The organism is Aquimarina sp. KJ22-3, from assembly GCF_055808215.1.
The window spans coordinates 576714-807399 of record NZ_CM147859.1 but is presented as its reverse complement, the minus strand read 5'-3'; the positions used below and the strand labels follow the sequence as shown (position 1 = coordinate 807399).

Genomic DNA, 230686 nt, shown 5'->3' with positions numbered 1-230686 from the left:
TGAGCACTACGGATACAAAAAAATATACGTTTAAGGATTTTGCTAGTGACCAAGAAGTAAGATGGTGTCCTGGTTGTGATGACTATGTAATCTTGAGAGCCATGCAAAATGCACTTCCCGAAATGGGATTACAAAGAGAGGATATTGTTTTTATCTCGGGAATTGGTTGTTCTTCACGTTTTCCATATTACATGAACACCTATGGTATGCACAGTATTCATGGTAGAGCCCCAGCAATAGCTACCGGAGTAAAACTAGCTAATCCCAACCTGAGCGTATGGGTCATTACCGGTGATGGAGACTCTATGGCCATTGGAGGAAATCATTTTATTCATGTACTACGAAGAAATATGGATCTCAATATCGTCGTATTTAACAATGAAATTTATGGCTTAACCAAGGGACAGTTCTCCCCTACCTCATTAGTTGGACAAAAAACAAAATCTTCTCCCTATGGCAATACACAACCTCCCTTTTCTACTGGAGAATTGGCATTGGGTGCACAGGCACGATTTTTTGCCAGAATTGGAGGAAATACGCCTAAAGAAATGTCTAAGATGTTTATTGAATCTCAACAGTTTAAAGGCACTTCGTTAATCGAAGTTTTGCAAAACTGCCCGATTTTTAATGATGGTTGTTTTTCTAAATATACGGACAAGGCTGTGCGTGAAGATCAGCAACTCTTTGTTGAACACGGAAAACCTATGATTTTTGGGAAAGAACGAGACAAAGGATTACGCTTAAACGGCTTAAAACTAGAAGTGGTTACCATTGGCCAAAACAATATTACCGAAAATGACATTTTGATCCATGACGCACAGGAGCAAGACCCAACACTACACCAAATGTTGGTTCGGCTAAAATATCCATTGGTTACTGGTATTATAAGAAGTTATCAGGATACTACCCTGGAAGAAAGAAAAAATGAACAACGAGAACGGGTACGGTCAAATTCTTCCTTTACCAAGACCGATGATCTATTCTTTTCTGGAGAAACTTATGAAATCACTTAATACAAAAGACATAAAAAAAACCTGTTAGTCGATCTAACAGGTTTTTTTACTATATAGAATTATTTGCTCTTACAATTCTAGGGCCTTAGTTACATTATTATCCATCAATAATTCTTGTGGATTCTCTAATGCTTCTTTTACCGCTACCAGGAATCCCACAGATTCTTTACCATCGATGATTCTATGGTCATAAGATAACGCTACGTACATCACAGGAGCGATTACGATCTGCCCGTCTCTCACGATCGGTCTCTCTACAATATTATGCATTCCTAAAATAGCACTTTGTGGTGGATTAATGATAGGTGTAGATAACATACTACCAAACACCCCTCCATTAGTAATGGTAAACGTACCTCCTGTCATTTCATCAACTGTGATTTGACCTTCTCTTGCACGTATTGCCAAACGCTTCACTTCAGATTCCACACCTCTAAAACTCAGATTCTCTGCATTGCGAATTACAGGTACCATCAATCCTTTTGGTCCTGATACCGCAATACTGATATCTTGAAAATCAAAGGAAATCATTTCTTTACCGTCGATCATCGAATTTACCGCAGGGAATAGTTTTAACGCTCGTACACAAGCTAGTGTAAAGAACGACATAAATCCAAGACTTACTCCGTGCTTACTCTTGAAAGTCTCCTTATACTGGCTTCTTAGATCAAAAATCGGTTGCATATCTACCTCATTAAAGGTAGTAAGCATAGCCGTTTCGTTTTTTACAGAAACCAAACGCTCTGCCACTTTACGACGAAGCATTGATAATTTCTTTCGACTTTCTCCTCTGCTACCAGGACCAGGAGTACCCATAGATGGCTTAGCATCTAGTGCATCAGCTTTGGTAATTCTACCATCTCGTCCTGTACCTTGTACTTGAGAAGCATCAATACCTTTTTCGGCAAGTACTTTTTTGGCTGCAGGAGAAGCTGTTCCTGTAGCATAAGTTTCTGTTTTGGCTGGTGCTGCCGGAGCCGGAGCCTCTTCTTTTTTCTCTTCAACTTTTGGAGCTTCGCTAGCGGCTTCCGCTTTTGCTTCGCCTCCTTCAGGCTTTGCAGCATCGGTATCAATTAGGCAAACTACCTGACCAACAGCCACTGCATCTCCTTCTTCTGCCATAAGGGTAATCACACCACTTGCCTCTGCAGGAAGTTCTAAAGTTGCCTTGTCACTATCTACCTCGGCAATTGCCTGATCTTTTTCAACATAATCACCAGTCTCAACGAGCCACTGAGCTATTTCTACTTCTGTAATAGATTCTCCCGGTGATGGGACTTTCATTTCTAAAGCCATAATTCTGAATTTATCCTTTGTATAATTTCCTTCGGAAATTCTTTATCTATGAGTTACTTAATTTTACTTATCTTCTTTGATTGTCTTTTGTTTTATCAAAAACATAGTCAATCACCTCCTGATGTCTTCTTTTGGAACGCGTTGCGCTACCAGCAGCTGGAGCTCCATAAGGCCTTCTACTTGCAAATCTAAAACTTTTTGCGCCATCGTAATGCATCAACATATGACTTAACGCTCCCATGTTTCTAGGCTCCTCTTGTGCCCAAACCACTTCGTCTGCCTTGTACTTTTTAATGATCTTATCCATTTCGGTAGCAGGTAATGGGAACAATTGCTCGATTCGAACCAAAGCCACATCATTTCTCCCCTGCTTTTCCTTTTCTTCTAATAAGTCATAGTAGAACTTACCTGTACAGAACACCAAAGATTTTACATCTTTTGCCTTTGCTTCAGGATCATCTATTATCGTTTGGAAACTGCCAGAGGTGAATTCCTCTACAGACGACAATACTTTTGGATGACGTAACAGACTTTTTGGTGTAAACACTACCAATGGCTTGCGATACTTTGCTTTCATCTGTCTACGAAGCAAGTGGAACATATTAGCAGGTGTAGTTACATCTGCGACAAACATATTATCCTTGGCACAAAGCTGAAGGTATCTTTCCATTCTTGCAGAAGAGTGTTCTGCTCCTTGGCCCTCATAACCGTGAGGAAGTAACATTACAATTCCGTTTTGCAATTTCCACTTATCCTCTGCAGAAGATATATACTGGTCGATCATAATTTGAGCCCCATTACTGAAGTCTCCAAATTGCGCTTCCCATATCGTTAATGTATCCGGACTTGCCATGGCATATCCATAATCAAAACCTAACACTCCATATTCAGAAAGCAGAGAGTTATAGATATAAAAATCACCTTGATCTCCATTCAAATTATTAAGCAGCAATACTTCCTCTTCACTATCTTCAACTTTGATCACTGCATGTCTATGAGAGAACGTTCCTCTTTCTACATCCTGTCCACTCATTCTTACGTCATATCCTTCTTTCAACAATGCTCCATAAGCCAGTAACTCTCCCATCGCCCAATCTAATTGGTCTTTTTCAAAGAACATTTCATGTCGTTGTTTTACAACACGTTCAATCTTACGAAGGAATTTCTTATCGGAAGGAAGGTTGGTAATGACCTCAGCGATCTCGGTAAGCTTATCTTTGGGATAAGTAGTATCTACAACATCCATCATTTCATCCTCCTGAACACGTTCAAAACCTGCCCATTCATCTTGCATAAACGGTGTAATTACCGTTTTCTCTTGTTTTCTAGAATCTTCAAGCTCTTCTTCCAGAGAAGCCTTGTATTCTTTTTCGAGGGTAGCTACATAATCCTTATCGATAATCCCCTCTTCAATCAACTTTTCGGCATAAATATCTCTAGGGTTTCTATGTTTAGCTATCGCCTTATATAGCTTAGGTTGTGTAAAACGAGGTTCATCACCTTCGTTATGACCATATTTACGGTATCCTAATAGATCTATAAAAACGTCGCGCTTAAATGTCATTCTGAAATCCAATGCAAAATTGGCAGCATGCACCACGGCCTCTGCATCATCGGCATTAACGTGTAGCACAGGAGATAAAGTAACCTTACCTACATCGGTACAGTACGTAGAGGATCTAGCATCCAGATAATTGGTAGTAAATCCAATTTGGTTATTTACCACAATATGAATGGTTCCTCCGGTTTTATATCCATCCAGCTTGGCCATTTGTACAATCTCATAGACTAAACCTTGACCTGCAACAGCTGCATCCCCATGCACAACAATTGGCAATACCGCCGAAGTATTTTCTTGATAATGACGATCTTGTTTTGCTCTGGTAATACCTTCTACTACAGCTCCAACAGTTTCTAAGTGTGAAGGGTTTGGAGCGATATTCATATTGATATCTTTACCACTATCCGTCTTTCGTTTTGAAGTCCAACCCAAGTGATATTTCACATCTCCATCAAAAACTGCTTCTTCATAATCTTTACCATCAAACTCACTAAAAATATCTTTAGGGCTCTTCCCAAAAATGTTAGTCAACGTGCTCAATCGACCACGGTGAGCCATTCCCATTACAAATTCTTTCACCCCCAGATCGGCAGCTTTTTCTACCAAAGCATCCAAAGCAGGAATTAAAGACTCTCCTCCTTCTAACGAAAAACGTTTTTGCCCTACATATTTGGTGTGCAAAAAGTTTTCAAAAGAAACGGCTTGATTTAATTTTTTGAGAATATGTTTTTTCTGATCTGCAGAAAATTTTGTTCTATTCGTATTGAAATTTATTCTGGACTGAATCCACTCACGCTCTTCCGGATTTCGAATGTACATATATTCAATCCCAATAGCATCACAATAAATCTTTTCTAAGTGAACTACAATATTGCTTAACGTATTAGGACCAATACCAATAATTTCTCCGGCATTAAAAACCGTATTTAAATCTGACTGGCTCAATCCAAAATTTTCTAAAGCTAATGTAGGTGTATACTTTCTTCTTTCTCGTACTGGATTCGTCTTGGTAAATAAATGCCCCCTTGTTCTGTAGGCATCTATTAAACGAACTACCTGAAACTCTTTTTGTACATTTTCAGGAACAGCAATAGTCCCTTGGGTTTCTTTTTCTACATAAATGGTTTCTCCAGAACCATCTGCGTTTTCTAAACCAAAATCAAATCCTTGAAAAAAAGCCCTCCAACTTGGCTCTACGCTATCGGGGCTTTGTAAATATTGGTCATATAATTCCGCAAAAAATGCGGTATGAGCCGCATTCAAAAATGAATATTTATCCATAAGTAAGCATTCAGTTGTCTTTTTAACGACAAAACGCTACAAAAATACAACAATTACAATTTATTGGCTATCGAATTCTCTATATTTATGCAACATTTTTCATAAAATTAATCATGATCATGATTCCTTTTCAAAATATTAAGAGTTTTGTTTTAGTTTCATTTGTTTTGTTTTCCTTACAAAACATTTCTGCGCAAAATGAAAATTTTTGGTCAAAGGTTAGATTTGGTGGAAATATCGGAATTGGATTTACGAACGACACCTTTAATGCAGTAATCGCTCCTGCATCTATTTACGATTTCAATCCATGGTTTAGTGGTGGTGTAGGACTTAGTTTTGGATACTCTACTTTTGATGATGATGTTTTTAATGAAGAACGCAGGAGCACTAATTATGGCGCTAGTCTTATCGGGTTATTTAATCCCATTCCCGAATTTCAACTGTCTGCAGAATTTGAACAAATGGGTGTGAGTCAACGTATAGAAGCAGCCAATCAAACATTTACAGATGATTATTGGTACCCTGCATTATTTCTGGGTGCTGGGTATCGCACTGGCTTTGTAAGCTTCGGTATACGATATGATGTATTGTATGATGATGACAAGAGCATTTATGGATCCGCGTATGCTCCTTTTGTAAGAGTGTTTTTTTAGAAAATGATTTTTCGATTTAAAAATCACCAAAGATGAAAAATACAATTAGGTTTTCTATTCGAATAATTTTCTAATTTTTTCTCAGCTTTTCTCAACAACCTATATTTAAAACGAATATCCTCAACATCTTCCTGACAATTGCTTTTTTCAAACGGAATAGTTTCAAAATAATCTGCATCCCATTGGCTCAATTTTTCTCCATGTCTTCTTTCATAACAACCAACACTATTATTTCCTTCAAAAAATAGTACATGCTCAATAACTTCTACCACTTTTTCAGCGCTTAGAGACGACACCCCTTGTGAGCTTTCTTTATAAAGAGTATTCATACGGATTATCTCAGAGATCGAGGTTTTCAAACGTATGGTATCATTTTCAACAAAAAAATACTCTAAATAAACATCTCTAGCAAAACCCTGCTGATACGTATGTTTTATCAACTTTAATTGATTCCCTTTGTAGTAATATTGAATTCTCCCAGATAGGCTTTCTGAGCATTTATAGTTTTTAGAAACATACGTTATAAGCGTATCTTTTTTTGCTATAGCTTCCTGAAGAGCCCTAAAAGACAAATCTACTTTGGTAAATTCTTCCTGAGCATAAGAAAGAGTTACAAAACACATCAACCAAATAAAATTGCATAGTCTCATCCCGTTAAAATTTTATAACCTATTCCTATAATATACTTTTTTCCATTCTCTTTTTAAGATCAGGGTAGTAACATAGATGGCAATATCTTCAACATCCTCCGAAGTACATTTTTTGACTTCTTGTTCTGAAACATCTACGGCGTACAAAAAATTGAGGTACTCATTAAAGTGATAGCGCATTTTTTGCTGAACCAAATCACATAATTCTACCACCAAAACTTCTGGTGTGATCGTAGCGGGAATCGTATAGTCGATCCCGGCACGAATCATATCCTTTTGAAGTTGCTGCAACAGCTTTGAATACAGATCCGTAGTGACTGCCTCCTGTAAAATAACAGCGCTACTATCTTTGGGGTCAATATTAGACACTTCTATTCATTAAAGTGGAACCGAACAATCGCAACATCTCTTTTTTATCTTCAGAAATCGATAGTGAATCTAATGCTGCAAAAGCTTTTTGGGTATACGCCTCGATCTCTGCTCTAATACTATCCCTTGCTCCCGTAGTTTCAAAAAGGATTTTACCGTACTGATCTTTTCTGAAGGATCTTCTGGATTTAGAGAAAAAAGTCCTCTTAGTTGCTTTTCTTCATTTTCTGAAGCAAACTCTACAGCCTTGAGATACAGAAACGTCTTTTTATTTTCTATGATATCTCCCCCTACTTGTTTTCCAAAAGTTTCAGGATCTCCAAAAGCATCCAGATAATCATCTTGTAATTGAAATGCCAAACCAAGTAATCTACCAAAGTCATAAATGGCGGTCTTACACTGATCCGATGCTCCTGCAACGATTGCTCCCATTTTGAGCGCTGCACCTACCAACACTGCAGTCTTATACTCGATCATCTTCATATACTCAGGAATGGTTACATCGTCTCTGGTTTCAAAATCAATATCATATTGCTGGCCTTCACACACTTCAATTGCTGTTTTAGTAAAGAGCATGGCTAAATCTCTGAAGGTATCCCCCTGATAATTCTCGAACAATTGATAAGCGTTAATCAACATGGCATCACCAGAAAGAATCCCCGTGTTGATATCCCATTTTTCATGAACAGTTTCTTTTCCTCTACGCAAAGGTGCATCATCCATAATATCGTCATGAATCAAAGAAAAGTTATGAAACACCTCAACCGCAAGAGCAGCATCTAATGCTTCATTGTACGAACGACCAAAAATCTCTGAAGCCATAAGCACCAAAGTAGGTCGAAGACGCTTTCCGCCTAATCCTAATATATATGTAATGGGTTCGTAAAGGTTTTTGGGTTCTTTGGTAGTGTTCTTTTGTTCTAGGTATTCCAGAAAAAACCGCTGATAATCAGAAATCGTGTGCACTGTATTTTTTTGTGCTAAGGTAAAACAAAATTTCAGATCGTCATGTCAATTATTTGTCCAAATAACAAGGGTACGAACGTCCTATTATAGAACAAAGCCTTATAAAAGTTAACAAAGTCACCTCAAGTATTAGAACAATGTTAAATAAATGTAAAACTTTGGAAACTTTTATTGTTTTAAAAGTTTCCGTACTTACATTTGTCCCCTCAACAAGAATCCCCACGATGAAAGAAAAAATAATTGAGAAAGCGAATGATATGTTTTTGAGCCTCGGTTTCAAAAGTGTTACGATGGACGATCTTGCTTCTGAGATGGGCATATCTAAAAAAACAATTTATACGCATTTTCAGAATAAAACTAAACTAGTAGAGGCCACAACACATCATTTGTTTTGCAGGATTAGTGATGGTATCGAAGCCATCCTACATCAAACCTTAGATCCTATTGAGGAACTCTATACGATCAAGGCTTTTGTGATGCAGCATCTTAAAAATGAAAAGACAGCACCTTTGTATCAATTACAAAAATATTATCCCAAGATTCACTCTGGCCTTAAAGAAAAACAATTTGAAGTATTTCAAGAATGTGTTGTTGACAACTTGAAAAGAGGAATAGAAACCGGAGTGTTTAGATCTAATATTGATATAGAATTTATCTCTAGAATCTATTTCATTGGCACCAACGGTATCAAGGACAAAAATATGTTCCCTGATAATGATTTTCCAGTAGCCAAATTAATGGACGATTACTTAGAATATCACATTTTGGGAATAACAACAGAAAAAGGACGAACAATTTTAAACAATCTAATAAAAGAACAATAAATATGAGAAACAACCTATGGTTATTTTGTCTTAGTTGGCTCTGCGCAATTTCTTTGCAGGCCCAACAAACACCAACCAGCTCTTCTTATTCTTTTACACTAGACGAAGCAATTGAGTTTGCACTAGAAAATAGCTACCAATCTATTAATGCACGACGCGACGTTGCCAAGGCTTTGAAAAGAAAATGGGAAACCACAGCTGACGGGTTACCACAAATAAGTGGACTTATTGATTATCAAAACCAATTAAAACAACCAGTTACTCCACTACCAGGAGAAATTGTTGGAGGAGAGCCCGGAACTTTTGTTCCTGTTGTGTTTGGAGTAAAACAACAAGTTTCTGCAACAGCCACCCTAAACCAATTGATCTTTGACGGATCATACCTAGTAGGTCTAGAAGCAGCAAAAAGTTTTCTTCAGTTCAACAATGATTCTGAAGAAAAGACTTTACTTGAAGTTCGCAAAGGAGTGATCAATGCTTATGGTAGTGTTCTTGTCGCTCAAGAAAGTGTAAAAATTCTTGAAAACAATGTGGCGGCGCTGGAGAAAAACTATAATGAAACCAAAACGATTTTTGAAAACGGTCTGGCTGAAGAGGAAGATGTAGAGCAGCTACAAATTACTTTGTTACAGATTCAGAATCAATTGAGTAATGCAAAACGTTTGGAGAAAATTGCTTTACAAATGTTTAATCTGGCATTGGGTGTTGATGTAGATGCAAATACAACATTAACCGATGATTTGGATAGTCTGACTATGAAAAACATGGATCAGTCTATCGCTACTACTCCATTTATAATGGAAAACAATGTAGATTATCGATTGGCCTATTTACTAACCGAACAGAGACGATTAGAATTGAAGCTTGAAAAAAGTAGAGCACTACCTAAACTGTCTGCATTTGTAAATTATGGAACCGCAGCATTTGACAATGACTTTGTATTCTTAGATAGTGATACTCCTTGGTTTCAATCTTCTATACTTGGAGCGAGTTTGAACATTCCAATCTTCAGTTCCTTAAAACGAAGTGCGCGTTCTCAACAAGCAAAAATTGCTTTTGAGCAATCAAATACTGAGTTTATACAAGCGCAGCAGCAAATTCAATTACAATACAATTCGTCGTTGAGTGATTATAAACTGTCTATAGAAAATTACGAAACCTCTAAGAAAAACTTATCTCTAGCAGAGCGCATCGAAAAGAAAAACCAAATCAAATATTCTGAAGGTCTGGCAACAAGTTTCGACCTCAGACAAGCGCAATTGCAACTTTACAGCTCTCAGCAAGAAGTATTGCAAACCATGCTGGATATCATCAACAAAAAAGCAGAACTAGAAACGATTTTAAATACACCAAAAAATAAGTAACCCATTATGAAAAAGATACTTACCATATTATCCGCTTCACTATTAATTGTCTCTTGTGGACAAGATAGTTCGAAATCTATTGATAAAATTATAGAAGATGGGAATCTACAGGCATTACGTGCCAAAAGAACCGAAGTTGTAGGACAGCAACAAACCATAGCTGACCAGTTAAAACAACTTGACGAAGCTATTGCTTCTTTAGATACTGTAAAAAAACTTCCTTTGGTAACTACCATTACTGCCAAGGATACTTTATTCAATCACTACTTGGAACTACAAGGAAATGTTGAAACCAAGCAAAACATTGTATTGTATCCAGAAATGGGAGGTGTACTTACAAAAATCTATGTAAAAGAAGGTCAAAAAGTAAGTAAAGGACAATTGCTAGCCAGAATAGATGATGGTGGATTGAGTCAGCAATTATCTCAAGCCGAAGTAAGAGCACAGTTGGCAAAGACTACTTTTGATCGTCAAAAAAGACTTTGGGAGCAAAAAATCGGTTCTGAGATTCAATACCTTGAAGCTAAGACTAATTACGAAGCTCAGGAAAATGCTGTAAACCAAATCAAGCGTCAATTGGCAAAAACAACGGTAAACGCACCTTTCTCTGGAGTAATCGACGATGTGATTACAGAGCAAGGAAGTGTAGTATCACCTGGTCAAAATCAGATCATTCGTATTGTGAATCTTAATGATATGTACATCGAAACCGAGGTGCCAGAACGTTACATCCCAAGCGTTACCGTAGGTAAAAGTGTGGAGGTGTACTTCCCGGTACTTGGTCAAACGATCACTACAAAAATTCGTCAGGTAGGAAACTACATCAATCCTAATAACAGATCATTTATGGTTGAAGTGGGTATTCCTTCAAAAGGAGGAACAGTAAAACCTAATCTTACTGCCAAAGTAAAAATTAACGATTACACCAACGAAAAGGCGATTTTGCTTCCGCAGAGTATCCTATCTGAAAATGCAGAAGGAGATCAATACACCTATGTTACTTCTGACAAGGACGCGCAAAACATTGCCGAAGCCAAAAGAGTAATCGTAAAGACCGGAAAAACGCAGGGAGATTTTATAGAAATCCTTGAAGGAGTTGCTAATGGCGATGCTATCATTAGCGAAGGAGCCAGAAGTGTAAAAGATGGCCAAAAAGTGAAAATTTTAAACTAAAAACCCTATGCAAGTCAACAAGAAAAAAGTAGATAAGGAATTTAAACTATCGTCTTGGGCGATAGACAACCCTACTACGATCTATGTAATGATCGGTATATTTCTGGTACTAGGGTTGTCGGCATATTTTTCGATGCCGAGAGAAAATTTCCCAGAAATTAATGAAACTAAGATCTATATCAGTGTTCCCTACCCTGGTAACACTTCTGAGGATATAGAACGATTGATTATCGACCCTCTAGAGGATAAGCTGAAGAATGTTAGTAATGTAGTTGAAATCTTATCCACTTCGCAGGAAGATTACGGAATCATTACTGTTGAATTCGACGAAGAATTATCCGTTCCTGAAGCCAAGCAAAAGGTAAAGGATGAAGTAGATTCTGAAAAAGCGAATGAAGACTGGCCCACCTTTAACGGAGCCAAGGTAGAACCGAATGTTTTTGATCTTAGTATCTCTGAAGAAACTCCGATTATGAACATCAATATCACCGGAGATTATCCAGTAGACAAATTAAAGGAGTATGCAGAGTACTTGGAAGATGAAATTGGAGATCTACCTGAAATCAAGAAGGCGGATATTAGAGGAGCGCAAGAAAAAGAGGTTGAAGTAGCTGTAGACATCTATAAAATGATGGCTGCCCAAGTAAGTTTTGATGATGTGATTAACTCCATCCGAAATGGAAACATGACGATGTCTGCCGGTAATATGATTTCTAGTGGCCAGCGTCGTACTATTCGAATTTTAGGAGAGATTGATCGCCCTTCTGAACTTGATGATTTTGTAGTAAAATCACAAAATGGTGCAGTTTACCTTAGAGATATTGCTAAGGTTACTTTTAAAGAAGAAGACAAAACCACATATGCAAGAGAGTATGGTGAGAACGTGGTGATGTTGGACGTAAAAAAACGATCTGGAAAAAACATGATCGAAGCGGTAGAAAAGATCAATGTGATCTTGGAAGAAGCTAAAGAAGATGTATTTCCAAAAGATCTTTCGATCAGTGTTGCTAACGACCAATCCGAAAAGACCGAAAACCAGGTAAGTGACTTGGTAAACAACATCATTTTTGGGATTATCCTGGTTGTAGGAGTATTGATGTTTTTCTTAGGATTTAGAAATGCATTATTTGTAGGTTTTGCGATCCCGATGTCAATGTTTATGTCTTTTATGATTCTATCGGCTCTGGGGTATACTATGAACACTATGATTCTATTCGCCCTGATTATGGGATTAGGAATGCTGGTGGATAATGGTATTGTGGTGGTAGAGAACGTATATCGATTGATGGAGGAAGAAGGCATGTCACGTATAGAAGCCGCAAAAAAGGGAATTGGTGAAATTGCTTTTCCAATTATCATCTCGACAGCAACAACAGTAGCTGCATTTGTTCCTCTTGGTATGTGGCCAGGTGTGATGGGACAATTCATGATTTATTTCCCGATTACCTTATCCGTTGTATTGGGATCATCCTTGTTTGTGGCCATTTTTATCAATTCCATGTTGGTTTCACAATTTATGGAAACTGGAGAAAAAGTTTTGTCACGTAAACAATTGATAAGACTCAGTATTATCCTAGGAGGTATTGGTACTTTTATTCTAATTATAGGAGGACCAGTACGAGGGTTAGGAACCTTAATGATCGTAACTGCTATTATGTTCTGGGTATATAGATATGTGTTAAAAGGTGCCGCTAATTTTTTCCAAAGAAGAATATTAGCTTGGTTGGAAGATAAGTACCAAAGATTTTTAGGGTTTGCCTTAAGAGGATGGAGATCCTATGCTTTTACTTTCGGTACTTTTATATTATTGTTTGTTGTCTTTGCGATGTTTGGAGCTTCTATCGGTAGTCAACGTACCAAAGTGGAGTTCTTCCCGGATAATAAGCCTAATCAGATTGTGGTTTATATCGAATATCCTCAAGGAACGGATATCGATAAAACCAATGCCATCACCAAAGAAATTGAGCAACGTGTATATGCTGTGGTAAATGACAAAGAATACGTAGAAGGACAGGACTATAATTTCCTGGTAGAATCTGCAGTGTCTCAAGTAGGTGAAGGTGCAGGTAACCCACAAACTGATGGAGGTAGTAATGCCGAAATGCCGCACCGAGCTAAGATTACGGCTACTATGCGCGAGTATAAATTCAGAAAAGGAAAAGACTCTGAGGTATTACGTCAAAAGGTACAAGAAGACTTAAAGGGGATTTATCCAGGAGTTGCTATTTCTGTCGAAAAAGATCCTGTAGGACCACCTGCTGGATACCCTATCAACATCGAGATCGAAGGTCCGGATTACGACGATTTGATCAACATTGCGGAGCAGATGCGTAATTTCATCAATGAGAAAAACATCCCAGGAATCGAGGAGTTAAAAATTGATGTAAACAAAGGTAAACCAGCCATGCAGGTAGTGGTAGATCGTGAAAAAGCTGGAGAGCTTGGTGTAGCTGCTGGTCAGGTTGGTAATCAATTGCGTCGTTCTATTTTTGGTGAAAAGGCTGGAGTTTATAAAAAAGACGGAGAAGATTATGATATCTACGTACGATTTAATGCCGAAAACCGATACAATACTAGCGCACTTTTTAATCAGAACATTACGTTCAGAGATCAGGCATCTGGGCAGTTAAAAGAGATTCCTGTTTCTGCTGTAGCCTCGCAAAAAAACACTTCATCGTTTAGCGCGATCAAGCATAGAGATACAAAACGAGTAGTTACTGTATATTCAGGATTACAACCAGGATTTACAGATGCTGGGGCAATTGTTTCTCAGATTCAAACCGAAATGGCAAGTTTCCAGGAATTACCTAGAGGAGTTAAGATCGACTACACAGGACAAATTGAAGAACAGGGTAAACAAATGGCATTCTTGATGGGAGCCTTCTTTGCCGGATTAGGATTGATCATGTTGATTCTTGTGTTCCAGTTTAGTTCGATATCTAAGCCAACGATTATCATGATCGCTATCTTCTTAAGTTTTATAGGAGTATTTGGAGGTATTTTGGTTACCGGAGCATCTTTTGTAATCATGATGACAATGATGGGAATTATTTCTTTGGCCGGTATTGTAGTAAATAATGGTGTAGTACTGCTAGACTATACACAACTGCTTATCGATCGTAAGAAGGTAGAATTGAATATTCCTGAGAGTGAATTACTACCTAATGATGAAGTAATGAAAATCATTATTAAAGGAGGTAGAGCACGTTTAAGACCAGTATTGCTTACCGCGATTACTACAGTACTTGGATTGATCCCGTTAGCAATTGGATTTAATGTAGATTTCTTCTCTTTATTTACCGATTTTGATCCAAAAATATATATCGGAGGTGATAACGTAATTTTCTGGGGACCATTGGCCTGGGCCGTGATCTACGGATTGATTATCGCTACCTTCTTAACATTGATTATCGTTCCTTGCTTGTTCTTTATCGTAAATAGATTTAAAGTATGGGTACGTAGAAAGAAAAACGTGGAAGTACCTGTAGCCACTACAGCTACAGCTTAATACTTAACGGTTTGTAAATTGATAAAAGAAAAACGCCGCAAATTGCGGCGTTTTTTATTGATATAGAACGTTGCTCTTATCTATTTTCGTTTGCTGGTGTTGGGAATTGCTCAAATGTAGCATCTCCAGATCTATCCAACGGTAGATCTCCCAGTCGATTAAATCTTCTTAAATCGATCCATCTATGCCCACCTTCTGCAAACAATGAATATCTTCTTTGATTTAATATTTCGGTTACCAATTCTGCCGGAGTAGTTCCTCCTGTATACCCTGGTAATCCCGCTGCGGTTCTAACTACATCTATTGCTGCTACTGCAGCAACAGGATCCGCAATATGATTCGCTTCTGCAGCTAATAAAATTAACTCCTCATTTCTCATGACAGCCACAGGAGCTACATTGCTATCATAGATAAACACATCGTGATCTCCTGTCAAATTAGACTGTGTTAATGAAGCCGTTCTCATTACTGCTTTACCTACTCTTGTATCTCCAGCCTCAGCATCAGTGATAAAAGATGGGTGCGCTATTCTTGCATTTGCCCCGGTAGAATTTAAGGCGAAAAACAATGGATTTGCAACATCAGCACCAGTAAGAGAGAATGTAAAATAAGCTCCTGCATTAAGATCTCCTGCCATATCCATAAATGAATTTCCAAGCAGTGTTAGCACAGAAGTATAATTCCCTCTGTAGGCTTCTACTCTTGCCGCCAACGCATTATTAAACTCTAAAAAAGCAGTAGGTGTATTGAATGCGTCAAATCCTTCAGGAATTGTAAATGGAAAATCAGCTCCTCCATTCGAAAGATCCGTTGCAGCCGTAGTAAGCATATCAAATATTGCTGTTAAAGCTTCATCATAGCCCACGAATGGCCCCAGGTTATTTGGATCAGAAACATCCAAACGAATTCCATTCTGGAATTGTAGATTCAGCACCATTAATAACTCATGAGCTTTAAGTGTATTCGCAAACCCTCGGGTTGCAGCTCTTTCGGCATCAGTAAAATCCGCAGATGAGTTTGTTAAACCTTCTAAAAGCAGATTGATATCCTTTACTGTTCCATATCTCGAAGCGTAAGGAACTGTAGTATAAAACGTATTATCGTCTAGAGTACCTGTAAGTAAATCTGCAGTCCAACGAGGATCAGAACTCTGGAATCTCCAGTATTCTCTACCTGCAACTGCTTGCACATCGATTTGTGTTCCTATTCGTGTTCTCATATCGGCCAAAACTCCCGACATCGCTTGCACCAATTCTGCTCTAGACAGATCCTCAGATATAGTATCTGTAGTAGGTCCATTTAAATTGCTACCATCCTCAACTTCGCACGAAAGCATCAAAACTGAAGATAACAATAGCATGAATATATTCTTTAGTATTTTCATTTTCTTATTTTTTTAGAAGCCAACAGCTAAGTGAAACAAATAACGTTTAGAAGAAGGGAACGGCGTTACCTCTACCCCACTTGACAATCCATTAGATCCAAAGTTTGAAACTTCAGGATCATAGCTGTTATAATCAAAAATATTGATCAAATTATTTCCAGAGAAACCTACTTTAACATTCGACACATGTCCCGCAAACGCTTTATCCAAAACACTAGAAGGAATATTGTAGTACAATCCTACTTCTCTTAATCTCAAATACGATGCATCTTCTACGAATGGTGTTGCATTACCAGCGAAGAATGCGGCAACTCTGAAATCTCCATTGGCTACTGCCGGATCAAAATCGAAATCATCAAAATCCGGGCTAGTTCCACCAAAGTCCGTCAATAACGAAGTTAGATTTACGTTATCTCCTCCTTGTTTCCAGTGCCATAAGAAAGATAAGGTAAAGTCTTTATAACGTAAATTGTTTGACCAAGTCATCTGAAAATCTGGCTCTGCATCTCCTAATACCACCAAATTCCCATTGGCGTCATTACCTACAATTTGTGTTACACTTCTACCTTCTTCAATTCTAAAAGTTCCTAATCCTTCTCCAAAACCTCCTAAAGAAAATGGTTCTACATCCAGTCTAGTTACCTCTGATGTATTTTTAAAGAAGATCAAATTAGAACTCCAGTCAAAATTATCTTCCTGAAAGATAGTAGCATTCAAAGCGATCTCAACTCCCCGGTTTTCTAAGTTACCAGCGTTTTCAAAACGTGTGGTAAATCCAGAAGAAGGTTCTGCATTTGCCTGTAGGATAAGATCATCTACAGATTTGTTATAGTACGAAAATTCTAACCCAATTCTGTTTTCCAAGAAACTTGCATCAAAACCAACTTCCAATTCTTTTTGTCTTTCTGGAGAAATATCTGGATCTCCCAGTGTTACTGGCACTACAATCCCCACATTACCATCGATCAAGGAATTGGTATATGCAGTAAACAACGCTCCATTAGGAGCAAAGTTTCCAGCCTCTCCATATGCAGCCCTTATTTTGAAACGGCTCACATATGGTACATTCCAGAAATCAAAATTATGGAAGTTTACCGCTGCTGAGGCCTTTGGATAGTAGAACAACTCATTCGCGTCTCCATTATTACTGGATTTATCTCCTCTTATCCCCAGTGTACCTATGATTTTATCCTGGTAATTCAATTCTTCCTGTACAAAGAATCCTTGATCCTCTTGTTCTTGTCTGAATTGAGTTACACTTACATTCGCTCCCTGATCTACATTGGTTTGAGAAGCAACCAAATCTGAAGTAATATTTCTTACTGTATTTCTTGAAAACGTGAGCTTGGTAACACCCGCCTGCGTTCTGAAATTAAGATCTTTATCAGTAGTATAATTGTGTACCAAAAAAGCCGAGTAGTTGGCATCTTTGTTTTCGGTTGTACCTAATGCCGTTACCCCATTAAGACCACCATTAGATGGTTTTTGAAACTGTAATATTTCTGGAAATATAGCTGTTGTAATTAATTCATAATAGTCAACCCCTCCACGTAGAATAAGTTTCAGATTCGATTTATCATTCTCAAAAATATTATAATCCAATGATGCTCCTACAATAAAACGATTTACATCTTCTCTGTTGGTGATCAGATCTCTGGTTTGTAATGGATTCGAAGAACCGAATGGGTTGTCTGGGTAATTTCCATTTGCATCTGGAAATAACTGCGCCCAAGGTGGAGTAGAACTTAATGCTACACCAATAGTAGTTCCTGTATTATCATTGTTGAAGAAACCACGATCAGAAACTGAGTCGATGTAGTTAGAACTAATCGATAGTTTTGCGCGTTTATCCATAAATTCATGATCCAAATTAAATCGTATCGATTTTCTATCATATCCCGTATTATCTACAATTCCATCTTCCTCGTTGTTAGAAAAAGCTGCATAAAACAAGGTATTATCCGATCCTCCGGAGATATTCACACTAGTATTCGAAATAAAACCTTGTTCTCCATATATCTCATCTTCCCAATCTATCAAGGTACCATTGTCCCTTGCAGCAGCAAACAATGCTCCATTACCAGCTCCCAGAGCTTCTGCTCTAGCTTCGGTAAAGTTTCGTTGCCCTAAAGAGTTTAATAAGGTATTAAATCCAAAATCCTGATTGAATGAGATTTTCGTTTGCCCTCTTTTACCTTTTTTAGTAGTAATAATTACCACCCCGGCAGCAGCCCTTGCTCCATAGATTGCAGCTGCAGAAGCTCCTTTAAGGATCTCCACACTTTCTATGTCATCAGGGTTAATATCTGCAATCCTGTTTGAAGGGTTATCCTGATTTGAAGCATTCCCTCCGGAAGCCGCTCCAGATACCGCATTTAAACCTGCTGCAGCAATACTGTTGTTGTTTACATAAACTCCATCAACAATATAAAGCGGTTGCGCATTACCATTTACGGAAGTAACCCCACGTAATCGAACAGAAATACCTCCCCCAGGTGCTCCTGAACTTCTGGTGATTTGTGCTCCAGCAAACTTACCAGCCAAAGCTCCGTCTAAAGTTTGAGGAGGGGTTAGCCCTACAAGTTCTTCTGAAGATACCGAGGCTACAGCATTGGCTGCGTTACTTCTTTTTACCGAAGTTGCTAAACCTGTTACTACTACCTCTTCTAATGCTTCTGAAGATTCTGCTATTTCGATCGAAATATCCCCCGCAGTTTGCACCGGTACAGATTTCTCTGTAAAACCTAGTGCAGATACGACTAGTGTAGTTGGTAAAGAATTTACCGTAATTGAAAAATTACCATCGATATCGGTAGCTGTTCCGTTATTCGTTCCCTCCTCTACAATATTTACGAAAGGAGCAGGTTCCCCCGAACCTTGAATCACTACTCTTCCCGTAATAGTTTCCTGAGCTAAAAGCACGACAGGAAAGAAAAGTAATAATAGCAGGACTCTCATCCTGCTAAAATGAGTTTGTTTTTTCATAATGATTTGTTTAAATGTTTGGTTAAATCTATTAAAAGATATTTATAAAAAAATGTTAAAACTAACGATTGTTCGCATTAAAATGTCCCTAATCTTCAAATACTTACGGAAAAACCGTTAAATAGTTACGTTTATTTCATTTTTTAGCATATAATTCAAGTATTCCCTTCATTTTTATGCGAGTTCATACTTACTCGGGCATTTAAAAAATACGACAGTAATAAGATCATATCGGTTACAAAAAACTATACTCAATACAGTGATTAGATATCCAATAAACTTCTTATTTTTGCAGCCTTAATAAGACATATAATCATGTACAGAAGTCATTCTTGTGGCCAATTGAGAGCCTCAGACGTTAATACGGAAGTCACACTAGCCGGTTGGGTTCAAAAAACCAGAGATAAAGGATTTATGATTTGGGTAGATCTTAGGGATCGATATGGGATTACCCAGCTTATATTTGATGAGCAAAGAACACCTGCCGAAGTAGTTGAAAAGGCAAAAACCCTTGGAAGAGAGTTTGTCATTCAAGTAAAGGGTACTGTAATCGAACGTGAATCCAAGAATGCCAATATCCCAACTGGAGATATTGAAATTTTGGTCAATGAATTACAGGTTTTGAACGAAGCTATTGTACCTCCTTTTACTATAGAAGATGAAACTGATGGCGGAGAGGATATAAGAATGAAATATCGATATCTGGATATTCGTAGAAATCCAGTAAAAAATAGCCTGATGTTTCGCCATCAGGTAGCAATGAAAGTTCGTAATTACCTTTCTAACGACGGCTTTGTTGAAGTAGAAACTCCTTATTTGATCAAATCAACACCTGAAGGAGCAAGAGATTTTGTGGTACCTTCAAGAATGAATGAAGGCGAATTTTATGCGCTCCCACAATCTCCACAAACCTTCAAACAATTGTTGATGGTAGGTGGTATGGATAAATACTTCCAGATTGTAAAGTGTTTTCGAGACGAAGATCTAAGAGCCGACAGACAACCAGAATTTACGCAAATCGATTGCGAGATGGCTTTTGTTGAACAAGAAGATATCTTAACCATTTTTGAAGGGTTAACACGTCATTTACTCAAAGACATCAAAGGAGTTGAAATTGGTGATTTCCCAAGAATGACCTTTTATGAGGCTATGAAAACCTATGGAAATGACAAGCCAGATATCCGTTTTGGGATGAAATTTGGTGAGCTCAATACCGTAGCACAGCATAAAGAATTTAAGGTTTTTAATGAAGCAGAGTTGGTAGTGGGTATCGCCGTTCCTGGGGGAGCATCTTACACCCGAAAAGAAATCGACAAATTAATCGATTGGGTAAAACGACCTCAAGTTGGTGCTTTGGGAATGGTATATGTGAAATGCAATGAGGATGGTTCGTACAAATCGTCTGTAGATAAATTTTATGACCAAGAGGATTTGGCCAAATGGGCAGAAGTTACCGGTGCAACACCTGGTGATTTGATCTGCGTACTCTCTGGTCAGACCAACAAGGTAAGAGCACAATTAAGCGCATTACGTATGGAACTGGCAGAGCGTCTAGGATTACGTAATCCGGAGGAGTTTGCTCCATTATGGGTTGTTGACTTCCCACTTTTGGAATGGGATGAAGATACAGAACGTTACCATGCAATGCACCACCCTTTTACCTCTCCAAAACCGGAAGATATTCCTTTATTGGACACAAAACCTGGTGAGGTTCGTGCTAATGCTTACGATTTGGTATTAAATGGTAATGAAATAGGTGGTGGTTCTATTCGTATTCATGATAAAGAAACACAAGCATTAATGTTTGATCATTTAGGCTTTACACCTGAAGAAGCTAAGGCTCAATTTGGGTTTTTGATGGACGCTTTTCAATATGGTGCACCTCCGCATGGTGGAATTGCCTTCGGATTTGATAGATTAGTTGCTATTTTGGGTGGTCAGGAAACCATTAGAGATTTTATTGCTTTCCCAAAAAACAACAGTGGCCGTGATGTCATGATCGATGCCCCTGCAACTATTGATCAGGAACAGCTCAAAGAGTTGAATATTCAACTCGATCTTTAAAAACATATCAAAAAAATCCTGCTTTTAGTGGGATTTTTTATTTTTAGAATATGAAGAAATTACTAAAGATTATACTCATTATTATCTCCTCTTTGGTATTTATTGTGATTGCTCTAGCCGGGTGGTTCTATTATCAGCATGTAGGAAAACATAGTGTGGATCAGGAAAAATATCCACATTATATTGGCTATCTAGATCCGCAAAAAACAATTTCTAAAGAAGGTTTTGAAACCTGTAACGAAACAAAAGTGTATAAAACCCACCACGGTGCAATTCCTGAAGCTTTTAAAGAAAACAAATGGGTGTTTAGAAAAAATATTCTAGAAAATTATAGCAACAATCATTATACAAACTCTGGATATTTGTTTTTTAGGTTTATTGTAAATTGTAAAGGAGAAACAGGAAGGTTTGAGATTACCGGAACGGATTTCGACTTTAATACAATCCAGTTTAACCAAGAGCTGATTGATCAGTTACACCAATTAACTGCCGATTCTGGAAACTGGAAGGTCTTAAAAGGAAAGGATACTCCGATAGATTATTATGTATATGTTGGTTATAAAATAAAAAATGGTGAAATCACTGAAATACTGCCTTAGTCTTGTAATCATTCTTGGTATTGCCTCGTGCGATTCTGCCCTAACCGAGGAGGAGAAAAAAGCAAAGGCAGATCAAATTATTAATGGCAAGACTTTACTACTGAGCCCTCATTATCAAGGCACATCAAAAATGATGACTTTGGTTGAGCATGCGATCGCTTTGGATCCCAACAACGCAGATGCGCGTAGAGAATTATCGATTCCTTATCTGAAACGCGGAATGCCTGTACAGTGGAAACCTCTATTTGATAAAGCAGTAGCCCTTGATCCTGTAAATTGGCAAGGCTGGAGAGGATACCTCTACCTCTACTTTTATAGAAATTACAAAAAAGCAATTGAAGATTTTGATGCTACAGATCAGTTGACACCAGATTTTGACGACTATCCGCAGGGACAGAGTGTAAACTATATGAGAGGTGTTGCTTACATGGGGCTTGAGGATTGGGACAAAGCAAAATTGTATTTTGACACCTATATCAATGAGCAAATTGCAACCTCGGGTGAGGATTATGCTGATGTAACTGCATTTTTATATCGTGGGATCATAGCTTACCAAAACAATAACATCGAAAGTGCTATAGAAGATTTTCTAAAGGTTTTACAATACTCTGGTAACCATTATGCAGATGCACATTATTATTTGACCAAATGCTTTTCTGCACAAAACAACCTTTCAAAAGCAAAACATCACATCGATGAGGCAATAAAAGACTTTGATCTGGGTTATTTTCACAGCCGGAACTATGTTGAAGTACTTTATCAAATTTACATTCAAGATTTAGAAGGATTAAAAAAGCAATTAGAAAATAGTTAACTTTATAGTAGAACTAACTATCCATGACGTCCTCGAGAAAAAGTATCCTATACAAAATACTGAAATGGCGTTACCGCAACATTTCTAATAAGAACTTTATCTTATTGCTGAGTGTTATTGTAGGTTTTACCGCGGGACTTGTTTCTTTGTTACTCAAAAACTTGACGCACCTTATTCAAGTCGTTTTACAGAGTGATGTGATCTCCTGGCAAACTTCTTTCTATTTTATTATCCCGGTAATTGGTTTACTTATTGTATACATCTTTACCAAATATATTATTAAAAGAGACGTACGCTCGGCCATCCCATTAATCTTAAACTCATTATCCAAAAAAACGGAATCATAAAACCCATACACGGATATTTACCATTGATCCTGGCTCCTATTACCGTAGGTTTTGGTGGATCTGTTGGGCTATTGGGACCTGCAATCGGATCCGGATCAACCATCAGCTCAGATATTTGTTCTCTGTTTAAACTAAGTGAGAAAACCCGATTTTTGCTAATCGGTTGTGCCGCCGCTGGTGCAATTTCCGCGGTTTTTAAATCTCCTTTGGCCGGTTTGGTTTTTGCTGTAGAAGTGTTTAGCCTGGATCTAACACTCACTTCGTTACTTCCATTACTTTTTGCCTCGGTATCCGCAATATTGACATCTTATTTCTTTTTGGGAGACGAGGTATTGTTTCGATTTGATGTCATTGAAAAATTTGATATTTATGATACTCCGTTTTATATCATTCTAGGTATCGGTACCGCAGTAGCATCCATTTATTTCACAAAAATGTACTTTGGAATTCTACATTTTTTTGATCGTTTTTCTAAAAAAATTCATCGTTTGTTAATCGGTGGTTTTGCGATTGGGGGGTTACTATATTTTATTCCCCCGCTTTATGGAGAAGGAATTGGTTTTATCAACGATCTTTTGAGAGGCGACCATTATACCGCTATTGGTGAAACTCCATTCGATACTATTACCAATAACATATGGGTGGTAATAGGATTGCTTGTAGGAATAACAATTTTTAAAGCGGTTGCGATGACCGCAACTTTTGCAGCCGGAGGATCGGGTGGAATCTTTATCCCGACGATGGTTATGGGGAGCGCTTTGGGAAATGTAGTATCCAAAGTAATCAATAATCTCGGGTTAGGATTAGAAGTATCTGAAGCTAACTTTACACTATTGGGTATGGCTGGATTAATTGCGGGTGTGCTGCATGCTCCATTAACCTCGATATTTTTAATTGCTGAGATTACTTCGAGTTATGAATTATTTGTACCTCTAATGATCACCACAGGAATTTCTTTCTTTATTTCCAAAAACAGTATAGAACACAATATTTACAATCGTGAACTAGCAGAACAGGGTGAGCTATTGACTCATAATAAAGATCAAACGGTGTTAACTCTAATGAACCTGGAAGATTGTATTGAAACCAATTTTATAGCGGTACAACCTCATTTCACCTTAAAACAACTATTAAGTGAAGCTGTAGCAAAGTCAAATAGAAATTTGTTTCCGGTCACCAATGATGAAAACGAACTTATCGGGATGGTTTCGTTGGATGACATTCGAGATATTATGTTTGATATTACTTTATATCACAAGGTAAAGGTCGAGACTTTGATGTCCCAGATTAAAACGAGTATTGTTTATGAAGAAGACAATGCCAAAACGGTAATGAGAAAATTTCAAGATACAGGTGCCTGGAATCTTCCTGTGATAAAAAATGGAAACTATCATGGATTTATCTCAAAATCTAAATTACTTACCTCATATCGAAGAAAGTTGATTAATTTTACCGGCTAATCGTATACTTATGAAATATATTATCAGAATTTTATTTGTAGCTATTCTGGCTAGTATTTTGGTTGGATATTATTTCAAAAACATCGGAGATCATACCACTGGAGACAAGTTTGTTGGTGTAGCCATCCTAGCTACATCCTTTGTTTTAATGCCCATTTTTATCTATCATCGATGGAAAAACAAGAAGGTAAAGGATTATATGCTGACCGAAGAGAATCTTAAGAAAATGAGAGATTACCAAAACAAAAAGGACAAAGCTTGAAAATTGTTTTTTTAAAAATATTCACATTTTCATAACGATTCATAAAATATTTAGACCTACCTTTAGAACTCAATTATTATTTTTTATTACAATGGAAGGAACAGTTAAATTTTTTAATGAATCAAAGGGTTATGGTTTTATAACCAACGACGAAACCGGTAAAGACATCTTTGTTCACGCTACAGGAATCGATGGCGACGCTTTAAATGAAGGTGACAAAGTTGAATATCAAGAGCAAGAAGGACGTAAAGGAGTTATTGCGGCAAATGTGCGCGTAATTCACGAATAAGATATAAAGCACCCAGTTTCTGAGTAGCGCTGTTTGTACAGCGCTATTTTTATTTCCTGATATTGTATTTTTCTATAAACACCTCTTTTTGAACTATTAAAAATTCTAAAATCTTTAATTCATCCTTTGACTGAAGCACTAATTTGGTCTCGTTATTTTCATTCACAAAGTCTACAAAATTGTAATATTCCGTTTCTGGAATCTCCAGCATTTCCACAATAAATTGTTCGTCAAAATAGTCCACTACTGTTTTGGGAGGACCATAGGCTGTATACTTCTTTCTTCTAAATAAACCTCCTGCTAATTTTGCTAAAGCCAAAAAATCTATTGTTGTGGGTACGAAATCATCTCTTAACGCGATGTTTTTTACATTGGATTGTGCATCATTAAACTCTGGCAAATTCATCTGCATCAATTCTGCTGCACTAAAAAAGGGGAGGTTTTCTGTGTATGTTGGTATTTTAGACACATCCTCTTCAATACGACCAGACAAGGAGTACTGTGACACCGTCACCTCATCCAGGGTATTTACTTTTTCCTTTAATTTTATCAAAAAAGCATCATTTTGTATATCTGAAGAAGACACAATATGAGTATAAGGCACATACTGTATAGAAGAAATAATCAACGTATCTCCAGGTGTTGCTCGAATTGAAAAATACCCTTCTTGATTGGTGATCGTACCTAACTCTAGGGTTTTATTAATCACATGGATATCATCCCACTCATCTGTTTCAGAGACAATTCTTCCGTTAAGCTTTGTATACTCTTGCGAAAAGACAATAGAAGTCATGCCTCCAAAAAATAACAGAATGATTTTTTGCATTGGTCTCGGTTTATACTATAAAGACTATAGCTTACCGAACAGGTTGCAAATCATTCTTGAATCAAATTGCTAAGAGCGGTAAATTCATTAAAAAATACCTATGTAAGATTTTTAATTCAGGTTTCGTTTTTCGATAAAAAAACGTTTCAACAACTGGCCACATTCTTCCTGCAGCACACCTCCTACCATTTCTGTCTTGGGATGTAGTTTGACTCCTAATGCATTAAAGCCTCGTTTTTCATCTGCGGCCCCATAGACCACCTTTCCTATCTGACTCCAATACAATGCTCCTGCACACATTTGGCAGGGCTCCAGGGTTACATACATAGTGCATTCATTCAAGTATTTACCTCCCAAAAAGTTTGCTGCCGCGGTAATGGCTTGCATCTCGGCATGAGCAGTAACATCATTAAGCATTTCTGTAAGATTATGGGCTCTGGCAATTATTTTATTTGACACTACAATTACAGCTCCAACCGGAACTTCATCTTTTTCAAAAGCCATTTCTGCCTCCTGAAGCGCTTTCTTCATAAAATAGGTATCATCAAACGGATCTAGCATGGTACGTTCTATTTTGTTGTAAAACTAGCTAAAATTATCCGTAATCCGCATCTCACAAAAGATTATAAAGTACCAGTACAAAACCTTACTTTTGTCACATGTCAACATCATTGCTTTCACAAATTCAAAACCCTTCGGATCTAAGACAACTATCCGCAGAACAGTTACCCATCTTAGCACAAGAACTTCGTGATTTTGTGATCAATATTGTGGCTACCAAAGAAGGGCATTTGGGAGCAAGTTTGGGTGTGATCGAATTGACTATAGCCCTACATTATGTTTTTGACACCCCAAACGATTTGTTGATTTGGGATGTAGGTCATCAAGCCTATCCGCATAAAATTCTAACCGGTCGAAAAGATATTTTTCATACCAACCGCCAGCTCAATGGAATCAGTGGTTTTCCAAAAAGAAGTGAAAGCGAATACGATACTTTTGGAGTAGGACACTCTTCTACTTCTATTTCTGCAATTTTGGGTATGGCCATTGCGTCAAAGCTTAAAGGAGAACTGTCTAAACAACATATCGCGGTTATTGGAGATGCTTCAATCGCTAGCGGGATGGCTTTTGAAGGACTTAATCATGCTGGTGTTGCCAACACGAATATGTTGGTGATCCTGAACGACAATGCCATTGGTATAGATCCTAGTGTGGGAGCACTTAAGGAATACCTAACCAAGGCAAAAGTCGGAGTAAAGCCTAGAAAAAATAACATTATTGAGGCTTTGAATTTTAACTATTTTGGCCCGATCGATGGTCATGATTTATCTTCTCTACTTAGAACATTAGAGCAGTTAAAATCAACGGATGGACCAAAACTTTTACACATTATTACCACAAAGGGAAAAGGACTGAAACAGGCCGAGGAAAACCAAGTCAAATATCATGCTCCTGGTAAGTTTGATGCCTCTACAGGAGATCTGATTCCAAAAGATAGCACCAATCTACCTCCAAAATTTCAAGATGTTTTTGGTTATACGTTATTAGAACTCGCACGAGAAAACGAAAAAATCATCGGGATCACTCCTGCTATGCCTACTGGTAGCTCTTTAAAATATATGATGCAGGAAATGCCCGACAGGGCATTGGATGTAGGCATTGCAGAACAACATGCAGTAACTTTGGCTGCTGGAATGGCTACTCAAGGTATGATTCCATTTTGCACTATTTACTCTACTTTTTTGCAACGAGCTTATGACCAAGTGATTCATGATGTAGCTTTACAAGATTTACCTGTTGTTTTATGTGTAGACAGAGCTGGTCTTGTTGGAGCAGATGGCGCTACGCATCACGGAGTTTTTGATATCGCCTATTTGAATTGCATTCCAAATATGATCGTAACCGCTCCAGCAGACGAAATAGAATTACGTAATTTGTTACATACCGCCTCTTTAGGTTTAGACCACCCAATAGCTATTCGCTACCCTAGAGGTAGAGGACATATTTCGGATTGGCAACAACCATTTAAAAAGATGACCATAGGTGAAGGAACAATAAAGCGTAAAGGGAAGGAGGTTGCCATCATTTCTACCGGAGCAATTGCAACTGCTGTCTCCCAAGCGATAAACCAGAGTAAACAAAACGTAAGTCACTATCATTTTCCATTCATAAAGCCTTTGGACTACAAGTTACTAAGCACTATATTCCCTGAATATCAAACCATTATTACCGTTGAAGATGGAGTTATCACCGGTGGTTTTGGAAACAATATCCTCTCCTATGGAAATGAAAATAATTTCAAAACCCGTGTTGTCAATCTAGGTGTTCCAGATCAATTTATTCACCATGGCAGCATAGAGGAACTTCATGAAATTTGCGGCATTTCTGTCCAAGGAATTTCCTCTACTATTTTAAAGTATGTCTAGCAAAGATTTATCGAATCACAATTTTTGAAATATAGGATGCTGATCCATTTTCTGCATCAACTTTTAAAATATAAATCCCCGCTCTAAGCACTACATCAATAGGATATACACTCTCTATCACCGCTTGTTCTTCATACACAAAGCGACCATTCACATCATAGATTCTAATAGAACTATTACCCATATCTTGAGGAACTCTGATATTAAATGATCCACTGGATGGATTGGGTTCTATAATAAATGCTCCTACATTAGGATTTTCTTCAACCTCATTACAATTTAATTCAGATACTGGTGGTAAATCAAAGGCCTCGACTTGATCTGTTCTTAACTGACTATTACCTTGACTAGCACTCCAACCTACTCCTCGCGCCGCAAACACTTCCCAAATCAAACATGTATTCGCTCCTTCATTCGCTATTTGATCAGCCAAAAGTATTGCATTTCGCCCATCAATAAATCCAGGATTACAAGATTGCAATTTCAACCCGTCCATCACCAATTGCATGGCCAGGTTATTTCCTCCTGTTCCACTGTACAAGTCTGGATCAAAACCATCGCGCTCTATCAATGCCCAGTTCAGGTCCCAAAGAATGGAAGCCCATACAGATCCTACTCCATGAGGAGCCGAGAAATTGGTTTCGTCATTAGTATCTCCATAAGTAACAGGATTAACCGTGGCATCTGTACTATATGGGAACGGTCGTATTCCTACTCCAGAAATCGGTTGCCCCGCAGAAAAGGTTCCAATCCCTCTGGCATCTGCTCCGGTATCCCCGGATTCTATAGTCATCATCAGTGCGAACCAATCAGACCATCCTTCTCCCATTTGCTCAGTATCTTGAATACAATTCCCATCGTCATCAAACTCTACACAAGTAATTAAACAATTGGATGCAGAAGCTCCTCCTGTTAAACGTGTAGAAATACCATGTGCATATTCATGTATAATGATCCCATTATCAAAGGAGCTATCATTGGCAACAATATTCAAACCTGGGTCAGACAAGGTAATATTAACCGTATTGGTTTCCATCTCAGTAATAATAGCCTCTCCATCATCCATACCTATCATCACAGCCGGAATGGTGATCATTCCGTTATCTCCTCCCATCACTATTGGATCTCCTGGTTGGTTATTGACTACCAGAACCGCAATGGCCCCTGCCTCCTGACATCGGAATACTTTATCATCAAAATTACATTCTCCTCGTCGTATTACCGCAATATTTCCGCTCACTTCTGCATCATTGATAATCACACTACACGCATCGCTCGCATCTGGAGTAGGATTATCATCTACCGCCAATACTAAATTGGCCGTTAGTCCATCTGGTACTTCCGGCGCATCTACATGACCTGGATCAAAATTGTTATCAACGATATTATACGGTCCTGCAAGAGCTGTATTATTCACTACAAACACCTCTATCCCTGGACTGGTTTGAGGATTCCACAAAAACATTTGCATCCTGGGGTTATTTCCATCCGGAGGAGTAGAAAAATTAGCGTTATTTACTCCAGATCCATCTATTGCATCTGCTAGCACTTCATCACTACCAAATCCACCTCTACCATAATTATTCAACTGAAAATTACCAGAAGACTCATCGAAGCCATAGTGATACCAGATATCATGAATCACATTATTTGCATAGAACAGATTAGTAACAGATGCATCTTGATTGTTGAGTATGATAGCATTAGGATCGAAAGCAAAGTCAAACATCAGATTTGCTCCACCTTCGGGTTGTTCCCCTAATCCATCATTACCATTTATATCTTCTGAAGCTATTACATTATTCCCTCTAGTGACACTCTCATCTGCTCCGTCAACTCCATCGGTATCATGCCATCCAAAAGGAGAAGCCACTTCGTCTTCCTGACCAGAAACTAATTGTCGACTTCCGTGGTTTGGACTCTCTACAGAAGGAATAGGATATACATTATACACAGGTTCCATTAAAGCTGCTGAAGATTCGACATTATTTTTAAACAATGAAAATGTATTGTGTTGTTTTTGATGATGGGTATGATTTTCAAAAGTGCAACTGATTACCCAGTCATTTCTGGACACCAACTCTCCGCTAATTGCATCCACCCTGGCACTAAACCAATGTTCCCCATCCACAGTATGTATGCTAAGGTCCCAACACAATTGTAAACGATCATCCTTAAACTCATAAACTAGTGTTACCGGGATATCGTCTGTACTAATATTTCCTTTTGATAAGAGGTATGCATCTTTTCCAATCTTGGCATTATCCAATTCTTCAATTCCTGATGCCACACCCAAATTGAGAGATAATGCGGCTTTTTTTACCGCAGCAACAGGAGAAACACTTGTAGATACCGTATTTATTTTGGACGCTATATTATCGATAAGATCACCAGCAAAAGAAACTACCTTTCCCTTTCTAACGGTAAAATTCCCGATGACATTTTTAATAGGTATTCCTTTATAAGACTGAGTGACATATACATTATTGGCTTGTAAACTTTTTGAAAAGGACTCACTCTGAACCACCAACCCAGAAACGTCTTTCGAGGACATTCCCTCTTGAATCAAATATGCTTTTATTACTTCTAAATCTGAAGACTGAGCTTCAACGTGGAAAGCGCCTATAAAGGCCAAAAAAACTAAAAAATAGAACTGTTTCATACCAATTATCAATTAATCTTTACAAGTAAGTCACAAAAATTATACCCCTAATGATTTTGCGATGATAGTAGGAAAGAGAATGTCTAAGATAAGAAAATCTTAAAGATCGATATTACAAGTGATGCATCCCCTTATTTATGCATAACATGTTTCACTCTCTACCTTCTTTACTCACAAGTATTTACGTATAAACCTTATAGTCGGTTTTATATTCGTATACTTTCATGTAAAAAAACAAAAAATCAGTATTCCCCAAAAGATTTTGTTTTCTATTCGATATTCTTCTGTTCCTGCGATTTGGTAGTCATCCATTAAAATTGTTAATTCGTGAAGATTTTAACCAAATTTTATAACCATGAAAAAACTTAGTTTATTTATTCTATTCATTTGTACAATGGCCGCGGTTTCCTGTGGGAGCGATGACGATGGTACCGAGGTAAGTGGTACCGGTCTAATTGGGACTTGGCAATGGGTATCTGCTTCAGAAAATGGAGTTGCCGAAACCCTTGACGAGTGTGATTTGCAAGAAACCATAGAATTTAGAGAAGGCGGAATCGTAGTTAGCCGATTCTTTAATTCTGTTTCTACAAACAATCAAATTACCTGCGATGGTCCTGAAACAGAAGAATTCGGATGGTCTTTGGCTGGAGATCAACTAACCTTGTCTTTTACAGCAGGGGCAATAACAGAAACTGAAACTGCTACTATTACCACATTAAATGAAACTACTTTGATTGTCGAATATAGAGATGAAGACAATGGTGTAATACTAGTTTACACCGAAACCTATAGAAGAGTTTAAGCTTCTTCTTTCCAAATATAAAAAGGCTGCATATCAATGCAGTCTTTTTTAGTATTAACACTTTCGTTTGATTCCAATCCTATCAAAAAAACTTCATATACATGGTAATGATTTCAGTTTTGATACACATACCTGTATAAACTAAATTATTTTATCTATTATGAAAAAACTACATCTATCTTTATGCCTACTAATGATTGTTACTCTATTTTCTTGTGGAAGTGACGACAACGACAATGATACTCCTGAAATAAATTCTGAACTACTCGCAAAGTGGGGACAAGTTTCTTTTAGTCAACAGGGAGAAGTCATGACCATCACAGACTGCGAAAAACGATCCACAATCGAATTTACTACCCAATTGTTTACCGAGATTTCGTATGCTCCTGTTAATACAGATTGTCAAATCGATGGCCAGTACTCAGGAACATGGAAACAAGAAGACAACGTGCTTACATTAACTTATACCGACGAAGGAGAAACTTTTGTTGATATCGCTACTTTTACTCTTGTAGATAATAAACTTACTATCAAATACGACGATGAAGGATTCATCACAGAATTTGGTTATGAAAAACTTTAGTTTACCACTGTAAATATTTAAAAATATAGCATCTGTTGGTTTACAGATGCTATATTTTTAGCCCTTTTATCTTCTGAAATTTTAATAAAGCATTTCCATCGGTAAGGCTTGCTACAAAATTACTAATGCTGATCAATCTTGTATATACCTCTTCATTTTGATAATCAAAGTTATGACCTTCGGCTCTTAAAATCAGCTTGTCGTAATTGGAAGCTTCTCCAGCATTATATCGATCTGCGGCTACGCAATATTGATCAAGCAATGTAGCTAAGATCTCATATCCCGCGATCTCTTTTTCGGTGACTTCCTGACTTTGATAAATCTTATCTATACTAATCTTAATGATATCATTAATTTGGGCATCATATTTACTCTTATCTATCAATGCAGTATCAAAAGTACCCGATAAGATTTTCTCTTCGTTATCTATAAAAATACTTGCCGCCTCTTGTATCAATGTATTGATTGCCAAAGATCTTAAATACCCCAATCGATCTGCAGTAGTTGTAAGTTGGTTATACTTTGTTGTGTTAATGGTTTCCTTTACCAATTTGATCAAATACTCTAAGGCATATTCTTCTTGTATGAGCCCTAGATTGATCCCATCTTCAAAATCGATAATCGTATAACAAATATCATCAGCAGCCTCCACCAAATACGTTAACGGATGCCTGCTATAAGTAGTTTCCCCTTTGATGTTTTGTTTCAGTAAACCCACTTCTCCGGCTACTTCATCAAAGAAGATCTTTTCATTCTGAAAAAAACCATATTTCTTATGCGCAATATGAGATGTTGGCTTTTTGGGTAACGAAGCTTTAGGGTATTTCATAAAAGCTCCCAAGGTGGCATAAGACAAGCGCAACCCGCCCTCGATGCCTTCACGGGATTCGGTTAGAATCTTAAACCCATTTGCATTACCTTCAAAATCAATCAAATCCTGATATTGTTTTGGAGTAAGCTGTTCTTTGTATTGTTGCCCTCTTCCTGTTTTAAAATACTCACCTATTGCTTTTTCTCCCGAGTGCCCAAACGGTGGATTCCCTATATCATGTGCCAAAGCAGCCGCCGCTACAATTGCCCCAAAATCATTAAACTGATATCCATGTATTGTAGAGAGATGCGGATGTTTTTCCAGAATCTTTTTTCCTACTACTCTTCCCAAAGATCTTCCTACTACCGAGACCTCTAAACTATGTGTCAATCGGGTATGCACAAAGCTAGTTTTAGAGAGTGGTATTACCTGCGTTTTATCCTGTAAACTTCTAAAGGCCGACGAGAAAATGATACGATCATAATCTACTTCGAATCCTAATCGGGTTTCATCCTGTTCTTTGCGTAGTCTTTTATTTTTATCTCCATATCGTTTTAAGGATAAGAGCTGTTCCCAATTCATCATATTTTTAAAAGAAAGTTCGAATATACAAAAAAGGGAAGCACCCTTTAATACTTCCCTTTATGAGTTTAAATAAATTCTATGCTACTTCCCAAAGAGTTTTTACCTCTTCACAAAGAACTTCAATTTCATCTAAACATTTTTTGATGTTCCGCGGAACTGATACCACTCTTTCTCCAAAAACATCTATAGAAAGGCATAACTCTGGTAAAACTTCACAATCATCATCCTCAACTACTTCTCGTAAATATCTGTAAATAGTACTAGACACATAACGAGATTGTTGATTATCAAAAACATTGTTTTTTGAAATGTGAATTTTAACCGCTCCTAAATATTTTTTCCCTTCAATATTAAGTTTAAAAATTACATCCGGCGAAACAATTACTTGAACTCCATTCATAATAATTGACTTCGAATCTACATTCTTAATAACTTCTAAAGGAGCTTGAATCAATGATGGTAATTGAATCTGTATAAATCTCCGCATAGCTTCCAAAGAAACTATTCGATCATTGATTTGCCTCGGTTTTTCCGGTTTCCTCTCTGTTAGTTCTTTAATCCCATTTAAAACAGGATTTAAATCACCATTAAGGGAAATAGATTTTTTAAATCTAGATCTAGCTAATTGATACCATGCCACTCTAAAGGTATTTGGTTTTTTTTGTTGTCTTATTATACCTTTTTTTCTCGCCTCGCTTGACTTAGAAAAGTCAGCTATTTGGTTTAAAGAAATTCTGTAATTCTTCATTTCATTTAAATTAAGTTATCAACATTGTTAATCTCAATAAAATCAGCTGATAACAGTTAAAAAAACAATTTTTAGTGAATATTTTAACTTGTTTAGAAGAATCGAATCTTGTACATTTGGCTATAACAAAATAAGAAGGTGAGGTTTCCTCATATCTTCTCCTCTTAATAGTTTACGGACCTCCAATCTGAAAAAAATTAAGATAACAAATTAGGGATGTTCACGCGTCCCTTTTTCATTTATATAGTTTTTTATCCCTCTGCTATATTTTTATTCCATTACTACTATATTAAATTTCAATTGCCTTATGATTGAGTTAAATATTTCAACTCAATGTCAAGAACATTTATCTCATTTAAAAGGGGAGTAAACACTCCCCTTTCTCTATATAAATCTAGGTCTTAAGACCCACACATTAAACAATCATCTCCTTCGCCTTCTTTGGCCTGAGCTATTAGTGCTCTTAGCTCCTCTGGAGATAGCGAAGTTCCCTCTGGTGTTACAGGATCTTGTGCTGGTTGCTCCTTAGCTGCTTGTGCTTCCATTACTTGTGCAGCGGCTACGGCTACTTTTTCGGCTTGTGGTTCTTCTTTCTTATCGTTTTTAAGCGTAAACTTAATCGCATCTACCGCAGATTTTGTTCTCAGGTAATACATTCCTGTTTTTAAGCCGCTTTTCCAGGCATAGAAATGCATTGAAGTTAGTTTTGCCATTGTAGCTCCTTCCATGAACAAGTTCAATGACTGAGACTGATCGATAAAGTATCCTCTATGACGAGACATATCGATAATGTCTTTCATACTCATTTCCCAAACAGTCTTATACAATTCTTTAAGATCTTGCGGAATAATATCGATATTCTGAACAGATCCATTAGCACGCATAATGGCATCTTTTAAATTATCATTCCATAATCCTAGCTTCACTAAATCTTCTAGTAAGTGCTTGTTTACTACGATAAACTCTCCAGACAACACACGTCTTGTATAAATATTACTTGTATATGGTTCAAATGCCTCATTATTCCCAAGAATTTGAGATGTAGATGCTGTTGGCATTGGCGCTACTAATAAGGAGTTACGCACTCCATTTTTAAGCACTTGCTTACGCAACTTTGCCCAGTCCCAACGACCACTTAATTCTTCATCTTTAATTCCCCATAGGTTGTACTGGAATTCTCCTTTAGAGATTGGAGACCCTTCATAACTCTGGTATGGACCATCCGCTTTGGCTTCTTCCATAGAAGCAGTTACCGCAGCAAAGTACAAGGTTTCAAAAATCTCTTGATTCAATTTTTTAGCCTCATCACTGGTAAATGGTAAACGCAACTGGATAAAAGTATCTGCTAATCCTTGCACCCCTAACCCTACAGGACGATGGCGCATGTTAGAGTTTTCTGCTTCTTTAACCGGATAGTAATTACGATCGATTACTCTGTTCAAGTTTTTAGTAACTCGTTTTGTAATTCTAAACAGTTCTTTATGATCAAACTTTCCGTTCTTAACAAACATTGGCAATGCGATAGAAGCCAGGTTACATACCGCTACTTCATCCTCGCTTGTGTACTCCAAAATCTCAGTACATAAATTAGAAGAACGAATAGTTCCTAAGTTTTGCTGATTTGATTTGCGGTTCGCAGCATCCTTATACAACATATAAGGTGTCCCTGTTTCTATCTGAGATTCCAAAATCTTCTCCCACAACTCTCTTGCCTTAATGGTTCTTCGACCTTTTCCTTCTTTCTCATAACGAGTATACGTTTCTTCAAACTCGTCGCTATGGATATCAAATAATCCAGGGCACTCATTAGGACACATTAATGTCCATTCTGCATCATCCTGTACTCTCTTCATAAACAGATCCGGAACCCACATTGCATAGAATAAATCACGAGCACGCATTTCTTCTTTACCGTGGTTCTTTTTTAAGTCCAAGAAATCAAAAATATCCGCATGCCATGGCTCCACATAGATCGCAAACGATCCTTTTCTCTTTCCTCCTCCTTGGTCTACGTAACGAGCAGTGTCGTTATACACTCTTAACATTGGTACAATTCCATTCGAAGTACCGTTAGTTCCTGCAATATAAGATCCCGTAGCACGGATATTATGGATAGACAATCCTATTCCTCCCGCTGACTGCGAAATTTTTGCAGTTTGTTTTAAAGTATCATAAATACCATCGATGCTATCATCTTTCATTGTCAATAAGAAACATGAAGACATCTGTGGTTTTGGTGTTCCCGAATTGAATAACGTTGGCGTAGCATGTGTAAAGTATTTTTTCGACATCAACTCATAAGTCTCGATAGCAGCATCCAAATCATTTAAATGGATACCGATAGAAACCCTCATCAACATATGCTGTGGACGCTCCGCAATTTTACCGTTGATCTTTAATAAATATGAACGCTCTAATGTTTTAAAACCAAAATAATCATATCCAAAATCACGATTGTAAATAATCGTAGAATCTAATTTTTCTTTGTTCGCCATGATCACTTCGTATACTTCATCAGAGATCAAAGGCGCTTTCTTTTCTGTTCTTGGGTTGACATACTCATAAAGATCAGTCACCACTTCAGAAAATGTTTTCTTAGTGTTTTTATGTAAGTTAGAGACAGAGATACGTGCGGCAAGTTTCGCATAATCAGGGTGCGTTATTGTCATCGTCGCTGCTATTTCGGCAGCAAGATTATCTAACTCACTAGTTGTTACTCCATCATATAATCCTTCTATCACCCTCATCGCCACCTTCACGGGGTCAACTAGTTGATTTAGTCCATAACATAATTTTCTTACCCTTGCGGTAATCTTGTCGAACATAATTGGTTCTTTGCGCCCATCTCTTTTTACTACATACATACTGTCTTTTGGTTTTTAAAACTTTCTTCTTTGCGAAGAAATTGATGTTAATTTGTGTTACTTATATTCCTAATTCGAAAATCAAAAAATATTACCCTCCTTAATGATCAACATTAAAGCGTGAGATCTAGTGAACTCCATTCATATTGAACAGAATTTATCTGATACTATATTCTAAATTGACTGACTTTCGTCCCTTTTTTTGTGTAAGTTCTTGTTATCGAACTTTATCAAACTGAGCTAATCGATTTAAACAGAAGAAACGTTTTTGACTAGCTCAGAATGAATATATCTTAATTCTGATCGATTTTTAACGATTAAAAATCAGCGTCAAAACTTATTTTATTGTTCTCATCATCTTTGTTAAGCACTCCAGCTTTTTGGTATTCTGAAACTCGCTTTTCAAAGAAGTTTGTTTTCCCTTGTAATGAAATCATATCCATAAAATCAAATGGATTTGAAGTTCCATACTCTTTTTCACAACCTAGTTCTACTAATAATCTATCCGTAACAAATTCAAGATATTGCGTCATTAACTTCGCATTCATCCCAATTAAACTTACCGGAAGTGATTCTGTAATAAACTCTCTTTCGATATTTAGTGCATCGATAAGAATGTGTCTGATTCTATCTTTAGGCACCTTATTCACCAAGTGGTTGTTATGCAAGTGAACTGCAAAATCACAATGTACTCCTTCGTCTCTTGAAATCAATTCGTTAGAAAAAGTAAGACCTGGCATTAACCCTCTTTTCTTTAACCAGAAAATAGAACAAAATGCTCCAGAGAAGAAAATTCCTTCTACTGCTGCAAAAGCAATTAAACGCTCCGCAAACGAATCAGACTCGATCCATTGTAACGCCCAATCTGCCTTCTTCTTGATTGCAGGGAAATTTTCTATCGCCTTAAAAAGAATATCCTTTTCTTTTTCGTCCTTAACATAGGTATCTATAAGTAAAGAATAGGTTTCAGAATGGATGTTTTCCATCATGATTTGAAATCCGTAAAAGAATTTAGCTTCACTATATTGAACTTCGTTTACAAAATTCTCTGCCAAATTCTCATTTACAATTCCGTCTGAAGCTGCAAAAAAGGCCAAAATATGCTTAATAAAATAACGCTCATCATCAGTAAGCTTTGTACCCCAATCTGTAATATCCTGGTGTAAATCTATTTCTTCAGCAGTCCAAAAACTAGCTTCAGATTTCTTGTACCATTCCCAAATATCATGATGTTGAATTGGAAAAATTACAAATCGGTCTTTATTTTCTTGCAAAATTGGTTCTACAGCACTCATCTTAATTTTTTTAACTTTTCTTGACGATTTTTTGTTTCTAAAGGGTCTTACAAAGATCAAAAAATAGGGAAGATGTTCTACTAAAAGTTAATAAACGTTTTCAACAAAGTTTTCAACACGAGCCAGATTACCCCTTCTCGTTAAACAAAACCAAAAATAAAATTAAATAACTGTATATCAAGTCATTGCAAGACTTTGAAAAAGATATCAACAGCCCTGTTAGCAACCCCGGGAAGTCCCATTTTCACACTTATTCACACCGTTTTCACCTACAAAAACTCTGGTTCACCAAATCATCGGTTTACGGGATAACCGTAACCTAGTTCTAAGTGAAATTTTAACAAAAAAAGTTGAAAATAATTTGAAATTGTAGTGAATTTTGGATCTCGGAATTACTTTTTCAGCCCTTCGGCAACTTTTTCTAATTCCATATACCAATCCTCTCCAAATTTTCTGATCAGCGCCTCTTTTACGAACTTGTAGACGGGTACTTTTAGCTCTTTCCCTAAAGTACACGCATCATCGCATATTTCCCATTTATGATAATTCACCGCTGCAAACTCTGTGTACTCCTGCACCCTTACTGGATACAGATGGCATGAGATAGGTTTTTTCCAATCCACCTTACCTTCATTATAAGCTTGTTCGATAGCGCAAGAAGCAGTCCCACGATCATCAAAAACAACATAGGCACATTCTGCACCATTAACCAAAGGCGTTTCAAGGTCGTTATTAGCCGTTTTAATATACACTCCTTGACTTTCAACAGCCGCTATACCTTCTTTTCGTAAATAAGGTTTGATTATCGGATACACTTCTTCCAGCTTCTCAATTTCAGCTTCTTCCAAGGGAGCTCCTGCCTCACCCGCTACACAACATATCCCTTTACAAGCAGAAAGATTACAAACAAAATCTTTCTCTACAATATCCTCTGAAACTATAGTTTTTCCTAACTGAAACATGGCGCTAAGATACTTTTAATAGCTTATAATTTTACAAATTATTCACCTTTTTATAATACCTTTATTAAATTAAGACTGTTTACATTTGCACAAATTTTGAAACCATCAACTTATGAACTTTGATTTAAAAGAAATTTTGACAGCCAGCATGATCTTATTTGCGGTCATTGATATCATAGGAAGCATCCCTATCATTATTGACTTACGTAAAAAGGTAGGTCATATTCAAAGTGAAAAAGCCTCTATCGTAGCAGGCTTACTTATGATTGTTTTTTTATTTATAGGAAAAGAAATCCTAAACCTGATTGGAATTGATGTGAATTCTTTTGCGGTTGCCGGATCTTTTATCTTGTTCTTTATTGCTTTAGAAATGATTTTGGGCGTGCAATTGTATAAAGATGACGCCCCAGAGACTGCTGCAGTGGTTCCTTTGGCTTTTCCGTTAATTGCCGGAGCAGGTACTATGACCTCTATTTTATCACTAAGAGCAGAGTATCAACCTATCAATATTGTAATTGCTATTGTCATTAATATTATCTTTGTCTATGTCGTACTTAAGTCTTCTGGAAGAATTGAAAAGGTTCTGGGAAAACAGGGGATCAATGTGGTTCGAAAGATTTTTGGAGTCATATTATTAGCTATTGCGGTTAAGCTATTTGCTACTAATATTAAAGGGTTGTTTTAACCATTCGTTTTACCTTATTAAATACATTAAATTTTGAAGTATTTTATATATTCACTAATTGCCATTGCTGCAGGATTACTCATTTTCAATATCTTCCATTTGGATTTCAATAATTTATTTGAAGAAGAAAGCAAAACTGCACTTGTTGGCATATTTGCATCGGCATGTGTTATCATTTTGATGCTTATTTTACTGGTTTCTAAAAAAATTCAGGAAAAGAGCAAGTAGCTTAAACCTTATATTTAGAACAAGAAAAAACAAGCGATAATAACAGGAGGTATAGAGATCACCATAAGGATCATGAAAAAATTATGCAGCTTCCTGCACAACAGTGCTCTTTTTAATGATTTTTTGAGCTGAGCATCGTTTGAACTTTTCATATGTTCACGAATTACATCGGCAGAGACATACGAAGTATCGACCAGTATATCGTGCTTCAAAAAGATGGATGCACTGTTATCGAGTAATCGAAACGCAACCGCTATGATAAAGAAAAAAAGCGGAGAACACACTGCAATAGCAACAAGATATTCTTTTAATTCTGACATAGAGATAGAGATGAATTAGTCATTTTCAGAAAGCGATAACACCTTTTTAATCATAGCGTCGTCTTTATTAATAATTTTCTCAAAAGCATTGGTTCCAAATAATTGCTGTGCCATCGTTGCCTTCAAATATTTTTTCAACTGATCTCGATAATTTTCTAATTCTATTTCTACTCCAATTCTACGAGAAAACACCATAAATCCTTCAGCAAATTCGTCATCAATTTCAACCTCTTCGTTAAACTGTTGTTCTGAGAGTCCGTTATAAAAGATTCTTTTCTTATCTAATTCCTCAAATACATAGCGTCCCATTCGCCCCGAACGCAATAGATAGTTTAACGTCTCTCCAACTCTGGTGGTATCTTTACTCACAAATATATCTGGGATAATTCCTCCTCCACCATATACTACTTTACCTCCAGGAGTTTTAAATTTCAGAGAATCTGCAACTTTAATACTATCAGCACTAATCATCTCTCCATTTTTATATCGAGTAAGATACTCGTTAAAATATTCTTTATTCCCGTTTCCATATGGTTTTTGGATAGACCTACCCGTTGGCGTGTAATATCTGGAAATGGTAAGTCGTACAGCACTCCCATCTCCCAAGGCCATCTCTCGCTGCACCAAGCCTTTTCCATAAGAGCGTCTTCCTACAATGACACCTCGATCGTTATCTTGTATGGCCCCAGCAAAAATTTCACTAGCAGAGGCCGAGTTTTCATTAATCAACACATATATTTTCCCTTTTTCAAAATCTCCTTTCTGTGTTGCATAATTGTTTTCGATGGCGCCCTTTTTATTCTTCGTAAACATAATAAGCACATCGTCTTCCAGAAACTCGTCGGCCATTCTAAGGGCTGGAGCAATAAAACCACCTCCATTATCTCTTAAATCAACAACCAGTGATTCTACATCTTTATCTTTTAAACGATCTAACTCTGTTTTGAATTCCTTGTAGGTAGTTTCAGCAAATCGATTCACCTTAATGTATCCCATATTATCAGATAACATATAGGCCGCATCAACGCTTTTCAAAGGTACTCTTCCTCGCTTGACCAAAACATCAAACACTCCCGTCCCTTTACGAAACACTTTGAGTTGTACCTGACTGTTAATTTCACCCTTTAATTTATCTGCTAGTCGATCTCTTAACAAACTTTCTCCATACAAGGTATCATTATCGGCCATAAGAATTCGATCACCCGCCTTGATTCCAGATTGCTCACTAGGTCCTCCTTTGATGGTATTGATCACAGAAATGGTATCTCTAAATGGATAATAAGTAACTCCAATTCCAATAAAATCGCCTTGCATACTTTCTGTGATTCCTTCCAATTCTTCTGGAGGTATGTACACGGAATGAGGGTCTAAATTTTCAAGAATTCTATTTACAGTAACATCGACAATACTATCGGTATTGATTTCATCTACATATTCATAGTCGATGTAATCAATCAACCGATTGAGTTTTTCTTTTTTTGCATTAGAAGCAAATAATTTGGCAGAAGGGTTGCTACTGAAATCCAGTTTGCTCCCTAAAAACACACCCACTCCCACAGCTACTCCTAAAAACAAGGGCAAGTATTTTTTTGAATATCCCATTAATCTTCTAAATCCGTAATCTGTTCTATTTCTACTCCGGCTTTAGCAAGAAAAGCAAGCCCGGAATCATCTTTATATGCCACTTGATACACCACCCTTTTAATCCCAGCTTGGTGAATCAATTTACTACATTCCTTACATGGCGATAATGTAATGTACAAGGTTGCTCCTTTACAAGACTGCGTAGAAGAGGCGACTTTTAGAATTGCATTAGCCTCCGCATGCAGCACATACCACTTTGTATATCCTTCTTCATCTTCGCATGGATTTTCAAAACCTGTTGGGGTCCCGTTAAATCCATCCGAGATTATCATTCTATCTTTTACAATAACCGCACCAACTTTTTTCTCTCACAATGCGATAATTTCCCCCATTCTCTAGCAATTCGTAAGTAGGCTTTATCATACTTCAGTTGTTTTTTTTAGACATAGGGTAGAACGACTTGTATTAGCTTAACATTCAAAATACGAATATATTATTACCATGTGGCAAATACAACCCTAAACATTACTTAATTACCAAATTTTATTTTCAACAAGCATAGGGATTACCATTCCTATAACTACTGAAGATGCAATCAAAATCCATTCGCGTTTTGAAAATCGGAGTAATGATACGAAGACAAAACTTACTATCAGCACAAAAAACACAATGACAACTTGCGCCGCTTCCACTCCTAAAGCAAATTCGATAAGTGGTAAAATTTTTGAACTTGTATTACTGCTAATTGCTTTAAAATAAGTTGAAAAACCAAATCCGTGTATGAGCCCAAAAAACAACGTAGCACCATACAAAATGAATACTTTATCATTTTTGGAACCCGATTTTGAAGTAAAAACATTATACAAAGCTGTAAGCAGAATCGTAACTGGAATTAAAAATTCTATAAGTCTTGAATTTACAGCAACCACATTGTAGGCTGCCAAAAAGAGAGAAATTGTATGTCCTACAGTAAATAAGGTAACTAGCAATAATATTCTTTTCCAATTATCAAAGGTATACCCAACGATCAGAACGATTAGAAAAAGTATATGATCATATGCGGTCCAATCCAGCACATGACTAAAGCCAAGCTTTATGTAAAGCCAAAATTCTGACATATTTATGGTTTTTGAGGTTTCGCTAATGTACAATTTAAAAGGAGAATCCTAAAATTTGCTATTAAATCTTATTCAAAAGATCATCAAACCATCAAATCTGTAATGTTAAGTTCATCTTAAAAAGAACAGCAAAGTAATTGTCGTTCAATTAGCTACATAAAACCACAGGTTTTTAACTACACACACTCTCCAAAAGCCTTATAAAAGCAAGGAATTAAAAAAAATTACACTTTTGAGGGTAACATTTGTATTATAAATGCAACCTTTAATAAACGAAAAAGTATATTTTTGTCAGCTGTCTCCTCCTAAATTTATTAAAACACTAGTTATGAACGCCAAGATATACAAGCTTAAAGCTTTTAATCTTCAGGAAATGTTATTGGTATTGGCCATTATTGGGATCTTATTACTCATCGCATTACCCAACTTTTTGCCATTGATTGCGCAAGCCAAGGCTCAAGAGGCAAAAATACAGTTAAAGACCATCAGCAATATGCAAACCCAGTATCGATTCCTGAACTCCAAATACTCTTTGGACTTTTCGGAAATCAATTATGAAGCTCCAACCACAGTCAAAAGTGGCGGTACTGCCAATTATAGTTATGAAATTATCGAAGCTTCTGTTTCAAATTTTAAAGCTAGAGCTACTGCGGTGGTTGATTTTGATGGAGATGGTACTTTCAACGTTTGGGAAATTGATGAAAAAGGGAGTCCAAAACAGATTGTAAAAGATTAATATGCTGATTTTGAAAGGACTTATTTTGCTTAGCCTTGGAGCTATCATCTATCAGGATATCAAAAGTCGTGAGGTGTATTGGTTTTTGTTGCCCGTTCTGATGCTCTTGTTTGGTTATCAACATTATCAAAATGTTTTATCCATTCACTTCATTAATGCGGTTTTGGTAAACATAGCCATTATCACATTGGTCCTTTCGGCACTTTATGTATATACTTTTTTAAAAATCAAAAAGTCCTTTTTTAAAGAGGTTTTTGGTCCAGCAGATGCTCTATTCTTTTTTGCACTGGCTGTTGCATTCCCGACGGTTACTTTTGTAATCATCTTTGTGTTTTCCTTGTTGTTTTCATTGATTACATGGATCGTCCTGAAACACAAAAGCAACTACAATACGATTCCCCTGGCCGGGTATATGTCCTGTTTTGTATTATTTATTTTTGCCGCCAATTGGCTTACAAAATCGATTAATTTATTCCTGATATAATGAGTGTAGATCGTTTTGACATACCCGTACATTTAAAACAATTGATCACTTCGAATCAGGCGTTTCATTATAGAATTGTACCTGTTCTAAAAGAAGAGGACACCATTCATTTTAAAACCGACAACCAACAAAATGGAAGTCTGGAAAAAGAACTCTCTATTATTCTTAACAAACGTATTGTTTTAATAGAAGAGTCTTCCGAAAATTTACAATCTTATCTAACTCTTAATTATAGAAAAACCAGTACCTCGCAAGAACAACTACATTACGAGGACAACTTCTTACAAAAGCTAATTGCCACAGCAAAAGATTTTGGAAGTAGTGATATCCATATGGAGCCCTACGAGAAGTTTTGCAGAGTACGTTTTAGATTAGATGGGAAACTTAAAGAAATGTATACGATCACCAAAAAGGAATTCCCTCAATTGGTGAATCAAATCAAGATCCAATCTGGTTTGGATATCTCTCAAAAAAGGCTCGCTCAAGACGGACGTATTACGTTCAAAAATGGGAACGAAGAATTTGATATCAGGGTATCTACAATGCCTACTTTGTACGGAGAGAAAATTGTGTTGCGATTGCTGAATCGAAATACACAGGAAGTACAACTTAACGATCTTGGTTTTACTGAACAAGAACTTGAAATATACAGAGAAGCAGTAAAAAAACCGCAAGGAATCATTTTGATCTCTGGACCTACAGGTTCTGGTAAGACAACTACCCTGTATGCTACGCTAAAAGAGCTCAACAAAGAAGTATCCAACATCCTTACCATAGAAGATCCTATCGAATATACACTAGAGGGTATCAATCAGGTTCAATTGCGAGAAGATATTGAATTTGATTTCCCAGCTGCTTTACGTGCCTTTTTACGTCAGGATCCAGATGTAATTATGGTCGGTGAGATTCGAGATGATAAAACGGCAGCAATGGCTATAAAAGCAGCGCTAACTGGTCACTTGGTACTCTCTACTATACATACGAATTCGGCTTGGGCTACCATCTCAAGGTTAATCGACATGAATGTACCTTCTTTCTTATTGGCAAGTACCTTAACCATGAGTATTGCTCAAAGACTGGTGCGTAAACTATGTCCGCATTGCAAACAAGAAAAACATGCTGAGGCCAAAGATTTTCCAATTGGATTTGAGATCCCAGAAGCGTTGAACACGCATTATGTGTCGGTTGGTTGCAATCATTGCTATCAGACGGGCTACTTGGGGAGAAAGGCTATTTATGAGATATTACCAATAACCAAAGAACTGGAAACAACGATACGGCACAACGAATTACAAATAGATGATTATATCGCCGAAAACAATATAAAAACATTAAAAAGCAACGCCATACGCCTGGTACTTGAAGGTCATACTTCTGTAGAAGAAGTGTATGCCATTCTGGCCACGAATTAAAAGTAATGACCTTGGAAAACAACGAATAGAAAATGAAAAAAAATATACTTATCATCGGTTTTATTTTGTGTTTAGGAGCACTGTCTTTTGCGCAGCAACCTCCTACAAACACAACTAATGAACAAAACCGAATTGCTACCATAGAGAACAAGCTAAAACTCTTTGCAGTAGATGTTCCTGCTTTGTATGACCCGGTGAACATTAATATTTCTAATACAAATCTCCTTAATTTTTTAAGAGCAGTTTCTCAAGTAAACAAAATAAATATCAGCGTTTCTGAAGAGCTAAGTAGCATTAATATCATTAATGGATTTAATAATGTAAGTGTACAGGAACTACTGATCTTTTTGACAAAAGAATATCAATTAGACATTGATTTTACAGGAAATATTCTATCAATCCGAAAATACACTCCACCGGTTCAAGCTCCAGTAGAGAAAGAAATTATTGCCAATTATGATGTAAGTAGAGAAACTCTATCTACAGATTTCAATAATGATCCGCTCCCAAAAGTATTTAGAAAAATAACAGAGATTTCTGGCAAGAATCTTTTGTATTCTCCCGATTTAAACGGAAAAAACCTAACACTTTTCATTACCGATGTTCCCATCGATTTAGCGCTTAGAAAGCTTGCAGAAGCCAATAATTTAGAATTCAATAAAACACGCGATGGTTTTTATGAATTCGAATCTATTCTGGGTGCCAATGATCCCAATGGGGCTTCCCGACCAAGAAGAAATCGGAATAATTTTTATTATACCGTAGTTGATTCTATCAACAGAGTTATTTCTGTCGATTTAAAAAACACACCTATTGCTGATGTGGTTTATAATATTACTGAAGATCTCAATCTAAATGTGTTTACTGCATCACCTCTAGAGAATGCAGGTAATGTAACGGCAAAAGCTGAAGCCATAAGTTTTGATGATTTATTGACCAAGATTTTTGAAAGTAATAACAACGATACAACTACTAATACCACTAACAACAATTCTCAAAATTACAATAACAATCAAGGGAATAACCCACAAGGGTTTCAAAATAACTCGCAACCAAGTTCTTCAAATTTTACATTTAAAAAAGAAGGAAATGTGTACTATTTTGGTACCGAAAACCAACTTACGGTCAAGAAGATTGAATTGGTACAAATGATGCATCGATCTATCGCAATGCTTGGCGATGCTAATCCTTCGACCTCTTACGGAAACAGTTTTGGTGGTGGCGGTAATTTTGTAACCGGAGGGACTAATTTTTTTGGCAACAATCAAAACAACGGATTTAATCAAAACAATTTAAACTCCCGAAACAGACTTAATAATACCACAAGAAACACCTCTAGCGGATCCTCACAAAGTAGTGAAGCCGGCTCAATTTCATCTATTTTTCCAGCAAGTATTACACAAGGTTTAGATATCAAAATTGACACCGAACTCAACAGTTTTGTGGTAAGTGGATCAGGGACCAAGGTTGAAAAATTCAAAAACTTTATAAAATATATTGACAAGCCTGTTCCGTTAATTCTAATCGAAGTAATGATCCTAGAGGTCAATCGAAGTGCAACCGTAGAAACAGGAGTCGAATTTGGATTGGGCGAAGAACCTGTAAACGATCAGGGAGTAGCTTTCCCGAGTGCCAATATCACTTTGGGTGCACAAACCATCAACAGAATCATCGGAGGTTTTGATGGATTTGGCTCCTTAAACCTTGGGAATGTAGTTCCTAATTTTTACCTGGATATTAAGGCTATGGAAACCAACGGAAATGTCAAGATACTGTCCACTCCAAAATTGAGTACGCTTAATGGGCACAAGGCCTATCTATCTAGTGGTCAAACCACCTATTATGCGGTTACTAGTCAGAATATTTTCGGTTCTCAAAACCCGCAAACTTCCGAGATAGTAAATTACCAGCCTATTGATGCCGAATTGGCCTTAGAATTTAAACCATTTGTGTCTGGAGATGGTCAGATCACCTTAGATATTCAAGTGATCCAGTCCAATTTTAGTGGAGAACGAATTGCTGAAGATGCTCCACCAGATATTAACAGCCGTAGATTCTCTTCTATCATGCGTATGCAGGCAAATGATGTTGCCATTCTTGGAGGTATCGAGCAAAAAGTAAAAAATGATTCAGGTTCTGGAGTACCTCTACTCTCAAGAATCCCTGTAATCAAATGGCTTTTTAGTAAAAGAGTACGAGAAGATTCAAAAAGAAGATTAAACGTAATTATTAAGCCTACGGTATTTTATTAATGATACAACAAGTATTATCATATAACCCAACTGGAAAAACTTTTTTGGCTCTCGAGCATTCGGGTCCGAATGGCTCATCTCCTATTCAAGCCATACTCGTGTTGTTAAAGAAAGGAGAACTGGATATTGTCAAAAGTTTTTCTGTTCAACAAATTTCTGATATACCGGATCTTCAGAAAAGTCTGCATAAAGTTAGTTTAGCTATTACTGATGATAATGTTCTGGTCAAAGAAGTAAACAACATTAATTCTGACACCGAAGTTTTATCTGATGCTTTTCCTAATTTAAACCTGGAGGATTTTTATTATCAGGTACTAAAAACCCAGAATAAATCCTTCGTTGCCGTATGCAGAAAACAATATGTTGATGAGTTGATCGACAGCTATCAAAAAGAAGGGATTACCATTACTGATGTTTGTCTTGGAAATCTAAAAGTCGCATCGATCATAACGTATATCCCAAATGATGAATTGATCACTAATAGCGGTGTCATTCAACTTCAGAATGAAGAGATTACTACCATTTTACCAAAAAATGACGTTTTAGAGCTACCTTATACTATCGATGGACTTTCAGTAAACAGTACTCATTTACTCTCATTATCCTTGATTATTGATGCATTATCACAACAAGCTGGGATTACAGGTAATATAGAAGAAAAAAACGCGCATTTACAAAAGCAGTACAAGGAAGTCTCTTTTTTCAAAAAAGCACTACAATACGGAGTTGGTTTTTTGCTGATCACCCTACTCATCAATTTCTTTGTTTTTAATTCGAAATATAAAAAATGGCAAGGATTACAAGAAGAAATCCAGGTATACACCAACCAAAATGAAAGTATCAAAAAGCAGCAATCTGTGGTGCTTACCAAAGAAGCGATTGTAAATAGCATATTGACTACTGGGTTTTCTAAAAGTTCATTTTACATGGATCAAATCGTACAATCACTACCCACTTCGGTATTATTAACATCGTTTACGTATCAGCCTATTTCCAAAACAATACGTGCCGATAAACCGATATCTATAAAAGAACATACCGTTTCTGTGACAGGAACCTCGATTGACAAAGCCAATTTTACAGTTTGGTTAAATACCATTGAACACTTGGATTTCGTGAATACGGTAACCATAATAAATTACGGAGCGAGTACAAATAATACCTCAAGTTTTGAAATAACCATTGATTTAGCGCATGACACAACGAAATAAAAATATTCTTTTAGTCTCGGGCTTGATAGTGATGCTGTTTTTTGCGTATCGCTTTGGGTTTTCTAAAACTTTTACAATAAGTAGTGAAGTCGATAAGCTTGAAGCTCAAAAACAAGCCTATCAATCAGCTCCAGCACAATTGGCGGCATTATCTAACAAAGAAAAACAACTGGATGCAATTCTGGAACAAAATAATGTAGAGGGAAGCTCATTACAAAATAACATTCTAAAGACATTAAATACGCTGTCCAACGAATCCGGCTTTACTATTATCGCATTTGAAGAACCTCATATTTTTACTGATGACGAAAGCAAAAAAACAACGACCACTTATAATTTTACACTGCAAGGAGATTACAAGGCGTTAATTAATGTCATCTATGCTTTGGAACAGAAATATAGTTTTGGAAATGTTGTTCAAATGCAGTTTGAAAAGAAGAAGAATTTCAGAACACGAAGCACCTATTTACAATGTAATATTTTGTTACAACGATTAAATTAAAATGAAGAATTACATGAAAAGATATTCATATATGAATCAAAATAAAAAATACATCCTACTGCTATTTGCAATGATAGTATTGGTGTCCTGTCATAGCATTAAGGTACACAAAACCAACATGCACACCTCGACTACTGCACCCGTAGCTATAGGTGTTATTGGTTTGCAGGACAACGGAATGCTGCAATCAGATTTTAGAGAAGTTGCGTTACCCAAGTACGAAAGTGCTATTCGACTAGGGGTTTCCAAAGTACAGTTTGATTCAAACACCTACAAAACGTATATACAACAATCAGGAGGCAACAAACACAACATTACTTATATCGATAGCTTAGACACCAAACCTTCCTTCTTGAAAATGGAAATTTTGGATCAGATTACGCTGCTTTCTGAACTAAAAAAAGAAACGAATGCCCATGTTACCGAATTTATCGGAAGTCAAAAAGATGCTGTATTGGTCTCTGCAGTTTCGTTAGCGATCGAACCACAATCCATACAAGAAATTTTGGATGCCGAAGCTGTATTTTTAGTAAATCAAAACTACAAGCAATATCAAATTTCTTTGGTTCGAGGTGGCAAGTCTTACAAAACCATAGATTTTGCGGCGACTTCTATATTTGGATATCACCTATCTCATTTTTGCTGGAGTGCCAACTCCAAAAGAAAAATCGTTATTTCTGATCTTATTGATGAAAACTCTTCTTGCCCCAAAAACTCCTATCGGGACGAACGGAAGGCAAAAGAAAAAACAGATTATTTTAAACTATAAACCGTGAAAAAGATGATGAAAAAGCCAATTATATATTCCCTACTATTCATAGGAATCCTGTTTGGATGCGAAGAAGCGTTTATAGAAGAGGACCTTACGGACGCTATCATTTCTATCATTGCTCCACAAGATGGAGCACAGATTGAAGATGCCTCAATAAACTTTAGTTGGACAGAAGTCGACCAGGCCACTTCTTATCGCCTTCAGGTAGCTAGACCCAATTTTGAAAACGCAGCACAAATTGTATTAGACACCATAATTACTACTTCAAACTTCAACACTACTCTTGCCAAGAATAGTTACGAATGGCGTGTAAGAGCACAAAATTCTGGTTCGGCTACAGCATATAATGGAGCTCAGTTTAGTGTAATTGAAGCTGCAGATTTTTCTTCTAGAGAAGTACTATTAACTTCTCCAGAAAATGAGCTAATTACCAACACTCCAGCCCAAACGCTAACATGGCAAGTAGTTCCTGACGCAAATACCTATCGAATTCAAGTGCTCAATACTAATGATGAAGTACAGCAAGAAGAAACTACCAATCAAACGTCTATAGCGATTACCTTCCCCGAGGGTGTTTCAAGATGGCAGGTACGTGCAGAAAATGCAACGCAAAGTACATTGTACACTACAAGAACATTAACCCTGGATACTATGGACCCTAATACACCTGTAGGTACAGCTCCGGCAAACGATGCTACCTTAACAGATACTGAGGTTACGTTTAGCTGGACCAGAGAAGCGGTACAGGGTTCTGTAGAATTTGACAGCATCTATATTTTTGAAGATCAGGCTTTAACTCAACTAGTTACCAAAGATCGGGTTATGTCACCTTCAGAAATCACCCTTGAAGCAAGCAAAACCTATTATTGGTTTTTGAAAGCATTTGATGAAGCTCAAAATGAAAGTGCAAATAGTACAACACTTAGATTTACTATAAATTAAAAGTCATGTTAAAAGGTAAAAAGGGATTGTACGTTTTGTTACCGCTGGTGGTTTTCATCTGGGGAGCCATTATCTATCAAATTACTGATGCATTTTCTGATGATGATCCGATAGCTTTAGATACTACTTCATTTTCATTTTCTAAAATTGAAAATAAAGAACGTGACCCTTTTACCATAAGTGCTGTAGAACGTGATCCATTTTTGGGCACCATATATAAACCAAAAAAAGTTGTTGAAAAAAAGGTGGTCGCAAGAACTGTGAAGGCCGAGATTACCTGGCCCTCTATTCGATACAAAGGTTTGGTAACTGGAGGAAGTGGAGCTACAGCAATTTATCTTGTAGAAATTAATGGAGCGGATCATTTGATGAAACGAAATGATATGGTTGAAGAGGTGAAATTGACTCGAGGAAACAAATCATGGGTACAATTACAATACAAAAGAAAGAGTAAACGATTTGAAATCTTGAATTGAAACCTAATACCAAAATAAAGGCACAGGCAATGCAATTTGCATTGCTGATCTCAGTAATTATCGCCTTGATTCTGGGGGCATTTTTACTACTCACCCATGTACAGTCTTTTTTCAAAATCAAGTCCAACGAATTGATTCAAGCCTCCGAAATTGCAAATCAACACATCTTGCAATCCCTTGGAGATTCTTTAAAAACTGGAGATACTATTTCCAATCAAGAACAGCAAAAAACATTGAAATTGAATTCCAATTTTTATGGTGCCTGGACCAAAGTTTATGCTCAAGTAGAGTCTCATAATCGAAAAGTGCACAAATCGGCTTTGGTCGGTGCTGCAATAACCAATCGTTCTGCAAATTTGTATTTAGCGAATACCAATTCGCCATTAGTAGTGGTAGGAAATACCAGAATTGAAGGAAATGCCTATGTCCCAAAACAAGGATTAAAAGCCGGAAATATCTCTGGAAATTATTACCAAGGATCTCGATTGTATTATGGTAGCGTGTTCGAAAGCAAAACCACTTTACCACAATTAAAAAAAGAGTGGATCTCTTATCTAGAGTCTTTAAACAACGGATCCTTTATCGACAATCTGGATAACATCGCTTTAGAAAAGGATATCAAAAACAGTTTTTATACTTCTGGTCAAATCATATTTAGTCCCTCCACTATTGTTTTGGGGGACGAAAAAATTGCTGGAAATGTAATTATTCAATCCAATACAGCAATTGTTGTTGAACCTACAGCGACCCTACAAAACGTGATACTGGTTGCTCCAAAAATTATAGTAAAAGACAATACCAAAGGTACTATGCAGTTATTTGCCTCTCAAAAACTAACGATTGGGAAAAACTGCTATTTCAATTATCCTTCGACCATTGCTTTTTATGATCAGACCAGACCCTCTACTACTCAAAATTACAATACTCAAAATAGAGATATTGATTTCAGCATAGATAAAGGTACATTGATAGAAGGTACTGTTGTTTACTTACAAAAACACACAAGCACTCAAAATCGAATTAAAACTCACTTAAAAATGGCACCCGGGACCGAAGTAATCGGGGAGGTATATTGCCAAGGCAGCATGGATTTTGAAGGTATTGTGCGAGGAGCTGTATACACGCAACAATTTATTGCCAATCAATCAGGTTCGATTTATCTTAATCATATCTACAACGGCAAAATATTGACCAACCCTATCCCGAATTACGCCGGATTACCTTTTGAAAACACCTCTAATTCTGTTGCACAATGGCTATACTAAAAAAAATACGAGGTGCTACCCTTATTGAGACATTGACCGCCTCGGTATTGATTATTATTGTATTTATGATCGCTAGTCTAAGTTTCAATAATATTTTTAATAACCATATCAAAAGAGATCAGAGTGGTATAAACAATAGGATCAAAGAATTGCATTACCTAACGATTCATCAAAAAATTAAACTTCCGTATGTTGAGGATTATAACGATTGGGAGATACAAGTGATCAATCAAAAAAACACCACCATTATTACCTATAGCAAAGAAGGAGTTGAACACCTTAAACGAATACATGTGGAATGAAAAAACTGGGTGGTAAAATAAAAGCATTTACACTTACCGAGGTCATGGTCGTTATTGTGATATCAGCAATTGTTGCTGGATTGGCATTTTCTATCCTGAGTCTGGTACAACGTAACATGAGAAGTATTGAAGATAATTATGCACAAAAATCAGAATTGCAATCGCTAGAGGTGGCGTTGACTATTGACTTTAATCGATATACAAACGCACAATGGCTTGCAAGAGAAGAAGTCTTGTTTTTATCCTCTCCAATACATCAAAAACAATATCGTTTTATGGGAGATAGTATTGTAACAAACGAGCAATCCTTTAAGGTAAGTCTAAAAGAAAAATCATTTCTTTTTGAAGGAGCATCCGTAAATTCTGGATCCATTGACGCAATTAAGCTTACCTTTGACAATACCGCTCGACTACATCAGATTTTTGTATTCAAGCACAATGATCCTACAATTCATTTTTAAGTATGGGGATAAAGATAACAGATACCAAAAAACAAAAAATAAGCGAGGATTCGTTTGATATCTCTGAGATCCTAACCAGAGAAATTTCTCTGTTTGGAAATGCTTTTTCGAATAAGAAAAAAGAACAATGGTATGCTGAGCTTAACATCTTACTAAAATCTGGTATTGATCTTAAAAGTGGACTCGAATTACTTTCAGAAACGCAAAAAAAGGCTAAAGATCGTGATTTGATGGCAACTATGTTATCGCAACTTGTCGCTGGTAGTTCTTTTTCAGAAATCATAAAGAAGAATAGCAACTTTAGCGATTACGAATACTATGCAATCCAGATCGGAGAACAGACTGGACAATTGGCACAAATCACACTAGAACTCAGCGACTTTTACAAAAGAAAAAATGACTTGAAACGAGAGATCGTATCTGCCCTTACTTATCCCATTATTGTATTGTGTACTGCACTTATAGTGATCTTTTTCATGCTGCGGTATGTGGTACCCATGTTCGTTGATATTTTTAAACAAAATAAGGTAGATTTACCCGATATTACCGAAGGGATTATCAATTTTTCAAATTTTGTATCTGATAATGGCTGGGTGCTTTTGATCATCTTATTGACAATAATTGGAAGTATAATCTTAGTATCAAAAAAACCATGGTTTCGAAAGATTTTGGGAAGTATTCAAATCAAGCTTCCAATTTTGGGTAATTATTTCAGAAAAATATACATGGCGCAGTTTACTCAAGCCCTTTCTTTACTCACTTCGGCCAAGGTACCTATGGTAGACAGTATTGACCTGGTAAAAAACATGATCAATTTCTACCCACTACAAGAAGGCTTGCGCAAAACAAACACAGCTGTAATCGCGGGAGATAAACTAAGTGTTGCTTTTGCAAAAAGCCCTGTTTTTGATAAGAAAATGATTGCCATGGTTCGTGTGGCAGAAGAAACCAATCAGACCGAGTTTATTTTTCAGAAACTGAATGAGCAATACAACCAACAGGTAAAACATCAATCTCAAGTGATCTCGAATGTACTTAATCCATTATTGACGATTATCGTGGGGATTATAGTAGGGGTAATATTAATTGCGATGTATTTGCCAATGTTCAGACTCAGTAGCGTAATTGGATAGGAATGCCCCTAAAAATTAGGGTTGTTTTCCTTGACAATAAAAAAATAAAATACTTACATTTACTTAACTTTTCGTAAGCCCAAAAGAGTGTAATCGGAATACAACAAGGTAACTCTTAACATAACATAAATGAAAAGTATCAACACCAATACAATTCTTCAGATTGTAGCACTCTTATTTTTGGTCATAATCGGGTACATGACCTTCAGTTCTGGTTCTAATTGGAAAATTATCAAGTCAGAATTAGACAGAGCCAGAGAAGAGCTGGACACTTCAAAAAAAATAGTCACCACTACCAAAGCTGAGCTAGAGAGTTCAAAAAAGGAATTTGAAAAAATGAAGGCTCAAAAAGATCTAATTATTCATAAAAGAGATTCTTTGATTCTGGATTTTAAACGAAAAAATGCCAAAGATTGGGAAGAATTACAACGTATTAAAGATTCTATAACGCTTGTAAATGATCAACTTGCCAAGGATAGAGCCATTGTTGATGGTCTTTTGGGGCTGGATTGATGCTTTCTTTTATTACTCACCACATTCTATACGATATTCTAAAACACAAGTCATGAAAAAATTAGTCGTTCTTTCTCTATTGTTTCTATCTTCTTTTTCTTTTGGACAAGATATTGATTCGCTAAAAGTTATTGAAATTCCAAGTTCGTATGCGGATCGCGTAGGCGAACCATTACAGGTGAAACAAGATAGTTTATATCTTTTTCGGACCTCTGATGTATACTTGGTTAATGTAAAATCCTTTACCGCACTACGGAACGTATATTTAAGCACCTTGGATCAAGACAAAATGACTAAGGATCTTATCGAAAAATATTCGCAGACCTTGCGAAGAAATATTGATTTGGAGCGTAAACTAAAAATCAACTTTCAAGCTTCAGACAGTCTGGATTTAGAAATTTATAAGCGTACTCAAGCGACCTTGGCCAATACACAAAAAGCATTGGACTACACCTTAAATAGTCTAGAAAAAGCATCCAACAGTTTAGAGATTGTGGACAAAAACACCAAAAGACAACGCAGAAAGAGTGCTTTCGAAAAGTTTCTTTTTGCGTTGGGGGGTATAGGAATTGGTGTAATTGTTGGGGTATCCTTATAAAATATGTGAAAGAGAGGGCTCACTTTGGTCTAATGACCAAGCAAACCCTCTCAGAGCTACTTCCCCTAGCATTGTTAATTGCAGCCCAGATCCGTTTTAGACTGTGGATCATTGTTTGGAAAACAATTTCCAGAGTTTACCGCAATGGGTACATAACGAATCAAATTTGGGTCTCGCAAACTATTCTTTATAAATAAAGTAAGGTTTTCAATCTCTTTTTTGGTGAGGTTAATGGTTCCAAATTGAGAAGCTAAGTTTTGCACTGGTACTTCATTACTTTGAGCTACTCCATCATTTTTATATTCTATCACTTCTTCAATAGTTGTAAATGTACCTCCATGACCAAAAAATCCACTATCAATCAAATTGTACAGGGTTGGTGTTTTGAACTTGTAATCATCCGCAGCATTTTTGGTAAATCCTCCTCTTCCTTTTTTTACATTGTCAAAACCTACCGGATCAACTACAATAGCCAAATTTGAATTATCAAAATCTCCCATCCCAAACGAATGAAAGCCTTTATCATTTAAAGCTGGTCCTGTATGACATTCATAACATTTCCCTTTCCCGAAAAAGACCATAGCCCCTTGTTTTTCTTCTTTGGTTAATACAACTGTATCTCCTTTTAACCACTGTTGCCAAGGCGATTGATTAGGCAATACGGTACGTTCATAAGCGGCGATTGCCAAAGCAGCAGTGTTGGTAGAGTATCTTTCGTTTACAGGCACATTGGGAAAAGCATTATCAAACATTTGTTTATAGCCAAAGGTGTTTACAAAATTGTCATCTACTAATAATCTATGAACACCTTGACCTTTGATGGCTTGTACCTCTACTCCTTGAAATCCCAAAAATTCTCTGGAATATTGGTCCAATTTGCTTCTGTACCCACATTGGTTCCTGTACCTCCAAACTGCCCGTTCCAGAGCATTATATCCTGGTAAGCTACATTTAATACCGTTGGAGATCGAATTGGTTGTATATCTACCAAATTTGTCGCTACACTAGGATCAATTACTCTCCCGTTTCCATTTACACCAAATCCAAGGCCTGCTTCTCCTACTCCTTGCCGAAGTCCAGAACTAAATCCGGCAGCTACATGATGGCAAGATGCGCAAGAATATGTAAAAAGATTTGAAGATACCTTGGGACTACCTCCCATAGCAGTTTCATGAAATAACAACTGACCGAGTGCTACTTTTTCGGCTGTAATTGGGTTTAAAGGATCTTGAGGAATATTAGCATAATCATCACTATCCGGGAGTGTAAAAAAAGGTGCTCCAATTCCTCCTGAAGCATCCTCTAATGCTTTTGTCAGGTTCTTATCTAACCCATTTCCGTTTCCATTTTTTATGGAGACGATCGGGTTTTGTCCTTGATTTTCATCCAAAGATACATACTCTTCCGGTTCGCAAGAGAAATGTATTACCACTAAAATCAAAAAGTATATTTTTTTCATACGCCAAAGTCTTTTTTTACTAATTTGCTTTATATACCAAACCAAGAGAAATGGCAGAAGCTCTGTCATAATTCCTTCCATTCATATTCACCGTATATCCAGAAGAAATTCCGATGCTATTTTTGTACACTGGTACATATAGATCAAAATAGAAATTGGTGTAATCCACTTCTGTTTCAGGCAGTGCTGCTGGTCCTCCTGCGGCTACGAATTCGGGAGATCCAATATCAAATCCACTTAAAGAATTTTGAATACCCACTTTGGCATGTGCATAAAACCACTTGTTATAGTACCCAAGTTTAGCACTATAGATCGTGGCATTAGGAACTTCAAAATCAGAATTGTTTCTTAGGCTATATGCCGCTTGCAACTCGACAAAAATGTTTGATGGTGTTGCCAATTGAATAAAACCGCAACCATCAAAAGCGGTAGCTCCACTACCCAAAGACAATATTGCTGCTTCTTCATATCCTCCAACAGGCAAGGTAACTCCTGTAGCACCCCCAATCGCAAGCTTGGTCGAATTATCGAATTGTTTATCTATAATCTTTGCTTTCATAAACAGGCTCAAATCCTGTATCCCTGAAACTTGACTTTCTTGTAACACAGGATCGGGAACGCCTTCTTCATTTTCCATAGAGATATAAGGCACATTGATGGTAGTTGATAACCAATCCAGTACTCCGTACTCTCCATAAACACTTACAATAGAAGACGTAATTTCTCCCATATTCATTGGATTATTTTTGGATAAGCTCTCCCCTCTATAAAAGTTATCGAAACTTTTGTACGAATAGGATGTAGCGACCGTAAGGTCATTTTTCTTCGGAAAAAAACCATTGATAAGAGTCTGTGCGGATACCGAGGAAATGGTTAAAAAGCACAGGATCCAGATGGCTTGTTTTGATTGGATTAGATGTAACATAATTGTATAATTTAGGTTTTAAAAGTATGTTCTACTCTTGCGATTAATAGGTATTGAGAATCCTAATCTAAAATAGATACAGGAACAAAGTATACCTGGATCCAAAAACCAACATTCTACACACAAAAGACTCTTATCCTGGTGTTTTTGGATACTAATTTTTCAGTAAAATTGTAAAGAGAACGATTAAAAGGGGTAACTTTTTTAATTGTTACTGGTGATCGGTGTTTTATTATTGTTTTTATTAAGACTCCAGTCGTAGGTTATATAATTCCTATCTGTTAATCTTAGATTTTTACTAATCTTGACATTGGCATAACGATTAATAAAATCGATCACATCAACATTCTGAGAAGTAAAGTCTTTTTCATACCATTTGAATAACTCAGAAATTCGAACTACACTGGAATTGATCTGATTTCGCTGCGGGTCATTGATAAATTCGCGCGTTCTTTCTTCAAGAGATTCGTTGATATTGGCGCTGGTATATGCTCTGTTCCACAGACGTGGTGAGGACATAGAACCACAATTGAGTAGAAAGTGAATTCTAGGATCTCCAAATTTTCTCAAAATATCGTGTTCAATATCATCTAGGCTATACCTAACATTTTGAGATTTGAATACTTTTCGTTTCCAAGGGTTTTCAATGTCGTTAATGGTTTTGATAGGGTATTCGTCTATGATCATTTTCATAGCAGTGGCATTGTATACATTGAGCCAATACGCTAGTTTCTCTTCTCTACTCCAATTTTCTTGTGGAGAAATCGTTTGTAATGATCTGAAATACGTGTAAAAAACGACTGCAATGCTAGTCACACCATCATAATCCACAAGGCCATCGTCGGTAACATTGAGGATTAAAATTTGATCCCAAGAAGAATGATCTACAACTTCTTTTTGACAATAAATACTACTAAATAGAAACAGGAATATAATCCAAAGGTTAGCTTTAAGAGATTTCATTTGTTAGTTATTTTGGGGGTTAATAGTTTATGCGATAGAATTATGATTTCTCTAACACATATAAGCTAATTTATAAAAAAATGTTAAATAGTTACGTTTTATAGCTATAACGGTGATATCTGTAAACATTTTGTGGTTTTATAACAATAAATTGTAATTTACTTACTGTAAAACCATTGTTTGATCACTTCTAAAATCATAAAACGGAATTTCCTCAAAAGAAAACCTGCTTTAATTTTCTGGTTTTCAATTAAATAAAATATACTTTTTCCTTAACAAAAGGGAGAGAAGAGAATTTTTAAAACCTATTTTTTTGCACGATTTCCATCAATTGTGTTTTGTAGTTTCTACCTATTGGAATTTGCATAGAACCAATGCTGATTTTATTATCGGCTATAGATTTTATCTTATCAACTGCAATGATAAACGATTTATGTACGCGTATAAAATTATTCCCTTGCAAGTTTTCTTCTGCCTGTTTCATAGTAATCAACGCTAAATGTCTTTTACTATCTACCGTATGAAAAGCAATATAATTTTGCATAGCCTCTACATACAAGATATCCTTTACATAGATCTTTTCGTAGGTCTTATCATTTTTCACAAAGAAATAATCGATATCACTTGCCCTCGATGTTTTATTTGCGGATGCGCCTTGAACCTGCTTAAACTCCCATACTTTCTTCACCGCTTTAAAAAAGCGATTAAAGGTGATCGGTTTTAGTAGGTAATCCATAACATCTAGCTCAAACCCTTCTAGGGCGTAATTGGGAAACGCCGTAGTAAGAATTACTGAAGGTCTTTGATTTGTAATTTTCAAGAATTCGATTCCATTCATCACAGGCATTTGGATATCCAAGAAGATAAGATCGATCTCTTGATGTTCCATTAGTTCGATGAGTTGTAGAGGGTTATTCCCTTCTCCAACCAACTTCAAAAAATCAATTTCTCGTATATAGTTGGCAATACATTCTCTTGCCAAAGGTTCGTCATCTATTATTACACATTGTATTATCATCAACTTTTATATTACGACACCTTAAAAGATAATTCTCTTACTTCCGGATAGGCTTCTAACTCTTTGGTGGTATCCAATTGAATTTGCAACCGAAGTCTATACTTATCTAATTCTTTTGAAATTTCTAGTACATGCAGATCCGGGTAAATTAGGGCCAATCTACGCTTTACATTTACTAATCCGATACCATTGCTTTTTATGACATCCGTATTGTTATGCACTTGGCCAACACTATTACTTACTTCCATATAAAGACTGGAACCATTGATCCTGATATGAATAGAAATCCAATTGTCTTGCAAATGGGTTTGCGAAACATGTTTAAACGCGTTTTCTATAAAAGGCATCAGAATAAATGGCGCAATATCCAATTGATTATTAGTAGCTTGCGGTAAATTAAAATCACATCGCACACTATTATCCAAACGTAAACTACCCAATTCTATAAAATTATTAAGGTAATTGAGTTCTTGCTCTACAGAAATCTTTGATGCATTACATTCATATAATTGATACCGTAGCAGATCAGAAAATTTAGCTAATGAATCGGATGCTTTATCCGGGTTTTTATGAATCAATACAAAGATCGAATTGATGGTATTAAACAAAAAATGAGGATTGAATTGAGATCGTAAAAACTTGAGTTCGGTTTCTATTTTTTCTTTCTCTAATTCTTGTTCTCTTTTTCGTGTTTCGATCCAATTTTTACCCAACTTAATACTCATTGCCAAGGTCATACTGGCGATAGTAGATGACAATGCATTAGATTTAAAAAGATCCCAATATGCACTTGTGGGATTCTTAAACAATTCTTCGAACGGTAGCCCGGTGATAACAGGAGTTAAATAATAACCACTTACGATAAAAGAAGCGGTAATCATGATCGTGAGAAAAAGTGCAAAAAGATAAATTTTATATCTCCCGGTTATTAAATACTTTGGGATTAGGTAGTAAAGGTTAAAATAAACCGCTAATGCCTGAAACACCACATAAAAAACAAACTTGGTAGTGTAAGGTGAAAATAAGATGTTATCAATGGCTTGTACAGGATCTCCCACTGATATCGACCACCAGGCAAAATGATAAACCATCCAAAAGACCAGGTGGTAAATTTTATATTTATAAAACCAATTCAACATATTTTTAAGTAACGATCACTATAACGTATTAGCTATGAAATTATATAATTTATGGTAGACTACCCAATTTTATGGGTTTGATTAAAAACTTAAATGCTCATTTAAAAAAGGAAGTACCCTGGTGGTAAAACGTCCGTGGTTTCCCCAATACTTATTCCATGGATCTCCTACAAACTCTTCTCCCTGATGGGCAATCCCTAAATCCATCAGTTTTTTACTAAATCTTCTATTCGAAATTACATGTGCCTGAGTAGGATCAAAACGCGCCCAATCAAATGCAATAGCTTTTAAACTTTGAAGATTTTCAGCATACAGATCCAAAGCTTCATCCAAATGAAATTCCTTTTGTTCCTTTCTTACGTTTTTTGGATGCAGACGTAATGTTTGATCCTCTTGTTTTTCGAATAAAAAATCTGCATACAAAGGTGGCCGGTTGGGGTTTGGTAAAAACGCTTGACAAATACTAGCAAAAATTTGAGTTCTTCCGGTACCGATCAAATCATCATAAGATGTAGCCGCATGAATCTTATCCCAGTCTACACCAATCCCAGATCTGGGTAAGTACCCAGAACCCGTAGCAACAGGATGCATTGCATATACGATTCCAAACAATTCTGGATAGGCCATTCCTAATTTTAAAGCTCCCCGGCCTCCCATAAAATCTCCTATCACAGCCCTGCTGTTTTTGTTCGCAATTGTTCGAAACTCTTTATCTATATAAGGCACCAATTCTTTGGTAATAAAATCCAACCAATAACCACTAGTACTCGAATTCTCGAATAAGCTCCCCAAGGTTGGTGAAGTAAAATCAGCGACCACCAAAATGAAAGCTTTGGATGTACCTTCCTGAATAGTATTATCAATAAGTGTAGTTACTTTTCGATTTTTGATGATGACTTCGGGACTGTCGAATATACTATGCAAGTAATAAACAACAGGATACTTTTGATTAGATATTGTGTAATCTGGCGGAAGGTACACTTGAAGGCTTCTCTTTACATCAATACCTATTTTATTCTCTTTCAAAAACTCAGACTCTAGTGTTTTGACCTCAAGACTTCCTTTCATTGCATCCTGCGCCGGGATACTTATGCAGCACATAAAAATCAACAAAAAACAAAAACGGTTTAGTAATATTCTGAAACTCATACTATTCATTTTTTAGGGTTTATAGAATCAAAAAACAGTTAAATGTATCCATTAAAGCTATGGCATGCATTTCAGAATTAGGTAAGCCCTCAAAGTATTGACCAACGACACGATTTTGTAAACAAACGTCATATTGACGAATTAAATCACTGGTTTGGACTCCAAAATGGACAAATAATATCGTTGATACAGTTTTTACAACCGTTGGTCAATCCCTTTTTGTTTACAATAAGCCTTGCTGTTAATTTGAGTTCGAACCAATAAAAAACTTAAATGAACGCTTTACCATTTAACCTATTCATCCTGCTTTTGTTTTTAATGTTACCCAATCATTTTTATGGGCAACAAAACACAACGCTTTCCCCTCAATTACAAACCAAATCAATTACCGAAAGAGCCAAAGACACCGTATTAGACTTAGAAATACGAGGGAGCGTACCACCATTATCATGGGTAAAAGGCGTTACCCTTACCGACACAGATAGGGACGGGGTTTATACAGTTCGTCTGGACTTTGAAATCACTGAAGATACCGATGTTTACTTTAAATATGTTCTAAACGGATTTGAATGGGAGGCCGGAGATGCAAGAAAAATTACTTTAAAACCGGGAGGTACCTACAACTTTTCTCATGACTTTCAATACATCAAACGTCCGCAAAACCCATTTAAAAAATTCGTTGGGAAATGGACATTAAAAGATGACTTATGGCAACAAGGAAATACCGAAGAGGCAATAACTACATTAAAAATCCCAGGGCATATCAAAACCTGCCAAGAAGTGAATACAGACACCAGTATATTATGTGTTATTGAAGCTTCATCTGCCAAAGGACACGTGCTATGGGGATACAATCATGATACTCAAAAAATAAAGCACCTATCTAATTTTTTGCCCTTTCGTAATGGTGTAGGTGATGGTAGTTTTTCCAAAAATGGAGATATGCAACTCAAGGTTTCTTTTCAGGGTGAGCCGGAGGGAACTTACAGAGTCTACAATTACCTCTGGATCAATGAAAATGAATACTTGTTAGAATCTAACCAGTTTGACGCAAACGATCAACCTACCGGGAATTTTTATGGAGGAACCTTTGTGAAAATAGATCAATCTTCTTCTTTATCTATGGTGTATCCCAAAGATGCTAGTGAAGTAAAGACAATCTTTAAAACACTAGACGATAATACCCTGAAAGCCTCGGAAAAATTAAATGTTTGGATCGATGATTTAGTTCATATGGCACCGGATAACGACGTGATCACCACCAAAGAGCAATTAAGGGCCTATCTGGAAAAACAAAATACCTATGGAAATGTAGTCATGCAACATCAAATCGTTGATCTCTACTCATACCCAGAAATCGCAATTGTACGCGGCAAAGTTACCGGAACATTTACTCCAAAAGACACGAGCAATACTGTTCCATTTGAAACCAAAAATCTTTTTGTTTTTAAACGACAAGAAGATCATTCTTTAAAAATATGGAAAGTCATCTACAATCATTCACCTATTAAAACACAAACAAAATGAAACCCACAATTATCCTAGCTATACTCGCATCAGGTATTTTTTTATCCTGTACCGATGTAAAAGCCAAGAAAGAGCATCAAAGTTCCCTTTTGGAAACTCAAAACACCTCCGGTTCATTAACTTCTCAAATAAATGCGCTAAATCAAATACTAATTGATGCAGCAATAACTCAGGATTTTGACAAAGCAAAGCACGTCTATGTAGAAGACGCATTATTGCTTACTGATTTTAACCCAATCATCGATGGGAGAACCCATATAGCACAGTTTTATACATCATTGTTTAACCGACAACAGTTAACCACCTATACCAAAACCACTACCGAGATCATTGATCTAGGCGAGCGTATTTTGGAAATTGGAATATTCGATAAATCTTTTAAAAATCAAGAATCTCAAGAAGGAAAATATTTTAATGTCTGGCAACCTCAACCAGATGGTTCTCTACAACTAATATCTGAATCTTTTGGGTATAGTCATGAAATACCAGACCAAAGTGCATTAGTGGTAGAAGCATTGAAAGATAACACCTCTATCAAAACCTCCAGAAACATTAAAGCCGTACCTAGAGAGATGAAAACCTACTATCGATTAACCGAAGAGCATTCCAAAGAACGAAATCCGGATAAAGCCATGAAATTATTTACCCAAGACGCTACCTACTACCGATTTGCCAAAAAAGAAGTTCATGGTTTTGATGTGATCTCAAAATACTATACCGATTATTACAGCAACCCAGTCACCATCGACTCTATCAAAGTGAAGCCCTACCACTACCATAAGGTAAAAGATGGTTATCTATCCTATACACAATTTTATGTAGAATGGACCGTCCCAGATTTTTCTGGAATAACCCAAGGTACTGGACTTGTATACCTAAAAAAAGACAATAATGGCTTTTTACAAAGACATCGACTTATCGGCTTTCGCTTACCACAAAATCAATAAAAACACCTTTCAAAATGATACGAATTACAATTATCCTATTAGCTCTGATTTGTACTATCGCTTCTTTTTCGCCTATGCTACATACAAATAATGAAAATGAGGAGATTACTATCTTAAATACAAGTACGAAGCTAGATCAAAAGATCAACATCTTAAATAAAAAATTAATTAATGCTGCCAAGAATAAGGACTTCAGTAGTGTAAAACAGATATACACCCATGATGCACTCTTACTTACTGATTATCATCCCATCATCGACGGTATTACCAATATTGAAATTTATTATTCAGATATCTTTCAAAAACAAGATGTTACTAATTACACCAAAGAAACTACCGAAATCTTAGATCTTGGGAATCGTATTATGGAAATTGGTACTTTTCAAAAAACTTGTAAGAATATGGAACCCTTACGCGGGAAATACTGGAATGTCTGGAAACCTCTTAAAGATGGTAGTTTACTGCTAGAATCCGAATCTTTTGGATACTCTCATAAAGTAGCAGATCTCACGCCATTACTGGTGAAGGAGATTCAGGAAAAAGCCCCAGGTCCTGATATAAGAAATGGAAAAAAATACTCCCCGAGTTACAAGCGTATGATGCCTTTGGAAAAGAGCATGTAAGAGAACGAAATGTTGAAAAAGTAATATGTACATATACCGAAGATTGTAAATATTATCGCTTTGCAAATACAGTAATCGAGGGCAAAGAAAATTTGGAAGAATACTACAAAGGATACTACGGACATCCAGTTACTATCGATAGTATAAGTATATCGACCTATGACTATACCCAAGTAAACAATGGGTTTATCAAATACTCTAAATTCTATGTAGAATGGACGGTTCCTGATTTCTCCGGAAAAACAGAAGGAACCAATACTATATTCTGGAGAAGGGAAGAAGATTGTACATTAAAAAAACACCGATTAATTGGGTTTCATCTACCGGATACAAATTAGAAATTGATGTGAAATAAATTTTATGCAAGTAACAAGCCGCACTCAAATTCTATATTTGAGGTTACGGCTTGTTTTTCTCTTCTTGAACTCTTAAAAATATAACCGACTTGTTTGATAGCAAGTGTGCTTAGTCTGTTTTTACAATTTTGTACATCATCGAATTAGCTCCCAGATTGTTAAAATCAATTATTCGAACCATGTAGATCCCTTTTGGTAATTGGCTAACATCGATTTTATTTTCATTTTCATCCAAAGGTTGATCAATTTTTAAAGCGCCTAATAGATCATATATTTTAACTAATCTATTCGCATTATTTCCTGATATGAACAAAGTATTATGCACTGGGTTCGGGAATAGGGTTACTATATTTTGACCTTCAACCCCCGATTTATCTTCGCCAACTACTTCAAATATCCAATGCTGATTTTGATTCGCATCACCACTATCCCACAAGTATGTCTGTTGATCATTTGCTCCACCATTATTTCCATCTATAGAAAATCCATCAGCATTACGCTTTTCAAGACGATAACTATTATCTGCAATACGCACTTTACGCCACTGTTGATTGTAATTATTGGTCTCACAATCCCAGAGTTTTACATCTTGGTTTCTTGCTCCACCATCACCTGCATCCATGCAATAATTGGTATTCACTTTTTGGTACGAATAAAACCCGTTCCCACGATCTATTTCGATCCACTGCTGATTCACATTATTAGGATTTGCTTGCCATAGTTTTACATTCTGATTGGGTGCTCCTCCTGCGCCTCCGTCTAGAGCGTAATTAGTAGCATTACGTTTTCGTAAGTGAACAATCGGGTTCCCTTCTCCTCGAACTTCAATTGTTTTGGAAATAGAGGTAATAAAACCATCAACAGTCGTAACATCTGCCTTTAGTTCGTAGGTCCCAGTGGTAAGGTTGTACAATGCGGTATCATTTTGGCCTGGGTTTGCAGTACCCCACTCATAAGGCGCTACATTTTCTTGTCTGACCAAAATATCGTTTAAATAGAGTTTAATATTAGAAACATCCCCATCTGTAACGACAACGATTACTCCCAAATCATCCCCTTCTTGTAAGCGATCATTTATAGGGCTAGTAAATACAACGTTTGGTGTATCATCACAGGGAGCGTTTGAGGCGCTAGGGCCGTGTATATAATCTATCCAGGTATGACTTGCTGAAGAGGGGTCCGGAGGAAAATCCAACCGAATTTTGGTAATGGTCTTACTCATCCAGGTATTGATAGTACTCATATCAAAAATGAGTTCTTCGAAAACATTAGTCGTTTGCGGAGCAACAGTTACAGATCGTGTGGCAGCAAAATTGGGTTGATCTATAGTTGCCCAGAATAACTGAAAGGCGCCAGCAGCTTCAGACTTCGTTCTAATTTTTAATTGAGGGACTTGATTTCCTTTAAATTTCAAACCATTCCTTACAATAAAAGGATCATTAGAATTATCTGCTCTTATCAACCAAAATTGATCACTACTTGTATTGTTTGCAGTGGTATTAAATTGCTCAAAACTCTCATTGGTATTACTAAATTCAAAGTTTAAATCTGAAGCATTGTTTGGGTTACCACAAGTTTCTGTTTCTACAATATCAGGTCTTCCATCTCCATCAGTATCCAGAGCAGTAATCCCCTCTAAATTATTCGTTGTACAAGGAAGAGTAGCTGGTTGAAAACTTCCATTAGTATCCCAGTTAAAGAAAATATTGGTTCTATTATCTCCTCCAAGATTTCTAAGCTTAAGGAATACATCTCCATTTCCTGCAATAAAATAGGAGTTATTAGTAGCATTCTGAACTGCCGATATAGAATTGAGGCGTGGCAGATTAAAATTATGACCTCTTACCCTAAAATTCCCTAATTTTCCTAAGCCTTTAAAAAGTACGAATGCCAAATCCCCAGCATCTCCTCTATTCCATATCAGATGAATACTTTTATTTGATGGTGCTCGGTCTAGATAATACGTATAAGTGAACCCTTGATTAACAATTGTTGGAAATTTATAAGTTCCTGAAGATGCATTTCCAGACTCATAGAAACAAACATCTTCTGTCCCTGGTTTGGAACGCACTACTGATATTCTAGTCCCGCTAGAATTAATACCGGCAAGCCATAATCCAGCAAAGAAATAATCAGATCGAGCAGCATTTCTCCAAGAAGGATGTCTATACTCATGTCCATCTCTAAGAAATGCAATATCTCTAATCAATGTAGTATTAGCTTTACCTGTTAATCCTCCGTCATAATCTTTGAAAAACTGACCGGTTTTTCTTGCTCGGGTGTTATCTGTATTAGGTAAAGGAAAAAATCTAAACGGGAATGGTTCTGAAAATCCTTTGGTAGTTCCACGGAATGAAGGATTGAAATTCTCTGTAGCTCCTCCTCCAGTAATTTGTTTAATCATTTCTGCATTAGAACGATTCCATCCTTCAAAATGACAGTCAATATGTCTCCCTGGGCCATCATAAAATCTAAAAAATTCTCGTACTCCATCAAATACTCCAAGATCTGTATCTGCATTAAAGAGACTGTTTTCTATGGTTAGATCTCCTGCAAGCATGCTTACCGTCTTGTTATCACTGAAAACGCAATTATAAAAAACTGTATTCTCACTAATGCCTCCTACACCTAACCCACAATAAATTGCCTGATCATTTCCATACAACAAACCATCTTTAATCAATTGTCTTGTTTTCACATCCCATCCAAAATTCTTTTTTATCGAGTGGTCAGGATTCAATCTATCAAAAACATCCCAACCTGTCATACACGTGTGAGCCACAAAACCATCGAATCTCCCCAATGGTTCAGTTGAAGGGTTTACACCATGAAAATAGGACAGATTACCAGAATCAAACATTGGTTTTTCTGGAAAGGCAAACCAAAACCCTGTTCCTTCGGTACCGGCAGCTACGTTATTTTCGAAATAATTATTTGGATTAGTAATCCAATAAGAAGCTGGGGTTCTATTTTGCGGTTCGTTAGCCTCGTTATCAGATGGTGTTAGTTCTTCACCGTTTTTTGGCCTTCTCGTAACAAAAACCACATTATTTTTTATGGTATTAAAACGCTCTGCACCATCTTCTAAGAAAATACCATGCCCAACATGATCATACGCAAACACTCCATCTACAGTAACATAGTCAGTTCCATGAATAGTAACCGCTCTGTTAAATGATTTATGTACACTGGAGTTTCGTAGATAACTCCCTTGTGATTGATCTTCATTTAAATGCCAATGATAAGGGTAACGTCCTAATACTCCTTTTTGTCCCATTCTATACAATTCAATATTCTCTGAATGTGAAACAGAACCTTTCATCAACATGATATGTCCTCCAAAACCATCATTATCACTAGTTCTACCTTGAATTTTTATATAATGAGAAAGCAAACCAACTTCTCCTTGAATGTTTACATCCCAGGTTTTACCATCTGTTGATCTCGTATATGATTTGGAACCTCCTATATGTTGATACTGGAGTGGTGTTGTTAGAGTGATTGTTTTTCCAATAACGGATGCAATTTCTACCTGATCCACTTGTTCCCATTGTTTACCATTTGTAGTTGCCAAGGCTGTAGAAGTTAAAGCAATCATATCCCCTGCTTCCCAATCTACAGTTTCTTTCAAGGTAATTTGGGTATCGCCCGGGTTAGATGTGACGGCTATATTAGTCCAGCTCTTTTTATTCTTCCCGTGCAATTCTAAAACCCCTCCGTTTTGTACCATAATTGCCTTGTAGGAAGCTCCCAAGTTGGTGTTTTTTGGTCCTGTAAGTGTAATTTGGCAACGTATACCTGAAGCATTCTTATTCGCAATGTAGGGTTGATCTTCTGTACCTATTTCCATTGTTCCTCCATTAGCCACCACAATACTTCTAGCTTCCAAATCAATCCAGGCACCTCCTGCTTGCCAATTTACTGCACTAAGCTTTCCTTGTACTGTAATATTCCTTGCCCTACAAGTCCCTAACATAACCACATCCATTCCCGGTGGAATAAGGATGTCATCATTTGCTGTTGGTGCTATGCCATTGGGCCATGTAGAGGCCTGATTCCAAAAACCTGAATTAACAGGACTAATGGTTGCCAAACTGATTGGCGGAGGAGCACAATCATATTTTGAAGCTACTTCGATAGTAGTTTCTTTGGGATAATTTGCAAAAAGATTACAAACCCCAAGAACAAACAGTATCAGCATGGTAACCAATACGATACGGTCGATTTTTATTGAGTTTTTCATGATTTGGTGGTTTTAAAAGTATAGATCAACATATAGCTATCTTTTGGTAGTTTTTATAATGTATGGCATACCTAACCTCCTTATTACCAGAATAAGGAGATCAAGCATACAGGTACAAGAATCAAACTAACTATTGATTGACTACTCTTTAATAAAATGCAAAGATGTGTTGACGTGTTTACTTTGTATGTTTAAAATATAGTTACCTGCCTCTAGCGATTCTACAGGTAATTGATAGACTTGTACTCCTTTTATTTCTTTGACCAATACTCTGCGGCCAATCAGATTAAATATCTGGAGTGTCATCTTTTCATTCTCCAAACCACCAATGGATAACACATCGCTTTTTACAGGATTTGGATACAACACTAATTCTTGAGTGTCTTTTGTGCTTATTGAAATTTTACTCTGTTGATTCGCACAAGAAGGTGCTTGGGTAGAATTACTAAAATAGATGGTGAAGTCTCTATCTTTGGAAACCAGAGCCAGATTATTCTGATCCAATGCTACCCAATAGCTACCATCTAATCCTGAGAATCCCGTATTCTGAAGCGTTACCTCGGGATTGGCATCATTAAGTTGAAAAGACATGATGTCACTAAAGTCAATGTAGTACCCTGGCACTCCATCATCAGTATTGATCGCAAACTGATACAATCCATTGTATTGCGGATCCCAGTTGATGGTAAATTTTCTGAAATTAGACAGCGATGGTCCTCCATTACCTAAGACATAAACATTGTTGTATGTCACTCTATCCATAGCCGCTATCCCACTATTTACTGGAGTTCCAAATTCACAATTGTTATCGTTTCCGCCACTATTATCATCCTCTACAGTTAGTACAAAAGAAGCTTGGGCGGTATTTCCATCATTATCTGTAGCAACGGCTTTAAACGTATATGTCCCTGCATCTAATCCATTTACTTCTTCTGGATTTGGTGATCCATCATGCCCCCATTCGTAAGGAGTGATATTTTCCTGACGCACTAAATTGTTATCGATATATAGCTTTACATTAGCAATAGTACCATCTGGATCGGTGGCGTTAACAATAACTATCATATCGTACCCTGTGGATACCTTTAGGTTACCTGTAGGTGTCGCAAAAGATACTTGAGGCGCTTCATTAGTATTTGCCGCTTGCACAGTAAGCACAAAGGTTTTGCTTGTGGTTGCTCCATCATCATCGGTGGCTTCGGCCTTGATTGTATGTTGCCCCACAGATAACCCTAATAGTTCACCTACATTGTTTCCTTTACCCCACTCATACGGTGCCTGAACTTCCTCGCGAACTAAGTTTCCATCTACATATAATTTTACACCTTCGATACTACCATCAGTATCAGAAGCATTTACAGTCACCTCAAAATTGGTGTACCCTATTTCAACTGAAGTATTTCCAGATGGATCAGCAAAGGCAACTGTTGGAGGAGTATTCTCTCCTGGTGTAACTCCATTTTTGGTGATTAAAATCACCCAATCTTTACTCCCATTATTAGGAGCATTCCCCAGAGATCTATTTCCCCCTCCGTTAACATTTGTTACTGATCCATTCTTGAGCGAACCACCATTACGAGGATCGTACCATTTTACGGTAAATTGTCCGTTTTGCCCATTCAAATCCAGGTTGGTACTCCCTCCATTCTTCAAATACACTACGTAGGCTTCGCCTTGTTTTGCGTAGCAATAATCATTATTATTGGAGGAGAGTCCATTGTTATTTCGCATTTGAGTCAAGGGCAGATCTGTAATCTCGAAGAATCGAATAGCATGACGCCCATAATCCCACCATTTATCTCTACTTCTGAAATCCTGAAGGGATAGGTCTGAATGCGCATTTTGATACCCAAAATACCATTCATTACCCCATCCACCTGCTAGTAGGGTTCCCCACATAGCATTTTTTCGACCATCGGTATGTGAGTTTGCCGCATTGTTATCTGGTCGAATCGCATGTTGTGCATCGCCAGGCTCATCGCAAGCTACTGCCCATTTTTTTCCTGAGTTTCTAGAATCATCTATAGCTTCTTTTACCTTACTAAAAACATTGACAAAATCCGACTTATTGGTTTGTAAAGAAAAACCTGTTAGCCTAGATTGATTTCCTAATAAATACTCCGGAAAATCATTTGGATGCTTATGGATCACTACATGGTGGCGATACGGATCATTTTTATAAAAATACCCGGCCATTGCACGTTCTTGAGCTGGCGATTGATCTACAGGCTGTGGCCCTCCACCATTCTCTTCTCCCAAGTTCCAATTTAACGCCAGATTATGACCAAATCTTGCGATCAACTCTCGGTAATACAACTTACGTTGGTTTCCAGTATTCCCATTATCCAATAAGGTTTCATTCTCGGTTTCTTGTGTTTTGAAATGAGCAAAGATTCCGTTTTTCTGCATATGTTCAATAACGATCGCCCATTGTGCCATTTTGGAAACATCCATTCTTGAGCGTTGATCCCTCCCTGTATAAGGATATACATTATCATCATCTCCATTGATATTCATAGTCAGAAAAGACATTGAATTTAGTCCTTCGCTAGCGATATAATTTACCGCTCCGATCAGTCCTTTTCCTTTCCCACTTTTCCAGGTAGGGTCTCCACTATTCCAATCTCCAACATGAGGCGCATAATTTTTTCTGCGATTCCCGGCATTAGGGGTATTATCAAAATCAGCATATGCAAATAAGTTCTCTGGAGAATCTGGTCCTTGTTTGATCATATACTCTCCTGTTTCGGCAAATTTTAAATAATGCTCCTCTACATATTGCAGACGCCCTTTTCCTCTAAAATCTCTACCTGTTTTGTTTGTAGAACCAATGTTGAAAGATCCGGTTTGACCGTTCATAAATCCAGCTACTATCCCTGCTGTATTGCTATCATTTACAGCTACATTGTTTCCTTTTCTAAAAGAAACACTATAGTTCCAGGTCCCTGTTTTGTCTGGCGCAAAATGTACCCTCCATTTGTTACCACTGGTAGCTGATGTCTGTGCTGCATTTCCATCCGCTGCAAAATAACCGGGCACAACATAAGAAGGTGAACCACTTTGGTGGGTAAACATAACGTTTAAACGATAGTTTAAAAATGGATTGTTAGAAGCACCTTCGGAAGTATTCGGTCCATTGAAGGTTAAGGTCACTTTATGCCATTTTTTTAACTCCCCAGTAATGGATGCTTCACTATTGTTATCTCCATCATCATCACATTTCGTTTCTTGCAAAGAAAGATCTGTAGCATTCGCACTGGTGCGATTCAAGGTTACCCGATCAATAAGATGATGTTTGGATCGACCTGATAACAACATGGTGTACGTCCCTGGATTGTCAAACTCCACAAAAATATCACTAGCATTTTCTCCTCCATCCGAAGTTTTTGTAGACCAGGTCCAATTGGTTGTACCTGCAGAGTATACTTTGAGATATCCTTCTCCACTAGCTCCTTCGGGATGTGGTGTTTTTCCTGAACCCTTTGGATATACACGAAGACTTCCTCTTTGTCCATAAAAATCATCGGCGTCTGGAAATTTTAACCACACATCATTAGCTTCCGTAGTACTGGTACCCTCGCCTACTTTGGTTCTTGATAAAAACTGATATCTTCCTGGTGTGTTAATCTTGATTTCAGTAGTAATTACTCCATTTCCCGGATCGTTAAAAAAGTCCTGACCGGTCCACTCTATATATCCATTTCCTGTAAATCCGGAAACTCCCGATTTTTTAGGCCAATTTCCCGGGGTTTGAAGGTTCTCAGCTTCAATAACCACCATCCCATTTTTTTCTTCATAGCCGTTACATGAGGAGTCTCCTCCTGTATTATCTCCTCCACCATTTGAATTTACTGTAAATGAAACGGTATCTTCTGCTGTGGCTCCGTCATCGTCGGTAACCACTACTTTTATCGTATAATTTCCTGCCTGAATATTGTCTAGCGGATGTGGTGTATAATTTGTACCATCCGTATCTACCAAATTTCCATTTACAAAAACTTCGTGTTTTGTAATATTGCCATCAGGATCATTCGCATTAATGGTAACCGACAAATCACTACCAGCCGTATAATTGGATTGATTAGGGTTAGTAATAGTAACCGTAGGTTTTTGGTTATCGGTGTTACCAACACCTCCAGAGCAATTGGTCCATACTTTGAAATCATCAAAAAAGATATAATCATCTTGGGGAGAATGCCATACAGGGTCCGTCCGATTTCCTCCTCGATAGGTATGCATTACAATAGAATTAATCTTAACACTGCCTTTACCTGACAAACGGAACATCACATTGTCCTGATCCACTAATTTTTCTCCATCGATATACATTTTCAAAACCCCATTTCGTTGCCCAGGGGTGTTGAGTTTTAAGTATTGTTTTACGGTGTACCATCGATTTCTTTTCAGCTTTAGGTTCCCTAATCTGGTGTTCCCTCCGCATCGTGTTTCTCTATTGGGCAAGTAATCATAAACAATAAGATATGGTTCTTGCGTATGAGCTCGATTTGATCTCCACATCAAGCGACAAGAAAAGGCGTTGTTAATCGTGTTTTGATTTTGTGTACATCCAGCAGGCTGCGCTCCATTGGTTGTCGAAGCTCCACCTAATCCTGGGAGTTTCCCTCCTGTAGCCCAGACAAAGTCATTTGCAAATTTTACACGATACTCCAGCGTAGCTTCTTCTGCACCGTCAAAACTGCTATCGAATACAAAACCGCCACTACGCCCACTGGCATCATTCTTAGTAAATTGTGCTCGTAACTCTCCGTTAATTACTCGGTTTCTTTGAGGGAAATCATTGCTTAATCCGCGTACATTACCTCCCGAAGTTCTACCTGCAATTTTGGGAAAATCATTGTTCGCCAAACTTCGAGTGTATAGCTTGTTCTGCCCATTGTACTGATTAAAATTTTGATCAATCACTAATCTGCTATTACCGCAGTCTTGTGCTGTAGCTCCCCAAATCATGCATAGCATCGCTAGCATAATTTGCCAATTATGTATTATGAGGCTTCGTGTTTTCATTGTGTTTGTTTAAGTGTTGAACATTTAAGTGTTTCTTGTGTGTTTTTGGTTGTTTTTATTGCTTAATAAATCTGGTTTTTACATTTTGTGTATCAGAAATTACCTCAAGAAAATACATACCTGATGGTAATTCTTCTAGAGAAATACTTACATCCGATTGCTTTATAGAAACTGGTAAAGAAAGAACAACTTCACCATTCATATTCATGACATTTACCTGATCTGTAGTAGGTGGGAGATTATCTATAGCAATAGAACTTTTTGTTGGATTTGGGTATGGTCTTAGGTTTTGTGTGTTGCTTATTGAAGTTACTTTTTGCCGATCTCCTTGCATGCACAATGGTGCTTGCGAAGAATTACTGAAACAAATTAGTGTTCCATTATTTTTTGATTTTAAGATCAGTTCCCCATTTTCTAGGGTTACCCAATAACTATCATCTAATCCTGCTACACCTGTATTTTTTAATGTAATCTCTGGGTGTTCATTTTTGAGCTGAAACTCGGCTGTATTGCTAAAATCCACATACCAATTCGGGAAACCATCATTGGTAATCAACGCAAATTTTGAAAGCTCATCATAAATAGGATTCCACTTTACTGAAAAGTTGACAAAATTACTTAGGAAACTAGGGGCTCTATTTCCCATAATATGTACATTGTTGTAATACACATTATCCAACCCAGGGATCCCTCTGGTATCGGGTAAAGCAAAATCACAAGCATTATTATTTTCTACCGTAAGGATGATCGAAGTTTCTTTGGTCTCTCCTTTGCGATTGGTAGCAATGGCTTTTATAAGATGCATCCCTTCTGCCAATCCGTTTACTTCTTCTGGGTTTGGGGATCGATCATGACCCCATGTATATGGGTAGAAACGCTCTCTTCTTACAAAAGTATCATCGATATATAATTGTACTTCCTGGATGCCATTTTCTTCATCGGTAGCATTAACTTCAATATCCAAATCATATCCTTCTTGTACAGTAAGATCTGTTGATGGTGTTTTGAATGATACCGACAGTGAACTATCGTTTTCATCACCAGAATCATCATATCCTACCCTTGTTTTGGATACAATCAAATCGTCAAAATAAGCATACTGATCTTTGGTAGGTTTGAAGGCATCACTGCTTCCTCCAAAAAAAGTAGACAGATAAATGCTATTCAATTGAATGTCCTCTTGCCCGCTTTGTCTATAATCACTATTATCCGTAATATCTATGGCCAATTCTCCATTTAACCATCCTCTCATAATCCCGTCGTTCTCTCCTGGAGTATTGAGTTTATGATAAACCTCTATGTGGTTCCATGTTCCCTTTTTTAGTTTGACCTGATCGGGTTGCGGCCCTCCTGGTTCGTCATAGGGATCTAGTAAACTCCAATTTACAGATGCGGTCCATCCATCCCAACTAGGTCTGGTTTCAAAATGATTATAAAACTCCAGCAATCCGTCATATCGCCACATTAAACGAAGTGACATATTTCTATCTCTGGTTTGGTAAGACAGCCCTGGTAATTTGGCTCCTGCTCTAAATTCAAAATCTTCGGGGATATACACATTATAGCTGAAATACAACTCCTCGAAGGTGTCATAATGATTCCAAAATAACTTGGTATGCATCCCACTATCATTGGTTTTCACCTTTCCTTTCGGATATTTCACTTTTAAGACATTTCCTTTGTTTTGAAATTCGGAAATGAATACTCTTCCTTCATCTGCGCCTTTGCAGAAGTTGACATTCAAAGCTTCTTTAGCCTCTTCTTCATTGTACTGTCCTGTAGCGAGTTGATCAAAATTGTTGTGATACACAATATGTTGCTGAGCACACATAAGGTTGACACATAGCAATAGCGATCCACCCAACCATTTTTTTAGCGTTGAATACTTCATAGTTTTAGAATTGAAAATTGAAAATAGTCACCGGGAAACCCCTAAATCACCCGGTGACACAGTTTAAACATTGCATCTCCTAATGCTTCGTAAATAAAGTTGAGCTTTGATATCTTATCCCTTTTACGACTAGGATATACATGCCAGAGTCAAGATCCGCCACATCAATTTGTGGACGGTTACTTTCTATGTTTTTAGTGAGTAGTACTTTCCCTTGCATATCAATAATCTGAAGGAGTGATGCTTTTTCTGAAATATTTTCTAGGTACATCATCTCGTCCTGAACTGGATTAGGGTATAGCTTTACAGGTATTTCTTCAAAAGCTACCTCTGGGCTTTTGGCAGCACATGTGGGAGCATTATCCGAATTACTGAAATAGATTGAGAAATCACTATCTTTTGAAACCATGACAAAGTTAGCTCCGTCTTTAGCCACCCAATACGAACCATCCCAGCCGGATAAACCAGAATTGGAAAGAGTCACTTCTGGGTTAGCAGTATTAAAACTATGACTCATCACATTTCTTAGATCCACGTAGTAGTCCGGTTGACCATTGGTTGTATTTACTGCAAATTGGTATAATCCGTTGTACTGTGGATTCCAATTGATTCTGAAGCGTCGGATATTTGATACATCGGGGCCTCCTGTTCCTAGTACATGTACTTTGGTATACGAAGCTTGATCAAATGCAGGTAATGCCCCTGCAAGTGGTGTTCCAAATGAGCAATTGTTATCTCCTCCTCCTGTAGTTTCTTGCTTTACCGTTAAGGTAAATGTGCTTTCTGAAGTGGCTCCTTCAGTATCGGTTGCAACCGCTTTAAAAACATGTGTTCCAATTGGTAAGTTATCCACTTCTGAAGGGTTTGGTGAGCCAGCATGTCCCCATTCGTATGGATCAAAATTTTCTTGCCTGATAAGATTGTTATCAATGTATAACTTTACATTGCTCACACTTCCATCGCTATCCGTGGCAATTACTTTTACGTATAAATTATAGCCTTCTTCTACGGTAAGGTCACCAGAAGGAGAAGAAAAGAATACTGCTGGAGGTTGATTAGAAGTAACACTAGTTATCGTAGCAGTAAATGAAATACTTTTTTTGGCCCCATCATCATCCGTAGCCTCTACTTTAATAGTGTGTATCCCAACAGGTAATCCTAACAACTCATTTGCATTATCACCTGCTCCCCATTCGTAGGGTGCACTTTTTTCTTCTCGTACCAGATTTCCATCAACATATAACTTTACATTGTCTATAGTTCCATCGGTATCGGTAGCATTTACTTCTACATTAAAATTGGAGTACCCTTCTTGCAAATTCACATCTCCTGTAGGAATAATCAAAGATATTGATGGTGCTTGGTTGGTACCTCCTCCATTACAAGGAACAATGTTCCAACTTGGACAAGATTGTGTAACAAAATTTGTAGTCCCGTCACTTACAGGAAAATCTGGTGAATTTGGATTACGAGTATTGTTCCAAACATGAATTTCGCTAGGGCTACCCTGTTTTTTTCTCGCCGTTGGAATTTCGTTGGCTCTACTTCCTAAATTAAACGTATTGTCAAAAATGGCATTTCTAAATCCTGTGTTGAATCCGGTTCCTCTATCTAGAAAATCAATTCCTGCATTAAGAATAGCAGATCCATCTCTATTAAACGTATTGTTATACACAAATCCATAGGCTCCTTTAAGGTCTATAAAGGCATCGGCACTATTCTCTCCTGATATGCCTTTGGCAGAGAATGTACAATTGCGGATAATGGTGTTTTTGGTTCCTTCTTTGATATCTGCGCCTTCGGCGGTTACATTAGGCCCAATGATACAATCTTCAATAGTATTATTGTCACACCTTGGGTTATACTTGTTATCAAATATATTTCCGGCTTGTGATGCACTTTCGTGCTGTCCTTTGTCTGATCCTACATAAAGACCTTCACCAATTCCTGGTTTTTTGATTCCTACATTATATACCTGACATCCTTTTACCAGGTTATTACTAGATCCATCTCTTAAGTGAATTCCTTCTTCTCCCAATTCTCGAACCACTACATTTTCGATTACCCCGTGATTGGCATTGTCGAAAACAATTCCTTTGGATCCTTCTTCCAGAATCAGATCTTTAAGAATCCAGTAATCTCCTAGAATAAACATTACATAACCATCATAGATCCCGTTAACTCCTTTTAAAATTGGAGGATTAGATGGATTTTTCGCTCTTAGCGTAATTGGTTTTGAAGCTGTTCCATTTTTATCAGATCCAAATCGTGTAGCCTTATTTCCAAAGTTGAACTTATCTGTAGCTGTATAGGTCCCAGATGCTACAATAATTTCGTCACCCGGTTGCGCATTTTTCATTGCTGCTATAATACAATCTACATTATTACATTCGATAGTCCCAGAAGGAGGTGGAGGTGGTGGATTTCCAGAATCATCAGACCAATTCTTAACAATGTCTTTTACAAATACACCGTAAGGAGTAAGTTCATTATTTACCAATCCGGTGACCCCCTTTCGTAATTGTACTTTTGAAGAACCTTCAGTTCTATTTGGATCACTATTACTGGGCTTATCACTTACGGACCAGGTCACATGGCTAATATCATTATCCTTGATAAATTGCATCCATCTTTCGGTTTCGGCAGTTGCGATACCCCCATCACCACTCGCATCAACAGCACCCCATTCGGTAACAAAAAGTGCGATACCATTATTCATAGCGGTTTGTGCTTTGTTACGGAGAAACTGGGTATGTGTTCCTGCATAAAAGTGTAGTGTATAGGCAGTGTTTGTATCATTAATTGGATCGTTGGAAGCGACGTCCACATCTTGTGACCATGTAGGAGATCCTACTACGATTAGGTTATCAGGATCCTCTGATCGGATTGCTGCTATCACTGTATTAGCATAGTTTTTCACCTGAGTCCAGGACTGACCGATAGGTTCGTTGTATACTTCATAAATAATATTAGGTTGGTCTCCGTAGAGTTGTGCCATTTCCTTAAAGAAGTCCGCAGCTTCTTGCGTATAGCTTTCCGCTTCGTGAGTATGCCAATCGATGATAACATAAATGCCCTTATCTATTGCAGCATCAATCACCTTTCTGATTTTAGCTTTTTGTGCATTAGGGCTATCGATATATCCATTACCGGCATCCCAACTTTCTTTTACTCCCATGGCTACTCTTATTATGGAGCTATTCCAGTCATCAGCTAGATGCGATACCGTTTCTGCATTGTAAAAGTCTGAAGTATCTCCGGCGTTACTCCAAAACAGACTGTTTCCGGCAAGACTGGTTGGGACATTGTTTTTGTCAACAATTTTGTTCCCGTTTACACGAAGTAGTCCGTGTTGCTGAACGGGAGTTTGGGCATTCATACATAATGAAACTAAAGTAAAGAGTATACCATAAATAAAGCCTTCTCTACTTGTAAACATTTCGTAGATAATTTTCATGATTGTGAGTTTGTTAAAAGTTTAGGTTCTACATTTTTTTCCACAGTCGATTACTTGCAATAACCAGTAGCCGTTGATCATATGCTTTCTTAGACATGGATATATTGAATAGCATTGCTAATTCAATACATTGATTTAAAATAAACCTTAGGGTTATAAAGGGGAAACGGAACCTTTAAGGTAAGTTCAATACAAATACTGTTATTCGATTTGTATATTATGTACAGATTTTCGAGATTTCATTGTTTTCATAGTGTTAGGTTTGTGTTTAACGGTTATCCTAATTTTTCCCAAATTTCTGTTTAGTGTTCCTTAATCAAATAAATCATCCAGGAGTAATAGATCAAAATTTGATGATTCAATATTAAGAAAACTTTCAGGTTCAAGAGTACGATAATAGGGGTAAAAAAATACAAACAACTGATTTTCAGAACGAAAATTCTACTACAAAGCACGAAAAAGTTATTATTGTATCGAAGTATATTTTATCTTTATAAAGTAAACTCGTCAAGATGGATTCATAATATTCCAAAAAATTGGCGTTATCTTTAAAAGTTCTTTAACCAATCACCCCAATGAATAATGAAATACACTATTAGCATACTAGTATGGGTAGTTCATTTTTTTGCTATATCTCAAGAATACAACTTCAATAACTTTGTTCATCTATCTGTCGCCGAGGGACTATCGCAAAGTACCGTTTTAGCCATAGAACAAGATCGATTAGGTCAAGTTTGGATGGGTACACGAGATGGTCTTAATAAATACGATGGAGAGGAAATTACGGTATATCAAACCGATCCCAAGAACGACACCACCATTAGTAATAATGACATTCTTTCTATTCTGGAAGACACCGATGGATATATTTGGGTGGGAACGTACAACGGTTTAAATCGTTTTGATCCAAAAGAGCAAAAATTCACACGGTACTTCTACACCACCGAAGACAATAAAAATCAGCATTTTTCTATAAGAACCATAAAAGAAATTGATCAAAATCAGCTTTGGCTAGGTACATCGAGTGGGTTATTTATTTACCAAAAGGATAAAGCCAAATTTATAGAAATCCAAGATGCTACAGGTTATGGAAAAGAAATTTCAAGCAGTACGATAGCGGTTATTTTTAAAGAGCAAAACGATCAAATCTGGATCGGATCTACCAAAGGGCTTTATCAGGTCCAACCCGACAATTTTAAAGTCACTAAATATCCATGGATTGTAAACGATAAGTCTAGAAACATACAAATCCAGGCGATCAGCAATGACCAAAATGGCAATCTATTGATAGGTACAAAGAGTAATGGACTACTGGTCTTTGACAAGAATAAACGTAACTTTTCTCCTTATCAAAGTTTACCTACAACGACACCTTCGATCACTAGTCGGGACATACGTAAACTATGTTATGACAGGGCAGGAAATTTATGGGTGGGTACTTATAATGGACTATTTATCATTCAAAAAGATCAAAGTATCCTTCATGTCACCACACAACCAGGAGATCCTAAAAGTTTAAGTAAAAATAGTATTAAAGAAATTTTTATGGATCGTAACGGATCTATCTGGATAGGAACCTATTATGGAGGAATTAATCTTTGGGATCCTTTCAATACCAGCTTTAGTACTTTTTATGATATTCGTGGCTCCCTGGCCTTAGATTTGGGAGTAGTAAGTGCTATGGTAGAGGATGATCATAATAGATTCTATTTTGCCACAGAAGGCCAAGGAATAAAGGTAGTGCATAGTAATGGTAAATCCGATCTTAATACTACACAAGCACTTCATAAAAAACTTTTGAATTCAAATATTAAGTCCCTACTCCTCAAGAACAACAAGTTATGGATAGGTACTTTAAAATCCGGAATTCATCGATTTGATCTTACCACTCAAAATTTTGATGACATTCCAGAAATAAAACATATCAACACCTTTCTTGAAAACAAATCCATTTATGCTATTACAACAGTTGAAAACTATATGGTTTTTGGAACTTTTGGAGATGGTGTTTTTATTGTAAATCGCAATACACTAGATGTAACTCATATCGGAGTATCTGATCTGGGATCTAACGGGGTCACCAATGACCGTATTCGTACCATGATTTTTGATAAGGACAAAAATCTCTGGATAGGTACCGACAAGGGACTTAACAAAATTAGGTATGATGATATTAGCAAAACCTCTCCGCCAGTTGCTCATTTTTTATATGATCAAAAAACCTTTTATGGGCATAATGTGATCAGTTTGTATCAAACCGTAGAAGGAAAAATTTATGTAGGCACCAAAGAAAGAGGAGTTTTACAATTTGAAGATAATCAATTTACAAAAGTGGATTTCAAACTTTTGAATTCTAAAATTACCTCAGCATTTAGTATCGTAGAAGACCAGCAGCAAAACCTTTGGATCGGTTGTAACCTTGGGATGGTAAAATACAATCCTTCTTTACAAAGAGCTACCATCTATAACCAATCAGAGAATTTTATGGGTAACGAGTTTATTAACAACTCTTACCTAAAGTCCGAAAACGGAAACTTATACTTTGGAGGAATTAAAGGCGTCTCTTTTTTTAATCCTAAACAAGTCAAAAAAAATAATTTTGATCAAAACGTGATTTTATCTGAGTTTAAGATCAACGGAAAAACCATTGATGAAAATATATCTTATCTGGATAAAATCACCTTGAACTATGATCAAAATTCCTTTTCTATCAATTTCGCTCTTCCTAATTTCATCAACCCAAACCACAAATATGCATACCGTTTGGTAGGATTGAATGACGATTGGAAGTTTACAGACAATCATGAAGTTTCCTACACCATTCAAAAACCAGGAAACTATATTTTTGAGGTAAAAGAAGCGAATAATGAGGAGACCTGGAATAAGACAGCAACTGTAATGCCCATTACACTAAAAGCAGCTTTGTGGAAAACACCACTGGCTTATTTCTTATACTTCGCTGCAGTAGTTTTTACCTTGTATCTGATCTACAACAACATGCGGGCAAAGCTGATCCTTTCTCATAAATTAAGATCAGAACGAAAAGAGCGCATACAGCAAAAAGAAATTAATCAATCTAAACTAGAGTTTTTTACAAATATCTCTCATGATTTTAGAACTCCATTGACCTTAATACTTGCCCCATTACAGCAAGTCATTGAAAATTATAAAGGCAATAAAGAAGTTTTTAAAAAACTTCAGGTCATTGAGAGCAATGCCAGTCAATTATTGAAACTCACCAACCAGCTCCTGGATTTCCGGGCATTAGAAAATCACCACACCCAACTATTGACCCAAAATGACGATGTTGTAGGATTTGTCAAAAACATTTACCACTCCTTCGAGGAATATGCGGATTTGGGTAGTTATACCTATTCGTTTGAAAGTGTAGAGGATGAAATCGCATTGTACTATGACAAAACAAAACTAGAAAAGGTCTTTTTTAATATCATCTCCAATGCGTTCAAATACACTCAAAAAGGAGGAAGTATTAGCATTAAAATTGATCAGGATATCGATCATGTGACCATCGAAATTGCAGACAATGGAAAGGGAATAGATAAAAAGTTTATTCATAAAATTTTTGATAAATATTATGAAGTAGCCAGTGATTTGCAATATCAAAAACATTTTAATCAAGGTAGCGGTATTGGACTTTTCATTGCCAAAAAAGCTATCGATTTACATCACGGTAGGATAACCGTCGAGAGCGAAGAACAACAAGGCTCTATATTTAAAGTATTCTTGAAAAAAGGGAAAACCCACTTAACGGAAAACGAAATTTCAACCACTAAAGAAGAGTATATCTCTACACATGCAGAGATGATTCCAAAAACCGAAGATCCTATAGAAGTTGAATTCAAAAATATGCTTGTCCCTTCCGAAAAAGAAGTGATTCTGGTTGTAGAGGACAATGATCAGTTTAGACAATACATGATTGACCTTTTGAAAGAATATTACAATGTGATTTATGCCATAGACGGAGAAGATGCTTATCGAAAAACGCTAAAGTATCATCCTAGTCTTATCATAAGTGATGTGATCATGCCCAAAAAATCGGGAACCGAACTTTGTAACCAATTAAAGAATCATGACAGCACCTGCCATATTCCTATTATTTTACTTACCTCAAGGTCATTGCAAATTCATAAACTTGAAGGGTTGGAATCTGGTGCAGATGCTTATTTTGAAAAACCTTTTAATATTAAAGAATTTCTACTGGTCGTTAATAATCTGCTTAACACAAAGAAACGATTAGAACAACAAATCAATACCAATGTACTAAGTGATCAGGACCATGTTTCGGTAGATGATAAACTATTTCATAAGGCAATGACACTTGTAGAAGATCATATTGACGATCCCTCATTTAATATTGCCTTTTTTTGTGCTGAACTTGGATTGAGCAGAACTATGCTATTTGTAAAAATTAAAGCTTGGACCAATCTTACGCCAAAAGAATTTATTCTTTCTGTCCGTATGAAAAAAGCAAGCCAATTACTAGAACAAACAGAGTACAGTATTTCTGAAATTGGATACAAAGTAGGATTCAAAGACCCCAAATATTTCTCGAAAGCTTTTAAAAAGTATTACAAAAAAACACCTACCGAGTATGCCGAAAAGTTTAGTTCGTAACTGATCATTCTTCTTTACAAAAAGCTTTAATCTCTCCCAAAAACGGTGTATTTTCTCATAAATACAAGTATTGGCCATCGCTTCTCTTTAACATATTATTAACTAGATTGACCAAAATAACAAATGACTGATAATTAGTTTTTTAACTCGCAAAAAAGATGCAAAAACAGTTGCCTTAAATTTATAAATTTAAAGTAACACCTTTTGTATATAGGACTTTGATTTAATTATTTTGTTTGAGTAACAAATCGTTTTAATGAATTTAAAACAGAACGGAATCACTATAGTTTTTGAATGATGTTTTGTTTCTAATGCCCTCTCTTAAAATTGAAATTTCAATTAGCTACATACACTGCTGTTATTTTCTTTCATGCTTATAAGCGGGTCATCGAACTGCATAACATCTACAGCCTCTAGTTTATCAAATCAATACAGTAAAGAAAAGTTTAAAAGCACTTTGACCAAAGAAAATATTATACTAATACTTTTGATTACGGCCTGCAAAATATCAATAGTTCAAGCGCAAAGCTTGGATCAAATTGGAAAAGTCCCATTGCTCAAAGTTAATGGAGGTATTTCTGCAAATGCAACGTATTATGAAGGGACTTCCAACCGCGATCCTTTTTCATTCGCCACCAATGGAAATCTTAACTTCAATATAAGTGGTGTGTTCAATATTCCTTTGTCATTCTCCTATACGAGTCAAGGATTTGATTACTCTACTCCTTTCAAAATCAATCGACTTAGTTTACACCCCTCATACAAATGGATTACTACGCATATTGGGGATGTAAACATGACCTTTTCTCGCTATACGGTGAATGGACATCTATTTACAGGTGGTGGCGTTGAACTATCTCCCAAAGGCCCATTCAAAATAAGTGCTTTATACGGAAGGTTTTTGAAAGCTGTAGAATACGATGAAGCGTCTCCAAATATTTTACCTAATTATGACCGCTTTGGTTACGGAATTAAATCTTCATACAATTTCAAAACCTGGGATGTAGAATTAAGCCTGTTTAGTGCAAAAGATAAGCTATCCTCATTAGAGGTAGAAGTCCCATCAGAGTTAGGAATTGCTGCGCAAGAAAATATGGTAGCTTCTGTAAGAAGTAGGATACAACTTTTAAGAAACCTTGCGTTTGATTTTGAAGTTGCGCAAAGCGCAGTTACCGAAAATATTGATAGCCCTGCTGCAAGTAGCGGGAACTTCTTAAGTTTTTTGATCGATGAAAAAGAATCGACTCAATATTTCAATGCATTTAATGCCAACTTTTCATATAGTTTATACAACGGAAGTATTGGAGCAGGTTACGAAAGAATCGATCCTGGGTATAGAACATTTGGAGCGTATTTCTTTAACAATGATTTGGAAAACATCACTATTAATGCTTCTCAAAACTTATTCAAAAACAAGTTATCGCTATCCATAAACGCTGGATTGCAAAGAGATGATCTGGATAACGAAAAAGAAACCCAACTGCAACGTGTGGTCTCCTCTGTAAATGCTAGCTTGGCCGTATCCAAAAAAATGGATATCAATGCTTCGTATTCAAACTTCCAATCTTTTACCAATGTTAGGGATCAATTTGATGATATTAATAATGTTGATGAACTAAATGATAGGGATACTTTAAACTTTAAACAGATTTCTCAAAATGCTTCACTTGGCATTGTCTATCGCCTCATGGAGAGTAAGACAAAAAGACAAGAACTTTCTACCCAGGTAAACTATCAAAACTCCAGCGAAGAAAGCGGAAGTTTATCAAATGCGTCTTCTGGGTCGTACAATGGTTTTACTACATATACTTTAGAATTTCCTGAAAAAAACCTGCAGTATAACGGAGCCATCCATCTTACCTACAATGATAGTCCTGAGAGTAGTTCGATTACCTATGGCCCTACCCTTGCTGTACGGAAATCTTTTTTTGAAAAAACCTTATCCACAGGATGGGCAAATTCATACAATATTACCAGTATTTTAGGTGAAGTACAAAACAAGATCTTCAGTAGCCGACTGAACGCCAATTACACCTACAAACAACGTCATAACCTAACCTTGAATGTTATTTTTTTATTACGAGATGCGATACAACGAGTGTCTAATGACTTCACTGTTCGGTTAGGGTACGCCTACTCGTTTGATGTAAAGCGACCTAAATTCAATTTCAGAAAAAAGACTCCTTCTGCAAAAAAGGAAAAGCAAGAGGAAACCAATAGGCACTATTACCGATTTAGATACAAAGAAGTCATTTATATAGGATATGCCAACGAAATCATACTACAACTATTGGCTACTGCCAAAAGTGAATATCTAAAATCAAAAGATACTTTCGGTAGAAATGAACTGCTCACCATGCTCAGCACACTCGAAGAAGGTAAAGACCCTTTATTATTCCAAAACGACGCCATTAGTTTTTTAGACACCTTGTATCAATACATCAACTTTGATATCGAATTGAGGCGGCAACTCATTCAAACTTTAGAAGATCTAAAAATCGATACAAAAGCCAAGAACGAAGAAATCAAAATGAGTTTCAGAATTGCAAAATTCAAAATGGAACGACATGATTTACATAAAATCACTCCTGAAGAGCGATCAAAAGCAAGCGATACATCTCAGGTTGCTTATAGCGATTTGAAAAAGGAATATCAAAAACAATCCTTAAAGTACGACGCGCATCATTATATCACCAACAGAGTATTTGAGGTCAACGAAAACAAAAAAGAACATGCTAAAGAGATCGAGGATATACGATTAAAAGTGAGAAAAGACGCTTTTAAAGCCTATAGAAAAGATGGGCACTTACTTAATGCCGAAGGGTATATCGAAGGAGAAATAATAATATATCTGGATATGGAATTCAGGAAAACTAAATAACGAATATCAACAACATGAAAATCATCAAAAAAATACTTCTTTTTTTAGGTATACTTTTTTGTAGTATCCACTTTGGGTATTCTCAAAATTTTCCTGTTCAGATTTCTCCTATAGGAAGCAGACCTTATCCTAATAATCTATCCGCCTTTGCACAATCTACCTCTTTTAGTAGCCCTTTGCAATTACGATTGCTATTAACCGACATCACCACAGCAAATGAAAGACCGGTCTATCTACAAATTACCATTCGAGGAAACGGAATTAATGCTGCCAGCAATCCATCATTTGTTCGCAACCAGCAAATCACTCTAGAAGCCGGTATCCCATTATCGTTAGGCGCTGTAGATCTGGCCCCTTATTTTGAATTTCAAAACCTAATAGGGTTATCGCTGGAGCAATATCAAACTCCCTTATCAAATGGAAGTTATGATTTTTGTTTTCAGGTGATTGATGCTCGTTCTGACGTACAAATATCAGAGACTCGATGCGTAAACTTACCCATCACTCGTATACAACCTCCATTTTTGAATTGGCCACTTAACGAATCCAAAATTGTAGCCACAGATCCACCAAGCCAGATCAATTTTAACTGGAGTCCTACCTCGGGAGGAAATGTTGCGGGAGTAAAATACAAATTCCGTCTAGTGGAGATTCCTCAAGGAACCACCGATATTCAAGGGTTTATGCTGTCTACACAAGGTGGAAATCGCTGCGATCAAAGTAACGATAGCTATAGTGTGGTTTGTAGGGAAAATATTTCGGGGACCACTTTACCTTATAACTGGTATGTAAATCCAGAAGACAATCCTTTGCTAGAAGATCGAATATATGCCTGGCAAGTACAAGCCTATGTGGAGCGTGACGGTGAACAGGTAAGTACGTTTTTTGAAAATTTTGGATTGAGTCAAGTGTATTGGTTTCATTACCAAACCCCATGTTATCCTCCCAGAAATGTAGAAACTAAGCAAATTGGAGCACGTATCGCCACTATAGCATGGGATATAGAAAGTACACATCTTGATTATGTAATCAATTACAGAGAAAAGACCGAAGAATCCAGATGGTACCCTCTTTCTACTCCCAGAAATACCATCACTTTATCCAACCTGAAACCGGGAACGAGGTATCAATATCGAGTATCTGGTAATTGTGATATCGACAATGTAGCTCATAGTCAAATAATAGAATTTGAAACCGTTACCGAGGAAGTTGCCATTTATCAAGGCTGCGGAATTGAACCAGACCCATATACTGTAGATCCCAATGCTAATAATCTAGATCGGATCTATCCCGGGTTTATCATAAGAGCTGGAGATTTCCCTATCACTATTACCAAACTGGATAAAAACATGTCTCCTTTCAAAGGATATGGGTATGCAGGTATTCCTTGGCTTGGACTACCGGTAGTAGCAATAGAATTCGATGGAATCACGGTAAATGATAAACTCCAACTCACCAGCGGAGTTATTAATACCACCTATGATGCTACCTTTAGCAATTTTCCTGGATTTGATCCACCTCCTCCGCCAGATGATCCTGGTGGCGATACCGGACAAGATGTTACTCATACCATCCCTGGTGTCATTGGCGACGTAGTCCCGAATACAGATCCAAATACCAGAAATATCACTATTTATGATGACAATGGGCAAATCATTGACATCGTTGCCATGCCCGAAGGGGATAATACCGTTACCCTAGTTGATGAAAACGGAGACCAATGGGTCATTGATTCTGAAGGGAATGTACAAGGACCTGATGATCCCGGTGGAGATAATCCCGGAGGGGATACACCTGATCTCAACACCGATGATCTAACGGCAGAAAACATTCAAGTCAACTTTTTGCCAACAGGAACCTATGCATTCGACCAAATCCCAAGTGGGCAAGCACAGAATTTACTCAACACTAATGGCAATTTTTATAACGCCATAAAAGAGGTAGATGGTATATCCAACTATTATATCTCACACAAAGCGATTAAAATAAATGGTCAAGACGAGATAAGTGCCACCATAAGAAGAAAGGATAATGCATCTCCAAAACACCTAATCTTTAAGGACGAGAATGATGTTAAACTGAATGCTACATTTGATACTGATAGTACTCTCGTCACTCTATCCATAAATGGAGCTTCAGAGTTTAAAAAAGAAAACATAAAAGCTTTTGTCGCCAAAGAAGGTAAAGAATATTTGGCAGGAGTTTTTACACTATGGCATCTTCCTGAAGTGTCTTCTCCTATCAATATCACTCTCATTCCGGTAAACAGTCTGGATACTCCAAGCAAAGTCACCTTACAACGAGAATTAAATTCCATTTTCAATCCTGCTCTTATTTCCATCAATCTATCTGTTGGTGATCCTTTGTTTTCTATATCAGATATACGAAGAAGAACCCTGAAAATATGGGAATCAGACGCAGCAGACAAATACTCTTATGACATAAGAAAATACTATATCGGTGAACTACTGAAAGATCGATTGGTTGAAAAAGATCACTATTACATTTTTATTAGTGACGAAGAACCGGAGCAAGAGGTAACCGGAGCAATGCTTACCAACAATCAATTTGGTTTTATTTTCAAAAAGCAAACCGAAAATGCCAATGCCACTGGGTTTAAGAATAGTCTAGGTAAAATCATTGGGTATCATATCGCCAAAGGGGTATTTAATCTTCCTAATGCAACCACATTGGGTGCAGATCAAGGAGCTACCAACTGGCTTACCGACACCAAGAATTCGGGTACTGCACTACCCCATATGCATTGGGACAAAATTCGCAAAGACTTTACCGCCTATGATTTCCCGGATGCTGGACAAGATGCCGTATTCGATCTTCCCGAAGAGGAACAGTTTAAGTCCTTAGATTTTGGTAAAAACGGCAATAAGACCTTCACCTTTTTAAGCCCTGCTCTCGAAGGAATCATACTACCTCCTACGGTTGGAAAAATAGAATTCTTCTACGGATACAACGGTAGAGCTTCTCAAGGGGATTTTAAACAGTTTATGGATTTTATCCCGGGTACACTTAAAGGGTTTTCTATAGGAGATCAGGATTTTGAAGCTGAAATAGTTAGATCTGGTGAGGAATGGATACTTAAAGGGTATAAATCAGGAGATGAATACTACACTTACGAGAAATACAATATCCAGAGAGATGATGTGATATGGGGTAGTTTTGAAGATGAACCGATTGTTTTTCACAATAATAAACTCATCAAATTCTCTACCAGAGAAATTGAAGTCTTCCCTTACGCTTTCTCTGACAAGAAGCTAAAAACCATATTTGATTTTACGGCAAATAGGTTGGCAACCAATTTGGGTATAGACCTTCCTGCTCAGAGCAGAGCAGTCGTTAAAAACGATGCATTCCCCGTTTCTGGAGATGCGATTTCCTGGGCATTTCAAAACATAGGAATCGTACAAGGAGATGTCTTCATGTATCATAAAATTGCCGAATTACGATCCGCTTTTCCACATGTTTTGGATGACAATATTAGAAATGAAAGCGCCTATAATAAGTGGCATTCTGTAGACGAGGGTTGTAAAGAAAAATTTGGAATTAGAGGAGGAGTACGATCAAAATTTATTACTCATTTATTACAGAAATATTGCGATTGCGACATCCCGATAACTTCTCCTCAAGTAATTCCAATATTGGTTTGTGAGGAAAAACCCAACCCTGATAGCCCAAAACCAACCACACAACACGGGTACATCGTTGAATTCCTGGATTTCGTTAAAAACGGAATTGAACAAATCATCGAAGACGAAGTTCAAGATGTATTTGTAGCCCTGAACAAAGACGATGCATGCGATTACATACAAACCGAAGAGTACAACGTACTAACTACCGCTATCAATGCAGGAACGCTTAGGGATATAGAAAATCTAAAACCCAATGTAGTGCTCTGCATATTGTCAAAATATGCGAATCGACTAAACATTGGTCAGGGAGGTTCTTTTAGAACAGGAGAAGAGCTTGCCGTAATACGTTTGGTAGAAAATGTACAACCAAGAAACTCCAAAGCCATTATTCTTGGTCTAGAGGGTAATAATATCTATAACCCAGACAAAATACTCTACAAACAACTTTTCAATAAAGTTGACGACAATGTATTTACCTTTTTTGAAGACAATAGAGAACGTCTGATCAACGCATTAGTCAAACTACCACTACAGGATGTTGATTTTTACATTGAAAGAATGGATGGTTTTTTTGATGATCTAATCAACAGAAATTTTGTCCAGGAGTATAAGAATGTAGTTCGTAGAATTGTAGGAGGAGTATTAGAACTAAGCGAAATAAGACTCGAATTACTTACGCAATCCGAAGGCTTTTTCAGAGAGGACAAAGGGTATTTTGATATTGACACAGATTACGATAACGCAACAGGTCGTTTCTCTGCAACGCAACAGGTAAAAGAAGGGTTGTTCAATCTGTTTACCGAGGATCAGTTTACTGCAGAAAATCTCAAACCTTTTGATTTGGTCATGTTCTCCAACAACACCAATATCACCTTTATCAATCAATCCAATGCCAGTATCACCGACTACCCCCTTCCTGCCATTGTATTGCTATATGCAGATAGAAAAACTACCAACCGAACAATCGAGCAATCTATATCGACCACGGTAGACGTTGTAAGTTTGGTAACTCCACTAGGGGTCGTAACAAAAGCAGGAAAGGCCGCTAATTATCTAAAAGCCTTAAGTATGTCTGCAGATGTGGCTTCATTGGCAAATACGGGGTTAAGTGATGAGATTGACAATCCATATGCCAATAGATTAGCTGCCTATGCTACATTTGCTTCTCTTTTAGACCTTTCTTTTGATGGAATTCTAAAGATAAAAGCGCTCAAAAACAAAGAAACTGTAGACTTCCCGAAGGCAGAAGGTGTCGCTGATGACATTAACCGAATGGCCGACGAATCTCCAGAACTACTACAATCTGTAGTCTATAATGACAGGGCTTTTATCTATACCAACTATTACCTGCGTAGAGCAGTCATGGAAGCTGAACAAGCTCAAAGAACAGCTTTACTCCGCAGACTCAAAGAGGCCCTGGAAAAAGTTAAGCTCTCCCGATTAACAGAGTTAGGACTACCTGTTGGTAAAGTACTTAAGGGGCAACCAAAAGTAACCTACTTTAAAGACGTTTCGATCACCGGAGAATTTAGAGCTTTTACGGTTAAGCGAAAAACGGTAAATGAAAATGGCGAGGACGGCTGGTCTATCGTTAAACAAACACGAGCCGGGACTTTCTGGAATACACAAGGCCAAAACCTACCCAATACTGCACAATACACCAGTAAAGATGGTCAATTTTATGTACGCCATGACCAATCCGATGGTAGGCTCTTATTCTTTGATGTTGCCGAAAAGAAATGTATCGCATGGTCAAAAGATCAAAACAACGTACACTTCACAAGTTTATTAGAGAAATTCTCTCATCTTAATGACGCTGAAAAGGAAATCGCAGCTTATGAGGAATTGATCCAAAATCTAAAGCGTTTTCATGGGTATACCAACATGAAAACCATTTATCTCCCTACCGGAAATGTATCCTTAAGTCAGGATAAAGCCAATGTTATTTTAGGAAAATGGGACCCTAACAAATCTCCTGGTATAAGTGGTGAGGTAGGTACCGATGATATTTTGAATGAGTTAACGGTCTTCAGAAATTATGCTTTTGCCAACGAATCTCAGGAATTCAGAAAAGGAAGTATTCATATGCTTAATCTACCCGATGAAGTATTTAATGAAAACTTTTTCAGAGAATACAACAAACCATTTTTAGATTTCATCAATACCAACAAAGACAAAGTAAGAATCATTCTGGCAACAGACCCAAGGAAAAAAATGTTCTACGAGGTCATGATAATGGAATCCCAAACAGGATACCAACCGGATTTGGTAGAGAGATCAAATACCTGGTTGACAACAACATAAAAACAGTATACCTAAAAGACGGTACTACCATCAATCTAGATGACGTAGATCTGTCGAATATAAATTGGAACTAATGAAAAAATTAGAAGGACTATATAGAATCAACACTCCCCATATTATACAAGACAAACATGGCGGAGGAACCATTACACAAGAAGTGTATTGGTTTGTGGCATTTTATGAAAAAGAGCATTTGGTTGGACTTTATGGAAGTTCAAAAGAGGATTACGAGAGTTTTGTTTCTAAACAATTTGAGTTACACGGAACGTATACTCTGACTGACCAAAACCAGTTGACATTTACCATAGAAAACCCTTACACTCAAGAGATATTGCAGTTTGAAGGTATGGTGATCAACGAAGAACAAAAAATCAAACTAAAAGGAGTTAAAAAAACAAAGCCTGCAGAGAACTGGGTTGACGACGATTTCATCAAGGTAACAATTGATCATATCGCTTAAAATTTCTCTTTCGGTATCCATTATTTCTAACCTCAGATAGCATGAAAAAAATACATCTCTACATAATCATCTTAACATGTTTTACGACCATGGCCTGGAGTCATGGCAGTAAAGATACTTTGGCTATCAAAAGAGGAGTCACAATTCAACCTTCAAGAACGACTATTTTGCAAACCCGTTCTTTTGCTAACCTAGATAAGGAAATACAAAAAAACCACGCCTATCACCTTTCTCCCAAAAAAACAAAGGCAGCTGTAACAACCAAATCTGTAAACCCACAAAGCCAATCCTTACTTCAGGAAGCCAGAGCAACTTTTGAAAAACTAAATGAAACTCAAAACTATATTGAACAATTAATTTCTCGTGATGATATCAAAACACTACCTGTTGGAATTAGCAGAGATATCGGTGGTACTCGATACGATTTGGGGATTAGCAAAGTGACCTTTTATCAAAACTATGCAGAAATGACCGCCTTTGTTCGGATACGAACACCAATGGCAGGCCAGGGAACAGAAGATGTAGACCCAGAAGGAAATACGCTCCTCTTTTTTGGATTGGATAAAATAAAATTATCTCTCACTGGCGGTTTGTTAGGAGGAGAAAACAATCTGGTATTGCTTAAAGATTATGAGCTTCTAAGCAACCGACCTGACGCAAATGGCGAATCAAAAGGGTATTCTATTTATCTGAAAGGAGGCTTTGATCGGGATTCTGGACAAATAAATCTAGACGAAGCTTCGTATGTAACCATAGATTGTGATGGTTTCAAAAGAATGCAACTTAACGCTCAAGTACAATTCCCGAGATCGATACTAGAACCAGTAGACGAAAACAACGAAGTGATTCCAGGGGACGACAATAAAGTAGCTGCTTCTTTCAAAGTAACTGCTGAAGATTGGAATGACATTTTGGTTGATAACCTTACGTTTCAAAAATTTCAGATGACATCTTTAAGAGGATTCATCTTTGATATTCAGAATGCTTCTTTCGATTTTAGCGATACTCGTAACCCTTCTTCCATAAATTTCCCAAGTGGATATGCCGACCAGGGGGAGATATTTCTAACACCTGGCGAGGAGTCTATATGCAGAGTGCTACAATCATTTTACCTAAGGCCTTCAAAAAAGAAATTCTACCAATCGCATCACGATTAACGCAGCCAATATGCTCATCGATCGACAAGGTGTTTCTGGGTTGTTTGAAGCAGAAAATCTTATTCAAATTAATGAAGGGGACGCTTCCAAATGGCAATTTTCTGTGGATACTTTTCAGGTAGCATTGGTCGCTAATTCTATTGACGGAGCAGGTTTTGCTGGTAAAATAGTATTGCCACTTTCCAAAGATATCGTAACTGATCAAAGTGATTCGGGGACCATATTAAAATATGAAGCCGCTATTTTTAGCGGTCGCGAGTACAAGCTCACTGTACAGCCTGTTGACAGAGAATTAGACCTTGATCTCTGGAAAGCTAAAGCAACCATTACTGAAGGGTCTTATGTAGAATTTAAAGTAGAAGATGATCGGTTTATGCCCAAAGCGGTGTTAAGTGGTAATCTTTCTATAGGAGCAGATTTGGACGACAATGATCAACCCGATGTGGGTGACGGAACTGGTAGTCTTGAAGATAAAGTTATTCAAATCCCCAATGTAAAATTTACCAACCTGCAGTTACAAGCCAAGCAACCCTATTTGCAAGTTGGAGCAGATACAGATGACGGTTTTGTGGGCGGTTCCTTTGGTTTTGGAGAAGGTGAACAAGCCAAAATAGCCTTTTTCCCAGTGACCATTTCTGAACTTACCTTGCGAACTGATGAAAACAAAAATGCAGAACTCATTTTTGATATCGGTATCAATTTAATGAAGGACAAAATCACTGCAGAAACTAAAATTAATATTAAAGGTGAATTTACTGAAGAACAAGGGATTCAAAGATGGAAGTATGACTCTTTCAAAATTAATAACCTCAACCTTAAAGCCGATCTCGAGGCATTAGAACTCGAAGGTAGGATCAGTTTTATGCGAGATGATCCTATTTACGGAAACGGTTTCAGTGGTGAAATAGCAGCGACTTTTAAAAGAGGAATAAAGGTAACGATAAGATCTACTGCAATTTTTGGAAGAACCAAAGATGAAGGCAATACGCCTGGGTTTAGGTATTGGTATGTAGATGCCTATTCTGGTGGTCTTGGTACTGATTCCAGTTTCTCGAAGTTAGCGGTAAGTGCGTTTGGTGGAGGAGCTTTCTATCGTATGGATCGGGTAGGCTTTAATTCATTAAACAATGTGACCGGACAAGATTACAAACCTGATCGTTCTGTTGGCCTGGGTGTAAAAGCAATGGTGGCCTTTAATAATAAAGCGACATCAGACCTTTTTAATGGTGTTGCTGCTTTCGAAATGGTATTTTACGAAACCGGAGGTATGAAACGAATCTCCTATTATGGTGAAACTCATTTCCTGGCCAAAGGAGAAAGAAATCCACGGGCAAGGTTAGTGTCTGGACTTGAAGAAGTAACCGCCAAAGAAGGTAATTATTCTGGAGACCTTGAAGCCGACAAAGAACAAGATTTGGTCGGTGTGGCTCAAAATATTTTTGGGGATGGCAATATAAAGGGTCAAGATGGAATCCATTCTTTTGTAGCCTTACAATATGATTTTGGACAAAATGGTTCCAGAAGTTCGTTACACGGTGAGGTAACCGTATATATCAAAATAAAAGGAGGAGCCATCAAAGGAGGTGGCCCAGATAACCGTGCAGGAAGAATAGAGTTCCATTTCGAAAAAAATAACTGGCATGTCTTTTTAGGTACTCCAGAAGTTCCCCTGTCTCTGGAGTTAAAAATAGGTGGGTTTACCATTACACCACAAGGATACTATATGGTAGGATATGGTATCCCTGGATTGGCCATATCAAGAGATAACCCTGTCACCAAGATATTGAACTTATCGGATGAGGAAAGGCAATTTAATAGCAGATCGGTATCCGAGAGTGTAGAGAGCTTACGATTAGGAAAAGGATATGCCTATGGTATTGGTTATCATCTGGATACCGGACCTATAGATGTTGGATACTATTATTATCAATTTACCGCTGGTTTCGGTTTTGATCTATTGGTACAAGATGCAGGTGATGCCGTATGTGAGCATAACAATCAACCAGTTGGGGTTAATGGTTGGTTCATGCAAGGTCAATTATGGGGTTATGTTACCGGAGATTTTGGAATTGTAATCAATCTCTATTTCTGGAAAGCAAGGGTTTCTATAATCTGGGCAGGAATTGCCGTCTTGGTAAGAGCACAGTTGCCAAACCCATGGTGGTTTAAAGGTATATTAGGGATTCGATACGAAGTACTTGGAGGTATTATTTCGGGTCACGCCAGAATCGAAGTCGAATTTGGTACCCGATGTGTGCTTACCACTGGCACAGAGCTTGGACTCAGCATAATTGCCGATGTAAAACCCTCGGACGGGGCGACAGAAGTAGATGTCTTTACCTCCCCCGAGGCCGGGTTTAATTTTGAAATTGATAAACCCTTTGAGTTTGTAGATGATGATGGCGTCGTCAAGCAGTACAATATCCGTTTAGATGAATTTTCAGTAAAACATAATGGAAATGATTTGCCAGGTAAACTGCGATGGAATAACAGAAAAGATCTGGCTACCTATGTAACGGATGACATTTTACCACCAGAACAAGAAATAAAGGTAAAAGTAAGAGTAGTGCTACAAGAGAAATCCGGAAACGATTGGGTAGATATTGTGATCAATGATCGATTATCTGACGAAGAGCAGGAACGAACTTTTACCACAGGAGTAGCTCCAGATTATATTCCGTTGCATAATATCGAATACTCTTATCCCGTAGTAGAGCAGAAATATGTATATCCAAGACAACACAATAGTGGGTATGTTCAACTCAAGAAAGGACAGGATTATTTATTCTCTAGTAGTGCGTTTAACAAAGTAGTTACTTTTGAAGATAATGGCGAAAACCCAAGAAGCGGGTTTAGTTACAATAATGCTTCAAACAAGATCTCTTTTTCGTTACCAACTTTGGTTAATGAGCAAGAATATTCGCTGGTATTAAACAATGAACCAAAAAGTAATAATAGAAGCTCCTTATCCCGCGAATATAAAACCAAGGCAGGTGATGATTTAGGAGGGACAATCTCTATACGAAGTGCAAAAATACAAGGAAGCAGCACCAGTGCAGAAACTATCGAACTGTTGCGATATGATTTTGGTACAAGTATCTATGATACCTTCAGAGCAAAAGTTAGTGCCAAGAGGCAGATTCGATCTCTAATGGATATCGCCAAAGTATTGAATCCAAATACTAATGAAGAGGAGTACGTTCCTGATGTACACTTTTTACTAGCAATTACCGAAGAATCTGAACCCTTTGATATTACAGAACTTCAGGGAAGTATTTACAGCGGAGTTATAGAAGAAGGTATATATCAACCTTTAATCAAAATTGAAGCTAATTTACGAGGTAATCGATACTATAACAATTACATCTATCCTCTGGTATATCAAGGATATCCTCTTCGATCCGATTTTACGGTAACTCGTGATGTTAACGAAATGGGAATGCCTCCTACAAAGGCTGTATTGGTGCTTACAGATTACATCAACAGTCTTGAAAACGATCCAAGGGATTGGTGGATACGAGAACGTATGCCACATCGCTATCATTTACCTTTTTACTATAAAAAAGATTTTGTAGACATACGCTACAAAATTGTAAACGCCTTTTTCCCAGATGCAGCGAACCATCAAGCCGAAATAGCTCGATTTGATTATATCATAAATGGCGAATTTCCAGTAGTAAAAAGAGGAGATTACAAAACAGAAATGAAGTATGTGTTACCTGGCGGAACAACCAGTGACTCTAGAAATTACACCTATACATTTGACTAATAATGAGCATGACATTAAAGACCTATATCATCCTATTTTTTATCTGTGCAACAACCCACTTGGGGTATGCCCAAAGTCGCCTTTCAAAAAGTGAGATTAAAGTAATTTCAAGAGTGCAAAAAGGACGAATACTATTGCGTTGGGCACCAGATAAACCTGCTGCATGGAAATTACTAAACACCTATGGATATACTATTCATAGAACAACAGTATCTAGAGACGGGAAAACACTACTTGATGGAGCACAAAAAATACTTAATCCATTACCTATCACTCCGGGTCAAAAAGAGGACTGGGAAGCAATGGCCAAAGCAAATGATAATGCCGCCATTGTAGCACAGGCTATCTTTGGGGCTTCATTTGCCGTGACACAAAATGGGGCCGCCACCAATCCTTTTGAGCGTGCTATCAAAAAAGCAGAAGAACTACGGCAACGCTACAGTTTCTCGTTGTTGGTTATTGATCAGGACTTTGAAGTGGCTCAAAAAGCAGGATTAGGTTTTATAGATACCGATGTGAAGGTGAACGAAAAGTACCTCTATCACATAAAATCCAATGTTCCAAAAGACATGTATGATATCCGGTACGGAGGAGTCTTTACAGGTTTATCAGAATACGAAGAACTACCAAAACCGGTAGACTTTTCTGTTACCTTCAAAGATAAAGAAGCGATCTTAAGCTGGAATTCGGGAATACTTAAAGATTACTATAACAACTACAAAATAGAAAAATCTACAGATGGTGTTACCTATGCTCCCCTTCGAGAAAGACCCTATACCATCACCGAAAAACCGGTAAAAGATGGACGTACAACACTTACCGATTCTATTCCCAATTTAATTACCTATCACTACAGAATAAAGGGAATATCATCTTTTGGCGAATTGAGTCCTTCCTCCAAAGTAATCCAGGGTCAAGGGACACCAACATTAGCTGTAAATCCATATCTGACTACTCAAAAAATCAATGATAAATCGGTGGTATTGAATTGGGAATTTCCTGTAGAAAAGAACCACATGATCAAAGGGTTTAAGCTATTATATGCAACATCTAATACAGGTAAATACACAACGGTCATCAGTAATATTCCCAAAGAGCAACGAAGTATTACCTATAACAATCTGGGAGCATCCAATTATTTTAAAATTGTTGCCATCGATAATTATGACAAAGCGCGGAAATCTTTTGCCATGCTCGTGCAACCAGAAGATGCCGAACCTCCACTCCCTCCAAAAGGACTTACGGGAACTATAGATACCTTAGGAATTGTACGTTTAAACTGGATTCACAATTCGGAACAAGACCTGCTAGGATATCGGGTATATATTTCTAACAATCCCAATCACGAATTTAGCATTGTGACACCAAGCACTCTTGTTGAAAACAAATTTGTAGATACCCTATCACTAAAAAACTCTAACCGTAAAATTTATTACAAGATTAATGCCCTGGATCAACGTGCTAATCCTTCCAGTTTTTCGGAGATATTAGAACTTGAAAAGCCTGATATGCTGCCTCCAGGACAGGCAATTTTTAAGACAGTAAAACAGGTTTCAAATTCTCAAATGACTATCGAATGGTTATCAAGCCCAAGTGCTGACACACAAAACTATTTGATCTATCGAAAAGAAGACAATATCAAAGAATGGAAACTCATTTTTACAGGAACAAAAGAAGATCGAAATTTTCAGGATAATACTATCGAGCCAGGTAAATTATATAGTTATACCATACTGGCAAAAGATACAGCAGGTTTGGAATCACCACCTGTTTCTCCGGTCTCTGTTTTGACAAAATATATCGGAGCCCGACCCGAAGTAAAAGGATTCAACGCCACTGCAAATATCGAACAGCAATCTATTGTGTTGAATTGGAGATACCGAGAAAAAGACGTAACGCAATTCGAAGTATACAAAAGGGCAGAATCAGCCCCCCTGAAACTGTTTAAGACCTTACCAGGTTCTACTTCGATACTAAAAGACACCGATCTCACCATCAATACCAACTATACTTATGCTATACGAGCGGTATTCAAAGATGGAGGACTATCAAAAAAGACTGAATTAACCATAAAATTTTAGGGTTATGAAAAAAATAAAGATACTTTTTATCTTATGCTTACTATTGAATCTGGCAGGGATTCATGCACAAGATTATATAGTACGAATTTCATCAAGTGGACCACCGGCAGGAGGAGATGTACGTTTTGCTATTACCAGAGCCAACTACAAGATCTTTAACGGAGGAACGCAATTAGACAGTTATGATTTTACCAGCGACCAAGCGGTTTTTCCTACAGGAATTATGACCTCTAACCAACGTGTCAACCGAATTGAAATTTCATTTTCCTATCGAGTTTCCAGTAGCTCTGCTCCATTTACATGCGGTATTACCGAAAATATAAGTCTATCTGCTGCAGAGCAAGATTGTTTCAGTAGAGAATATACCAATGGTCGATGTACATTGAGAGTAGAACTCATCCATACAAAAGCCGCGATATCCCAACCTGTAAATGACACCTTTTGTTTGGACGACGGTCTGACTTTTACTAGAATCAACGATTGTACAAATGCTACCTACCGATGGTTTTACAATATCGATAATTCTGGAAACTTTCTCGATACCGGAGTAACAACAGTAGGTAGACAACCGGCAAGAATTCCATTCGACAGACTTATTCCTAGAACCTACAGAGGGAGTATTCGATTAAGAGCAAGAATCACCATCAATGGTGTTAATTACAATTCGAACATTGTTATTTTTAGAACCTTGCCCTGTGCTCCTGAAATTTCAAGAGTGGACCCCATAAACGCCTCCTGTGGAAGGAATAATGGAGGGCTCCGGATCACCTTTAGAGAAGCTGTGGGTCAAGAAATGCTCTTTGTAGTACGCCAAGGAGGCAGACCTATCGAAAGTGTACAGCAATTCGTTTCAGGATCTACCTTTACCTGGCCATCAAACAGAGGATTGCGTTCGGGGCAATATACGCTTACTTACCAACCTTTCCCTGGTGAAGTTATCGATTACAATCGCCCGATTAACATTGGGGATACTCCAAGAGTCAGCTTTTCTGCTGTCAAAAATGCAGATGTAGAATGTTTTGGTCAAAATATTGGGCGTATTACCATCACCGCAAGTAATGGAAATGGTAGATATCAATATCGAGTAGATGGAGGACCATGGCGAAATTTTGCTAGTGGAAACCGACATGTATTAACAGGGCTGGCCAGAGGAAATTATCGAATCGAAGTTCAGGATGACTCTCAGTGCGTTGGGCAGACTAGCGGGGGAAACACTGGAGAAAATGTTTTTATCAATGGCCCTATCGACGGGGTTACATTTTCGAATATTAGAGTCACTCCGGTAACCTTTAGAGGAGATAATACGGGCGCGATTAATCTTGCGGTTTCGGGAGGGAGCAGACCTTATCGATACCAATGGAGCAATGGCAGCACCACAGAAGATATCTCAGGACTAACTGCAGGTTTTTACACACTTACGGTGATTGATAATAATGATTGTAGCTTTTCGTCTAACCCGATAGAAGTTACAGAACCCGATGCGTTACAGGTAGGAATCAATATCAGACAACTGATCTCTTGTAATGGGGATACGAATGGAGTTTTGGAAGCTTTACCTTCTGGAGGAACAACATCTGCCGGATATCAATACGAATGGACAAAAACCGGAGATCCCACCTTCACACGAAATACAAGAATCATTTCGAATCTTACTCCTGGGACCTACAATGTTACTTTAGGTAATATTGGAGCTCCCTCTATTTCTAATTCAGAAACTTTAAATAATCCGGCGCCTTTAGGGTTTACTTCATTTAATGTACAAAATGTAGCGTGTTTTGGAGAATCAACAGGTGCAATACGTTTTTCGATAACCGGAGGAAGACCTCCTTTCCGAGTAAATTGGGATAATGGAGTATCGCAAAGTACTAACGGTCCTGTAGCTTTTGTTAATCAACCCGAAGGAGATTATAATTTTCAAATCCTGGATGCCGAAAATTGTACCATCAGTAATACTTCCCCTATCAGTATCATCGAATCTCCCGAAATTGTAATCGATCTCGAAGGCCTGGGAGTCCAAAGTCCTACTACAGTTAACGGAACCAATGGTGCCATAGACATTACCGTATCCGGAGGAACCGGAACAGGAACTTATCGCTACGCCTGGACCAGTCCCGAATTTGGCGGTACCCGAACCACCGAAGATATATCAGGATTAACCGAAGGAACCTATACCCTTACCGTATTAGATACCAATAATTGTCCAGAGGTTAGGGTTTTTGAGTTAAATGATCCAGAACCTCTAGTGGTATCTATTCGGGTAGATCAAGATATTTTATGTTTTGAGCAAAAAGCCGAAATGACTGCAATTGTAACCGGTGGAGTTACCAACTCTGCTCAAGGGTATACCTATCAATGGTACCAAATCAATGCAGGGGTAGCCGAAGCCATAGTTGGAGAAACCAATCAAAGCATCACAGGTCTGGACGAAGGGATTTATGAAGTGCGAGCTACAGATATCGTAGGGGTTTCTGAAGTAAGTCAAAGAGAAGAATTTATAGAACCTCCAGAAATATTGGTTGATGGTACCCAACAAAATATTTTATGTAATGGTGGCAGTACAGGTAGTATAGATCTTACTGCTACAGGGGGAATACCTCCCCTCACCTACGAATGGACTAAAGCAGAAGACCCTACGTTCTCCAGCAATACCGAAGATCTCAATAATTTGACTTTTGGTACCTATACGGTTGTTGTAAGAGATACTAATCTGGAATGTAGAAAAGAAAGAACTTTCATCATAGAACAACCTGATAACCCCGTAGCAATTACCGATGTGATACAAGAAGATGTGAAGATCTTTGGAGAGAGCTCGGGAGCATTATCTATTACCGTATCTGGCGGAACTCCTCCTTACTCTTATTCTTGGACAATGGTTGAAGATCCATTATTTACCTCCGATCAAGAAGACATCACAGGATTACGAGCAGGAAACTACACCGTAGCCATAAGGGATAGTAATTCTGACAATATAACACCAAATCTAGGCTGTATTACTTCACAAAGTTTTGAAATCATACAACCCGATAAGCTTGAAGTAGAAATCACCGTGGGAAATCCACTAGATTGTTTTGGCTTTTCTGACGGTATTCTTGAGGCAAATGCTATGGGAGGAATAGAAAGTGAAGATTACAACTACCAATGGGTTGAAATTATCAATGGCAATGAAAACGACATCACCATAGATCCATTAAGCGCTACTATAGAAAATCTCGAAACCGGGACGTATAAGGTAATTGTAACCGATGTAAACGGTGCAGTAGCAGAGGATACTTTTGAGTTAGAAGAGCCCGATAAAATAGTTGTTTCTTTTATCGAGAAATCAGATGTCGTTTGTTTTGATGAGTCCAATGGTTCGATTACATACAATATCTCTGGAGGAACTCCTTTTGATGACAATACCTACTTAATAGAATTTTATAGAGGTAGTAATCTTTATACCGATGGGAATTTTACGGTGGGAGATCTTACCTTTGATGCACTTCCTGCGGGAACCTATGACATTCGAGTATTGGATAAAAATGGGTGTGTTGAAGTTGAGTCCCCAGATCCTATAGAAATTAGACAACCTGATGTACTTGAAATTTCGGATGTAGAGGTCAACGATCTTACAGGTTTTGAAACACAAAACGGTAGTATCACCGTTACCATATCTGGGGGAACGATCCCTTATCGATATGAGTGGCGTAGAGAAAACGAATCAGATATTATTGGCAGGGCAGCAACCATAGATCAACTGCCTATTGGTAATTATGAAATCACCATTTTTGACGATAATGATTGCCAGGTACAAGAAGTATATACGTTAGAGCAACCCGATCCATTGCTGGTTACCATAGACTATCCATTAATTGGAGGAAGAGTCTCCTGTAATGGGAGTACAGATGCTATTCTGGAAACCACGGTAACTGGAGGTGTGCCTTTTGACAATGATACTGCAGCACCGTATTACACTTATTCATGGTATCACGTTTCTGATCCCACGGACATTTTAACCAACGAACCCACTTTACAAAACATCGGAAGTGGCACTTATGGAGTTACGGTAGTTGATGCCAATGGAAATACTACGGTTGCACTTCCGTTTCAAGTGATTGAACCACCTTTGATTGAGATCGACATTACAAATCAAGAGGATATTCTTTGTTTTAACGATGCTTCGGGTGCTATTTCGGTCGATGTGAGTGGGGGAACTCCTTTTGACGATGGGTCTTATCTGTATGCCTGGAGCAACGGTGCCAATACCAAAGACATCACTGATCTTTATGCTGGAGAATATACCTTGACGGTAACCGACAAAAATGGTTGTACCATGCAACGTTCTGTCCTTCTGGAAGAACCTAGTCCATTAACCATTATACAAATAGATCGCATACCGGCTTCTGCTCAAAATGTACGAGATGGTTCGGTGACTATACAAGTCATTAATGGAACTCCTCCTTATACCTACGAATGGTTTGATGAAAACGACAGGCAATTACCATCAAACACAGCCAGTTTAAACAACATTAACAATGATCCCTTTTTTGTAACCATTACAGATGCTAATGGCTGTACCATCGAGAAACAAAATATCGATGATCCACTTCCTGAACTTTCAGTTGCTATCGTTCAGATCAATCCGGTTTTATGCCAAGGATCAAGCACGGCAAGTTTAAGAGCTAATGTTAGTGGTGGTATCCCTTTTGCCGCCAGTAATCCATATATCTACAGCTGGTTCGAAGAAGGAAATCCTAACCCTATCGGAACAGAAAGAATACGCTATGAATTAGCAATCGGGAGTTATTATCTGATTGCCGAAGATGCTGTGGGGAATCGCGTACAAAGTGACGTCTTTGAAATCACCGGCCCTCCTGTACAACTCGAAGTAGCTTTGGCCGCAGATTATATCAACTGTGGTGATGGGAATGATTGGACAATTACTCCCGATATACAAGGAGGAGTTCCCCCTTATACGCTCTTCTGGCAAAATGGATTGGGAAATACCCAGGAGCTAAGCAATGTCCCCGGAGGAACCTATACGCTTATCGTTCAGGATGCACGTGGATGTATTGCACAGCAGTCTATCACCACTCCAGATCCACCAGTTTTGGAAGCTGAAATTTCCGGTAATGATCCTCAGTGTTATCAAGGGAGTGATGGATCTGCATCAGTGATCCCAACTGGTGGAGTGCCTCCGTATACTTATTTCTGGAGCAACAATGCTACCACAGCCCAAATTAATGGTCTCACTGCGGGTGATTATTTTGTAGAGATCACCGACAGTAAAGGTTGCCAAATCATAGAAGAAATTTCTCTATTTGATCCCGACGAAATTATACTTGATATTGGACCCATCCAAAAAATATTATGCATGGGGCAAACCTATACTGTAGATGGTACCATTGCGGATCCTAATGCTATCTATCGTTGGACCTCTGATCAAGGCTTTGAAAGTACTGAGGCCGAAGTCATTTTGTCTGAACAAGGCATATATCAACTGGAGGTTACCACAGGCAATCAGTGTATTGCCACTGCTAGTCTGGAAATTATTGTAAGGGATACTCCGCTTAACGCTGAATTTTTATTATCATCAGATGTTTTTGTAAATGAAACCTTTGTTTTGGCTAATGTAAGTTTCCCCAAACCTGAACGTGTAGATTGGGACCTCCCTGAAGGTGCAGAGATCATCGATATCAATGACACTTATGCCGAAATACGATTTGATACGCCTGGCGAATATGACGCCCAAATGAACGTATTTTTGGATGGATGTGAAGCTTCTTTTTCTGAAACCATTGTAGTACGGGAAAGATCTTCTTTTGATGAAGGAGGAGGGTTAAATTTCTTGAAGAAATTTACGGTATACCCGATCCCAAACAATAGAATATTTACTATTGAAATTGACTTCAAACAAGTAACACCGATTTCATTTAATATTTATGGTATCGAGAACAATACTCCAATTCTAGGTGCACCGTATACCGACCAGGGAGCCTCTTTTTATGCCATTCCAATGAATTTACAAGGGCAGAATCTATCCCCTGGTGTATATTTTATAATTCTCGAAACCCCAGAAAAACGATATGTGCATAAAATTGTAATTGAATAATTGTATGACCAACCACCCATGAAGACATGGTTTTAAAAACGATCCCTGAGTGGCAACTACCACTCAGGGGTTCTTTTTTCTTTTATTAATACTTTACAAAGGACTTATGTTCATAACACCAGGCCCAACGCTCATTAGGTTCTGCAGAAATCACAATGTTATGATCTTTATGAGTTTGATAGTGCGCACTGGCATGTTTATTAGGAGAAGAATCACAGCAAAGAGTGACCCCACAAATCTGACAAGTCCTAAGATGCACCCAGGTATCCCCAGTTTTGACACACTCTGCACATTCAAAACGTTCATGCCTTTTAAAGTTTTCTGCGTCAAAATCCTTAAGGTGATCACATATTTTGGGTTTTAGTGGCATATTGGAGTCATTTTTCAAACATTACATTTCAGATAAATATTCGTGAACGAACTTAATAGCCATCGCCCCTTCGCCTACCGCCGAAGCTACACGATTCATAGCCCCTGCTCGCACATCCCCAGAAGCAAAAACTCCGGGGCTACAGGTCTCCAGCAAAAAGGGTTCTCTATCTTTTTTCCATACTTTTTTGAAATCCTCGTACCTACTTAAATCTCTACCGGTTTCAATAAATCCTCTTTCATTTTTGATGATCCCCAATTCGATCCAATCGGTATAGGGGCGAGCCCCAATAAAAATGAACAGTGCATCAGCAGGAACTTCTTTTACCTCATCAGGATTAGTACAGGTAAGCTCTAAAGTAGTCAAGCGTTCGTTCTCCCCCATCGCTTTGGTAACATTGGTATGCCCCAGTAGCGTAATATTATCAATCGCATCGATCTGATCGATAAGATAACTAGACATGCTGCTGCTCAAATCCTTTTTGCGCACTACGATGTATACATTTTTGGCAAATTTGGAAAGGTATACTGCGGATTGCCCTGCAGAATTTCCTCCTCCAACAATATATACTTCTTTATTACTACAGGCCTGTGCTTCGGTCATCGATGATCCATAGTACACTCCTGCCCCTGTGTATTGATCAATTCCTTCGGCTTCTAGTTTTCTGTAATTTACTCCAGTGGTAATGACTACACTTTTGGTACTAATGCATTCTCCGTTTCCTAGGGTTAAACTTTTGTATCCATCTTTTTCAGAAATCGAAGTCACCTCTTGTGGGGATAAAAATTCGATACCAAATCGTTTGGCTTGTGTAATAGCACGGTGGGTTAATTCTTGTCCGCTCAATCCTTTTGGAAATCCTAGGTAATTTTCGATTCTGGAACTGGTTCCTGCCTGACCTCCCGGAGCATGTTTTTCGATAAGCAGTGTTTTGAGTCCTTCGGATCCACCATATACTGCTGCAGCTAATCCCGATGGGCCTGCACCAATAATCACCACATCATAGAGATTATCTTGTGGATGTGCATTGAGCCCCAAAGCAGTGGCCAACTCGATAATATCCGGATTTTTATAACAGCTCCCATCCTGTAAAGACACTACAGGCATATCTGTAGGAGTAAGGTTGTGTAATTCGGCTAATTCTTGCGCTTTATCGCTGGTTTCTATATCCAACCATTGAAACGGAAATAAGTTTCCGGACAAGAAATCCTTGATATCATGAGATTTTGGTGAAAATTGATACCCTATCACTCGAATCCCCTCAAAACCAGGTTGAAAATCCAACTGCCAGGCATCCAAAAGGTCATTCAATACCGGATACAGTTTTTCTTCTGGTGGATTCCAGGGTTTGGTAAGGTAGTAATCCAACTGCACATCGTTAATCGCTTTGATGGCAGCATCGGTATCAGAATATGCGGTAAGCAACACCTTTTTAGCATCAGGAAAATGTTTCTTTGCTTGGCTTAGAAATTCTACTCCTAGCATTTCGGGCATACGTTGATCTACCAAAAAAAGCGCAACAATTTCATTTCTTTTCTTGAGATCTACCAAGGCTTCCAACGCATCATTGGCAGAAAGGGTACTCATGATTCTATATTCCTTGCGATATTGCGATTTCAGGTCTCTGGTTACGGCACGCAATACCTGCTCATCGTCGTCTAATGCAAATAGGATGGGTTTTTTCATTTCTTATCTAGTGTTTACTTCGGCCTTAAAAATTAAAATTATCTGGATCTGGCCCAGTACGTTTATTTTGATCTAAGGCATCTATCCGATCCATATCCTCTTGGGATAATTCAAAATCAAACAGATCGGCATTGGATTGTATTCTTTCTTTTTTTACAGATTTGGGGATGGTAACTACGCCTTTCTGAAGATTCCATCGCAACACAATTTGTGCAACGGTCTTTTTATATTTCTCGGCGAATTGATCCAGGATCTTCAGATCAAATATTTTTCCTTGCATCATTGGGGACCAGGCTTCGTATTGAATATGATGCTGATTGCAAAAATCGATCAAATCTTGCTGTACAAGGTGCGGATGAAATTCCATTTGATTGACCATAGGAACAATTTCGGTATGTTGCATCAAATCTTCGAGATGATGTTTCATAAAGTTACTCACCCCAATCGCTCTAATTTTTTTCTCTTTATACAATTGCTCCAGGGCTTTCCAGGTATCGATATATTTTCCTTGTACCGGCCAATGCACCAAATACAAATCCAAATAGTCCAGCTGCAATCTGTTTAGGCTATCTTCAAACGCTTTCAAAGTACTTTCGAATCCCTGATCGGCATTCCATACTTTGCTTACCACAAAAATATCTTCTCTGGGGATTGCGCTTGTTTGTATGGCTCTTCCTACTCCTTCTTCATTCTTATAAATACTTGCTGTATCGATATGCCTATACCCTGTTTCTAATGCCCAGTGTATAGCGTCTACCACCTCTTCTTCATTGTCGGCCAAATACACTCCCAAACCAAAATAGGGCATACCCACCCCATTATGCAATTGAAATGTACCTTGTATATCTGTAATCGTTTTCATGTTATTCTATAGGTAAACAAACGGTGAATGTGGTTGCTCCAGGTTGTGAGGTCACTTTTATATCTCCGTTGTGTTGGTTAATAATTCGTTGCACTACTTCTAATCCTATTCCTGTACCTTCCCCAATACTTTTAGTAGTAAAAAAGGGATCAAAAATACTCCCGATATGTTCTTGCGGAATTCCTTTACCGTTATCGGTAATATCAATCTTGATAAAACTTTTGTCTTTGTTGGTAGCAATTTGCAATCGGCCCGAAGGCTCCATAGCATCCACCGCATTATCGATCAAATTGGTCCAGACCTGATTGATCTCGCTGATATATATTTGGGGGTGTGGTAGCTCTGTAGCAAAATGCTTTTCTACTTCTATATTTTTTTCTTTAGTTTATGTTTTAACATCACCAATGTGCTATCGATCCCGGTATGGATATCGGCTGCTACTTTTTCCTGAGCCCGATCCATATGGGTATAGCTTTTTACCGATTGCACCAGTTTGGATATTCTATCCGAAGCTTCACTAATCTCATCCACAATTTTTTCGGTAGTCAATACATTCTCTATCCATTCTACCGCACTGGCAAAGTTCTCTTCTCCGGTAGTGTCATAAATCTTTTGCAAGGCATCAATATCGATACAAAAATCGATCAGGGTCTCGGTAAGTTCGAATGCATCTTCCAGCCCGTGATCTTCTAGCCATTCCTCTAACTCATCTTCTTTTTCAGCACGTTCTGTGAGTTTCATATTGTTCTCAGGACGATTCGTAATGCTATTGAAAAGAATATCGTTGATGATATCTACTTGTTCCCCTCTAATGCGTAAGGAAGTCACTCTTTTAAACTTTTCTGGGACATGCGACAAGTGTTTCTTCAAGGCTTTGGCACTGCTCACCATTGCGGATGCCGGATTATTCAACTCATGGGCCAAGCCTGCCGACAATTTCCCCAAGGCCATCATCTTTTCTGACTGCACATTGTTTTTGGTAAATTCTCGCACCCGAGAGGTCATATTATGCACCAAGGATTCTGTGAGTTCATAATGATTAGCCACCATTTCTTTAAAAAAGGATTTCTCTAGAAGAAGGATTTTGGCATCTTGGGTGACCTCTCCGTAGCCAGCAGCAGAACTCATTCTGGAAAATGGTAATAGCCCTGCAATGCCATTTTTCGAAATTTCCCCAACTACTTTAAAGTTTCCATTTTGCTCTAATTTGATGATGATTTTCCCTTCGAGAATAATCGATAAATGCTCGGTAGCATCTCCTCTTTTAAACAGAAATTCTCCTTGTTTAAACGTCTCAATATCAGATTTATCGATCAACCATTGCAATTGCTGGTCAGGAACATTCAAGAAATCGGGTATTTCTCGTAGTTGTTGTGTGGTTGGTTTCATTAGCTAAAATTACCTAATTAAAACCCATATTACAATACCAATAAGTGAGACAAATCTTAAGATTTTGATAAAACTTCAGTGTACAACCGAGATTTTTAACCTGATTCAAAGATGGTATAATTATGATTTCATTATTAAAAACGAAGAAATTATAAATTCTAAAAAAAACAAGAGTACTATTTGTAGTATCCATTTGTTAAAACCTTCTGAATTTTAACATTTTAACTCAAGGATTATTAAGGCAATTTTTCAAGTTAAATTCCCCATTTTTTGCAGAAGTTTTAAACATAGTAAACAGTCTATAAACCCCCATAAACATTACTGTTTTTTATGGTTTTCCGTAAAAAAAATAACTGTTAAAAAGTATCTATTTTGAGGTTTTTACGCATACGGATTTCCGGTATTTAATCATACCTTTTTAACAAAATTATAAGCTATTATTTTTGTTCCTATAACTAAAATGTCTTTTGTCGAAAAAATAGGTATTTAATCGGTTTTTGTGTGTTTTTGACAATTCGTATTCCCTTCCTTTTTTCTAGAGTTTAACAAAATTTATAGCAACTTATCAGTAACACTAACCATCGTTATGAAGAAAAATTACTTCCTCAATTCTGTATGTACCTTTTTCCATTTGAAACCCAATTATGTTTATAACTGGTTATTTATTTTAGGCCTGATATTTTGGAGTATACCAAACGTACAAGCCCAAAGTTGTACCTTAAATGCGGGGATAAATCAAACCATTTGTGTGAATGATGTAATGCAGCTAGATGGTACTAGCCCAGACACCTATGCTTCTGGACCTACCTGGACACAAATATCAGGACCTACTGTAACTATTAGCGATCCTAATATAGATAACCCTATCATTACAGGCTTTATTGGAGGTAATACGTATGGTTTTAGATATTCAGCCGAATGTTTTAACGGTGATACTCCTTTTCAAGACGTAGAAATTACTGTGTTACCCATAACTGAAGCTACAGCCTCTCCTGATATTGCTTCTTGTCCTGACAGTTCTGGGTCCTTGATCATCAATGGTAATGCTCCAACAAATCCAGGTGAAACTGGTGCTTGGTCCATTGTAGGTTCTAATAATGCAGGAGTAAGTATCTCTTTACCTACTTCAGCCTCTACACCGATAACCTTACCCGAGGGAAGCGCAGGAACAACTACTTTACGCTGGACGATAACTGGACCTACAGATCCTGGATCGGGTATATTTTGTGAATCTTTTGCAGAAATCAATGTAACTAACTTTGGTGGAGAGCAACCCATTGATGCTGGCCCCCCACAAAATTTAGATAGTTGCTATACTGTAAGTCAATCGACCAATCTCAATGGTTCCTTTGCGGGTAATAATATTAATGGTCAGGTGGGGACATGGAATTTTGTAAGTGGCCCTACAGCACCAATAATTACGGACCCTAATGATAACACTACCGGAATAAGTAATTTAACAGAAGGAACCTATGTATTTCAATGGACGGTTACCGGACCTTGTGCTTCTGGCACAGATACCGTAACTATAACAGTGGATCCTGCTACACAAGATGTAACTCCAGCAACTATTGATAATGATAACCAACGATTTTGTGATGCCAGTATTACCCAAACTACCTTAGTAGGATCTACTCCAGACTTTACCAATGAGACAGTATTGTGGGAGCAAATAGATGGCAATCCACCTGTAACTATAGTAGACCCCACCAATAGTACTACACAAGTCACGGGTCTAACAGCACCAAACTCTTATCAATTTCGATATACTATAACAAATACTGTTACAGGCTGTGACTCTTCAGACACAGTGCGAGTAAGGTATAATACTAACCCAATAAGTATAAATACTTTTCCTCCTCCTCTTCCTGCAGATCCCAATACGGACGACGATAGCCTAGACGATGTTGTAGGGGCATGTGGTCAAACTTCATTTTCTATTCCGTTTGTTTTCAATAGTGGAACTCGTACTGAATATACAATCTTAAGCGGGCCTGTTAACCCTTCTATAAGCTATGGCACTCCTATTAATGCTGGTAGTAGTCCAACCACCATAAATGATTTGGATGTGGAGGGAACCTATACTATAGAATTTAAAAGATTACGAACAGGAAGTTCTTTACAAAGTTGTGATGAAGCTACGGATCTTGTTACTATTTCTGTTTCTCTTATACCTACAACTGCAAATGCTGGGTCCGATCAAACCTTTATTTGTGGACAAACTGGAGGTAATTTGGCTGGTAATGCCATAACCACTGGACAATCCGTTTGGTCTCAAATCTCTGGACCTAATACAGCAACCATTGCAGATATTTATGCGCAATCCCCTGCAATCTCAGACCTCATTCCTGGAGAATATGTTTTTAGATACTCCGTTTCTGCAGGTCCCAACTGTACGCCACCATCTTTTTCTGACACTACAGTATTCGTGTCACCATTAGATAATAATCCAGTAGAAGCAGGTGTAGATCAAACAGTATGTTTTAATGCTCCCGTACAATTGGCTGCAGATCCTCCTACAGATAGTCAAACAGGTACTTGGTCATCTCCAGATGGGATCGTTTTTGAAGACCCAAACGATCCTAACACCATAGCAACCGGGTTTGTCAACCCATCTACAGCTTATGTACTGACCTGGTCTTTAATCAACGATTTCACATTTTGTGGCCCTGCAGCTACGGACACCGTTACTATAACTACCACAGCTGATGAATCACCAACCATAGCAGATGCCGGAGCAGATGCTTGTCTTCCTTCTGGCACTACCAATATAACGCTGGCTGGTAATCCGGAACAACCTGATGAAACGGGAACTTGGACTGTAACACCATCAGCTGGTGTTGTTTTTGTAGATCAAAATCAGTTCGATACGGATGTAACTTTACCCGGTGATGGAACATATACATTTACCTGGACCATAGAATATACCGCTATCCCTCCTTCTCCAGCATGTACTGCTACTTCTGATAGTGTGGAGATAACTGTTGCTAATACTGCAACGGCAAATGCAGGACCTGATGACAGTTTTTGTGCCACTTCTTTTACCATGGCAGCTACAGACCCTGGAGCTTTAGGAACTGGAACTTGGAGCTTGGTGACCGGTAACGGAGGATTTACTGTTGATGATATTAATAGTCCCACAGCTACATTTTCTAATTTATTGGACGGCACCTATGAATTTGCCTGGACTGTATCTTTTGGAAGTTGCTCTACTGCTTCGGATACCGTAATTATCGATATCGGGATACCAGTAACCCCAGCAGTTATACAAGGTGGAGATCAAGTTATCTGTTCTGACAATAATACAACAATCACCGCAGATCCATTAAATAATCCTATAACCGAATCAGGGTCATGGACCGTTTTATCGGGTCCAAATACCCCTTCTATTAGTAATCCAAGTAGTAATAGCATTACTGTAAATGATCTTACAACGGGTACTTATATCTTTAGGTGGACTACAGTAGGTAGTTCTCCTGTATGTGACCCCCGAACAGACTCGGATGAAATTCAGGTAGACGTATTTGCGCCTGCAGATGCGGGAGATGATCAAGACTTATGTCAAGTAACAAGTGTTTTTCTGGAAGCTACTACAGTAACAACCGATCCTGATGCAACAACTGTTACCACAGGTACCTGGTCCGAAGTCACTGCTAACGGGGCTGTTATCACCCAATCTCCAGCAAATAGTAATACTGCAAACGCAACAGTTGTTCCTGGAAATACGTATACATTCAGGTTCACCACAGATTATACAGGGGCAGGAGTTACATGTAATAATTTTGATGATGTGACCATAACCGTTAGTGATGGCCCTAGTATGGATCCTGAAGCAGGCTTACCGCGTTTTGTTTGCTCGGATAACACCACATCAATCACACTTGCTGGAAGTACTCCCCCACCAGACCCTGGATTAACAGCTACGTGGACTATTGTTGATCAGCCAGGGACTTCGGCCTCAATTCCACTTGCGGAGATTAATAATCCTAATGCTACATTAAACGGGCTTAGCGAGCCTGGTGTCTATATTTTGGAATGGAATTATTCAATCAATAATTGTACAGATAAAGCAGATATAGTAAGAATCGAAGTATTTGAAGGTCCAGATCCTGTTGAAGCAGGACCAGATCAACCAAATGCTTGTCAAGATGATGTAACACTGGCAGCTACTACTCCTACCAGTGGTACGGGTCAATGGTCATTTGCAAATCCCGGAGACGATCCTTCGGGAGGTGTTGCCACTATCGAATTTCCAAATAACCCAAATTCTCCATTAATCAATGTACCAGATGATGTTGGTAATGACGGAATTGACGATGTATATATCTTAACCTGGACAGTGACAAATCCAAATACCGCTGCTTTTACAGATCCTGTATCTCCAAACTTGTGTGATCCTCAATCTGATACGGTTACCATAACATTTACAGGAGCGCCACCCTCACCAGCTGAAGCTGGACCTGATCAAGATCTATGTGATGCTACTCAAACTTTTATGGATGCTGACCCAATTACCAGTGGAGTAGGCACCTGGACACAAACAGCAGGGCCTGCCGGTCCAACCATCGCTGCACCGAACAACCCTGAAAGTTTGATTATTGATTTATCTCCGGGAACTTATGAATTTACCTGGACTGTAGTGGGAGGTGGATGTACCAATGTGGATACTATGGAAATTATCATACGATCTGATCCTATCATTGCTGAAGCTGGACCTGATCAGACACTTCCAGAGTTTTCCTTAGTAACACTAGATGCTACTGCAGCTACAGCAGGTCAAGGAATGTGGTCACAGGTATCTGGACCTAATGCTGCTAATATTGTAGATCCCTTAGACCCAGGTACTGATGTTACGGCTACCGTTGTAGGAACTTATGTATTTGAATGGGCCATAACCAATGGAGATTGTGATCCGGCAACAGATCAAGTTACCATCAACATCACACCGGTTGCGGATCTGCAACTCACAAAATCGGTTACCCCTTCTTCGGTTAATATAGGGGATCAAGTTACATTTAGTATTGAAATTTTTAATGATAATACTACCCTAACCAATTCTTCTGATGCAAGTGGAGTTATTGTCGAAGATCTAATTCCACTTGGTTATACTCTTGTTCCTGGAACAGTAAGTAATGGAGGTGTTTATAATGCCGGAAATCAGTCAATAACATGGACAGGGTTAGCAATTACCAGTGGAGCTATCTTAACACTAACATATGATGTTACAGTAAACGCCACAGGACCTTATATAAACTCAGCTCAAATTACTGCTAGCGATCAGTTTGATCCTGACAGTGATCCCAGCGCAGATGAAACTGTAGATGATTTAGGAGATTCGGTTCCTGATGATGATGAAGATACAGCTAATGTTACCATTCAAACTGCAAATCTAGATCTCGATAAAACTGTTTCACCAGGTTCTGCCGATGTGGGAGATTCTGTCGTGTTTACAATAACGGTTACAAACACTGGACCCGATACAGCAACCAATGTTAGTGTGATAGATCAACTTCCTGCAGGATTTTCCTATCAAACTGATAATAGTGGAGGTGATTATGCCCCAGGATCTGGAGTATGGACCGTAGGTACTGTAGCTGTGGGTGTACCAGCAAGTATACAGATTACAGCTCTTGTAAATGCCCCTACCGGTGCTACAGGAGAATATACCAATATAGCCGAAATTTCTGCCAGTGATCAAGTAGATCCAAATAGTACACCCAATAATGATGATGGGGATCAAAGCGAAGATGATGAAGATAATGCAAGCATCCCTACCCCAGAAGTCTCGGACCTAAATATCAGTAAAACTGTAAGTAACACTACTCCTAACGTAGGTGAGGTCGTTACCTTTACTCTTACCATTACAAACGATGGACCGGATGATGCCTCAGGAGTCGATATACAAGATATCGTACCGGATGGATATAGTAATATCACAAACATCAGTGCGCCAGGTAGTGAAACTGCAGGAACAATCACATGGGCGTCGCAAGCAGTAACTACAACGACTCCACTAGTACTTACTTTTGATGCAACCGTAGATGCACCAACAGGTACTGCCAATGAATATCTAAATGTAGCACTCATAACTGATAGTGATCAGTTTGATCCCGATAGTGATCCTGCTACGGATAATACCGTAGATGATAACGGTGATGGAATACCGGATGATGATGAAGATACAGCAGTAGTAACCCCACAAGCAGCTGACCTAAGCATCGATAAAACCGTTAGTAATTCTTCACCTAATGTAGGAGATGTGGTCACTTTTACACTTACCATCACCAATGATGGACCTGATAATGCAACAGGAGTTGACATCGAAGATGTAGTGCCTGGTGGGTATAGTAATATCACAAACATTAGTACCCCAGGTAGTGAAACCGGAGGAACAATCACATGGGCATCTCAATCTATAACAGTTGGTATACCACTTGTACTTACTTTTGATGCGACTGTAGATGCACCAACTGGTACCGCCAATGAATACCTGAATATAGCTCAAATAACAGATAGTGATCAGTTTGATCCTGATAGTGACCCTACAGCTGACGAGACCGTAGACGATAATGGTGATGGAATATCTGATGATGATGAAGATACGGCTGTAACAACACCACAATCTGCAGATTTAAGTATCACAAAAGGATTACAAAGCGGTAGTGCTACTCCTGATGTAGGAGATACACTAACCTATGTTCTTACCATTACCAACGATGGACCAAATGATGCTACAGGAGTAACCATAGAAGACGTATTATCCAATGGATTAATACTGGGAACTGTAAATGATGGAGGAGCTGATATTGGTGGAAACACTGCAGAATGGACCAACCTATTTGTTCCTGCTAGTAGCTTTATTACACTCACCTATCAAGCTACTGTAAACCCTCCTGGCGCAGGAGTAACCTATAACAATGTCGCTCAGGTAACAGCAAGTGATCAATTTGACCCTGATAGTGATCCAACAAGCGATGAAACTGTAGATGACCTAGGAGATACTATTGCCGATGATGATGAAGATACATTTGTAGTTGCACCTACCTCGGCAGATTTAGAACTCTCTAAAAGTTTTACCGATGGTAATGGAGCTCCGGTAAATGTAGGTGATGTATTAACATTTACATTAGCTATTGCTAATAATGGACCTAATGATGCTACAGGAGTTGCTATAGAAGATGTATTACCTATAGGATATAGTATTGTACCAGGAAGTATAGATAACGGAGGAATTTACAATGCCGGTGCTACAACAATTAATTGGAGTAGCCTTACCATTCTAAATGGAACTACCTCTACATTGACATATGATGTCCAAGTCAATGCACCTACAGGAACTCCAGGAGAATATACTAATCTAGCACAAATCATAGCTAGTGATCAGTTCGATCCCGATAGTGATCCTACTACAGATCAAACCGTAGATGAAGATAATGCCGATGGGGATAACAATACAACAACAGGAGGTGATGACGATGATGAAGATACTGTAACCACAACCCCTGCACAAGCAGATCTAACTATAGCCAAAGGAATCAGTGCTACCTCTAGTGCAACTCCTAATGTGGGAGATACAGTAACCTTTGAGATTGTAATTACAAATAATGGACCTCAAGATGCTACAGGTATTGATATAGAAGATATCGTTCCTGCAGGATATACCAATATTACCAATATCAGTGCTCCTGGAGTATTAACAGGAAATACAATCAATTGGAATAACCTATCCTTAACCACTGCAGCAGCTACACTTACCTTAAGTTATGAGGTAGAAGTCGTAGCCCCTACTGGTACTGCTAATGAATACCTAAATGTAGCTCAAATAACAGATAGTGATCAGTTTGATCCTACCAGTACCCCTAATAACGATGATGGGGATCAAAGCGAAGATGATGAAGATAATTTTGAAGTAACTCCGCAAGTAGCGGACCTGAACATCAATAAAACTGTGAGTAACACTACTCCTAACGTAGGGGAGGTTGTTACCTTTACCCTGACCATTACCAACGATGGACCAGATGATGCCTCAGGAGTAGATATACAAGATATAGTACCAGATGGATATAGCAACATCACAAATATCAGTGCTCCAGGTAGTGAAACCGCAGGAACAATCACTTGGGCGTCGCAAGCCGTAACTACAACCACTCCACTAGTACTTACTTTTGATGCAACGGTAGATGCACCAACGGGTACTGCTAATGAATATCTAAATGTAGCACTCATAACGGATAGTGATCAGTTTGATCCCGATAGTGATCCCACTACAGATAATACCGTAGACGATAACGGTGATGGAATACCTGATGATGATGAAGATACAGCAGTCGTAACCCCACAAGCAGCTGACTTAAGCATAGCTAAAAGTATTGATAATACAAGCCCTAATGTGGGAGATACTGTGACATTTACTCTGGTGGTAACCAATGCCGGTCCAGATCCTGCTACGGGTGTAGCTGTAGAAGACATATTGCCTAACGGGTTTACCGTGGTGAGCGTAACAGCTCCTGGTACAGCAGACATTCCGAATAATACAGCAAACTGGACAACACTTAGCGTACCTGCTAATAACGGTAGCGTAACACTTACCTATACCGCAACGGTTAACGCTCCTGGAGCTGGAGTCAACTATACCAACGCAGCACAAATTACAGCCAGTGATCAGTTTGATCCTGATAGTGACCCTACAGCAGACGAAACTGTAGATGATAATGGAGATGGAATACCTGATGATGATGAAGATGCCATTACTATACCACCAGCAACAGCAGATCTATCTTTAACAAAAACAGTGGTTGATGGTGATTTAACTCCACTAATAGGACAGGAAATCACATTCCAAATACAGGTATTTAATGATGGCCCTCAAGATGCTACAGGGGTAGAAGTTACTGATGTATTGCCTTCCGGATACGATTTCGTCCTTTTCAGCTCAACAGAAGGGACTTATAACGAAACCACTGGTATTTGGACTCTTGGTAACATTGCTAGTGGTACTTCGGAAACCTTACTGATAGATGTACTGGTGAACCCAACAGGAGATTATTTAAACGTAGCTCAGATTACAAATTCTGATGTTTTTGATATTGATTCTGCTCCTAACAATGATGATGGAGATCAAAGTGAAGATGATGAAGACAATGCAGTTGTAACTCCAGTCGCTCCTATATCTGATCTTTCGCTCACCAAAATCGTTGTTGATGGAGACACTACTCCGCTTATTGGTTCCGAAATTACGTTTCAGATTACCATTACAAATGATGGACCGCAGGATGCCACTGGTGTGGAAGTGACCGACCTGCTACCTTCAGGCTACGACTTTGTTTTATTTAGTTCTACCGTTGGTGGTTATAATGAAGCTACTGGTATTTGGACTGTTGGTAACATTGCTAGCGGGACCTCAGAAACATTACTAATTGACGCTTTAGTAAATCCAACGGGTGACTATTTAAATATTGCTCAAGTAACAGCATCAGACATATTAGATTCTGATTCGGCACCAAACAACGATGATGGAGATCAAAGTGAGGATGATGAAGACAATGCAATAGTTACTCCTGTTGCATCTAGTGCTGACTTATCTTTAGTTAAAACTGTTGTAGATGGAGATACTATGCCTGCAATCGGAACAGAAATCACCTTTCAGATTACAGTATCAAATGACGGGCCACAAGATGCTACTGGAGTTGAAGTTACAGACCTGTTACCCTCTGGATTTGATTTCATTCTTTTCAGTTCATCGACTGGAAGCTATGACGAAAATACTGGAATATGGACCTTGGGTAATATTGCTAGTGGAACTTCAGAAACACTCTTAATTGATGTGTTAGTGAATACAACTGGAGATTATCTTAATATCGCTGAAATTTCAGCATCAGATATTATGGATCCTGACTCTACTCCAGGTAACGATGATGGTGACCAAAGCGAAGATGATGAAGATAACCAATTGATCACTCCAGTGGATGCCATTGCAGACTTAGTGCTAGAAAAAACAGTAGTGGACAATGATATCACTCCAAATGTTGGAGACGAGATTACATTCCAAATAACGGTTACCAACAATGGTCCTGATGTAGCAACCAACGTAGAAGTTGTTGACCAACTCCCAATTGGATTCGATTTCATCCTCTTCAGTGCTACTTCTGGAACATATGATGAAACCACCGGAGTATGGAATGTAGGAACTATCCCCAACGGAAGAACACAAACACTATTTATAGATGTATTAGTAAATACTCCAACTGGTACTCCAAACGAGTATATCAACGTTGCAGAAGTTACAGCTAGTGATCAATTAGATCCTAACAGTACCCCAGGGAACAATGATCTTTCTGAAAATGACCAAGATGATATTCAAGTATTTGTAGAACGTGCAGATTTAAGTTTAGACAAGTCGGTAAGCAATGTAAATGCAAATGTTGGTGAAGTTATAACTTTCACACTGCAGATAAACAACGCTGGACCGGATATCGCAACTGGAGTTGCAGTACAGGATATTGTACCTATTGGATACAGTAATATCACAAATATAAGTAATGGTGGTACTCTGGTGGGAAATGTTATTGATTGGACAGGATTGACTGTAGACACAGGTGGTTTGTTTGTGACCTATCAAGCAACCGTGAATCTCCCTACTCTAGAGGACGGAGAATATCTCAATATTGCTCAAATTACCGCAAGTGATCAATTTGATCCGAATAGTACCCCTAATAATGATGATGGAGATCAAAGTGAAGATGATGAAGACAGTTCATTTATTGAAACTCCTTTAACTGATATTCAAGTTACTAAAACGGTTAGTGATCCTAATCCTGCCATTGGAGATGTAATAGTGTTTACTATAACCGCTAACAACTTGGGGTCTTTGGACGCAACCTCTATCGAAATCTTGGATCGACTCCCTACTGGTTATCGATTTGAGTCTTCGACGGCTACTTCGGGAACTTATAATGAAGTATCAGGAATATGGACGCTTCCTTTAGTTGCGGGTAACAGCTCTCAAACGCTCGAAATAACGGTAGAAGTCCTAGATATTGATGATTACGTGAATATTGCTTCCCTTATCTCTTTGGATCAGGTTGATGCAAACTCAGACAACGATGAAGATCAGGTTACTATAGACACAATTTGTTTAACCGTATTCAATGAGTTTTCTCCAAACAATGATGGAGTGAATGACACCTTTGTTATCGATTGTATTGATAGATTTCCTAACAACAAACTTATCATTTACAATAGATGGGGTAATATCGTATATCAAAAAGAGGGATATGATAACTCTTTTAACGGAACTTCAAATGGTAGAGCAGTTTTATATACTGAAGAAAAACTTCCAGTAGGAACGTACTATTACATTTTGGATTTAGGCAATGGTAGTCCAACCCGAGCCGGATGGTTATACATTAACAGATAAATCTACCTATCGATGCGAAAAAATATAAAAAAAGAAGATCTACTTATAAAAAATTTGACGAAAGCAATGAATACAGCCATTAGAAAAAACATAGGGATTGTTATTGTATTCCTTTCATTTTGTGCACATGCCCAACAAGATCCACAATTTACGCAGTACATGTACAATACACTAAGTGTAAACTCAGCATATGCCGGATCTAGAGGTAACTTTAATGCCATAGGGATCCATCGTTCTCAATGGGTAGGGATCGAAGGTGCACCAAGAACACAAACATTTACATTGGATTCTCCTATTGGTAAAAAAGTAGGTTTAGGATTGTCGGTCATTAATGATCAAATAGGACCTGCAGATGAGTTCTATCTCGATGTTAATTTTTCATATACGATCCAGGCTTCTTTAACTCATAAACTATCTTTTGGTGTTAAAGGTGGAGGAAGGCTTTTTAATATTGACTGGACACGGGGACAAGCTCAAAACCCTGATATTCTATTTCAGCAAAATATCAATAACAAATTTCTACCTACGGTTGGTGCGGGTTTATACTTGCACAGTGAAAGAAGTTATTTAGGGATCTCCATTCCTAACTTTTTTACGGATCAACATTATGATGATATTCAGCAATCACTGGCATCAGAACGTTTACACTTTTTCTTAATTGGAGGATTAGTATTTGATATCAATACAGATATTAAATTTAAACCTGCCTTTTTACTCAAACATGTAGTAGGAGCGCCATTAATAGTTGATCTATCGGCAAACTTTATGTTCTACGATAAATTTAGATTAGGTGCTGCATATAGATGGGATGATTCATTTAGCGGTTTAGCTGGATTTCAGGTTTCTCCCACACTGTTAATAGGATATGCCTATGATTACACAACTACAGAATTACAACGATTTACCACAGGTAGTCATGAAATTATGGTTCGTTTTGAACTTATTTCTTCCGAAAAGAGATTAAAATCACCTAGGTTCTTTTAAAATAAATCAAATGAAATATATTTTTACAATAAGCATAATAGTACTTAGCATTTTTGTTGGTAACGCTCAAAAGAAATACAAACGAGCTGATGATTTATTTGACAAAATGTGGTATATCGAAGCTGCAAAAGAATATGAATCCGCTATAGATCAAGGTGATATATCTTCAGAAGTCTTTCAGAAAGCAGGAGACGCCTACTACTTCAATACGGATATGGAAGGAGCATATAAATGGTATGATCGATTAATTTCAGAATATCCAAAAGAAGTAGATGCCGAATATATTTTTAGATATGCCCATGCATTGCAAGGAATAGGAGAATATAAACAAGCCAAAAAATGGATGAAAAAATTCTCTGAAAAAGCCAAAAATGAAGATCCAAGAGCTGAAAAATATTCACAAAATAAAATCACTGTAGAGGATATCTTGGATATCGAACCTCAATTTACATTAAGAAATCTGGATATCAATACTGAATATTCAGACTTTGGGCCGATGTACTATAAAGATCAACTAGTATATTCTTCTGCCATAGATTCATCATACTATGAAGAAAGAAGATACCATTGGAATGAACAACCTTTCTTGAGTCTGTATTTAGGCAGAATCAATCCGTTGCAAACCGATGTAACGCTGATCGAAGAGTTTAGCGAAGAAATCAACACCCGATATCATGAAGCTACGGTTTCATTTTCTCTGGATGAAAGAAAAATCTACTTTACCAGAAATAATTATGATGGTAATTTAGGACGTGATCAGGACGGTGTCAATCATCTCAAATTGTATAGTGCTGTTTTAAAAGAAGATGAGGACGGAAATACAATCTGGGAGGATATAAAAGAGCTACCGTTCAATAGTGATGATTATTCTGTAGGACACCCAGCAGTTAGCCCTGATGGAAAGCAGTTATATTTTGTGTCAGACATGCCAGGATCGATAGGTGCTACGGATATTTTTGTTGTTGATATCCTGGAAAATGATCAATACTCTCAACCACGTAACTTAGGAAATGACATTAATACCTATGGCCGTGAAATGTTCCCTTATATTACTGGCAACAGGCTTTATTTTGCCTCTGATGGACATTTGGGATTAGGAGGATTAGATGTTTTTCAAGCTGGTTATGTTATAGAAAATGTTTTTAATACCCCAATTAACTTGGGCGCTCCTCTGAACAGTAAACTAGATGATTTTGGGTTTATAATCAAGGAAGATCTTAATACAGGTTTTGTATGTTCAAACAGAAAATCAGGAAAAGGCGATGATGACATTTATTCTTTTGAACGTACTCCTATTGAAACGTGTACTCAAAATGTATTTGGATATCTTTCTAATATAAAAACAGGAGAAAAAATTTCTGGTGTAACTGTCAGTCTTTTCTCCAAAAATGGAGAAAAAATAGAGGAAGCGATCACTGGAGTAAATGGTGATTACAATTTTGTTACTCCCGTAAGTTGCTCCGAAAAGTATAAAGTAACCGCTATAAAAAAGGGATACAACTCAAATTCTAAAGATTTTGAAACATCCTCTATTACCGGTAAAACAGAGGTACCTCTAGGCCTAGATACCGTAGATGAGTTAATCGTAGAAGAAAATGGTCAACTTAAAATAAAAATTGGGATTATTTACTTTGATTTAGACAAATCCTTTATCAGAAATGATGCGGCTATAGAACTTAATAAAATAGTCTTACTAATGACGCAATATCCCAAAATGAAAATCAAGGTTGAATCTCATACTGATTCCAGGTCACCCGATGATTATAATTTATCCCTTTCGGATCGCAGAGCTAAATCTACTAAAGCCTATTTAGTATCACAAGGTATTAATGGAGATCGCATAGAAAGTGCCATTGGGTACGGAGAAACTCAATTGATTAACAATTGCACGAATGATGTCCCCTGCTCTGAAGCAGATCATCAGCTCAATAGAAGGTCTGAGTTTATTATTACGAAAATATGATTTTATCTTTCAACACATGGGGAGCTATTTTTGCAGAAATACCCAAACAGAAACAGAGTATCTTTACCTCACTGGAAGATAACAGCATCTAGAAAATAAAAACGGTCCTTTTGATTTTCAAAAGGACCGTTTTTGTACTCAAGGTGGGAATCGAACCCACACTCCCGAAGGAACTGGATTTTGAATCCAGCGCGTCTACCAATTCCGCCACTTGAGCAATTTGGTATTGAATTGGACGGCAAAATTAAAAAAATATTTATTCCCTACCAGCAAATAAGTAATAAAATAAGCAGGAGAGTTAAAATAAATTTTTAAATTTGCACCTTGTTTTTCAAAAGTTAGTTTTAACTCGTTACAATACAACATTTTACCCTATGCCACCCGTAAACACTGAAGCAAAATTTTTTGCGTGTAATCAAAGTACAGAACTTGCAGAAAAAATAGTAACCGCTTACGGTGCAAAACTGGGAAATGTGATCACATCTACGTATAGTGATGGTGAGTTCCAACCTTCTTTTGAAGAATCGGTAAGAGGATCTCGAGTATTTATTATTGGGTCTACGCATCCAAACTCTGATCACCTTATGGAAATGCTATTAATGCTGGATGCTGCAAAAAGAGCGTCAGCCAGACATATTACTGCAGTATTACCTTATTATGGGTGGGCGCGACAGGATAGAAAAGATAAGCCTAGAGTTCCTATTGCTGCAAAATTGATTGCCAAAATGCTAGAAACAGCAGGAGCAACAAGAATCATTACTATGGATCTACACGCCGATCAGATTCAGGGATTCTTTGAAAAACCGGTGGATCACCTGTATGCTTCTACGATTTTCTTGCCTTATTTGCAATCACTAAAGCTGGATGATTTGACTGTTGCATCTCCGGATATGGGAGGTTCCAAAAGAGCCTACGCCTATTCAAAAGCATTAAAAAGTGATGTAGTTATTTGTTATAAGCAACGTGCCAAGGCCAATGTGATTTCGCACATGGAATTGATTGGAGATGTAACCGGAAAAAATGTAGTATTAGTAGATGATATGGTAGATACTGCGGGAACGTTAACTAAGGCAGCAGATTTGATGATGGAAAGAGGAGCAAAAAGTGTAAGAGCGATTTGTACTCACCCAATTTTATCAGGTAGCGCTTATGACCGATTAAATGACTCAAAACTAGAAGAATTGATTGTAACCGATTCGATTCCTCTAAAACAACAAAGTGATAAAATTAGAGTGGTTAGCTGTGCAAATCTATTTGCCGATGTGATGCACCGAGTGCACCATAATGAGTCGATCAGCTCTAAGTTCATAATGTAAATTAGTAATATATAAATTTTTAAAATGAAATCATTAACAATCAACGCATCTCAAAGAGAAAGCGTGGGCAAGAAAGCAACTAAAGCCCTACGTAATGCTGGACAGGTACCTTGTGTGATCTATGGTGGAGACACTATTGTACACTTTGCAGCTCCAGAAATTGCTTTCAAAGACTTAGTGTACACTCCAGACGTTCATACCGTGGTAGTAGCGTTGGATAATGGCACAAAAATAAACGCGATTTTACAGGATATCCAATTTCACCCTGTAACCGATAAAATTTTACACATCGATTTCGTTCAAATCTTCGACGACAAGGCCATCACTATGGAAATTCCTTTCAGAACTGTTGGTAACTCTCGTGGTGTAAGAAATGGCGGTGTATTGCGTTTCAACCTTAGACGTATCAAAGTAAGAGGTCTTGCTTCCAAACTTCCTGATGTGATCGAAGGAGATATCACCGAGCTAAAAATTGGAAACAAATTATATGTAACCGATGTAGCAAGTGATGACTTTACGATTTTACACCCTGATAACACTGTAATTTGCCAGGTGAAAACATCTCGTAACGCGGTTGCGGAAGAAGAAGACGAAGAAGAAGGTGAAGCACCAGCTGCAGAAGCTACTGAAGCTGCTAGCGAAGCTTAATCATCTCTCATTGATAAAGTATAAAAGCATCCTGATCAATTTCGGGATGCTTTTTTTATTTTTGTTACGATTATTGAGGGGGTGTCCTCCGTTGCACTTCGGTCGGGCTATCCGTTTTTACTCCTCGATTATTCGCCCTTCGAGAGCACTTCGATATACTCAGTGTTCAACCTCAGGGCTCATAATCTGCGGGGTAATCACTACTATCCCTCACCCAAAAAAAGAACAATATGATTTCTGTTTTTAGAAAACTATTTTCAAAAGAGAAAAGAGAAATCCAGGAAGAAGATCCAATGAAAAAATTTCTTGTCGCTGGTTTGGGAAATATTGGTCCCAAATATCATAATACTCGCCATAATATCGGTTTTAAAATTTTAGATGCACTGGCAAAAGAAGAGGCCTTAACTTTTGAAACCAAAAAGTTAGGAGATCTTGCGCTTTACAAACATAAAGGACGTAGTATTATTCTTTTAAAGCCAAACACCTATATGAATCTGAGCGGTAAGGCCGTTCGCTACTGGTTAGAAAAAGAAAAGGTCCCCGTAGAAAACCTTTTGGTGGTGACCGATGATATCAATATTCCATTTGGTACGATCCGTCTCAAAGCCAAAGGCAGTGCAGGAGGACATAACGGACTTAAAGACATCGAAGCACAACTACAAACCTCAAAATATGCCAGATTTAGATTTGGGGTGGGGGCAGAATTTAGCAAAGGACGACAAGTAGATTATGTATTGGGCGAATGGAATGAAGAAGAAAACAGCGCAATGCCCGAACGAATTGAAAAAGGCATCGGACTCATCAAGTCGTTTGCAACGGCTGGTTTAGCCAATACTATGAACATCTTTAACGGAAAATAAAGAAATGTATACCAACATTTCCGTAATTTTATACTTCAAAAACTTTACTTCTTGAAACTATATCATAACGCCGATACATACACCAACATAACTCCAACCGTAGTGACCATAGGTACTTTTGATGGTGTACACATTGGCCACAAAAAAATAATTGAACGCCTGGTAGAAAGTGCAAAAACGAACGGAATAGAATCTGTTGTTCTTACCTTTTTTCCACATCCTAGAATGGTACTACAACAAGATTCTGATATCAAGTTAATCAACACCATCGATGAGCGCATTCAAATTCTAGAAAAAACCGGATTAGACAACTTGGTTATTCATCCGTTTACCAAAGAGTTTTCGAGACTTACTGCCGGAGAGTATGTGCAACAAATGCTGATCGATGCGCTTAATATCCGTCATGTCATCATAGGATATGACCACCGTTTTGGGCGTAATCGCAATTCGAATATCACCGATCTCGCTTCTTATGGGATTCAAAATGATTTTACGGTAGAAGAAATTTCGAAACAGGATATTGATGATGTAGCGATAAGCTCCACAAAAATACGACAGGCACTGGCTGATGGAGATATTATCAAGGCTAACACCTATTTGGGTTATAACTTTATGCTTACGGGTAAAGTCGTACGAGGAAAAGAACTCGGCAGAAAATTAAGTTATCCAACAGCCAACTTGCACATCCCCGAAGAGTACAAACTCATCCCAAAAAAGGGAGTATATGTGGTACAATCCAAAATCGACAACAAACTCTATTTTGGAATGATGAATATTGGGACAAATCCTACCGTAAATGGCGAGCAACAAACGATAGAAACGCATTTTTTTGATGCTTCTTTCAACTTATACGATAAAAAAATACAGATCGAAATGCTTAAACGCATTCGAGACGAGAAAAAATTCAATTCAGTCGAGGAACTTCAGGAAGCGATGCAACAAGATGAAGAATTTTCTCGCGAATACATAAATTCTTTGGTATGATCAATCGTTGGCTATTTACTCAAATTGATAATAGTGCCTTAATTATATTTAGAGTCTTTTTTGGATTCCTGATTGCTGCAGAAGCTATTGGAGCCATCTTTACCGGTTGGATCACCCGCACGATGATCGAACCTCAGTTTACTTTCAATTTTATCGGGCTGGACTTTTTACAACCTCTACCTGGTGACGGTATGTATTATTATTTTGCGGTAATGGGCATCTTTGGGCTTTTAGTCATGGTTGGGTTTAAATACCGATGGAGCATGCTAGCATATACCATTATGTGGGCTGGGGTGTATTTTATGCAAAAATCCTCATATAACAATCATTACTATCTCCTATTGTTATTATTGATCATGATGAGCGTATTGCCTGCAGGTAATTATTTTTCTATAGACGTAAAACGCAATCCTGCTCTAAAGAAAATATCTATGCCCCGTTGGTGTGTTTTGGTCATCATTGCACAACTTTGGATTGTGTACACCTATGCTTCGGTAGCCAAATTATATCCGGATTGGTTGAACTATAGTGTTGCCAAAAACCTGATGTTGGGTAGAGCATACTACCCTATTATTGGAGATCTGCTACAAGGACATTGGGCCCATGTAAGCATTACCTATTTTGGGATTTTGTTTGATTTACTTATTGTTCCTCTTCTCTTATGGAGAAGGACTCGATTAGCAGCATTTTTCTTCAGTATATTCTTTCATATTTTCAATTCGATCATCTTTCAAATTGGGATTTTCCCATATTTATCACTGGCTTTTACCGTGTTTTTCTTTTCCAAAGAGCGGATTCATGCCATTTTTATGAAAAAGAAAGAGTTTTACGATAAAAACGAAGTCATTGTACCCTCTTACAAAAAGATACTGATTCCTGTAGCTATAATTTGGTTTGTGATACAGATTGCCTTACCCGTTCGGCATTGGTTTATCCCAGGGGATGTGCTGTGGACCGAAGAAGGTCACCGTATGAGCTGGCGTATGATGTTGAGAGGGAGATCGGGTATTACTAATTTTTATGTGGTCGACAAAGCGGATCCTAAGGCAGAAAGAAAATATATCAATAAAAAGGACTACTTATCCAAAAAGCAATTGCGAACGGTAGCGGCCAAGCCGGATGCCATCTGGCAATTTGCGCAACGTCTTAAAAAAATATATGCCGAAGAAGGGAAAGACATTTCGGTATATGTAAAAAGTAGTGTTTCGGTAAACGGTAAAAAGCGCAGGCCTTTTATTGATCCCGAGGTGGATCTGGCCAACACCCCATGGAACTATTTTACTGCTAATCCCTGGATTATCAGGTATGATGATGATAAGGAAAAATAAAATTCCTTATTTTTAGATACGGTAATTATATGATTTTTAAAGGTTTGGGAAAGAATAGTTGGATCTTTTTTTTATTGTTTTCATTTTTTACTAAGGCACAAGATGAAAAAAAGACTGGTATACAGTTTTTGGAACAACACCAAATACTGTTGACAAACGGCTTCATGATGATCTTAAAAATGCCCAATCTCCGATTCGGAAAATAAAAATTATCGATACCATAGCGGCAATTCATATTAAGGCAGGAAATACCGATTCGATACTTTACTACGGAACACTGCTACAAGAAAAGATTACATCCCACAAAGATGAATTAACCGACTCAGAGTTGTATCTCTCCAAATCATACGATATTCTGGGTAAAGGGAAACTTAAAAAAGGGCTCTTAGATGATGCTATGCAACATTATCTAGATGGCATTAACGCTTCTCCCCTTTCCAAAATGAGTACCATGTATTATACGCATCAACTTGGTCTAGGTATAGTATATCTGAATCAGGAGAAGTACGATGCTGCCCTGCCAATTTTTGAAACTTGCCTGCAAAATACTGAAGATGATGAGATTCGTATTTTGGCAAAAAAGCACTTGGCCGATGTTTATTTTTTCAAAAAAGACATTCAAAAAGCAAAACCTCACTACCTGGAAGTACTCGAGCAGTTAAGCTTGCATAAAAATCACAAAGTAACTTTAGAAACTCAATTGAAGCTGGGGCGTATCGATCTGCATGAAAAAAATCTCGATAAAGCACTACAGTACTTTTTAAGCGTAAAAGACGAGGCCTTTCAAAATAACTTTTATGATTTATACATAGAAGCGGCTATTAGAATTGGGATTACCTATTACCGTCAAGGAAACTCTGAGATTGCCGAAATGGTGCTATCCTCTGCATACGTCAATGCGGTGCAATGGAATAAACTAAAACTCCAGGAAGATGTAATTATGGTCCTCAAAGATCTCAAGGTTGCCAATAAGGATTATAAAAATGCGTATAACCTCATGACGCAATACCTCTCTATCTCTAATCAAATTCTAAAAGCCCAAAATAAAAAAGTAGTTCAAGAATTAGAAATTAAATATCAAACCCTGCAAAAGGAAAAGGAAATTCTTGCTCTCAAAGAATCTCAACTATTGAAAGAAGGAGAAATCGAGAAACAGCGAACAATTAAAAAAGCATTTCTGATAGGTTTTCTGGTGGTTTTGTTCCCGGTAGTAGGATTGTTATTTGTATACTTTCAGAAATTAAAAACACAAATAGCTTTAAATAAATCTCAGGAAGAGGTCAACTCGCAAAAGGTGTATGGTTTAATGAAGGAACAGGAGCTTAATCTTATCAAAGCAACCATGGAGGGACAAGACAAAGAGCGTCAACGTCTCGCTCGGGAATTGCACGACAGTATTGGGGGGAATTTGGCAAGTATCAAATTACAGCTTTCAAATACTTCTGAATCAGACAAACAAAAGGTCAACATCATCAAACAGGTAGATGAAACCTATAATCAGGTACGAGATTTCTCTCACAATCTTACCCCAAAGAAATTTCAGAAAAACCCGATCACAGCGCTGGTAAGGGAGTACGTACATAATGTTTCCAATGGGAGTGACTCCAATATCTCTTTTCATCCTTATCCTGAAAGTGAAATCGATAAGCTTGAACCTTATCTTACCGAAGAGTTGTTTAAAATAGTACAAGAATTACTTACAAATTCGTTGAAACACGCAAAAGCCAAAAACATTGATATTTACATCAATAAAAATGATGATGTTATTCAACTACTATTCGAAGACGACGGATTAGGTTTTGATACCAACAAAACTACTGAAGGTATTGGTATCAAAAATATCAAAAACCGACTTAAGTCATTATCAGGGAAGTTGTTTATAGATTCTATGCTAGGTCGAGGAACGGTAGTCACCATCGAAATCCCTGTACTATCTCCCGTATCCAATTATCTGTAGTGTACTATTTTGTACTGCGAATATATCAACATCCCTGGATCATCAAATACGATCAAGAAGAATAATCACAAGGGCAAGGTGTGGTATAATTGCTGTCTAGCCCATATATCACACCTGTTTTTTGACCCTTATGTCCTCAACTTTATCAATTAAATTTGGTAATCGTCAATTAAAAATTAAAAAAAGAATAAAACAAAAGCAGTTGAGAAAACATCATACAATTCATGCTAAACTTTGCATGGTGTTGTTATCATATTTTATTTCGGTTAGGGTCGCCCGGATTTGAAATCCGAGCGATTTTTGTTTTAAAACCTAAAACCTCTGCTCTTAATATATCTTCCAATCTTTAGAGCTTTATTTATGGTCTCTTTGATTTTCTTAGAATTGTAATACTTCTTATGAGATCCATTAGACCTTCGGTTAGCTTTAAAATCCTTTATTATTTGACCATTATAAATATGTTTCACATCATACAAAATAGAGTAACCATTGTTTTTCCCTATTCTTTTATTCAAATAATCTCCTCCTTTACCTATTACTCCATCAGCAGTTATCTTTCCTCCTGCTAATCCAATAATTTTCTTTTGAGGGGCACTCAGCGCTAGACCTAAGAATTCAGGTAATTTATCAGCCCCCCAAAAACACCAAGAATTGCACTTCCAGCCTTACCTGCCCATATTACTTCAGCAGAACCAGTATCTATAGAATTTTGGTTGTAAACTCCATCGTTGTTTGCATTATGACTTGAGACTTTATTAGTCCACTTGTTAAAAGCTGAGGATTTATCATCTCCATCTACTTTTCTTTCTCCTGTTGTTATATCTGCTGTGTAATTATCCTGTGATACCACTGAAATACTACCTTCTGCGGTTTTAACAACTGTCCCTTCAGTTACTTTCCCATTGGCATCAACCGTATTTGTGATAGACTCAGTGGAAAAATTCACTAAGAAGCTACCATCTTCATTCTCTGTAATAGTCCTAGTAGTTGTTGTTTGGGTAATATGCGTCACGTTGTGTTCATCTACTCTTGAAGTTATTCCAATTACGGTTTCAGTTATTGGACCTTCAGCATTTGCTCCACTTGGGTCCACCCAAAAAATAGGATTATTATCAAATGCGGTGTAAGTAGACATCGAGTGATGGGTTACGGGATCAATCCCTGTAAACCTAGCTAAAGCAGGGTCATACTGTCTAAAATCCATTTCCATAAGATTTAAACCTAAGGCTTTTTCCAATTCAACATCATTATACCCAAACTTTTGAGCGGTAGCATTACCCAATGAAGAAATCATAGTGTTATACCCTTTTTGTCTTAACCCAAATGGGTAGTAGTTCTTTTCTTCTACAATTTCGCTACCTGCACTACCATTTACTCTGGTAATACGTAAGTCGTCAAACCAACCTTCTACTTTTGATCCTCCTGTGTAGATATCTACTCGTAGATTTAACTTATCAATATTAGCTGGTACAGTTACTCGTTTTTCTACATACACCCATTTGTTTGTGTCTCTTGCTCTAGGCGCTTCTACTATTTGTGTAAAATATCCTGTTTCTTCATTTTCATTCATAAATAGCATAATCCTACCATAGGCACTGCTCGGTGCTTCGATATAGATCCATCCCGAAAAGATATAATCGGTAGCGGTACTATTGTTAATAGCTACCCACTCATTGCTATGTACAAACACTTCACCTGATCCAGTTCTGGATAGTTTCACCGATTTGGTTCCCGATACCGCATGCTTACTATCAATAGTTCCTGCAGAACCATGCAGTGCCCCCACACTATCCCATCCAGCACTATGACTTAGATCATCAAAGAATATTTCTGTAGTTGGCGCTGTGATTTCTCCATCCTTATTCGCATCAGTATAGGATAAACGAATATTACCCAAATGATCCTTATGCTGATATACATAGTTAAAACTTCCACTATTGTTTTCTACATAGCCCTCTGGGTGATTAAAGAATTGTAAGGTTCCATTTTCATACATATGGTTACCGGCATAATCCGTGGTTACTCCATTTACCGTTTTTCTCAGCTTCATCCCCGCTGCATCGTATTTGTAATCGATGTTTTTACCTGCAATAGTTACACGGGTAGGTAAATTCAAGTGATTATAAGTGATCCCGGTAATCCCCTTGTTGGCATCCGTTTTCATATTACCATTGGCGTCGTAGGTATACTCGGTAGTGGTATTGGTTCCATCTTTAAAACCATAAGTGTCGTTACCATTATCCAGTACTTTAGTCAGTTTATTACCACTATCATAAGAATATATCAGATTATCCATTATTCCAAAAGCAGTTGCAGCCGCATTAGTATGCCCTCTACGTTGTAATTGCAAGATATTTCCATTCTTATCATAAGTAATTCCTCCTACATTATATCGATCATCTTTGGTTCCTGTGGCAGCCGTAAGTCTGTTCAAGGCATCATATGTATATATATACGCTCTGGTACTGGCATCCATATTTTGCGTCTGCCAACTGGTCTGTGCGATATTACCATTATACAATCTTTTGCTAGCATCACTACCTGTATTATATCTCAGATTGAAATTGAACAAATCATTGTCATCTATCGCATCCTCATTGATGGATGTTAACCAACCACGTATATTGTATTTATAATCTGTTTTCTGTAGCCCTTTGCTATTATCAACAATCTTGAAGTCTTTGATCTTGGCTCCATTGGTATGCATAGAGATATCTCCCAACAAACTCCCAGACGAAGCGGTTTTGGAAACATAAAAGGTCTCCCCGTTCTTCTTATAAAGGATGGTATTCCCTATACGTTCTACTCTGAAAACATCCCCAATAGCAAACTTGCCATACTCTCCTTTATGACTTCCGTTTTCATAAATGATCAATCTTTTGGTCCAATACAGATAAATCGCGTGATTAATCGTATTGTAATGTGCATTGGTATTGCTGTTGGATAATCCAATCATCATTGGGGTATTATCTGATCCTGCAATAAACTCCACATATCCATCACCAGTGATACTCCCTTGGGTAGCCAAACCAACGGCCCAACCACCACCACTTACTTTGGCGATCTCATTATTACTTACCGTAAGTCCGCTAGTGATATCTTTGTATCCAGCTTTGGTACCATTACCCACTACTTTACTGGCCAACTGCCCTAAATCATCGTAGTTGTTTTTTACAATACGTTCTGAAGTTTGATTATTCACCTGTTGGGTTTGACTCGCCAATCGATCCATATGATCATACTCAAAACGATCTATGGTAACCACATCGGCTTTTCCAGTCTTTTTGTGTGTGGTTTTGGTCTCTAGTACTTTCCCTGTAAAATCATCTAACTTGTTTTCTACAATATCGATAGTCTGCAGATAATCATTCTTTGAGTAGATATAGATAGGACGACCCTTTTCATCATAATAACTCACCGTTGTGATCCAACTACTGGTATCCAATACTCTTGTTTTGGCCACAGTAGCTAAACCTTTGGTTCTTGTAGTAGAGGTTTGTCCATAACTGGTAGTCACAGTATTGGATAATCCCGATGGTAAATCTATATAGGTATCATAGTAATTTACCGAATATACTTGAGTCACTCCCGAAGGTATGGCAGAACTTGTATAATAAACATTGGTACCTCCCAGATTTCTGGCTGTGCTTTGTCTACTCTCCCATTGGGTATACGATGTAGAGTTGGCAGCATTCTGAAGCGTTACTCTTGAAGAAAGATTCTTAGTATATCCAGTGTAAGCAACTCTTCCTAAATGATCATATTTGGTAAACAATAACTCTCTATCCAATTGCCCACTTGAATTGGTTTGTATGTGCTGTATTGCATCCTGAGTTAGTACCGGTTGATCCAGCTTATTATATATAATATACTCCCATCCTTTGCCAGGAACCTTCTTCTCTATCAAACGGTTTCTATTGTCATATTTATACTGATAACACAACTCGGTAAGCTCACTATTTGAGATACCATTAGAAGTGTCTACTTTGGGAGGAATCACGTAGGTCAAATTTCCAAAATCATCATATACATAATAGGTATCATGCTTTTGACCCGCATTGTAATTTCTCTTTAAGATCACTTGACCTCGCTTATCCTTAAACTCTTCGGTAGTATGATCCACTCCAGAGGTCCAATTCTCATCTTTGGTTACTGTTTTATACAATTCTCCTTGTGCATAGTAACTGGTACCACCTTGCAATGTGGGAGTATAGGTGTTGTTAGCAAAGCTAGTCGTTACGCTATACAGTCTTACCTCATTGGTACCATTGGTTTGATAACCCATTTTAATTTCGTGCCCACTTCCTAGCTTCCAATCCTTACCAGGTGCCGCTTGTTTCACTACTCGGTTGAGTGGGGAACCATCAAATTCTTTTTCAGAATACGCATTTACTCCTGTAGGCAGCGTTACTCCTGCAAAGTCTTCTTCATATTTTTGCTGATAGTATTTTTGAGTAGCCAGTCCAACATCTCCGGTGCGGATATTAGCATTGTTGCTCTGACTGGCAAATGGTAAATATTCCTTTGCTTGTCTTCCTAAAGCATCATAGCTTACATGAGTAATAATATCACTAGCTTTTTCTTCGGTAACAAATGCTGATTTTCTATTTACAATATCTTGTATCGATAACTCAGTCCCGTCTATAGCCTGTGCCAGTGGGTTCCAAAAGTACTGTCGCACATTGGTATCCGTACAATAATACAGGTAGTTTCTAAAACGGGTTTGATCAATTCCCGGTCTCCATTTATATTCTGTACCATCAATAACCTTATTTCCATTAAGATCATATACCCCACTCTCTCCAGTATCACCACCAGTATAGCTATGTGGATGTACAATCCCCACCATCAAATACCAGGTATTTAATTGTGGTAAATCTCCAGCCAAGAAATAAGGGTTGCTATTTGCAGTCCCATTTAGGTTGTTGACATTCTGTGTACCATGATAAGTCGTTCCTGCCTGAGACCCTGTGCGTTTTACCCATACCGTATATCGATACGTTTTGGTATTATCAATAGTAAAATAATCCGTATTCCATCCTCCATCTGCATTACTAGTCGCATCGGGTTTACATTCCCATAATAAATTGGTTGTACCAAAAGGATTGGCTCCGTTTACTACCGTGTTCTCTGTAGCAGCTCCGTTTCGATTATAGAAAGCAGTAGCGGTATTATTGAGTTGCCAATCTATAGGCAAAACATTATCCGAAACTACATGACCTCCAGCTTCAACTCCAACAGTTTGTTTTAATCTTCCTAATCCATCAAAATATTGAACCGTGGTCATCAGCTTGTCTTTGTCATGACCGTTTACTGTATTTGTAGTTGCTTCTTTATAGGTTTTGGTAACCACATAATTTTCAGAAGTATTTTGTGCTGCGACCAGAAAGGGAACAACTACAAATAGGATATATAGTATTTTTTTCATCTTACTCAATTTTTAGTTTTTGTAGTTGTATTCCTGCTCAGTAAGTAAGTGCCCTTCTGAATTTTTAATCAACTTTAATCTATTAAACTCATCGTACTCATAATACAAGATTTCTCCTCGAGGATCCGTTATACTGGTGATTCCTATTAGCGGATTATACGTATAGGTGGTTACCTGAGCTGTTGGAAAACCAGTACGAATGGCATTTAGTTTTGTACGCAAAGTGTTTTCTGTAGCGACAGATACATCACCATTGGATGCATTGATCGCCGCACTGATTAAGCTTTTTTGAGCCGAACTAACAGCTGTATATCCTTCAATTTTGGCGATAGGCTGAGAATTATTGTATCCCCATACGTAGTAGATTTTACTCCCATCTTTTTTACTCACCTCAACAGGGTTGCTTTTTGCATCATATTGATGAAAAACTGCACGATCTTCTAATGCTTGCCTACCTTTACTAGTTTGAATGATTGATGGCAACAATTTCCCATTGAACCTATTGAAAACTGTGTGCTGTTTTCCCTTGATAATATTATTCTTGTAGGTGCTTGTAGTAACTGGTTGCATTCTGTGTTGACTTATCAAAGATGGACTGAAGTCATTGACCGTTTTATACACATCACCATTACTATCGGTCATCTCAGAGCTCTTTAACTGATAATGATTGTCATAATCATAAAAGTATTTGGTTTCACTTTCCAGAAGTTCTCCTTCAAAATAATTGCGTTCTGTGGTACTATATAGATCTACAGTACCACCGGTTAAATAATAGACTCTGTATCCCCAAGTACTATTATCAAGAATATTTCCATATCCATACTTCATAAATAAAGGAAGCTTAAACAGTGTTCTGGAATTCACTTTATCTAATGAAGACTTGTTTTGGGTCCAACCATATTCTTCTCCTTCCGGATTAAAACTAAAATTAGGATAGGTCAATGCTCCTCCAACTGAATTAAAACCATAAAAATGATCTCCGTACAAGTAATTGGTAATAACTTCTTTTTCTAATACGTATCCTTGACCTGGCACATTGCTATATACCATTGTATTTACATTCTTTCCTCGTAACCATTCATTATCGGTTGGTGGGTGATACGGGAAATCATAATAATCACCTCCACCATCCGGAAGATTGGTGAAATAGTAATCTGTTTTCCCTTCGTTAGCCACCTTCGTACCATGGTATTCTGTTACAAAAGAATATCCAATACTATTGGCCTGATACGAACTAAAAGCGCTGGTCTGATCAAAATAGCTAGATACATTATAAGAGCATGGGCTAAAATTATTGTTCTTATCAAAATTCAAATATCCCGGTAGGCCTATTACGATTCCGGTTTCGCCTCCCCCACGAGTGTAATCAAACTCTTTTACACGAGTATCATTTTCTGTGATGTATTCTATCTTTTTAATACGTTTCCCACCAGAATACAATATCGCACTAGGTTGATCGTAAGTGATCGTCAACTTAAAATTATAATTGCGGTTTAAATGTAAATCTCTAGGCACACTAGGATGTCTGGGTACTCGTACTCCAAAACTAACATCTGTGCTCCCCTGGCAATTAGAAAATATTACTTCTTTTCCTATCTCCATGGGCCAACCATCTTTCGAAACTTCAAAAATACAGTCGGGGATATTGGGATCTCCATTAATATCTCTGAAGTGGAAACATTCTAACTTGTACTTGATTGGAGTATTAGCCGGAAACGTATAATTTAATGTCTTATATGTTCCTGTATTTACATCATAAAAATCTTCTTTGGTCAATTCTATCTTCGTACCTACATCTGAAGATGGATTAATAGCTGGGGTGAGTACGTCATTAAAAAAGTAGGGTTTTTGACCTCTATTATGTTCGTAGGTAAATTTGGTAATCCCACCTGTTGGATATTTGATCTGCTCTAGTATTCCTGCTTTAGCGTTTTCTAGATGTACTTTTCGATCTGGTTTGTAATTACCATACTCAAACAGTCTTAAAAAGGGACCATTATTAGCCGCTCCATTATAGTACCCCCAATAATCTTGTCTCGTTGAAAAACGACTTGGCAAAACCGTAGAATTATATGTAAACTCATAAGGAGGTAAGCTTGCTCCATTACTACTTTCTTCTTCTATACTACTCAAAAACATTCTTTTAAGCGACTTAGTAAACATCGGCAATTGAGTCAAGTGGCTTAAGACATTAGAATAATCCGTACTTGTCGTATAGCTATAATTCAAATCGTAGGCCTTGATCTTTTGATTGTTTTGATCATATATGGTTATCTTATCCAAAGCATACCCATCATAGTCCTGACGTAGATTTGATTCTTTGGTAAAGACAATACTTCCCTGACTATATGTGATTTTACTTAATTGCCATACCTGCTCATCTATCCTAGATACTTTTGAACTAATTTTGAGGATATTGTTCAGGTTTCCTGGTGTGTTGGTATGGGATCCAGGGGTTGGATCATGCTTGTCATAGGATTTATCATATCGAATAGGAGACTCATCTTGATAATGATAACTAATCACCTCCCCATAAGGCGTTTCGATATCTAGTAATTTCCAGGAATTAAAGTTTTGTTCTGATGGAGTTGAACCATCTCTAACCACATTTCCGTTCAAGTAAATGGATTCTCCTATAGAAGAAAGTTGTAAATCTCTGGCTTGTCGTTGGCGATCTTTAGAAATTCCATAGTAGAAAATATTTCCGCTAGCATCGGTAACTTGAAAAGCAATGATTCGTTTTTTAATCCCTCGTATTATTTCTCTTTCATAGGTGATTTTTATATCTCCAAAACTTTGAATCACTGGCTCTAAAGTTTCATAATCGAATACAAATTTACCACTGGTACCTCCACCACTAAAGGTAAACTGATCCGGATAATAATCGTAATCCCTAACTTCGCTTTCTCTGGCAAAGAAACTCTGCCTTGCTGTTAGACTTAATGGTACTGTCATAAAATCATTACCATTTCCAAAATATCCAGATTCGTCAGCCTCACCTCTAATTTGTCTTGAAATATCACCTCCATAAGTTAGTGACCAACCCATACCTGTTCGTGGTGCTGTTTCCGACACCTTTACTCCTCTACCATGATAGCTGATACTAATTGGTATCTGAAGCCCTTTTACCGAAATGGTATGAATCGGTATCGATACGTTTGCCAACCCTGTATAGTGTGATACAGGCACTTCTGTAAATCGTGATAAAGCCGCCGCTTCTGGAGAGGGCGGTGTGACGTTTGGCAAAAAACTATCTTGCGCATATCCTATGTATAATAGGAAAATCGACAAGATACATGTTATTTTGTTTTTCATTGATTCTCAATTTTGTTGTTGATTGTTTTTGTATTTCCCGTAGTTGTTGATTTAAAACCTCCTGTGCGATTCTATAGTGTTCTGTTATAGGTCATGTTTACTTTTAGAAGATAAGTTGTGTGCTGTTTTTTCGTTACTCTTTACATTTAGAATTATTTTCTTCGTTAAATGAAGCACATACGAAATAGATCACATTGGGAAAATTCGGATTGGCCAAAGGATTAGCCATCAGTTTTGTGATAACAATTATTGAAAGATCTCGATGGTTTAAAGAATTAAAACTAATTTTCTACTCCAAACATCATTATCACAAGGGTCGCGGTGTGGCATAATTGCTGTCTACCCCGTATACCACACCTGTATATTACCCTTATGTTCTCAACTCTAAAAATTACATTTGGAAATTGTTTATTAAAAATTAAAAAACAGAATAAAAACAAAAAAGCGTTGAGAAAACACCAAATAACTCATGCTAAGCTTTACCTGGTGTTGTTATCTTATTTTATTTTGAACTAAACCTTCTACTTTCCATTATATAAAGAGGCCACCGTCTGCAATGACCTCTTAATTTGCTCAAAACCATTATGGCACCCAGGTTCCGTCTTTTCTCTGGATTTGACGTTCTGTATCTACTTCACCTTCCCAACAATGACGATCATCACAAATAACAGCGGTAATGATATCAAGACCACCAGTAACATTTCTTTGTTGGTTCTTCGTTAATACTGTTCCTAAGCTTAACAATGAATTTTTCATAAAAAATAATTTAAAATTAAATGCATCTCCCCGACCATTTAGTGACACTCGGGGCTTGTGTCAATTCGTTTTAAAAACCCAGCTATTTTTTGTAGTGATACTCTTTCCGATCCTCTTTTCGGAATTCTCTACCAATTAGAGTTGTTATGGTGATAGTACATCTCTTATTGGAACTGTATTACAAATCCACTCCCTATCGGATCATGAGCAAACATGATTATTTAGTTACTTATTGAATAATAAGAAGATGTTGTTTTGCTAGGTTTCTGACTTCGTTCTTGTAAAAAGTGAGGTCATTTCCCTTTGTATTTGACAAAGATGTATCAAAGGACTCTGTAGCTATTTTCCCCTTTGAATCTACTCCTACTTCAACAAATTTTCCATAGAAAACTGTCAAGGTCGACGTAAGCATAATACTGAGTAATGTCTTTTGCATTTTGAGTGATTTTTTGTGTTTGTTTTGCCCGTTCGTGATGAGACAAATATATATGCAGAAATTCCCTCTTTGCAATAAGATCAGGATAACATTTATGAATATTACCCTATAAAAAAATTAATTTAATCAACTGAAGAACAAACACATATCACGCGTCAACTGTTTGTCATATGTTTTATAAAAGAAGTGATCATATTTTGTTCAAAAAGTAGTGTTTACACCTCAATTTGATACTTATCTTAACCATAAATTTGGTGGTAAAAAGATATATTTGAAGCAAAAAAATGTGGTGACACAACTATCAAAATGTTGTATCACCACATTCTTAATTATGGTGTTAAATAAAACTAGAATATCGTATATCCAAAAACCAAGGAGAAGGTATTATAACTAGAAGACAATCCAGAAAAAGGTCCGAGTAGTTCTCTGCCAAACCCGTACCTAGCTTCTACGCTATATTTACTCTGGTAATTGTATCCAAAACCGGCAAAGAAATTACTTCCCGTTTCTCCTCCATCAATCTCTAAATCCATTCCTCGATCATCTTCAAAATCAATGATAGAGTCTATACTGGCATCAAAAATCACCAACCCTCCATCGACAAATAATTTTGAGCTATCATTCAGAAAAAAGTAATGTCTTACTCCCAAAGGAAATTCGATCGACGTATAATCTGCGGTCACATTGGTTTCGATAGTAAGTAATGTAGATTGAAAATAGGTAATGAACTTTTCTGCCTTATAGGATTGAAAAGTTGGTTCTAAAAACACAGACCATTTATTATTATTAAATGGTAAAACGTACTCTATCTCGGCCCCAATCCTGAAGCTTGTATTACCCCCAAAATCAATATCCCTAAGATTGTTTCTGCTATTATCTACCGATAAGGATGAAAAATTCACCCCAGGGCGAATCGTAATATGAAACGCATCTTTTTGGGTAGTATTCCTCTTTAGAACAAAATTTGGATCCATACACGAATTATACTTTACAAAATATTTAATCAAACTATTGGTACGGTACTCTGCATTTTCTGCATCCTTCAAACTTAGATCACCGCATTTCAAATCACTCCATATTTGCTGCTTGTAATGATTATTTTTGGCGACAGCGAGTATGGTTCGGTTTTGGTATCGTTGTTCTGACTTATACTTTTTATAGACCAATGGTTGAATTTCACCCTCATTTACTTGATAAAAAAATCGTCTTAAATTTCCATCCTCATATCGATATAAACTTGCCTTTCCTTCTACAAGTTGTTTCAGAAACACCGTTTCTTCTTTAAAGTTTGGGTTTTTATCTTCAGTTAACTTTTCTATACTTTCTGAAGAACGATCCATTTTTACTGTAGCCTTTATATATTTTGAAATACCATTAATCACAAACTCTTTAACTCTTGCGATGCTTTCGGTTTGTTCCTCCCCGTCTAAAGCTTGTTTGTAAATAAATTCTTTTGGATTATCCTTCCAATCGATATTTTTTATCAAACATTCGGTTTTCTCTCCACCCATGGTGACAAAGTATCCTTTTTCAAAATTAACCTGGCCATACCCATGAAACCCTAAAATGATGATTAAAACAACTATTAACTTTTTTCCCATTTACAATTTTAATTTTGAGATTATTAAATACATATGCGGTTTTCGTATTTCAAAAAGAAAGGACCTTATACCCATTGGGTCAACCATTCTTATTGAATACACTTACGCCTTACATTTTCATTATGTGTACTAGTTCTGCAAAAGGTTACCCCTATTATTTTTCTTTTTTCCAGAAGTATCTATGGACAAGCCTAACGTGCAAATCTTTTCATTGTGCAAAAGAAATACTCTTCAGTTTCAAAATCTGAAACTGGCTATTTATTCTAGAAATGATCTTAAATATTCTTGGCAGTGCGGTTTCTAAATAAAATATGTTTATTTCATATCCGTTTAACCCAGTCTTTTATTTAAATTTGCTCCTTCATTAATTTAATTCGTAGAATCTCCTAAAGTAGGATATCATGTTAGTAGTACAACAAATCATCGCAAACAAAGATCATTATGTAAGCGCTTTGACCAAGCGTAATTTTGATGCTGCTCCGGTTTTAGAAAAAATCATTGCGCTTGATGAAGAGCGTAGAGCAACACAGGCAAAATTAGATAACACCTTAGCAGATTCGAATAAGTTCTCCAAAGAGATTGGAATGTTGTTCAAAAATGGAGAGCAGCAAAAAGCGAATTTATTAAAAGAAAAAACTGCACAACTTAAGGAAGCTTCAAAAGAACTGTCGACTACGCTTACCGAAATTCAATCTCAACTTTCTGAGCTTTTGTATACGGTTCCTAATGTGCCTCATGACTCTGTTCCTAACGGGCAAAGTGACGAGGATAACGAAGAGGTTTTTAGAGAAGGTGATATTCCTAAGTTGGAAGATGGGGCATTACCTCACTGGGAGCTAGCCAAAAAATACGACATCATCGATTTTGAACTTGGTGTTAAGATAACCGGAGCTGGTTTTCCTGTCTATAAAGGAAAAGGTGCCCGTTTACAGCGTGCATTGATCAGCTATTTCCTAGATAAAAATACAGAAGCTGGTTATAAAGAATATCAAGTACCTCATTTGGTAAACGAAGCTTCTGGATATGGTACCGGACAATTACCCGATAAAGAAGGGCAAATGTATCATGTTACAGGAGATGATCTTTACCTTATCCCAACAGCCGAGGTACCAGTAACCAATATGTTCAGGGGAGATCTACTAAAAGAAAGTGATCTTCCGATCTGCTGTACAGGATACACTCCTTGTTTCAGAAGAGAAGCTGGATCTTATGGAGCTCATGTACGTGGATTGAATCGATTGCATCAGTTTGACAAGGTAGAAATCGTAAGAATAGAAAAACCTGAGAATTCTTATGCTGCATTGGACGGTATGGTAGATCATGTAAAAGATATCCTTAGAGAATTAAAACTACCTTATCGTATCCTGCGTTTGTGTGGTGGTGATATAGGATTCACTTCTGCACTAACTTATGATTTTGAAGTGTTTTCTACGGCTCAGGATCGCTGGTTGGAAATCAGTTCGGTATCTAACTTCGAATCGTATCAGGCTAATCGATTAAAATTACGCTTCAAGGATAACGACGGTAAAAAACAATTGGCGCATACACTTAATGGTAGCTCGTTGGCATTACCAAGAGTACTGGCTGGAATTTTAGAAAATTATCAAACCCAAAAGGGAATTAAGATTCCTGAGGTACTTGTACCTTACTGTGGTTTTGAATACATAGATTAAGCTATCTATAACATACTGCTAAAGCGCATTTTGCTATATTTACAAAAAAACTGCAAAATGCGCTTTCTCTTTTTCTGTTTAGTCCTATGCATATCACTATCTGCTTCTGCTCAGTCGGAGCAGTTGGCTAAGAACTATATGCAACAAGGGCAGTATGAAAAAGCATTGAGCATCTACCAAAAACTGTTTGATAAATATCCCAATCGGACCAATTATTTACTAGGGTTAGTAGAGTCATATCAGCAACTAGAACAATTCGAACAGGCAGAAACCATTTTAAAAAAGCGTATTGACCAAAATCCAAACAATGCACAACTATTGGTAGAATTGGGGCATCATTATGACTTACAAGGAAAATCAGATCAAGCTCGTATCTATTACAATAAAGCTATCGCTGCTTATGACAATACCAATCTCAATCATGCCTATTCTTTGGCGCAAACCTTCGAGAAATACAATCTCCTGGATGAGGCCGCACTGATTTATGAAAAAGGAATGCAAGACAATCCTAGAGCGAATTATAATGTGCAGCTAGCCAAAATCTACGGAGAACAAGGGAAACTCGAAAAAATGTTTTCTAGTTACCTCTCTCTTTTACAATCTCAGCCTAACTATATCAATATCGTACAGCGCAATTTTAGTGATTATATTGTTGCAGATCCTACCAATGAAGCCAATATCATTTTCAAAAAGTTGCTCATTAAGAAACTACAACAAAACCCGGACATTTTGTACAACGAAATGTTAAGCTGGTTATTTGTGCAGCAAAAGGAGTTTAAAAAAGCTTTTATTCATGAAAAAGCGATATACAAGCGTAAAGAAGAAGGCCCTCAGGGAATAATTGATTTAGCACGAATTGCAATTTCTGAGAAAGATTTAAAATCGGCAACCGAAATTTTGAATTATATTCTGGAGACTTCGGCTTCCAAGGATATGAAACTCACCGCGCACAAGATTATCCTTAAAGCCAAGATAGACAACAGTAAAAAGAAAGAGTATAAATCCATAGTTGAGCAATACAATAAAGTTTTTGAAGAGTACGGAAAATCCCGAGAGACTATTGGTTTGCAAGTGGATTATGCACATTTTCTGGCATTCAATCAAGATAAAAAGCAGGAAGCCATTGCTTTCTTAAAAGATTTGATAAAAAGAGAGCGTTTATCTAGGTTTCAATCTTCCAGAATCAAAATGAAAATTGCAGATATTTTGGTCCTCGACCAAAAGTTTAATCAGGCTCTCATCTATTATACACAAGTACAAAATGCCTTAAAGAATAATTTCCTGGCTCAGGATGCACGTTTCAAAGTTGCCAAAACGAGTTATTATAAAGGGGATTTTTCTTGGGCGCAAACCCAATTGGATGTGCTTAAATCTTCCACTTCGCAGCTGATTGCCAACGATGCGATGGAATTGAGTCTTATCATTAGCGACAATTCTCAAGAAGACTCTACACAAACGGCTCTTAAGATTTTTGCCAGAGGAGATTTGCTAGCGTTTCAGAACAAGAATGAAGAAGCGATTGCGCAATATCAGGAAATACTTACCAATCACAAAGGGGAAAAGATAGAAGATGAAGCCTTTTTAAGACAAGCCAAGTTGTTTGAAAAACAAGAACAATTTGAAAATGCCAAGATAAATTACCTGAAAATTATTGAGTTTTATCCCGAAGATATATTGGTTGACGATGCGTATTATTGGTTAGCAGAACTGTATACAAATCAATTGGGCGAACCCGAAAAAGCCAAAGAACTGTATGAAAAGATCATCTTCAATCATGCAGACAGTATTTATTTTGTGGAGGCTCGCAAAAAATATAGAGCGCTTCGTGGTGATGCAATAAATTGATCTCACCAGTAGGCAATACTCCTTAGTTTACTACCTTTGTTGCCACAATAAAGATATCTTACCGATGTACATATATAATGTTACCATAAATATTGATGAGACCGTTCATAACGAATGGGTGGACTGGATGAAAAATGAACATATCCCTGATATGTTGGCTACAGGAAAATTTACCAAAGCCTTAATGACCAAAGTTTTGGTACAGGAAGAAATGGGAGGAATTACCTATTCTGTTCAATATACCACCAATAGCAAAGAGACCTTACAACAATATTATAACGAAGATGCCGATCGACTGCGAGCAGAATCTCAACGATTTGCAGGGAAATTTGTTGCTTTTAGAACCGAACTGGAAATTGTGAGTGAGCGAAATGGCTAAACACAAAAAAATTATCATCCCGATTCCTCTTTTTCAAAATCCAATGAAACGGATACCGTACGTGCCAAAAAGCATCTGGGTCAACATTTTCTAAAAGATGAAAATATTGCAAGAAAAATTGGAGATACCCTGACCTGTTCGGGATACGACCATGTAATCGAAATTGGTCCTGGTATGGGGGTACTTACCAAATACATTCTTGAAAAAGAATTGCATGTAGTTGCTATGGATCTCGATACCGAATCTATAGCGTATCTTAATACTCATTTTCGTTTGGAACATGCAAAGGCGATGCAAAAAAGCCGTTCTTTTGAAGTCGTAGAAGCTGATTTTTTGAAATTTGACCTCACCGCACTTTTCGAAAATGAGCCCTTTGCCATTACAGGTAACTTTCCTTATAACATTTCTTCTCAAATCGTATTCAAGACTTTAGAATATAGGGATCAGATTCCTGAGTTTACCGGGATGTTTCAAAAAGAAGTTGCACGACGTATTTGTGAAAAAGAAGGTAGTAAGACCTATGGGATTTTATCGGTATTGGTTCAGGCTTTTTACGATGCTGAATATTTGTTTACTGTGCCTCCCGGTGTATTTAATCCTCCTCCAAAGGTAGATAGTGGTGTACTGCGATTAATTCGAAAAAAAGACTACACGCTACCTTGTGATGAAAAATTATTTTTTAAAGTAGTGAAAACAGCTTTCGGACAACGTAGGAAAACCTTAAGAAACAGTCTTAAAACACTTCAGCTCCACGAAGAAATTAAGGCATTGGATATTTTTAACAAACGACCAGAGCAATTATCTGTAGCTCAATTTATTGAGTTAACTTCTCAAATTGAAAATCAAGATACATAAGGATAACGATTGATTTAAAAAATATCGATTGTAAAATAAGTCCATCTCATTTAACACAGCCATAAAGCTCAATTAAATTCTTTGGTTATCTTTGTGAGCGTTTGCACAAAAGTCCGCAAACCATTGTAATATGGCGTTTCAGATTTCCAAAGAGCTTATAACAGAAGTGCAACACCTCGTCCAAAATGCAGGTGATAAAAAATTGCGCAGTATGCTCAATGAAATTCACTTTGCTGATATTGCAGAAATTATTGGAGAGCTCAACCTTACAGAGGCCACCTATATCATCAAATTACTGGATAGCGAAAAAACTTCGGAAGCCCTTATGGAACTCGAGGAAGATTTCCGTGAGCGTATTCTAGAAAACCTTTCTGCTAAAGAGATTGCCGAGGAGCTTGAAGAGATGGATACCGATGATGCTGCCGACGTGATTGCAGAACTTCCTGATGAGCTTGCTGAAGAGGTAATTGCCGAGATTGAAGACGAAAAGCACGCCGAGGATATCAAAGAGCTTCTTGGCTATGGAGAAGATACTGCTGGAGGGTTAATGGCCAAGGAGTTGGTTCGAGTTAAAGAAACATGGACTATTGCAGGTTGTGTTCGCGAAATGAGAAGACAAGCAAAAAATGTAACACGTGTACATTCGATCTATGTAGTTGACAAAGAGGATAAGCTGAAAGGAAGATTATCCTTAAAAGATTTACTTACAGCTCCTACCAAAGCGCAAATTAGTGATGTCTATATTCCAAAGGTGGATTTTGTAGATGTTGATACCGAAGGAGAAGAAGTAGCCCGGGTTATGCAAAAGTATGATTTGGAGGCTATTCCTGTTGTGGATCACGAAGGTGTTCTTGTAGGTAGGGTTACTATTGATGATATCGTAGATTTTATCAAAGATGAGGCAGAAAAAGATTATCAACTTGCCGCGGGTATATCGCAAGATGTAGAAGCAGATGATAGCGTACTAGAACTTACTCGCGCTAGATTGCCCTGGTTGATTCTAGGGTTATTTGGAGGTTTGGGAAGTGTTTTTATTATGGAAGGTTTTGAAGATGCCCTTGCCAAATACAAAGAACTATTTTTCTTCACTCCGCTAATTGCAGCGATGGCAGGTAATGTTGGAGTACAATCTTCGGCTATTATCGTTCAAGGTTTGGCCAACGACGTTGTAAAAGGAAGTCTATTTAACCGATTGGTAAAAGAAATAAGTTTAAGTTTGATCAGTGGTATTACCCTTGGTATATTGGTTATCTTATTTGGTTTGATTATCGGTATGGAAATGGATTTTAGTTTAACCATTGCCATATCTATGCTTTGTGTGATTATTGTCGCTGCATTAATAGGAACTTTTGTTCCGATCATTCTGGATAAACGAGGAATCGATCCTGCCATTGCCACCGGTCCTTTTATTACCACCAGTAATGATATTTTCGGGATCTTTTTGTTCTTCTATATCGCTAAATTAATGCTGCAGTTCTAGTAGCATTTTTTATTGCCATTTTGAGCATTATCAAAACGTAAAAACCAGCAATACGATTCGACGCTGCTCAAAATGACTTAAAGTAATTATTTCACAAAACAAGTTTTAAAGAGTACTAAAAGGTGTCTTCACAGGTGTACACATCCGGACAAGCCAGGTACCAGCTACAATAAGCAGGCCCTGTTACTGATCCGCTGCAAGAACACCCACATAGTGATAAATCAACTCCAGCCTGACCTTTAATCTTACTTTGACTTTCTCGCGATAGCGTAGCTACCCCGGGAATGTTTAAAAGGTTTGTTTTCATATAATATATTTGTTATGGTTAATGCTCCTAAAATTAGAACATATTTTATAGGAAAGGCATTATTTTAACCTTTTTAAGTTATTGTTTAGATTAACACGTTTTATCGTACAAAATTGCTATAGGTTTTTATAGTACATTTGACAAAATTTACTTTATGACCTCAGAAGTTTTCGAGTACGATTTTAAGGTTCCTGCATCTGCTATTGATGATATCAATCATGTTAATAATGTAGTCTACCTGCAATGGATCCAAGACGTTGCCAAAAAACATTGGGAATCCAAAATCGATGATCACATAAGAAACACCTACGTTTGGGTAGTACTCAATCATTTTATAGAATATCATAACCCTGCTTTTTTGGGAGATACCATAACAGTACGAACCTGGATCGATAGCCATCGAGGTGTGAAAAGCGAGCGCTGCACCAAAATCATTAATACAACCACTCAAAAAGAATTAGTATCTGCCAAAACCGTATGGTGTTTGTTGCATAAAGAAACGTTAAGACCCACCCGGATCACGGATGAAATAAGTACCTTGTTTTTCCAAAATTCTTAATGTCTATGGAAGCGATTAATATTAAAGACAAATTATCCAAGTTTGATAAGCAATGGCATCCTCATCGTATTGCCATGGTAGATAATAATCAAGTATATCTGGCAAAACTATCAGGTGATTTTATATGGCACAAACACGATGATGAAGATGAACTTTTTCAGGTGATTAAAGGGACGCTGTACATGAAATTCAGAGACAAAACCGTAACGGTAGAAGCTGGAGAGCTTATTGTAGTTCCCAAAGGTGTAGAACACTGCCCTTCTACCAAAGATGGTGAAGAGGTACATGTTCTTCTATTTGAAAAAGCGTCTACCAAGCATACCGGCGAAATCAAAAGTGACCGTACTGTAGATACGTATATTGAAATTTAAGATCTAAAAAAACAAGGTACTTTCCTTAACTAATTCATATTAGGGGTAACATCTCAGATTCTTGTGACACTTACAATAAATGTTACAAAACATTGTACGAAATCACTAACTAAAACTGATTGATCAATGGCTGATTTTTACCCTTTAAGTCCGGAGTTAGACCGAAAAAACTTTACTAAGATTACTACCAACTACAAAAAGAATGTATTTGTAGTATTGGTGGGGATTGTTCTATTTTTTGCATTATATGCAGCCGCGGTTGCCGGGTCTATTTATCTTTTTTATCTCGCCCTAACGTATGACATGGGCCACATCAATAAACTTACCATCTTACTAAAAGCGGGTACCGTGGGGATGAGTGGTATGTTTGTGTTGTTTATGATTAAGTTCATATTCAAAAAACAACGTCTCGATGATAATCCTCTTAATATAGAAATTACTGAAAAAGAACATCCAAAGCTTTTTCAATTCATTAGAACATTAAGTGAGGAAACCAAAGCACCTTTCCCGAAGAAAATATTTGTAAACCACGAAATTAATGCGGCTGTATTTTATAACAGTACCATATTGAGTTTATTTATCCCTACCCGGAAAAACTTATTGATTGGTCTTGGATTGGTAAACGGTCTTAATCTTACTGAATTCAAAGCCGTACTTGCTCACGAATTCGGGCATTTTTCGCAAAGCAGTATGCGTTTGGGAAGTTATGTGTATATGACCAATCGAATTATTTATGATATGGTGAATGAGCGTGATTATTGGGATCGAACTCTGGACTCCATGAAAAACTCAGATATTCGAATTGCCATTTTTGCCTGGTTATTGATGCCTGCCGTTTGGACCACCAGACAAGTCATGGTTTTGATTTATAAAGGGATCAATCTGCTTCAGTCTTCGTTATCCAGACAAATGGAATATCATGCCGATCTGGTTGCGGTAAGTGTTACGGGCAGTAATGCTATTGTAAACGGTTTATACAAACTGGATGCTACTACACAAGCGTTGAATTTTGCTTCAGAACATGTGTTTTCGGCAATTCAAGATAAAAAATACTCCTCTAATCTGTTTTACCATCAGACTTCTGCCTACGAATACTTGAAGAAAAACAAAAAAGAGTTTAAGGATAACCTTCTGGAAAACTGTAATCACGAAAGAGTATTTCTGGAAGACGACGACGCACATGTTCCTAACATGTATGCCTCTCACCCATCCGGATATAAGAGAGAAGATAACGCCAAGAAGAATTTTGTAGAAGGTATAGAAGATACCCGATCGCCTTGGATATTATTTGATGACAAAGAAGCCTTGTGTGAAAAGGTGACCAAGAACCTGATTACCGTTAATTTTAATTTATCCAAGGATACCCCTTTTGCTTCAGCAACAGAAATTCAGGAATTTATAGAATCCGAAATTGAAGAAACACAATTTGATCCTAAATATCTTGGGAACTATGATAACCGTTTCTTTTCAGAATTCCCTTTGGACAACCTGGAACGTATGCTTACCGAGCATCAAATTACCACTTCGAACAGCATTAATGTTCTCGAGGATTTATATGGAAATCGACTACAGCAAAAAATGGATCGAGAAAAGGAAGTCGATGATGAGTTTCGTTTGCTGACTAAAGTATTAAGCAAACAAACCAAAGAGAAACAGTTTAATTTCCGAGGAACACAGTATAGCAACAAAGAAGCCGAAAAAGTATATAAAGATCTGGTAGAAGAGGTAAATAAGGATAGCTGGTATCAAGACTTTGATGAAAAAGTTTTTGCTGCCATTTATGCCATTAGTAATGCTACAGAAAAAGATGAATTGATCTTACGTTATCGATTCCAATTCGATTTCCAGAAATATCATCGTGCATTTATTGGTATTCAAAACGAATTTCATACAAAAATTGATGAAATCAATGCTATCGGTAGTTTAGACGAAAATCAGGCAAAAGTTTTTGCAGGTCAGTTCAACACCTTGCATAACCAATTAATTCACGCACTTAATGAAGTAGATGTTTTACGATTACCATCCATGAATAATACTAAACATATCTCTTCATTAAAAGAACACTTGCTGGCAGAAAATGTCGCATTCATATCGAGTGCCACCTTAGACGGACAAAAATTAAATCAGATTCTACAGCAACTTGATAGCATCATTTCAAAATCAAGAAGGCTGTATTTTAAAAGTCTAGGAAACATTTTAAAACTTCAGGAAAAAATCAGTACTAAGGCAGTATAACATTTATAAAGTCAGTCAGAGTAATCCCTTCGATTTAACAAATCAGCAACACAATTGTATGCTGATATCTAGTACCTTACATACATCACAAAAAACCAATAGATATGTTAGTCAATCGAAGGGATTTTATTCGAAATACCAGCCTTGCACTTGGGTATAGCTTATTACCATATGGCAACATCTTTTCAAACGGTTCTCAAAAACAAATTGGTGTTTGTTTGGTAGGTTTAGGAAATTATAGCTCTACAGTTCTTGCTCCAGCTTTGCAGCTTACCAAACATTGTAAGCTTACAGGTATTGTAACGGGTAGCCCCTGGAAAATCCCTAAGTGGCAAGAACGGTATAAAATCCCGGATCAAAATGTATACAACTACGATACCATGCATCAAATCGCTAACAATCCCGATATTGATGTGATTTATATTGTAGTCCCTACTGGTTTGCACGCCAAATACGCGATTAGAGCGGCCAATACTGGGAAACATGTTTGGTGCGAAAAACCCATGGCCAAAACCGAAGCCGAATGCCAATCCATAATCGATGCTTGTCAAAAGAATAAAGTACAACTCACTATCGGATATCGTATGCAACACGAACCTAATACCCGTACGGTAATGGATTGGGCAACAACAAAACCTTTCGGGAAAATAGAAACGCTAAGAGCCGAAATAGGATATAATGTCTCAAATCCTGCAAGAAGCTGGCGTTTAAATGCTGAGTTAGGTGGTGGTACGATGTATGATCTAGGGGTGTATGCACTCAACGCTTCTCGGTATGTGACGGGAGAAGAACCCATATCCGTATCTGCCAAACAAATGACCACCCGACCCAAAATTTTTACCGAAACCGACGAGACCACTCATTTCACCTTAGAATTCCCCTCTGGCGCTATTGCCCATGGTAAAACCAGTGTTGGTAAATCGATGCATGAACTTTATGTAGATTGCGAAAAGGGGTGGTACACTCTGGCTCCATTCTCTATGTATGCTGGTGTACAAGGAAAGGCAAGTAATGGTACTTTATTAAATATCCCTATTAGAAATCAACAAGCCAAACAAATGGATGATGATGCCTTATCCATCATCAATAACACTCCGGTAATGGTCCCAGGAGAAGAAGGTATGAAAGATGTCAGAATTGTGGAAGCCATCTACAAATCAGCAAAATTACAAGGAAAGGTACTAGCACTCTAGATCAAGGAATATCTAAAAGAGGTTTCGGCTTTCGTAAAAAATGCAGTAAATTCACCAAATCCGTTTTTTGAAAAAAGGATACTATTAATTCGTACTGCATGAAAACAAAGACTATCGGACTTATTGCAGGTCCTGTTCTATTCTTGTTTATTTTGTTTTTTTTAAGTCCCGAAGGACTATCCAAAGAAGGATTGGCTACCCTTGCCATTGCAACCTGGATTGCAGTTTGGTGGATTACCGAAGCTATTCCTATTGCTGTAACAGCTTTACTTCCCTTTGTACTTTTCCCATTAACAGGGGTTATGCCTATCAAAGGCGTATCTGGGGCTTTTGCTAATCCAATGATTTTTCTTTTTCTGGGAGGGTTTATCCTGGCTTCGGCCATAGAGAAAACCAACCTTCATAAACGGATTGCCCTTACCATCATTTATCGTATCGGAAGTAATTGGAATCAGGTAATTCTTGGGTTTATGATCGCCACGGCTTTTTTGAGTATGTGGATTTCTAACACCGCTACTGCAGTAATGATGCTCCCCATAGGACTTGCTGTAGTTTCTCAAATTCAGGCCGAAGAAACGATAAAAAACACCATGGGTAGATCTTTGATGCTTGCCATGGCCTATGGATGTTCTATTGGAGGTATTGCTACTATTATTGGGACTCCTACCAACGTTATTTTTGTGGGCATAGCCGAAGAACTTTATGGCGAAACAATTTCTTTTGCGCAATGGATGATGCTGGGGTTGCCCTTCTCTGTTTTGATGCTCATCATAGGATGGTTGTATTTAACCAAAAAAGTATTTCCTATTGCTGTGGAAGGAATCCCAGGAGGTAAAACAGCGATCAAAAACCAACTGGATGATTTAGGTAAGATATCTTATGAAGAAAAAGCAGTGCTATTCGTTTTTGGTACTGTTGCTGTATGTTGGATGACTAGTTCTTTTTTACTGAAACATATTATATCTGGTATTAGTGATACCTTGATTGCCATCGCAGGATCGATTGTTCTATTTGTAATCCCTTCTCAGAAAAGACAAAAATTGGGAATCATTAATTGGAAAACGGCAGAAAACATTCCATGGGGAATTTTATTGTTATTTGGTGGTGGATTAGCCCTGGCTGAAGGTTTTAAAGTTTCTGGACTTGCCGAATGGATAGGAAATCAATTGGCATTGTTTAAAATGTTTCCTTCTCTACTGCTTATTCTTGCCATTGTTATGGTGGTTAATTTTTTAACCGAAATTACATCAAATGTAGCAACCGCAGCAATGTTAATGCCTGTTATGGCTGCTTTGGCGCTATCTATAGATGTTCACCCTTACTTTTTGATGATAGGCGCAACGATCGCCGCTTCTTGTGCTTTTATGCTTCCTGTAGCTACACCTCCTAACGCCGTGGTTTTTGGTTCTGGTTTATTGACTATTCCTAAAATGATGAAAGTAGGGCTTTGGATGAATATCGTCTCTATTGTCATCACTACGATTTTGATCTATTTTGTGTTGCCTTTGATCTGGGATATAGCACTTACTCCTTTTCCTGAGGTTTTTAAATAAGAATAAAATACCCACTCTATGTAGAGTGGGCATAAACACGTTACGGCCCCTTACCTCCGTAATCGCTTGCTAGGTTGAGTAGTTGCTATTCTGTTCTAAAGTTCCACACCGGGCTAATCGTTGCACTTTGATGGGAATCTCTAGCCACTATCCGCCAATAATACACTTTCCTTGAAGATACATCCACATCCATAGTGGTAACATCAAGATCCTCTGCAAATAATACAGGAGGATTCGTATCTCCAAAGTAAAGATCATACGATAGCACATCGTCATCGCTATCGCTGGCATTCCATGCTAAACTAACTGTTGTTGCCGATATACGTGAGCCTTGTGCTGGACTCACTAATTCTGGGACTGCTGGTAAACTGTTTACCGTAGCCTCTGGCTCTGTATAAAAAGATTGTGTCGGTGAATAATTACTTGCATTATCTTCACTATCTATGGCTTGTACTCTCCAATAATACCGTACACCCTTCTCTAAGGTAAAAGTATTGGTGGTACTTGTGGTCGTTACCGTAAAGGCTATGTCATTGAAATTACTATCCCTGGCGATATCGATCACATAACGAACTGCATCGCCATCACTATCGATTACCACATTCCAGGAAAACTCTAAATCAACACTGGTACAAATCAAATTGTTGGTAGGAAACACCAAAGCTGGAACTCCCGGTGCCTCGTTGATGGTAATCAGTGGTGGACGATCATCATCGCCACTACAAGAAATTATTACTCCTAGTATTACTAATCCTATATAGTATTTTATATGCTTCATCACTCTGCTCCTTTTTTATTGTTTAACCATCTTAAATGTTCCTCCATCTGCAATTGATATCAAGTAGATCCCTTGTGGTAAGTTTGCTGTTGGCAATACCACCTGACCAGAACTCATATCATACATTCCTGATGAAACTACAATTCCTATCGAGTTGTATATGGCAATATTCATTACTCCTGATATACTCTCAGGAACTGATAAAGTAATAGCTCCCTTAGTTGGGTTAGGTGCAATTCTAAAGCTATCAAATAAGTTGACTTTGCTGGATAGCTTTCCTTCGCATTCCAGGCTTGAGGATACTGCTACTTGATCCCCATGGTTAACCTCTACAGCAAAGCTATTAGTAGCAAATATGCCTATCACCTCATCATTGATTGTTACGGTATAAGGAGGAGTTCCTGTAGTGATCTCCACCTGCATTTTGGTACCTGTAGTATCGTTTTCTACACTGGTAGCTCCCGATAGGGATCCTGCTGCCGTAATCACCGCTTCAAAACATTGTTCGCAGTTCGCAAAACCTTCAACGGTGATACAGATCGGGTAAGTACCTGGAGGTAGATTATCTATGGCCAATGATGATGTAAAGCTATGATCTACTCCATTAATGGTGGTTCTATATTCCAATGCCGTAGCGGCTGTGATGGTGAGTGTTCCATTATCCTTATCCTCACAAGTTTCACTAGTGGTCGTGATTGTAAAATTGTTTGGGGGTAAACTGGATAGTGGACAGGTATCTATCACATTGACTGTTCTAGTGACTTCCGTAGCGCTATTACCAGAGGCATCGGTTGCATTATATCGAATCGTATAGCTTCCTACAGCATCTACAAAATCGGTGGCATCGATTACAACTGTACTCCCATCATCGGTAGTCGCTCCTAGCTCGATATAACCAACGCCTAAGGCTATCTCTTGTGGATTGACTCCTGTTAATGTGATTATTGGTGCAGTGGTGTCTACTACATCGACTGTTCGAGTTACTTGGGCTGCAGAAACGCCAGACACATTGTTGATAGCATCATAAGTAACCGTATAACTTCCTACCTGATTTGTATTTACTGATGTAGCATTAATAGTTAGTATTGCTCCATAAGTAACTTCGGCTCCTAACTCAACATAATTATCTCCCAATTCAATAACTTGAGGATTATCTCCTAACAAAGTAATTACAGGAGTGATACAACCTTGACCACCATCATTAATGGTCCAATTATAGGGAGCACTGGTTAAGGTATTTCTGGCATATTCTCCCAAACAATAGGTGATACCTTCTGCATCAAAAATAACTCCGACAGGAATCTTAGTTTCACCACTATCTAACCTAGCCCAACCTATCAAAGTAGCATCATAATTAGCAGTAGACATACCTGAGTTACTAAACATATGCTGGATTGAATTAGTATTTTCAAATAACGAACTAATATCCCAACTACCTAGGTCTTGGTTAAAAGCTGTGGCTCTCTCAAAAGCATTATTGATATTACCAACATTTTTAGTGTCCCATCCGCTGATATCTTGATTAAATACAATGGCATCTCTAAACATATTGGCAAAACTCAACGATTTACTTGTATCCCAATTCGTAATGTTTCCATTAAAAGCGGTCGCTCCATCAAACATAGAACTGAAACGTTCTCCACTAGCTGTGTTCCAGGAATTAAGGTTTTGATCAAAAACAACATTTCTAAAAAACATAGATGAAAAATCTTGTACTTTGGATACATTCCAGGCGTCTATATTTTCATTAAAGTTTGAACGATTAAATAATGAGGCCATGGTTTCAATAGTACTTACATTCCAATTCCCCATGTTAGCCCCATTATCTACCAAAGCAATAGTTCCCTGAAACATCGATCTCATACTGGTTACCAGGCTCAAATCCGGTGTATCTGTAGCATCAACAACTAGTTGAGCACAATTGTAGAACGCATATTCCATTGAGGTCCATTGTTGTGTCCCCCATTGTTTAACAGCTAAAATTTTATCCCTATTGGAAGAATTAGTAAGCATATATATTCTAGGAAAATCTCCAGTGATCTTTACAGTATAAGTCCCTGCGTTTGTATATTGATGTGTAGCATTAGCTGTAAGACCTGTTTCTATAGTTCCATCACCCCAATCTATTATATAATTATATCCTCCTCCAGAAGTTGGTATGGTTATGCTTTCATTATCCGTAGTAGTTTGCCAGGTAGTAATAAACGCATCTCCCGGACAAGAATTCCCCAAGTCATTAATCGTCCAGTTATAAGGCGCACTCGTTAATGTATTTACCGCATTTACACTCAAGCAATGTGCTACACCGGCATCCAATGTCAAATCAGTGGGTATGATAGTTTCCCCCGCTTCTATATTTGCCCATCCGATCAATATGTTATCATAATTGGCCTGTGATAATCCAGATCCTGCAAATATTCCAGCCATGTTCGTCACACTTGAAATATCCCAGTTGGATAGATCTTGATCAAAAGATGATGCTCCAAAAAACAATTCTTCCATCTCCTGAACCAGACTAACATCCCAATTACCTATAGATTGATCAAAAGTAGCAGCATCATAAAACATAAAAGCCATATCGGTTACTGTAGCCATATTCCAATTAGAAATGTTCTGATTAAAGGCTAAAGCTTCCTCAAAAGCAGAGTCCGTTCTTAGCAAGTTGGTAAATGTCCATGCGCTGATATCTTCATTAAAAATACTACAGCTTGTAAACATACTATCGATACGTTCTATCGTTGACACATCCCAAGATCCCATTCTATCCTTTAGATCTTCGAAGTTGGTACACCCTTCAAACATACTAGACAATTGCGTAGCCTGCGATAAATCAGGTACATCATCTGCATTTAGTTTTAGGTTGGCACATCCATTAAAACCACTCGTAAAAGTATCCCACTGCTGGGTTCCCCATTGTTCGATGGTTTGTATTTTGCTTTGATTATTTACAATACTCGAATTGAAACGAATTCTTGGAAAATCTCCAGTAATTTTTACGGTATAAGTGCTAGCAGTTGTATATTGATGTGTAGCATTAGCTGTAAACCCAATTTCGATAGTTCCATCTCCCCAATCTACTATATAATCATATCCTGAACCATTGGTTGGTATTGTAATACTTTCGTTATCTGCATTGGTTTGCCAGGTAGTGATAAATGCATCTTCTGGACAAGAATTCCCCAGGTCATTAATTGTCCAATTATAAGGAGCGCTGGTTAATGTATTCACCGCATTGACACTCAAGCAATGCGCTACATCGGCATCTAATGTCAAATCAGCGGGTATGGTAGTTTCCCCTGCTTCCAAAGTTGCCCATCCGATCAGGGTTTTATCATAATTTTCCTGAGACATTCCTGAACCAACAAAAAAGTTATCTAAGGATTCTACGTTACTAATATCCCAAGAAGAAAGGTCTTGATCAAAAGATGAAGCACCTTCGAACATGTTTCCTGCATCATACACATTACTAAAATCCCAATTACTTAAATCCTGATTAAAAGCGGTTGCTCCCTCGAACATTCTATCGATATAATCTACTGTCCCCAAGGTCCAATTTCCAATTGGTTGATCAAAAGAAGTAGCATCTTTGAACATCGCATCTAATTGATCCACTTTACTCACATCCCAGTTTGAAATATTCTGATTAAAAGCTGCAGCACCCTCAAAAGCATTAAATGCGCTAGAAAGATTATTAAATGTCCAATTACCTATATTTTCATCAAACATCGAACATCCTTTAAATATGGAAGAAATCGTTTCGATATTAGTCATATCCCATAAGTTGATAGTGTCTTTTAGATCTTCCAGATTTGTACAATCCCTAAACATGGAAGATATATTGGTAACTTGAGATAAATCTGGGGTATCATCCGCATTCAATTTTAAATTTTGACAACCCGAAAAAGCTCTATTCATTGAGGTCCATTGCTGTGTTCCCCACCGTTCTATGGTAACGATCTTAGCTCCGTTAGAAGCATTTCCATTGAAAAAGATTCTTGGGAAATCTCCAGTAATTTTTACGGTATACGTCCTTGCGTTGGCATAAGTATGAGTTGGCGCAGCATCTGTAGTTACTACTTCTGTTGTATTATCACCCCATTCAATCACATAACGATATGATTCTCCACTAAAAGTGGGTATAGTAATCGTTTCATTTGCTGTTGTAGTTTGCCAAGTCGTGATAAATTTTTCATCTTCCGGACATCCTAATCCCAGATCAGAAATCCTCCAACCATAATCATTTACTAATTGATCATGTTCTACAAAGGCATCACAATATCGAGTAAGATCCACAGACAGAACTACATCTCTTGGTATTCTAGTTTCTCCTGGGTCTAATGTTGCCCATCCTTTCAAGGTTTTATCATAATTTTCTAAAGAAAAATTATTGGTAGCAAGAGAGTTAGTCGTAATAAAACTCCTCATAATTACGGCTTCACTAATATCCCAGTCCCCTAAATCCTGATCAAAATTAGGGCACACATAAAACATCCCTCCAAAATCCGTTACTTTAGAAACATCCCAATTTCCAATATCATGATTAAAACCAGATTGGATAAACATCGCATTCATATCCTCTACATTTCCGGTATCCCACAGACCTATAACATTCTGCAAATCTTCGAAATTCGTATTTTTTGCAAACATTCTTCGGGTACTAATCACTGCGCTAAGATCTGGAGTATCCGTAGCGTTTAATTTAAGATTGGCACACCCATTAAATGCTTGCGCCATTGATTGCCAAGCAATTGCTCCCCATTGCTCAACAGACAAAATCTTATTTCTACTTCCGCCATTATTAAAAAAGATTCTAGGGAAATCTCCTATAATTTTTACCCTATACGTTCCTGCAGTTGTATATTCATGCGTAGCATTCCCTGTAAAACCACTTTCAATAGTTCCATCTCCCCAATCTACTGCATAGTTATATCCACTTCCAGTTGTCGGAATTGTAATACTCTCGTTTGCTGCAGTGGTTTGCCATGTAGTAGTAAAAGCATTAGCAAAATTACAATTCAGTCCTCCATCGGTAATGGTCCAGTTAGGACCACTTGGATCTGTTAATTGATTTCTAGCTGATTCTCCCAAACAATATTTTAAGTCTCCAGCTCCAAAAGTAACGTTTGAAGATAATGATTCTCCACTTTCCAAAGTTGCCCAACCGATTAAGGTTTTGTCATAATTCTCATCTGAAAATGAAGAGGTTCTTCTAAAAATATCAGTAAAGTCAGAGACACTACTAATATTCCAATCTCCCAAACTCTGATCAAAAGATTTAGTATCAGAAAAAGCCTCTATTGCTGACTCTAAATTACTGGTATTCCATTGATCCAGGGGTTGATTAAAATCTTCACAACCCGAAAACATATAATTAATAGTTTTTACACTACTCACATTCCAGGAATTGATATTTTCTTCCATAAAAGCATTACGGAACATATTATCCATGGAAGTAATAGTACTTACATTCCAATTTCCTAGGCTTCCACCATTATCTATACAAGTTCCGTTTTCGAACATACTTACCATAGAGGTTGCATCACTCAAATCAGGAACATCTGTAGCATTTATTTCCAAAAAACCACAGCCTTTAAAAGCACTTTCCATAGAGGTCCATTTGTTATTCCCCCATTGCTCGATGGTTTGGATTTTTCTACTATCTGCATTTTCATTAAAACGTATACGATTGAAGTTCCCCAAAACGCGAATGGTATAGGTACCAGCATTTGCATAGGTATGATATGCTTCTTCTGTCTCATTGGTGATAGTTCCATCTCCCCAATCTACTGTGAAATCAAGTCCGGTATCTGGAATAGGAAGTGCTATCTCTTCATTATTGGTATCGATTTTCCAGGTAGTGATAAACGCTTCTGTCAAATCACAGGCTGCACCATCATCTGAGATATTCCAATTCAATCCTGCATTATCTGTTAGTGTATTTCTGGCATCGACTCCAAAACAATATTGACTTCCTTCAAAACTGATGCTGATATTAGTAGGTATCGTTTCTCCCGGATCTTGTGTAGCCCAACCGATTAGTGTAGCATCATAATTTGTTGTCGAGAGCCCTGCTAACTGAAACATCGCCGCCATGGAGGTTACACTAGAAAGATTCCAATCACCAACATTTTGATCAAAGTCTGATGCTCCAAAGAACATCCCTCCCATATTCTCAACACTGCTCGTATTCCAATCATCAAGAGGTTGATTAAAGGCTGTAGCAAAACCGAACATACTGGACACGTTGGTAACTTTGCTCATATCCCATGCATTCAAGGGGCTATTAAAACTACTGGCAGAATCAAACATAGCTCGCATATCAATGGACCCTGTCACAAATTCTCCGATATTCCAACCGCTAATATTTTGATTAAACTCGGTGTTCCCGGTAAACATCCCTATGAAGTTGACTACATTTCCCACATTCCAGGATCCTATATTTACGTTCATCCCAGAATTTCTGAACATATCCGCCATATTTTCAATAGTTGACACATCCCAATTCCCAAGCTCCCCTCCATTATCCACAAGGTTTGTAGTTCCATCAAACATTTTTTCCATAGAGGTGGTATTGCTCAGGTTCGGTCTATCTGTAGCATTAATGACTACATTCGAACAACCAGAAAAAGCTCTAGTCATATTTGTCCACATATTTGTTCCCCATTGCTCTATAGATACCAATTGTGCAGGAACTCTAAAATCTGGATTATTACCAAAGGCTATTGCAGGAAATGTTCCTTGTATGGTTATGGTATAAGTCCCGTTACTGGTATATGTATGACTTCTAAATCCATTTAGGTTGGTTTCAATCGTACCATCTCCCCAATCTATGGTATAGTCATAACCAGATCCGGAAGTAGGTGTTGAAAGCTCTTTTTGAGCATCGGTCGCTTGCCAAGTGAAGATAAACTCGTCTTGCGAAAACACAGTATTGAAGAAAATACCAATAAAAAATAGCGTAACGTAAAGGTGTTTCATAAGGGGTTATTTTGGGTAAAAGAATGGATATCTTTTCTTAAAATCGAGCGCAAAATTAAGATAATTTTAAGACTACCAAAGAGTTAAGGGGTTGCAAAGGGGTTGCAGCTACTAATTTTGATGTAGTTACGCTTTATTTTTTGTTTTTATATAGGCAATAATATCTTCTTTAGAATCGACACCTATCTTTTTACGAATACGAGATCGGGAGGACTTTATAGCAGAGACTGTGGTGTTTTGTAGTTTACTTATCTCAGTAGAATTAAGTCCCAAAGTCATTAAACAAAGTAACTCTTTTTCCTTTTCCTTTAACTGGGTGTATTGTTTATCCAGAATCACCTTAAAATCCAAACTCACTTTATTGAGATAGGATTGCAAATCGGTCGTTGTTTTTTTGGTGGCTTTTTCTGAAAGTAAAGAAGCAGATAGCGAGTGTAGCGCCATAATTCGTTCTTTTTCATCTTCCAGCTGTATAATTTCGCGTATTTCTCCAAGGGTTTTATTGAGTATTTCCTGGCGTAACGAATTATCCACCACTGCTTTTGTTAACTCTTTTTCTCTAGTGACCAATGCCAATTCTGCTTTGACCTTCTCTAGCTGCTCTTGTTCTAATTTGTTTTTGGACAACGCAAGCCGATGTTTTGCATTTTTTCGGGTCAACCAAAAAATAATACTCCCCAAAACCAACGCTATAGCAAATAAGATAAGGTATAATTGTTTTTTTGCCGTCTCGTTTTCTAACTGTAACTGATCTGCTTGTTTTTCTTTTTCAAATTTGTAATTAAGCTCTAATGTCGTAATACGTTTTGCTTTTTCAATATCATTTATAGAATCATTGTAAGCTTTATACATTTTATAATCCTGCAAGGCTTGCTCATAATCCTTTCTGGTCTCGTTAAGGTTACTTCTGCTATAATACTGTTTTACTAAATGCTCTTTTTGCTTTAGTGTTTTGGCCACAGCTATGGCACTATCCAAATAAGGTAACGCCTGATCATACTCTTTGAGTGCGTTATACAATACTGCTACATTGAGATAACTGACACTTAATTCATTTTGATCCAGGAAATCTTTTGAGAGTCCAACATTCTCTTTATAAATTGCGATGGACTTATCAAATTCTTTATTACTGTAGTAGATCGCGGCCAAACTACCATTGGCTTTAGCCAATCTTTCTTTGGAACAAGGCAATGATTTTGCTTTCAACACATGAAAAAGCGCAGAATCATTCTGCTTATTCGCATAGTATACTGTTCCCAACATTTGATAAGATAAAGCAAGGGCATTGACATCTGTCCCCTTCTTTTTTATTGCAATGGCTCTTTTGAGATAACGTTTTGCTTTTTCAAATTCCTTTTGGCGCCGATAAAACATTCCTAAATTATGCAATGTCAAACCAATACTTATGGAGTCTTGAATAGACTCACTAATATCTAGCGCTTTTAAATAGTTTACCAATGCGTCTTCTGCATTACTTTGCTTACTATCTAATATCCCCAAATAGTTGAGTGCTTCTGCTTCACTCTTTTGATAATAATACCCTTTATCATTCTTAGTTTCCAGAAAACCTAAAACCTCATTAATGATGAATCTTGAAGTATCCACATCAAAACGATGCATTTGTTTGACCAGTTCAATTTTATAACCTATTCGAGCAGAGTCGGTAGTCGCTTTTTGAATTTTATATTTTAAATCGCCAACAAGACTATCATGAGATTGTGAACAAACGGTACAGGATACTAATACGGCACTTATATATGTGAGAATTGTTTTCAATAGATGGTTTTTTGGGCAATACGTTGGTTTTATCTCAAAAATACAAGATAATATCTTTGCAACCGCAATGAAACCTTTTTGCAACCCTTTTGCAACCCCGGAGCAAAATCGAATACTTATTCATAGTTGTCTTTGAATTTATCAAACAAGACAGCATTACATGCTTATATTTTTTTGAAAACCCTTTAAACTTATTTTACTTTAAATGAAAACCACCCAATAAATTAGGTGGTTTTCGGCGTAAACAAATCGACTATAGCCCCCTGCCATAGTTTATTTTCAAGATGAGTTTGTGTTTACTGTATCACCATCTTTTTTGTATCTATTTTTCTACTACCTACATACATGGTATAGAAATAGGTTCCTACGGCTAACCCTTCGCTATTGATATAGAGTTCACCATCACCAGTTTTTGTAAGTGCTATTTTGGAGAATACTTGCCCTAGCATATCACTAAACACAATCGTTGCATTAGTAATCCCATCAGGTAGGTAATACTTGATCGTTGTGGTTCCGTTAAATGGATTAGGAATATTCTGGTATAACACAGGCACATTACTTCTATTAGTTGGGTTTTGTGTATTTCCAGAGTTTTGTTCCAATGCTTCAATTCGACTAATCAGATCCTCAATCAATGCTTGCTGTGTTTGGTTTTCTGAAATCAAATCTGCTATTTCATCCTGAGCATCGATTAAATCACTTTCTAAGGATAGCATGAGCGGTGCCAAATCCACAGTAACTGAATTCCCATCTTGTATCTCGATAGTAAGATCACTCCCATTCAAGTTTGCAGCGGTTAGATCCTGATTATCCGTATTTATATATCCTGAAAAATCCACTGTATTTCCTCCCGAGATGCTCAATACATTCGAACTCAAGTTTAAAGTCTGATTATCAGTCCCCGTTCCGTCTTGCAACACCGATAAATCGATACTATTCCCACCTGAAATCTCTAACTGCGTATTGGTTAACGTTAGGGTTTGTTCATCGGTATTATCCTGATACTTAGAAAGGTCCACGGCAGTTCCATCGTTGGTTAAACTCAGCGTATTATCGTTAAGCTCCAAATCTTGTGCATCCGTATTGTCTAAATATTTGGATAAATCCACCGTTGTTCCATCATTCGTCAAACTCAAGGTATTTGTGGTAAGTTCCAGATCCTGTGCATCAGTATTATCCAGATAATCGGATAAGTCGATGGTGTTTGTCCCACCGGAGATACTCAATTCGTTAGTATTCAAGGCCAACTCTTGGGCATCCGTATTATCTAAATATCCAGACAGATCAATCGTATTTGTTCCTCCAGAAATGCTAAGTTCATCACTACTTAAGGACAACTCCTGAGCATCAGTATTATCCAAATATTTGGCAAGATCTACCGTCTGAGTAGCTTCTCCATCTCTTTCTAACGATAACTCTAGAGTGTTTCCATCCAATTCAAAAACATCTATGGTTTGATTATCAGTATTGTCCAAGTATTTAGCAAGATCAACGGTAGTCGCATCATTGGTTAAACTCAAGGTATTGTCTGACAACTCAAGATCTTGAGCATCGGTATCAGTAACCCATGCTGTACCATTCCATAGATATAGGTTATTCTCTTCGGTATCGTATACCATCATTCCATTCTCGTCAGTATCCAGACTTGCACCAAAAGTGGTTCGTTGATCCGTAGTCATTCTATTGATCAAAAGTCCCTGGTCGGTAGCTTTTAAATGTATAGAAGCCTCAGAATTGATGTTTGGAAATGTGTTACCAGTAAATCCAATACCAACATTACCATCTTCTCCTATAGCAAAAGTATTACTAGGCGTATTGGGCTCTATTTTGAAAGGTAATTTGCTCCCATTAGTTACATCTCTAATAAAAAAGTTAGCTTCGTTTCCGGCGATATCCCATAGTTGTGTTCCAAATCCTCCGTTCTGTCCTAAACGTATTGTTGGCGTATCATTATCCAAAATACTAAGTTCTATAGTTCCCGGGCTACTGGTTCCAATACCAATATTTCCATTATCTGCAATTCGAAACGCATTATTGGGAGCACCTGCATCGACCCTAAATGGTCTTTTATTTCCTGTAGCATCATCAATGGCAAAATAGCTGTCTCCACCATTACTAGTATCATTAAATGTAAAGCGCCAGTCATTTGCTGGAAATGAACCACTAGAAGTATCATCAAAATACATTCTTAGGTTATTTTCTGTCATCACAAAGGTATCAGACCCGAAAGTGTAACCATTCGAAGCGTCGCCACCAATTTGCATCGAGCCTTTGGCAATCACATCTCCATTAAAGAATTGATTTTGTGCAATTATTGACGAAATAGAAAAACTAAACAAGAAGAAAATTAAGGGTAGTTGTTTTTTCATTTATTAAGGGGTTTTTGAACAATTTATTTACGCGGCAAAGCTAAAAATCCACCCTAGACCAGGGTATAGGTAACCCTACGTATTTATGTACGTACACAAACCAATGACGTGTAGAGAAATCTTAAATTTTTCAAAAATTATATGAAGATATCCTGTTATCCCAATCGAAGCTTGTAAATTCGGTATTTTTGCAGACTAACATACCTATAATGAAGATTCTTCACCTAGATACCAACCACCCATTACTCATTGATCAACTTAAAGAAGCGGGCTTTCATAATGAAGAGGATTATACCTCATCCAAAACCGAGGTAGAAGCCAAAATTGCGAATTACGATGGTATTGTAATCCGTAGTCGCTTTGCTATTGATCAATCGTTTTTGGATAAGGCTAAAAACCTAAAATTTATTGGTCGTGTAGGTGCTGGCTTAGAAAATATTGATACCGATTATGCGGCAAAAAAAGGGATCCAACTTTTTAATGCTCCTGAAGGAAATCGAAATGCTGTTGGTGAGCACGCTCTTGGAATGATATTGTCTTTATTCAATAAATTGAATCAGGCCAATCAGAGCGTTAGAGATGGAAAATGGTTACGAGAAGAGCATCGCGGTATTGAGTTAGACGGAAAAACGGTAGGGATTATTGGTTACGGAAACATGGGACGCGCCTTTGCCAGAAAGTTAAGAGGGTTTACCGTAGAGGTCATTTGCTATGACATTAAAGACGATGTAGAAAATAGTGATGCTACGCAGGTGGAACTCGAAGAACTTTTTGAAAAAACCGATGTTTTGAGTTTACATACTCCAGAAACCCCACAAACCATTGGTATGATCAACAAAGCATTTATCGATAAATTCAAAAAGCCATTTTGGCTGATCAATACCGCCAGAGGGAAAAGTGTAGTTACCAACGATCTTGTAGATGCCTTGCAAAATGAACAAATTCTGGGTGCTGGCTTGGATGTATTAGAATATGAAAAATCTTCGTTCGAGAATCTATTTACTTCTAAAAAAGAAATGCCAGAGGCGCTGCAAGCACTGATGCAACTAGACAACGTGCTTCTGTCCCCACATGTTGCTGGTTGGACCGTTGAATCCAAGGAAAAGCTGGCGCAAACCATTGTTGACAAAATAAAGGCTCAATTTTGCTAAAAGAGATTTTCATTTCGCTCCTTTCCAAATACTCCAAAGATGAAGAGTATGTATTTACTTTATGGAACGAGATAGAAAAAAACACTCGGGTAAAAAGCGGTATTATCACACGCTTACTCATTTGGAACATATCTACAATCAACTGCTTACAGTAAAAGATCAAATACAAGATTGGGATATGGCCTTGTTTGCTCTATTCTATCACGATTTCATCTACAATATCCTTAAACAAAATAACGAAGAACAAAGTGCAAAGAAAGCGGTCACCATTCTTAGTGCATTAGATATAGATAAAGAACGCATACATCTTTGTCATGAGATGATTATAGCCACCAAGGGACATCAGGTATCCAAACATAACGACATCAATCTATTTACGGATGCCGATTTATCTATTTTGGGTAGTAATTGGGAAAGCTACAAAACGTATTTTGAACACGTTAGAAAAGAATACAACTATTATCCAGACCTCCTCTATAATCCAGGACGTATTAAAATCCTTCGCCATTTTTTAAATATGTCCCGTATTTTTAAAACAGATTATTTTTATGACGCTTATGAAGAAAAAGCGAAGCTAAATCTGCAACAGGAAATCGATATCCTTTCAAAGTAAGCTAGAGTTTTCTAAATTTATGCAGTGAGGAAAACTATTTTCATTTTTGCTGCTCTGGTTATTGCATTGCTTTCTTTATTTCAATTAAGCAAATACAGTGTGCTTACCGGAAGCACCAAAATAGAAATTGTAATTGCCTGTATTGCGTTGCTTTTTTTTGTGATCGGAGTAATTATTAATAAACGAGTGCTACATCGACAAAAAGAAACTTCTACAGTCATTGATCAGCAAAAAATAGAAGAATTAGGACTTAGCAAACGTGAATACGAAGTACTGTGCGAGATTGCTTCAGGATTATCCAATAAAGAAATCGCCCAAAAACTATTTGTTTCAGAAAGTACTATCAAAACACATGTTTCTAATATCCTGGTAAAATTAGATGCCAAAAGAAGAACACAAGCCATTCAAATTGCCAAAGAGCTTCGAATTATAGGCCAATAACCCCCAAATCATACCAAAGTCGTATACAATTCATACTTTAGTATGAGTGCTAATTATCGGGTTCGATCTACTTTTGAATCAAACTTTTAAACAGCAAGTACTATGAAAAATACAGTAATACGTTACGGAATTTACAGTGCCATTACCATTTGTGTATTAGCATTGGCGGGTTGGTTCTTAGGTAAAAACTTGGATTACTCCATACAAGAAGTTATAGGATATACCAGCATGGTGGTATCACTACTTTTTGTCTTTTTTGGGATTAAGCATTTCAGAGATAAAGAAAATAGTGGAATCGTCTCTTTTGGTAAAGCCTTGTTAATTGGTGTACTGATTTCCCTAATCGCCGCCTTAGCCTTTGGAATATTAGATGTGATCTACATCAAGTATATCAATCCCGATTTTATGGCCGAATATTATGCACATTATGTAGAACAACTACGACAATCACTATCTGAAGCAGAATTTAAAGTAGAATATGAAAAGTTGCAAGCGCAAAAGGAGATGTTCTCAAACAGGTTCATTAGTTTCCTTCTTATGGCTACTACAGTCTTTATCATAGGGTTTATTATATCCCTAATTTCTGCACTAATACTGCAACGTAAACCACAATCTTAATCATCAAAAAACAAATAGTATGCAATACAAAGCCAGTACACCAGACGAATATATTGAAGCCATCCCAGAAGAGCGAAAAGCTGCAATGAGTACACTGCGAAAAGTCATCAAAGACAATTTACCTCAAGGATTTTCTGAAGTCATCAGTTACGGGATGATCGGTTATGTAGTGCCGCATTCGCTCTATCCCGGGGGATATCATTGTGATCCAAAATTACCTTTACCATTTATGAATATTGCTTCACAAAAGAATTTTATTGCGGTATATCACAGTGGGATCTATGCCGACAAAGATCTGATGGATTGGTTTGTAGGTGAGTATCCAAAATATGTGAAGACCAAACTGGATATGGGTAAAAGCTGTATACGTTTCAAAAAAATCGATCAAATCCCAATGGAACTTATTGGCGAGTTGGCGTCCAAAATGACACCGCAACAGTGGATTGATCTATATGAAAATAACCTAAAAAAGAAATAAATGAAAAACAGGGTAACAGGATTAGGTGGTTTTTTCTTCAAGACCAAAGATCCAAAAAAAGTAAAAGAATGGTACGGTAAACATCTGGGGCTACCTGTAGATGATTACGGATGTACTTTTTGGTGGAAAGACAAAGCGGGTAATGATTGCTCTACACAATGGAGTCCCTTTGCCGAAGACACCTCTTATTTTGCACCAAGTAAAAAAGAATTTATGATGAATTTTAGAGTAGAAAATCTGGTAGAATTACTAGAAACACTCAAAAAAGAAGGAGTTACTGTTGTTGGAGAGATTGAAGAATATGACTACGGGAAGTTTGGATGGATTGTAGATCCCGAAGGGAATAAAATAGAACTCTGGGAACCGATCGATAAAGCTTTTTGGAATAAAAGTAATTCGAGAACATTTTTTTTGTATTTTTCTTGAAGTAAATCAATTAATTAAACAACATGAGCGAAGAAAACAACAACCTAGGGGATGACATCAAAAAAGGCGCTGAAGAAGCTGCGGAAAGCGTAAAAGAAACTGCCAAAGAGTTTGCAGATGAAGCAAAAGAAGTATTGAATTCACAAGACAATAAGAAAATACTGGCAGGAATTCTGGCCATAGTGCTTGGAAGCTTAGGTGTTCATAAATTTATCCTTGGATATCAAAAAGAAGGATTTATCCTTCTAGGATTCTCCATCATTGCATATGTATTATCCTGTTTTGTAATTGGAGTTTTCTTTATTTGGATTCCAGGACTTATTGGACTTATTGAAGGGATTATCTACCTTACCAAGTCCGATGAGGAATTCTATCAGACCTATCAGGTGGGTAAAAAACCTTGGTTCTAGTATAGTAAAAAGTCAGAAAATTCTATTCTGGCTTTTCTATTCAATTTTATTATCGTAATATTGCGATATATAAATAATGAAATGGGAATTACTAAAACGCAAATATTTGACGAACGGCAAAATGAGTTGGCTCACTTTTTTAAAGTATTAGGGCACCCCGCTCGTATTGCTATCCTTCAATACATCAGCAAACAAAATGCTTGTATCTGTAATGATCTTGTAGAGGAAATCGGATTGGCTCAGGCCACCATCTCACAGCATTTAAAGGAACTCAAAAGTATTGGTTTGCTAAAAGGAGAGATCGAAGGCAAACGCATGTGCTATTGCATCGATCTCGACCGATGGAACGCCTTGCAGCAATCGCTGAATTCCTTTTTTAATACTACAAAACATAATTGTTGTTAACACTAAAAACACAAAAACCTATGAATACTTCAGAATTTATCACCCTATTAGCAGAGCACCCTGATAAATCTTTATTATTTGAGTACGCTCCAGGAATGTTGGTAGGCACCAACTATCATATCACCGAAGTAAAACATATCACTGTAGATGCTGTAGACTGCGGAGCCGGAACAGATTCGTGGAAAGAAACCATTATTCAACTTTGGGAAAGTCCAAGCGAACTGGGTAAACCAGATTATATGTCTACCTATAAAGCTCTGGGTATCCTAAGAAAAGTAGGGACAATGAAAAGTTATGAAATGGAAGCTCCTGTTCGCATCGAGTACGGAAACGCCATGTTTCATACCGCTCAGTTGCATGTAACCGGCTTTTTGATCAACGGCGATCAGTTAATCATGAAACTAGCCGTGCAGCCTACGGATTGTAAAGCCAAAGAAACTTGTGGAGTTCCAGAAACTGCTGAAGCTACAGCTGCCAATGCTTGTGCACCAGGAAGCGGTTGTTGCTAGATGAGTACAGATATTGCTATAACTAATTTCACTGAAGAAGACTGGCCGGTAATTTCAGAAATCTATAGACAAGGAATTGCTACGGGAGTTGCCACTTTTGAAACGCAAATCCCAAGTTGGGAACAATGGGATGCTGCGCATAGTACTTCTTGTCGACTGAAAGCTGAAATGAACAACGAAATTGCCGGTTGGGCGGCTTTGTCCCCAGTTTCCAAACGAGAAGTTTACCGTGGTGTGGCAGAAGTTAGCATTTATATAGCATCAAACTTTAGAAAATTAGGTATAGGTAAGTTACTTTTGCAACACCTTATCAAAGAGAGTGAAGCCGAAGGGTTTTGGACCTTGCAAGCTGGTATTTTTAGTCAAAACAAAGCTAGCATAGCGTTACATAAAGCTTTAGGATTTCGAGAAATTGGATTTCGGGAAAAAGTCGCAAAGCTTCACGATATTTGGTATGACAACACTTTATTAGAAAGACGAAGTAAAAAAATAATATAACCACATAAACACCAACATAATGAATATCTTAGTATTATGTACCGGTAATTCCTGCAGAAGTCAAATGGCAGAAGGCTATTTGAAACATTTTGCCAAAGATCAAGCTACTGTATACAGTGCCGGTGTAGAGACTCACGGGGTAAATCCTCGAGCCATTGCCATCATGAAGGAGGACAGTATTGATATCTCTAATCATACCTCCAACAATCTGGATGAGTATTTGGATATCGAATTTGATTACATCCTTACGGTTTGTGACAATGCCAAAGAAAGATGTCCTTTCTTTCCGGGTAAAGCAGAACGTTTACATTACAACTTCTTTGACCCTTCAAAAGTGGAAGGTACCGAAGAAGAGATTCATGCAGCGTTTACCAAAACCCGAAATCAGATCAAGGAATATTGCAGGGATTTTGTAGAAAAACATGTTACCACTACAATCTCTTAGTGGTATACTATACAAAACAAAAAGGTCTCCCAATGGAGACCTTTTTTATGTTCCAAATAAGGAGATTATCCTTTCTTTTGTATTTCGACAGAGTGTGGGTAAGGAATTTCGATACCTGCAGCATCTAGTGCTAATTTACTATTCTCTAAGGTTGCAAAATATACATCCCAATAATCTTCAGGCTTACTAAATGGTCGTACCGCAAAATCCACAGAGCTCTCCCCTAGCGCTACCACATTTACCGATGGTGCCGGTTCTTTCAATACTTTTGGATTATCGGTCAATACTTTAAGTAACACCTCTTTGGCCTGCTTGATATCCTCATCGTACCCTACTCCAACGGTAAGATCCACACGCATTAATCCTTCTGCAGTAAAGTTAATAATGTTTCCATTCGCCATAGTACCATTAGGAACAATCGCTAGTTTATTTTGAGGTGTCGTTAGCTTGGTTGTAAAGATTTCTATCTCCTTAACCACTCCCAAAACTCCTTGTGCTTCGATAACATCCCCAATCTTATACGGTTTGAAAATCATAATCAATACTCCTCCGGCAAAATTGGCAAGAGAACCTTGTAAGGCCAGACCAATAGCCAAACCAGCAGCAGCAATTACGGCAGCAAAAGTAGTAACATCAACACCCAGTCTTGATATCACTACAATAATCAAGAATATTTTAAGTGCCCACGAAACCAGGTTCAATAAAAATTTCTGTAAAGATTCGTCATACTTACTTTTGGAGAAAATCTTGGTAAGTGCTTTGGTGATACGCTTGATTACCCAAGAACCAATAATATAAATTACAATAGCGGTAATGATTTTTGGTCCAAACTCTTTGGCCAAATCGATACCATAATTTATCCATTCTTGTGCTTTTTCAATTCCTTCTTCTGCGTCTACTTGTAAGATCGATAGTAACATTTGTGCGATTTTTAGTATTAGTTTTATGTTTAAAATTATCTTCTATTTTCGAATTTAAATCCAGGTTGTACATAGCCTTCTGGTATGTTTTCTGGCGGAACGGTAAGTACATTCCCATCTCTTACTGCGTGGTAATGTGGTGATAAAATCTCTATCCCAGTAGTATGTAGTTCATTCTTAATATTTTCGTGTAGCATCGAATAAATCAATGCCGATTTTTCTGGGTTTTTGGTATATACGTTGATTTCGTAATTGACATAGAAATCATCCAGGTTTTTTACAAAAACGAAAGGTGTAGGGGTTTCCAGTATCATTTCGGTCTTCTTGGCCCCAGCGATCAGTGCTTTTATAACGTCATTACTAGGCACATCGTATCCAATAGTCACCGAAGTATGCAAGATAATTCCAACGTCTTCGGCTGCATTTTTAGTAAAGTTGATGATATGATTCCCCAATATGGAAGAGTTTGGAATAGTTACATCCAGGTTTTTGATGGTTCGGATACGGGTAACCAACAGACTTCTTTCGGTAACATCTCCAATCGTATTCCCAATCTCTACGCGATCTCCCACCTTAAAAGGACGCATATAAGTAATCACCACTCCTGCTACGATATTCGAGATGGCCGATGTGGAACCCAAAGAAAACAGTACCCCAAAAAATATAGACAACCCTTTGAATGCCGGAGAATCAGATCCCGGGATATACGGAAACACAATAATCAATGCAAACGCGATGATAAATACACGCAAAAGATTAAAAGTAGGCCTCGCCCAATCGGCATGAAATCCGTCCAAGCGTACAGCCTCTCTTTCCAGCTCCGTAGTCACATATTTTAGAAATCTCAATAGGTACTTAGTGACAAAAAAGATCACCAGGATAAAAAACAGGTTAGGAATAAAGCTAACCAACCCATCATACAAGAAGAATAATGGCTTTTTGATGTATCCTAATACAATATCTGCATATTCTTTGGTTTGCGGCATTAAACTAAACAAGAATGGCAAATAAAACACCAAGAAGGTAATGGTCATCGATATCCGCACTAATCGTAATAAAAAAGTAAGGATGTGTCGCTCGCGTCTAGGTGTGATGAATCTAAAAAACTGAGAAAACTTGGCACTACCAAAAAAGATATTGTACTCTAATCGATTCACTTTGGTTTTTAACCAGGCGAACAACTTTTTCATTACAAAAAGAAAGATCAGAATTCCTACTAAGGCAATACCAAAATATACGTATTGTAGCACCATACTAGTGTGTTTAGAACACTAATTTAAGCATATTAGCAGGTAAAGACATTAAGGAAAACCTCAAAAAAACACTGGGAAATCGATAAAATACTTAAAACAACTATCAACCGTCAAGTCACAGCTTATAACCCATAATCCAAGGGTAGTAATCGTGCCACCTTTTGATGGGTCATTTCTCCATTAAAAAGGATCTTCTCGGTATCAGAAAAATTCCCCAGACCATCAATCAAAAAGTGATCATTTACATTAAAAATAAGATCCGTTCTATGCTTATTTTTAAACAACACCGTAGTACGCTTGTGAAGTGGATACACTTTGACAAATCCCGGTTCTTTTTCAACCTTAAAAACTCGGTCAACTTGTGTTTTTAAGCCTTTGTGATACACATCAAACTTATTTTGATCAAGTGTACCTGTTGCCAGGGATCTCATGAAATGTAATCGTGATCCTTTATAAGCATTCTGACGTCTTTTATTCAGTGCTTTACTCTCTTCATCAAAAGCCCTAAAATAACTGGTCCCCGCCACATAGAATCCTTTTACATTTTCTCCTCGGTTGAACTTGATTTCAAAACTGACCAGATTATAGACAATATTGTATCCTAATTGATCATTTTTGATATTGATAGGAACATTTGCGCTAGCATAAAGCGTTTGTTCCCCATAATTATAGTACAACCGAATAGCATCCTCGTTAAGAATCTTACAAGTCTTTTGATCCTTTTTATCTCCAATAAAATAAGCTCTAAAATAGTTGAGTTTCTTTTCGCGACTCCAATCATCATTTTGCAAGAACACTGGGTCCAGTTCTTCCAGTTTTTTTTCCATTTGAACTGAAAGGACTTCATCTGGTAAGATTGATGATGTCTTCAAATATATAGATGCATACCCTAGATAAGCAATAGTAACCTGAGCATCTCTGGGTTGATTTTCTAGATCCAAAGTAAACGCTCCTGAAGCATTGGTTACCGTTCCGGTGGTAGTACCGTCAATATAAATCACAACTCCTTCTAATGGAGCTTTGGTTGCTTTATCCAAAACTACACCTTTTAGCGCTTCAGCTTGGCCAAACACAAGTAGTGGAAAAATCAAAAGTACCATACCTATGTACTTCTCCACTTCTTGTATTTTTATCTTATCGATCACCGTTCTTAAAATACTTCTGTTCTAGTTCTGCCTGGAATTCTTCCATCACCGGTTTTACGGTACTATCAGGAAGGTCTGCAATTCGTATATACATCAAACCATCTACAGCGTTGTTAAACAGCGGATCCACATTAAAGGAGACTACTTTTGCATTTTGCTTGATGTACTTCTTGATCAATACCGGAATTCGAAGACTTCCCGGTTCGACCTCATCTATGATTTTATCAAACTTATTAAGGTCACTTTTACTCTCATCGAATACAAAATCCTTGTCGGCATCCTTCAGTTTTACCTTAAACTCTTTTTTAGGTCTTACATACTGTGCCACATAAGGGTCATAGTAGTGGGATTTCATAAACTCGATCATCAACGACTTCGAAAAGTTACTGAACTTATTACTGATACTCACCCCACCAATGAGGTATTTATGTTCTGGAAAACGAAGGGTGCAATGCACAATTCCTTTCCAGAGTAAAAACAAGGGCATAGGACGTTGCTGATACTCTTTGATGATAAACGCTCTACCCATTTCGATAGATTGGCTCATCATTTTATGCAATTCGGGTTCGAATCGAAATAAATCCTGTAGATAGAAACCATCAATCCCAAAATTTGCATAGATCTTGGCTCCCATCCCCATACGATAGGCTCCTGCTAGTCTTTTGGCGCCATTATCCCATAAAAACATATGATGGTAATAGTCATCAAACTTATCCAGATCGATCGAATTGTTCGTTCCCTCTCCTATTTCTCTAAAGGTGATCTCTCGCAATCGACCAATCTCGTTTACAATATTGGGTATGTCTTTTTTCTGTGCCAAAAAGACCTCGTAGTTCTTACTGAGTAATAACCGCTTATCATTTTCTCTACAAAACTCGAGTTCGGCTTCAATAACTTGCGAATTTCCTTCTCCTGCAATCTCTTTGGGAGATTTCGGTATTTTTAAGTTTGGTATGGATTCGCGTAATGTCTTTTTCTCATAAGGATTGGCTAGCATATAGGTCTTTTTACGTAAGAAATTCGTAAAATCCTCTAGATCTGTATGCTCTTCCTGATCTTTTACCGAAATTGGATTACCGATCCGTACTTTTATAGTCTTCCCATCTTGTGAGAACAACTCACTAGGCAATTTGGCGGTTCTAAGTGATCCACTTATGGATGCCAGACGATAAAACAACCTGCTGTTGCGTGCATGAAAATAAATCGGAATTACCGGAACTTTTGCTTTTTGCACCAAACGCATTGCACTAGGCTCCCAGACTTTATCCACATAATTCTTCCCTTCCTTTTTGGTAGATACCTCACCTGCAGGAAATATCCCTAGCGGCCTACCTTCTCGGATATGCATTATCGCTTCTTTGATCCCGGTATGACTCGATTTTGCCTCTTTTCTATCTTCAAAAGGGTTAACCGGCATCACAAAAGGTTTCAACGGTTTGAAATTGTGTAGCAAAAAGTTGGCAATAATCTTATAATCTGCCCGATGCTCTATCATTAATTTCAACAATAAAATACCATCCAGGCCTCCCAGCGGATGGTTGGATAAGGTAATAAAAGATCCGTCCTTGGGCAATCTACGCAAGTCTTCTTCGGGAATCTCATATTTTACACCATACATGTCGAGTACCCCGGTAAGAAATTCTAATCCTTCGAGATGCTTGACACTATCATAGTGCCTATTAACGGCAGATACACGGGTAACTTTTAATACCACCCAACCGATAAAGGTTCCTATAAAACCCAGTTTATCTAGTTTAAGACCCGTGGCTACCTCTTTTGCTGTGACTATAGGCATTCATTATAATTTGTGATAACCGCAAATATAGCAAAATCCATGAATTGATAGCCCTACTCTTTGGCTACCATTTGATAGGTTTCTCTAGTAATTTGCTTTAACAAAATGTCTTTATTCTTCTCTAAAGACGTAATCGCTTGATCTGTAAAATGACGAATGGTATACAAAGCAACACCAGTATTGTAGGTAACTTTAAATTTTGCTTTTAGGGTAGAAAGCACTTTCTCAAAATGATGGAATTTGTCGTCCAGGCATACCGAGAAACTAATCGCCGAATTTTGAATCAAATCTACTTTGATATGATACTGATGAAATAACTTAAAAATCTCGCTAATATTGTCTTCTACAATAAATGAAAAATCCAGTGAAGAAAGGGATACCAAGATCTGATTTTTCTTAACAATATAGCAAGGGATATAAGGATCCAAAGGTTGGCCCTTTTTTACAGAGGTGCCATCGGCCTTTGGGTTTAAAAACGATTTTACATACAAAGGAATTTCTTTGCGTTGCAAAGGCTGGATCGTTTTGGGATGTATTACAGATGCCCCATAAAACGCGAGTTCTATAGCTTCGCTATAGGATACTTGGCGTAGTAACTTGGTGTTTTGAAACACTCTAGGATCTCCGTTTAATACTCCAGGAACATCTTTCCAGATGCTTACACTATCCGCTCCAAGACAATACGCAAAAATCCCAGCGGTATAATCACTCCCTTCTCGCCCAAGTGTGGTGGTAAAATTATTAGCGTCTGATGCGATAAATCCTTGGGTAACACTCAAGGTATTTCGATTCACTTTATCTCGAATGGTTTGCTGTGTGCGTTTCCAATCTACCGTAGCATCTCGATAGGTAGTATCGGTTTTGATAAGCTCCCGAGCATCTATCCATTGGTTGTCAAATCCCTGATCGGCCAGGTATTCGCTAATGATTGTTGTAGAGATCAACTCTCCATAACTAACCACCTGATCATAGATGTAATCGTATTGTTTGGATTTGTTACGATCCAGGGTGGTTTGTAAATCGGTAAACAGTGCCTGTGTTTTTTGATAGATTGGATGTTGTTTATGCTCAAAAAGCGCATCGACAATATCAAAGTGATAGCGGTGCAAGTCAATCATTTGTGTTTTTAGTTCGGGTTCTTGTTGCAGATAGGATGCCACAATCTGCTCCAGGGCATTGGTTGTTTTTCCCATAGCAGATACTACCACTACCAATTGCTCATGCCCTGTTTGCTTAAGCACCGTAGTGACATTTTTTACACCATCGGCATCCTTTACCGATGCACCCCCAAACTTAAAAACCCTCATGCACCTTTTAGTTTTTGTTTACAAAGGCGTGCAGTCCTTGCTCATCCATTTGCACTACCTGCCATCCTTCGAGGATGCGGGCACCACTTCTTTCGTAAAACTTGACAGCCGGAGTATTCCAATCGAGTACATTCCATTCTACACGTCGTACTCCCTGTTCTTTTGCATATTGCATCACCTGAGTGTATAACGCCATCCCAATACCTGTGCCTCGCATAGATTCCCTTACGATCAGATCTTCAAGATGCACGGTACGACCTTTCCAGGTAGAGAAACGAAAATACACCAATGCAATCCCAACAATTCCTTGATCTGCAGTTTCTGCAACAAAGCAATGAAACAAAGGATGCGCTCCAAAACCTTCTCTAGTAAGGTCTTCGACAGTAACTTCGACCGCTTCGGGTTCTTTTTCAAAATCCGCCAACTCCTGGATCAAATCCAGTACCTGTGGCATATCCTGGGCAGTAGCCTCTCTTATCGTATAGCTCATAGAAAAAAAGTTTATCAAAACTATAAAATATGTTAGAGAAACCAGACAATTTTCTAATGTTATACGCCTGCAAGTTTAATTTTTACAATTCGCAGCAAAGTTTGAGAATTTAAATTGACGAAAACGATATAGTTGCCTAAAAAATAATACTTTTGCAGCATAAAAACGCACCTTAAATGACACGCAAGAACCAAACCTTAGGAGAATTTATTATTGAAAACCAAAAGGACTTTCCGTACGCCAGTGGTGAGTTGTCTCGTTTGATCAACTCGATTCGATTGGCTGCAAAAATGGTAAATCACGAGGTAAACAAAGCAGGTTTGGTAGACATTACTGGTGCAGTAGGTGAGACCAATGTACAAGGTGAAGATCAGCAAAAACTGGATGTTTTGGCCAACGAAACCTTTATCAATACATTAACGAATCGTGAGATCGTTTGTGGAATCGCTTCTGAAGAAAACGATGAGTTCATCACCATCAAAGGGCAAAAAAATGACCACCGCAACAACTATGTGGTGCTTATGGATCCTTTGGATGGTAGTTCTAATATCGATGTTAACGTATCGGTGGGAACGATCTTTTCGATTTATCGTCGTGTTACCCCATCGGGTACTCCGGTAACTATCGAAGACTTTTTACAACCCGGTAACCTTCAGGTTGCTGCTGGATATATCATTTATGGTACTTCTACAATGTTGGTGTATACTACGGGTAATGGTGTAAATGGTTTTACATTGAACCCTGCCCTGGGAACATATTACCTATCACACCCCAATATGCAATTTCCTGAGGATGGAAATATCTACTCGGTAAACGAGGGGAACTATGTACATTTCCCACAAGGTATCAAGGATTATATCAAGTATTGCCAGGAAGAAAAAGACGATCGCCCATATACCTCTCGATATATTGGATCGTTGGTAAGTGATATTCATCGTAATATGATCAAAGGTGGCGTGTATTTATACCCCAATACCGCCAAATCGCCAAATGGAAAACTACGTTTGTTGTACGAATGCAATCCTATGGCTTTTATTGCGGAGCAAGCCGGAGGTAAAGCCAGCGATGGTTTCCGAAGAATATTAGACATCAAACCTACCGAACTACACCAACGTACCCCTTTTGTTTGTGGTAGTAAAAATATGGTAGAAAAAGTAGAGTCTTTTATGCAAAAATAGTTGTATAACCCCTTACATTTTGCCGGCTACCGGGGAATCAATAATAATTGTATATTTGCGCCATCCCTAATAAACCTTCAGCCCAAAAGGCATTTAACGTATCACTCGTTCTTTTTGCCAAAAAAGAAAACGTAAAAAACCGTATTTTAACATTTACGCCATAGACTCCTTGTTTTTAAGGTTTTTATGTTAAATTTACGGATAGGTGAATTATAAACTAATAAATCAGCTCAACAATGGCCAAAAACAATAAAGCTGTACAAGAAAAAGAAGAAGTTGTAAATGATCCTTCTTCAAAAATAGAAGCGATAAAGAATCTTATTTTTGGGGATAACATTGCCGCCTATAATTCTGAATTTGAATTAGTCAAAAAAGACATTCTTTCCAAAAAGAAAGAGCTTGAGGATTTTATAGATGACACGCGTAACGAATTGAATCAAGCGATAGATAATCTAAGCACTGATATCAATATTCGTCTTACCGAGCTTGAAGATAAGTTGGCAGACAAAGCCGAGACGCTAGACGCTCAAAAAGTAGATAAAAAAACATTGGGAGATCTACTCATCACGCTGGGAGAAAATATCCAACAAAAGTAATCCCATCTGTCCAAGATTATGGAAGAGCAGGATAAACTAAAACTTCTTAAGGAACTTCTCCTTACCGAGGAAAAGGAGTTTGCGGATTCTATTGCTCAAAAAGTTGAAGAACTGAACAAGATTGTACATCAAAAGCAGGAACTATCGTATAAAGTAGATCCTATTATCGATGACAAGCTCGAAGAATTTGTAGAAGAAATCCCGAAAACCCTAGGGCCAACGATTACCCAAACCCTAAAAGAAGAAATCAAAAACTCGCAAGATGCGGTGGTTGAGGCCTTGTTCCCAATCATTGGTAAAATGATCAAAAAGTATATCGCTCACGAGATGCGATTGCTAAGCGAGAACATCAGCCGACAAACCAAAAAGGCCTTTTCTTTCAAAAACTGGTTTCGACGGACCAAAGCACGTGCTCAAGGGGTGAGTGAAGGAGATCTTGTACTATCTGACTATGCCAAACCCCGATTGATCCAGATGTTTGTGGTAGAAAAACATTCGGGTATCTTGATTGCCGATTACAGCCCCATGTCTGAAGGGACCATCGATAAAGAAATGGTAGCCGGAATGTTAACCGCCATCAAGAGCTTTGTAGAAGATGCTTTTGAAGGCGGAGATCAAAACCTGGAGCTGATCGAATACGAGTTATACACCATACATATCCAGAATTTTTATTCTTATTACATTGCAGCTGTAATCTCGGGTGCTTATTCGATGATGTTTAAGGAAGTACTAGAAGATCAATTGCTAGAGTTTGCTCAACGACATATATCGAATAGAGATTTGGAAAACAGCGCCCTTTTCACTAAAAAACTTAAAAAATATTTTGCAGATGACATTGTCTAAAAAAGTTGTGCTTTTAGGACACTTCGGTGTTGGTAAAACGTCATTATTTCGCCGTTTTGTCGACAACGAATTTTCAGAAGAATATAAAGTAACGCTCGGCGTACAAATCAAAAAGAAAGTGGTTGCTCTACCCGACGGCAGAGAACTATCGATGATCATGTGGGATACCGAAGGGCATTCTGACAGCGTTGAAGATACTCGTAAATCCTACCTACTAGGTTCACATGCCTTTATCTATGTATTTGATATTACCCGAGAGGAAACCTATAAACACTTGAATCAGGATCTGGAATATTTGACAAAAAACTACGCCAAGGTCATCACTAAGGTGATTGGTAATAAACTGGATCTGGTAAAAGAAAAAGACGCTGTCGCCCACCTAAAAGAAGAAAACATCCCTTTTGATTGTTTAACCAGTGCCAAAACCAATAAAAACGTACAGGATTTCTTTTCAGAACTTGCTGTAGCCATTACCCAGTAACACCGATGAAAAACGATACCCTCCCATTACAGTATCATCAACAGGTTCAGGTAACCTCTGTCTCGTATCAGGGGATAATCGAGAATACCGATGCTACCCTTTTTGACTGGAAAAAAGGAACTTCTATTTTTGATGCGCATCCCTTTTTTGAAATGCTACGCAGCTTTATGGAAACCCCAGGAACCGAAGCGCTTCAGTTTCCTTGTATCCATATCGAAAATGGCAAAGATGATTTGATTTGCGATGTATCGATACAGATCAATCCCGATATCATCACCGTGATCCTCTTTGATTATACTACAAAATACAGAGAGGTCAATCAAATTGCACAACAAAAAAACGAATCCATACTACGCAGCCGGCAGCTCGAATTGAACAACCAGTACCTGCTAGAGAAAGAAGCTTTTAAAAACAGTTTTATTGCGAATATCAATCACGAGATACGCACACCGCTTACCAGCATTCTGGGTTTTGTAGAGGTGCTGGAAAAGACCAAGCTTTCTTTTGAACAGGAAGAATTGGCCCGTATCATTAAACGAGAGAGTAAGCATTTGAATGCCTTGATCGATGACATGATCGATATTTCGAAAATCGAATCGGGAACCTTAAAGATCGTACAGGAACGATTCTCGTTTGCAGAATTGGTTCGTGGGTTTGAAGAAACCTATAATAAAGTAGCCGAAGAAAAAGGAATTGCTTTTGAAAGCGATATCGAAGACAGTATACAGGAATACCTGATCGGGGATCGCACCCGTGTATATCAAATCCTGAATAATTTATTAAACAACGCTTTTAAGTTTACCGAAGAGGGGAAAGTATCGTTTACCGTATCCAAAAACTACCAGCGCACCAATAAGCTGAGTCTTACTTTTAAGATCGAAGACACTGGTTTTGGTATTTTGGAAGAAAACATTCCCCATCTGTTTGAGCGTTTTACGCGTTTTGATCAGGACAAGCAGATCTCGGGTACAGGATTGGGACTAGCGATCGTAAAAAACCTGGTGGATCTGCAAAACGGAGAAATCAAAGTAGAAAGTACCCCAGATCAGGGAACTACTTTTATTGTAAAGCTTCCGTTTAAGTTTGAAGTGACCAAAAAGACCGCTCCGGAGCGCAAAAAGAAAAAATACACACTCCCGGATACCAAAAAGAAGTTTAGAATTCTGGTGGTAGAAGATGAGGAAATTACTCAATACCTGATTATGAAGGTACTGATCACCCAAGGGACCTTTTTTGTGGATATTGCGATTAATGGCGAAGAGGCGATTAGTTATCTAGAGCGCCGCGCCTATGATTTGATCCTGATGGATCTGTCGACCTCTAAACTTGATGGTTTCCAGACCACGCATATGATCCGTAATAATTATGGGGATAAGTTTATCTCGCAGATTCCGATAATTGGGTTTTCGGGCAGGGCTGATGAAAATGCCCGTGACAAATGTATACGATCGGGGATGGATGATTTTATCGCAAAACCCTTTGAGCAAGAAGATCTGATTTATAAAATCACCAAACAGATAGCAAAAAAGGCAGCCGATTAGGCCGCCTTTTTTATTTTGGTTGGTGTGGTTGTATATCGTATAGATGGTTATTATCTATTCATGTTTTTGATCTGCTCTACAAAGTCATCACCGTCTACTCCCTGATCTACCAAGGTAAGCGCTTTGTCTACCACATACTTTGCATTTTCGGTACGGAATCCTAAACCGATACATAGTTTTTCTAGCAATTCTACCTGATCGTCTCCTTTGATATGATCTGCATATACCATTCTTGCCAGATCAAACAAGCGCTCCAACCTACTGTTATAATCTGCCGGTGGGTTGATTGGGTGCAACTGATAGTTTTTAAGAATCTCTTTATAATCGTTTTCAGAAATATTGAGGTTGCGAGCTAATCGATCTAAGAAGGCTCTCTCTTCATCGGTGATTACACCGTCACTCATGGCTACTCTAACGATGGCTGCAAAATGGTCCTGATTTCGTTTCTGGAACCCACTATCAAATAAATCAGATATTGACATCATGTACTTTGGTTTAATTTGCCGCAAATATAGTTAAACTCTACACCTTTTAAAATAGAAGCCTCTGCTTTTTTTGGCTACCACTAATCGAATGCAAAAATAGCCCCTTTTTGCTTGATCGACAGCAATCCTACCTTTCGTCTACAGCAAATCGGGTTTGAGCACAAACCAACCTTTTTTGGGGGATAGAAGGCCTACTTTTATACCATAAGAAATAAAAAACGGTTCGTGGCTAATGAAACATAAAGTAAGTAACCGGGAGTTGCCTCTAAAAAGAAACATAAGCCCACCTAAACATATTGATCTTAAGATCGCATATCGTCAACCAAAAACAGCCACTAGATTGTGGCTGTTTGTTTTTTTCAAAGCATATAATAAAAAAGTTAATATCAATTTTTTATTCTAATCTTATCATGTAAAACACCCTGTTTATATTGACCGTATTTCTTATCTCCGGTCTGCATTTTAATCTTGATTCTTTTACCGTCTTTGTCTAATTTATTCACATACTGATAAGTTCCTTTAAAATATGGAATAGTGTCCGCATTAATCATTTTATCATTAATGATTGTGTCATATTTAACGAAAAAATCACTTTTGTTAAAAGCTGAAATAGTAATATTCATTTTGTAATCACTATTCAATTTATAAGTGTTTTCATCACTAGGTTGGTTAACAATGGATATACTATCAAAAACATACTTTTTACTCACCTCATTTAAGATGTTTTGAAGCGAATCACTTTTTATCTTCAATAAATCGACTTGTTTTTCAAGTGATTGTACTTTTTCTGTATTACATGAAGTTAAGATCAAAAATAATAATACAATTGTTTTTCCTGTATTGTAATTCATAATTAATTGCCTTTTAATGCTTGGTCAACTTGTTTTTGTTGTTCTATTAACGATGATTATGCTTGATTAACAAAACCCGTGCAAGTTCTTAGTACAAAGATAAAAGCACTTGTTACAATAATAAACTGTTCTAGTTTCATATTTTAAAACTTTGTCAATAAAAAAGCCAGTTAACATAACTGTAACTGGCTTTTTTATTTCTTAGATGCACGGATTACAAATCCGCACTATCAGGTTTTCTCAGGATACGTGACAACATTAAAATATGTATGCTTTTCTTTTATAGTCATACGAACACTATCCTTACTCACAGTATCTTTAACAACAGCTTTATATTCATAAAAAAGTCCTTTTTGTGTTTTGTAGGGAGCGTTTATTATGATATTAGCTTTTAAAACATTGTTTTTCATAAAAATAGTATCCATATCCAAATCTTTGAGATTACTAAAATCTTCATTGACATCTGAGTCTACAATTAAATAAACTTTTGCATCATTAATCATAGGTTCATAACTAATTGTGTAGCGATAAGTTGAATCTTTAATTTGATCTAATTGGAAGGAATAATATCGACTACTGTCAGGTACAATCTTTTTATTTTTGTCAAAATGATAACGTTGGTTTAGATAACCTTGCCCATTGACATTAACATATTCTAAACTATCTTTTACATTCCCATCTTTTCTGTAAAGCTTAAACCACCCTGTTTCAATCGGTTTTTCTCGATTTACAAAATTTCCTTCAAGAGACTTTTTCCCATTCTTGTAATAATGAATAGTATGTATTAAATCTTTATTGAAAATCTCAATAAGTCTCAATTCTCCACTATCAAAATAGGAAAATAGAGTATCAGTTTTTTCTCCAAGAATATATTTAGCTTTACTTTTTAAATTTCCATTTTTATAGTATTCATAGAACATACCGTCTTTTAAGGAATCTTCCTTCCGAAAACTTATTTCACTTAATAATTCTCCAGAACTGTAATAATGTTTATTAATAAAATGTGATTCATTTTGACAACTTAATATCATTATTAATAACGATATACAAATCGTAGTTTTTACTCTATTGGTTTTTGGATAAAATATCATCAATTTCTTTACTTGTTTTAGCATTTTGTTGATTTACAAAATTATTTACATTATTAGTTTGGGATTTGTTAACAGTTGTATCCCGGGTAGATTCTTGAGAGTATATAACATTACCCCCTGACGTATTAGGCACTATTTCTGTTATCTTACTTGTTGTAATTGTTAAAGTTGTATCAGGTTCTTCATTAAAAGCATCCATCATTTTATTTGCCCCTTTCATAATCTTGTCATATGTTTCCATTTTCTTTTTAATCTTTTTTCCTTTCCCCATACCTTTCTTCATATGACTAGCTGCATTTGTTGTTCTTGTAGCAACAACTGGACCTCTACCTTTAGTAGTTAGTTTATTTGCTTTAAGCTTTTTACCAAAAATTCCACCACTGTTAAATCCTTCCATATTGACTTCTTCAGTATTCACATCTCCCTTCCTCACAAAGCTATGGTCCCCAGATTTTTTACCATCATCATCTACAAAGCTAAATCCTCCTCCTTCAAAATCATCTCCCCCAGAAAAGAATTCTTTGATTTTCTTAATATCTCTAGCGGTAGATTCGACAATGGTCTTTTTAACTGCCTTGGCAACCCGCATTACTCCTTTACAAAAATCACAGTTTGTACCTACGGGTTTCATTCCATCAGGGTCCAAGAAATAAATAGGATTATCGAACCCATAATTATAGGGAGAGTGTCTACGCATTTGCTCTGCCAGGGGATCCAAATTCATCCATCTTCCTAATGCAGGATCATAATTACGTGCTGTAATATCAATCCAACCTAAGCCGATCTCATCCTGCTCTTCTTTGTTGGTAAATCCAAATGCATGATTTCTACCTCTAAGTACTTCGTTATACCCTTTATGCGTCAGTCCAAAAGGATAATAATTCTTCTCCTGTACAATCTCATCCTGGGTAATACTACCATCTTTGTTAGCATCTTTATAAGATAACCTGATATTATCCAGATGATCCTTAAACTGATATACATACTTATACCCATCAGCTTCTTTTTCTATATATCCTTCTGCATGATTAAAGAACTCTAAATTGCCATTTTTGTATACATAATTACCGGCATACTCCGTTGTTATAGAACTTCCCTCTGTTACGATCTTTTTTTGTTTCGCTCCAGTGGCGTCGTAAATATAAGCAATTGTTCCTGTACCCTCACTATTACTGATCGAAACAGTTTCTGGTAAGTTTAAGTGATTATAGGTAATCGCCGAGATCCCTTTGTTGCGGTCTATGATCATGTTGCCATTAGCATCATACTCAAAATCATCGTTGGTGTTAGTACCATCTTTAAAGCCATAGTCCTTGTTTCCAGTATCTGTTACTTTTTGGAGTTTGTTACCGCTATCATAGTCATAGACCAATACATCCATATTGCCATAACTTGCACTGTTCTGCCAACCGTTTCTAGCTAAAGATTCTATATTCCCCATCTTATCGTAGGTAATACTAGACACTACATATTTGTTATCATTATCGGTAGCTGCTATAAAACGGTTTAACGCATCATAACGATATCCATAGGCTCTTTTGGTATTATCATTGGCCGTTCTCCAAATCGTCTCACTAATGTTTCCATTGTATAACTTACTTGCATACAAGTTCTCTGTAGTGGTATTGTAATTGATCCCAAAGGCAAATAGATCACCCCCTAAATTGTTAGGATCATTGATCGTTTTTAACCATCCTCTGATGTTGTAAGTGTAATCTACTTGCTGTAACCCTTCGGCTCCGCTCAGGGTTCCTTGGGTGCTGAGCGTAGTCGAAGTACCGCCCACTTTCTTGCTGACCAGTTGTCCTAATTCATCATAGGTGTTGTTTACAATCAACTCTACATCCTGATCATTGATCTTTTGGGTTTGGGTAAGCAATCTCCCTGTATGATCATAGGTAAAAGTGTCTATAGTTACAATCGCTGCATTGATATCTTTGGTATGGGTCGTTTTACTTTCCAATACGCGACCTGTAAAGTCTAACTTCGTCTCTACAATATCGGTAGTGCCTAAGTAGTCATTTTTACTGACTACATAAATCGGTCTTCCTTTCTGATCATACCAGGTTACTGTAGTAATCCAATCATCAGTTCCTAATACGCGTACTTTGCTTCCTGTAGCCAATGATCGGGTATTGGTAGTCACTGTTTGACCGTATACCGTGGTTGGTGCAGTAATCCCTGCCAAATCAAAACTATAATCATCATAATAGTTAATGGTATAGATCTCTGCAATCCCCTGTGGGATGGCATTGTTACTGTAATGTAATGCTGTACCCGCTATCGTCTGTGCACTGCTTTGTTTGCTTTCATGCTGGGTATACACTACCGTATTATCTGCAGATTCTTGCATAGGGATACGACCACTACTATTGCCTATTAATCCCGTATAAGCAACACGACCATGTCTGTCGTATTTGGTAAACAACCATTGGTTCTTACTTCTTAGATTCGCATCCTGAGTCATGACTGGTTGATCCAGTTTGTTGTAGATGATATACTCCAATCCTTTGCCAGGGATCTTCTTTTCAATCAATCGGTTTCTGTAATCGTATTTGTATTGGTAGCAGAGTTCGGCAAGCTCGGTGTTAGAAACACCATCGGCAATGGTCACTTTTGGGGGTAGTACAAAACTTAGATTCCCAAAATCATCATAGACATAATAAGTGTCATGTGCTTCTGCACTAGCTGAGCTTGTTGAAGCAAAGGTGCGTTTTAATACTACTCTCCCCTGTTTGTCTTTATATTCTCTAGTGGTATGGTTATCTCCATCGGCAGTGGTCCAATTCTCATCCTTGGCGATACTTACATACAACTCATTGGCTGCATAGTATCCATTTTGTGATAATACCGGAGCTTCAGTATCATTATTGGTAAAGTCCACATCAAAACGTACTACTTCATTCGCTATGTTGTGTCTCCAATCAAACTTGATCGTATGATCAGTATCACTATTAGGGTCTACCTTCCAGTCTTTCCCTGGAGCGCCTTGTTCTAGTGCTCTGTTTAATGGAGAATCCTCAAAGATTGTCTCACTATAGGCATTTACTTGTGCTGGGTTAGTGATCCCTGCAAAGTCTGCTGCATAAGTGTCTAAGTAATACTGGTTGATATCATTCGTGATATTTACCGCAGTATAACTACCTTGGTTTGCCTTGGCAAAAGGTAAATACTGCTTGGCTTGTCTACCCACCTCATCATACTCCATATGAGTAATAATGTCTTTTTGAGTAGGAGATCCTTTGATGGCCGTTTGTTGTTTAGGTCTTCCCAGTCCGTCAAAATACGTTACTGTCTCTATCACATCCTTATTCACCTGTATCTCACTAGGTGAACTCATTGGGGTTTGGTAAGTACGGGTAAATACATAACTTTCCGTATCTGATAAGCTAAGACTGTGTGGGATACCTGTACATCCCATCTCCTCTCCATATACTCCAGGACACTGATCTGTATTATCAGTGACATACCCCGTAGGTGGAACACATCCAGTTTGCGAATCACCAGGATCACCAAAACCATCATTGTCCCCATCTCTATACCAAACTGTATTGGGGTGGATATTAGGGTTAGTGTCATTACAATCATCTCCATTAAGCACATAAGTATAGCCATCACTGGGAGCAGTACTGTAATAAAAATGAGCGTTTGGATCTCCAAAGGTGTCGGTATCTACATCTCTATAAAAATGCTTCGGTGCAATGTTGGTGATAAACTCTGTGCTATCATCATAGTCATTACCATTAAGTACATACGTATAACTATCTGTTGGAGCAGCACTGCGGTAGTATCTCACATTAGGGTCTCCATAAGTATCGGTGTCTACATCTCTGTAAAAGTTCTTAGGAGCGATATTGGTGATATACTCATCACTATCGTTATAATCATCATCATTGGTCACATAGGTATACTGATCTACTGGGGGTGCACTACGATAATAGTGAAACACAGGATTACCATAGGTATCATTATCTGCATCTCTGTAAAAGTGCTTCGGTGGAATATGAGTGATAAACTCATCACCATCATCAATATCATCGCTGGTTAGTACATATCCCAATGGTTGATCACACTGGGTAACACTAATCGATGCGTTTCCTCTCTGGTCTCCATCTCCATCTTTATACCATTTGGTGGTAGGATTGATCGCTTTTACATCATCTCTACAATCCAGGTTATTGGTTACATAACCACTTGGACGAACACTACGATACAAACGATCTGCTACTGCAGGAGATCCATAAGTGTCCTTATCTACATCTCTATAAAAATAACGTGGTGGGATGTTGGTGATCCATTTATCCCCATCATTGATATCATCATTGTTACTTACATAACCTGATGGTTGCGTACAGCTCTTTGTGGTAACAGTAGCATTACCTCGACCATCTTTATCCCAATCGCGATACCAAACCTTGTTGGGATTAATAGATGCATTACCATCATTACAATCCAGATTGTTAGTCACATAACCCCCGGGACGAACACTACGGTATACCCTGTTGTTGGGATTACCAAAGGTGTCGTTATCCCCATCTCTATAAAAGTAACGAGGAGCGATATGAGTGATGTGGATATTGTTATCATCCCGATCGTCATTATACAATACGTAATTGGTAGGCTTAGCACACTGGATCTTCATAGGACTGGTACGCCCTCTACCATCACCATCGCCATCATAATACCACCTTGTAGTAGGATTGATCGCCGCATTACCATCATTACAATCTGTGTTATTAGCTACATAGTTGGTCGTAGGAGTAGTGACATAAGAAGAGTTTGGATTACCATATCCATCTCTATCTCCATCGTAATAATATTTGGTGGTACCCCCGCCCCCATCAATAGGACCATCGGTTAATTGTGCTTCTACACTGTATCCCATAAAAAATAGGAATACAATCAAAAATATCTTGCTTTGCATGTCTTCTTACTTTTTAGGATTAGTTTTTATAGTGGTATTTGTTCTCTGAAATCAAATTGCCATCGGCATCTCGTACATATTGTAGACGGTTAAACTCGTCATACTCATAGTAGACCGTATACCCTCTTGGATCTGTCATACTCGTTACCCCAACCATGGGATCATAGGTATAGGTGGTGACCATGGCATCGGTTGGCAACTCGGTACGTAACTTATTCAGCTCTGTACGCAACGCCCCTTCACTGCCTTCTCCACCCATTTTGTGGTCAATATCCAAATTTGATTTGTCTTGAATAGCACCCACATAAGCCGACACTCCGCTATAAGTCATATTTTCAATCTTAGCCACAGGATATTGATGATTGTATCCCCAGATATAGGCCATAGGCGTGCCATCAGTTTTGGCTACCTCGGTTGGGTTACCGAAACCATCATATTCAGTATACTTTACTCTAGGTTCTAGTACTTGACTTCCTTTTGAAGCCAATACCTCCTCTGGTAATATGGTATTACTCCCCCAGTCTTTAAACAATGTACGTTGGGTAGATAACAAAACTTCAGTTCCATTTTCCTTTTCATATTGTTCTACCTGTACAGGAGTTGCTGATCGGTTCTGATTTACTCGTTTCAAACTGTTTATTCCATCATACTGAGTTTGACTTAGATCACCTCCAGGAAGGCTTGACACACTTGTTACATCATCTGGATAATATGTTTTTGTGATCATTTGCTTGCCTTTAGAATCTGTAACTTCTGTACGGGTAGGCAAACGATGAAAAGTATTATCATAGTAGTACTTGGTAGTCGTTACCAGTGGATTATTACCATCACTATCATACACCTTATTCTCCACCTTATCCATATAATATCGCTCTGAATTATATTGATCTCGAATCACGGATAAATATGTAGGCACTTCAAAATCATAGTACACCTCATGCTGCACTTTTGCCCCTACAGATAATCCGTAACAAGGATGTTGTCGTTGTACGGTAATATTGTTATTCCCTGGTGCAATACAACTATATCCATTATCAATATGCCATTGATGGGTATGATTGGCATCACAATAAGAATAGCTATAGGTTCTGTTCACATCTTGTGCATCACACACATAATCGATTTGTCCGGCAAACGCAGGATTAAAATCCTTTCGAATGATATAGCTATTTACGGTATTGGTATAGCTCAGGTCTTTTTCATAAGTATTAATGGTTTCCTGGGCTTTGATAAAGTCATTCCCTTTTTTGGTGTACATTGTTACCTTTTTGGTAAACCCATTATTTACAGCATCAGCATTGTTAAATTGAATGGGAGTAAACTCTCCTCGACCCCAGATTAACTGATTGGTAGTGCTCCTGTTTACAATAAACTCATGCTCTTCCATACCGTATTTACCCGTAGCATCTCCAGTACTTACACATACAAAAGGATAATATATAGCAGCACCTCGTTGATCAAATAAGGTATTGGCCGTGCTTGAAGACAAGGTAGCGTAGACGCAATGTGTATTAGCTCCAGCTGGTGCGGTAGATCCTTCTGTAGGATCACAAACGGTTCTGGTTTCATATCCCCCTTCAAATGATATCGGAAGTCCTTTTATCCCCGAAGAAATTCCTGGAGTGTCTAATCTTTCGTAATGATAGTATTTGCTGTTGGTCTCATTTCCATTTGCATCTTTGGTATGTACTTCTTTTATTCGAACTCCTCCTTTGGTCGCATCAGTCATTTGCGAGTCCGATGTAGCGTAATTAAGATTTGCAATAAAATTTAAATTCCCTGTAGTAGTGATACTCATGGTATAATTATGATTCTGCATAAGTATAGCCCTATCATTAATAGATAGATCTCTACTTATTGCACCACTGTATGCAATCCGATTATCAGTATTATCATAAATACTAATCGATCCTGTACCTGTGCAACTAGAACATGCAAATCCATCTAAGTCCATCGATGCAACAATCCTTGTAGGGTATACTGTATTTTGAAAATAGTTATCTGGTAATGTAAAAGTGATGCTATTTGGAAATGAACTTCCTGTATGCACATCCAATTGCGTATCCTGTACGGCTGACTGATTTTCGCGAATTATATTCGCCTCATATACAAATTCATTATACCCTTTGGTAGGATAGGTAACTCTTTGTAGTAATCCTTTTTGAGTATGAATAGGTGAAGGAGTTCTATCCGCCCCAAAATTATTGAAGACTGGATTGTCTGTTCTCGGCACTCGATGTGTATTAGTTGTCTTCCCATTGTAATACCCCCAATAATCCTGAGCTTTAGACAAACGACTAGGAAACGCTTCCTTATCGGTATACGCAAACTCGTAAGATTGCTGTGTATCTTTCATGATTACACGGTCTAAAAAAGCACGTGTATTACCCGTAATAGTATACTGCAAATCAAAATTCTCTACAAGTACATCATTTTTATCTTTTACTTGTACCTGATCTAATAAAGCTATAGGAATATCCTGATGTTTACTGCTAGCTGTAAAACCTACTGTACCTGCAGCAGGACGGTTACTGCTAATCCCGGTTAATCGTAACCCATAAATAGACACCCTAGTCTCTGAGGTACTAATCCCACCTTGCGGACAAGGCTGGTTAGGACACTCTTCCCAATCCACCAGTTTAGAATAGGACTCCCCTTCTCCTTGTACGAACTGGTAATTGTTACTTGTATACGTAAAAGTAATCTCATCCCCAAGCGGATGAACAATCTTAGTCATATACCATGAAGTAACGGTTCTTGGTGGATCAAAAGAAGCCGTGGGTGGAACTAATACATCGCTACTCTCTATAGCTGTAAATTCATATTGTATTCCATCCTGAGTGGTAATCGTAAAAGTTCTATTGAACTGATAGCCCGAAGTTGTGATTTTAAGTAAAGGATTGTCTGATAAGATATGAATGCGATTCTCTCTATCCAGAATAAAACGCCCAGAAGCCCCCATTACATTAAAATTATAAATATCATACTCGGTATCTACTCCTTGCCCTGCTCCGTTAACATAAAAATCTAGTACCGTAGGATTGATCATACTACCTCCGGCCAAAACCATCTCCTGGATTTCTTGATCGGGAGCATTACGTAAAAGACCTGCACCAGCACCATCATCATCCTCATCTTTTACAGTTCTGGTAATCACCCCTCCGGCATTTAAACTCCAACCTAATCCAACCCAACTGGTCATCTGGTCAACTCGTAAACCATTAGAATTATAACTTAATGCAATCGGAACCGATAAGTTCTTAGTCTTATAGGTATAAAAAGGTACACTTACATTTGCAGTACCCGTAAACATTCCCACAGGTACCTCTCCATATTTCCCTAACTCAAAGGCAGTAGGTGAAGGTGGTGTAACAGATGGTAATTCCTGACCCCAAACAATGGCACTAGCCATCATTAGCAGTAAAACAACATGCTTTTTCATAGATTAACTACTTGGTTTTTAATTATTTTTTATTTTTCCCTGTGCCAAAAGCATCTTTATTTGGTTTATACATCAACAGTGATGAGAGGGGAAAAATCCCAACTCCCGCATCTCATCTCATCTGTTGATTTGTAGTCTAAACACAAATAATTGTAACTCAACTTGGCATATTTTGATGCAATGATAAGCGCTGCCAGTTTCATTATCTGAAACTGTGAAAAAAAATATTTTTTTCCAGCATCATTGCCTTTCATCCCTCTTGCCAACAGTTTATGATACTTTTAACCACTAGTGTATGTCATTATCATTTACTTTGTTACCCAAAACTTTTTTATGCAGCATCAAAAACAGCTTTTTGACCTCTCGGACGACACAGTATACTTGAATTGCGCCTATATGTCTCCGCAGTTAAAATCGGTATCCGAAGTAGGAGTACAAAGTGTACTTAGAAAAGGAAAGCCTCATGCTATTTTGCCTGAGCATTTTTTTGATCAGCGACAATTGCTCAAACAACGTTTTGCCGAATTGATCGATGCTGCTGATTATGAGTATACCGCGATCATCCCTTCGGTATCTTATGGGATTGCCAATGCTGCCAAGAATACTCCACTACAAAAAGGAGATGAAATCTTATTGGTCGAAGAACAATTCCCCAGCAATTATTATGTCTGGCAAGAAGTAGCACAACAAAATGGAGCTACGATCAAAATGATATCACCACCATCGGGTTTCGAAAAACGCGGGCAACGATGGAATGAAGTGATCCTTGATGCCATTACCGAAAAAACAGCAGTTATTGCCATGGCACATGTGCATTGGGCAGACGGTACCAAATTTGACCTTAAAGCTATTCGAGAAAAGACCAAAACCGTAAATGCACTTTTGGTCATCGATGGCACTCAAAGTATTGGTGCACTACCATTTTCGGTAAAAGAAATACAACCCGATGCTTTGGTTTGTGGAGGGTATAAATGGTTACTAGGGCCGTATTCTATTGGGATGGCTTACTATGGTGAAGCTTACCACCAGGGGGAACCTATAGAACATAATTGGATGAACCGATACAATAGTGAAGATTTTAATAATCTTACTCAATACGAAGATCGATACCAGCCCAAAGCTGCGCGATTTTCGGTAGGAGAATCCAGTAATTTTGTCTTAACTCCAATGCTAATTCGAGCTATAGAACAATTGATCGAGTGGCAACCCACTACGATACAACAGTATTGCCAACAGATCACCAAAGATGCCGTGCAAAATCTTAAAGATTTGGGCTGTTTTATTGAAGAAGAAGCCTATCGTGCACATCACCTTTTGGGTGTATACCTGCCCGATCATATCGCTATAGATCCTTTAAAAGTTACGCTTAAACAAAATAATATTGTAGTCTCTTATCGTGGAAATGCCATTCGGATCTCTCCACACCTATATAACACTGAAGCCGATTTGAACCTTTTGGTAACGCAATTTGCCAAACATTCAAAAATTCACTCTTAAAAAGACTATATATTTCTTGTTAAAAAATACGGCTCATAAATAATGGTTATCATGTTTTTAGAATTTTATCTGTATCCATTATATTTGCCCAAAATTTGTATTTCGTGAGTATCACCCAAATCTCGCAAATTGTCGAAAAGTCTCCGCTACAGCAGAAACTAGGGACTGCTATTGCCCAATCTCAAAATAACATACATCTACAAGGTCTAATTGGTTCAGCCCTGTCTTTTAGTATTGCAGAGGTGTTCCAAAAAACAGAACTGCCTTTTCTATGTATTTTTAATGACAAGGAAGAAGCTGCATATTACCTCAATGATCTCGAGCAATTATTGGGGGATAAAAATGTATTGTTTTATCCGGGAAGCTACCGTAGACCGTATCAAATTGAAGAGACCGATAATGCCAACGTACTCTTACGAGCCGAAGTACTGAACCGAATCAATTCCAGAAAAAAACCTGCGCTGATCATCACCTATCCGGATGCTTTGTTTGAAAAGGTGGTGACGCGAAAAGAGCTGGAAAAAAACACTTTAAAAATTGCCACCAACGATACCTTATCCTTAGATTTTGTAAACGAGGTTTTGTTTGAGTATCAGTTTCAGCGGGTAGATTTTGTAACCGAACCTGGAGAATTTTCGGTACGAGGTGGGATTGTAGATGTATTCTCTTTTAGCAATGATGAACCCTATCGCATCGAGTTTTTTGGGGATGAAGTCGATAGCATCAGAACCTTTGATGTAGAGACACAATTGTCTACCGACCAGATCAAGAAAATTACCATCATTCCTAATGTTGAAAACAAAGCACTTCAAGAAACCAGAGAGAGCTTTTTAAAATATATCGCTTCAAAAACTGTCGTGTTTGCCAAAGATATCGACCTGCTTTCGGCCAGGATAGATAAAAACTTTGAAAAAGCAGAACAAGCTTTTGAAACGCTTTCCAACGAAATTAAGCGAAGTACTCCTGAAGAGCTTTTTGCCACTTCGGCACTCATTAAAAAACAACTACTGGATTTTACGCTGGTAGAAATCGGAAATCGCCCTTTGACCAAGGCGGATTATACCATTAAGTTTGACACCAAACCTCAACCTTCTTTCAATAAACAGTTTGATTTACTGATTCAAAATCTAAATGAAAACCATGAAGAAGGCTACAAGAACTATATTTTTTGTGTAAGTGAGCAACAAGCTAAACGTTTTCATGATATTTTTGACGATGCCGATCTGGATGTAAAACAATACGAGACCATTGTTTTTTCAGCATTTCAAGGGTTTATCGATCATCAGCAAAAGGTGGCTTGTTATACCGATCACCAGGTTTTTGAGCGGTATCACAAATTCAATCTCAAGAATGGATATGCCAAAAAGCAAGCCATTACTTTAAAAGAACTTACGAATCTCGAAGTAGGTGATTATGTAACCCATATTGATCACGGTATCGGTAAGTTTGGAGGATTACAAAAAATCGATGTTGACGGCAAAAAACAGGAGGCGATCAAACTTATTTATGGAGAGCGGGATGTGTTGTATTTGAGCATTCACTCTTTGCATAAAATCTCAAAATTTAATGGTAAAGACGGTAAAGCACCACAGATCTATAAGCTGGGGTCCAAAGCCTGGAAAAACCTAAAACAAAAAACCAAGGCTCGGGTTAAGCATATTGCTTTTAACCTCATCCAATTGTACGCCAAACGAAAGTTGCAAAAAGGGTTTCAGTATGCTCCGGATAGTTATTTGCAGCATGAGCTAGAAGCTTCCTTTATTTATGAAGATACACCCGATCAAAGTTCGGCTACCCAGGCGGTAAAAACCGATATGGAAAGTGAGCGCCCGATGGATCGACTGATCTGTGGAGATGTAGGATTTGGTAAAACCGAAGTGGCCATTCGCGCCGCATTCAAAGCAGTAGACAATGGTAAGCAAGTTGCCGTGTTGGTACCTACTACCATACTTGCTTTTCAGCATGCCAAAACCTTTAGAGATCGTTTAAAAGATTTTCCGGTTACGGTGGATTATATCAATCGTTTCAGAACTGCAAAACAAAAAAGAGAAACACTAGAAGATCTAGCCGCAGGAAAGGTAGATATTATCATCGGTACTCATCAGTTGGTGAATAAAAATGTAACTTTCAAAGACCTTGGACTTCTGGTTATCGATGAAGAGCAAAAGTTTGGAGTTTCAGTAAAAGACAAGCTCAAAACCATCAAGGAAAATGTAGATACACTCACACTTACCGCCACACCAATACCAAGAACATTGCAGTTTAGTTTGATGGCCGCTCGAGACTTATCTACCATCACCACGCCTCCGCCTAATCGATATCCGATAGAAACGCATGTGATTCGATTTACAGAAGAAACAATAAGAGATGCGGTAAGCTATGAGATACAACGTGGCGGACAGGTATTTTTTATTCATAATCGCATCGAAAATATCAAAGAGGTAGCGGGTATGATCCAACGTCTGGTTCCTGATGCAAAAGTTGCGGTAGGACATGGACAAATGGATGGTAAAAAACTAGAAAACTTGATGCTGTCGTTTATGAATGGCGAATTTGATGTCTTGGTATCTACTACGATCGTAGAAAGTGGTTTGGATGTACCTAATGCCAATACCATATTTATAAACAACGCCAATAACTTTGGGCTTTCGGATCTGCACCAAATGCGTGGTCGAGTAGGTCGAAGTAACAAAAAAGCTTTCTGTTATTTTATCACACCACCCTACTCTGCAATGACAGAAGATGCCAGAAAACGAATCACCGCATTAGAACAATTCTCAGAATTAGGTAGTGGTTTTAATATTGCCATGAAAGACCTTGAGATTCGCGGCGCAGGAGATTTGCTAGGTGGAGAACAGAGTGGATTTATCAATGAAATTGGTTTTGATACTTATCAAAAAATCCTGAACGAAGCCATTGAAGAACTGAAAGAAAATGAGTTTAAGGAGCTATATGTCGAAGAAGGCGAAGTAAAAACGTATTTGAAGGATACACAAATCGATACTGACTTTGAGCTGTTGTTCCCTGATGATTATATCAATAATATTACAGAACGATTAAATCTCTATACCGAACTCAACACCATCAAAGATGAAGAAGGCTTACAAGGCTATGAAAAACGATTAATCGATCGCTTTGGCGAACTCCCGGATCAGGCCTTGGATTTGATGAATTCTGTAAGAATAAAATGGATTGCCACATCTATTGGGATTGAGAAGATCATTCTGAAGCAAAATAAATTGATTGGCTATTTTATTAGTGATCAGCAATCTGAGTTTTATCAAAGTCCTGCTTTTACCAAAGTCCTACAATTTGTACAGCAAAATCCTAGAGTTTGTAAAATGAAAGAAAAACAAACTCGAAATGGATTACGACTACTACTCACTTTTGAGCAAATCAACACCGTAGACAAAGCACTGAATGCCCTGCAACCACTGCAACCAGTACAAACAGAGGTAAAGACTGCGTAAAAAACCGGAAGACGAATAGTAAAATTCACACAAAAACATGTAAGAAACATCTGTATTTTTGCTATTTGAAATGGAAAAAATTATCCATAATTTGCATCAAAACCCGTTTAACCACAGAAAAACGCATTTCGTCGAAAAACTTTAACCGCTCACCGTTAGTTAATCTTTGATGTGATCGTTTGTTTTTAATTTTAACCAAAATTATGACAATAACACCAACTAAGATCATGAAGAAAAGAGAAGAGTTTAGCTTTTTAAAAGGAACCTTAAAACAATTAGCAAAGTTGAATCAAAGTGTAAACCAGTTGATTCAAAACCTAAATAACGACAAGTTATATGCAATCAACTATGCCAATGTAAAAGGAAGGTTTCTTGAAGAATTGAAGAATTATAAAAACAATCCAGAGTTAATTGATATCGATGAGTTCTCTATGAACTACTCTTTTGGATATCATTCTTGTAACAACATTGATGATCTTTTAAGCAAACAAGCGATGTTTGTAGAAGTAAAAAGTTACCTGAATACTTTGAACCTAAGAGCATAAACCAAAAACTATACGTATCGAATATACTTTTACGCTATCCAAACACATCTGAATACACTCTCTTTGTAGCAATCTACATGCAAATACTTGCTTAAAAAAGTAGTCTACTCCGCATAATTATTCCTATATTTCCGATTCATAAAAATTTCCGCGTTTGTCTTGAATCCCTTATGATATCTGCTTTGTCGGGTAAATGACGGGTTAAAGACAAGCAAAAAAATTTGAGAACCTATTTCTGGAAACTAATATTGCTGAAGAAAATGAATACAAGTTCTAGTGATCACAAGAATGCAACTAAAAACTTAAAAATCATGAAACAGCCAGAATTAGGATTAAAAATTTCCGAACTACGAAAACTAAAAGGTCTTACTCAAGAAGAACTTGTTGAGCAATGTAATATTAGTGTTAGAACCATTCAACGCATAGAATCCGGAGAAGTTACTCCCAGAAGTTATACCATCAAGACCATCTTGTCCGCATTGGATTATGATTTGAGTCAAATTCAAACCGAAGAATCCAGAGTCACCAAAGAGTTTAAAAAACTATTCTTATTAGAAATAGACGACAGCAAAGAAGCTGGATTTTTGAATAGACAACTCACTATATCGTGGATCAGTGGTGTTATCTACTTTATTTTAGGGTTTGGAGAATTTACTTTCGATTACTATCGATATTTTCAAGATGAAATCCTAGGAGGAAATGTGGTGTATTGCCTTACCAAATTAGTGACATTATTGTCGTTGATCTTTTTCTTTAGAGGTTTCGTTCTGTCAGGTAAGATCTTAAAAAACTATTTGCTTAGAATTGTCGCTTTCATCCTCATCTTTGTTGGTGGTGTGTTCTATACCTATGATATTTTATCCCTTTATGTTGGCGAAATCGATTACCAAGTCGTGATAGGTGCCTACAGTATTACTTTTGGTATTCTGGGAATTTTATTAGGTGTAGCCGTAATCCGTTTACAAAACGCACTGGGAACACTTGCCAAGGTGACTGGTATTTTTGAGATTATTGCTTATGGGTGTATGGCAACAGTAATACTTGGCATTGTGGGTTATATCGTCCTTACCCCTACGATCATTCTAGAAATTATCCTACTCTACAAGATTTCTGAAATGCTCAAAGCAAAGCAGAAGGAAATCGATATCGAATAGATCAATTCCAATCTTTATTAGTACTTAAAATCATTGATTGCTGATTCAATGCGTGCTTTCTATTGCCTAATTTTAACTCCTTTACAAAATGAAAAAAATAATCATTTCAGTCTTTGTACTCATCATACTTATATTCTCCTATTTCCTTTTTGAACCTATTTTTGTGTATACCACCGGATGGAAACCTCTATCAAAAATCAAGGCAATCCCTCCGGTAGTTCATCATACTGATACGCAATCCAAAAAAGCAGATAGTGTTCTTAAAGCTATCCACCAGCGATTACAGTCTCCAGCGGTATCCATAGCCGTTGGGCAACATGGAAAAATACAATGGGCAAATGCTATCGGATATCAAAATCTAGACGATCAAATCCCTGTTGCACTGGATACTAAATTCAGAATAGGAAGTACTTCGAAAGCAGTTACTTCTTTAGGAATCGGGGTATTACTGCAAAACCAAAAACTCCAACTAGACAGCGAGGTCAAAGACTTTGTTTCGTATGCGAGTGGTCAATTATCCAATATCAATTTGCGACAGCTAGCTTCTCATACTTCGGGAATCAGAAATTATGGGTCATGTCTTTGCTTTCCTATATGGGAGTACTACAATAACGATGAGTATACGGGAGTAGAAGAAAGCGTAGGTATTTTTAATAATGACGATTTACTGTTCGAACCAGGATCGGATTTCAGTTACAGCAGTTATAACTATACCTTGCTCAGCGGAATGCTAGAAGGAGCTTCCCAACAAAAATTCCCAGATTTTATGAAGCGAAACGTTTTTAAACCTATCAACATATCCAACATTGAAGCTGAAACTGCTACTCCCATTAAAAACACCGCCAGGTTTTACGACGTTGCAAAGGGCACTTACAAAGAAGTCTACAAAGTAAACAACAGCAATAAATGGGCTGGCGGTGGTTTTTTGGCAACACCAACTGCCTTGGTAAAGATCGGAAATGCTTTTTTGAATCATCAATTATTTGGTCAAGACATACAACACCAACTCACCCAACCTGTTTTGTTAGACAATGGAAAACTAAACCCACAGGAGTATGCTATTGGTTGGAGAAATCATCGTAAAGATCTCTTTAGAAACGGGCAAAAAATCACCGTATGGCATCATGGTGGGATTGCGAATGGATCGATTTCATTATTAGCTTTGTTTCCAGAATACAATTTATCGGTATCGATGCTCGCTAACAAAAACGGCAACTCTGGAGAGTTGTTCGAAAACGTATATGCTATCGCAAAATTATTTATACAACAAACATCAAAATAGGTCATTCTTCATATCAAAAAACGAACATCAAAAAACCGGGATCTTATCTATCCCGGTTTTTCATCACGTCTTTCAACGTATTGAATTAGCCAAAATTTAAAATCGTATTGTTCTTATCCCTCCAACCCCAGTATATTCTGATATGTATAGAATTCTCTTATACTTATTTGCTGCAATTCCATTAGGATTACTGAATGAAGCCTCTAATAAAGGGCCATCAATTTGTGCTGCCTCACCATTACCTGCGATGGTTTCTATAGAACCATCCATAGAAACTTTATAGAGATAATTAACTGCAATACCAGTTGCATAGATAAAATCATTTACTACTGTGATATAACCGATTCCAAAATTCTGAACTACTATATCAGGTATCGTGGTTATTAAAGAAATCTCACCATTCTTATTTATGGAATAAATATCTGCAGTATAGAAATTAGCTACAATTACATTGCCTTTACTATCCAAATCAATTCCCACACCTCCTAAAAGTCTGGGATCTTCTGCAAAAACTGTAACCTTGCCATCAGGAGTAATTTTATGAACCGTTGGAGCAGTATAATTAGATATATATAAATTATCATTTTGATCAATGGCCATACTACTTGGCCATCCATTAATAGAAGCTATTACCTCTCTATCCCCCGTAGGAGATATTCTCAAGACCTCGCCTCTAACGGTATTATTATCATTATTAATGTAAAGATTTCCTTTAGAGTCTTTTGCTGTACCCATAGGTCCCGACAATCCCTTTATTGTATCCAATACTTTCCCATGCTTTGAAACTTTAAACACTCTTGTTCCCGTACCCCCGGTATTAACGAATCGCCCATATTCGGAAACATAAATAATTCCTTCTCTATCAACTGAAACTGCTCCGTTAGCAGCAAAACCACTAATTAAAGTCTCTACTTCTGGATTAGGATTAATTCCATCTCCATAACATGAAGATAGGTTCAAAATGATAAAAAATAAGACGGTGGATAGTAAAAATTTGACAAAAATAGTTTTGGTAAATGCTTTCATTGTTGTTGTTTTTTAAATTTTTGATGAAAGTACCTCCGCTCTATGTTGTAAATCGACGTTTTATGTAGAGTGATACAAAAAACTATACGGATTCTATTTTTTTAATGTAGTTTTTTGGAGTATCATTTACGAAAAACTTAAATGCCTTATTAAATGTTGATTTACTATTAAAACCCACATCCATTGATAATGCCAAAAGTGTTTGATGACGATGTTCTCCTTGCTGAATTTTTTGTATAAAAGCTTCAACTCGATACTTATTTATAAAATCATAAAAATTGACTTCATGTACATTATTTAAAAGCCAAGAAATTTTATTAGTTGAAACATGTAATTGTGTTGCTAGATGCACCAAAGTAAGCTGATGATTCAAATATATTTTTTCTTCTTCCATGAGCTCCTTCAGTTTTGAATTCAAATATGTAATCTGTTGAACATCTAGTTTTTCATTACTTTTCCGTCTTTGCTTTTTCGGTAAATAAAGTCTAAGTACATCTGGTTCTTTTAAACTATAAAACCCAATAAAATAAACAAGTACCGGAATCAAAATCCACAGTATATTATAGTTTATGACTCCTCTATAAACACCAAAAATATAGTACTGAAAAAAACCGATCACCCACAAAACCAGGAATAATAAAAACAGTCCTAAAAAACCTTTCAGATAAATCAAAACACTTTGGGAGTAGGATACATTCTTTTTTTCCTCTGTTTCATATGAACTTAATATTGAAAAACATCGGCCCGTATAATACACATTAACCATTATTCCGGCTAATTCGATAATCAGAAAAGAGTGTTTCAAATCACCATTTCTTGCCATAGAAACAAACATTTCATAGGAGTATTGATACGTCCAAAAATGATATAGTGTCATCGCCAAAGCGGGAATAAAATGTACATAACCCAGACGATACTTTATCTTCTCATTAAACATCAACCTTCTATAATATAGATACATTAAAGGTCCAAAAACAAATACTAATATGTCTACAAATAAGGCTAATCTAAAAAAGATCAGATTGGTTGTTTCTCTTGTGAAAAAAAATCTCCCTGTTAATATTACAGCAGCAATGAGAAGCAGTAATGACAGAACATTATTTGCTGATTTATTTTTATTCTGAATCATTTGGATTGCTACAGAAAGAAATATTCCTTGACTAATCCCCAAAAAGACAATAAAATCTATATAACCAGAACTTTCCATAATTGAATTTTAAACCACTTGGTAAAACTACACTGATGTTAGTACGTTTTCGACCTAATCTATAGATTAATACGCTAAAAAATCGATACACCTTACAATACAAAATTTGATATGAGCTCGATTAATTATACAACCGAACTCATATCAATTAACAAAACTAACTACTTCACTCAATCATATTTTTATCTCAAGGAAATTTTGCGTACTGCTCCGGTACCTCCAAACTCAGAGATGTATAATGCTTTATTGTATTTATCTGCTGTAATTCCGTTAGGTCCATTAAAAGACGCTTCTTCTACAGGCCCATCTATCACGGCAGCATCTCCGGTTCCGGCAAATTCTTCAACTTCGCCATCTAGAGTTACCCTAAATATCTTATTAACTGCAATACCCGTTGCAAAAACCGAATTTCCCAACACAGTAATGTATCCAATACCAAAACCATTCACTACAATATTCGGAATATTGGCGATCAAAGACACCTCACCATCTGGAGTGATTGACAAGATATCGGCTGTTGCAAAATTGCCGACTACCAAATTTCCTCTGCGATCAAAATCAATCCCTACACCTCCTGCTAATCTAGGATCGCTGGCAAATACAGTTACTTCTCCTTCTGGTGTAATTTTATGTACGGTAGGCGTTAAAAAATTAGATGCATACACATTATTTTGATGATCCAATGTAAGCCCAGTAGGCCATCCATCTATCGTAGCCAATACAGTTTTAGTACCATCAGGACTTACTTTAAGAATATCCCCTCTTTGCGTATTGTTGCCGTTACTCACGTAGAAATTACCCTGGAAGTCAATGGCGTTTCCAAGAGGGCCCGAGAGATCGGTAATAAAGTCTGAAACCTCTCCTTGTCTGGATATTTTTAGTACTCGGGTTCCATTACCACCGGTATTTTCAAACTGTCCATATTCTGAAACATAAACATTTCCTCTTTTGTCTACAGTAACGGCATCGTTACCTGCAAAATCAGACACAATAGTTTCTACTTCAGGTTCACGATCTACACCGTCTCCATAGCAAGAAACAAATAATACAGACGCACTAAGCAATGCGAATAGCTTACAACTTTTGATGATTTTTTTCATGATTTGATTTTTAATGTTTTCCTCGAATTTATCTCGATATCCATTAAAAATCGACGCTTTGGATCAAGTCGTACCCTTTTTTATGCAGCAGAATGATCCTATATATGCTGAAATGTAACTCGACAACAGCAATATGCTATTTTTTTGGGCTAATGCGCAGATACGCCAATGTACCCACCACCATCCAAATAGCTAGTATCGCAAAATTTCCGTAGAGTTTATGTGCTCCAAAATCCATTTCAAACAAAAAGATCATGATCGAATTTATGGCTCCATGAGTAAGTACTGCGGGCCAAACACTTTTGGAGTTGATGGTGATCATCCCCATAAAGAATGAAATAAAAACCGTCGTTACCGGAAATATTAAAAATGCTCCCAAGACTGGATACTCTGGATAATTAAATCCATTAATGATCAACGGAAAGTGCCAAAACCCCCACAACACGCCTAAAAAGGTAAGTGATTTGAAAGTGCTGTTGGTCTCCAGAAGCTTCTTTTGCAAAAAACCTCTCCACCCTATCTCTTCGCCCATAGTTAATAGCCCTGTAATCAACGAAAAAATAATTCCCGTAACCAAGAAATTAAGAACAAAAAATGGAAGACTTTGAGCATCTGCACCCAAGAGCAGAGGTATCTCTATATCATCTACTACATCCCCTTTTATAGTATAGGCATAGTTGGTAGCAATTCCCAATTTTTCGATTAGCAGAATACCCAGCAAGGTAATTGCAATAGGTATGAGTAGGCTTAAGATTAAGTATAGTGGTTTTCTTATTTTCCAATCGATATAACCTAAACCCGTTTTTGTCTTTACCAAATACCAAATGGCTCCAATAGCTGGAAAAAACATGCTAATCCCGATAACCAAGTCAAAAAACTGATACTCCTCTCCTCCATTATAAATCGCAAAAATTTGGAAAGCATAAGTGACTATCAATAAAACTATAATATAAATCCAGACATTCTTTTCTAATTTGATCATTTGGTGAAGATTAGTTTAAACGGATACGAGTTGTTTTATGTAGTTACTAGGAGTATCATTCATCTCCAACTTAAAAGCTTTATTAAAAGTGGATTTTGAATTAAACCCAACATCCATAGAAAGCGCCAAAATGGTATGCTGATGATGTTCGTTATTGTCTATTTTCTTGATAAACTCCTTTATACGATAATGATTGATGTAATCATAAAAGTTGGTTTGTAATACCTGATTAAGATACCAGGATAGATTATGTGTTGATGTATTGAGATGTTGCGCAAGATCCCTTAATGTAAGGTTGCTTTGTAAGTATAATTTATCTTCCTCAATAGCATGCTGCAAGCGTTCTTTTAATAAAGAAATAGCTCTTTCGGGCATTCGTTGCGGTTTGGATTTGGTTTTTTCGACGGGTAAAGGGATTCTAAAAAGCTCGGGTTCTTTCAAACTATAGTATCCAATTACAAAAATGAAAACCGATAGCCCTACCCACAAGGAATCGTACCCTATAGGATATAGCGAATAACTAAAAAACTTCAGTGCAATAAAACTGACCAACCATACCAACAAAAAAACACCCACCGATATCTGAAAGAGGATCAAAAAAGAGATCAGATTTTGACTATAGGACACCCTATTTTTTTCCTCTCGTTTATATTTTGCGATCAGATTTACATTTAACCCCCAGTAAAATAGATTGGATAGAATACCCCCACCTTCAATGATAAAGAAAGGAAGGTTAAAAGCTCCCGAATTCACTTTTTGGATATAGTCCTCTAAACTAAAGGTCATTCCATATACAAAAAATAAAAAATGAAGTCCAGCCGGGATAAAATGGATCCAGGAGAGTCTATACTGTTCATTTTCTAGAAAAGCCAAACGGCGTATGTAACCGTAGCAAAGTGGTCCAAAAACAAAAATTACTACATCAATTAGCACCGTCCATCGAAATAGCATTGGTGTTAGAAACCTAAAGTAAATCATTCTGCCTATTAGCATCACCACGGCGATAAGAAGAATAGAGGATAATATGGTATTTGCTCCTTTGTTCTTCCCTTTTAAAAGCTGTATGGTAATCGCCAAAAAGATACCCTGGCTTATCCCCAAAAAAAGTATGAGATCAATAAATTCGAATGTAATCACTAACAAAGAATTAAACTGCATACAAAATTATATTTCTTTCTTACGTTTTTCGACCGAATGGATATACTCACACCTAAAAATTATCGATGTTGTGCATATATTTTGGGGGTATTGCTCTTGCCTAACACGGTATATATTTCATTGCTCAAACTAGTTAGGCCGGATAATGAAAAACCTTCTTCCAATTGCTTTTGGTTACGAATCCCCAGCACCGCCGAACTAATCGCTGGATGTTGAAGCACATACTGTATTGCTGTTCTGCCTATAGGTTGATCTGATACCGTTACCTCCTTCAATACATCTATGGTATTTTGTACCTCTGTCTCTGTATATCCCAAATACTCTTTTGCTGGTTTTCCCGCCAAAAGCCCTTTGGCCAGTGTCCCTCTAGCCAAAACACCAATATTATTTTCATGAAGCAACTGCAAACAAGCTTCTTCTGCCCTTCTATCCAAAAGACTATACTGCATCATCACGCTTGTTATGTTTGATCGATCCACATACTCTCGAATCACATTAGGACGAATGGATGAAATACCATAATACCGTATTTTGCCTTCTTTTTGCAAGGTTTCAAAAGCGTCAATAATTTCATCAATAGGGTCTTCTATAGTTCCACCGTGCAATTGGTACAAATCGATATAATCGGTTTGCAATCGTTTCAGGCTTTGTTCTACTGCTTTTACAATATAATCTTTGCTAGGATTCCAATCCCAACCACTTCTGTTTGGTCGTAACTGATTACCCACTTTTGTGGCAAGAATTATGCCTTTTCGATGTTGTTTTAAGGCATTTCCTACCAAGATTTCATTCTTACCACCATCATATAAATCTGCGGTATCAAAAAAATTAACTCCGTAATCAATGGCAGAATGTAATAATCGTTCTGATTCTGGGTTGTTCCAATCCAAAGACATACCACCAAAAGAAACTTCGCTGATGTTGATGTCTGAATGTCCTAGTTTACGGTAGTTCACCTGTTAAGTTTTATCTAAAGATACTTTCAAAAATGATAAAATGCATCTTCAAGATGCTCAATCCGTGTTCCTAATTTATTTTGAATGATCGCAATGATGTCAAAACGTACCTGATGATCCAGATCATTTTCTGTCATAAAATGATCCATTGCTTTTACCAAAGATTGAATTTGTTTCGGTTTTACAAAATCCTGGGGATTCCCAAACTCTGGGGTACTTCTGGTTTTTACTTCTACAGCAATGACCACCTCATCTTTTTGTGCGATGATATCTACTTCTGATTTCTGATACCTAAAGTTTCTTTGTAAAATAGCATACCCTCTTTGCTGCAAATGATCTACAGCTAGTTGTTCTCCTTTTTTACCAAGCTTATTGTGTTCTGCCATCGCTATTTATAATTTAGCACCACCTGATTTGTACCTACTTCTAAAGAAGCTTCGGCTCCAAAAACAAGAGCTCGATTATCTTCTATATGCCCCATGGGGAATTTAAACGCCACAGGGAAATCGTATGCTTTCACAATATCCAAAATGATCTGTTTGGACTTTTTACCAAAAGGAATGTTGTTGTCATGCATTTTTTTCATTCCACCTACAATCAAGCCCGCCAGGTTATCAAAATATCCATTTCGCTTTAGATTTTGCAGCATACGATCAATATGATACAAATACTCATCCAGATCTTCGATACATAAAATCTTACCAGAAGTATCTATGGCGGATTCAGAACCACAAAGTGAATACAGAATAGATAAATTTCCTCCCACCAACTGGCCAGAAACTTTACCCAAAATATTTTTCTTTGAAGTTTCGATCGAATACCCTTCACTATGCCCGAAAATTGTGGCTTTAAAAGCATCGATTGCAGCTTTTGTTCCTCGATGAAAATCTACCGGCATTGGTGCATGTATCGTTGCTACTCCCAGGTTATGAATATGAGAGTGTAAAACGGTGATATCAGAATAACCAATAATCCACTTTGGATGTTTCATAAACTTAGAGAAATCGATTTGATCGATGATTCTAACCGTACCATACCCTCCTCGAGCACACCAAATGGCCTTTATTTGGGGATCATCTAACATATTTTGAAAGTCTGCAGCTCGATCCCTGTCTGATCCCGCAAATTGATGTTCTGCCTTCTCAATTGTTGAACCTATTACTGGTACTAAACCCCAGCTTTTTATGATACTTAAAGAATCCTTGATCTCTCTGTTTTCGATCTTTCGAGCGGTAGATACGATGGCTATTTTGTCTCCTTCCCTTAAAAATTCAGGCTTAAACATGTATTAAATTTTCAAAATATGATACTAATTAACAAATACTTTCGTTATAATCTATTATATTGTGTTGAATTTGTCCCTCAACTTTACGATTAAAATCTTATGCCTATGATCTCTGATACTACATGTAATCTGGATTCCTTGGATGTATATGTTCCCACACCGGAGAACCCTTGGAATGTTACGAAAATAAATCATTTGTATCGTCGGATTGGTTTTGGTGCTTCAAAAGCTGAAGTACTAGCCGCACTATCCCAAAATGACCCCTCTGCACTTGTTGACACTTTAATTGACGAGGCTCTTGCACTAAATGCTACTCCACCTCCACTATGGGGATTCTGGAATAGAGACCAATTTGAAGCCGCCGAGGATGCCAACCCTGATAACGATACTGGTTTTTACCGTAGAGAGGGAAAAAATCAAATGATCAACGATCTTATTCAAAACAAAGTTCGTGAACGACTTACCTTATTCTGGAGCAATCACTTTGTAACCGAAGACGACACTTATCGAAGTCCTGCGTACCAATCTCAATACTATAACCTATTGCAGATTCATGCGCTTGGGAATTTTAGAGACTTTGTATACGATATCGGTATTTCGAATGCGATGTTGGTTTACCTTAATGGAGATGAAAATGTAAGGGATAGACCTAATGAAAATTATGCTCGAGAGCTGTATGAATTATTTACCCTTGGTGTAGATAATGATTATACAGAAGATGATATTCAAGAAACTTCAAAAGCCTTAACCGGGTATGTAGACACTAATGATATTCCTTGGGGAGACATTTTGTTTAACCCTGGGCAATTCAGTAATGATACCAAAACCATATTTGGACAAACCGGAAACTGGAACTACGATGATGTAATCAATATTTTGTTCCAGCAAAGAGCAACTCAGGTAGCTACTTTTATCTGTACAAAATTGTATGCTTACTTTGTAAGTCCTACCTGTAGCGAAGCTGTTGTGGCGCAAATGGCGCAGACCTTTATCGACAACAATTTCCAAATTGCTCCTGTTCTCCGCCAATTATTTAAGAGTCAGCATTTCTTTAATCAAGAAGCTATTGGTGCGATTATTAAAAGTCCATGTGACTTATTAATCTGTTTCTATAATGAACTAGGATTTCAACTTCCGGTTGATGTGAATGATTATGTACGAGGGGCTGTTCGGGTTTTAGGTCAGGATGTACTTAATCCTATAGACGTAGAAGGATGGCAAGGAGATGGAGACTGGATTAGCCCGGATCTTTTGATTGGTAGATGGGAAAGTGTTCGATTCATTATCAATCAAAGCTGGAATCAAAATCAACAGCAATTTAGAGATTTTGTGGTAGGTCTTCCTATCGGAAACACTACCGACGGTAATCTAGATCCTAGTCTTAGTGGTCCAGAAGTAGATATTGTTGTACGCGCTCTTGTCAATTATTTCTTTCCAAGAGGAATCGCAGACGATGTTATTTTTAATGAAATTTCAGGTGTTTTTAGGGATATAGATGCATTCCCGCCTAGTTACTACGAACCAGACGCAGTAGATCCTGCTATCTGGAGGTTAGATCGCCCCGAAGTGGCAGAGCAGTTTGTTGCCCTTCTGAATTATATTGTAGACATCCCTGAATTTCAACTTAAATAAACCGCTATGTGCCAAAATCATAATCACAACCCCAGTAAAATAAAATTAGATAAGCACGGTAATTGTAATACCGACGAACATAAAAAGTGGAACCGAAGATCATTCTTACAAGCTCTTGGTCTTGTAGGCGGAGGAAGCATGATGTTAGCCAACACTCCTCTATCGGTATCGGGACCATCAGCCTTAAGTAGAGCTCTTGCTCAAGGAACAGATCCCGAAAACGATAAGATATTGGTTATTGTACGTCTGCAAGGAGGTAATGACGGTTTTAATACCATTATTCCCGTATACGACTATGATGTATATGCCAATGCACGACCGTTGATCAGGATACCTCCTAGTGAGTTTATCTCTCTAACCGATGATTTTGCAATGCCAAAACCCATGAACAAACTAGAAGGCGTATGGGGAGAAGGACAAATGCGAGTAGTACATGGTGTGGGATACGAAGGTTCTTCATTATCACATTTTAAGGGATCGGATATTTATGCGAATACCAATTTGCAGGAAGATGATCGAACTGGGTTTATGGGACGATATTTTAGTGATATATACGACGATTACTATTTTAACCCACCACCAAGCCCACCATCGATACAAATCGGAAGTATTGGTAACTTAATTTTTAAAGGTCCTGAAAACGATTTTTCTTTTGCCGTTTCTGATCCTAGAAGATTATTACAGATCATAGAAAATGAAACCTTCTATAATCTGGACGATATCGATGAAAACTGTACTTATGGAGATCGATTAAGGTTCTTAAGAGAAGCAACGAATACTACGTTCAATTATGCCGATGTCATTAGTGCCGCTTATGAGCGTTCTACAGATTTTGGTGGATATCTAGATGATAGTATGGGTAGACAATTTAGTATCATTGCCCGTTTAATCAAAGGAGGACTAGGAACCAAAGTATTTCTGGTTACTCTGGGAGGTTTTGACACGCACAATAATCAAATCCAAAGACATCAGCAATTGTTGACCTCTTTCTCTGAAGGAGTGAGTAATTTCTACGCCGATCTTGCTGCCGCAGGGTGGGATGACAAGGTGTTGTCGATGACCATTTCGGAGTTTGGAAGACGATTTAGAGAAAATGGTTCACTAGGTACCGATCACGGTACTGCCGCACCTATCATGTTCTTCGGAACCGGCCTTAACGGCAATGGTTTTGTTGGAGAACATCCAGATATCAATAGCTTAACCCGTGGTGGAAACGTTACAGAAACTATGGATTTCAGACAGGTATATTCTACCGTAATGAAAGACTGGTTATGTATTGATCCACAAATGGTAGACAGAGCATTACTTGGTGCTCAGTTTGAATCTTTGGATATCGGATTTAACTGTTCTGGAACAAATCCAAATATTCCAAATGATGGTGAAAGCTTAACACACATCCCTACCTACAGTGATAGTCAAACCTTTATTAATATTGTGAGTCCAGCGACCACACATATTGAGGTTTCTCTATACAATATTGTCGGACAAAAAGTGGCGGTGTTGGCCAACGAAATGCTTATGGAAGGTAGAGATCTTATCATCAATGTTAAGGAAGCTGCCAATACCCGATTAAGCACGGGACCATATGTATATCAGATTGAAACCAACAGCGGTAACTTTAGCAAGTCGATTGTAATTTCGTAAACATACCATAACCCGTCATAGTTATTCTTAAAATTGAATCTTTGACGGGTTCTTTTTGACCTCGTTTTTATTACCTTTGTGCCTTTATTTTAAGTTATGAGCACCAAGGGAAGATACACCATTACAGCAGCATTACCGTATACCAACGGACCAATTCATATCGGACATTTAGCAGGAGTTTACGTGCCTGCAGATATCTATTCGCGTTACCTAAGAATTACTGGCCAGGACGTTGCCTTTATTTGCGGTAGTGACGAACACGGTGCTGCCATCCCGATGCGTGCCAAAAAAGAAGGTGTATCTCCACAAGTGATTATCGACAAATACCATGCTATCATCAAAAAGTCTTTTGCTGATTTTGGAATTTCGTTTGACAATTACTCGAGAACCTCTGCTCCTATTCATCATAAAACAGCTTCAGAGTTTTTTGAAAAAATGTATGCCAATGGGCAGTTTATAGAAGAAACTTCTGAGCAATTATATGATCCAGAAGCCGATCAATTTTTGGCCGACAGATTTGTAACGGGTACGTGTCCCAAATGCGGACATGAAGAAGCTTATGGGGATCAGTGCGAAAACTGTGGAAGCTCTTTGAATGCCACCGACCTCATTAATCCAAAATCTACAATATCAGGTGCAGAACCCGTTTTGAAAAAAACCAAGCACTGGTTTTTACCGCTGGATCAATATGAAGATTTTCTGAAAGAGTGGATACTAAAAGGACATAAAAAAGATTGGAAAGCCAATGTATACGGGCAAATAAAATCCTGGATCGATGATGGTTTACGTCCAAGAGCGGTAACTCGTGATCTGGATTGGGGAATCCCGGTACCGGTAGAAGGAGCCGAAGGGAAAGTGTTGTATGTATGGTTTGATGCCCCTATTGGTTATATCTCTTCTACCAAAGAATGGGCAGAAAGAGAAGGAAAAGACTGGGAGCCTTATTGGAAAGATAAAGACACCAAATTGGTGCATTTTATCGGGAAAGATAATATCGTTTTTCACTGTATTATTTTCCCGAGTATGCTAAAAGCAGAAGGAAGTTATGTATTACCAGAAAATGTACCTGCGAATGAGTTTTTAAACCTGGAAGGAAATAAACTTTCTACTTCCAAAAATTGGGCGGTTTGGCTACATGAATATCTGGAAGAGTTTCCCGACAAACAAGATGTATTGCGTTATGTATTAACCGCCAATGCACCAGAAACCAAAGACAATGATTTTACCTGGAAGGACTATCAGGCGCGTAATAATAATGAGCTTGTAGCCATTTTTGGTAACTTTATTAATCGTGTAGTGGTATTGACGCATAAATACTATAATGGGGTGGTTCCCACACCAAGCCAATTCTCTGAGGTTGATGAACAAACCCTTAAAGAATTAAAAGCCTATCCTGCGGTTATTGCCAGCTCTATAGAACGTTATCGTTTTAGAGAAGCCAGCCAGGAATTAATGAATGTAGCTCGATTAGGAAATAAATATTTGGCAGATGAAGAACCTTGGAAGTTGATCAAGACCGATGAGCAACGCACACAAACAGTAATGTATGTGGCTCTGCAAATTGCTTCTGCCCTGGCGACTTTGTGTGAACCTTTTTTGCCATTTACTTCCGAGAAATTGAAACAAACTTTGGCGATTTCATCCAACGATGAGGCTGCAGGATGGAATGATATTGCTCAAAAAGAAGTGCTACTGCCTGCTGGACATCAAATCGAAAAAGGAGGATTACTATTCTCTAAAGTAGAAGATGCTGAAATCCAAAAACAATTGGATAAACTAGAAGCTACCAAAAAAGCCAACGAAGCCGAAAACAAAGCAATAGAACCGCAAAAAGACACGACTACTTTTGAAGACTTTACTAGGTCGGATATGCGCGTAGGTACCATCATTGAAGCCGAAAAAATGCCTAAGGCCAAAAAGTTATTGGTGCTTAAGGTAGATACTGGTATCAATACAAGAACCATCGTTTCGGGTATCGCCGAGCACTTTTCTCCAGAAGAAATCGTGGGTAAAAAAGTAACAGTTTTGGTCAATCTAGCCCCAAGAAAACTACGTGGTGTAGAAAGTGAAGGTATGATTTTGATGACCGAAACTCCAGAGGGTAAATTAGTGTTCTTAAATCCAGACGAAGATGGTGTTCTTCCTGGAGCTGTGATTAGTTAAAGAATATTCAACATAGCTTTTCGTACCTTAATTCTTATAACGGATTTTGATTATTCCTCAGACTCCAAGTCTTTTCTAAGATCCAATTTTCTGAAGGCCGGAGAAATGATAGAAGTGAGAACCACGGTAAGCAACGTCATACTACCGCCAAATACTACTGCGGTAACCGTACCCATATATTTGGCGGTAATACCACTTTCGAAAGCTCCCAATTCGTTTGAGGATCCTACGAATATAGAATTTACAGAAGATACTCTTCCTCGCATATGATCTGGAGTCTTAAGCTGCAGTATCGTTTGCCGAACTACCATTGAAATACCATCGGTGACTCCACTAAAGAACAGCGCTACTACCGAGATCCAAAACACAGAAGAAAGACCAAATACAATGATACAGATCCCGAACCCGAAAACGGCTAGTAGTAATTTTTTTCCTGCATTTTTACTAATAGGAAAATAAGCCGTGGTAAACATGATGATGAATGCTCCCACAGCAGGAGCAGCTCTTAAGATTCCAAAACCTTGAGGTCCTACTTTAAGAATATCCTGAGCAAAAACCGGTAATAAAGCAACGGCTCCTCCAAAAAGAACCGCCACCATATCCAAGGTAAGGGCTCCCAGGATCGCTTTAGTCTTAAAAACGAATCGAATTCCTTCTTTTAAACTTTCCAACACAGGCTCCCCAATATTAGGATTCATTATTGGTTTTTTAGGAATCCTAAATAGACAAACAAAAGCCAGTGATGCCCAACCAACAATAACCAACATAGACCAGTGCACCCCGATCAAATTGATAGCAAAACCAGCCAAAGCAGGTCCTAATACAGCGCCTATTTGCCAGGTGGAACTGCTCCAGGTGGCAGCATTAGGATATACTTTCTTCGGCACCAATAATGCCAGTAGTGAAAAAATAGTAGGCCCCAAAAACGCGCGTACTACGCCTCCAAGAAAGACCAGTATATATATCCCTAATAAAATAGTGGATTGTTTGAAAGAAACAGCTACTTCAGGTAATGTAAGCAGGAATAGCCCTATGCTAATCCCCAGAAAACCCAAAATACAAATCCGTAATAAATTCTTCTTTTCTTTCTGGTCTACAATATGCCCTGCAAACAAGGCTAAAGACAACGCCGGAATCACCTCCATCAAACCTATTATCCCTAAAGAAAGTGGGTCTTTGGTGATACTATAGACTTGCCATTCAATAACTATAAATTGCATGGTCCATGCCATGACCAAAGAAAAACGGATTAATAAAAAAATGCTAAATTCTTGATATCGTAATGCCTGATACGGATCGTTTTTCATTAAAAAGAGAAGTTTATCTGGGCAAAGGTATATATTACAGGAACATTCATTTCAAAATAAAATCTTAAATCATTTTAATACCAAAAAAGATAGTATATCTTCGTTTGTGTTTTTATGAATTTATTGCTGCCGTACATTACATGCTCAAAATAGCTTATCATCCTATTTATACCCATCCATTACCCAATGGTCATCGATTTCCGATGATAAAATATGAGCTATTACCAAAGCAGTTGATCCATGAAGGAACTTGTGAAGAAGAGAACTTTTTCACTCCAGAAATCCCTGATCCAAAACCCATACTTGCAGTTCATACCGAGGATTATTACAAGAGTTTACAAGAACTTTCCATTCCGCGAAAGGAAGCTAGAAAAATCGGTTTTCCGTTATCTCAAGAACTAGTAGATCGCGAAGTAATCATAGCCGATGGTACGATCAAAGCCACTCATTATGCCCTACAGTATGGTATTGCCATGAATATAGCTGGAGGCACGCATCATGCGTATACCGATCATGGAGAAGCATTTTGTTTACTCAATGATCAAGCTATTGGTGCCCGTTACTTGTTGCAGCAAAACTTGGCCAAAAAAATCCTGATTGTAGACCTGGATGTACACCAAGGAAATGGAACTGCCGAGATTTTTGCGAAAGATGATCTGGTGTTTACCTTCTCGATGCATGGAGCAAGCAACTACCCTTTTAAAAAAGAGACCTCTGATCTGGATATCGCATTACCTAACGATACCAATGATGAGGAGTATCTGGATATCCTGAAAAATACACTCCCCAAACTAATCGAAGAACAACAACCCGACTTTATTTTTTACTTGAGTGGTGTAGACATCTTGGGAACCGATAAATTAGGAAAACTGGGATGTAGTGTTAAAGGCTGCGCAGAACGCGACCGATTTGTTTTGCAAAGTTGTAAAGATCTACAAATCCCAGTGATGTGTTCGATGGGTGGTGGTTATTCGCCAGATATCAAAATTATTGTGGACGCACATGCCAATACTTTTAGGTTAGCACAAGACATTTTCTTCTGAAAAATACACCTAGTCGTTTGTAAACGGATATTTATTGTATCTTTCTAGTCCATAAAAACTTAGTTATGAGATTACGACTCACGTTCTTACTTTTTGTAATGATCATTTCGACAACCTTTGCGCAAGAGCAAGCATCAAATGTTTTAAAGCTTACCGAAGGCATGAATTCTCCCAAAGCATCATTGCAGGATGTTTCCTGGATTAGTGGATATTGGCGTGGAGAAGCTTTTGGAGGAATTACTGAAGAAATCTGGAGTGATCCCTTGGGAAACTCTATGATGTTTTCTTTTAAACTAGTCATAGACGGTAAAATCCAGTTCTACGAAGTAGGAGGCATTACCGAAGAAAATAATACACTCTTGTTACAGCTCAAACACTTTCATGGAGATTTTAAGGGTTGGGAAAAGAAAGATGAAACTGTTGATTTCAAGTTGGTAAAAGTCGAGAAAGATCGGATATATTTTGACGAGTTCACTTTCGAAAAAATAAGTGACTCCGAAATCAACCTTTATGTAGTCGTTCATAACAAAGATGGTTCTAGTGAAGAAGTAAAATTCAATTATAAGAGGAGGTAATTAATGACTAAGGAATGCCCAGTTTGTGGAACAAAAATTATAGGTCGAGCAGATAAAAAGTTCTGCAGCGATTATTGTCGTAATGCATTTAATAATCAATTAAATAAGGATAGCAAAAACCTTATCAGAAATATCAACAATCGATTGCGAAAAAACTATCGTATTCTTGAGGAGTTAAATCCTAATGAGAAAACCAAAACTACCAAAGCGAAACTTATCGCCAAGGGCTTCGACTTTCAGCATTTTACGAGTATTTACACCACAAAAACAGGAAATGTCTATTACTTTGTGTATGACCAAGGGTATCTGCCTCTAGAAAATGAGTTCTATGCTTTGGTAAAACGAAATAGTTGATTGGAAATTAGAAAAGGGAAGTCATTTGGGGTTTGAAGAGATTGATCTCGTCGATCAATACTCTTCAGGTTTTAAAAGATTTTGGTACGCTATTGGCAAAGAAGATCATTATAAATCTCTCCAATGTTGACTGTTAAGTTTTAAAGCAGCCTTCATCACATCTTTTTGACTGATCTGCCCTACTAACTTACCATCTTCAATAATTGGAAAGCGTCTTCTTTTGGTTTGCAAAAACTTATTGGCAGCATCAAAAATATTAATATTACCATCGATCGTTTCCACATCTTTTGCCATAAAATTCTCTACTTTGGCATCATCAATAGGCATGTTGTAATAACGGCTTTCATTAAGCTGTTTAATACAATCTCCCTCAGAGATAATCCCTAACAACTCATTGTTGTCATTAACTACTGGTCCTCCGGATATTTTATTCTTAACTAAGGTTTCAATAACTTCCATAACCGATTGATTTGGACGAAACGTAATCAAATCCCTTGTCATATAATCCGACACCTTAATGGGGGTATCATTTTGCTTTTTTACCTTTGATCTAGCCCCTTGAAAACTGATAATTCCCATAATGTTTAGTGATTTTGTGAATCTTAAATATAGTGATTTTCAAAAACTTAATCAAACCAAACACTGTGTTTCATCACCTCCAAACCCTATTTTTATGATCTCTTCAACGAATTCTTTGGTATCCTTTAATCGATAACATGTTTTTAAGTTAACCTTCAATTTAATTTGTAAATCTTTAATAATTGTGGCTAATTTCTTACCTTTAGCTAAACTGATACACAGATGCGAAAATTCTTTTCACTTTTCACCTTTATTCTCCTGATTCTTAGCATATTTTTCACTTTTTACACCTCAAAATCCCACAGCATTTCAGATTTGGATACTCCCGATCAGGAATTCTCTACCCTTAGAGCTCTTGAGCATGTCAAAAATATTGGGAAGGCTCCTCATTATCTAGGAAGCCCTGCGCACGAAGAGGCTATTGCTTATATCGTAGAAGAGTTGAAGAAAATGGGATTACAACCCGAAGTGCAAAAGGGATTTTCGGTAGGGAAGTCTGGAAATTGTAGCGAACCTCAAAACATTTTGGCAAAGATCAAAGGAAGTGGTGATGGTAAAGCAGTAATGTTGATGTCTCACTACGACAGCTCACAACATTCTTCTTTGGGAGCTAGTGATGCTGCAAGTGGAGTCGCCACTATTCTGGAGGGAGTACGAGCCTACTTGGCCACCAATAAAACACCAAAGAATGATATCATTCTTTGTATTACCGATGGAGAGGAATTAGGGTTAAACGGAGCAGATCTTTTTGTAAAGCAACACTCTTGGGCAAAAAATGTAGGTATTACCCTTAATTTTGAGGCAAGAGGAAGTGGTGGAGATTCGTATATGCTTATCGAGACCAACAGTAAGAATGGAAAATTAATGCAAGAATTTGCACAAGCCGGGGTGCAATATCCGGCTACAAATTCTTTGGCATATAGCATCTACAAAATGCTCCCTAACGACACCGACCTTACGGTACTAAGAGAGCAAGGGGATATCGAAGGATTTAATTTTGCCTTTATCGGTGATCATTTTGACTATCATACCGCAAATGATACCTGGCAAAATCTTGACCTCAGTACTTTGCAACATCAAGGAAGTTACCTGATGCCACTTCTATCATATTTTTCTGAATCTGATCTCAGCAATCTAAAATCCGACAAAGATTATATTTATTTCAGTACTCCTATTTTTAAATTGATCAAATATCCTTTTAGTTGGATATATGGGATATTAATTACCACTATTATCGTCTTTGTCCTATTAATGTTTTATGGCAAGGCGGCCTATCGCATCAACTTAAAAGATGTACTCCTAGGTTTTGGTGCTCTTTTGTCGTCCATGCTCCTGTCGGGTTTATTTACTTTTGGATTTTGGCAGTTACTGAACATCATCTATCCGCAATACAACGAGATCCAACATGGGTTTACCTATAATGGATACTATTACATTGCGTTTTTTGTCTTTCTGTCTATAGCTATTTGTTTTAAAATCTATGCTCGATTCAAGAAGCCACAAAATTTGCCAAGTATGATGATTGCCCCAATATGTATATGGCTGGTTATATCGACTTTGGCCGCTATGTATTTGAAAGGCGCTAGTTATTTTATCTTTATTGCAATATTTGGTTTGGTTTCTTTATTTGTACTTATCCGACAAAAAAGACCCAATCCTTATTTGATGGTCCTTTTATCCTTACCCTCAATTTTTATCCTGGCACAATTTATTGCGATGTTTCCTGTTGCACTTGGACTCAAAATTCTATTCGTATCCTCGGTACTATCGGTGTTGTTATTTGGTATTCTTTTACCAGTAATTGGCTTCTATAAAAGAAAAAATCTGGTAGGTAATATGGCTTTGGTGCTTTCATTAATTCTATTGATCACCGCCCACTTGAAATCAGATTTTACTGAAGAGCGACAAAAACCAAATAGCTTGGTGTATTTGTTGGATACAGATCAAAACAAAGCAGTTTGGGCCACCTATGATCACTTATTGGATCCCTGGACCCAGAATTATATCGACAAAACCTCAAATATTGCAGATACTTATAATAAAAATGCCCTACAGAGCAAATACGGAAGAGCGTTTACTTTTGCAAATCAAGCTCCAATCAAAACCATTCCTAATCCGAGAATTGACATCAGTAAAGACACTATAATTAATGGTCTTAGACATTTGGATCTGTGTATTGCTCCTCAAAGAGATATCCAAAGAATAGATCTGTATACTCAAACTATATTCAATTTTGATACATTGACAGTAAACGGCGAAACTGCTATCGATTTTGAACATTCTGATGGTAAAATATATAATGCCCTAACCAAACGCTGGAGAAATCGTTTGCTTACTTACTTTGTAAGCAACAACAAACCTTTGGAGTTAAAAATGAGTTTTCATAGAGATTCTTTGCCTAAATTTGTGATCTATGAGTCTTCTTATGATTTATTGCAAAATAAACATTTTACAATTCCGCCAAGAACCAAAGATATGATGCCTAAACCTTTCATATTGAATGACGCAGTAATTGTAAAAAAGAACTATGCTATTACGCAATATCAAGAAAAACCAAAAGACTCTATTTCAACAATACCTGAAGAAACGTCGACTCTAAATGAAGCAACAGATTAGTATCCTTGGACTGGGCTGGTTAGGACTCCCTACCGCATGCAAATTACTTGAACATGATTATTTAATAAAAGGTTCTACCACCTCGGCTCATAAGATTGAAAAACTACAAGACAAAGGGATTGACACCTACCTAATTGAATTAACCGAAGAAGGGCCAGTGGGTAACATGACTGGTTTTTTGGAAGGTAGCGAAATACTATTAATTAATGTTCCTCCCGGGTTGCGAAGAAATCCAGAAGTCAATTTTGTAGCTAAGATCGAAAGTGTCCTTCCTTTTATTGAAAAATCAACAGTGCAAAACGTGCTTTTTATAAGCTCTACGTCGGTTTTTGCCGATATTGAAGGATTTCCTTTAATTTCTCAAGAAACTCTTCCAAATGCTACTTCAAATGCTGGAAAACAGCTAATAAAGACTGAGCAATTGCTACAAAATAACAAACGCTTCCACACTACAATACTAAGATTTGCCGGTTTATTTGGTCCTGAACGACATCCGGCTAATATGTTATCGCGTAGATCGAACATCAAAAATCCAAAAGCACCAGTAAATTTGATTCACCTAGAGGATTGTATAGGTGTTATTTCTACTATAATAAAAACGGATCAGTGGAACACTGTTTTTAATGCTTCTTACCCCGATCATCGCGAAAAAGCAATATACTACTCCAAGGTTTGTGAACAACTGGGACTACCCCAACCAGATTATGATTTTGAATCAACGTCCAAAGGTAAAATCATAGTTTCGGATGAAATCCAACAAGATTTAGAATATTCTTTTCAGAAAGATCTGGAAACTAAATAACTCTTCCTCTTTTCCTGATATTTTCAATTTTTTTCCTTATCAAAATATCAATACATTAAACAAAAGGCTTAAAAATTAAAAAAATCATCGTTTTTTAACAATTTACTTATATATTTGTAAATACTAAATTGGTCGACCAATTTAGTATTATGAGATATTAACACAAACCTATTACAAATGAATCACACAAATTACAAGCGGTTGAACGATCAACCTCTGTCCTTACTTTTGGTGATCTGCATTTCATTTACACTCTTCTTTTTAGCCGGGTGCTCTCATGAAGAATTCTCAAATGAAAGCATTGAAACCAACATTGATCTCTCCAAAGCCATAGGTGATTGTACTTCTATTGCTTTAAAAGGTAACAACGGAAAATATGTAAGTTCTGAAAACGGCCTGCAACCTATGAACTGTAATCGGACTGCACAAGGTGCATGGGAAAAATACACATTGGTCGATGCAGGCAACGGGCAATTTGCTTTACAAGGAAATAATGGAAAATATGTAAGTTCTGAAAACGGAACCAAACCTATTACTTGTAACCGTACACAAATTGGATCCTGGGAAAAATTTACTTTCGAAAATCTCGGTAATGGTAACTATGCCATTAAAGGGAATAACGGAAAATACATTAGCTCAGAAAATGGAAGCAAGCCTATGACTTGTAATCGAACCAGTGCTCTTTCCTGGGAACGATTTACAGTAGAAGAACTCTGTGGTGGTAATCCTAATCCGGGAAGTAACACCCCCTATGACCTCCTTGGGTTAGTTAACTGGAAACTTAACGGTCTCTCTGGAACCAAGTCCAATAATCAATACGTAGACGAAATTCCTAATCTACCTTCTTACACAAATCCTGACTGGTTTTTTGTGCAAAACGGTTGGGCAAAATTTCAGGTATGGGCAGGTAGCGATACCTCCTCCGGATCTGGTAATCCGAGAATGGAATTAAGAGAACTTACTGCGAATGGAAGTGGTCTTATTTATTGGGACGGTACAACGAGTAAAGAACATCGTATGCGCTGGAAAGTACGGGTGGATCGCTTGCCTAGTTCTGGTAAAGTATGCTTTGGTCAAATACATGATAAAACCGACTTCTTCGATGATGTAATCCGTGTACAATGCCAGGGTAGTGCAAATCAAACTAGCGGTTCGGTAAAACTGCGAATCAACGGTTATGTTACAGAAGTATTAGAAGGCGGCGGAAAAACCGTGGGTAATTTCAATCTTGGCGAAGAGCTATATTTTGAATTGACCTATCAAAACAGCGTAGTAAAATTATACGAATTAAATACTAGTGGAAATCGTGTAAGAACCATATACACCTCTCAAAGTGCACCTGCCAAAGAAAACTATTTTAAAGCGGGATGCTATCTACAATCTATGAAAGGCAAAAGCTACAACAGTTCAGATTATGGCAGTGTGGCTATTAATAAATTAGAGGTATTTCATTAAATAATAGCAACACCCTTAATTTCATATTATATTTTTTTAGTTACGAAAAAAGCCGAAGTGATACTTCGGCTTTTTATTTTATATATTGGGCAAATAACTACCCTTTCAAACTAGCTTTCAAATACTCGCGATTCATACGTGCGATATTCTCTAGAGAGATTCCTTTAGGACACTCAATCTCGCAGGCACCGGTGTTGGTACAATTACCAAAACCTTCTTCGTCCATTTGATTTACCATAGCCAATACACGTTCTGTAGCTTCAACCTGTCCTTGCGGTAACAATGCAAATTGTGAAACCTTTGCTGAAGTAAACAACATTGCAGAAGCATTTTTACATGCTGCCACGCAAGCTCCGCATCCAATACAAGTAGCTGCTGCAAAAGCATCATCTGCATTTTCTTTTTCGATTGGAATTGCGTTAGCGTCAATCGTATTACCAGAAGTATTTACAGATACATATCCTCCTGCTTGTTGGATTCTATCAAAGGCACTACGATCTACCATAAGATCCTTTACAACAGGAAATGCCTTTGCTCTAAAAGGCTCTATATAAATGGTATCTCCATCGTTAAACTTACGCATGTGTAACTGGCAAGTAGTGATCAAACGATCTGGTCCATGTGGTTCGCCATTAATCTGTAGCGAACAAGATCCACAAATTCCTTCTCTACAATCGTGATCAAATACCACAGGCTCCTCACCTTTGTTGATCAAATCCTCATTCAACACGTCTAGCATTTCTAAAAAAGACATGTCTCCTTCGATACCAGATATTTGATAATCTACTATCTTTCCTTGTGATTTAGCATCCTTTTGACGCCATATTTTTAGTGTAAGATTCATAGCTTTTTATTTATAAGAACGTGTTTTTAATTCAATGTTTTCGAAGGTTAATTCTTCTTTATGTAATTCGGCGTCTTTTGGTTCACCTTTATATTCCCAAGCAGCAACGTACTTAAAGTTCTTGTCATCTCTAAGTGCTTCTCCTTTTTGTTCTCCGTCTTGTTCTACCGACTCTTCTCTAAAGTGTCCTCCACAAGATTCATTTCTATTCAACGCATCCTTTGCAAACAATTCTCCTAATTCTAAGAAATCTGCTACTCGACCTGCTTTTTCTAACTCTGGGTTCATGCTATCCGCAGTACCTGGAACTTTTACGTTCTTCCAGAAATCCTCGCGTAGAGCAGCAATTTCTTCTATTGCTTCCTTAAGGCCTTGTTCATTACGTGACATTCCACATTTGTTCCACATGATTTTACCAAGTTTCTTATGGTAATAATCTACAGAGTGTGTTCCAGATCCTCCCATTAGTTTTTGGATACGATCTTTTACATCCTTTTCTGCCTGGTCAAACTCTGGAGTATCCGTTGGTATTTTACCAGTTCTGATATCATGAGACAGATAGTCCCCAATAGTGTATGGTAATACAAAATATCCATCTGCCAAACCTTGCATCAATGCAGATGCTCCCAATCGGTTAGCTCCGTGATCAGAGAAGTTTGCCTCTCCCGCAGCATAACAACCAGGAACGGTAGTTTGTAAGTTATAATCTACCCAAAGACCTCCCATAGTATAGTGTACTGCTGGGTATATCATCATTGGAGTTTTGTATGGATTTTCGTCTACAATCTTTTCATACATCTGGAAAAGGTTACCGTATTTATTCTCGATAACTTCTTCTCCTAGTTTTGTGATTTCTTCTTTTGAAGGATTTTCCATACCTGAAGTCAAAGCCTTCTCACTACCGTATCGTTGTATCGCCGAAGCAAAATCAAGATATACAGCTTCTCCCGTTTTATTAACTCCAAAACCAGCATCACAACGTTCTTTAGCAGCCCTAGAAGCTACATCACGAGGAACCAGGTTACCAAATGCCGGGTAACGACGCTCCAGGTAATAATCTCGTTCGTCTTCTGCCAATTGTGTTGGTTTTAATTTTCCAGCACGTATCGCCTCTGCATCTTCTTTTCTCTTTGGCACCCAAATACGCCCATCATTACGCAATGACTCAGACATTAAGGTAAGCTTCGATTGATGATCTCCAGAAACAGGAATACAGGTTGGGTGAATCTGTGTGTAACAAGGATTTGCAAAGAAAGCTCCTCTTCGGTGCGCTCTCCAGGCTGCCATTACATTACTACCCATTGCGTTCGTACTTAAGAAAAATACGTTTCCGTATCCTCCTGTCGCTAATACAACCGCGTGAGCAGAATGACGTTCTATTTCTCCGGTAACCAGATTACGAGCAATAATTCCTCTCGCTTTTCCGTCTACCTTAACCAAATCCAACATCTCATGACGATTGAATGGCTGTATTTTTCCTCTATTGATTTGGCGATTCATTGCAGAATACGCACCTAACAATAATTGTTGACCTGTTTGTCCTTTGGCGTAAAAGGTACGTGATACCAATACCCCTCCAAACGAACGGTTATCTAGTAATCCACCATATTCGCGGGCAAAAGGTACTCCTTGTGCCACACACTGGTCGATAATATTTCCTGAAACTTCTGCTAATCGATATACGTTAGCCTCTCGAGATCGGTAATCTCCTCCTTTAACCGTATCGTAGAATAAACGGTAATCAGAATCCCCGTCTCCTTGATAATTCTTTGATGCATTTATTCCTCCTTGCGCAGCAATAGAGTGTGCTCTACGAGGTGAATCCTGATAACAAAATGTTTTTACATTGTATCCTAGTTC

The 230686-nt window shown here is 37.6% G+C and carries 159 protein-coding genes, 1 tRNA gene and 3 pseudogenes (2 of these 163 only partly in view); 94 read left to right on the top strand and 69 right to left on the bottom strand.

The window, feature by feature from the left end:
- Positions 1-1013: the 3' portion of a 2-oxoacid:ferredoxin oxidoreductase subunit beta gene (locus AC0L3Q_RS03355; RefSeq protein ID WP_473285116.1), read on the top strand. 1 nt of this gene lie to the left of the window's left edge; only the last 1013 of its 1014 coding nucleotides appear in the window; its start codon straddles the left edge of the window (only 2 of its three bases are visible, at positions 1-2); its stop codon occupies positions 1011-1013.
- 69 nt (positions 1014-1082) lie between these two features.
- Here AC0L3Q_RS03355 and odhB read toward each other — a convergent pair whose 3' ends face one another.
- Complete coding sequence (gene odhB / locus AC0L3Q_RS03350) at positions 1083-2309, bottom strand: 2-oxoglutarate dehydrogenase complex dihydrolipoyllysine-residue succinyltransferase (protein ID WP_073315745.1); 1227 nt, start codon at positions 2307-2309, stop codon at positions 1083-1085.
- 67 nt (positions 2310-2376) lie between these two features.
- On the bottom strand, positions 2377-5151 hold the full coding sequence (locus AC0L3Q_RS03345) for a 2-oxoglutarate dehydrogenase E1 component (protein ID WP_473285114.1): 2775 nt from the start codon (positions 5149-5151) through the stop codon (positions 2377-2379).
- Positions 5152-5270: 119 nt separating this feature from the next.
- On the opposite strand from AC0L3Q_RS03345, the gene AC0L3Q_RS03340 reads away from it, so the two are divergent.
- Positions 5271-5804, top strand: coding sequence for an alpha-ketoglutarate decarboxylase (locus AC0L3Q_RS03340; RefSeq protein ID WP_473285112.1), 534 nt, complete (start codon positions 5271-5273; stop codon positions 5802-5804).
- 23 nt (positions 5805-5827) lie between these two features.
- On the opposite strand, the gene AC0L3Q_RS03335 is transcribed toward AC0L3Q_RS03340, so the two are convergent.
- From AC0L3Q_RS03335 to AC0L3Q_RS03325, 3 genes and pseudogenes are all read right to left on the bottom strand, one after another.
- Positions 5828-6454 (bottom strand): hypothetical protein, encoded by a 627-nt coding sequence (locus tag AC0L3Q_RS03335; protein ID WP_473285110.1) that lies wholly within the window; start codon positions 6452-6454, stop codon positions 5828-5830.
- 12 nt (positions 6455-6466) lie between these two features.
- Positions 6467-6823 (bottom strand): hypothetical protein, encoded by a 357-nt coding sequence (locus AC0L3Q_RS03330; protein ID WP_473285108.1) that lies wholly within the window; start codon positions 6821-6823, stop codon positions 6467-6469.
- Positions 6816-7789, bottom strand: a pseudogene (locus AC0L3Q_RS03325) (polyprenyl synthetase family protein). Before AC0L3Q_RS03325 ends, AC0L3Q_RS03330 begins: the two are co-directional and overlap by 8 nt.
- Positions 7790-8013: 224 nt before the next feature.
- Between AC0L3Q_RS03325 and AC0L3Q_RS03320 the strand changes: the two are divergent.
- The 4 genes from AC0L3Q_RS03320 to AC0L3Q_RS03305 are packed head-to-tail and all read left to right on the top strand — an operon-like array spanning position 8014 to position 14658.
- Positions 8014-8613 carry a TetR/AcrR family transcriptional regulator gene (locus AC0L3Q_RS03320; protein WP_473285106.1) on the top strand — a complete coding sequence of 200 codons (600 nt, stop codon included), beginning with the start codon at positions 8014-8016 and terminating at the stop codon, positions 8611-8613.
- Between the two features lie 2 nt (positions 8614-8615).
- Positions 8616-9977: a TolC family protein gene (locus AC0L3Q_RS03315; RefSeq protein WP_473285105.1), complete on the top strand. Its 1362-nt coding sequence runs from the start codon at positions 8616-8618 to the stop codon at positions 9975-9977.
- A 6-nt stretch (positions 9978-9983) separates the two neighbouring features.
- Positions 9984-11150: an efflux RND transporter periplasmic adaptor subunit gene (locus tag AC0L3Q_RS03310; RefSeq protein WP_473285103.1), complete on the top strand. Its 1167-nt coding sequence runs from the start codon at positions 9984-9986 to the stop codon at positions 11148-11150.
- Between the two features lie 7 nt (positions 11151-11157).
- Positions 11158-14658, top strand: coding sequence for an efflux RND transporter permease subunit (locus AC0L3Q_RS03305; RefSeq protein ID WP_473285102.1), 3501 nt, complete (start codon positions 11158-11160; stop codon positions 14656-14658).
- A 76-nt stretch (positions 14659-14734) separates the two neighbouring features.
- Here the strand turns inward: AC0L3Q_RS03305 and AC0L3Q_RS03300 are convergent, their stop codons facing one another.
- Both AC0L3Q_RS03300 and AC0L3Q_RS03295 read right to left on the bottom strand, forming a co-directional pair.
- On the bottom strand, positions 14735-16042 hold the full coding sequence (locus AC0L3Q_RS03300; protein WP_473285100.1) for a RagB/SusD family nutrient uptake outer membrane protein: 1308 nt from the start codon (positions 16040-16042) through the stop codon (positions 14735-14737).
- A gap of 12 nt (positions 16043-16054) precedes the next feature.
- Positions 16055-19027 (bottom strand): SusC/RagA family TonB-linked outer membrane protein, encoded by a 2973-nt coding sequence (locus AC0L3Q_RS03295; protein WP_473285098.1) that lies wholly within the window; start codon positions 19025-19027, stop codon positions 16055-16057.
- Between the two features lie 315 nt (positions 19028-19342).
- Between AC0L3Q_RS03295 and aspS the strand changes: the two genes are divergently transcribed.
- From aspS to AC0L3Q_RS03260, 7 genes are all read left to right on the top strand, one after another.
- The gene (gene aspS, locus AC0L3Q_RS03290; RefSeq protein WP_473285096.1) at positions 19343-21091 is read left to right on the top strand and encodes an aspartate--tRNA ligase; all 1749 of its coding nucleotides are present in this window, start codon (positions 19343-19345) and stop codon (positions 21089-21091) included.
- Positions 21092-21141: 50 nt separating this feature from the next.
- Positions 21142-21690, top strand: a complete 549-nt coding sequence (locus AC0L3Q_RS03285) for a hypothetical protein (protein ID WP_473285094.1) — start codon at positions 21142-21144, stop codon at positions 21688-21690.
- On the top strand, positions 21662-22504 hold the full coding sequence (locus AC0L3Q_RS03280; protein ID WP_473285092.1) for a tetratricopeptide repeat protein: 843 nt from the start codon (positions 21662-21664) through the stop codon (positions 22502-22504). The genes AC0L3Q_RS03285 and AC0L3Q_RS03280 overlap by 29 nt, the downstream gene beginning before the upstream one ends.
- 23 nt (positions 22505-22527) lie before the next feature.
- The gene (locus tag AC0L3Q_RS03275) at positions 22528-22851 is read left to right on the top strand and encodes a hypothetical protein (protein WP_473285090.1); all 324 of its coding nucleotides are present in this window, start codon (positions 22528-22530) and stop codon (positions 22849-22851) included.
- 23 nt (positions 22852-22874) lie between these two features.
- Positions 22875-24311 carry a chloride channel protein gene (locus AC0L3Q_RS03270; protein ID WP_473285088.1) on the top strand — a complete coding sequence of 479 codons (1437 nt, stop codon included), beginning with the start codon at positions 22875-22877 and terminating at the stop codon, positions 24309-24311.
- 10 nt (positions 24312-24321) lie between these two features.
- Entirely contained in the window at positions 24322-24573 is a 252-nt protein-coding gene (locus AC0L3Q_RS03265) for a hypothetical protein (protein ID WP_473285086.1), read from the top strand.
- 91 nt (positions 24574-24664) lie between these two features.
- Positions 24665-24862 (top strand): cold-shock protein, encoded by a 198-nt coding sequence (locus AC0L3Q_RS03260; RefSeq protein ID WP_073315762.1) that lies wholly within the window; start codon positions 24665-24667, stop codon positions 24860-24862.
- Between the two features lie 49 nt (positions 24863-24911).
- Here the strand turns inward: AC0L3Q_RS03260 and AC0L3Q_RS03255 are convergent, their stop codons facing one another.
- Together AC0L3Q_RS03255 and AC0L3Q_RS03250 are read right to left on the bottom strand one after the other, a co-directional pair.
- Entirely contained in the window at positions 24912-25688 is a 777-nt protein-coding gene (locus tag AC0L3Q_RS03255) for a carboxypeptidase-like regulatory domain-containing protein (protein ID WP_473285085.1), read from the bottom strand.
- Positions 25689-25799: 111 nt separating this feature from the next.
- Positions 25800-26249 carry a nucleoside deaminase gene (locus AC0L3Q_RS03250; protein WP_473285084.1) on the bottom strand — a complete coding sequence of 150 codons (450 nt, stop codon included), beginning with the start codon at positions 26247-26249 and terminating at the stop codon, positions 25800-25802.
- A 98-nt stretch (positions 26250-26347) separates the two neighbouring features.
- On the opposite strand from AC0L3Q_RS03250, the gene AC0L3Q_RS03245 reads away from it, so the two are divergent.
- Entirely contained in the window at positions 26348-28114 is a 1767-nt protein-coding gene (locus AC0L3Q_RS03245; protein ID WP_473285082.1) for a 1-deoxy-D-xylulose-5-phosphate synthase, read from the top strand.
- A 7-nt stretch (positions 28115-28121) separates the two neighbouring features.
- Here the strand turns inward: AC0L3Q_RS03245 and AC0L3Q_RS03240 are convergent, their stop codons facing one another.
- Positions 28122-30776: a T9SS-dependent M36 family metallopeptidase gene (locus AC0L3Q_RS03240; RefSeq protein WP_473285080.1), complete on the bottom strand. Its 2655-nt coding sequence runs from the start codon at positions 30774-30776 to the stop codon at positions 28122-28124.
- Positions 30777-31131: 355 nt separating this feature from the next.
- Here AC0L3Q_RS03240 and AC0L3Q_RS03235 point away from each other — a divergent pair, with 355 nt between their 5' ends.
- Positions 31132-31578 carry a lipocalin-like domain-containing protein gene (locus AC0L3Q_RS03235; protein WP_473285078.1) on the top strand — a complete coding sequence of 149 codons (447 nt, stop codon included), beginning with the start codon at positions 31132-31134 and terminating at the stop codon, positions 31576-31578.
- A 160-nt stretch (positions 31579-31738) separates the two neighbouring features.
- A complete protein-coding gene (locus tag AC0L3Q_RS03230) occupies positions 31739-32161 on the top strand; it encodes a lipocalin-like domain-containing protein (RefSeq protein WP_473285076.1) in 423 nt (140 codons plus the stop codon).
- 49 nt (positions 32162-32210) lie between these two features.
- Here the strand turns inward: AC0L3Q_RS03230 and AC0L3Q_RS03225 are convergent, their stop codons facing one another.
- From AC0L3Q_RS03225 to AC0L3Q_RS03205, 5 genes are all read right to left on the bottom strand, one after another.
- Positions 32211-33554, bottom strand: coding sequence for a deoxyguanosinetriphosphate triphosphohydrolase (locus AC0L3Q_RS03225; RefSeq protein WP_473287043.1), 1344 nt, complete (start codon positions 33552-33554; stop codon positions 32211-32213).
- Between the two features lie 79 nt (positions 33555-33633).
- Positions 33634-34305 carry a hypothetical protein gene (locus AC0L3Q_RS03220; protein ID WP_473285074.1) on the bottom strand — a complete coding sequence of 224 codons (672 nt, stop codon included), beginning with the start codon at positions 34303-34305 and terminating at the stop codon, positions 33634-33636.
- A 401-nt stretch (positions 34306-34706) separates the two neighbouring features.
- Positions 34707-37169, bottom strand: coding sequence for a ribonucleoside-diphosphate reductase subunit alpha (locus AC0L3Q_RS03215; protein WP_473285072.1), 2463 nt, complete (start codon positions 37167-37169; stop codon positions 34707-34709).
- Positions 37170-37486: 317 nt separating this feature from the next.
- Entirely contained in the window at positions 37487-38464 is a 978-nt protein-coding gene (locus AC0L3Q_RS03210) for a ribonucleotide-diphosphate reductase subunit beta (protein WP_473285070.1), read from the bottom strand.
- Positions 38465-38856: 392 nt separating this feature from the next.
- On the bottom strand, positions 38857-39426 hold the full coding sequence (locus AC0L3Q_RS03205) for a DUF3109 family protein (protein WP_473285068.1): 570 nt from the start codon (positions 39424-39426) through the stop codon (positions 38857-38859).
- Between the two features lie 112 nt (positions 39427-39538).
- On the opposite strand from AC0L3Q_RS03205, the gene AC0L3Q_RS03200 reads away from it, so the two are divergent.
- Together AC0L3Q_RS03200 and AC0L3Q_RS03195 are read left to right on the top strand one after the other, a co-directional pair.
- The gene (locus AC0L3Q_RS03200) at positions 39539-40111 is read left to right on the top strand and encodes a MarC family protein (protein ID WP_073315772.1); all 573 of its coding nucleotides are present in this window, start codon (positions 39539-39541) and stop codon (positions 40109-40111) included.
- Between the two features lie 33 nt (positions 40112-40144).
- On the top strand, positions 40145-40339 hold the full coding sequence (locus AC0L3Q_RS03195; protein WP_473285066.1) for a hypothetical protein: 195 nt from the start codon (positions 40145-40147) through the stop codon (positions 40337-40339).
- 14 nt (positions 40340-40353) lie between these two features.
- On the opposite strand, the gene AC0L3Q_RS03190 is transcribed toward AC0L3Q_RS03195, so the two are convergent.
- The 4 genes and pseudogenes from AC0L3Q_RS03190 to AC0L3Q_RS03175 form a co-directional block, all read right to left on the bottom strand.
- Positions 40354-40659, bottom strand: a complete 306-nt coding sequence (locus AC0L3Q_RS03190) for a hypothetical protein (RefSeq protein ID WP_073315774.1) — start codon at positions 40657-40659, stop codon at positions 40354-40356.
- Between the two features lie 15 nt (positions 40660-40674).
- Positions 40675-42261, bottom strand: coding sequence for a S41 family peptidase (locus AC0L3Q_RS03185; RefSeq protein WP_473285064.1), 1587 nt, complete (start codon positions 42259-42261; stop codon positions 40675-40677).
- A pseudogene (locus tag AC0L3Q_RS03180) lies at positions 42261-42673 on the bottom strand (deoxycytidylate deaminase). Before AC0L3Q_RS03180 ends, AC0L3Q_RS03185 begins: the two are co-directional and overlap by 1 nt.
- 103 nt (positions 42674-42776) lie before the next feature.
- A complete protein-coding gene (locus AC0L3Q_RS03175; protein ID WP_473285062.1) occupies positions 42777-43361 on the bottom strand; it encodes a HupE/UreJ family protein in 585 nt (194 codons plus the stop codon).
- A 328-nt stretch (positions 43362-43689) separates the two neighbouring features.
- Between AC0L3Q_RS03175 and AC0L3Q_RS03170 the strand changes: the two genes are divergently transcribed.
- From AC0L3Q_RS03170 to AC0L3Q_RS03100, 15 genes are all read left to right on the top strand, one after another.
- Positions 43690-44097: a prepilin-type N-terminal cleavage/methylation domain-containing protein gene (locus AC0L3Q_RS03170; protein WP_473285060.1), complete on the top strand. Its 408-nt coding sequence runs from the start codon at positions 43690-43692 to the stop codon at positions 44095-44097.
- 10 nt (positions 44098-44107) lie between these two features.
- Positions 44108-44581 carry a hypothetical protein gene (locus tag AC0L3Q_RS03165; RefSeq protein ID WP_473285058.1) on the top strand — a complete coding sequence of 158 codons (474 nt, stop codon included), beginning with the start codon at positions 44108-44110 and terminating at the stop codon, positions 44579-44581.
- Entirely contained in the window at positions 44581-45993 is a 1413-nt protein-coding gene (locus AC0L3Q_RS03160) for a GspE/PulE family protein (protein WP_473285056.1), read from the top strand. Before AC0L3Q_RS03165 ends, AC0L3Q_RS03160 begins: the two co-directional genes overlap by 1 nt.
- A gap of 32 nt (positions 45994-46025) precedes the next feature.
- Entirely contained in the window at positions 46026-48245 is a 2220-nt protein-coding gene (locus tag AC0L3Q_RS03155) for a type II secretion system protein GspD (protein ID WP_473285054.1), read from the top strand.
- On the top strand, positions 48245-49456 hold the full coding sequence (locus AC0L3Q_RS03150) for a hypothetical protein (RefSeq protein ID WP_473285052.1): 1212 nt from the start codon (positions 48245-48247) through the stop codon (positions 49454-49456). Before AC0L3Q_RS03155 ends, AC0L3Q_RS03150 begins: the two co-directional genes overlap by 1 nt.
- On the top strand, positions 49440-49958 hold the full coding sequence (locus AC0L3Q_RS03145; RefSeq protein WP_473285050.1) for a hypothetical protein: 519 nt from the start codon (positions 49440-49442) through the stop codon (positions 49956-49958). Before AC0L3Q_RS03150 ends, AC0L3Q_RS03145 begins: the two co-directional genes overlap by 17 nt.
- 13 nt (positions 49959-49971) lie before the next feature.
- Positions 49972-50727 (top strand): hypothetical protein, encoded by a 756-nt coding sequence (locus AC0L3Q_RS03140; RefSeq protein ID WP_473285048.1) that lies wholly within the window; start codon positions 49972-49974, stop codon positions 50725-50727.
- A 15-nt stretch (positions 50728-50742) separates the two neighbouring features.
- Positions 50743-51672, top strand: a complete 930-nt coding sequence (locus AC0L3Q_RS03135) for a hypothetical protein (RefSeq protein ID WP_473285046.1) — start codon at positions 50743-50745, stop codon at positions 51670-51672.
- Positions 51673-51677: 5 nt separating this feature from the next.
- Positions 51678-52148, top strand: a complete 471-nt coding sequence (locus tag AC0L3Q_RS03130) for a hypothetical protein (RefSeq protein ID WP_473285044.1) — start codon at positions 51678-51680, stop codon at positions 52146-52148.
- On the top strand, positions 52145-53413 hold the full coding sequence (locus AC0L3Q_RS03125) for a hypothetical protein (protein WP_473285042.1): 1269 nt from the start codon (positions 52145-52147) through the stop codon (positions 53411-53413). The genes AC0L3Q_RS03130 and AC0L3Q_RS03125 overlap by 4 nt, the downstream gene beginning before the upstream one ends.
- On the top strand, positions 53401-53715 hold the full coding sequence (locus tag AC0L3Q_RS03120; protein ID WP_473285040.1) for a hypothetical protein: 315 nt from the start codon (positions 53401-53403) through the stop codon (positions 53713-53715). Before AC0L3Q_RS03125 ends, AC0L3Q_RS03120 begins: the two co-directional genes overlap by 13 nt.
- Positions 53712-54176 carry a PulJ/GspJ family protein gene (locus tag AC0L3Q_RS03115; protein WP_473285038.1) on the top strand — a complete coding sequence of 155 codons (465 nt, stop codon included), beginning with the start codon at positions 53712-53714 and terminating at the stop codon, positions 54174-54176. Before AC0L3Q_RS03120 ends, AC0L3Q_RS03115 begins: the two co-directional genes overlap by 4 nt.
- A gap of 2 nt (positions 54177-54178) precedes the next feature.
- On the top strand, positions 54179-55309 hold the full coding sequence (locus AC0L3Q_RS03110) for a type II secretion system F family protein (RefSeq protein WP_473285036.1): 1131 nt from the start codon (positions 54179-54181) through the stop codon (positions 55307-55309).
- Positions 55310-55438: 129 nt separating this feature from the next.
- Positions 55439-55822, top strand: a complete 384-nt coding sequence (locus AC0L3Q_RS03105) for a hypothetical protein (RefSeq protein ID WP_073315789.1) — start codon at positions 55439-55441, stop codon at positions 55820-55822.
- A 52-nt stretch (positions 55823-55874) separates the two neighbouring features.
- The gene (locus AC0L3Q_RS03100; RefSeq protein WP_473285034.1) at positions 55875-56420 is read left to right on the top strand and encodes a hypothetical protein; all 546 of its coding nucleotides are present in this window, start codon (positions 55875-55877) and stop codon (positions 56418-56420) included.
- A gap of 74 nt (positions 56421-56494) precedes the next feature.
- Here the strand turns inward: AC0L3Q_RS03100 and AC0L3Q_RS03095 are convergent, their stop codons facing one another.
- From AC0L3Q_RS03095 to AC0L3Q_RS03065, 7 genes are all read right to left on the bottom strand, one after another.
- Complete coding sequence (locus AC0L3Q_RS03095; protein ID WP_473285032.1) at positions 56495-57271, bottom strand: cytochrome-c peroxidase; 777 nt, start codon at positions 57269-57271, stop codon at positions 56495-56497.
- Positions 57253-57879: a cytochrome-c peroxidase gene (locus AC0L3Q_RS03090; protein ID WP_473285030.1), complete on the bottom strand. Its 627-nt coding sequence runs from the start codon at positions 57877-57879 to the stop codon at positions 57253-57255. The genes AC0L3Q_RS03095 and AC0L3Q_RS03090 overlap by 19 nt, the downstream gene beginning before the upstream one ends.
- Positions 57880-57898: 19 nt before the next feature.
- Positions 57899-58804: a transporter gene (locus AC0L3Q_RS03085; protein WP_473285029.1), complete on the bottom strand. Its 906-nt coding sequence runs from the start codon at positions 58802-58804 to the stop codon at positions 57899-57901.
- A 204-nt stretch (positions 58805-59008) separates the two neighbouring features.
- The gene (locus AC0L3Q_RS03080; RefSeq protein WP_473285028.1) at positions 59009-59767 is read right to left on the bottom strand and encodes a DUF547 domain-containing protein; all 759 of its coding nucleotides are present in this window, start codon (positions 59765-59767) and stop codon (positions 59009-59011) included.
- Between the two features lie 298 nt (positions 59768-60065).
- The gene (locus AC0L3Q_RS03075) at positions 60066-60785 is read right to left on the bottom strand and encodes a LytR/AlgR family response regulator transcription factor (RefSeq protein ID WP_473285027.1); all 720 of its coding nucleotides are present in this window, start codon (positions 60783-60785) and stop codon (positions 60066-60068) included.
- A gap of 11 nt (positions 60786-60796) precedes the next feature.
- A complete protein-coding gene (locus AC0L3Q_RS03070) occupies positions 60797-61924 on the bottom strand; it encodes a sensor histidine kinase (RefSeq protein ID WP_473285026.1) in 1128 nt (375 codons plus the stop codon).
- A gap of 81 nt (positions 61925-62005) precedes the next feature.
- On the bottom strand, positions 62006-63073 hold the full coding sequence (locus tag AC0L3Q_RS03065) for an alpha/beta hydrolase (RefSeq protein WP_473285025.1): 1068 nt from the start codon (positions 63071-63073) through the stop codon (positions 62006-62008).
- A 273-nt stretch (positions 63074-63346) separates the two neighbouring features.
- Here AC0L3Q_RS03065 and AC0L3Q_RS03060 point away from each other — a divergent pair, with 273 nt between their 5' ends.
- From AC0L3Q_RS03060 to AC0L3Q_RS03045, 4 genes are all read left to right on the top strand, one after another.
- Positions 63347-64600 carry a YybH family protein gene (locus tag AC0L3Q_RS03060; protein WP_473285023.1) on the top strand — a complete coding sequence of 418 codons (1254 nt, stop codon included), beginning with the start codon at positions 63347-63349 and terminating at the stop codon, positions 64598-64600.
- Positions 64597-65547 carry a YybH family protein gene (locus AC0L3Q_RS03055; protein ID WP_473285021.1) on the top strand — a complete coding sequence of 317 codons (951 nt, stop codon included), beginning with the start codon at positions 64597-64599 and terminating at the stop codon, positions 65545-65547. Before AC0L3Q_RS03060 ends, AC0L3Q_RS03055 begins: the two co-directional genes overlap by 4 nt.
- 14 nt (positions 65548-65561) lie before the next feature.
- Positions 65562-66170, top strand: a complete 609-nt coding sequence (locus tag AC0L3Q_RS03050; RefSeq protein WP_473285019.1) for a Cif family virulence factor — start codon at positions 65562-65564, stop codon at positions 66168-66170.
- 92 nt (positions 66171-66262) lie between these two features.
- Entirely contained in the window at positions 66263-66508 is a 246-nt protein-coding gene (locus tag AC0L3Q_RS03045) for a hypothetical protein (RefSeq protein WP_473285017.1), read from the top strand.
- Positions 66509-66635: 127 nt separating this feature from the next.
- On the opposite strand, the gene AC0L3Q_RS03040 is transcribed toward AC0L3Q_RS03045, so the two are convergent.
- The 4 genes from AC0L3Q_RS03040 to AC0L3Q_RS03025 all read right to left on the bottom strand — a co-directional run bounded on the left by AC0L3Q_RS03040 (position 66636) and on the right by AC0L3Q_RS03025 (position 81142).
- The gene (locus AC0L3Q_RS03040; protein ID WP_473285015.1) at positions 66636-70769 is read right to left on the bottom strand and encodes a G8 domain-containing protein; all 4134 of its coding nucleotides are present in this window, start codon (positions 70767-70769) and stop codon (positions 66636-66638) included.
- Between the two features lie 141 nt (positions 70770-70910).
- Positions 70911-75794, bottom strand: a complete 4884-nt coding sequence (locus AC0L3Q_RS03035; RefSeq protein ID WP_473285014.1) for a polysaccharide lyase — start codon at positions 75792-75794, stop codon at positions 70911-70913.
- A gap of 55 nt (positions 75795-75849) precedes the next feature.
- The gene (locus AC0L3Q_RS03030; protein WP_473285012.1) at positions 75850-77685 is read right to left on the bottom strand and encodes a T9SS type A sorting domain-containing protein; all 1836 of its coding nucleotides are present in this window, start codon (positions 77683-77685) and stop codon (positions 75850-75852) included.
- A gap of 79 nt (positions 77686-77764) precedes the next feature.
- Positions 77765-81142, bottom strand: a complete 3378-nt coding sequence (locus tag AC0L3Q_RS03025; RefSeq protein WP_473285010.1) for a cellulase family glycosylhydrolase — start codon at positions 81140-81142, stop codon at positions 77765-77767.
- A gap of 582 nt (positions 81143-81724) precedes the next feature.
- Here AC0L3Q_RS03025 and AC0L3Q_RS03020 point away from each other — a divergent pair.
- From AC0L3Q_RS03020 to AC0L3Q_RS02985, 8 genes are all read left to right on the top strand, one after another.
- Positions 81725-85777 carry a hybrid sensor histidine kinase/response regulator transcription factor gene (locus AC0L3Q_RS03020; RefSeq protein WP_473285008.1) on the top strand — a complete coding sequence of 1351 codons (4053 nt, stop codon included), beginning with the start codon at positions 81725-81727 and terminating at the stop codon, positions 85775-85777.
- A 529-nt stretch (positions 85778-86306) separates the two neighbouring features.
- Entirely contained in the window at positions 86307-88658 is a 2352-nt protein-coding gene (locus tag AC0L3Q_RS03015) for a hypothetical protein (RefSeq protein WP_473285006.1), read from the top strand.
- A 14-nt stretch (positions 88659-88672) separates the two neighbouring features.
- The gene (locus AC0L3Q_RS03010; RefSeq protein WP_473285004.1) at positions 88673-94609 is read left to right on the top strand and encodes a fibronectin type III domain-containing protein; all 5937 of its coding nucleotides are present in this window, start codon (positions 88673-88675) and stop codon (positions 94607-94609) included.
- Between the two features lie 73 nt (positions 94610-94682).
- Positions 94683-95069 carry a hypothetical protein gene (locus tag AC0L3Q_RS03005; protein WP_473285002.1) on the top strand — a complete coding sequence of 129 codons (387 nt, stop codon included), beginning with the start codon at positions 94683-94685 and terminating at the stop codon, positions 95067-95069.
- A 41-nt stretch (positions 95070-95110) separates the two neighbouring features.
- Entirely contained in the window at positions 95111-96226 is a 1116-nt protein-coding gene (locus AC0L3Q_RS03000; RefSeq protein WP_473285000.1) for a hypothetical protein, read from the top strand.
- A 10-nt stretch (positions 96227-96236) separates the two neighbouring features.
- Positions 96237-99995, top strand: coding sequence for a hypothetical protein (locus tag AC0L3Q_RS02995; RefSeq protein WP_473284998.1), 3759 nt, complete (start codon positions 96237-96239; stop codon positions 99993-99995).
- Between the two features lie 2 nt (positions 99996-99997).
- On the top strand, positions 99998-102076 hold the full coding sequence (locus AC0L3Q_RS02990; protein ID WP_473284996.1) for a fibronectin type III domain-containing protein: 2079 nt from the start codon (positions 99998-100000) through the stop codon (positions 102074-102076).
- Between the two features lie 4 nt (positions 102077-102080).
- A complete protein-coding gene (locus AC0L3Q_RS02985; protein ID WP_473284994.1) occupies positions 102081-108164 on the top strand; it encodes a hypothetical protein in 6084 nt (2027 codons plus the stop codon).
- 85 nt (positions 108165-108249) lie between these two features.
- Here the strand turns inward: AC0L3Q_RS02985 and AC0L3Q_RS02980 are convergent, their stop codons facing one another.
- The 5 genes from AC0L3Q_RS02980 to AC0L3Q_RS02960 all read right to left on the bottom strand — a co-directional run bounded on the left by AC0L3Q_RS02980 (position 108250) and on the right by AC0L3Q_RS02960 (position 112471).
- A complete protein-coding gene (locus AC0L3Q_RS02980) occupies positions 108250-108552 on the bottom strand; it encodes a UBP-type zinc finger domain-containing protein (RefSeq protein WP_473284992.1) in 303 nt (100 codons plus the stop codon).
- A 3-nt stretch (positions 108553-108555) separates the two neighbouring features.
- Positions 108556-110220 (bottom strand): FAD-dependent oxidoreductase, encoded by a 1665-nt coding sequence (locus AC0L3Q_RS02975; RefSeq protein ID WP_473284990.1) that lies wholly within the window; start codon positions 110218-110220, stop codon positions 108556-108558.
- Between the two features lie 25 nt (positions 110221-110245).
- A complete protein-coding gene (locus tag AC0L3Q_RS02970; RefSeq protein WP_473284988.1) occupies positions 110246-111082 on the bottom strand; it encodes an aldo/keto reductase in 837 nt (278 codons plus the stop codon).
- Position 111083: 1 nt separating this feature from the next.
- On the bottom strand, positions 111084-111371 hold the full coding sequence (locus AC0L3Q_RS02965) for a sensor histidine kinase (RefSeq protein ID WP_473284986.1): 288 nt from the start codon (positions 111369-111371) through the stop codon (positions 111084-111086).
- A 77-nt stretch (positions 111372-111448) separates the two neighbouring features.
- A complete protein-coding gene (locus AC0L3Q_RS02960) occupies positions 111449-112471 on the bottom strand; it encodes a cyclic nucleotide-binding domain-containing protein (RefSeq protein ID WP_473284984.1) in 1023 nt (340 codons plus the stop codon).
- Positions 112472-113057: 586 nt separating this feature from the next.
- Between AC0L3Q_RS02960 and AC0L3Q_RS02955 the strand changes: the two genes are divergently transcribed.
- The 3 genes from AC0L3Q_RS02955 (at position 113058) to AC0L3Q_RS02945 (ending at position 126834) form a co-directional block, all read left to right on the top strand.
- Positions 113058-123887 (top strand): PKD domain-containing protein, encoded by a 10830-nt coding sequence (locus tag AC0L3Q_RS02955; RefSeq protein ID WP_473284982.1) that lies wholly within the window; start codon positions 113058-113060, stop codon positions 123885-123887.
- Positions 123888-123953: 66 nt separating this feature from the next.
- Positions 123954-124871 (top strand): PorP/SprF family type IX secretion system membrane protein, encoded by a 918-nt coding sequence (locus tag AC0L3Q_RS02950; protein ID WP_473284980.1) that lies wholly within the window; start codon positions 123954-123956, stop codon positions 124869-124871.
- A 10-nt stretch (positions 124872-124881) separates the two neighbouring features.
- Positions 124882-126834 (top strand): OmpA family protein, encoded by a 1953-nt coding sequence (locus tag AC0L3Q_RS02945; RefSeq protein ID WP_473284978.1) that lies wholly within the window; start codon positions 124882-124884, stop codon positions 126832-126834.
- A 135-nt stretch (positions 126835-126969) separates the two neighbouring features.
- On the opposite strand, the gene AC0L3Q_RS02940 is transcribed toward AC0L3Q_RS02945, so the two are convergent.
- Positions 126970-127051: transfer RNA gene (locus tag AC0L3Q_RS02940), tRNA-Leu, on the bottom strand.
- A gap of 157 nt (positions 127052-127208) precedes the next feature.
- Here AC0L3Q_RS02940 and AC0L3Q_RS02935 point away from each other — a divergent pair.
- The 6 genes from AC0L3Q_RS02935 to AC0L3Q_RS02910 all read left to right on the top strand — a co-directional run bounded on the left by AC0L3Q_RS02935 (position 127209) and on the right by AC0L3Q_RS02910 (position 133927).
- Positions 127209-128150 carry a ribose-phosphate pyrophosphokinase gene (locus AC0L3Q_RS02935; protein WP_473284976.1) on the top strand — a complete coding sequence of 314 codons (942 nt, stop codon included), beginning with the start codon at positions 127209-127211 and terminating at the stop codon, positions 128148-128150.
- Positions 128151-128174: 24 nt separating this feature from the next.
- Positions 128175-128798: a 50S ribosomal protein L25/general stress protein Ctc gene (locus tag AC0L3Q_RS02930; RefSeq protein WP_473284974.1), complete on the top strand. Its 624-nt coding sequence runs from the start codon at positions 128175-128177 to the stop codon at positions 128796-128798.
- 230 nt (positions 128799-129028) lie between these two features.
- Complete coding sequence (gene pth, locus AC0L3Q_RS02925) at positions 129029-129658, top strand: aminoacyl-tRNA hydrolase (protein ID WP_473284972.1); 630 nt, start codon at positions 129029-129031, stop codon at positions 129656-129658.
- 51 nt (positions 129659-129709) lie between these two features.
- On the top strand, positions 129710-130642 hold the full coding sequence (locus tag AC0L3Q_RS02920) for a bifunctional riboflavin kinase/FAD synthetase (protein WP_073321670.1): 933 nt from the start codon (positions 129710-129712) through the stop codon (positions 130640-130642).
- On the top strand, positions 130639-131970 hold the full coding sequence (locus tag AC0L3Q_RS02915) for an HTTM domain-containing protein (RefSeq protein ID WP_473284970.1): 1332 nt from the start codon (positions 130639-130641) through the stop codon (positions 131968-131970). Before AC0L3Q_RS02920 ends, AC0L3Q_RS02915 begins: the two co-directional genes overlap by 4 nt.
- Positions 131971-132298: 328 nt before the next feature.
- A complete protein-coding gene (locus AC0L3Q_RS02910; RefSeq protein ID WP_473284968.1) occupies positions 132299-133927 on the top strand; it encodes an ATP-binding protein in 1629 nt (542 codons plus the stop codon).
- Between the two features lie 607 nt (positions 133928-134534).
- Here AC0L3Q_RS02910 and AC0L3Q_RS02905 read toward each other — a convergent pair.
- The 5 genes from AC0L3Q_RS02905 to AC0L3Q_RS02885 form a co-directional block, all read right to left on the bottom strand.
- Positions 134535-139355 carry a DUF6443 domain-containing protein gene (locus tag AC0L3Q_RS02905; RefSeq protein WP_473284966.1) on the bottom strand — a complete coding sequence of 1607 codons (4821 nt, stop codon included), beginning with the start codon at positions 139353-139355 and terminating at the stop codon, positions 134535-134537.
- A 12-nt stretch (positions 139356-139367) separates the two neighbouring features.
- Entirely contained in the window at positions 139368-142670 is a 3303-nt protein-coding gene (locus AC0L3Q_RS02900; RefSeq protein WP_473284964.1) for an RHS repeat domain-containing protein, read from the bottom strand.
- A gap of 582 nt (positions 142671-143252) precedes the next feature.
- A complete protein-coding gene (locus tag AC0L3Q_RS02895) occupies positions 143253-143426 on the bottom strand; it encodes a hypothetical protein (protein WP_473284962.1) in 174 nt (57 codons plus the stop codon).
- A 229-nt stretch (positions 143427-143655) separates the two neighbouring features.
- Positions 143656-143862: a hypothetical protein gene (locus AC0L3Q_RS02890; protein ID WP_473284960.1), complete on the bottom strand. Its 207-nt coding sequence runs from the start codon at positions 143860-143862 to the stop codon at positions 143656-143658.
- Positions 143863-144209: 347 nt separating this feature from the next.
- Positions 144210-145463 carry an outer membrane beta-barrel protein gene (locus tag AC0L3Q_RS02885; RefSeq protein ID WP_473284958.1) on the bottom strand — a complete coding sequence of 418 codons (1254 nt, stop codon included), beginning with the start codon at positions 145461-145463 and terminating at the stop codon, positions 144210-144212.
- Positions 145464-145864: 401 nt separating this feature from the next.
- Between AC0L3Q_RS02885 and serS the strand changes: the two genes are divergently transcribed.
- The 5 genes and pseudogenes from serS (at position 145865) to mgtE (ending at position 151695) form a co-directional block, all read left to right on the top strand.
- Complete coding sequence (serS, locus tag AC0L3Q_RS02880; protein WP_473284956.1) at positions 145865-147136, top strand: serine--tRNA ligase; 1272 nt, start codon at positions 145865-145867, stop codon at positions 147134-147136.
- Positions 147137-147193: 57 nt separating this feature from the next.
- A complete protein-coding gene (locus AC0L3Q_RS02875; RefSeq protein ID WP_473284954.1) occupies positions 147194-148981 on the top strand; it encodes a tetratricopeptide repeat protein in 1788 nt (595 codons plus the stop codon).
- 64 nt (positions 148982-149045) lie between these two features.
- Positions 149046-149360, top strand: coding sequence for a DUF4286 family protein (locus AC0L3Q_RS02870; protein ID WP_073321697.1), 315 nt, complete (start codon positions 149046-149048; stop codon positions 149358-149360).
- Between the two features lie 36 nt (positions 149361-149396).
- Positions 149397-150215, top strand: a pseudogene (rsmA, locus tag AC0L3Q_RS02865) (16S rRNA (adenine(1518)-N(6)/adenine(1519)-N(6))-dimethyltransferase RsmA); the annotation flags it as partial.
- Positions 150216-150345: 130 nt separating this feature from the next.
- Positions 150346-151695, top strand: a complete 1350-nt coding sequence (gene mgtE, locus AC0L3Q_RS02860) for a magnesium transporter (protein ID WP_473284952.1) — start codon at positions 150346-150348, stop codon at positions 151693-151695.
- A 115-nt stretch (positions 151696-151810) separates the two neighbouring features.
- Here mgtE and AC0L3Q_RS02855 read toward each other — a convergent pair whose 3' ends face one another.
- A complete protein-coding gene (locus AC0L3Q_RS02855) occupies positions 151811-152002 on the bottom strand; it encodes a hypothetical protein (RefSeq protein ID WP_473284950.1) in 192 nt (63 codons plus the stop codon).
- A gap of 154 nt (positions 152003-152156) precedes the next feature.
- On the opposite strand from AC0L3Q_RS02855, the gene AC0L3Q_RS02850 reads away from it, so the two are divergent.
- From AC0L3Q_RS02850 to AC0L3Q_RS02830, 5 genes are all read left to right on the top strand, one after another.
- Positions 152157-152561, top strand: a complete 405-nt coding sequence (locus AC0L3Q_RS02850) for an acyl-CoA thioesterase (RefSeq protein ID WP_473284948.1) — start codon at positions 152157-152159, stop codon at positions 152559-152561.
- A gap of 5 nt (positions 152562-152566) precedes the next feature.
- Entirely contained in the window at positions 152567-152932 is a 366-nt protein-coding gene (locus AC0L3Q_RS02845; protein ID WP_473284946.1) for a cupin domain-containing protein, read from the top strand.
- A gap of 126 nt (positions 152933-153058) precedes the next feature.
- Complete coding sequence (locus AC0L3Q_RS02840) at positions 153059-155167, top strand: M48 family metallopeptidase (RefSeq protein WP_473284944.1); 2109 nt, start codon at positions 153059-153061, stop codon at positions 155165-155167.
- 104 nt (positions 155168-155271) lie between these two features.
- On the top strand, positions 155272-156360 hold the full coding sequence (locus tag AC0L3Q_RS02835) for a Gfo/Idh/MocA family protein (protein WP_473284942.1): 1089 nt from the start codon (positions 155272-155274) through the stop codon (positions 156358-156360).
- Positions 156361-156458: 98 nt separating this feature from the next.
- Complete coding sequence (locus AC0L3Q_RS02830; protein ID WP_473284941.1) at positions 156459-157913, top strand: SLC13 family permease; 1455 nt, start codon at positions 156459-156461, stop codon at positions 157911-157913.
- A gap of 85 nt (positions 157914-157998) precedes the next feature.
- On the opposite strand, the gene AC0L3Q_RS02825 is transcribed toward AC0L3Q_RS02830, so the two are convergent.
- The 4 genes from AC0L3Q_RS02825 to AC0L3Q_RS02810 all read right to left on the bottom strand — a co-directional run bounded on the left by AC0L3Q_RS02825 (position 157999) and on the right by AC0L3Q_RS02810 (position 169814).
- Complete coding sequence (locus AC0L3Q_RS02825; RefSeq protein ID WP_473284940.1) at positions 157999-158691, bottom strand: hypothetical protein; 693 nt, start codon at positions 158689-158691, stop codon at positions 157999-158001.
- Between the two features lie 15 nt (positions 158692-158706).
- Positions 158707-165669 carry a BspA family leucine-rich repeat surface protein gene (locus tag AC0L3Q_RS02820; RefSeq protein ID WP_473284938.1) on the bottom strand — a complete coding sequence of 2321 codons (6963 nt, stop codon included), beginning with the start codon at positions 165667-165669 and terminating at the stop codon, positions 158707-158709.
- Between the two features lie 126 nt (positions 165670-165795).
- On the bottom strand, positions 165796-167445 hold the full coding sequence (locus tag AC0L3Q_RS02815) for a tetratricopeptide repeat protein (protein ID WP_473284936.1): 1650 nt from the start codon (positions 167443-167445) through the stop codon (positions 165796-165798).
- A 296-nt stretch (positions 167446-167741) separates the two neighbouring features.
- Positions 167742-169814, bottom strand: coding sequence for a T9SS type A sorting domain-containing protein (locus AC0L3Q_RS02810; RefSeq protein WP_473284934.1), 2073 nt, complete (start codon positions 169812-169814; stop codon positions 167742-167744).
- A 209-nt stretch (positions 169815-170023) separates the two neighbouring features.
- Between AC0L3Q_RS02810 and AC0L3Q_RS02805 the strand changes: the two genes are divergently transcribed.
- The 11 genes from AC0L3Q_RS02805 (at position 170024) to AC0L3Q_RS02755 (ending at position 175808) form a co-directional block, all read left to right on the top strand.
- Positions 170024-170965, top strand: a complete 942-nt coding sequence (locus AC0L3Q_RS02805; RefSeq protein WP_473284933.1) for a 2-hydroxyacid dehydrogenase — start codon at positions 170024-170026, stop codon at positions 170963-170965.
- Positions 170966-171026: 61 nt separating this feature from the next.
- Positions 171027-171578, top strand: coding sequence for an HD domain-containing protein (locus AC0L3Q_RS02800; RefSeq protein ID WP_473284931.1), 552 nt, complete (start codon positions 171027-171029; stop codon positions 171576-171578).
- A 24-nt stretch (positions 171579-171602) separates the two neighbouring features.
- A complete protein-coding gene (locus tag AC0L3Q_RS02795) occupies positions 171603-172019 on the top strand; it encodes a LuxR C-terminal-related transcriptional regulator (RefSeq protein WP_473284929.1) in 417 nt (138 codons plus the stop codon).
- 102 nt (positions 172020-172121) lie between these two features.
- Entirely contained in the window at positions 172122-172637 is a 516-nt protein-coding gene (locus AC0L3Q_RS02790) for a DUF4199 domain-containing protein (RefSeq protein WP_473284927.1), read from the top strand.
- A 19-nt stretch (positions 172638-172656) separates the two neighbouring features.
- Positions 172657-173115, top strand: a complete 459-nt coding sequence (locus tag AC0L3Q_RS02785; RefSeq protein ID WP_473284925.1) for a DUF1801 domain-containing protein — start codon at positions 172657-172659, stop codon at positions 173113-173115.
- The gene (locus tag AC0L3Q_RS02780) at positions 173116-173541 is read left to right on the top strand and encodes a VOC family protein (protein WP_473284923.1); all 426 of its coding nucleotides are present in this window, start codon (positions 173116-173118) and stop codon (positions 173539-173541) included.
- 23 nt (positions 173542-173564) lie between these two features.
- On the top strand, positions 173565-173951 hold the full coding sequence (locus tag AC0L3Q_RS02775; protein ID WP_473284921.1) for a TM2 domain-containing protein: 387 nt from the start codon (positions 173565-173567) through the stop codon (positions 173949-173951).
- Between the two features lie 81 nt (positions 173952-174032).
- Complete coding sequence (locus tag AC0L3Q_RS02770) at positions 174033-174356, top strand: ArsR/SmtB family transcription factor (RefSeq protein ID WP_473284919.1); 324 nt, start codon at positions 174033-174035, stop codon at positions 174354-174356.
- Positions 174357-174376: 20 nt separating this feature from the next.
- Positions 174377-174865, top strand: coding sequence for a DUF6428 family protein (locus tag AC0L3Q_RS02765; protein WP_473284917.1), 489 nt, complete (start codon positions 174377-174379; stop codon positions 174863-174865).
- The gene (locus tag AC0L3Q_RS02760; RefSeq protein ID WP_473284915.1) at positions 174866-175363 is read left to right on the top strand and encodes a GNAT family N-acetyltransferase; all 498 of its coding nucleotides are present in this window, start codon (positions 174866-174868) and stop codon (positions 175361-175363) included.
- Positions 175364-175382: 19 nt separating this feature from the next.
- Positions 175383-175808 carry an arsenate reductase ArsC gene (locus AC0L3Q_RS02755; RefSeq protein WP_473284913.1) on the top strand — a complete coding sequence of 142 codons (426 nt, stop codon included), beginning with the start codon at positions 175383-175385 and terminating at the stop codon, positions 175806-175808.
- A gap of 65 nt (positions 175809-175873) precedes the next feature.
- Here the strand turns inward: AC0L3Q_RS02755 and AC0L3Q_RS02750 are convergent, their stop codons facing one another.
- From AC0L3Q_RS02750 to AC0L3Q_RS02725, 6 genes are all read right to left on the bottom strand, one after another.
- The gene (locus AC0L3Q_RS02750) at positions 175874-176728 is read right to left on the bottom strand and encodes a mechanosensitive ion channel family protein (protein ID WP_473284911.1); all 855 of its coding nucleotides are present in this window, start codon (positions 176726-176728) and stop codon (positions 175874-175876) included.
- A gap of 35 nt (positions 176729-176763) precedes the next feature.
- The gene (locus AC0L3Q_RS02745) at positions 176764-177981 is read right to left on the bottom strand and encodes a mechanosensitive ion channel family protein (protein WP_473284909.1); all 1218 of its coding nucleotides are present in this window, start codon (positions 177979-177981) and stop codon (positions 176764-176766) included.
- A gap of 122 nt (positions 177982-178103) precedes the next feature.
- Positions 178104-179099, bottom strand: a complete 996-nt coding sequence (locus tag AC0L3Q_RS02740) for a carboxypeptidase-like regulatory domain-containing protein (RefSeq protein WP_473284907.1) — start codon at positions 179097-179099, stop codon at positions 178104-178106.
- Positions 179100-179115: 16 nt separating this feature from the next.
- Positions 179116-180921 carry a GNAT family N-acyltransferase gene (locus tag AC0L3Q_RS02735; protein ID WP_473284905.1) on the bottom strand — a complete coding sequence of 602 codons (1806 nt, stop codon included), beginning with the start codon at positions 180919-180921 and terminating at the stop codon, positions 179116-179118.
- Between the two features lie 53 nt (positions 180922-180974).
- A complete protein-coding gene (locus AC0L3Q_RS02730; RefSeq protein WP_473284903.1) occupies positions 180975-182228 on the bottom strand; it encodes an aspartate kinase in 1254 nt (417 codons plus the stop codon).
- 7 nt (positions 182229-182235) lie between these two features.
- Positions 182236-182718 (bottom strand): GNAT family N-acetyltransferase, encoded by a 483-nt coding sequence (locus AC0L3Q_RS02725; RefSeq protein WP_473284901.1) that lies wholly within the window; start codon positions 182716-182718, stop codon positions 182236-182238.
- Positions 182719-182894: 176 nt separating this feature from the next.
- Here AC0L3Q_RS02725 and fbp point away from each other — a divergent pair, with 176 nt between their 5' ends.
- The 5 genes from fbp to AC0L3Q_RS02700 all read left to right on the top strand — a co-directional run bounded on the left by fbp (position 182895) and on the right by AC0L3Q_RS02700 (position 187357).
- Complete coding sequence (gene fbp / locus AC0L3Q_RS02720; protein ID WP_073321779.1) at positions 182895-183896, top strand: class 1 fructose-bisphosphatase; 1002 nt, start codon at positions 182895-182897, stop codon at positions 183894-183896.
- A gap of 236 nt (positions 183897-184132) precedes the next feature.
- Positions 184133-184492, top strand: coding sequence for a fructose 1,6-bisphosphatase (locus tag AC0L3Q_RS02715; RefSeq protein WP_473284899.1), 360 nt, complete (start codon positions 184133-184135; stop codon positions 184490-184492).
- Positions 184493-184510: 18 nt separating this feature from the next.
- On the top strand, positions 184511-185335 hold the full coding sequence (locus AC0L3Q_RS02710; RefSeq protein WP_473284897.1) for a cell envelope biogenesis protein OmpA: 825 nt from the start codon (positions 184511-184513) through the stop codon (positions 185333-185335).
- Positions 185322-185816: a Rab family GTPase gene (locus AC0L3Q_RS02705; protein WP_473284895.1), complete on the top strand. Its 495-nt coding sequence runs from the start codon at positions 185322-185324 to the stop codon at positions 185814-185816. The genes AC0L3Q_RS02710 and AC0L3Q_RS02705 overlap by 14 nt, the downstream gene beginning before the upstream one ends.
- Before the next feature lie 5 nt (positions 185817-185821).
- Positions 185822-187357, top strand: a complete 1536-nt coding sequence (locus AC0L3Q_RS02700; protein WP_473284893.1) for an ATP-binding response regulator — start codon at positions 185822-185824, stop codon at positions 187355-187357.
- A 50-nt stretch (positions 187358-187407) separates the two neighbouring features.
- On the opposite strand, the gene AC0L3Q_RS02695 is transcribed toward AC0L3Q_RS02700, so the two are convergent.
- The 5 genes from AC0L3Q_RS02695 to AC0L3Q_RS02675 form a co-directional block, all read right to left on the bottom strand.
- Entirely contained in the window at positions 187408-187839 is a 432-nt protein-coding gene (locus tag AC0L3Q_RS02695; RefSeq protein WP_473287041.1) for a tellurite resistance TerB family protein, read from the bottom strand.
- Between the two features lie 389 nt (positions 187840-188228).
- On the bottom strand, positions 188229-188693 hold the full coding sequence (locus AC0L3Q_RS02690) for a hypothetical protein (RefSeq protein WP_473284891.1): 465 nt from the start codon (positions 188691-188693) through the stop codon (positions 188229-188231).
- Positions 188694-188923: 230 nt separating this feature from the next.
- Positions 188924-189808, bottom strand: coding sequence for a toxin-antitoxin system YwqK family antitoxin (locus tag AC0L3Q_RS02685; RefSeq protein ID WP_473284889.1), 885 nt, complete (start codon positions 189806-189808; stop codon positions 188924-188926).
- A complete protein-coding gene (locus AC0L3Q_RS02680; protein ID WP_473284887.1) occupies positions 189759-194708 on the bottom strand; it encodes a DUF6443 domain-containing protein in 4950 nt (1649 codons plus the stop codon). The genes AC0L3Q_RS02685 and AC0L3Q_RS02680 overlap by 50 nt, the downstream gene beginning before the upstream one ends.
- A gap of 19 nt (positions 194709-194727) precedes the next feature.
- Positions 194728-198150: an RHS repeat domain-containing protein gene (locus tag AC0L3Q_RS02675; RefSeq protein WP_473284885.1), complete on the bottom strand. Its 3423-nt coding sequence runs from the start codon at positions 198148-198150 to the stop codon at positions 194728-194730.
- Positions 198151-198483: 333 nt separating this feature from the next.
- On the opposite strand from AC0L3Q_RS02675, the gene AC0L3Q_RS02670 reads away from it, so the two are divergent.
- From AC0L3Q_RS02670 to AC0L3Q_RS02650, 5 genes are all read left to right on the top strand, one after another.
- Entirely contained in the window at positions 198484-199647 is a 1164-nt protein-coding gene (locus AC0L3Q_RS02670) for an aminotransferase class V-fold PLP-dependent enzyme (protein WP_473284883.1), read from the top strand.
- A 104-nt stretch (positions 199648-199751) separates the two neighbouring features.
- A complete protein-coding gene (gene mfd / locus AC0L3Q_RS02665) occupies positions 199752-203117 on the top strand; it encodes a transcription-repair coupling factor (protein ID WP_473284881.1) in 3366 nt (1121 codons plus the stop codon).
- 203 nt (positions 203118-203320) lie between these two features.
- Complete coding sequence (locus AC0L3Q_RS02660; protein ID WP_473284879.1) at positions 203321-203662, top strand: hypothetical protein; 342 nt, start codon at positions 203321-203323, stop codon at positions 203660-203662.
- A gap of 311 nt (positions 203663-203973) precedes the next feature.
- Positions 203974-204816, top strand: coding sequence for a helix-turn-helix domain-containing protein (locus tag AC0L3Q_RS02655; RefSeq protein WP_473284877.1), 843 nt, complete (start codon positions 203974-203976; stop codon positions 204814-204816).
- Positions 204817-204904: 88 nt separating this feature from the next.
- Positions 204905-206098: a serine hydrolase domain-containing protein gene (locus AC0L3Q_RS02650; RefSeq protein WP_473284875.1), complete on the top strand. Its 1194-nt coding sequence runs from the start codon at positions 204905-204907 to the stop codon at positions 206096-206098.
- 96 nt (positions 206099-206194) lie between these two features.
- Here the strand turns inward: AC0L3Q_RS02650 and AC0L3Q_RS02645 are convergent, their stop codons facing one another.
- From AC0L3Q_RS02645 to AC0L3Q_RS02610, 8 genes are all read right to left on the bottom strand, one after another.
- The gene (locus AC0L3Q_RS02645; RefSeq protein ID WP_473284873.1) at positions 206195-207124 is read right to left on the bottom strand and encodes an NHL repeat-containing protein; all 930 of its coding nucleotides are present in this window, start codon (positions 207122-207124) and stop codon (positions 206195-206197) included.
- 82 nt (positions 207125-207206) lie between these two features.
- Entirely contained in the window at positions 207207-208331 is a 1125-nt protein-coding gene (locus tag AC0L3Q_RS02640; protein WP_473284871.1) for a helix-turn-helix domain-containing protein, read from the bottom strand.
- A 182-nt stretch (positions 208332-208513) separates the two neighbouring features.
- Positions 208514-209431, bottom strand: a complete 918-nt coding sequence (locus AC0L3Q_RS02635) for an NHL repeat-containing protein (RefSeq protein WP_473284869.1) — start codon at positions 209429-209431, stop codon at positions 208514-208516.
- Positions 209432-209567: 136 nt separating this feature from the next.
- Positions 209568-210413: a CPBP family intramembrane glutamic endopeptidase gene (locus AC0L3Q_RS02630; protein WP_473284867.1), complete on the bottom strand. Its 846-nt coding sequence runs from the start codon at positions 210411-210413 to the stop codon at positions 209568-209570.
- A 15-nt stretch (positions 210414-210428) separates the two neighbouring features.
- The gene (locus tag AC0L3Q_RS02625) at positions 210429-211571 is read right to left on the bottom strand and encodes a helix-turn-helix domain-containing protein (RefSeq protein WP_473284865.1); all 1143 of its coding nucleotides are present in this window, start codon (positions 211569-211571) and stop codon (positions 210429-210431) included.
- A gap of 59 nt (positions 211572-211630) precedes the next feature.
- Positions 211631-212527: an aldo/keto reductase gene (locus AC0L3Q_RS02620; protein ID WP_473284863.1), complete on the bottom strand. Its 897-nt coding sequence runs from the start codon at positions 212525-212527 to the stop codon at positions 211631-211633.
- Between the two features lie 26 nt (positions 212528-212553).
- The gene (locus tag AC0L3Q_RS02615; protein ID WP_473284861.1) at positions 212554-212913 is read right to left on the bottom strand and encodes a YraN family protein; all 360 of its coding nucleotides are present in this window, start codon (positions 212911-212913) and stop codon (positions 212554-212556) included.
- A 2-nt stretch (positions 212914-212915) separates the two neighbouring features.
- Positions 212916-213812 (bottom strand): S66 peptidase family protein, encoded by an 897-nt coding sequence (locus AC0L3Q_RS02610; RefSeq protein WP_473284859.1) that lies wholly within the window; start codon positions 213810-213812, stop codon positions 212916-212918.
- A 105-nt stretch (positions 213813-213917) separates the two neighbouring features.
- Here AC0L3Q_RS02610 and AC0L3Q_RS02605 point away from each other — a divergent pair, with 105 nt between their 5' ends.
- From AC0L3Q_RS02605 to metG, 3 genes are all read left to right on the top strand, one after another.
- Positions 213918-215444 carry a DUF1800 domain-containing protein gene (locus tag AC0L3Q_RS02605; RefSeq protein ID WP_473284857.1) on the top strand — a complete coding sequence of 509 codons (1527 nt, stop codon included), beginning with the start codon at positions 213918-213920 and terminating at the stop codon, positions 215442-215444.
- A gap of 6 nt (positions 215445-215450) precedes the next feature.
- Positions 215451-217088, top strand: a complete 1638-nt coding sequence (locus tag AC0L3Q_RS02600; protein ID WP_473284855.1) for a DUF1501 domain-containing protein — start codon at positions 215451-215453, stop codon at positions 217086-217088.
- A 96-nt stretch (positions 217089-217184) separates the two neighbouring features.
- Positions 217185-219251 carry a methionine--tRNA ligase gene (gene metG / locus AC0L3Q_RS02595; RefSeq protein ID WP_473284853.1) on the top strand — a complete coding sequence of 689 codons (2067 nt, stop codon included), beginning with the start codon at positions 217185-217187 and terminating at the stop codon, positions 219249-219251.
- 50 nt (positions 219252-219301) lie between these two features.
- Here metG and AC0L3Q_RS02590 read toward each other — a convergent pair whose 3' ends face one another.
- On the bottom strand, positions 219302-220558 hold the full coding sequence (locus tag AC0L3Q_RS02590; protein WP_473284851.1) for an MFS transporter: 1257 nt from the start codon (positions 220556-220558) through the stop codon (positions 219302-219304).
- A gap of 140 nt (positions 220559-220698) precedes the next feature.
- On the opposite strand from AC0L3Q_RS02590, the gene AC0L3Q_RS02585 reads away from it, so the two are divergent.
- From AC0L3Q_RS02585 to AC0L3Q_RS02575, 3 genes are all read left to right on the top strand, one after another.
- A complete protein-coding gene (locus AC0L3Q_RS02585) occupies positions 220699-221601 on the top strand; it encodes a histone deacetylase family protein (protein WP_473284849.1) in 903 nt (300 codons plus the stop codon).
- A 65-nt stretch (positions 221602-221666) separates the two neighbouring features.
- On the top strand, positions 221667-222176 hold the full coding sequence (locus AC0L3Q_RS02580; RefSeq protein ID WP_473284847.1) for a DUF6265 family protein: 510 nt from the start codon (positions 221667-221669) through the stop codon (positions 222174-222176).
- Positions 222177-222179: 3 nt separating this feature from the next.
- On the top strand, positions 222180-222530 hold the full coding sequence (locus AC0L3Q_RS02575) for a hypothetical protein (protein WP_473284846.1): 351 nt from the start codon (positions 222180-222182) through the stop codon (positions 222528-222530).
- 108 nt (positions 222531-222638) lie between these two features.
- On the opposite strand, the gene AC0L3Q_RS02570 is transcribed toward AC0L3Q_RS02575, so the two are convergent.
- On the bottom strand, positions 222639-223109 hold the full coding sequence (locus AC0L3Q_RS02570; protein ID WP_473284844.1) for a CBS domain-containing protein: 471 nt from the start codon (positions 223107-223109) through the stop codon (positions 222639-222641).
- Positions 223110-223331: 222 nt separating this feature from the next.
- Between AC0L3Q_RS02570 and AC0L3Q_RS02565 the strand changes: the two genes are divergently transcribed.
- From AC0L3Q_RS02565 to AC0L3Q_RS02555, 3 genes are all read left to right on the top strand, one after another.
- Positions 223332-225725 (top strand): M28 family peptidase, encoded by a 2394-nt coding sequence (locus AC0L3Q_RS02565; protein WP_473284842.1) that lies wholly within the window; start codon positions 223332-223334, stop codon positions 225723-225725.
- Positions 225709-226527 (top strand): Rossmann-fold NAD(P)-binding domain-containing protein, encoded by an 819-nt coding sequence (locus tag AC0L3Q_RS02560; RefSeq protein WP_473284840.1) that lies wholly within the window; start codon positions 225709-225711, stop codon positions 226525-226527. The genes AC0L3Q_RS02565 and AC0L3Q_RS02560 overlap by 17 nt, the downstream gene beginning before the upstream one ends.
- A 177-nt stretch (positions 226528-226704) precedes the next feature.
- On the top strand, positions 226705-227982 hold the full coding sequence (locus AC0L3Q_RS02555; RefSeq protein ID WP_473284838.1) for a polysaccharide lyase family 7 protein: 1278 nt from the start codon (positions 226705-226707) through the stop codon (positions 227980-227982).
- A 97-nt stretch (positions 227983-228079) separates the two neighbouring features.
- Here AC0L3Q_RS02555 and AC0L3Q_RS02550 read toward each other — a convergent pair whose 3' ends face one another.
- Together AC0L3Q_RS02550 and AC0L3Q_RS02545 are read right to left on the bottom strand one after the other, a co-directional pair.
- A complete protein-coding gene (locus AC0L3Q_RS02550; RefSeq protein WP_473284836.1) occupies positions 228080-228826 on the bottom strand; it encodes a succinate dehydrogenase/fumarate reductase iron-sulfur subunit in 747 nt (248 codons plus the stop codon).
- A 6-nt stretch (positions 228827-228832) separates the two neighbouring features.
- On the bottom strand, positions 228833-230686 hold the 3' portion of the coding sequence (locus tag AC0L3Q_RS02545) for a fumarate reductase/succinate dehydrogenase flavoprotein subunit (RefSeq protein WP_473284834.1). It continues 162 nt past the right edge of the window; only the last 1854 of its 2016 coding nucleotides appear in the window; its start codon lies beyond the right edge, outside the window — the gene reads right to left on this strand; its stop codon occupies positions 228833-228835.

Excerpts from the sequence above, each read along its gene's own strand:
- AC0L3Q_RS02800 (WP_473284931.1), top strand. The coding sequence starts at position 171,027 with ATGGAACGAGATAGAAAAAAACACTCGGGTAAAAAGCGGTATTATCAC.
- pth (WP_473284972.1), top strand. The coding sequence starts at position 129,029 with ATGATTTCTGTTTTTAGAAAACTATTTTCAAAAGAGAAAAGAGAAATC.
- AC0L3Q_RS02850 (WP_473284948.1), top strand. The coding sequence starts at position 152,157 with ATGACCTCAGAAGTTTTCGAGTACGATTTTAAGGTTCCTGCATCTGCT.
- fbp (WP_073321779.1), top strand. The coding sequence starts at position 182,895 with ATGACACGCAAGAACCAAACCTTAGGAGAATTTATTATTGAAAACCAA.
- AC0L3Q_RS03175 (WP_473285062.1), bottom strand. The coding sequence starts at position 43,361 with ATGTCAGAATTTTGGCTTTACATAAAGCTTGGCTTTAGTCATGTGCTG.
- AC0L3Q_RS03185 (WP_473285064.1), bottom strand. The coding sequence starts at position 42,261 with ATGGGATATTCAAAAAAATACTTGCCCTTGTTTTTAGGAGTAGCTGTG.
- AC0L3Q_RS02785 (WP_473284925.1), top strand. The coding sequence starts at position 172,657 with ATGCAATACAAAGCCAGTACACCAGACGAATATATTGAAGCCATCCCA.
- AC0L3Q_RS03220 (WP_473285074.1), bottom strand. The coding sequence starts at position 34,305 with ATGAAGAATTACAGAATTTCTTTAAACCAAATAGCTGACTTTTCTAAG.
- AC0L3Q_RS02745 (WP_473284909.1), bottom strand. The coding sequence starts at position 177,981 with ATGGTGCTACAATACGTATATTTTGGTATTGCCTTAGTAGGAATTCTG.
- AC0L3Q_RS03310 (WP_473285103.1), top strand. The coding sequence starts at position 9,984 with ATGAAAAAGATACTTACCATATTATCCGCTTCACTATTAATTGTCTCT.
- AC0L3Q_RS02555 (WP_473284838.1), top strand. The coding sequence starts at position 226,705 with ATGAATCACACAAATTACAAGCGGTTGAACGATCAACCTCTGTCCTTA.
- AC0L3Q_RS02840 (WP_473284944.1), top strand. The coding sequence starts at position 153,059 with ATGGCTGATTTTTACCCTTTAAGTCCGGAGTTAGACCGAAAAAACTTT.
- AC0L3Q_RS03305 (WP_473285102.1), top strand. The coding sequence starts at position 11,158 with ATGCAAGTCAACAAGAAAAAAGTAGATAAGGAATTTAAACTATCGTCT.
- AC0L3Q_RS02630 (WP_473284867.1), bottom strand. The coding sequence starts at position 210,413 with ATGATCAAATTAGAAAAGAATGTCTGGATTTATATTATAGTTTTATTG.
- AC0L3Q_RS03235 (WP_473285078.1), top strand. The coding sequence starts at position 31,132 with ATGAAAAAACTTAGTTTATTTATTCTATTCATTTGTACAATGGCCGCG.
- AC0L3Q_RS02625 (WP_473284865.1), bottom strand. The coding sequence starts at position 211,571 with ATGCAGTTTAATTCTTTGTTAGTGATTACATTCGAATTTATTGATCTC.
- AC0L3Q_RS02825 (WP_473284940.1), bottom strand. The coding sequence starts at position 158,691 with ATGAAGCATATAAAATACTATATAGGATTAGTAATACTAGGAGTAATA.
- AC0L3Q_RS03285 (WP_473285094.1), top strand. The coding sequence starts at position 21,142 with ATGAAGAAATTACTAAAGATTATACTCATTATTATCTCCTCTTTGGTA.
- AC0L3Q_RS02605 (WP_473284857.1), top strand. The coding sequence starts at position 213,918 with ATGATCTCTGATACTACATGTAATCTGGATTCCTTGGATGTATATGTT.
- AC0L3Q_RS03080 (WP_473285028.1), bottom strand. The coding sequence starts at position 59,767 with ATGAAATCTCTTAAAGCTAACCTTTGGATTATATTCCTGTTTCTATTT.
- AC0L3Q_RS03035 (WP_473285014.1), bottom strand. The coding sequence starts at position 75,794 with ATGAAAACACGAAGCCTCATAATACATAATTGGCAAATTATGCTAGCG.
- AC0L3Q_RS03260 (WP_073315762.1), top strand. The coding sequence starts at position 24,665 with ATGGAAGGAACAGTTAAATTTTTTAATGAATCAAAGGGTTATGGTTTT.
- AC0L3Q_RS02675 (WP_473284885.1), bottom strand. The coding sequence starts at position 198,150 with ATGAAAAAGCATGTTGTTTTACTGCTAATGATGGCTAGTGCCATTGTT.
- AC0L3Q_RS02885 (WP_473284958.1), bottom strand. The coding sequence starts at position 145,463 with ATGGGAAAAAAGTTAATAGTTGTTTTAATCATCATTTTAGGGTTTCAT.
- AC0L3Q_RS02985 (WP_473284994.1), top strand. The coding sequence starts at position 102,081 with ATGAAAAAAATAAAGATACTTTTTATCTTATGCTTACTATTGAATCTG.
- AC0L3Q_RS02660 (WP_473284879.1), top strand. The coding sequence starts at position 203,321 with ATGACAATAACACCAACTAAGATCATGAAGAAAAGAGAAGAGTTTAGC.
- AC0L3Q_RS03085 (WP_473285029.1), bottom strand. The coding sequence starts at position 58,804 with ATGTTACATCTAATCCAATCAAAACAAGCCATCTGGATCCTGTGCTTT.
- AC0L3Q_RS02650 (WP_473284875.1), top strand. The coding sequence starts at position 204,905 with ATGAAAAAAATAATCATTTCAGTCTTTGTACTCATCATACTTATATTC.
- AC0L3Q_RS02895 (WP_473284962.1), bottom strand. The coding sequence starts at position 143,426 with ATGAAAAATTCATTGTTAAGCTTAGGAACAGTATTAACGAAGAACCAA.
- AC0L3Q_RS02970 (WP_473284988.1), bottom strand. The coding sequence starts at position 111,082 with ATGAAAACGATTACAGATATACAAGGTACATTTCAATTGCATAATGGG.
- AC0L3Q_RS02645 (WP_473284873.1), bottom strand. The coding sequence starts at position 207,124 with ATGAAAGCATTTACCAAAACTATTTTTGTCAAATTTTTACTATCCACC.
- AC0L3Q_RS03065 (WP_473285025.1), bottom strand. The coding sequence starts at position 63,073 with ATGAGTTTCAGAATATTACTAAACCGTTTTTGTTTTTTGTTGATTTTT.
- AC0L3Q_RS03100 (WP_473285034.1), top strand. The coding sequence starts at position 55,875 with ATGAAAAAATTAGTCGTTCTTTCTCTATTGTTTCTATCTTCTTTTTCT.
- AC0L3Q_RS02700 (WP_473284893.1), top strand. The coding sequence starts at position 185,822 with ATGAAAAACGATACCCTCCCATTACAGTATCATCAACAGGTTCAGGTA.
- AC0L3Q_RS03170 (WP_473285060.1), top strand. The coding sequence starts at position 43,690 with ATGAACGCCAAGATATACAAGCTTAAAGCTTTTAATCTTCAGGAAATG.
- AC0L3Q_RS02635 (WP_473284869.1), bottom strand. The coding sequence starts at position 209,431 with ATGAAAAAAATCATCAAAAGTTGTAAGCTATTCGCATTGCTTAGTGCG.
- AC0L3Q_RS02570 (WP_473284844.1), bottom strand. The coding sequence starts at position 223,109 with ATGGGAATTATCAGTTTTCAAGGGGCTAGATCAAAGGTAAAAAAGCAA.
- AC0L3Q_RS03250 (WP_473285084.1), bottom strand. The coding sequence starts at position 26,249 with ATGCTAGATCCGTTTGATGATACCTATTTTATGAAGAAAGCGCTTCAG.
- AC0L3Q_RS02845 (WP_473284946.1), top strand. The coding sequence starts at position 152,567 with ATGGAAGCGATTAATATTAAAGACAAATTATCCAAGTTTGATAAGCAA.
- mgtE (WP_473284952.1), top strand. The coding sequence starts at position 150,346 with ATGGCGTTTCAGATTTCCAAAGAGCTTATAACAGAAGTGCAACACCTC.
- AC0L3Q_RS02905 (WP_473284966.1), bottom strand. The coding sequence starts at position 139,355 with ATGAAAAAAATACTATATATCCTATTTGTAGTTGTTCCCTTTCTGGTC.
- AC0L3Q_RS03160 (WP_473285056.1), top strand. The coding sequence starts at position 44,581 with ATGAGTGTAGATCGTTTTGACATACCCGTACATTTAAAACAATTGATC.
- AC0L3Q_RS03010 (WP_473285004.1), top strand. The coding sequence starts at position 88,673 with ATGAAAATCATCAAAAAAATACTTCTTTTTTTAGGTATACTTTTTTGT.
- AC0L3Q_RS02770 (WP_473284919.1), top strand. The coding sequence starts at position 174,033 with ATGGGAATTACTAAAACGCAAATATTTGACGAACGGCAAAATGAGTTG.
- AC0L3Q_RS02950 (WP_473284980.1), top strand. The coding sequence starts at position 123,954 with ATGAATACAGCCATTAGAAAAAACATAGGGATTGTTATTGTATTCCTT.
- AC0L3Q_RS03265 (WP_473285086.1), top strand. The coding sequence starts at position 24,322 with ATGAAATATATTATCAGAATTTTATTTGTAGCTATTCTGGCTAGTATT.
- AC0L3Q_RS02725 (WP_473284901.1), bottom strand. The coding sequence starts at position 182,718 with ATGAGCTATACGATAAGAGAGGCTACTGCCCAGGATATGCCACAGGTA.
- AC0L3Q_RS02790 (WP_473284927.1), top strand. The coding sequence starts at position 172,122 with ATGAAAAATACAGTAATACGTTACGGAATTTACAGTGCCATTACCATT.
- metG (WP_473284853.1), top strand. The coding sequence starts at position 217,185 with ATGAGCACCAAGGGAAGATACACCATTACAGCAGCATTACCGTATACC.
- AC0L3Q_RS03230 (WP_473285076.1), top strand. The coding sequence starts at position 31,739 with ATGAAAAAACTACATCTATCTTTATGCCTACTAATGATTGTTACTCTA.
- AC0L3Q_RS02875 (WP_473284954.1), top strand. The coding sequence starts at position 147,194 with ATGCGCTTTCTCTTTTTCTGTTTAGTCCTATGCATATCACTATCTGCT.
- AC0L3Q_RS02960 (WP_473284984.1), bottom strand. The coding sequence starts at position 112,471 with ATGAAACCAACCACACAACAACTACGAGAAATACCCGATTTCTTGAAT.
- AC0L3Q_RS03130 (WP_473285044.1), top strand. The coding sequence starts at position 51,678 with ATGTTAAAAGGTAAAAAGGGATTGTACGTTTTGTTACCGCTGGTGGTT.
- AC0L3Q_RS03135 (WP_473285046.1), top strand. The coding sequence starts at position 50,743 with ATGAAAAAGCCAATTATATATTCCCTACTATTCATAGGAATCCTGTTT.
- AC0L3Q_RS02735 (WP_473284905.1), bottom strand. The coding sequence starts at position 180,921 with ATGCCTATAGTCACAGCAAAAGAGGTAGCCACGGGTCTTAAACTAGAT.
- AC0L3Q_RS03070 (WP_473285026.1), bottom strand. The coding sequence starts at position 61,924 with ATGTTGAATTGGTTTTATAAATATAAAATTTACCACCTGGTCTTTTGG.
- AC0L3Q_RS03055 (WP_473285021.1), top strand. The coding sequence starts at position 64,597 with ATGAAACCCACAATTATCCTAGCTATACTCGCATCAGGTATTTTTTTA.
- AC0L3Q_RS02690 (WP_473284891.1), bottom strand. The coding sequence starts at position 188,693 with ATGAATTACAATACAGGAAAAACAATTGTATTATTATTTTTGATCTTA.
- AC0L3Q_RS03030 (WP_473285012.1), bottom strand. The coding sequence starts at position 77,685 with ATGAAGTATTCAACGCTAAAAAAATGGTTGGGTGGATCGCTATTGCTA.
- AC0L3Q_RS03190 (WP_073315774.1), bottom strand. The coding sequence starts at position 40,659 with ATGTCAGAATTAAAAGAATATCTTGTTGCTATTGCAGTGTGTTCTCCG.
- AC0L3Q_RS02995 (WP_473284998.1), top strand. The coding sequence starts at position 96,237 with ATGCTCATCGATCGACAAGGTGTTTCTGGGTTGTTTGAAGCAGAAAAT.
- AC0L3Q_RS02955 (WP_473284982.1), top strand. The coding sequence starts at position 113,058 with ATGAAGAAAAATTACTTCCTCAATTCTGTATGTACCTTTTTCCATTTG.
- AC0L3Q_RS03320 (WP_473285106.1), top strand. The coding sequence starts at position 8,014 with ATGAAAGAAAAAATAATTGAGAAAGCGAATGATATGTTTTTGAGCCTC.
- AC0L3Q_RS02930 (WP_473284974.1), top strand. The coding sequence starts at position 128,175 with ATGAAATCATTAACAATCAACGCATCTCAAAGAGAAAGCGTGGGCAAG.
- AC0L3Q_RS02565 (WP_473284842.1), top strand. The coding sequence starts at position 223,332 with ATGCGAAAATTCTTTTCACTTTTCACCTTTATTCTCCTGATTCTTAGC.
- AC0L3Q_RS02835 (WP_473284942.1), top strand. The coding sequence starts at position 155,272 with ATGTTAGTCAATCGAAGGGATTTTATTCGAAATACCAGCCTTGCACTT.
- AC0L3Q_RS03205 (WP_473285068.1), bottom strand. The coding sequence starts at position 39,426 with ATGTTTCAGTTAGGAAAAACTATAGTTTCAGAGGATATTGTAGAGAAA.
- AC0L3Q_RS03005 (WP_473285002.1), top strand. The coding sequence starts at position 94,683 with ATGAAAAAATTAGAAGGACTATATAGAATCAACACTCCCCATATTATA.
- AC0L3Q_RS03155 (WP_473285054.1), top strand. The coding sequence starts at position 46,026 with ATGAAAAAAAATATACTTATCATCGGTTTTATTTTGTGTTTAGGAGCA.
- AC0L3Q_RS03245 (WP_473285082.1), top strand. The coding sequence starts at position 26,348 with ATGTCAACATCATTGCTTTCACAAATTCAAAACCCTTCGGATCTAAGA.
- odhB (WP_073315745.1), bottom strand. The coding sequence starts at position 2,309 with ATGGCTTTAGAAATGAAAGTCCCATCACCGGGAGAATCTATTACAGAA.
- AC0L3Q_RS03105 (WP_073315789.1), top strand. The coding sequence starts at position 55,439 with ATGAAAAGTATCAACACCAATACAATTCTTCAGATTGTAGCACTCTTA.
- AC0L3Q_RS02945 (WP_473284978.1), top strand. The coding sequence starts at position 124,882 with ATGAAATATATTTTTACAATAAGCATAATAGTACTTAGCATTTTTGTT.
- AC0L3Q_RS02935 (WP_473284976.1), top strand. The coding sequence starts at position 127,209 with ATGCCACCCGTAAACACTGAAGCAAAATTTTTTGCGTGTAATCAAAGT.
- AC0L3Q_RS03090 (WP_473285030.1), bottom strand. The coding sequence starts at position 57,879 with ATGAAAAAAATATACTTTTTGATTTTAGTGGTAATACATTTCTCTTGC.
- AC0L3Q_RS02830 (WP_473284941.1), top strand. The coding sequence starts at position 156,459 with ATGAAAACAAAGACTATCGGACTTATTGCAGGTCCTGTTCTATTCTTG.
- aspS (WP_473285096.1), top strand. The coding sequence starts at position 19,343 with ATGTACAGAAGTCATTCTTGTGGCCAATTGAGAGCCTCAGACGTTAAT.
- AC0L3Q_RS02975 (WP_473284990.1), bottom strand. The coding sequence starts at position 110,220 with ATGAAAAAACCCATCCTATTTGCATTAGACGACGATGAGCAGGTATTG.
- AC0L3Q_RS03120 (WP_473285040.1), top strand. The coding sequence starts at position 53,401 with ATGGCTATACTAAAAAAAATACGAGGTGCTACCCTTATTGAGACATTG.
- AC0L3Q_RS03020 (WP_473285008.1), top strand. The coding sequence starts at position 81,725 with ATGAAATACACTATTAGCATACTAGTATGGGTAGTTCATTTTTTTGCT.
- AC0L3Q_RS03115 (WP_473285038.1), top strand. The coding sequence starts at position 53,712 with ATGAAAAAACTGGGTGGTAAAATAAAAGCATTTACACTTACCGAGGTC.
- AC0L3Q_RS02615 (WP_473284861.1), bottom strand. The coding sequence starts at position 212,913 with ATGGCAGAACACAATAAGCTTGGTAAAAAAGGAGAACAACTAGCTGTA.
- AC0L3Q_RS03040 (WP_473285015.1), bottom strand. The coding sequence starts at position 70,769 with ATGAAAAACTCAATAAAAATCGACCGTATCGTATTGGTTACCATGCTG.
- AC0L3Q_RS03075 (WP_473285027.1), bottom strand. The coding sequence starts at position 60,785 with ATGATAATACAATGTGTAATAATAGATGACGAACCTTTGGCAAGAGAA.
- AC0L3Q_RS02870 (WP_073321697.1), top strand. The coding sequence starts at position 149,046 with ATGTACATATATAATGTTACCATAAATATTGATGAGACCGTTCATAAC.
- AC0L3Q_RS02765 (WP_473284917.1), top strand. The coding sequence starts at position 174,377 with ATGAATACTTCAGAATTTATCACCCTATTAGCAGAGCACCCTGATAAA.
- AC0L3Q_RS02900 (WP_473284964.1), bottom strand. The coding sequence starts at position 142,670 with ATGAAAAACAAAATAACATGTATCTTGTCGATTTTCCTATTATACATA.
- AC0L3Q_RS03110 (WP_473285036.1), top strand. The coding sequence starts at position 54,179 with ATGGGGATAAAGATAACAGATACCAAAAAACAAAAAATAAGCGAGGAT.
- AC0L3Q_RS02600 (WP_473284855.1), top strand. The coding sequence starts at position 215,451 with ATGTGCCAAAATCATAATCACAACCCCAGTAAAATAAAATTAGATAAG.
- AC0L3Q_RS03060 (WP_473285023.1), top strand. The coding sequence starts at position 63,347 with ATGAACGCTTTACCATTTAACCTATTCATCCTGCTTTTGTTTTTAATG.
- AC0L3Q_RS02810 (WP_473284934.1), bottom strand. The coding sequence starts at position 169,814 with ATGAAAAAACAACTACCCTTAATTTTCTTCTTGTTTAGTTTTTCTATT.
- AC0L3Q_RS03000 (WP_473285000.1), top strand. The coding sequence starts at position 95,111 with ATGAAAAAAATACATCTCTACATAATCATCTTAACATGTTTTACGACC.
- AC0L3Q_RS02890 (WP_473284960.1), bottom strand. The coding sequence starts at position 143,862 with ATGCAAAAGACATTACTCAGTATTATGCTTACGTCGACCTTGACAGTT.
- AC0L3Q_RS02775 (WP_473284921.1), top strand. The coding sequence starts at position 173,565 with ATGAGCGAAGAAAACAACAACCTAGGGGATGACATCAAAAAAGGCGCT.
- AC0L3Q_RS03255 (WP_473285085.1), bottom strand. The coding sequence starts at position 25,688 with ATGCAAAAAATCATTCTGTTATTTTTTGGAGGCATGACTTCTATTGTC.
- AC0L3Q_RS02990 (WP_473284996.1), top strand. The coding sequence starts at position 99,998 with ATGAGCATGACATTAAAGACCTATATCATCCTATTTTTTATCTGTGCA.
- AC0L3Q_RS03050 (WP_473285019.1), top strand. The coding sequence starts at position 65,562 with ATGATACGAATTACAATTATCCTATTAGCTCTGATTTGTACTATCGCT.
- AC0L3Q_RS03225 (WP_473287043.1), bottom strand. The coding sequence starts at position 33,554 with ATGAATTGGGAACAGCTCTTATCCTTAAAACGATATGGAGATAAAAAT.
- AC0L3Q_RS03145 (WP_473285050.1), top strand. The coding sequence starts at position 49,440 with ATGACACAACGAAATAAAAATATTCTTTTAGTCTCGGGCTTGATAGTG.
- AC0L3Q_RS03295 (WP_473285098.1), bottom strand. The coding sequence starts at position 19,027 with ATGAAAAAACAAACTCATTTTAGCAGGATGAGAGTCCTGCTATTATTA.
- AC0L3Q_RS02915 (WP_473284970.1), top strand. The coding sequence starts at position 130,639 with ATGATCAATCGTTGGCTATTTACTCAAATTGATAATAGTGCCTTAATT.
- AC0L3Q_RS02695 (WP_473287041.1), bottom strand. The coding sequence starts at position 187,839 with ATGTCAATATCTGATTTATTTGATAGTGGGTTCCAGAAACGAAATCAG.
- AC0L3Q_RS02780 (WP_473284923.1), top strand. The coding sequence starts at position 173,116 with ATGAAAAACAGGGTAACAGGATTAGGTGGTTTTTTCTTCAAGACCAAA.
- AC0L3Q_RS02680 (WP_473284887.1), bottom strand. The coding sequence starts at position 194,708 with ATGCAAAGCAAGATATTTTTGATTGTATTCCTATTTTTTATGGGATAC.
- AC0L3Q_RS02655 (WP_473284877.1), top strand. The coding sequence starts at position 203,974 with ATGAAACAGCCAGAATTAGGATTAAAAATTTCCGAACTACGAAAACTA.
- AC0L3Q_RS03335 (WP_473285110.1), bottom strand. The coding sequence starts at position 6,454 with ATGAGACTATGCAATTTTATTTGGTTGATGTGTTTTGTAACTCTTTCT.
- AC0L3Q_RS03315 (WP_473285105.1), top strand. The coding sequence starts at position 8,616 with ATGAGAAACAACCTATGGTTATTTTGTCTTAGTTGGCTCTGCGCAATT.
- AC0L3Q_RS03200 (WP_073315772.1), top strand. The coding sequence starts at position 39,539 with ATGAACTTTGATTTAAAAGAAATTTTGACAGCCAGCATGATCTTATTT.
- AC0L3Q_RS02760 (WP_473284915.1), top strand. The coding sequence starts at position 174,866 with ATGAGTACAGATATTGCTATAACTAATTTCACTGAAGAAGACTGGCCG.
- AC0L3Q_RS03240 (WP_473285080.1), bottom strand. The coding sequence starts at position 30,776 with ATGAAACAGTTCTATTTTTTAGTTTTTTTGGCCTTTATAGGCGCTTTC.
- AC0L3Q_RS02805 (WP_473284933.1), top strand. The coding sequence starts at position 170,024 with ATGAAGATTCTTCACCTAGATACCAACCACCCATTACTCATTGATCAA.
- AC0L3Q_RS02705 (WP_473284895.1), top strand. The coding sequence starts at position 185,322 with ATGACATTGTCTAAAAAAGTTGTGCTTTTAGGACACTTCGGTGTTGGT.
- AC0L3Q_RS02610 (WP_473284859.1), bottom strand. The coding sequence starts at position 213,812 with ATGTTTAAGCCTGAATTTTTAAGGGAAGGAGACAAAATAGCCATCGTA.
- AC0L3Q_RS02585 (WP_473284849.1), top strand. The coding sequence starts at position 220,699 with ATGCTCAAAATAGCTTATCATCCTATTTATACCCATCCATTACCCAAT.
- AC0L3Q_RS02750 (WP_473284911.1), bottom strand. The coding sequence starts at position 176,728 with ATGTTACTATCGATCTTACAAGTAGACGCAGAAGAAGGAATTGAAAAA.
- AC0L3Q_RS03215 (WP_473285072.1), bottom strand. The coding sequence starts at position 37,169 with ATGTATGTAGTAAAAAGAGATGGGCGCAAAGAACCAATTATGTTCGAC.
- AC0L3Q_RS03025 (WP_473285010.1), bottom strand. The coding sequence starts at position 81,142 with ATGAAAATTATCTACGAAATGTTTACAAGTAGAGAAGGCTTTATTTAT.
- AC0L3Q_RS02590 (WP_473284851.1), bottom strand. The coding sequence starts at position 220,558 with ATGAAAAACGATCCGTATCAGGCATTACGATATCAAGAATTTAGCATT.
- AC0L3Q_RS02560 (WP_473284840.1), top strand. The coding sequence starts at position 225,709 with ATGAAGCAACAGATTAGTATCCTTGGACTGGGCTGGTTAGGACTCCCT.
- AC0L3Q_RS03345 (WP_473285114.1), bottom strand. The coding sequence starts at position 5,151 with ATGGATAAATATTCATTTTTGAATGCGGCTCATACCGCATTTTTTGCG.
- AC0L3Q_RS02755 (WP_473284913.1), top strand. The coding sequence starts at position 175,383 with ATGAATATCTTAGTATTATGTACCGGTAATTCCTGCAGAAGTCAAATG.
- AC0L3Q_RS03140 (WP_473285048.1), top strand. The coding sequence starts at position 49,972 with ATGAAAAGATATTCATATATGAATCAAAATAAAAAATACATCCTACTG.
- AC0L3Q_RS02685 (WP_473284889.1), bottom strand. The coding sequence starts at position 189,808 with ATGCTAAAACAAGTAAAGAAATTGATGATATTTTATCCAAAAACCAAT.
- AC0L3Q_RS02730 (WP_473284903.1), bottom strand. The coding sequence starts at position 182,228 with ATGAGGGTTTTTAAGTTTGGGGGTGCATCGGTAAAGGATGCCGATGGT.
- AC0L3Q_RS02550 (WP_473284836.1), bottom strand. The coding sequence starts at position 228,826 with ATGAATCTTACACTAAAAATATGGCGTCAAAAGGATGCTAAATCACAA.
- AC0L3Q_RS02580 (WP_473284847.1), top strand. The coding sequence starts at position 221,667 with ATGAGATTACGACTCACGTTCTTACTTTTTGTAATGATCATTTCGACA.
- AC0L3Q_RS03275 (WP_473285090.1), top strand. The coding sequence starts at position 22,528 with ATGACGTCCTCGAGAAAAAGTATCCTATACAAAATACTGAAATGGCGT.
- AC0L3Q_RS02670 (WP_473284883.1), top strand. The coding sequence starts at position 198,484 with ATGCAGCATCAAAAACAGCTTTTTGACCTCTCGGACGACACAGTATAC.
- AC0L3Q_RS03340 (WP_473285112.1), top strand. The coding sequence starts at position 5,271 with ATGATTCCTTTTCAAAATATTAAGAGTTTTGTTTTAGTTTCATTTGTT.
- AC0L3Q_RS02820 (WP_473284938.1), bottom strand. The coding sequence starts at position 165,669 with ATGAAACACCTTTACGTTACGCTATTTTTTATTGGTATTTTCTTCAAT.
- AC0L3Q_RS03300 (WP_473285100.1), bottom strand. The coding sequence starts at position 16,042 with ATGAAAATACTAAAGAATATATTCATGCTATTGTTATCTTCAGTTTTG.
- AC0L3Q_RS03210 (WP_473285070.1), bottom strand. The coding sequence starts at position 38,464 with ATGAGTGCTGTAGAACCAATTTTGCAAGAAAATAAAGACCGATTTGTA.
- AC0L3Q_RS02640 (WP_473284871.1), bottom strand. The coding sequence starts at position 208,331 with ATGGAAAGTTCTGGTTATATAGATTTTATTGTCTTTTTGGGGATTAGT.
- AC0L3Q_RS02715 (WP_473284899.1), top strand. The coding sequence starts at position 184,133 with ATGGCCAAAAACAATAAAGCTGTACAAGAAAAAGAAGAAGTTGTAAAT.
- AC0L3Q_RS02855 (WP_473284950.1), bottom strand. The coding sequence starts at position 152,002 with ATGAAAACAAACCTTTTAAACATTCCCGGGGTAGCTACGCTATCGCGA.
- AC0L3Q_RS02710 (WP_473284897.1), top strand. The coding sequence starts at position 184,511 with ATGGAAGAGCAGGATAAACTAAAACTTCTTAAGGAACTTCTCCTTACC.
- serS (WP_473284956.1), top strand. The coding sequence starts at position 145,865 with ATGTTAGTAGTACAACAAATCATCGCAAACAAAGATCATTATGTAAGC.
- AC0L3Q_RS03280 (WP_473285092.1), top strand. The coding sequence starts at position 21,662 with ATGGTGAAATCACTGAAATACTGCCTTAGTCTTGTAATCATTCTTGGT.
- AC0L3Q_RS03150 (WP_473285052.1), top strand. The coding sequence starts at position 48,245 with ATGATACAACAAGTATTATCATATAACCCAACTGGAAAAACTTTTTTG.
- AC0L3Q_RS02575 (WP_473284846.1), top strand. The coding sequence starts at position 222,180 with ATGACTAAGGAATGCCCAGTTTGTGGAACAAAAATTATAGGTCGAGCA.